Here is a 223,721-nt window from a genome sequence, read left to right as displayed (position 1 = left end):
TGAAGGGGAGGCGGTAGGCGAGCCAGAGTGCGGCGGTCGCGGGCGCTGCCAGGAGCATCGCCGCGTGGTGGATGGTCCAGTCCTCGCGCGCGGTCGGATCGTTCGCGGCACGCAGGTTCATGCCGGTCAGGAGCAGGCCGAGCGCGTTGGCGGCTGCCGCGGTGAGCGTGACCCGGTCGATCCCGTCGAAGGCCGCGCCATAGGCAACGGCGAGTCCTGCCAGGCCGATCGTCCCGAGCAGGAGCGGAGCCCAGGACACTGACCGGGGGAGCGGTCGGAGGTGATCGCGCCGGCGCGCGGCGGGGACGAGGCGGGCGGCGAGAAGAGCCGCCATCGGCGCCCAGACCGCCTCGATGGCACCGCCGGCGAGGTTGGTCACCTCCTGGGTCTGGTCCGGCCAGGCCAGCCCCAGCAGCAGGTAGCCCAGGCGCAGGAACGGCGCGGTGCAGAGCAGCGCGAACGCGTAGGTCATCAGCACCCGGTGGCTCGCCACCTGGCGCCCGCGGATCGCGGCCCAGCCGAGGAGCGTCGCGAGCAGCGTCCCGGAGGCCAGGGCGACCAGCTGGATGAAGAAGGCGGGTCCGTCGAACGTGCCGTCCGGGCCGACGAGGCCGAGGAACGTGAGTCCCGCCGTCATCGACACCGCGACGAGCATGACCTGCAGGCGACCGACCCAGCGGTGCACGGCGAGCCGGCGCCTGCTGCGCCGCGTCAGCTGGAAGACCGACAGCGTGATCGCGACGGAGGCCAGGAGGGTGTGCAGCAGGAGCACGACGCGGTGGTGCTGGTAGTTCTGCGCCTGGACCTCATGGATGGAGCCGGCGCCGAGGGCGTGGCGCTCGCCGACGGTCGCGGCGTACGCGTGGTCCCAGAGCTCAGGCCCACCGCCGAAGAGGCGTGCGGTGTACTCCGCGGCCATCGGGACGTAGAGCAGCACGATCGTTGCCGCGGTGATCCAGCCGAGGGTGGCCAGTCGGGGAGTGCGCATCAGGACCTCACTGGTATAACAGACGTTATGGACAAGTATCCCGCATTTGTAAACCAGGTGCGCCGGTGAGTGCGGGTGACATGCGTCGCAGGCTCGTCGAGGCGGCGGCGCGCCTCGTCGCCGATGAGGGGCCCGCCACGCTCACCGTCCGGAAGGTCGCGGCGGCGGCGGGCACGTCGACCATGGCGGTCTACACGCACTTCGGCTCGATGGAGCCGCTTGTGACGGCGGTGGTCGAGGAGGGGTTCGCCATGCTGGAGCGTGCCTTCGTCGAGGTCGAGCCCGGCGACGATCCCGTGCGGGACGTCGCGGCGCAGACGGCGGCGTACCTCGAGTTCGCCTCCGAGCAGTCGGCGCTCTACGCCGTCATGTTCGGCACTGCGCCACTCGGCCGGTTCCGGCTGCCGCCTCCCGCGACCGACCAGCGTGGCCGTCGCCAGACACTGGACCGGGTGGCCGAGGCCCTCGCGCGTGCACATGCCGCCGGCCGCGTGCAGGAGGAGCGGTCCGCTGATCTCTCGTTCCAGTGGTGGAGCCTGGTCCACGGCTATGCGTTGCTGGAGGCGACGGGTTTCGTGCTCGCTGGCCCCGGCCGCGGGCGCGTCCTGGAGCCCGGGCTGGTCGCTTTCTTCGTCGGTCACGGCGACGAGCCGGTGCGGGCCCGGGCGTCGGTCGGTGCCGGACTGGGCGCCCGATAGCCTTGCGCCCGTGCGCATCGTTCGATTCACCCCGCTCAGCGGCGACACCGACGAGATCTCCTACGGCGTCCTGACGGGCGAGGTCGACCAGTTCGGCCAGCCCGCCGAGGACGCCGTCATCGTCGCCCTCGCCGGCGACCCCCTCTACGTCGGCCTCAAGCTCGTCGAGAGGGAGTACGCCGTCGGCGATGTGCGGCTCCTCGCCCCGATCATCCCGCGCAGCAAGGTGATCGGCATCGGCAAGAACTACGCCAGGCACGCCGCCGAGATGGGCGGCGAGGTGCCGGCCGAGCCGCTGATGTTCCTCAAGCCCAACACCTCGGTGATCGGCCCCAACGACGTGATCCGCCTCCCGCAGCAGAGCGAGGAGGTGCACTACGAGGGCGAGCTCGCCGTCGTGATCGGCCGGATCTGCCGTGACGTGCCCGCCGAGAAGGCGGCCGACGTCATCCACGGCTACACCGTCGCCAATGACGTGACCGCGCGCGACCTGCAGCGGCGCGACGGCCAGTTCACCCGCGCCAAGGGCTTCGACACGTTCTGCCCGCTGGGCCCGTGGATCGAGACCGAGCTCGACCCGTCGGCGGTCCAGGTGCAGACCTACCTCAACGGAGACCTCGTCCAGGACGGCAACACCTCCGACCTGGTCTTCGACATCCCGACCCTCGTCGCCCACGTCAGCAGCGTCATGACGCTCCTGCCCGGCGACGTCATCCTCACCGGCACCCCTGATGGTGTCGGTCCGCTCAGCGCCGACGACGAGGTCGAGATCGTGGTCTCCGGCATCGGCGCACTCACCAACAAGGTTGCTCGCCGATGACCGTTCGCGTCCGCTACTGCCCCTCGCCGACCGGGTCGCCCCACGTCGGCCTGGCCCGCACGGCCCTCTTCAACTGGGCCTTCGCGCGCCACCACGGCGGCACGATCGTCTTCCGCATGGAGGACACCGACAAGGCGCGCTCCACCGAGGAGTCGTACGCCGGCATCCTCGACCTCTTCACCTGGCTCGGTCTCGACTGGGACGAGGGCATCGAGGTCGGAGGCCCCCACGCGCCGTACCGCCAGAGCGAGCGCACCGACATCTACGCCGATGCCCTCATCCGCCTCCGCACATCGACGTACGCCTACGACTGCTACTGCACCAACGACGAGGTCGAGGCGCGGCGCAAGGAGTCGGGCTCCAAGGTCATCGGCTACGACGGCTTCTGTCGTGAGCTCACCGGAGAGCAGCAGGCGGCGTTCGAGGCGGAGGGCCGCAAGCCGGTCGTCCGCTTCCGCATGCCCGACGGCTCGATCACCTGGAACGACCTGGTCCGCGGCGAGGTCACCTTCGAGACGAAGTTCGTGCCCGACTTCGCCCTCTGCCGCGCCAACGGCGACCCGCTCTACACGTTGGTCAACCCGGTCGACGACGCGCTCATGGAGATCACCCACGTGCTCCGCGGCGAGGACCTGCTCTCCTCGACTCCGCGCCAGATCGCCCTCTACGACGCGCTCAAGGAGCTCGGCATCGCGAAGGTGACGCCGGAGTTCGGACACCTTCCCTACGTCATGGGCGAGGGCAACAAGAAGCTCTCCAAGCGTGACCCCGAGGCGCACGCGCTGGCCTACCGCGACCAGGGCTACATTCCCGAGGGACTGCTCAACTACCTTGCGCTGCTCGGCTGGGCGATCGCCGCGGACCGTGACGTCTTCACGATGGAGGAGATGGTCGCCGCGTTCGACATCAAGGACGTCAACGCGAACCCGGCCAAGTTCGACATCAAGAAGTGCGACGCCATCAACACCGAGCACATGTCCAGGCTTGCTGAGGACGAGGTCGGCCGGCGCATCCACCCGTTCCTCGTGAAGGACGGGATCGTCTCCGACCCCATGACCGCGGAGCAGGAGGCCCTGGTGGGCGAGCTCCTTCCGCTCATCGCCCCCCGCATGCGCAAGCTGACCGAGGCCTCGGGCCTGGTGAAGTCGTTCTTCGTCTCCGACGAGGAGTTCGTGATCGACGAGGCGGCGAAGGCCAAGGTCCTCAACGAGAAGGGCCTCGAGGTCGTGCAGGCCGCGATCGAGGCGCTCGAGCCCGTGGACGAGTGGACGACCGCGACGATCCAGGCCGCGCTCGAGGGCAAGCTCGTCACCGAGATGGAGCTGAAGCCGCGGGTCGCCTTCGGCCCGGTCCGCGTCGCCACCTCGGGTGCCCAGATCTCGCCGCCGCTCTTCGAGTCGCTCGAGATCCTCGGTCGCGAGAAGTCCCTCGCGCGGCTCCGCGCCGCGCTCGCCTGAGCCCCGTCGTACGCCGATGAGCGAGGGCCCCGGCTATCACCAGCTGCACCGCCGGGGCCCCCACGGGCTCGGGCGGCAGCTGCTGGGCATCGTCCTGGTGCTGGTCGGCATGTTCATCCTCTCCGGCGTCGTCAGCCTCGTCGCGTACGCCGCGGAGGCGGTGCTCCAGGGTGGCCCCGGCCGCTCCGTCGACCCCTTCGACGACCCGGGTCCCGTGCTCATGGGCGGCATCCTGCTCGGCCTCGCGGCGACGATCCCGCTCGTGCTGCTGGTCTCGTGGGGCCTCCACGGGCTGCGGCCGGGTTTCGTCGTCTCCGTGGCCGGACGGATCCGCTGGCGCTACCTCGGCGGCTGCCTCGGCCTCTCCGTCGTGGCGATGTTCGCGACGCTGCTGGTCGGCTCCCTCGTCCCGAGCGGGACGCGGGAGCAGCTGAGCTCGACCGCCCACCCGGTCGACGGCCGGGTGGTCGCACTGCTGGTCACGGTCGCCCTCCTCACCCCGCTGCAGGCTGCGGGGGAGGAGTTCGTGTTTCGCGGATACCTCACCCAGGCCTTCGGCGCGGTCTTCCCGACGGCCGTAGCGGTGCTGCTGCCGGCCGTCCTCTTCGCGCTCGCGCACGGCTCCCAGAGCGCTCCCGTCTTCGTGGACCGCCTCGCCTTCGGCATCGTCGCCGGCCTGCTGGTCGTGCTCACCGGCGGCCTCGAGGCGGGCATCGCCATGCACATGGTCAACAACTGGCTGGCTTTCGGAGTCGCGATCCTGACCGGCGACCTCGGCGACTCGCTCCAGCCGACCGGCGGCACCTGGTGGACGCTGCCCGGCACGCTCACCCAGTCGCTGGTGTACCTCGGCCTCGCCGTCTGGCTCGCGCGGCGGCAGGGCCTCGCGACGCGCTCCGCGACGGCCCCGACCTGGGGAGACGCGCCCTAGGCGCTGAGCTCGACGAGCAGCAGTGGCCCGCCGTTGTAGCGCCCGCCGTCGATCGCGAGTGCCTTGCCGCCGGCGTACGCCAGGGCGCCGTGGCCCGGGGTGACGCCGCGCAGGGTCGCGACGATCGAGTGGCCGTGGACCACCCGCGTGCCGCCGTACGCCGCGAGCATGCTGTCGGCCTGCGCCGCGCCCTGCGTGCCGACGAAGCGGCGGCGCTGGGTGAGCCCGCGGAGCACCTCCGCGACGCCGACCGGGTCGGGGCGCGTGAGCATGCCGGCGACCTGGGCGTTGACGGCGCCGACGGAGCGACCCCAGCCGAGGTAGGCAGTCGAGTCGGAGTGGACGAGCAGGTCGTCGCCGACGAGGGCCATCGCGGGCAGGTTGCTCAGCCAGGTGACGTCGTCCGGGGTGAGGCTCGCCTGATCGGCGGCGAGGCCGCCGTTGCGCTGCCAGAGCGGGAGGTAGCCCTCGTCGGGGTGGAGCCACATGCCGAGGGCGAGCACCTCGTGGTTGCCGAGGAGGACGTGGACCGAGGCCGGCGCCTCCGCCTGGAGGCCGCGGAGCAGGCGGATCACGCCGATGCCGTCCGGGCCCCGGTCGAGGAGGTCGCCGAGCACGTAGAGCTGGGCGTCGCCGCCGCTCCACCGCTCGCCGGCGTCGACGAGGCCGGCCGCCCGTAGCGTCGCGACGAGGTCGTCGCGGTGGCCGTGGACGTCGCTGACGGCGAACACGGGGGCGGGGGAGGCGGGCACGGAGCCATCCTCCCAGCGACCACTGACAGGCTGTGCGGCGGGCGAGGGGAGGCCCGACCGTTTTGGCGGTCAGCCGGGTCGCCCTGTAAGGTTTTCCCTTGTCCCGGCAGTCTTCGGACCGCGGGTGACGCAGTGGGATATGGTGTAATTGGCAACACGACGGTTTCTGGTTCCGTTATTCAAGGTTCGAGTCCTTGTATCCCAGCTGATCCGGTCCTGGAGCCCCAGAGATGGGGCTCACACGGCCCGGATTTGTGACGGAATGACAGCAAACGCTAGAGTTCCGGACGTCGCCGGCGAGTAATCGCAGGCGGGACGCCCCCGTTGTGTAGTGGCCTAGCACGTCGCCCTCTCAAGGCGGTAGCGCCGGTTCGAATCCGGTCGGGGGTACAAGACGAAGAGGCCCCGGTCAGCAGAGATGCTGACCGGGGCCTCTTGTCGTCTGACGGGAGATCGATTCCGGAGGGTGAGCAGGGCCGCTCGGACGAGCGTCGCCGGGTGCCCCCTTGTGGGGGCGGGGTGCCCCCCCGCGGAGGATGTGACCCGGGACACATATTCCTAGGTTGGAAGCACATTCCCAGCCACCCGCTCCGCCGGAGGAGTCATGTTCACCACGCAGCACCCCACCCAGACGCCGCTCCCCATCCGCCTCGCGACCTCCCTGCGTCGCACTCCCCGGGCAGGTGCGCGATGAGCATCCAGGACGGGTTCACCCCCGAGATGATCATCGAGCTTGCTCGCGAGCTTCGCCGGCTCGCCAAGATCGAGGACGACCGGGCGGCCGCCGAAGCCGCGACCGTTCCCTACTGGAGCCCGTGCCCCCCGTCGGTGCTCGGAGCACGCGCCGCAGCGCGTGCCCTTCGCGCCGACGCCGAGCTGCTCGACACCTGCTGGCGTCCGCAGAGTCTGGCGAGCTGAGGGTGATGGCTACCACTGGTCGGCGGAGGGCGACGCGCGTCCGGGTCGGTCCGACCCGTTTCAGCAAGATCCAGAAGGCGACCGCCCTGGTGCCCCTGGCCCTGCTGTCGACCGCCTGGACCGCCAGCCTCGCCGGCGTCGGCACCATCACCACCGCGAGCGACACCCGCCTCCCCGACGGCACCCAGGTCCCCATCGAGTCCCTCGAGGACCCCGCCAGCTTCACCGCCCCCGGCCAGGTCGGCCTCGGCCTGTCCGCCGCCGACGGCGCCAAGATCGTCGCCGCCGCCTCCACCAACGGCATCCCCACCGCCGCCCTCGCCGCCTACCAGCGCGCCGAACAGGTCATCAACGACGCCGACAAGTCCTGCCACATCGACTGGGCCCTCATCGCCGCCATCGGCCGCGTCGAGTCCGACCACGGCCGCTACGGCGGCAACACCCTCGACACCCAGGGCGTCTCCCACCCCGGCATCTACGGCCCCGCCCTCGACGGCACCCACCAGACCCAGGCCATCACCGACACCGACGGCGGCCTCTACGACAACGACAAGGTCTGGGACCGCGCCGTCGGCGCCATGCAGTTCATCCCGTCGACCTGGGCCAAGGTCGGCGTCGACGCCGACGGCGACGGCAAGCGCAACCCCCAGGACATCGACGACGCCGCCCTCGCCACCGCCGTCTACCTCTGCTCCGGCACCGACGACCTCGGCACCGACACCGGCCGCCGCTCCTCGGTCTACCGCTACAACCACTCCAACGACTACGTCGACCTCGTCCTCAAGATCCGCGACGCCTACCTCCAGGGCAACTACACCGCCGTCCCGAACTACATCACCTCGGCGTACGCGGTCGGCCCGACGACCTCGTCCGCGTCGTACGCCGGCGGGCCGGGGCGCAAGGGCGGCCACGGGCCCGGGACGACGGGAACCGGAGGCGGCGCTGCGCCGGGCTCGCACGAGGGCAGGCCGCTCCCGGGACCGTCCGGGGGCGACGCCACGAAGCCGCCCGCAGGAGGCGACCCCACGCAGGCACCCAAGCCGGCCCTGACATCGGCCGCCGAACCGATCAGGGAGACGATCGAGACGACCACGAAGGTCGTCGACACCACCGTCGAGACGGTCGTCACGACGGTCAACGGCACGCTCGGGCTCCTGACCCAGACTCAGGCCCAGCTGCAGTGCGGCCTGACGTACGCGCTCGTGCCGGCGAAGAAGCAGGAGTGCCTCGCGTCCTACGGCCTGTGACCGATAACGGCCGACAGCGTGGGTTCCCTGGAGGGGTCGTCAGCCGCTGGCCGTGGCCAGCTCCGGCTCGCGCACGCGTGGAGTGACCCGGTCCATGCGGAGCGCAGCGAGCGAGGCGAGCGCCATGCCGAGCGCCACGGCGTACCAGGCGTGGGTGAAGCCGGCCGCCGGGTCGGTGCCGTCGACGAGGGTGACCAGCACGGCGACGCCGAGGACGAGGCCGACCTGGCGGGCCATGCTCACGACGCCGCCCCCGGTGGAGGCCTGGGCAGGTGGGAGCGTCGCCGTGCCGGCGGCCAGCAGGTTGGGGACCGCGAGCCCGACGCCGACGCCGCCGAGCAGCCAGCCGGGGAGGAAGCCGGTCCAGTAGTCCGGGGTGACGCTGAGGGTCGAGGCCTGCCAGAGGGCGGATGCGCCGAAGAGAACGCTGCCGAGCGCGATCATCTTGCCCGGTCGCGCCGCGGGGAAGAGTCGGTGTGCGAGGACGGAGGTGATCGGCACGGCGAGCGGTCCGAGCGCGACGGCCAGGCCGGTCTGCAGGGCGTCGTACCCCCAGACCTGCTGCATCCAGAGGATGCCGGCGAGGAGCGCGGCACCGAAGGCGCTGTTGAAGACGAGCATCGCGACGTTGGCCCAGCGGAAGGCGGGGACGGCGAGCAGTGACGGTGCGATGACGGGGGAGGGGTGCGTGAGGGTACGCCGCGCGAAGAGCCCGGCTCCGAGGAGGGCGACGGTGAAGGCGGCGAGCACGCGGACCGAGCCCCAGCCCCAGTCGTTGCCCTGGACCAGGCCGAGCACGAGCGCGCCGACGGTGACGACCAGGACCAGTGCTCCGAGGAGGTCCGGGATCGGCGTGCCGCGGTTGTGGCGTACGTCGGGGACCTGGCGCAGCGCGGCGGCGATGAGGAGCAGGCCGACGGGGAGGTTGATCCAGAAGGCCCAGTGCCACGAGACCTGGACCAGGCCGCCGCCCACAGCAGGCCCGAGCGCTGCGGCGACCGCCCCGGTGGTCGCCCAGAGCCGGGCCGCGGGGGCGCGGCGTTCGGGGGCGACTGCTGCGAGGAGCAGGCCGAGGCTGGCCGGCGTCATCGCGGCCGCGCCGACCGCCTGAGCGCTGCGGAACGCCACCAGCCACCACACGCCGGGCGCGAACCCGCACGCGAGGCTGGCGACGACGAAGAGCGCCAGGCCGCCCACGAAGGCGGCCTTCTGGCCGAACCGGTCGGCGAGCCGGCCCATCGGGACGAGGAGCGCCGCGAAGACCACCGCGTAGGCGCTCAGGATCCAGCTCAGCTGCGCGAGGCTGCCGGTGCCGTAGTCGCGGCCGATCTCGTCGAACGCGACGTTGACGATGAACATGTCGACGCCCGTGAGGAACGCCGATCCGACGAGGATCGCAGGCACCCGCTGACTATGTGAAGACATAGCCAGCAATCTAGAAGGCTGGCTATGGAAATAGCAAGCGAGATGCGAGGCGCCGGTCAGTGGTCGCTGGACGCGAGCGAGGCCCGGTCCCTCCGGACCGGGTCTCGCTGCATGCGGACGAGCTCAGCTCGCGGGGTAGTCGGCGTCGCTCACCGGCTCCAGCCAGGTCACGACGTGGCCGCTCTCGTCGGCCTCGTTGAGCGCGACGTGCGCCATGAAGCGTGACGGGGTCGCGCCGTGCCAGTGCTCCTCGCCCGGCTCGATGAAGACCACGTCGCCGGGGCGGATCTCCTGGACCGGACCGCCGCGGGTGCCGACGTACCCGATGCCGTCGGTGACGTAGAGCGTCTGGCCCTTCGGGTGCGTGTGCCAGACCGTGCGCGCGCCCGGGGTGAACCGGACGTGCGCGCAGCTCAGGCGCGACGCTTCGTCGGGGCTCTGGACGCCCTCGATGAAGACGGAGCCGGTGAACCAGTCGGCAGGTCCGGCGACGGTGCTGCCGCCGCTCTGCACGTACTTCACGGGCGCCTTCCTCAGATCGTGGCTGCGTCGATGACGAACCGGTAGCGGACGTCGGAGGCGAGCACGCGCTCGTAGGCCTGGTTGACCTTGTCGGCGCTGATCACCTCCACGTCGGCGCCCAGGCCGTGCTCGGCGCAGAAGTCGAGCATCTCCTGCGTCTCTGCGATGCCGCCGATCATCGAGCCGGCGAACGTGTGCCGGCCGTAGATGAGCGACATCGGGTCCACGCTGTACGGCGCGGGCGGGGCGCCGACGTTGACCAGCGCGCCGTCCACCGCGAGCAGGCCGAGATAGGCGTTGGCGTCGAGGGCGGCGCTGACGGTGTTGACGATCAGGTCGAACCGGCCGGCGAGCTGCTGGAACGTCGCCGGGTCGGACGTCGCGAAGTAGCGGTCGGCGCCGAGCCGCTCGGCGTCCCCCTGCTTCTTCAGCGACTGTGACAGGACGGTGACCTCGGCGCCCATCGCGTGGGCGATCTTGACGCCCATGTGGCCCAGTCCGCCGAGGCCGACGATGGCGACCTGCTTGCCGGGGCCGGCGCCCCACCGCTTGAGCGGGGAGTACGTCGTGATGCCGGCGCAGAGGAGGGGAGCGGCGGCTGCGGGGTCGATGCCGTCCGGTACCGAGAGGACGAAGTGGTCGCGGACCACGACGTGGGTGGAGTAGCCGCCCTGCGTCGTCGTGCCGTCGCGGTCGGTGGCGGCGTACGTCGCGACGCCGCCGTTGAGGCAGAACTGCTCGTTGCCGGCGAGGCAGTTGACGCACTCACGGCAGGAGTCGACGAAGCAGCCGACGCCGACGCGGTCGCCGACCTGGTGGGTGGTCACGGCCGAGCCGACCTCGGCGACGGTGCCGACGATCTCGTGACCCGGCACGACGGGGTAGGGCTGCGGGCCCCAGTCGCCGTTGACGGTGTGGATGTCAGAGTGGCAGATGCCGGCGTACTCGATGGCGATGAGGACGTCGTGCTCGCCCACCGCGCGGCGCTCGATGGTGGTGCGGGCGAGGGGCTGGCCGGCCGCGGGTGCGGCCCAGGCGTTCACGTGCATGGGGTTCCTTCGGTGTCGGAGTGCGGGGGAGTCAGTGGCTCTTGTGCTGGGTGAGCTCGTCCGCGAGCGCGACCGCCTGCTGGCAGATCCGCTCCGCCTCGGCGGTGTCGCCGCCAGCGACGGCCGTCCAGTAGGCGATCTTCAGCGCGACGTAGCGCCGGCGGACCCGGAGCCGCTCGGCCTCCTGCTCGAGGCGCACCGCCTGGGCCTCGAGGAGCGCGACCTGCTCGGCGGCGGCCTCGGGCCCGCGGCGTCCGTTGGCGACGTATTGCTTCATGTCGCTCACGGAGAGGCCGGTTGCGGAGAGGCAGGCGACCCCGGTCAGCTGGTCGAGGTCGTCCTCGTCGTAGACGCGGTGGCCGCTGCTCTCGCCACGGCTGACCGGCGCGATCACGCCGATCGACTCGTAGTAGCGCAGCGTGCTGGCGGGCAGGCCGCTGAGGGCGGCTGCTTCCTTGATCGTGTAGGTCCTGCGGTTCGCGGTCGTGCTCACTCCAACGACCGTAGGAACTTCAAGTACGTGAAGTCAAAGGCCTCCGCGGCGGCCGCCGGTCAGGCGTGCGCGGGGGAGTCGGAGGGCTTGCGCGCAGCCGGCACGAGCAGCGCGCTCGGCACGAGGAGAGCGGCCACGACCAGCAGCGAGTCGAGCGTCCCGACGTGGTCCGCGACGAAGCCGAGCAGGGGAGGCCCGGCGAGGAACGCGCCGTACGCGATGGTGGAGACGACGCTGACCCGGGTCGCCGCCCGCACCGGGTCGTCGGCCGCCGCGCTCATGCCGACGGGGAAGCCGAGCGACGCGCCGAGTCCCCAGAGCACGATGCCCACGACGACCAGGGCGGCGTGACCGCCGAAGACGATGAGGAGCAGGCCCACGCCGGCCGCGGCCATCGTCGACCAGAGGACCGGCACGCGGCCGTGCCGGTCGAGCAGCACGGGGCCGACCACGCGCCCGGTCGTCATCGCGGTCACGAAGAGCCCGAACCCGCTGACGCCGACCCAGTGCGGCACGTCGTAGCCGTCGATGAGCGCGATCGCCAGCCAGTCGTTGGCGCTGCCCTCGGTGACGGCGAGCGCGAAGACCATGAGGCCGATCAGCAGCGTGCGCGGCTCACGCCAGGCAGCGAGCGCGCCGGCGGCGGGAGCATGCTCGGCGGCCGCCTCCGCGGCGCGCGGAAGGAAGCCGCCGACGGTGGAGAGCAGTGCGACGAGGGTGACCGCACAGGCAGCCGTCAGGTGCCACTCCAGCGGTACGCCGGCCGCGGTGGCCGCCGCGCCCAGGCCGGCGCCGGAGACCGTGCCGAGGCTGAAGCCGGCGTGGAAGCGGGGCATGATCGTGCGGCCGAGACCTTGCTCGACGACCGCGCCCTCGACGTTCATCGCGACGTCCCAGATGCCGCTGCCCACGCCGTACAGGACGAGGCCGACGGCGACGACGGGTGCGAGGCCGAAGGTGTCGGTGCCGAACGCCGCGATGACGATGCCGAGCATCGCCGTGGCCACGCCGGCGCGGACCATCGTCGCGGCGCCCCAGCGGTGCAGCAGCGCGCCGGTGGTCGGCAGGGTGGCCAGCGAGCCGACCGCTCCCGCGAGGAGCAGCAGGCCGAGCTGGCCGTTCTCGAGGTGCAGGCTCGAGCGGACCTCGGGGATGCGCGAGACCCAGGAGGCGAACGTGAAGCCGTTGAAGAAGAACGCGAGCATGACGGCGTTGCGGGAGCGGAGCACGCGCTCACGGTAGGTCCGGGGTCACGCGTCACGCAAACGTTTTCGCTGGTCAGCGGAGCCCTGCTGGCGACGTAAGGTTCTCCCTGCTTTCACCCCCTTCTTCAAGGAGCACGTCATGGGCCAGGTCACCGCTGTCGCCGAGGCGATCGTCCCCGCTGCGCCCGCGCGCGTGCTCGAGGCGCTCGCCGACTACCGCGAGGCCCGGCCGGCGATCCTCACGTCGCACTACACGGAGTACGAGGTGCTCGAGGGCGGCGTCGGCGCCGGCACCGTCGCCCAGTGGCACCTCCACGCCACCGAGAAGCGCGTGCGCCACGTGGTCGCCGACGTCGTCGTCACCAGCGACTCCGTGGTCGAGACCGACCGCAACTCCTCGATGGTCACCACGTTCACCGTCGCCACCGACGACGCCGGCACGAAGGTGACCGTCACGACGACGTGGAACGGCGCCAGCGGTGTCGGCGGCTTCTTCGAGCGGACCTTCGCGCCCCTGGGCCTGCGCCGCATCCACGACGAGCTGCTGCAGAACCTCGCGGCGTACGTCGACTGATCCGGCGTCCCCGGGCCCGGCGGGTCGCGCGTCCGGCGTGGCGATCGGGAGTCGGGACAATTCCGACCTAGCGTGCTGCCTGAGATGACCACGCTCCCGTTCACCGAGACCGAGGAGCGCCTGCGCGTCTCGACGAACGGTGACTCCCGGGTGTTCGACGAGAGCGAGGTGCTCGGCCCGCTCGCGCTGCAGTGCACCGCCGGCGGCTGGTCGGTCCGTGACGTGGGGGAGCAGCCGATGCTCTTCCTCGACGGCTGCCACGTGGTGCAGCTCCCGCTCTTCCCCGGCCGCCCGGTCGCCCTGCGCGTCGGCGCTCCCGACGGGCAGCTGGTCGAGCTCGAGGTGGTGCCGTACGTCGAGTCCTTCCTCGAGTACGGCCCCGACGACACCGGCGCCCCTGCGATGCGCCCTGCGAGCATCGCACCGCCCGCACCGCCCGCACCGACGATTCCAGCGCCCACCGTTCCCGCGTCGACCGCCCCACTCCCCGCAGAGGCGGCAGAGGTGGCGCCCACTCGGCGGCGTACGCCGGAGCGTGTGGTCACGCCGGCCGGGGCACCGGCCGAAGGCCACCTCGTACTGGACGCCGTGAACGTCACGGTGGAGGGCACGCGCCTGCTCCGCGAGGTCTCGCTCGACCTCGCGCCCGGCACCCTGACCGCCGTGATCGGCCCGTCGGGCGCCGGCAAGTCCACGCTTCTTCGCGCCCTCACCGGTGAACGACCCTGCACCACCGGCCGGGTCGTCTGGGACGGCCACGACCTCGACTCCGAGCGCGAGCTGGCCCGCTTCCGCATCGGTGTCGTGCCGCAGGAGGAGCTCCTCCACCCGCAGCTGACCGTCGCCGCCGAGCTCGCGTACGCCGCTGCGCTGCGCATGCCGCCGGGCACCTCCCGCGCCGCGCGGACCACGCAGGTCGACGCCGTGCTCGCCCGGCTGGGCCTCGCGGGCCAGCGCGACCAGCGGATCAGCAGCCTCTCCGGGGGTCAGCGCAAGCGGCTCGCGATCGCCACCGAGCTGCTCACCGCGCCCGACCTGCTCTTCCTCGACGAGCCGACGACCGGCCTCGACCCGGGCTTCGACCGCAGCGTCATGGAGCAGCTCCGCGACCTCGCCCACGACGGTTGCACGGTCGTGGCGGTCACGCACTCGGTGATCGGGCTCGAGGCGTGCGACCAGGTCGTCGTCCTCGCGCGCGGGGGCCGCCTCGCCCACGTCGGCCCGCCGGAGACGCTGCTCGGCCACTTCGGCTGCCTCGACTACCCCGAGCTCTTCGACCTGCTCGAGAGCGGCGAGGTCCCCGCCGCCGACAGCAAGGTCGAGCGCCCGAAGCTCAAGCCGCCCGCCACGCTGCCCACCCCGGCGCGCCCGGGCAGCGCGGCACAGCTCGTCACGCTCCTCCGTCGCACCGCGGCGACGACGTTCGCCGACCGGCTGACCGTCGCGATGCTGGCCGTCATGCCGCTCCTGCTCGGCGCGCTGAGCCGGATCGCCCCCGGCGACGCGGGCCTGTCGCTGGTGACCGCCCGCGCCCACGGCGCCACCCGCGCGAACCTCGGCGACGAGGCCGGCCAGCGGCTGATCCTGCTCCTCGTCGCCGCCTGCCTCATGGGCGCGGCGATGACCGTGCGCGAGGTCGTCAAGGAGCGAGCCCTGCTCCGCCGCGAGTACGCCGTCGGCCTCTCGCCCGGCGCCTGGGTGCTGGCCAAGGCGCTCCTCCTCGGTCTCCTCTGCTTCGCGCAGGGCATCGTCGTCACGTGGCTCGCGCTCGCCGGCCTGCCCGGCGCCGACCGTGGTGGCGTGCACGGCTGGGGCATGCGCGAGGTCGCCGTCGTGGTCGGCCTGCTCGCCGTGGCCAGCGCCTGGCTCGGGCTCCTGGCCTCGGCCCTGGTCCGCAGCGTCGAGCAGACCATGCCTGCTCTCGTCGCCCTCGTCATGGGCCAGCTGGTGCTCTCCGGCGCGCTGGTCCAGGTCGCCGGGCGGCCCGGCCTCGAGCAGGTCGCCTGGCTCGCGCCTGCACGCTGGGCGCAGGCGGCCGACGCGGTCAGCGTCCACCTCGAGCGCGCCAAGCACGGGGTGCGGGGCGCGGTGCCCGACCCGCTCGCGGCGTACTCCACCGGGCAGTGGGCACACGACGTCCTCGGGCTCTGCGGGGTCGGCCTCGTGACGCTCGGCCTGACCCTGCGCTCCGTGCGTCGCACCCTGCGCTGACGAGCCCCACGGCCGCGTCCGATTTCCGCCAGATCCTGGCGGTGGCAGCGACCATGATGGACCCATGCACACCGACCGCGAGGCCTGCTACCGGGCCGTGAAGTCACGCGACCGCCGCTTCGACGGCGTCTTCGTGACGGCGGTCCACACGACCGGCATCTACTGCCGTCCTTCCTGCCCGGCCCGCACCCCCGGCTTCGCCAACGTGTCGTTCTTCCCGACGGCTGCGGCTGCGCAGGCTGCCGGCTTCCGGGCCTGCAAGCGGTGCCTGCCCGATGCCACGCCGGGCAGTCCCGACTGGGACGTCCGCGCCGACGTGGCCGGTCGCGCGATGCGCCTGACCGCCGACGGCGTCGTCGACCGCGAAGGGGTTCCCGGGCTCGCTGCTCGACTCGGCTACAGCGCGCGCCAGCTCGGCCGGATCCTCACCGCCGAGCTCGGCGCCGGTCCGCTGGCCCTGGCCCGCGCCCGTCGCGCCCAGATCGCCCGTGTGCTGATCGAGACCACCGACCTGCGGCTTGCCGAGGTCGCGTTCGCGGCCGGGTTCTCCAGCGTGCGCCAGTTCAACGAGACGCTGCGCGAGGTCTACGCCGCGAGCCCGACCGAGCTGCGTGGGCGCCGCTCGCACACGGCCGCAGCGGGGGAGCTCCGGCTCAACCTCGCGGTGCGCACGCCCTTCGCCGGCAGGGCTCTGGCGGCCTTCCTCGCCACCCGCGCGGTGCCCGGGATCGAGGCCGTCGGCCCGGGGTGGTACGCCCGCTCCCTCCGCCTGCCGCACGGCGCGGGCACGGTCCGTCTCGAGCTCGCCGACGCGCCCGCGCACGGGCAGGTCGTCCAGGTCCCCGCCACCTTCCGGCTGACCGACGTCCGCGACGTGTCCGCCGCCGTCGAGCGCGTACGCCGCCTCCTCGACGCCGACTGCGACCCCGTCGCCGTGGACGAGGCGCTCTCCGGCGACCGCGCGCTGGCGCCGCTGGTCCGAGCGCGACCCGGCCTCCGGGTGCCGGGCCACGTCGACGGGGCCGAGCTGGCCATCAGGGGAGTGCTCGGGCAGCAGGTAAGTGTCGCCGCCGCCCGCACCCTCGCCGCCCGCCTCGTGGAGTCGGCCGGGGAGCCCCTGCCCGAGGCGCTCCGCGTCGACGGCCTGACGCACCTCTGGCCGACGCCGGGGGCGATCGCCGCCTCTCCGATGTCCGGCATGCCGGCCTCGCGCAGGCGCGCGATCACCAGCCTTGCCAGCGCCCTGGCCGGCGGCGACGTCGTGCTCGACCGCGGCGCCGACCGTGCCGACGTACGCCGCGCACTGCTGGCCGTGCCCGGCGTCGGGCCGTGGACGGCCGGCTACGTCGCCCTGCGGGCGCTCGGAGACCCCGACGTCTTCCTGCCGACCGACGCCGGCGTGAAGGCGGCGCTGGCCGCCCTTCCCGACGCCGACCCCGATGCCTGGCGCCCCTGGCGCTCCTACGCCCTGCTGCACCTGTGGACGTCGCTCGCGGCCCCCGCCGCGGAGACTCATTCCCAAGAGGAGATGATCTGACCATGTGGACCGTGATGGAATCGCCGGTCGGCGAGCTGCGCCTGATCGAGCGCGCGGGCGCGCTGTCGGCGATCGAGTTCACGCCCTGGCGCCAGCCCGCCGACGGCCGGCCGCTGGGGGAGCGCGGTGACGACCATCCCGTCCTCGCCGCAGCCGTCGCCCAGCTGACGGAGTACTTCGCGGGTGAGCGCACGACGTTCGACCTGCCGGTCGCGCCGCGCGGCACGGAGTTCCAGGAGCGCGTCTGGGCGCAGCTCGTGAAGATCCCCTTCGGCGAGACGAGGTCCTACGGCGAGATCGCCGCGTGGCTCGGCCACACCAATGCCGCCTCGCGCGCCGTCGGGCTGGCCAACGGACGCAACCCGATCCCGATCATCGTCCCGTGCCACCGCGTCATCGGCGCGGACGGGTCCCTCACCGGCTACGCGGGCGGCATGGACCGCAAGAAGCTGCTCCTCGACCTCGAGAGCACCGACCGCCTCTTCTGACGGGATGGTCCCCAACGGAAAGCACCCCCGACGGCATGTCGGAGGTGCTTCCTGTTGGGGACTATCCAGACGATGGGTGAGCCCTACTCCGCGGCGGCGCGGCGCAGGCTCTCGGAGAGCCGCTCGGCAGCAGCGAGGACCGCGGGGGCGTGCATGCGGCCGGGCTGGCGCGAGAGGCGCTCGAGCGGGCCGGAGACGGAGACCGCGGCGATGATCTTGCCGCTGGGGGAGCGGACCGGCGCGGAGACAGACGCCACGCCCTGCTCGCGCTCGCCGACCGACTGGGCCCAGCCACGACGGCGGATGCCGGAGAGGGCTGTGGCCGAGTAGGCGGCGTTCTGCAGGCCGCGATGCATGCGCTCCGGGTCCTCCCAGGCGAGCAGGACCTGCGCAGCAGAGCCGGCGCGCATGGTCAGCTGCGAGCCGACCGGGATCGTGTCGCGCAGGCCGGAGGGGCGCTCGGCGGCGGCGACGCAGACGCGGTGCTCACCCTGGCGCCGCCAGAGCTGGGCGGACTCGCCGGTGATGTCACGCAGGCGGGCGAGCACCGGGCCGGCAGCGGCGAGGAGGCGGTCCTCGCCGGCGGCGGCGGAGAGCTCGGCCAGGCGCGGGCCGAGGACGAACCGGCCCTGCAGGTCCCGGGCGACCAGGCGGTGGTGCTCGAGCGCGACTGCGAGACGATGTGCCGTGGGGCGGGCCAGGCCGGTGCCGGCGACGAGCCCGGCCAGCGTGGCCGGGCCGGCCTCGAGGGCCGCGAGCACGAGGGCTGCCTTGTCGAGTACGCCGACTCCGCTGGTGTTGTCCATATGGCGATATTGCCATCTCATAAGTTGGGATGCAAGCGTAGGCTTCTGTGACGTGGCCCAGACCGGGCCCGGCACGAGCACTGCAAGAGTTGCTGACACGAGGAGACCCCCATGGGCAAGACCCTGTCGGAGAAGGTGTGGGACGAGCACGTCGTCCGCAGCGCTGAAGGCGAACCTGACCTTCTCTACATCGACCTCCACCTGCTGCACGAGGTCACCTCGCCGCAGGCCTTCGACGGTCTCCGCATTGCCGGGCGCCAGGTGCGCCGCCCCGACCTGACCCTCGCGACCGAGGACCACAACGTCCCGACGCTCGACTGGGACAAGCCGATCGCCGACCCGGTCTCCAAGACCCAGGTCGACACCCTGCGCAAGAACGCCGCGGAGTTCGGCGTCCGCCTGCACCCGCTCGGCGACATCGAGCAGGGCATCGTCCACGTCGTCGGACCGCAGCTGGGCCTGACCCAGCCGGGCATGACGATCGTCTGCGGTGACTCGCACACCTCGACCCACGGCGCCTTCGGCGCGATCGCGTTCGGCATCGGCACCTCCGAGGTCGAGCACGTCCTCGCGACGCAGACGCTGATGCAGGCCAAGCCGAAGACGATGGCCGTCACGGTCAACGGCGAGCTGGCCGACGGCGTCACCGCCAAGGACCTGATCCTCTACCTGATCGCGCAGACCGGCACCGGTGGCGGCCAGGGCTACATCGTCGAGTACCGCGGCGACGCGATCAGCAAGCTCTCCATGGAGGGCCGCATGACGATCTGCAACATGTCGATCGAGTGGGGCGCCAAGGCGGGCCTGATCGCTCCCGACCAGACCACCTTCGACTACATCGAGGGCAAGCCGGAGGCCCCCAAGGGTGCCGACTGGGACGCCGCCGTGGCGCACTGGAAGACGCTGGTCACCGACGCCGACGCGACCTTCGACAAGGAGATCGTGATCGACGCGGCCGACGTCACGCCGTTCGTCACCTGGGGCACCAACCCGGGCCAGGGCGTGCCGCTGGGCGCCAACGTCCCGTCGCCGGAGGACTTCTCGGACCCGTCCGACAAGCTCGCCTGCGAGAAGGCGCTGGAGTACATGGGCCTCGAGGCCGGCCAGCCGATGCGCTCGGTCAAGGTCGACACCGTCTTCGTCGGCTCCTGCACCAACGGCCGCATCGAGGACCTCCGCCTCGCCGCCGAGATCATCAAGGGCCACAAGGTCGCCGAGGGCACCCGCCTGCTCGTCGTCCCGGGCTCGGTCCGCGTCCGCAACCAGGCGATGGAGGAGGGCCTGGACAAGGTCTTCGTCGAGGCCGGTGCGGAGTGGCGTGGTGCTGGCTGCTCCATGTGCCTCGGCATGAACCCCGACACCCTCGCCCCGCAGGAGCGCAGCGCGTCGACCTCCAACCGCAACTTCGAGGGCCGTCAGGGCAAGGGCGGTCGCACGCACCTCGTCTCGATCCCCGTCGCTGCAGCCACCGCCGTCAAGGGCACGCTCGCGTCGCCCGCCGACCTGGTCTGATCCGGACAGAGGAGAACAGTCATGGAGAAGTTCACTTCCCACACCGGCACGGCGCTCCCGCTGCGTCGCAGCAACGTCGACACCGACCAGATCATCCCGGCGGTCTACCTCAAGCGCGTCACCCGCACGGGCTTCGAGGACGGCCTCTTCGCGGCCTGGCGCAACGACCCGGAGTTCGTGGCCAACAAGCCGGAGTACCAGGGCGTCTCCGTCCTCGTCGCCGGCCCCGACTTCGGCACCGGCTCCTCGCGTGAGCACGCCGTCTGGGCGCTCATGGACTACGGTTTCAAGGTCGTGCTCTCGAGCCGCTTCGCCGACATCTTCCGTGGCAACTCGGGCAAGGCCGGCCTGCTGGCCGCCCAGGTCGAGCAGGACGTCATCGACCAGCTCTGGCAGCTCGTCGAGGCCGACCCGACCACGCAGGTGACCGTCGACCTCGACGCCCGCGAGGTGCGCGCTGGTGACCTCGTCGCCCCGATCGACGTCGACGACTACACCCGCTACCGCCTGCTCAACGGCCTCGACGACATCGGCATCACGCTCGGCAACGAGGCTGACATCACCACGTACGAGGCCAAGCGCCCGTCGTGGAAGCCGGTCACGCTCCACGCCTGACGCGTTTCCCCTTGCCTGCAAGGGAAATCGCCCACCCGAAGGGCCCGGTCGCACCAGCGGCCGGGCCCTTCGGCGTACGCCGGGTGCTCGCGGCGCGCACCGGACGCGGACAAAAAGGTGCGCCCAAAGCGCGCAGGGTCGTTGTGGCGCTGTCGATTCCTCCCTACCTTGCGAAGAGAGCGTCGGGGCGGACCCGACTCGCTGCACCGGAAGGGAAGCCCGTGAACAAGACCCAGCTGATCGACGCGCTCGCTGCGCGCTATGAAGGCAACCGCAAGATGGCAGCCGCGGCGCTCGACGCGGTCCTCGACACCATCACCCGCGAGGTGGCGCGCGGCGAGAAGGTGGCGATCACGGGCTTCGGCTCGTTCGAGAAGCGGATCCGGCCTGCGCGCATGGTCCGCAACCCGCGGACCGGCGAGCGGATCAAGGCGAAGAAGACCGCCATCCCGAAGTTCACCGCGGGCGCCGACCTCAAGGCCGTGATCTCCGGCGCGAAGAAGCTGCCGAAGCTCGACCTCAACAAGAAGGCGGCTCCGGCGAAGGCCGCCGCGGCGAAGGCGACCGAGCCGGCCAAGAAGGCGGCGTCCGGCACCTCGGCCGCGACCCGCAAGGCCGTGGCCCCGGCCAAGAAGGCCGCGAGCACTGCTGCCACGAAGGCTGCCCCCGCGAAGAAGGCCGCGGCGAAGGCGAGCGAGCCGGCCAAGAAGGCTGCCTCGAAGGCCGCCGCTCCGGCGAAGAAGGCGGCCACCAAGGCCGCTGCCCCTGCCAAGAAGGCCGCCGGCACCGCAGCGAAGAAGGCCACGGGCGCCGCTGCTGCCGCCAAGAAGACCACGGCGAAGAAGGCCCCCGCCAAGAAGGCGCCTGCCAAGAAGGCGGCCCCCTCCGCGGGCTCCTGACCCGCCGTACGCCGACTGCGGCGCCGTCCCTCGGGGCGGCGCCGCAGCCTCATTTCTGCGTGGGACCCGGCATCGGGGCGGGCGAGTCGATAACCTGCTCCCCGGTGAGCGTGACGCGGTGTCGCCGCCGCGAGATGGATGAGGTGACAGGTGACGGAGCGCAAGTGGCCGCGCAAGCCCGGAGCGGGGTTTCGCGTGGGTGAGGCGATCCTGGTGCCGACGCTGACGGCGATGAGCGGGCGCACGTGGATCGACGGCGAGAAGATCCCGGAGACGGGCGGCGTCGTGCTCGTGGCCAACCACGTCACGAAGATCGATCCCCTGACCATCGCGCACTTCGTCCACCACCACGGCCGCGCACCGCGCTTCCTGGCGAAGGCGGGCATCTGGGACGTCCCGTTCCTCGGCTGGATCATGCGCGACACGAAGCAGATCCCGGTCGCGCGCATGTCCAGCGACGCGCAGAACGCCTTCGCCGCCGCGGAGAAGGCGCTGCGTGACGGTGAGTGCCTCGTCGTCTACCCGGAGGGCACGGTCACGCGCGACCCCGGCCTGTGGCCGATGCGCGGCAAGACCGGGGCGGCGCGCATGGCGCTGGCCACCGGCGCGCGCCCGTGGTTCCCGTGGCGCACTGGGGTGAGCAGGAGATCCTGCCGCCCTACGCGAAGCGACCCCACCTCCTCCCGCGCAAGAACGTCGTGGTGAAGGCGGGCGACCCCGTGGACCTCTCCGACCTGCGGGACGGCGAGATCACGGTGGAGAAGATCAGGACCGCGACCGACCGGATCATGGCGGCCCTCACGGAGCTCCTCGAGGAGCTCCGTGGCGAGAAGGCCCCGGTCGAGCGGTTCGACCCCAAGGCAGCCGGCGTCGCCGAGATCGGCAACCCGAACCAGAAGAAGCGGAAGAAGGACCAGGCATGAGCAAGATCGCCGTGTTCGGTGCGGGCTCGTGGGGCACCGCTTTCTCGATGGTCCTCGCCGACGGCGGCAACGACGTGACGATCTGGGGACGCCGCGAGGAGGTCTGCCAGACGATCAACGAGCGTCGGGAGAACTCCGACTACCTCCCGGGCATCGAGCTCCCCCCGAGCGTCTGCGCGACCCACGACCCGGAGAAGGCGCTCGCGGGCGCCGAGGTCGTCGTGCTCGCCACCCCGAGCCAGTCCCTGCGCGAGAACCTCGCCGAGTGGGCGCCGTACATCCCCGACGACGCGGTCATGGTGTCGCTGATGAAGGGCGTCGAGCTGGGCACCCTCAAGCGGATGAGCGAGGTGATCGCGGAGGTCACCGACGCCGGTCCCGAGCGCATCGCCGTCGTCTCCGGCCCCAACCTGGCCAAGGAGATCGCCCGCCGCGAGCCGGCTGCCTCGGTCGTCGCCTGCGCCGACGAGGAGGTCGCCAAGCGCCTCCAGGCCCAGTGCCACTCGCCGTCGTTCCGGCCCTACACGTCCGTCGACGTCCTCGGCTGCGAGCTCGGCGGCGCCTACAAGAACGTCGTCGGCCTCGCTGTCGGCATGGCCGTCGGCCTCGGCTTCGGTGACAACACCACCGCCTCCGTCATCACCCGCGGCCTCGCCGAGACCGCCCGCCTGGCGATGGCGCTCGGTGCCAACCCCCTCACGCTGATGGGCCTGGCCGGCCTCGGCGACCTCGTCGCCACCTGCTCCTCCCCGCTGTCGCGCAACCGCACCTTCGGCGAGAAGCTCGGCCGGGGCCTGACGACCGAGGAGATCTACGCCTCGACCCGCCAGGTCGCCGAGGGGGCGAAGTCGTGCTCCTCGCTCCTCGCCCTCGCCGCGCAGACCGGCGTCGACGCCCCCATCGCCGAGCACGTCGACGCCGTCGTCGCCGGCCGCCTCACCGCCACCGACATGATGCAGGCGTTCATCCAGCGCGACACCAAGGCCGAGACCGACTGAGCGAGCCGGCCCCGGCCAGCCTCAGACCAGGGTGTCGAGGGCGACGCGCAGGTCCTCCCAGAGGTCCTCGACGTCCTCGATGCCGACGCTCATCCGGACCAGGTCCTCGGGGATCGTCTGCGACTCGGTCTTCCACCGGCGCCGCCGCTCGAACGTCGACTCCACGCCGCCGAGCGAGGTGGCGTGGACCCAGAGCTTCGTCTTCTGCACGAGCAGCTCGGCCGCGAGGACGCCCTGGGCGAACTCCACGCCGATCACGGCGCCGAAGCCGGGGTAGCGGACCTTCGCGACAGCCGGGTGCTCACCCAGCCGCGCGACGAGCTCCTGCGCGTTGGCCTGGGCCCGCTCGACCCGCAGGTGGAGGGTGCGCAGGCCACGCAGTGCCAGCCACGCCTCCATCGGCCCGGGGACGGCGCCGGTCAGGTCGCGCCGCTTCTTGAGTACGTCGAAGAGCTGGTCGTCGCGCGTCACGAGGGCACCCATGAGCACGTCACTGTGGCCGGCGATGTACTTCGTGGCCGAGTGCAGGACCAGGTCGACGTCATCGAGCAGCGGCTGCTGCAGCAGGGGAGTGGCGAAGGTGTTGTCGACGACCACGTAGGCCCCCGCGTCGTGGGCCGCGCGAGTGATCGCGGCGATGTCGGCCACCTCGAGCGCCGGGTTGGTCGGCGACTCGAGCCAGACCAGCGCGGCGTCCTCGCAGGCGGCGATCACGGCGTCGGTGTCCTCGATGTCGACGAGCACGCCCTTGAGGCGCCCGCGGGCCTCGAGGTCACCGAGCTGCATGATGGTGCCCTGGTAGGAGTGTCGGGGCATGACCACCGTGGCGTCCTGGCCGACGAGGTCGAGCACGCAGGCGACCGCCGCAAGGCCGCTCGCGAACGACAGGCACCGCCCACCCTCGAGCGCCCCCAGCGCCTCCTCGAACGCCGTCCACGTCGGGTTGCCGTAGCGGCCGTACTCCATGTCGCCACCCGCGACGTAGACCGACGCCATCGCGATCGGCTCGTTGAACGGCGCGTCCGGCTTGCGCTCGGGGCGCCCGGCGTGGACCGCGACGGTCGCGGGCCGGCGTACGGGCGGGGGAGTCGAGGGGGTGGCGGAACCGGGCACGACGGGGGACTTCTCGGTCATGCCCGAAGCCTAGGGCGCGGGCCGAAGGCAGGGACCGGGGACGTCGTAGGGAATGATGTGCGCCGTGACTGACGACATGAAGACGCAGCTTGCCGCCGACATCGACGCCACGTGCCGCCTCCGCGGCGAGTTCACGCTCCGCTCGGGGCAGGTGTCGGACACGTACTTCGACAAGTACCTCTTCGAGGCGCAGCCGGCGCTGCTCGAGCGTGTCGCAGCGCAGATGGTCGACCTCCTCCCGGAGGGCACCGAGCTGCTCGGTGGCCTCGAGATGGGCGGCATCCCGATCGCCACGATGGTCAGCGCCAAGACCGGCATCCCGGTGATCTTCATCCGCAAGAAGGCCAAGGAGTACGGCACGGCCAAGCTCGCCGAGGGCCCTGCCTTCGACGGCAAGCGGGTCACGCTCATCGAGGACGTCATCACCTCCGGCGGCGCCGTGCGCGACGCCGTCAACGTGCTCCGCCCGGCCGGCGCGATCATCGACACCGTCGTGTGCGCGATCGACCGCAGCCCGGAGGGCAACCCGCTCGATGACGTGCAGCTCGCGATCCGTCCGGTGCTCACCCGCGCCGAGCTCGACGCTGCTGCCGAGGCACGCGGATGAACGCCGTCGCGTCGGCCAAGCCCCGCGTCGCGGTCATCTTCGGCGGCCGCTCGACCGAGCACGGCATCTCCTGCGTCACGGGCGGCTCCGTCCTCAACGTGATCGACCGCGACAAGTACGACGTCGTCCCGATCGGTATCGCGCAGGACGGCCGCTGGGTCCTCGAGGCCGGCGACCTCGACCGCCTCAAGATCGCTGACCGCGTGCTCCCGTCGGTCGACGCGACCCTTCCGGCGGTGTCGCTCGAGCAGCGCGCCGACGGCACCGAGCTGGTCTTCACCGAGGCCACGGAGGCGACCGACGTCCTCGGTCACGTCGACGTCGTCTTCCCGCTGCTGCACGGTCCGTGGGGCGAGGACGGCACGCTCCAGGGCCTGCTCGAGATGGCCGGCGTGCGCTACGTCGGCGCGGGCGTGCTCGCCTCCGCGGTCAGCATGGACAAGGGGTTCATGAAGGTCGTCCTCCAGGCCGCCGGTGTGCCCACCATGCCGTCGATCGTCGTCACCGCCCGTGAGTGGGCCCGTGACGCCGCTGCCTGCCGGGCGCGCTCGGAGGAGCTGGGCTACCCGCTCTTCGTGAAGCCCGCGCGCGGTGGCTCCAGCATCGGCATCTCCAAGGTCCACGACGCCTCCGAGCTCGACGCCGCGATCGAGGAGGCGATCGCCCACGACCCGCGCGTGCTGGTCGAGGGCTTCGCCGCCGGCGTACGCGAGATCGAGTGTGGCGTCCTGCAGATGCCCGACGGCGAGGTGCGCACGTCGCTCCCGGCCGAGATCCGCATCGGCGGCGACCACGAGTTCTACGACTTCGAGGCGAAGTACCTCCCCGGCGAGCACACCGAGATCGACTGTCCGGCGAAGGTCGACGACGACCTCCTCGCGCGGATGCAGGAGCTGGCGCTCGTCACCTTCGACGCCGTGGCCTGCGAGGGCCTGGCCCGGGTCGACTTCTTCGTCTTCCCCGACGGCTCCCTCGTGGTCAACGAGCTCAACACGATGCCCGGCTTCACGCCGTCGTCGATGTACCCCCAGATGTGGGGCGCCTCGGGTGTCGACTACACCGAGCTCGTGGACCTGCTGATCCAGCAGGCGTTGAGCCGGAGCACCGACCTGCGCTGATCCGTCGATGGACCAGGCGCGTCAGCGCCGTGTCGATCCCTCAGACGCAGGGCTCGTGCGTCGGGATCGCCTGCTTGATCGGGTCGGCCAGCGTCGCCAGCGCGTCGGCGGCGAACGCCGCGTCGCGGCGGTGCTCCGAGGGGACCAGCAGCTCGACGACCGGCGTACGGCCGATGGTGTAGATCGTGAGGTCCGCACCGAGATCACCGAACTGGTCGGTGGGGACGTACCACCCGACGCCGTTGCTCTCCTCGCACGAGGCGCCGGGCTGGAACCCGCGGGGCATCGACACGCCGCACGTCAGCACGACGGCCGGGTCGCCCCAGGCCCGGCCCAGGGCGTCGGCCGGGGTGACCTCCTGCGCGGGGAGGCCGTCGAGCTCGTCCGGGAGAGCTACCAGGACCCTCTCGCAGGCAGTGCGCTCGGCCGCCGTGACATCGGGCGATGCGATCTCGACGCCGTCGGACGAGCAGGCAGTGAGCAGGACGCCAGTCCCGATCACGGACAGCAGGTGGGCAAGTCGGGGCACGTCCGCATCCTCCCACCGTCGTCGACGCGCCCACACGCGGCCCACTCGCGCGGGCCCGGCGGCACCGTGCAGGTACGGACACGTATCCAGGTCCAGCGCCCAAGCGCCCGCACGCCGGCGCGCGCGGCGTACCCGAATGTGTCCCGAGCTGCTCGCGCGGCCCGCACGGCAGGGCGGCCCGAGGCTGTGCGGTGCGTCAGAGGTGTACGACGGGGCAGGCGAGGGTTCGCGTGATGCCGTCCAGCGCCTGGATCTTGGCCACGACGTCGTGGCCCAGGGCGTCGACGCTCTTGGCCTCGGCGCGGACGATCACGTCGTACGGGCCGCTGACGTCATCGGCGGAGACCACCCCCGGCACGGAGGTGAGCGCGTGCGTCACCTCGGCGGCGTGACCGACGTCGGTCTGGATCAGGATGTAGGCGTGGACGGACATCTCGGCCTCCCTGGCTGAACGGCCCCGCGCTGGACGGGTGTCGCGGCGGTGGACTCCTCAACGTACTCCGAACGCGGCGCGTGTCGACCCCCATGCGCCCAGCGGGGACTGGTGGGATGGACCCCATGCCCGCTGGACCCACGGGAGGCACCTTCCCTCCGCATGCCACCCTCGCCGACGTCGGGGAGTTCCCGCTGATCGAGGCCGTGACCGCCCTCTTCGCCACTGCCGAGCACGTCCTGGTCGGCCCGGGGGACGACGCGGCGGTGCTGCGGATCCGCAACGGCCACACCGTCGTCTCGACGGACCTGATGGTCGAGGGGCGGCACTTCCGCCGCGAGTGGGTCCCGGCCGAGGACGTCGGCGCGCGCGCCGCTGCGCAGAACCTCTCCGACATCAACGCGATGGGTGGCACGGCCACGTCGGTGACGATCGGCATCGCCGCGCCTGCTGACCTCCCGGTTGCCTGGGTGCTCGACTTCGCCCGCGGCTTTGCCGCCGAGTGCGCGAAGGTCGGTGCCGTCGTCGTCGGCGGCGACGTGACCCGCTCCGAGACCCTCGTCCTCGCGGTCACGGTCATGGGTGGCTGCACCGTCGCGCCCGTCCTCCGCTCGGGCGCCCGCCCGGGTGACGTGCTGGCGCTCTGCGGGCGCCAGGGCTGGGCGGCCGGCGGCCTCGCGGTCCTGGGCCGCGGCTTCCGCTCGCCGCGCGTGCTCGTGGAGGCCTACCGCCGTGCGGAGCCGCCGTACGCCGCCGGGCCGGTCGCCGCGGACGCCGGTGCGACCGCGATGATCGACGTCTCCGACGGCCTGGTCGCCGACGCACGCCACGTCGCCGATGCCTCGGGGGTCGTGCTCGACATCCGCACGGACGCCTTCGAGATCCCCGAGCCGCTGCACGCCGTGGGCTCCGCGCTCAACGCCGACCCGATGCAGTTCATCCTCGGCGGGGGAGACGACCACCCGCTCCTGGCGTCGTTCCCGTCCGCAGCGGAGGTACCGGAGGGGTGGACGGTCATCGGCTCCGTGCGCGAGGTCGACGACGACGGCCCGCGGGTCCTCGTCGACGGTGCGCCGTACGCCGGCCCCGCCGGGTGGACCCACTTCTGATCCGCCGAGGCGGAAATGCAGATCGGCCCGCTGCTCGCGAGGAGCAGCGGGCCGAACCGGTGAGTCAGCGGGTCAGCGAGTGACCTTGCCAGCCTTCAGGCAGCCGGTGCAGACGTTGAGACGCTTCGGCGCACCGTTGACGGTGGCGCGGACGCGCTGGATGTTGGGGTTGAAGCGACGCTTCGTGATCTTGCGCGACCACGGACGGTTGTTGCCGAAGCCGGGCTTCTTGGCGCAGATGTCGCAGACGGCAGCCACGGGTTACTCCTGGAGATCGATCGGGACGAGGTCTTCGAGTCCCACGGACAGCCACACGACCACACAGTCAGGGGCGTCGGCACGGGACAACCGCACAAGGGTAAGCGAAAGCGCGCCGCACACGCGAATCGGCCGCTACCCCCGCTCCGTGGGTGGCAGCCACTAGCCTGTGCGTCGCAACGGTACGCCGCCCGGTCGGCGTGGTTTCAGGTCACGAGCGAGCGAGAGGCGGGGGTGCATGTTCGACGTCGACACGGTCGTCCGCTTCGTCGAGATCGCGACCGATGCCCTCGCCGAGGCGCGCGAGGAGATCGACGCGCTCAACGTCTATCCCGTGCCCGACGGCGACACCGGCACCAACATGTTCCTCACCGTCCAGGCCGGCCGTGACGCCATGCTCGACGCGGTCGCCCGGGGCGAGGGCGGTGACGCCGCGCTCAAGGCGCTCGCGCGCGGGTCGCTCATGGGCGCGCGGGGCAACTCGGGCGTCATCCTCAGCCAGCTGCTCGGCGCCCTGGTCGCGCGCCTGCGCAAGGCGGGCCCCGACGAGCGCAAGTCCATCGTCCTGGCCGAGGCGTTCCGCGACGGCTGCGAGGCGTCGTACGCCGCGGTCGGCACGCCGGTCGAGGGCACGATCCTCAGCGTCATGAAGGCCGCCTCCGAGGCTGCGATGGAGGTCGCGCCCAACGACAGCTCCATTCCCACGATCGCCGCAGCGGCCGAGGCCGCCCGGGTCGCGCTCGAGCGCACGCCGCAGCAGCTCAAGCTCCTCGCCGACTCCGGGGTCGTCGACGCCGGAGGCCGCGGTCTCGTCGTCGTCTTCGAGGCTGCCGAGACGGCGCTGACCGGCCGGCGCCGTGTGGAGCCCACGAAGGCTCGCGGCGTCCCGAGCGTGCCGGTCCTGCTGCCGACCGACGACCTGACCGAGGACGGTCCGGCCTACGAGGTGATGTACCTCATCGACGTCGAGGACGACCGCCTGACCGAGCTGCGTGCCGAGCTCGCGACCCTCGGCGACTCGCTGGTCGTGGTGGGCGGCGACGGTCTGTGGAACGTCCACATCCACACCGACGACGTGGGCGCGGCCATCGAGGCCGGCATCCACGTGGGCCGTCCCCACCGCGTCAAGGTGACCCACTTCGCCGAGCAGGTCGCCGCCGCGAAGGCCCGCCGTCCCAGTCGCCTGGGCCGCAAGCTGGTCGCCGTCACCGCCGGGCCGGGCCTGCAGCAGCTCTTCGCGGAGACCGGCGCGATCACCGTCACGACGGAGCCGGGCCGCCGGCCGAGCGCGGGGGAGATCCTCCACGCCATCGACAGCAGCGGCGCGGCCGAGGTCGTGGTCCTGCCCAACGACCCCGACTCGCTCAAGGTCGCCGAGATCGCCGCCCGCACCGCGGAGGAGTCGGGCAAGCTCAAGGTCGCGGTCATCCCCAGCCAGGCGCAGGTGCAGGGCCTGGCCGCGGTCGCCGTCCACGAGCCGGGCCGCCCCTTCGAGCAGGACGTCGTCGCGATGACCTCGGCCGCCCGCCACACACGCCACGGCGCCGTCACCGTCGCCGCGCGCAAGGCGATCACCACCGCCGGTGCCTGCAGCCCCGGCGACATCCTGGGCGCCATCGACGGCGACTTCGTCGTGATCGGCGACGACCTCTTCGACGTCGCCTACGGCCTGCTCCGTCGCCTCATCGGCGGCGGTGCCGCCGAGCTGGTCACCCTGGTGTCGGGTGAGGACGCGGGGGATCTCGCCGAGCGTCTCGAGAAGATGCTGGCCCGCCGCCATCCCCTCCTCGAGATCGTTGTCTACGACGGCGGCCAGAGCCGCTACCCGCTGCTGGTCGCGGTGGAGTGAGCCCGGTGATGCACTGGTGATCACTCTCGGGACCCCTGTCGCGGCCGTGCTCGGCGACCAGACGCGCAAGCGCAAGGCGATCGTCGAGGGCCTCGGCCTCGAGACCGTCGGCGACCTGCTCCACCACTTCCCGCGCCGCTACCTCGAGACGGGCAGGCTCTCCGACGTCGGCGGCCTGCGCGAGGGTCAGCTGCTCACGATCGTCGGCGAGGTCACGAGCGTCGGCAGCAAGACCTATACCGACCGCCGCACCGGCAAGCCGGCGTACCGCGTGGAGGCGATCGTCCGCGCCGAGGGCCACCGGCTCAAGATGACCTTCTTCGCCAAGAGCGAGTGGATGGTCAAGAACTGGTCGCGCAAGCTCGAGGTGGGGCGCCGCGGCGTCTTCCAGGGCAAGGCATCGCAGTTCAACGACCAGTGGCAGCTCACCAACCCGCAGATGCTGCTCTTCGGCGAGGGCGGTGACGAGGAGACCGCGGGCCTCTCGCTCGACGACATCCCGCCGTACTTCCCGATCTACCCCCTCACCAAGGGCGTCGAGACCTGGGACCTCCAGCGGGCGTGCGCCTTCGCGCTCAGCGTGCTCGACGAGGTCCCCGAGCCGCTCAGCGACGACCTCCGCCAGCAGTACGCCGTCGTCGGCCGTCGCCAGGCGATCGAGTGGATCCACGGGCCGGAGCAGTTCGCCCAGGTGGAGGCCGCGCAGCGCCGCTTCCGCTTCGAGGAGGCGCTGGTGCTCCAGCTCGTCCTCGGCCGGCGGCGCCGCGCGCTCCAGGCGCAGGGAGCCCAGGCGCGCACCGGCGGGGTCAGCAAGATCCTCGACGCGTTCGACGCACGCCTGCCGTTCGAGCTCACCAGGGGCCAGCGCCAGGTGGGGGAGGAGATCGAGGCCGAGCTCGCGCAGCCCCACCCGATGCACCGCCTGCTCCAGGGCGAGGTCGGCTCCGGCAAGACGCTCGTGGCGCTGCGGGCGATGCTCCGCACGGTCGACTCCGGGGGCCAGGCGGTGCTGCTCGCGCCGACCGAGGTCCTCGCGCAGCAGCACTACCGCTCGATCACGGCGATGCTCGGTGACCTCTCCGGCGGCGGCATGCTCGGCGGAGCCGAGGAGTCCACAGGGGTCGCGCTGCTGACCGGCTCGATGACCAAGCAGCAGCGGCAAGAAGCCCTCCTCGCCATCCAGCTCGGCGACGCCGGCATCGTCATCGGCACGCACGCCCTGCTCGAGAAGGCGGTGACGTTCCAGGACCTCGGCCTCGTCGTCGTCGACGAGCAGCACCGCTTCGGCGTCGAGCAGCGCGCCGCGCTCACCGACAAGGCCGGCACTCCGCCGCACGTCCTGGTCATGACGGCGACCCCGATCCCGCGCACGGTCGCGATGACCGTCTTCGGCGACCTCGAGGTCTCCACGCTCTCCGAGCTGCCCGCGGGCCGCGCGCCGATCCAGACCAACGTCGTGCCGCTCGCCGACGCACCCCACTGGCTCGGCCGGGTCTGGGAGCGCGTCCGTGAGGAGGTCGGCAAGGGCCACCAGGCGTACGTCGTGTGCCCCCGCATCTCCGGCGACGTCATCGAGGCCGGCCAGCAGGACGTCGTGCAGTACGACGAGGACGGCAACCCGGTCGCGCCGCCGCGCCCGCTGGCTGCGGTCGAGGAGGTCGCCGAGGGCCTGCGCCACGGCGCGCTCCAGGGCCTGCGCGTGGGGATCCTCCACGGCAAGCTGGCCCCTGAGGAGAAGGAGCGCACGATGCGCGCCTTCGCCACGGGCGAGATCGACGTCCTCGTGTCCACCACCGTCATCGAGGTCGGCGTCGACGTCGCCAACGCCACCGCGATGGTCCTCCTCGACGCCGACCGCTTCGGTGTCTCCCAGCTCCACCAGCTGCGTGGCCGCGTCGGCCGAGGTGGACTGCCCGGCCTCTGCCTCCTGGTCAGCCACGCGGAGTTCGGCTCCCCGGCCCGTGAGCGCCTCGACGCGGTGGCCTCGACCACCGACGGCTTCGTGCTGAGCCAGGTCGACCTCGAGCAGCGGCGCGAGGGCGACGTGCTCGGCAAGCGCCAGTCCGGCGGCCGCTCCTCCCTCGTCACCCTGAAGGTGCTCCGCGACGAGGAGGTCATCCTCGAGGCCCGCCGCGCCGCCGAGGAGCTGCTCGACCAGGACCTCGCGCTCGGACAGGTGCCCCTGCTCCGCGCCACCGTGGAGGAGACTGAGCGCAGCAACGCATCCGAGTTCCTGGAGAAGTCATGACCACGCCTCGCCACCCTGAGCCCGCATGACGCGGATCATCGGGGGCAGTGCCGGCGGCCGACGGCTCGAGACGCCCAAGGGACAGGCGACGCGGCCGACGAGCGACCGGGTCCGCGAGGCGCTCTTCTCGGCCATCGAGTCGTGGTGCGGCTCCCTCGACGGGCTCCGCTTCCTCGACCTGTACGCCGGGAGTGGCGCCGTTGGCCTGGAGGCGATGTCCCGCGGGGCGGGTGTGGCGACCTTCGTCGAGCAGGACCGGCGCACGGCGGCCCTCATCGCCCGCAACGCCAAGCTGCTCGGCTTCCACGTCGACGTCATCGCCCACACGGTCGGCGCCGTGCTTGCCAGCCCGCCGCGCGCGTCGTACGACGTGGTCTTCCTCGACCCGCCCTACCCGCTGCCGGACGCGGAGGTCGACGCCGACCTGGCCGCGCTCGTGGCCCAGGGCTGGCTGACGGCCGACGCGCTGGTCGTCGTCGAGCGGGCCAGCAAGCGGTCCACGACGACCTGGCCCCACGGCATCGAGCTGCTCCGCGAACGGAAGTACGGCGAGACGATGCTCCGGTATGGTCACGCAGCATCGCCCGACGGCGATCATGATGCCGATCCAGGGGAGTGAACGTGCGCATCGCAGTGTGTCCGGGGTCCTTCGACCCGGTGACCAACGGCCACATCGACATCTTCGGCCGGGCGGCCGACCTCTTCGACGAGGTGATCGTGGCCACGGGCCTCAACCCCTCGAAGACCCGCCTCTTCACCCCTGACGAGCGCATCGACATGCTCACCGAGGTCTGCCGCGCGTTCCCCAACGTCCGGGTCGCCGGCTTCACCGGCCTGCTGACGGCGTTCTGCCAGGAGCAGGGTGCGGTGGCGATCGTGAAGGGCCTGCGTGCGGTCAGCGACTACGAGTACGAGCTCCAGATGGCGCAGATGAACTCCAGCCTCGCCGAGGTCGAGACGGTCTTCATCCCGACCAGCCCCGAGTACTCCTTCCTGGCCAGCAGCCTGGTCAAGGAGGTCGCGATGTTCGGCGGCGACGTCTCGGGCCTGGTCCCCGACTTCGTCCGCGAGCGCCTGATCACCCGCCTCGACGAGCGCAAGCGCTCGGGTGCCTGAGCGCAGCACGTCCGCGGCGGCCGAGGCGTTTTGCTGCCTCGTCCCTCGCACCCGTAGACTCCATCCGATCTGTTCTGCCCTGATTGAGAAGACGTGACTGCCCACCTGGACCCGAGAGCGCCGCTCGTGCTCGACACTTACGAGCTCGGCCGCCGCCCGGGGTCCCAGCGGGAAGTCACGCTGACCGTTCCGGCGCCGGCAGATCTCGGCATCGAGCTCCTCGGTGTCCCCGAAGGTGCAGAGGTCGAGCTCGACCTGCGCATCGAGGCGGTCATGGAGGGGGTGCTCGTCACCGGTGCGGCGTACGCCGACCTGGAGGGCGAGTGCGCGCGGTGCCTGGAGCCGATCCACGACGAGATCGAGGCGCGGTTCCAGGAGCTCTACGTCTACGACGACGAGGAGCGCGCCGCGGACGACGACGAGGAAGAGCTCCGCACGGAGGGCGACCTGGTCGACCTCGAGCCGGTGCTGCGTGACGCGGTGGTGCTCGCACTGCCGTTCCAGCCCCTGTGCCAGGACGACTGTCCCGGACTGTGCATCGACTGCGGTGCGCGGCTCGCGGACGACCCGGATCACACGCACGAGGCCCCGATCGACCCCCGGTGGGCCGGTCTGGCAGGCCTGCACGACCCCAGCAGCAAGACCGAAGACTGAACGCCCGGCCTGACCAGGCCGGACGAAGCTAGAGGAGAAGACAGTGGCTGTTCCGAAGCGGAAGATGTCGCGCAGCAACACCCGTCACCGCCGTTCGGCGTGGAAGGCCGTTGTGCCGACCCTGGCGACCTGCGCGAACCCGGCGTGTGGTGCCAAGGTCCTCCCGCACCGCGCGTGCGGCGAGTGTGGCCAGTACGGCGCCAAGGCGGCTCGCCGCCAGGTCCTCTGAGCCTGAGACCAGGTTCACGGCCCTGACCACGCACGGCGCGCGCGACTACGACGCGCTTCGGGCAGCCCTCGGCGATCCAGTCCTGGACGCCGGGCTGCTCGAGCGCGCGCTCACGCACCGCTCGTTCGCCTACGAGAACGGCGGGCTGCCGACCAACGAGCGCCTGGAGTTCCTGGGCGACTCGGTGCTCGGCATCGTGGTCACCGAGGCGCTCTACCGCACCCATCCGGACCTCTCCGAGGGCCGGCTGGCCAAGCTGCGCGCCGCTGTCGTCAACGCCCGCGCGCTTGCGGGCGTCGCCCGCACCATCGGCCTCGGCGAGCACATTATGCTCGGCAAGGGCGAGGAGTCGACCGGTGGTCGCGACAAGGCCTCGATCCTGTCCGACACGGTCGAGGCCGTCATCGGAGCGGTCTACCTCTCCGGCGGCTTCGAGGTCGCCGGGGCGCTGGTCCACCTCCTGTTCGACCCCCTGATGGAGGAGGCCGCCAAGCTCGGCGCCGGCCTCGACTGGAAGACGTCGCTGCAGGAGCTCTCCGCCGGGCGGTCGCTCGGCGTCCCCGAGTACGTCATCGAGGGCTCCGGCCCCGACCACATGCGCCACTTCGTCGCGCAGGTCCGCGTCGGTGACCAGCTCTACGGCCACGGCGAGGGCCGCTCCAAGAAGGAAGCCGAGCAGCAGGCCGCCGAGACGGCGTACCGCGAGATCTCGGCGATCCCGCTGCCTGGTCAGGAGCTGGCCGGCGACGACACCGTCGACGCACCCGCTGTCTGACCCGTGCCCGAGCTTCCCGAGGTCGAGGTCGTACGCCGCGGGCTCGAGGCCCACGCGCTCGACCGCGTGATCACCTCCGTCGAGGTGCTCCATGACCGTCCCGTACGCCGCTCGCCCGGCGGCGCCACGGTCTTTGCCGGCACCCTCGTCGGCCGCACCTTCACCGCCGCGCGGCGCCGCGGCAAGTACCTCTGGCTGCCGCTCGACAGCAGCGACGCCGTCATCGGCCACCTCGGCATGAGCGGGCAGATGCTCGTCCAGCCCGTCGGGGCGCCGGCCGAGAAGCACCTCCGCGTCCGCTTCACCCTCGACGACAGCACCGAGCTCCGCTTCGTCGACCAGCGCATGTTCGGCGGGCTGGCCCTGTCACCCGGCGGAGGCGACCTGCCGCAGGAGATCGCCCACATCGCGCTCGACCCGCTCGACGTCGCCTTCGACCTCGAGGCCGTCGCGGCCCGGATCCGCACGCGAACCTCCGGCATCAAGCGGCTGCTGCTCGACCAGACCCTGGTCAGCGGCGTGGGCAACATCTACGCCGACGAGGCGCTCTGGCGGGCGGGCCTCCACGGGGAGCGGCCCGGCAACCGCCTGGCCCGCGCGCAGGCGATCGAGGTCCTCGGCCACGCGCGTGACGTGATGACCGAGGCGCTCGCCCAGGGCGGCACGTCGTTCGACGCCCTCTACGTCAACGTCAACGGCCAGTCCGGCTACTTCGAGCGCTCCCTCAACGCCTACGGCCGTGAGCACGAGCCCTGCCGCAGGTGCGGCACGCCGATGCGACGGGCCGCCTTCATGAACCGTTCGTCGTACTTCTGCCCGGTCTGCCAGAAGCCGCCGCGGACCAGGCGCGCGTAACCGCACGCGGTCGACCAGCACACGCCTAGGATGCGCGTGTGCGTCGACGCTTCAGGATGAGTCCTTCCGGCCGTGGTCCGAGCGACCCGTGGTTCCGCCTCGGCACGCTGGACGTCGGCACCACCGTGCTGGTCACGATCCTCAGCGTGGCGGCGATGCTCGTCGGCGCCGTGCTCATGCACGGCCCGCAGGCGGACGTCCTCGTGCTCGACCCGGAGGCGATCCTCCACGGCGAGGTCTGGCGCGTGGTGACCTGGCCGTTCGCCTATCCGAGCGGTGTCGGGCTCTGGCCGGTCCTCAGCGTGGTGATGTTCTGGTACTTCGGCAAGGACCTCGAGGAGCACCTCCTCGGGCGCACCCGGATGCTCCAGTTCTTCGCCAGCGTGACCGTGCTCTTCGCGATCGTGGGCGTCGCGATCGACGGGATCTTCGCCGATGGGGCCGGGCTGGTCCGCGACAGCGGCCTCAACACCGTCGAGCTGGTGGTCCTGCTCGCGTGGATCGCGGAGTGGCCGCACCGTCGCTTTCTCTTCAACATCCCGGCGTGGGTCTTCGGCTCGGTGATCCTGGCGCTCTCGCTCATCCAGTACCTCCAGTACGGCGTGTGGTGGATGGCGCTCTACCTGATCCTCGGCCTGGTCCTCTCGACCATCGCAGCCCGCTCGCTCGGCATGCTCAGCGAGCACCACGCGCTGCCGAAGATCCACCTGCCGCACCGCCAGAAGCGCGACGGCACCGCGCGCCACCAGCACGGCCCGCGGGCACGGCGTACGCACCGCCACCCGTCGCAGGGCCCGACCGTGGTCGCCGGCCCGTGGCAGGGGAGCACGCTCCCCACCGAGTCGCCCGACGAGGCCCGCATGAACGCGCTGCTCGAGAAGATCCACGAGAGTGGCCAGGCCTCGCTCAGCTCGGCGGAGCAGAAGGAGCTGCTCGAGCTCCGCGACCGCCTCCGCCGTCGCTGACGCTGACCGACCCGTCGACGGGCCTCGGGGCCCCAGAGGCGGCGTGCCGTCGGATTGACTCGCCATGGACCCCGGTGCGACCCTTGAAGACGGCCCCGACACCGGTCGCGGCCGTCCATCCAGACCGGAGGAACTTCATGGCCAAGGCGCTCCTCGGCTACATGAGCAGCGACCTGCGTGACCCCGCGCGAGCGGACCGCCTGGCGGCGGAGGTTCGCCGCCTGCGCGACCGCATCGGCGACCTCGAGGCTCTCGTCGTCCGTCTCCAGGACGAGAACGACCGCCTGAGCGCCGACCGGGCCACCTGGGCAGCGCTCGAGGAGATGCAGCCCGCCTGACGGTGTCCGGCGACGAGCACTGACCTGCTCGCCGCTCCATCGGCGCGCCTGCGTACCCTCCTCACTTCGTGAGCATCCTCGCCGACCGCGTCGTCCCCGCCCTCCTGGGCCCGGACGCGCGTCGGCTCGTCGTCGCGACCTGGCTCGGCCAGCTCACCGACGGCCTCGCCCTCGTCTCCGCGCCCCTCGCGGTCGCCTCGTTGACGCGCTCGCCGTTCCTCGTGGCGCTGGCGGTCGCCCTCCACCGGCTCCCCGTCCTCCTCCTCAGCCCGTACGCCGCGTTGCTCGCCGACCTGGTCAACCGCCGGTTCCTGGTGGTCACCGCCGACGCCGCGCGCGCCGGCGTACTCCTCGTGCTGGCGGGGCTGCTGGCGCTGGGTGTGGCGCCCGTGGCGCTCCTGCTGCTCGCGATGGCGGGGCTCGGCCTCCTCGAGACGGTGGCCGACAGCGCACGCGGACCGCTCCTGCCGATGCTGGTGCGTGACCCCGCGGCGCAGGAGGTCGTGGGCGCGCGTCTCGACGGAGGCTTCGTGCTCGGCACCCAGCTCGGCGGCCCGGTGCTCGGCGCGCTGCTCTTCGTGCCGGGTGCCGCGGTGCCGTTCGCCGTGCAGGCGGTGGTGCTCGCGGGCGCGGTCGCCCTCCTCTCGCGGCTCCGGGTGCCGGGACCGTCGCGGGGACCGCTGCCGCCGGGCGTGCGACACCCCGTGCGGTCGGGGCTGAGGCGGATCGCGGTCGACCCGCACCTGTCCGGCCTGGTGCTCGTGGGGCTCGCGGCCCAGGCGGCCTGGGCGGCCGGCTGGTCACTGCTCGTCGTCTATGCGGCGCAGCAGCTCGGGCTGCACGAGGTCGGCTTCGGGCTGCTGGTGGCCGCCGGTGCGGCCGGTGGCTTGGCGGGTGTCGTGCTGCGGCCGCTGGTCGACCCGCTGGCCCGCGCGCTCCCGCGGCTCACCCCCGCCCGCCTGGTCCTCGCCGGCCTCGCCCTCGAGGCGGTCGGCCACCTCACCCTGAGCCGTCTCCACACGCCGTGGATCGCTGCGGCCACGCTCGCCGGGCTCGGCGCGCTCGGGTTCGTCGCGGCCGATCTCGCCCGCGATCTCCGTCGCCGGCGCACCGCCGCCGACGGCACGTCGGACGTCGTCGCGGCCGCCTCGACGGCCCTCGGCCTCGCCGCCACCGTCGCGGGCTGTCTGCTCGGTGGCGTCCTCGCGGAGATCGGCGGCATCTCCACGCCGTACGCCGGGGGAGCGGTGCTCCTCGCCGCAGCGCTCGTCCTGCTCGGCCGCAGGTCCGCCGCGTTGTAGCCTGACCCGACCTGCCCCGCTCACAGGAGCGTCCGTGTACCTCAAGACCCTGACCCTGAAGGGCTTCAAGTCCTTCGCGTCATCGACGACCCTGCAGCTCGAGCCGGGCATCACCTGCATCGTCGGGCCCAACGGCTCGGGCAAGTCCAACGTCGTCGACGCGCTCGCCTGGGTCATGGGCGAGGCCTCCGCCAAGAGCCTGCGCGGCGGCAAGATGGACGACGTCATCTTCGCCGGCACCTCCGGCCGCCCGCCGCTTGGCCGCGCCGAGGTGGCGCTGACCATCGACAACTCCGACGGCGCCCTGCCGATCGAGTACGCCGAGGTCACGATCACCCGCACGATGTTCCGCAACGGCGGCTCCGAGTACGCCATCAACGGCCAGACCTGCCGCCTCCTCGACGTCCAGGAGCTGCTGAGCGACTCCGGCATCGGCCGCGAGATGCACGTCATCGTCGGCCAGGGCCAGCTCGACCAGATCCTCCACGCGACCCCCGAGGACCGCCGCGGCTTCATCGAGGAGGCCGCCGGCGTCCTCAAGCACCGCAAGCGCAAGGAGAAGGCGCTCCGCAAGCTCGACGCGACCGAGGGCAACCTGACCCGCCTCAACGACCTCCTCGTCGAGATCCGGCGTCAGCTCAAGCCGCTCGGTCGCCAGGCCGAGGTGGCCCGCAAGGCGGCCACGGTGCAGGCCGACGTACGCGATGCGCGTGCGCGCCTGCTGGCCGACGACCTGGTCACGGCCCGCACGGCGCTCGAGCAGGAGATGGCCGACGAGTCGGTGCTGGTCCAGCGCCGGGCCGAGATCGAGGCGGCCATCGCCGAGGCCCGCGAGGCCGAGGCCGCGCTCGAGGCCGCTCTCCGCGAGGACCTGCCGGCCCTGAGCAAGGCCCAGGAGACGCTCTTCGCGCTCTCCGGCCTCCGCGAGCGGATGCGCGGCACGGCGTCGCTCGCCGCCGAGCGCGTGCGCAACGCCGCCGGCCAGGCCGACGTCGTCTCCAGCGGCGGACGCGACCCCGAGCATCTCGAGGCCGACGCCGAGCGCGCCAAGGCGCAGGAGCAGGCGATCGCTGCCGAGGTCGACACCCTGCGGGTCGGGCTCGACGACGCCATCGCCGCCCGCAAGAAGGCCGAGGACGCAGCCTCCGAGGAGGAGCGCCGCATCTCCGCCCTCCAGCGTGCCGCCGCCGACCGGCGTGAGGGGCTGGCCCGCCTGGTCGGCCAGGTCAACGCGCTCAAGTCCCGCGCCGCCGCAGCGGCCGACGAGGTGGGTCGCCTGACGCTGGCCCGCGAGGACGCGCTGGCCCGTGCCGACCGCGCGCAGCGTGACTTCACCGCCCTGGAGACGAAGGTCGCCGGCCTCGATGCGGGCGAGGAGGGGCTCGACGCCGAGCACGAGGAGGCCGTCGAGGCGCTCGATGCCCTGGAGCAGCAGCTCCTCGACCTCCGCGAGCAGGCGGCCGCTGCCGACCGCGACCGCTCGTCCCTCACCGCGCGCCGCGAGGCGCTCGAGCTCGGCCTCGCCCGCAAGGACGGCGCGGGCGCCCTGCTCGCCGCCACTGACCAGGTCTCCGGACTGCTCGGCTCCGTCGCGGCGCTACTCACCGTCAAGACCGGCTTCGAGACCGCGATCGCCGCGGCCCTCGGCTCGGTCGCCGACGCGCTCGCCGTCGCCGACGCCGACGCCGCCGTCCGCACGCTCGACAAGCTCCGCGACGAGGACCTCGGCCGCGCCGGCCTCCTCGTCGGTGGCGCTCCCGCGGCATCGGGGGAGCGGCCCGCGCTCGGTGCCGCCCAGGCCTGGGCCGTCGACGTCGTCGAGTGCCCGAAGGAGCTCAAGGCCTCCCTCGCGCGCCTCCTCGACAAGGTGGCCGTCGTCGCCGACCTCGAGACGGCCAAGCAGGTCGTCAAGGCCGACCCGTCCGTCACCGCGGTGACCCGAGACGGCGACGTGCTCGGCGCCCACTTCGCCAGCGGCGGTGGCACGGCCGGCCAGAGCCTGATCGAGATCCAGGCCGCGGTCGACGAGGCCACGACCCAGCTCTCCGAGGCCACCACCCGCTCCGAGCGCCTGGTCTTCGAGACCTCGCGCCTCGAGGCGGCCCGCCTCGAGGCGCAGAAGCGTGTCGACGTCGCCCTCGCCCAGCTCCACGAGTCCGACGCGACCCTCGCCGCGGTGGCAGAGGAGCTCGGCCAGTACGGCTCGCAGGTCCGCGCCGCGAAGGGCGAGGCCGACCGCCTCGCCGAGGCGATCGCCAAGGCCGAAGAGGCCCGCGACCGCGACGTCGCCGGCCTGGCCGACCTCGAGGCCCGTCTCGCCGGTGCAGAGGAGGCGCCCGACGAGGAGCCCGACACCTCCGAGCGCGAGCGCCTGCTCGAGGCGGCCCGCACGGCCCGCCAGGCCGAGACCGACGCCCGGCTCGCGCTGCGCACCTCCGAGGAGCGCTCGCGGGCGCTCCACGGTCGCTCCGACGCCCTGCTGCGCCAGGCTCGCCAGGAGCGCGAGCAGCGTGCCCGCGCCGCCGAACGCCGTGAGCGGCTGCTGCGCGAGGGCCGGGCCGCCGAGGCGGTGCAGGTCGGCGTACGCGAGGTGCTGACGCGGCTCGAGGAGTCGATCGAGCGGGCCTCCGAGGCACGTGCCGAGGTCGAGCGGAGCCGCACCACCCGCGAGCACGAGCTGCTCGCCGTCCGCGGCCGCCTGCGCGACCTGGGCCGTGACCACGACGAGCTGGTCAACTCCGTCCACCGCGACGAGATGGCCCGGGCCCAGCAGCGCATGCGCATCGAGCAGCTCGAGGAGCGCGCGATCGACGAGCTCGGCGTCGCCGTCGAGGCACTCGTGGAGGAGTACGGCCCCCACACGCTGATCCCCTTCACCGGCGAGCTCGAGGAGGGCCAGGAGCCCCCGGAGCCCACGGCGTACGTCCGCGAGGAGCAGCAGAAGCGGCTCAAGACCGCGGAGCGCCAGCTGGCGATGCTCGGCAAGGTGAACCCCCTCGCGCTCGAGGAGTTCACCGCGATGGAGGAGCGCCACAAGTTCCTCACCGAGCAGCTCGAGGACCTCAAGAAGACCCGCAAGGACCTCCTCGACATCGTCAAGGAGGTCGACAACCGCGTCGAGCAGGTCTTCGCCGAGGCCTGGGAGGACGTCCGGGTCGCCTTCGACCACGTCTTCTCGCGACTCTTCCCCGGTGGTGAGGGCCGGCTGATCCTGACCGACCCCGACAACATGCTCACCACGGGCATCGAGGTCGAGGCGCGCCCGCCGGGCAAGAAGGTCAAGCGGCTGTCGCTGCTGTCCGGTGGCGAGCGCTCGCTGGTCGCGGTCGCCTTCCTGGTCGCGCTCTTCAAGGCGCGGCCCTCGCCCTTCTACATCCTCGACGAGGTCGAGGCCGCGCTCGACGACACCAACCTCGGCCGCCTGCTGGAGATCTACGAGGAGCTCCGCGAGAACAGCCAGCTCCTCGTCATCACCCACCAGAAGCGGACCATGGAGGTCGGCGACGCGCTGTACGGCGTGACGATGCGCGGCGACGGCGTCTCGGCCGTCATCAGCCAGCGCCTCCGGGACACCGAGCCCGCCTGACCGCTGGCCGGGTCCTGCCGGTCAGGCGTGATCCGTGCCACCTGCGAGCGGAGGAGCCCCGTCGCGGATCGGAGAGTGTCCGTGTCCGCATGGCACGATGGGGCGGTCCCGGACCACTGAGAACTCGGAGATTCCCATGTCGGCCCTGCTGATCGTCCTCGCCCTGCTGCTCTGCGCGGTGCCTGCCGCCCTCGTGCTCGTCTACGTCGCCTACCCCCAGCGCGGTGAGGAGCTGCCCGGCCGCTTCCAGTGGCTGGGCAAGGCCCTGGTCTCGGGCCGTGAGCGGCTCCCCGTGCTGACCGAGGAGGACGGCGACCGCGTGGTCGCGTCCCGTCGCTGACCCCGGCTCTGGTTGGATGTCCGCCATGGATCTCACCGGCCTGCTCGCGATCGTCATCGGCATCGCAGTCATCGGACTGCTGCTCATCGTCGGCCTCGTGGGCACGGCGATCGGCCGCCGTCGTACGCCGCGTGGCGGCACCGACGTCGTCGCCCCGCCGGCTCCCGCGGGCACGGCGGAGGGGGCGGTCGCCGCTCCCGAGGCGCCTGCGGCTCCGGCCGCGCCCCAGCTCGACCGGCCCGAAGGCACCGCCAGCCGCCTGGTCCGCCTGCGGCAGCGCCTCGCCGGCTCGCAGTCCGGCCTCGGCCGCGGCCTGCTCGCGCTGCTCTCGCGTGACCGCCTCGACGAGGACACGTGGGAGGACATCGAGGACACCCTCCTCACCGCCGACCTCGGCGTCGCGCCCACGCAGCAGCTCGTCGAGCGCCTGCGCACCCGTCTTCGCATCGAGGGCAACGAGGCCGGTGACCCCCGCACGGTGCTGCGCGAGGAGCTGGTCGCCCTCGTCGACCCGACGATGGACCGCCGCCTCCAGATCAGCGGCGCCGACGGCAAGCCCGGCGTCGTCCTCGTCGTCGGCGTCAACGGCGCCGGCAAGACCACGACCGTCGGCAAGATCTCGCGCATCCTCGTCGCCCAGGAGAAGTCGGTCGTGCTCGGCGCCGCCGACACCTTCCGCGCCGCCGCCGTCGACCAGCTCGCCACGTGGGGCGAGCGCGTCGGCGTCCCCGTCATCCGCGGTGCGGAGAACGGCGACCCGGCCTCCGTCGCCTTCGAGGCGGCCAAGGCCGCCGTCGACGGTGGCTACGACGTCGTGCTCGTCGACACCGCCGGCCGCCTGCAGAACAAGGCCGGCCTCATGGACGAGCTCGGCAAGGTCAAGCGCGTCATCGAGAAGCAGGCGCCGGTCACCGAGGTGCTGCTCGTCCTCGACGCGACCACCGGCCAGAACGGCATGATCCAGGCCCGCGTCTTCTCCGAGGTCGTCGACGTCACCGGCATCGTGCTGACCAAGCTCGACGGCTCGGCCAAGGGCGGCATCGTCGTGGCCGTGCAGCGCGAGCTCGGCGTCCCGGTCAAGCTCGTCGGCCTGGGCGAGGGACCCGACGACCTCGCGCCGTTCGAGCCCGAGGCGTTCGTCGACGCACTGCTCGGCTGACGCCCGACACCACTCGTCGCCTCACCCCCGGCCGCACTCAGCGGCCGGGGGTGAGTCGTCTCCGGACCACGCGGGCGAGGGCGCCGGCCAGGGCCCGGCCAGCGGCCGCCTCCAGCGGACGCGGCAGGTCAGGCGTCTCCGCGGCCTCCTCCAGTGACGCGGCGGCTGCGGCGTACAGGCCGAGGAGCGCCTCGACGGCGACGTCGGAGGGGATCGCGGCCGGCAGCGTGCGGACATCCGTGCCACCCGTGACCGGCGTACGCCGCAGCTCGGCGGGGTCGCCGACGACGCGGACGCCGGTGGCGGCGACCGCTGCCGCGAGCCGGTCGCCGCGCTCGGTGGCCGGCTCCGCGGCCCACGCGGGCAGCCGGATGGGCCGCTCGTCGGGACCGGGGCGGCGGTTGGTCACCAGGCTGTGGACCGCGCCGCGGAAGACCAGCTGCCGGTGCAGCGAAGGAGTGGCGCCCCACTCGCGCAGGATCGTGCTGTTGACCCGGTGGAGGAAAGCCGCCTCCTCGACCGAGAGGCCGCGGTTCGCGCCGCCGGGCACGGTCGCGTCGCGGAGGAGTCGCTCCGGCAGGCCGAGCAGCTCCTCGGCGGTAGCGAGCAGGCGGTCGGGGTGGGCCGGCTCGAGGACCACCACCGTCAGGTTCTCCGGACCCAGGGCGGTCGCCCAGCGGGTGACCAGGTCGAGTCCGTCGCGGCGGTGGAACGGACGGCTGAGCGCGGCGGTGTCGGCGTTGCGGAAGGCCTCGCGCAGGGCACCGTCGAGGCTGGCGCCGTTGCCGCCCTTGAGGTTCTGCTGCCAGGCCGACACCAGGAAGTCACCCGGGTTGCGCAGCACGAGCAGGCCGTGCGCGGGCCCCTCCAGCGCGGCCGCGGCGTGGCGCGCCTGGTCGAGGTCGGTCCAGCAGATCGCCTCGTAGCTGAGCAGGACGCGGTGGTCGGGGTGCGCGCGCATCTCGGCGAGCACCGGCGCCCAGCCGTCGGGCCGGGCGCGGGTGCGGCCCAGGTGGGAGAGGGGTACGCCGGCCAGCCAGGACCCCGCGTGCGCGTGGTCGGTCATGTCGCCGGGGTAGAGCACGCCGTGCGCGAGCAGCTCGGGACGCGTCGCGGCGCACGCCTGCTGGAGGGTGGTCGAGCCCGACTTCGGCAGGCCGATGTGCAGGAGGCGGCCCCGCTCGGGGAGGCGCAGGGCACTCACTTGCCCTCCTTCCGGAGAGCCGCGCGGATCTCCTGGATCAGGTACGGCGCGAGGGTGCGCACGAACGTCGCGGTCAGGTGGTGGCCGTCGCGGTAGGCCAGGACATGGCCGATCACCAGGGGGCATCGGTCGCCGTCGCAGAAGACACGGGTCAGGTCGACGAGCCGGGCGCCGCGCCCGGCGAGCCTCACGGCGGCGGGCAGCGGGTCGTCGGTCGCCCATGCCTGCGCCGGCGTGAACCGGCAGGCGTCGAGCGCGGCGAGGTCGTCGCCCGCGTCGAGGCAGCCCTCGACCTCCGGAGGCAGGCCGGGGTTGTCGGCGATCGCCACCACGGTCGTTCCCCGCCTGATCGCGGGCCGCCAGGCGGCGGCCATCGCAGCCGCGTCGGGGTCGGGCTGGCCAGCGGCCCGGTTCTCGTCGCGCCGGCTGGTGACCAGGATGAGGTCGTACGGCGTGCCACGGGTGAGTGGCTTCATCCACGGCAGGCCGGTGCTGCAGCGGTCGGCGGGGAGGTCGCTGACGATCCAGCGGCAGTTGCGGCCGACGTACGTGTCGAGGGACCAGTTCAGCCGGTTGAGCGCGGGGCGCAGCCCGGGCAGGAGCGTCGTCGCGTGGGAGTTGCCGACGAGGGCCACGCGCAGCGCGTCGGGACGGTCCGAGCCGTAGTGGCACGAGGGGACCGGCACCGCGCGGGTGTCCGCGTCGCTGTAGCAGGCGTAGGCGCCGCCGGTGTCGGTGAGCCGAGCGGCCGGGGCCGGGACGAGCACGCCGTCGAGACCGGGGTCGGGGCAGTGTCGGTGGTCGCCGAGCACGGCCCGCGCGCCGAGGCAGGGGGAGTCGCGCAGCAGGCGCTGTGCCTGCTGGACGCTCGCGGCGGCTGCCTGGTCCTGGGCGCGGATGCCGACGAGCGAGCCGGCCACGACGACCGAGATCGCGGCCGCCGCCGCGAGGTAGGTCCACCGGCTGCTGCGGACGAGGGGCTGGTGGAACCGGACCGGGTTCTCGACGGCGTGGAAGGTCGCCCACGCCAGCAGGACCGACACCGCGACGGCCGGCACCCCGACGAACCACCCGGCCACCGCGCCGCCGACCACGACCAGCGGCCAGTGCCACAGGTAGATGCCGTAGGAGAGCGTGCCCAGCCCGCTCACCGGGCGCGAGCCGGTCACCGAGCGGTAGCGGCTGCCCGGGGCTGCATCGCCCGCGGCGATCACCAGCGCGGCGCCGACGACGGGCAGCAGCGCCGTCCACCCCGGGAACGGCGTCGCCGGCGTGTAGAGCAGCACGGTCGCCGCGATCGCCGCCCAGCCGAGCGTGCGCGCGGCCGTCTGCCCGGCCTCGCCCAGCCGGCGCTCCGGTGCGGAGGCCCAGGTCGCGAGCAGGCCACCGGCGGCGAACTCCCACGCCCGCGTCCACGTCGCGAAGTACGCCGGCCCCGGGTCGCGCGTCGTCAGCACGACCGACGCCGCGAGGCTGCCGACCAGCACCACCGCGAGCATCGCGGCCGCCCACCACCCCGCCTCCCGCCGTACGCCGCGGCGCGCGACGGAGCGGGCGGCCAGGCCGGCGAGCAGCAGGAGCAGCGGCCACACCAGGTAGAACTGCTCCTCGACCGCGAGCGACCAGTAGTGCTGGACCGCCGACGGGCTGTTCTCGGCGGCGAGGTAGTCGACGGAGTCGTGGGCGAGCAGCCAGTTCTCGACGTACAGCGCGCTGGCGACGACCTCGCGCAGCTGCACGGCGCGCACACCGGTGGGCAGCAGCAGCCAGACGGCGGCTGCGGTGGCGGCGAGCACCGTGAGCGCCGCGGGCATCAGCCGGCGCAGGCGCCGGCCCCAGAAGGCGACCAGCCGGACCCGGCCGTGCTGGCGGAGCTCACCCAGGAGGTGGCCGGTGATGAGGAAACCCGAGATCACGAAGAAGACGTCGACGCCGGCGTAGCCGCCGCGCACGGCACCGGGCCAGACGTGGAAGAGGACCACCGCCGTCACGGCGGCGGCGCGCAGTGCCTGGATGTCGGTGCGGTGCCCTGTCACCGGGGTTCTCCTGGAGTTCACGGTTGCGAACCGTAGGTGCCCCAGGTGTCCACTTGACGTCCGTACGGTGACGCCCCGTGAGCCTGAGGAGAACCAGCAAGGTCGTCGTCTTCCCCCGATGGGAGCAGAACCCCTACCTGACCATGCTCACCCTCGCCGCGCAGGCGGACGGGTGGCACATCACCGGACCCACGATGCTCGAGGGACTCGAGCGCACCACGGAGCGGGGCCTGGTGGAGGGCGACGTCGTCCACGTGCACTGGACCGCGCCGGTCACCCGTCCCGCCCTGTCGCGTGCCGAGGCCCACGACCGCGTCGATCGCTTCGACGAGGCGCTGCGCCGCGCGCACGAGGCGGGCGCCCACGTGCTCTGGACGGTCCACAACGAGATCGCCCACGACGCCGACTGGCCTGATGCCGAGCTCCGCCTCGCGGGGGTGCTCGCCCGCCGCGCCGACCGGATCCTCCAGCTCCACGAGCACACCCGCGAGCACCTCGCCGCGGCGTACGACCTGCCGGCGGAGCGGTTGGTGACGCTGGCGCACAGCAGCTACGCGGGGATCTACCCGGAGGTGCCGACGCGCGAGGCGGCCCGTGCCGCCGTGGGAGTACCGCAGGGGGTGCCGACCGTGGGCCTGATCGGCCAGCTCCGTCCCTACAAGGGCGTCGACCTGCTCCTCGAGGCGGCCGGCATCGCCGCCCGCGAGCTGCCCGACCTCACCGTCGTGCTCGCCGGGCGCACCTCGGAGGAGCACCGCGCCGAGATCGACGCGCTCGTCCCCGCAAACACCCGGGTGATCCGCCACCACGACTTCCTCCCCGACGAGGAGATCGGCACGTGGGTGCAGGCCTGCAACGTGCTCGCGCTGCCGTACCGCCGCATCCTCAACTCCGGCAGCGCGCTGATGGCGGCCACGCTCGGGCGGCCGGTCATCCTCCCCGACGACACCCCACTCGTCCGCCTGTACGCCGACGAGCCCTGGTGCGCGTCGTACGCCGCGGGGCCGGGTGCCGCAGCCCGACTCGCGGAGCAGATCGTCCGGCTGGCCCCCGGTGACGCGGACCGTGAGCGCTCGGCGCGTGCGTTCGCGCAGCGCTACACGCCGTACGACATGTCCCGGGACTACCTGCGCGTGCTCGACGGACTGGAGGTGGCGCGATGAGCGGCCCGACCGCGACCCCCGACGCCACTCCCGAGGTCTCGGTGGTGCTCCCCGTGCACGACGTCGGCCCCTGGCTGCGCGAGTGCCTCTCGTCGCTGCTCGACGACCAGGACGTCGCGCTCGAGGTGATCGCGGTCGACGACGCCTCCACCGACGACAGCCTGCACATCCTCCGGCAGCGCGCCGCGCACGATCCGCGGCTGCGCGTCGAGCGCAACCCCGGCCGCGGCGGTGCCGAGGCCCGCAACCACGGTGCCCGGCTGGCGCGGGCGCCGTACCTCGCGTTCGTCGACGGCGACGACCTCGTGCCGCGCGGCGCCTACCGGGCGATGCTCGACTCCGCACGCCGCAACGACGCGGACATGGTCGTGGGGTCGTACCTCAAGTTCTTCCCCAACCGCACCTGGCGCCCGACCCGCACGTGGGCGGCGTGGCAGTCGGACCGTGACGACGTGACCCTGGCCGAGGAGCCGTCGCTGCTGCGCAACCGGGCCTGCTGGAACCGCCTCTTCCGCACCGACTTCTGGGCCGCGTCCGGGATCACCTTCCCGACCGTGCCGCGCTCCAACGACGTGGTGCCGATGACCCGCGCCCTTCTCGAGGCGAAGCGGATCAACGTCGTCACCGACACGGTCTACCTCTACCGCGCCCGCCCGGGTGCCACCTCGATGACCGCGCGGGCGCACGGCACGGCGAGCTTCCTCAGCTACCTGCGGCAGGAGCTGGAGTCCTTCCGGCTGACCTGCGCGACCGGCGACCGGGAGCTCCGGGCGCTGCACGAGTCCCTCTTCCTCGTGGCCGACGGCTGGGTGCACCTCCGCACGTTCCTCGCCGCCGACGGCTTCCACGCCTGTACGCCGGACGAGCTCGCCGAGCTCCAGCAGGCCTTCGGTGCGCTCCACGACGCGATGGCGCCCGAGACCGTGCTCGGCCTCGGGCGGGAGCAGGCGTGGGGGCTCGCGCTCGCCTCGGCAGGGGAGTGGGAGCTCGCTCGTCAGCTGGTGCTCGCCCGCGCCGGGCGCTGCGACGCCGGGGCCGCCCTGGCCGCGGTGGGGCGCCGGGTCGCGGAGGGCGTCGACCTCGAGGAGGCCCGTTTCGTCACGCGGGCGCTCGTGCTCGGCCCGATCGGCCGCCGCAGCGAGCCCGCGCCCGAGGCGGCCGCGCCTTTGCTCGCGCACCGCACTCTCCTCGCCACGCTGTACGACGAGCCCGACCTCCGCCAACTGCTCCCGCCCGAGCAGCAGCTGGTCCGGGTGGTGCTCGACGCGGACGAGGAGCGGCTCGCGCGGATCCTCGTGGACACGCCCCTGCGCTTCGCCTTCCGCCGGGTCACTCTCGAGGAGTCCGGGCCGGTCGCCCGCGTCGTGCACCTCGGGCCGGCCGGCAGCGAGGTCGCCTTCGTGCTCGTCGGCGACGACGGGCGGCGGGTGCCGCTCGAGCCCGTCGACGTCCGGTGGGGCGACGGCCCGATGATGCTGGCGCTGCCGGTGCGCAGCCTGCGTCGCCGCGGCTGGAACCTCCGCGTCGAGACGGTCATCGACGGCACGCCGATCGACGCCCCCGTCCCGCTCTCGCCCCTCGCGCCCGAGGGGCGCGTCGTCGACGGCCGCCGGCTCCGCTACACCCGGGCCCCGGGACAGGTCGACGCGACGCGCATCGTCGTGGGCCCCGGCCCGGTGCAGCGCGCGGCCGTGCGCGCCGGCCGCAAGGCACGGCGTACGGCGCGGCGGGTGGTGGACCGTGCGGCGCGAGCGGGCCGCGACGTGGGCCGCGACGTGGGGTCGGGCTGAGGTCGTTACACACGCGTAACAGACCGGCCCTGTCCGCGAAACGGTCCGCGGTCACAGTGGCAGCGTCGGCGGAGCAGTCCGCGCCACCATCAGCAGGGAGCAGTCATGAAGCTCGTGACCGCGGTCATCAAGCCGCACAAGTGGGAAGACGTCCGCGAGGCGCTCGAGACCTTCGGCGTGACCGGCATGACCGTCAGTGAGGTCTCCGGCTACGGGCGGCAGAAGGGCCACACCGAGGTCTACCGCGGTGCGGAGTACGACATCGCCCTGGTCCCCAAGATCCGCATCGAGATCGTCGTGGACGACGACGACGCGGACGACATCGTCGGCCTGGTCGTGAAGACCGCGCAGACCGGGCGCATCGGCGACGGCAAGGTGTGGGTCAGCCCCATCGGCACCGTCGTGCGCGTCCGCACCGGGGACCGCGACGAGGCGGCCCTCTGACCCGGCGCAACTGAGCGGACGGGGCCCCGCGCGCAGCGAAGAGCCCCGCGACACCCGTGAGGACGCCCGTGAGGATGTAACACGGGCGTCACGCGCGCCGTGAGGTCCGTAACCTCGGCGTAACGCGCGCTTGTGATGGTTCGCGCATGATCCAGCTGTCCGCTGCCGCGACCCCTGACACCGGCGACACCGCCTGGCTCCTCACCTCGGCCGCCCTCGTGCTGCTGATGGTGCCCGGCCTCGCCCTCTTCTACGGCGGCATGGTCCGCGTGAAGAGCGTCCTCAACATGATGATGATGGTCTTCGGCGCGCTCGCCGTCGTCATGGTCGTCTGGCTGCTGCTGGGCTACTCCCTGGCGTTCGGCGACGACCTCGGCGGCGGCCTGCTCGGCAGCCCGGCGCAGTACGTCGGCCTGAGCAGCCTGGTCAAGGAGCAGGCGGGCGCCACCGACCAGATGGTCTTCGCGGCGTTCCAGGGCCTCTTCGGCGCGATCACCGTCGGCCTCATCGCCGGCGCGATCGCCGACCGGGTCCGGTTCGGCACCTGGCTCGTCTTCTCCGCCCTGTGGACGCTGCTCGTCTACGCACCCGTCGCGCACTGGATCTTCTACGCCGGCGACGCGAGCCATGCCGGCGGCTGGATGCTGGACCACCTCGGCGCGCTCGACTTCGCGGGCGGCACGGCCGTCGAGATCAACTCCGGCGCCGCGGGCCTCGCCGCCGCGATCGTGCTCGGCCAGCGGCTCGGCTTCGGCAAGGACCCGATGAAGCCGCACAACCTGACGCTCACGATGATCGGCGCCGGCCTGCTCTGGTTCGGCTGGTTCGGCTTCAACGCCGGCTCGGCACTCGCTGCCAACCACACCGCGGCCGTCGTCTTCGTCAACACGCTGATGGCCGGTTGCTCGGGACTCCTGGCCTGGTCGCTCGTCGAGAAGGCGCGCGACGGCCACGCCACGTCGTTCGGTGCGGCCTCGGGTGTGGTCGCCGGCCTCGTCGCGATCACGCCCTCGTGCGGCGCGGTCTCGCCGATCGGCGCGACGCTCATCGGCGTCGTCGCCGGAGCGGTCTGCGCGGTGGCCGTCGGCTGGAAGCACCGCTTCGGCTACGACGACTCCCTCGACGTCGTCGGCGTCCACCTCGTCGGCGGTCTCGTCGGCACGCTCCTGATCGGCCTGCTCGCCAACGCCGACGTCGTCGGCGTCGACGGCCTGCTGTACGGCGGCGGCCTCGACCAGCTCGGGCGGCAGGCGGTGGCGGCGTCCGCGACGTTCTGCTTCTCGCTCGCGATGACCGCGCTGCTGGTCTGGGCGCTCGACCGCACGCTCGGCTTCCGGGTCGCCGCGGACGACGAGGCCCTCGGTGTCGACCTGGTCATCCACGCCGAGGCGGCGTACGACCTCCACCCGACCGGCGGGGCTCGTCCCCATCTCGGCCACGGAAGTGGCACGCTTCACCTCTGAGACCCACGTCTCAGCACCCTCAGCAGCGCGCACGTGAGAGAAGGACTTCCATGAAGCTGGTCACCGCCGTCATCAAGCCCCACAAGTGGGAGGACGTCCGCGCGGCGCTGGAGACGATCGGCATCACCGGCATGACCGTCTCCGAGGTCAGCGGCTACGGCCGCCAGAAGGGCCACACCGAGGTCTACCGCGGTGCTGAGTACGACATCACACTCGTCCCCAAGATCCGCATCGAGATCCTCGTCGACGAGGACGACGTCGAGCCGGTCATCGACACGGTGGTCAAGGCCGCGCAGACCGGCAAGATCGGCGACGGCAAGGTCTGGGTCAGCCCGATCGAGTCCGTCGTCCGCGTGCGGACGGGCGACCGCGACGAGGCCGCCATCTGACATCCTTCGCGGCATGACTGCGGAGGAGCGCCAGCGTCGTACGGCTGCTGCCGACGAGCTCTGCGCCACGGCGTACGCCGACCTGGGCGGCCCCGAGACCGGGGTCGCCCTGGTCGCCGTCGGTGGCTACGGCCGTGGCGAGCTCGCGCCGCACTCCGACCTCGACGTCGTGCTGGTGCACGACGCGGGGCTCGAGCTCGGCGAGCTGGCGGAGAAGCTCTGGTACCCGCTCTGGGACTCCGGGGCGAAGCTCGACCACTCCGTCCGATCGCTCGACGAGTGCATCGCGGCGGGGGAGGCCGACCTGCGCGTCGCCCTCGGCATGCTCGACGCCCGCCACCTCGCGGGTGACCCCAACCTCACGCTGCGCCTGCGCACCCACATGCTCGGCTCGTGGCGCCGCGAGGCCCGGCAGAAGCTGCCCGGCTTCCACGAGCTCGTGCGCAGCCGCCACGCGATCACCGGCGAGCTGGCGCACGTCTCGGTCCCGGACCTCAAGGAGGCCGAGGGCGGTCTCCGCGACGCGACCGCGCTGAAGGCCCTGGTGGCGACGTGGCTCGTCGACGTCCCGCACGTCGACGTCGAGCGCTGCCGGCAGGCGCTGCTCGACACCCGCGACGTCGCCCACGACATCGCCGGCCGGGCCTCCGACCGGATCACGCCGGAGATGTGGGGCCAGATGGCCGGTCCGCTCGGTCTCGAGGACGCGCGCGCCGTGCAGGTGCACGTGCGTGACCTTGGCCGCCGGCTCACGCACATCTCGCGGCTGACCTGGCACCGCGTCGACCAGGTGATCGCCCGCCCCGCCTCGTTGCGTGGCGCCCGCAAGCCCGACCTCGTCGGCATCGCTCCCGGCCTCGCGGTGTCGTCGGGCGAGGTCGTCCTCGCGCAGGGCGCGAAGCCGGAGTCCGACCCGTTCCTGCTGCTCCGGGCCGCCGCGGAGGCCGCCGAGCGTGCCCTGCCGCTCTCGCCCGCGACCGCGGCGCGCCTGCTGCGGGCATGTCCCGAGCTGCCGACCCCGTGGCCCGCGCAGGCCCGCCACCTGCTGGTCCGGTTGCTCTCCGCCGGCCGCCCGATGCTGCCGGTGTGGGAGACGCTGGAGGAGACCCGGGCTCTCCAGCGGATCCTGCCCGAGTGGGACCTGATCCGCTCGCTGCCCCATGCGAGCGTCATCCACCGGTTCACCGTCGACCGTCACGTCGTCGAGACCTGCATCGAGGCGTCCGAGCTGATCCGCCGCGTCGCGCGCCCCGACGTACTCATGGTGGCGGCGCTGCTCCACGACATCGGCAAGTGCGAGCTCGGCGACCACTCCGTCGAGGGCGAGCCGATCGCCCGCGCGGTCGCCGAGCGCATCGGCTTCACGCCCGACGAGGTCGACCTGGTCGGGATGCTCGTGCGCTGGCACCTGCTGCTCAGCGAGACCGCCACGACTCGCGACCCCGACGACCCGGCCACGGTGCAGCTCCTCCTCGAGCACGTCCCGAACCCCGAGGCGCTCTCGCTGCTGGTCGCCCTCACCGAGGCCGACGCCCGCGCTGCCTCGCCCCAGGCGTGGACCAAGTGGCGCGCCAGCCTGGTCCGCCACCTCGCCCAGCGCACGTACGCCGCGATGCTCACCGGCGCCTCCGACACCGAGGCACTCACCGTCGACGAGCCGGTCGTCGAGGTGCCCGCCGAGCTGCTCGAGGACCCGAGCCGCGTGCACGTCGAGGTCGAGCACCACGCCGAGGGCGCCAGCGTCACCGTGATGTCCGGCGACCGCGTCGGCCTGCTGGCCGACGCGGCCGCGATGTTCGCGGTGCAGAAGACGTCGGTCAACGCCGCGAAGGTCTGGACCCAGGACCCGATCGGCATCTCGGTGTGGGAGACCGACGAGCAGCACCTCGATCCGGCCGTGCTCCGCACGCGGCTGGAGTCGATCGCCGACGGCCGGCTCGACGCCCGCTCGCGGCTGGTGCGGCCCCGCCCCGGCCGCCTCGAGCCCACGGTCCGCGTGCGCCCGGAGGCCTCGGAGTCCGCGACCGTGCTCGAGATCCGCATGGACGACCGGCCCGGAGTCGTCTACCTGGTCTGCGCGACGCTCGCCTCCCTCGGCTTCTCGGTCCGGTCGGCGCACGTGTCCACGCTCGGTCCGCAGGCGGTCGACGTCTTCTACGTGATCGAGGCCGACGGCTCGCTGCCGGCCGAGGAGCGGGCCGAGGCGGCGGCGTACGCCGTGCGAGAGGCGCTCGTGCGCACCGTTACCCTTGAGCCCTGATCAGACTGTCCGGTATTTCCGGGCAACCGCATCTCCGTAGACACCGAGGGACCTGACTCTTGTTCGCCACGCTCTCCGACCGGCTCGCCGACACCTTCAAGAACCTCCGGGGCAAGGGTCGGCTCTCCGAGGCCGACATCGACGCCACTGCGCGCGAGATCCGCATCGCGCTGCTCGAGGCCGACGTCGCCCTGCCGGTCGTCAAGGAGTTCACCGCTGCGATCAAGGAGCGGGCGCGCGGCGAGGAGGTCAGCCAGGCGCTGAACCCCGCGCAGCAGATCGTCAAGATCGTCAACGAGGAGCTCGTCGAGATCCTCGGCGGCGAGACCCGTCGCCTCCGCTACGCCAAGACCGGCCCGACGGTGATCATGCTCGCCGGCCTCCAGGGCGCCGGCAAGACGACCCTCGCGGCCAAGCTCGCGCTCTGGCTCAAGGAGCAGGGCAAGTCCCCGCTGCTCGTCGCCTGTGACCTCCAGCGCCCCAACGCGGTCAACCAGCTCCAGGTCAACGGCGAGCGGGTCGGCGTCCCGGTCTTCGCGCCCGAGCCGGGCAACGGCGTCGGCAACCCGGTCGCCGTCGCCCAGGCCTCCATCGAGGAGGCCAAGCGCACCCTCCACGACGTCGTCATCGTCGACACCGCGGGCCGCCTCGGCGTCGATGCCGAGATGATGCAGCAGGCCAAGGACATCCGGGCCGCCGTCAACCCCGACGAGGTCCTCTTCGTCGTCGACGCGATGATCGGCCAGGACGCCGTCAACACCGCGCTCGCCTTCCAGGAGGGCGTCGGCTTCGACGGCGTCGTCCTCACCAAGCTCGACGGTGACGCCCGCGGTGGCGCCGCCCTGTCGATCCGCTCGATCACCGGCAAGCCGGTCATGTTCGCCTCCGCGGGCGAGAAGATGACCGACTTCGACCTCTTCCACCCCGACCGCATGGCCGGCCGGATCCTCGACATGGGCGACATGCTCACCCTGATCGAGCAGGCCGAGAAGGTCTTCGACCAGGAGCAGGCCGCCAAGGCCGCCGAGAAGCTCGCCGGCAAGGGCGACTTCACCCTCGACGACTTCCTGCAGCAGATGCAGCAGATCCGCAAGCTCGGCTCGATGTCCAAGATCATGGGCATGCTCCCGGGCATGGGCCAGTTCAAGGACGCCCTGGCCAACTTCGACGAGCGCGAGATCGACCGGATCCAGGCGATCATCCAGTCGATGACGCCCGCCGAGCGCGACAACCCGAAGCTGATCGACGGCTCGCGCCGCCTGCGCATCTCCAAGGGCTCCGGCACCCAGGTCTCCGACGTCAACCAGCTCGTCGACCGCTTCAACGAGGCCAAGAAGATGATGCTGCAGCTGGCCAAGGGCGGTGGCCTCCCGGGCATGGGTCCGATGCCCGGCATGGGTCCCGGCCCCGGCGCCGCGAAGAAGAAGCCGCAGGCCAAGAAGGGCAAGGGCGGCAAGCGCATCTCCGGCAACCCCGCGAAGGCCGCGCAGCAGAAGGCCGCCGAGGCCGCGAAGCAGCCCGCCGGGGGCAACCCGTTCCAGGTCGGCGGCGAGGGCTTCAACTACGAGGACGCTGCCGCCAACCTGAACCTGCCCAAGGGCTTCGACAACCTCTTCAAGTGACGCGGGCCTGCCCGTGAGAGTGCTCGTCGTCGACGGCGCGAACGTCGTCGGTGCGCGCCCTGACGGCTGGTGGAAGGACCGCGCGGGTGCCGCCCGCCGCCTCCACGAGCAGCTCCTCGTCGCCGACATCGCGTACGACGCGGTGGTGCTCGTCCTCGAGGGCCAGGCCAAGGGCGGCGTGAAGGCGGGACGCGACCGCGACGTACGCGTGGTGCACGCGCCGCGAGACGGCGATGCCGCGATCCTCGACGAGGTGCGTGCGCTCGTCGGCAAGGGCCACGAGGTGGTCGTCGCGACGTCCGACCGTGAGCTGGCGCTCCGCTCCGAGGCCCTGCGCGCACGGGCCGTCGGCGCCGCGTGGTTGCTGGACCAGCTCTGAGTCTTGCGGTTGTGTAGCGGCATGAGTGCGCTGCGATTCCACGGCCCGGTGCTTCCGACGGGAGAGGTCCAGGACCTCTACGTGGTCGACGGGCGCGTGACGTACCACGCGCCTCCGAACGTCGAGACGGCCGGCCGCGGCTGGATCGTGCCGGGGTTGGTGGACGCCCACTGCCACCTCGGGCTGGGGGAGGCCGGAGCGATCTCCGAGGAGGAGACCGTCGCCACCGCGCTCGAGGACCGCGATGCCGGGGCGCTGCTGATCCGCGACTGCGGGTCGCCCATCGACACCCGCTTCGTCCAGGAGCGCGAGGACCTGCCGCGCCTGGTGCGCGCCGGCCGCCACGTCGCCCGGACCCGCCGCTACCTGCCGAACTACGGCGTCGAGGTCGAGCCGCGCGACCTCGCCCTCGAGATCGCTCGCCAGGCCGAGCGGGGCGACGGCTGGGTCAAGATCGTCGGCGACTGGATCTCGCGCGCCGAGGGCGACCTGCTGCCGACGTTCCCGGCCGCCGACCTCGCCGAGGCGATCGCGACCGCGCACCGCCACGGCGCGAAGGTGACCGCCCACTGCTTCGGCCCCGACGTGCTTCCCGGACTGATCAAGGCCGGCATCGACTGCATCGAGCACGGCACCGGCCTCACCCTCGACCTCGTCGAGGAGATGGCCCGCCGTGGCACGGCCCTCGTCCCCACGGTCATGCAGACCGACAAGTTCCTGGAGTTCTCCGACGCCGGCCGCGCGAAGTTCCCCGTCTACGCCGATCGCATGAAGGAGCTCCACGCGCGCCGGCGCGAGGTGCTGATGAGCGCCTTCGAGGCCGGCGTACCCCTCTTCGCCGGCACCGACGGCGGCGGCGAGAAGCGCCACGGCAACCTCGCCAACGAGGTCCTCGCCATGCACGAGCTCGGCATCCCCGCCGAGGATGCGCTCGCGTCGGCGTCGTGGAAGGGCCGCGCGTGGCTCGGCTTCGGCGCCCTGGAGGAGGGGAGCGAGGCCGACTTCGTCGTGTACGACGCGGACCCGCGCGCCGACCTGACCGTGCTCCACTCGCCCTCCGCCGTGGTGCTCCGCGGCAAGGTCGTGGCGTAGACCGTCCTGATTTCTTCGCTCGGTCACCCGTCTGGCAGAATGACCGGCTGAGTCCTGCTCGGATCGCGACCCTCTATCCCGGTCCGGTACAGGCCCCTCGAGTCGCTCGCCCCGGTCCCCACCTGAAGGCGTGCGCCTCACTCACATTCAAGCTTTGAAGGAGACACCACAACCGTGGCCGTCAAGATTCGCCTCAAGCGCCTGGGCAAGATCCGGGTGCCGCAGTACCGCATCGTCGTCGTCGACGCCAAGAAGAAGCGCGACGGCGCCGTCATCGAGGAGATCGGCGTGTACCGCCCCAAGGAGGAGCCGTCGTTCATCGCGGTCACCTCCGAGCGCGCGCAGTACTGGCTGGGCGTCGGCGCGCAGCCGACCGAGGCCGTCGAGGCCATCCTCAAGGTCACCGGCGACTGGCAGAAGTTCAAGGGCCTCCCGGGCGCCGAGGGCACGCTGAAGTTCGCCGCCCCGAAGGCCGACAAGCTCGAGCTCTTCAACAAGGCGCTGGCCGAGGCCCACGCCGAGCCCGTCTCCGAGGCCATCAAGAAGGCCGAGAAGAAGTCTGCCAAGGCTGCTCCGGCCGAGGAGGCCCCCGCTGCCGAGGCTCCCGCTGAGGAGGCCGCTGAGGCCGCCGAGGGCACCGAGGCGTGAGCATGCTCGCCGACGCGCTCGAGCACCTCGTGCGCGGCATCGTCGACCACCCGGACGACGTGACCGTGCGCGACAAGCAGCTCCGGCGCGGCTCCGTGCTCGAGGTCCGGGTCCACCCCGACGACCTCGGCAAGGTGATCGGCCGCAGCGGTCGCACGGCGTCCGCGTTCCGCACCGTCATCTCGGCCCTCGCCGGCCGCGGTGAGGCGCGCGTCGACTTCGTCGACGTCGACCGCCGCAACTGAGCAGCACACAGCACCACGTACGACGGGCGTCACCCCAGCAGGGGTGGCGCCCGTCGCGCATTTCCCGGTCCCGTGAGCCACTAGGCTTGCGCCTCGTGAGCAGCAGCATCGAGGTCCTGGTCGGTCGCATCGGCAAGCCCCACGGCATCCGTGGCGAGGTGACGGTCGACGTCCGCACCGACGAGCCCGAGCGGCGCTTCGAGCCGGGCACGGTGCTCGACGCCACCGCCCCCAAGGGGTCCGCCTACCCGGCCAAGCGCCTGACGGTCGAGAAGATCCGCTGGCACCAGGGCGTGCTGCTCGCGAAGTTCGCCGAGCTCGCCGACCGCAACGCGGCCGAGACCGCGCGCGGCGTCCTCCTCCACGCGCAGGTCGACCCGACCGAGACGCCCGAGGACCCCGACGAGTTCTACGACCACCAGCTGATCGGCCTCACGGCGTACGACCTGGAGGGGCGCGAGCTCGGCACCGTGACCAAGCTCCTCCACGGCGCGCAGGACATCCTCCAGATCCGCACCCCCGACCGGCGCGACGCCCTCGTCCCGTTCGTCACGCAGCTGGTGCCCGAGGTCGACATCGCGGCCGGCAGGGTCGTCATCGCCGACCGGCCCGGCCTGGTCACGCCGTTCCCCGACGACGAGCCGGACCCGGAGCAGACGCAGAAGCAGCAGCGATGAGGATCGACGTCCTCTCGATCTTCCCCGACTACCTCGCCCCGCTCGAGCTGAGCCTGCCCGGCAAGGCGCGCGCCAAGGGGCTCCTCGAGCTCCACGTCCACGACCTGCGGCAGTGGACGCACGACCGCCACAACACCACCGACGACACGCCGTACGGCGGCGGGGCGGGCATGGTGATGAAGCCGGAGCCGTTCGGTGAGGCCTTCGACGAGCTCGGTGTCGACGAGCGCACGACCGTCATCTTCACGACGCCCAGCGGCGAGCGATTCACGCAGGCGCTCGCGCACGAGCTCAGCACCCGCGAGCGGCTGGTCTTCGCCTGTGGCCGCTACGAGGGCATCGACCAGCGCGTCATCGACCACGCCCGTGAGCGGGCCGAGGTGCGGGAGGTCAGCCTTGGCGACTACGTGCTCAACGGGGGAGAGGTGGCCGCGCTCGCGATCACCGAGGCGGTCGTCCGGCTGATCCCGGGCTTCATGGGCAACCCGGACTCGCTCGTCGAGGAGTCGCATGAGGACGGCCTGCTGGAGTACCCCGTCTACACCAAGCCCCAGGAGTGGCGCGGCCACGACGTGCCCGAGGTCCTCCTCTCCGGCGACCACGGCAAGATCGCCGCGTGGCGCCACGACCAGCGCGTACGCCGTACGACGGAGCGTCGCCCCGACCTGCTGGCCGCGACGGTCGTGGGTGAGTGGGAGATCGAGCGCGCGACCGCGGACGACGCCGGCGAGCTGCTCACCCTCCAGCGCGCGTGCTGGGTGGACGAGGCGATCCACAACGACTTCCTGGCCCACCCCGCGCTGCACGAGGACGTCGAGGACGTGCGGGCCTGGCTGGCCGAGTGGGACACCTGGGTCGTCCGCCGCGCCGGGCGGCTCGTCGGTGCGGTCCGCGCGCGCCTCGACGGTGACGCGTGGGACATCGGCCGGCTCATGGTCGCGCCTGACCTGCAGGGCAACGGCCTCGGCCGGGTGCTGCTCCAGCACGCGGAGGCGGTGGCCCCGAAGGCGGCCACGTCGTACGTCCTGTTCACGGGGGCGGCGAGCTTCCGCAACCAGCGCCTCTACCAGCGCGCCGGCTTCCGCCTGCGACCGGACGTCACCGCGCCTGAGTACGCCGTCGTCATGACGAAGCCGGTCCGCCGCAAGCGCCGCTGACCCCGGCCGCTGCGTCGTGCTGATCATTGGCACGGGATCGCGACACCGCGCCCCTGTGCTTACAGATCGTGCTCGGGGCGCGCCGAGAATTCTCAGACGCGCCCCAAGCGGCAGAGTCTGCCCGGATCAGAGACCGCTCGTACCGACGGTGTAGTACTTGTGTGCCCAGACGTTGGTGTAGTCGACGCACGTGGCGTTGCCACGGATGAAACCACGCTCGTTGCACCTGTCGACGGGGACGGCCACCCGCAGGTTGAACACCGGGCGCTGACCCCGGAGCACCTTGACCACCCGGTGAATCGTCAGGTGGTTGATCTTCGGCATGATGTGGGCGGTCAAGTAGGCATACCCATTCGACGTCGTGCGAGTGAAGCTGGGGTCTTGCCCGCACATGCGGACGCTACCGAGACTCGAACCGGCCGAGATCACGCCCAGCGAAGCGCTCAGACCCACGCTCATGCTTACGCAGCTCGAGCTCGACGCGTAAACGTTCTTGTTGTCGCCCACGTCGACGACCGTTGCGTTGCTCGTGCTCAGGCGGAACTTCACTGTGCCCACGTGTGTGTCGCCACTGTGGTTCGTCACAAGTACGTCCGCGTCCAGGTAGTAGTAGTCGTACTTGGCCATGCCATCGGCGACCTTGTAGGCGTCGAGCTTGGTGCTCAGCGTCGCGCTGGACACAACGTTGGTGGTGTAGGTCCCCCTGATCTGAGCCCAATCCGTGTACGTGGTGGTGTAGCGGCCCGAAACCGGCTTCTGCCCCACGAGACGTACGTTCTGCGAAAAGGCGACGTTGGCGTCGGCCGGAGACGAGGCCACCAAGGGTGCGACGAGAACCAGAGCAGCCGTGATGGCGCTGGTGAGACGCAACTTCATGTAGATCCCCCGAGAAGAGTGTTGTTGTTGTTGGCGTGGCGGACTATATCCAGCGCTTCGGGCGGAAGGAGCGGCTTTTCGCAGCCCGATCGAGGAGTTTGTCGGCCACTCAGATGAGGTGGCGTGAGAGTTGGCAACTCGTTCACACGCGGCGTCGTTTGGCCGTGAGATCTGTTACATCTGCGAAACAAAACACGGCGACAGGTGAAATCCAGTTTGGGCAGGATCCGCTTCACGAGCACGAACCGGCAATGGCGCCACCGTGCGACTCACTACCCCCGAGTGAAGAGGTTTCTTCATGACCGCAGACAACGTATGGCTGCTCACCGCGGCCGCCCTGGTCATTTTCATGACGCCGGGCGTTGCGTTCTTCTACGGCGGCCTGGTCAAGTCCAAGTCCGTCGTTTCCATGATGATGATGAGCTTCGGCGCCCTGGGCCTCATCTCGGTCCTCTGGGTCCTGTTCGTCTACAACATGGGCCTGATCACGCCTGACACCGCGGGCAACGGCTGGCTTCCGGCCAACCCGTTCCACGACCTCGGCATGCTGAAGTCGGTCAAGGACAACGGCTTCATCTCGATGATCTTCGACGGCTCGTTCGCGATCATCACCGTCGCGCTGGTCTCCGGCGCCATCGCCGACCGCGCTCGCTTCTGGCCGTGGATGATCTTCGCCGGCGTCTGGGGCACTCTCGACTACGGCGTCGTCAAGGGCTGGGTCTGGGCCCTGGACGGCGACGGCAACGCCACCGGCTGGATTGGCAAGGGCATCAACGGCGTCGGCGCGCTCGACTGGGCCGGCGGCACTGCCGTCCACATCAACGCCGGTGCTGCGGCGCTCGCTCTCGCGCTCGTCCTCGGCAAGCGCAAGGTCGGCTTCTCCAAGGAGGAGTCCGTCGCTCACAACGTCCCGCTCGTCCTCATCGGTACGGCGATCCTCTGGTTCGGCTGGTTCGGCTTCAACGTCGGCTACAACGGCGGCACCGACGCCGGCGCGGGCCTGATTGCCCTCAACACGCTGGCGGCCCCGGCGGCTGCCATGCTCGGCTGGCTCATCGTCGAGCAGTTCCGCGAGGGCAAGCCGACTGCCGTCGGCGCCGCGTCGGGCATCGTGGCGGGCCTCGTGGCGATCACCCCCGCCTGTGCCTTCGTCAACCCGGTCTGGGCGATCGTCCTCGGCCTGCTCGCAGGTGCTGTCTGTGCCTTCGCGATCGACCTGAAGTTCAAGCTCGGCTTCGACGACACGCTCGACGTCGTCGGCATCCACATGGTCGGCGGCTTCATCGGCTGCTGGTTCCTCGGTTTCTTCGCGCAGTACACCGTCGGCTCCGAAGGCGTCGTCGCCAACAAGACCGGCCTCTTCTACGGCGGCGGCGCGGGTCAGCTCCTGACCCAGGTCGTCACGTCGCTCGGTGTCTTCGCCTACTCCTTCATCCTGGCGCTCGTCATCGGCTTCGCGATCGAGAAGACGATCGGCTTCCGCGCCAAGGAGGAGGACGAGATCGCTGGTATCGACCTCGCGCTCCACGGTGAGGGCTACAACTACGGCATGTGATCCTCACACTGCCTGAACACCGCGAAGGCCCGTCCCGCATCACGCATGCGGGGCGGGCCTCCGTCATTTCGGCTCAGCGGTCCTCCGCGTGGAGCGTGAGCGCCTTCTCGCTGGTGCGGATGCTCAGGTCGTGCACCTCGTGCAGGACGTCGCGCGCCAGCCACACCGGCGTACGCCGCGCCCCCTTGGCGCGGAGCAGCACACCCGCCGCGGTGGCCTGGGCCAGGACGTCCTTCGCGGCGGCGTCGTCGGTGGCCAGGCGCTCGGTGACCAGCCGCAGGTTGACCATCGGCTCCTCGATGACGAGGTCGAGCAGGCGGTAGGCGAGCGTGCCGGCGTACGGGCGGCTCATGGCTTCCTGCCAGCGCTCGCGGATCTCGATGACGTCGGTGGCGGTCTGGTGCGACTCGCGGGTGGCGATGGACGCGGCGCTCGCCAGCATGGTGACGATCGTCGAGGCGTGGCCCGCGCGGTAGTCGTTGAGCGCCTGGAAGTACTGGTCGCGGTGGGAGACCAGGCCCGACGCGATCGGCACGGTCAGGTGGCGGGTCACGCGCCGTTTGCGCAGCACCGCGTGGATGAGCGCGCGGCCGATCCGGCCGTTGCCGTCGGTGAACGGGTGGATCGACTCGAACTGCGCGTGCACGATCGCGGCCTGAGCCAGTGCGGGCATGTCGTCGCGGTTGGCGAAGGCGAAGAGGTCGTCGAGGTAGTCGTCGACGGTCTCCGGCGGGGGAGGGACGTGGAGGGCGCCGAGGGGGGAGTAGTCGCTGCCGCCGACCCAGTTCTGCCGGTGCCGGATGTGACCGGGGCGCACGTTGTCCGAGGGAACCCGCGAGAAGAGGTCGTGGTGGGCCTGGAGCATCGCCTCCTTCCGGACGGTGCGCGGCAGCATCGCGGCGTCGCGGATCATCCGGGAGAGCGCCGAGGTCGCCGACGCCATCGACATCGCCGACGAGTTGGCACCCTCGCCGAGCAGCGCGCGGCCGTAGTCGGCGAGCGAGGCGTCGACGTTCTCGATCTTGGAGGAGTCGACCGACTCGGTGCGGAGCAGAAGGCTGTTGAGCGCGGCCAGCGTGCGCCCGTGGACCATGTCGAGGTGGGTGAGGCCCCCGGCCACCGCCTCGAGCATGCGCAGCAGCGCCGGCTCGGGCTCGAAGGTCAGGCGCGCGATCTTCGGTGGCAGCATCACGGTGATCTCGCGGACCTGCCGGTCCGCGCGCGGACCCCGTGGCGCCATCTGGCGCCACGGCCGCACCTCGGGTTGGTGGGCCGGCCAGTCGGTCGCGGCCGACGCGTCGGAGGACGTCATGGCACTGATCCTGTCAGGCGAGGTGTCCGGATTTCCGCAGGTCCGGGCTCCTGCCGTAAAGTTCCCCCTTGGTCCACGCTGGCCGAAGGGATGCTCCGAGACTCACCCGGAGGTCCTGCCTCCCGCTCCTGCCACAGGGGGTCCGGGAAGCCGCCGGCCGCACGGCGTACGACCTCACTGACGAAACCTGATTCCGCGGCCGACCTGTGGCGCCCGTGAGGAGTGAACATGAGCAACGTGATCGACCAGCTCGCCGCTGACCTCAAGCGCGACGACGTCCCCGCCTTCCGCGCCGGTGACACCATCAAGGTGCACGTCAAGGTCATCGAGGGCACGCGCTCGCGTGTCCAGGTCTTCCAGGGCGCGGTCATCCGCATCCACGGCTCGGGCATCGGCCGCACCTTCACGGTCCGCAAGATCTCGTTCGGTGTCGGCGTCGAGCGCACCTTCCCGCTGCACTCCCCGATCTTCGAGAAGATCGAGGTCGTGACCCGCGGTGACGTCCGTCGCGCCAAGCTCTACTACCTCCGCGCCCTCACCGGCAAGAAGGCCAAGATCAAGGAGCGCCGCGAGGCCTGAGTTTTGCTGCGAGCCTTATAGGCTCTGCCGCGTGACTTCCGAGGACCGCGACCCCCACCCGACCAACGGGACCACCGACACCGGTGCGGGGGCGCGGTCCTCGACCATTTCCCTGGGGCCGAAGGGGAAGCGCCAGCTCCCGATCTGGCAGGAGTCGCTGATCCTGCTCGTGATCGCGCTCGGCCTCGCGGTGCTGCTCAAGGCCTTCTTCATCCAGGCCTTCTACATCCCGTCGGAGTCGATGGAGCCGGGCCTGCAGGTCAACGACCGGATCCTCGTCCAGAAGCTCTCCTACTGGGGCAACGGCACCCCGCAGCGTGGCGACATCGTGGTCTTCGGGGACCCCGACGGCTGGCTGAGCGCCGAGGAGGCTGCCGGCCCGACGAGCGGCTTCGCCAACCTCCTCGCGAAGGTGGGCCTCTATCCCACCGGCGGCCACCTCGTGAAGCGTGTCATCGGCGTCGGCGGCGACGTCGTCACCTGCTGCGACAAGCAGGGCCGGCTCAAGGTCAACGGCGTGGCCGTCGACGAGAGCCAGTACCTCGCCAAGGACGCCCAGTGCGCGGCGCCCCTCAGCGTCCAGGCCGCGAATCCGTGCGGACGCAAGGCGCTGCACGTCACCGTGCCGAAGGGTTACCTCTTCGTCATGGGCGACAACCGCGGCGACTCGGGCGACTCCAGCGTCCACCTCTGTACGCCGGGCGCCACCGACTGCCCGCCGACGCGCGGCTTCGTGCCCGTCGACAACGTCGTCGGCAAGGTCTTCGCGCTGGTCTGGCCGCTCAGCCACTTCGACAAGATCTCGCGTCCCGACGCGTTCAAGGACGTCCCGGACCCGAAGTGAGCCCCACCGCCGTTCCCACCCTCCGCGTCGAGCGGCGCCTCCTGCGGGAGGGCCTCGTCGCCCTCGCCGCGGCCGACGAGGTCGGCCGGGGCGCGCTGTGCGGTCCGGTGACCGTCGGCATGGTGCTGATCGACGCGTCCACCCGGTCGGCGCCCACGGGCGTGCGTGACAGCAAGCTGCTCACGCCCGCGGCCCGCGAACGGCTCGTCCCGCGGATCCAGCGCTGGGCGATCGCCTACGGCGTCGGCCACGCCAGCCCCGTCGAGATCGACGAGTTCGGCATCATCGCGGCGCTGCGCCTCGCCGGCCAGCGCGCCCTCGCCCAGCTGCACCTGGAGACGGGGCCCGAGGTCGGTGCGGTCCTGCTCGACGGCAACCACGACTACCTCTCCACGCCGGAGCAGGAGGCGCTCTTCGGGACACCGGCGCCGGCCGTCGCCGAGGTGCCCCGCGTCGTCACGATGATCAAGGCCGACATGAAGTGCGCTGCCGTCGCGGCGGCCAGCGTCCTGGCGAAGACCTCCCGCGACGCGATCCTGCACGAGCTGGCGGCCGACCACCCGGCGTACGGCTGGGCGGAGAACAAGGGGTACAGCGCGCCGGAGCACCTCGCGGCGCTCCTCGAGCACGGCCCGACGCTGCACCACCGGCTCAGCTGGCGGCTTCCGGGCTGCGAGGAGCTCGACCCGGCGGCCTTCCGGCGGGCCGCGGGGTCCGGCGTACCGCAGACCGTGCAGAATGGCGCCGACCTTGTGGGGACCGTGGAGGAGACGCGATGAGTGCCGAGGATCTCGAGAAGTACGAGACCGAGATGGAGCTCCACCTCTACCGCGAGTACCGCGACGTCGTGGGCATCTTCAAGTACGTCGTGGAGACCGACCGCCGCTTCTACCTCTGCAACCAGGTCGACGTGAAGGCCCGCACCGAGCAGGGCGATGTCTTCTTCGAGGTCTCCATGAGCGACGCCTGGGTCTGGGACATGTACCGCCCGGCGCGCTTCGCGAAGAACGTCAAGGTCCTCACCTTCAAGGACGTCAACGTCGAGGAGCTGGCCAAGCCGGACCTCGACCCCAAGGTCTGACGCGCCTCACGCTGGAAGGTTGACTGATCGGGTTAGCCCGAACGGCTCATTTCCTCCGCCGGGCACGACAGATGTGGCGAGCGCCACTATCCTGAGGCGAGGCGCCGGGAGGGAAACCGCGCCGATGGACACGCCTTGGGAGGGGTCATGTCTCGTCGTGCTCGCACGCGCCCCTGCGCGCGGAGGGATGAGAAGGGTGCGGCCGCGCTGGAGTTCGCCCTGGTGCTGCCGATGCTGCTGCTCATCGTCTTCGCGATCATCAGCTACGCCTACATGTTCAGCATCCGGCAGGCGCTGACGCAGGCCGCTGCCGAGGGTGCGCGCGCCGCCGCGGTCGCCTCGACCAGCCAGGCCTCGGCCCAGGCCACGGCGGCGGTCAACGCAGCGCTGTCGGGCTACTCGATGACGTGCGGCACCAAGGGCCTCACCTGTACGCCGACGTCGACGACGTGCGGGACCGCGGCCTGCATGCGGGTGACGGTGTCGTTCGCCTACCGCGCCAACAACCCGCTGCCCAACCTGCTGCCCGACGCGATGATCCCCGCCACGCTCACCTTCACCTCCAGCGCCGAGGTCAACTGATGGGGTGGAGGCTGACGGGGCGTGGGCCGATCCGGCGCAGGCCGCGGAAGCAGCGCGACGAACGCGGCGCCATCGCGATCTTCACGGCCCTGCTGCTGAGCACGGTGCTCACGGGGGCTGCGTCGTTCTCGCTCGACGTGGGGTACCAGCGCGTGGCGCGACGCGACATGCAGGCGGTCGCCGACCTCGTCGCGATGGACATGGCACGCAAGCTGGACGGCCGGACCACCAGCGCGCTCTCGGGCTCGACGTGGAACGCCGGCGTGACCACCTCCCTCGGGTCCCAGGGACACACCGTCGGTGCCGCGCTGACGGTGCGGACCTGCACCGAGGCCGAGGTGCACGCGGTCGATGCCGCGCTGTCGAGCACCGGGATCTGCGCCTTCCCGGGCATCCTCAACTCGGACGGCACCTTCTCCTCCAGCGGCAGCGCAGCGGCGACCCACGTCAAGGTGATGACGCGGACGAGCGTCGACTACTTCCTGCCGGTCTTCGCGGACGCGGGCTCCGCGTCACGGTCTGCGGTCGCCGCAGCGACCAAGACGGCCTGCTTCGCCATCGGCAGCTATCTCGCGCGGTTGTCGACGGGGGAGTCGCCGCTCCTCAACGCGATCCTCGGCGACACGCTCCACACCACGGTGCTCGGCTACGACGGCCTCGCGACCGTGAACCTCTCGCTCGCCGACCTCGCGCTGCAGCTGGGGGCCGGCACACCGCAGCAGCTGCTCACCACCAGCGTCACGGCCAGCAAGCTCTTCTCGGCGATGGCGACGGTCATCTCCAAGAACTCCCCGCAGACGAGCGCCGACATCAACGCGGTCGGCGTCCTGCAGGCCGCGGCCGTCGCCTCGACGCCGGCGTTCTCGCTCGGCAACATGCTCAGCATCGGCTCCGACGCCGGCACGGCGCTGGGAGCGACGATCAACGCCCTCGACCTGGTCAAGGGTGCGGCCGCGCTCTCGGACGGCGACCACTTCCTCAACGTCCCCGGCCTCACGCTGTCGCTTCCCGGCATCTCGACGACGACGGCGAAGCTGCAGGTCATCGAAGGCCCGCAGATCTACTGCGGCCCGGTCGGAGGGTCGACGAAGGTCACCTCGCAGGCGCGGGTGACGCTGGTCTACCAGTTGCTCGGGCTCGCCGGCACGATCGCGGGTACGCCGATCACGGTCTCGATCGACCTCGGCCTCGCCAACGCGCGGGGCACGCTCTCGTCGATCGACGGCTGCCCGACGATGAACAACCTCGCGATCACGCTGTCGAACCAGACGGCCGTCGACCTCTCGGTGAGCATCAAGACCCAGGCCAACGTGCTGCTCGGACTCCTGCCCAGCCTCGTCGACGTGGAGGCGAAGCCGACCTCGATCCTGCCGACGGGGCCGACGACCACCCACAACCTGGCCCTTCCGCAGTACTACACGGACAAGTACCACACGTCGTCGGGCACGGTGGGCCTGCAGGCGCTGACCGACACCCAGATCACCGCGAAGGTGCTGGGCACCGGCCTTCCCGTCGTCTCGACCCTGCTGTCGCTCACGCTGCGCGACACGCTCAAGTCGGTGGCCTCCGACGTCAACACGACCGTCCTTCCCCTCCTGCAGAACCAGCTGGGTCTCCGCGTTGCCGGGGTGGACCTCTGGTCGATGCAGCCGAAGAGCAACCGCTGCAGCACACCCCAGCTGAAGGGGTGACGATCGACCGGTCCAAATTTCCCCCCGCTGGATCGGTTCGGCCCATCGGCCCGGTTTCCGTCCCCATGTCGGAGACCGGGCCGGTGTTGCACATCTGCTCCGTCGCGCCCATGCCGGGCCCGGTCGCGGCCGGGACCGTGTCCGCAGGAGGTGTCGATGATGACGACAAGGCAGGTCCGGCGCGTCGCCGTGGATGCGCGCACGCAGGCACAGAAGCTCGGAGCGTGGGGCGAGCAGCTCGCCGCCCGCCACCTGATCGGCGAGGGCATGGTGATCCTCGACCGCAACTGGCGGGGTGACGGGGGAGAGCTCGACCTCGTGCTGCGTCAGGGCAGCACCCTGGTCGTCTGCGAGGTGAAGACCCGCAGCTCGACGGGGTGGGGCCAGCCGCTCGAGGCCGTCGGCCGGCAGAAGGCGGACCGGCTCCGCCGCCTGGCAGCGCAGTGGATGGCGGCGCACGGCGTCCGCGTGACCGACGTGCGGATCGACCTCGTCGGCGTCCTCCGCACGCCCGAAGGCCCGGTCGTCGAGCACGTCCGGGCGGTGGGCGCATGAGCTGCGCAACCGCGCGCACCATCACGCTCGCGGGCACCCTCGGCCACCTCGTCGACGTCGAGGTAGACGTCTCCCAGGGCCTCGTCGGCACCAACCTCGTCGGCCGGCCCGACACGGCGATCAACGACGCCCGCGAGCGGTGCCGCACGGCGATCAGCAACGTCCGCCTCACCTGGCCGGCGACGAGGCGGGTGACGATCCTGCTCTCGCCGGCTGACCTGCCCAAGCGAGGCCCGCAGTTCGACCTGGCGATCGCCGTCGGCATCCTCGCCGCCACCGGTCAGGTGCCCGCCGCCCTGCTCGACGAGACCGTCTTCCTCGGCGAGCTGGGGCTGAGCGGGCAGCTGCGGCCGTTGTCGGCGGCGCTGCCGATGGTCATGGCCGCCGCCCGGTCGGGAGTCCGTCGCGTGGTGGTCCCGCAGACCCAGTGGGCCGAGGCCTCCCTCGTGCCGGACGTCGAGGTCTTCGGGCTCCGCTCCCTGGACCAGGTGGTCGGCTGGCTGCGGGGCGAGGAGGTGCCCGACGCGGCACCCGTCGTGCCCCGCGCCGGTGCGCGGCTGATCCGGTGGCGCGGCGACGACCGCCTCGCCCATCTCGACCTCGCCGACCTGGAAGGCATGGCGGAGGAGCGGCTCGCTCTGGAGGTCGCGGCTGCCGGCGGCCACCACCTGCTGCTGACGGGCCCCAAGGGCGCCGGCAAGACGTCGCTGGCCGAGCGGCTGCCCGGTCTGCTGCCGGACCTCACGATCGCAGAGTCGCTGGAGGTGACGGCGGTGCGCGCCCTCGAGCGAGCGCTCGGGCCCGACGTGGGTCTCGTCACGCGACCACCGTTCACTGCGCCCCACCACCGCTCCTCGCTGCAGAGCGTGGTCGGCGGGGGCAGCGGCGCGGTCCGGCCGGGCGAGATCAGCAAGGCCCACTGCGGTGTGGTGCTGCTCGACGAGTTCCCGCTCTTCGCCCGCGACGTCCTCGACGCTCTGCGGCAGCCCCTGGAGTCGGGCGAGGTCACCATCGCCCGCGGCGACGAGGTCGCCACCTTCCCGGCCCAGGCGCTCTTCGTCCTCGCCTGCAACCCCTGTGCCTGCGGCAACTACGCCGCCGACGTGGGCGCCGACCGCTGCACCTGCAGCGAGCAGGTCCGCCGCGAGTACCGGCGCCGCCTCGACGGCCCCGCCATCGACCGGATCGACATCACGCGCGAGGTCCTGCCCTGCCGCGAGGACTGGGCCGGCGCGGCCGACGACCCGCCGGAGGACACCGCCACGGTGCGTGCCCGCGTCACCCGCGCGCGCCAGCGGCAGGCGGTGCGCTTCGAGGGGCGCCCGTGGCGGCTCAACGCGCAGGTCCCGGCTGCCCGGCTCCGTGACACGTGGCCGCTGGCCCCTGCCGGGCGGAAGCGCCTCGACGAGGCGGTCCGGGCGGGTGCCCTGACCCGCAGGGGCGCGATCCGCGTCCACCGGCTGGCGTGGACGGTCGCCGACCTCGCGGCCCGGCCCGAGCCCACGCCCGACGACGTCGACGTGGCCGTGCGCCTGCGCACCGGGAAGCCGCTCGACTCCTGGATGCTGCGGAGGGCGTCGTGACCGCCACCGATGCCGAGCGGCTGGCGCGCGTCGCGCTGAGTCGGCTGGGGGAGCCCGCCGACCCCCGCATCACGACACTCGTCGCCGAGATGGGTGCCCAGCCGCTCCACGAGGCCCTCGCCTCCGAGCGCGATCTCGAGGGTGTGCTGACCGACGTCGCCGCCCGCCTTGAGGCCAACGATCCCGAGGGTGATCTCGCCCGGGCCGCCCGCCTCGGCATCCGGTTCGTGGTCCCGGGTGACGACGAGTGGCCTGCCCAGGTCGACGACCTCGCCCACGCGGGCACGGTCCACGAGCGGGGTGGGGTCCCGCTCGGCCTGTGGGTCCGCGGACCCGCCCGGCTCGACCAGCTCGCCGACAGCATCGCCATCGTCGGCTCGCGGTCGTCGACGACGTACGGCGAAGGCGCGGCGCGGGTGATCGCCGGCGACGTCGCGCGCCACGGCATGACGGTGGTCTCCGGTGCGGCGTTCGGCATCGACCAGGCGGCGCACCGTGGAGCCGTCGCGGGCGGAGGCACGACGGTGGCCGTGCTGGCCGGGGGAGTCGACCGTCCCTACCCAGTCGCCCACACCCGCCTGCTCGAGCACATCGCCGAGACCGGAGCCGTGGTCAGCGAGGTGCCGCCCGGCGGCGCGCCCACGCGCATGCGCTTCCTCACGCGCAACCGCGTGATCGCTGCGCTCGCCCGCGGCACGCTCGTGGTCGAAGCGGCGCATCGGAGCGGTGCGCTGAGCACGGCGCGTTGGGCCGAGCGGCTCAGCCGGCCGCTGATGGCGGTGCCCGGCCCGGTGACCAACGTGCAGTCGACCGGGACCCACGGGCTGATCCGTGCGGGTGCGGCGCAGCTGGTCGGCTCCGGTCCCGAGGTGCTCGAGCTCCTCGGCGCCTCGGGCAGCCACCTGATCGTCGAGTCCCGCTCGGAGACCCGGGCCCGCGACACCCTCCGGCCGCGCGAGGCTCGTGTGCTGGAGGCGGTGCCCGTCAGCCGGGCGGCGCCGACCGAGTCGATCGCCCGCACCGCCGGGCTCGGCCTGGTCGGGGTGCAGAGTGCGCTGACCCTGCTGCTGCGGGACGGGTTCGTCGAGCGGGTGCCGGCCGGATGGCGGCTCAGTCCGCAGGGGCGCGCCTGAGCGGTGCCGCTCCACCGCGCTCCTACGATCGCGACATGGAGGACAGCGAGAGCGAGCTGCTGCCGGAGGCCTACGCCGCCGTGCTCGGCGACTTCGAGCGCCATCTCGCCGTCGAGCGCGACCTGACGCCCCACACGGTGCGGGCCTACCTCGGCGACCTCTCCTCGCTCCTCGACCACGTGGCCCGCCTCGGCGGCGACAGTCTCGACGACCTCGACCTGCGTGCGCTCCGCAGCTGGCTGGCCAAGCAGCAGGCCCTCGGCAAGGCACGCACGACGATCGCCCGCCGGGCGACCGCCGCCCGTGTCTTCACCGCCTGGCTGCTGCGCACCGGCCGCATCGCCGCGGACCCCGGCGCCCGGCTCGCGTCGCCCAAGGCGCACCGCACCCTGCCCGAGGTGCTCCGCCAGGACGAGGCACTCGCGCTGGTCGAGTCGGCGACCTCGACGGCGGCCGAGGAAGGCCCGATGGGGGTGCGCGACGCCGCCATCCTCGAGCTGCTCTACGCCACCGGCATCCGCGTGGGCGAGCTCTGCGGTCTCGACGTCGACGACCTCGACTTCGACCGCAACGTCGTGCGTGTCTTCGGCAAGGGGCGCAAGGAGCGCACGGTGCCGTTCGGACAGCCGGCGTCGGCGGCGCTCAAGCGCTGGCTCGCCGAGCGGCGCAGCATCGTGCGCGAGGGCTCGGGCGCTGCGCTCTTCCTCGGGGCGCGTGGGGGCCGGGTCGACCAGCGCATCGTGCGCCAGGTCGTCCACGACCGGGTGAGCAGCATCCCCGGTGCCCCTGACATCGCCCCTCACGGACTGCGCCACACCGCGGCGACGCACCTGCTCGAGGGTGGCGCCGACCTGCGCACCGTGCAGGAGCTGCTCGGCCATGCGTCGATGGCGACCACGCAGGTCTACACACACATCAGCAACGAACGTCTCCGCACGGCCTACCAGCAGGCGCACCCCCGCGCCTAGGCTGCCGCATGCGCTTCGTGAAGCTCGCTGCGAACCGGCCGGCCCACGATCCCGACGGAGCGTACGTCTACCCCTACTGGGTCGACATTGCGCTCGACGGCGACCCGGCGATGGTTGCGCTCGCTGAAGGTGACGGCCACTCCCATGCCGGCGGCGACTTCACGGCGCAGGAGGCCCTCAGCTCCAGGTGGACTCGTCACCTCGAGGAGGCCGGTGGCGCGTGGCTGCGCCCCTGGCTCGAACGCCTCGCAGCGGGGGAGGCGGTCAGCGAGGACGAGCTCATCGCGGACTACACCCGCCGGCACGGGCGGGCGCCGGAGTCCTATGAAGCGTCGCCTCGGGGCTGAGCGGGCTCAGGCCGCCGGCAGCCCCGTCCACGGCTTGAGGCGCACGGGCCCGGTGGCGCCGACCAGCTCCAGCGGGTCGAGGTAGGTCTCGCCCCGGAGCCAGCCCCAGTGCAGGCAAGGGCCGGGCATGCAGTGGCCGCCGGGTCGCAGCACGCCGATCGGGGCGCCGCGCCCGACCCGGTCACCGACCCGGACCAGCGGCGTGACCGGCTCGTAGGTCGTGCGGGTGTCGCCGTGGCCCACCACGACGACGCCCTTGCCCGCGATGGTGCCGGCGAAGAGCACCTGGCCCGCGAGCGCGGCCTTGACCGGCGTGCCCGCGAACGCGGCGAGGTCGACGCCGCGGTGCCCCGCGGCGTACGGCGTCGGGGGAGGGGTGAAGCCGTGCACGACCGTCGGTGGGGCAGCCGCGGAGCCGACCGGCCAGACGCCGCTGCCCGAGGGATCGACACGCACGACGGGAGCGCTCCGGCGTGGCTCGGGTGCCAGACGGGGTGCCCCCGGCGGAGCGGCCGAGACCGGAGCGGGGAGGGTGGACAGGGCGGTGAGGAGGGCGGGGATGAGCAGGTACATGCCCCGACCCTGCGCCGCCGTACGCCGGGCCGGCAGGCCGCGGGCGCGGCACGGTGGACGACGCGCATGGCGCCCCGGCTGTGCACGGAAACCGGGACGCGGCCCGGCGTGCCACGGAGCCGGTTGCCGGATTCGCCCGCAGCCCCGCGAGCGACTAGTCTGGGGAGGCAACCCATCCGTGGGTTGACTACGCGCGCCTGAAGACCGCGACGGCTCCTCCCTGGGAGCCGATCGTCCGCGGGCCCGCTCCTCGGTTCCACCAGATGGTGGGTCGGAGCGGTGTGCAGGCGCCAGGGCCACCGGCACCCGTCGGCGGCAGCAACTGAAAACACACCGGCCGGATCACCACCCGGGCCGCCTCCCGCAAGGGCCAAGGCAGCCGCAACGGGCCCCGGCCGACACAACCAGGAAGAAGAACCATGGCAGTCGTGACCATGCGCCAGCTCCTCGAGAGCGGCGTCCACTTCGGACACCAGACCCGTCGCTGGAACCCGAAGATGAAGCGCTTCATCATGACCGAGCGCAACGGCATCTACATCATCGACCTGCAGCAGTCGCTGGCCTACATCGACCGCAGCTACGCCTTCGTCAAGGAGACGGTCGCCAAGGGCGGCACGGTCATGTTCATCGGCACGAAGAAGCAGGCGCAGGAGTCCATCGCCGAGCAGGCGACCCGCGTCGGCATGCCCTACGTCAACCAGCGTTGGCTCGGCGGCATGCTCACCAACTTCCAGACGATGTCGCAGCGGATCAACCGCCTCAAGGAGCTCGACCTGGTCGACTTCGAGACGGTTGCCGGCTCGGGTCGCACCAAGAAGGAGCTCCTGCAGATGAAGCGGGAGCACATCAAGCTCGAGAAGACGCTCGGTGGCATCCGTGAGATGACCCGCGTCCCCTCCGCCATCTGGGTCGTCGACACGAAGAAGGAGCACCTCGCCATCGAGGAGGCGCGCAAGCTGCGCATCCCGATCGTGGGCATCCTCGACACCAACTGTGACCCCGACGAGGTCGACTTCCCGATCCCGGGCAACGACGACGCCATCCGCGCCGTCGGCCTGCTGACCCGCGTGATCGCGGACGCCGTCGCCGAGGGCCTCATCGCCCGCTCCGGCGTCAAGGCCGCCGAGGGTGCCGAGACCGTCGGCGCCGAGGAGCCCCTGGCCGAGTGGGAGGCGGAGCTGCTCGCCCCGACCGACGCTGCTGCCGAGGCCCCCGCCGCTGAGGCCACCGAGGCGCCCGCCGCCGAGGCTCCGGCCGCTGAGGCCGAGGCCACCGAGGCTCCGGCCGAGGCCTGATCCAGCACATGTGAAACGCGGGCTGTCGTCGTACGACGGCAGCCCGCGTTCCGCGCTCACACCGTCTGACACTTTTCTTTTCCTAGCGAGGACAACAAATGGCTTTCACCGCTGCCGACGTCAAGAAGCTCCGCGAGATCACCCAGGCCGGCATGATGGAGTGCAAGAAGGCGCTCGACGAGACCGACGGTGACCTCGACAAGGCTGTCGAGCTCCTCCGCGTCAAGGGTGCCGCCAAGGCCGCGGCCCGTGCCGCCGAGCGTGAGGCCTCCGCCGGCCTCGTCGCCGCCCACGGCAACGCCCTGATCAGCCTCAAGGCCGAGACCGACTTCGTCGCCAAGAACGAGGCGTTCGTCAACGCCGCCACCGCGATCGCGGAGGCCGCTGACGCTGCCAAGGTCAACGACATCGAGTCGCTGCGCGCCGTCGCCCTGGGCGACACCACCGTCGGCGAGACCGTCGACGAGCTCGCCCGCACCATCGGCGAGAAGATCGAGCTCGGCGAGGTCGCCTACTTCGAGGGCAACACCACGGTGTACCTCCACAAGAAGGCCTCTGACCTTCCCCCGGCCCTGGGCGTCCTCGTCCAGTACGAGGGTGACGAGACCGCCGCCAAGCAGGCCGCCCAGCAGGCTGCCGCGCTCAAGGCGCAGTACCTCACCGCCGACGAGGTCCCGGCCGACGTCGTCGCCGCCGAGAAGGACGTCCTCACCAAGAAGACGCTCGAGGAGGGCAAGCCCGAGGCTGCCGTCGCCAAGATCGTCGAGGGTCGCATCGGCGCCTTCTTCAAGGAGATCGTCCTGCTCGACCAGGAGTCCGTCTTCGAGTCGAAGAAGTCGGTCCGCCAGGTGCTCGACGCCGCCGGCACCAAGGTCACCAAGTTCGCCCGCTTCGAGGTCGGCGCCTGACGCGTCGCCTGACAGGCACCCACAGCAGGGCCGGTACGACGACCGTCGTACCGGCCCTGCTGGCTGTCCGGGGTGTGCGATAGGTTTTCCCGAGCGCACCCGCTCCACCCAGACCCCTGAAGGGATCTCCATGCCGGCCTACAACCGCGTCCTGCTCAAGCTCTCCGGCGAGGTGTTCGGCGGTGGCTCGGTGGGTGTCGACCCCGACGTCGTCGCCGCCGTCGCCCGCGAGATCAAGGCCGTCGTCGACGCCGGCGCCCAGGTCGCGATCGTGACCGGCGGTGGCAACTTCTTCCGCGGTGCGGAGCTGCAGGAGAAGGGCATGGACCGCGTCCGTGCCGACTACATGGGCATGCTCGGCATCGTGATGAACTGCCTCGCCCTCCAGGACTTCCTGGAGAAGGAGGGCGTCGACACCCGCGTGCAGACCGCCATCACCATGGGCCAGGTCGCCGAGCCGTACATCCCGCGTCGCGCCATCCGCCACATGGAGAAGGGCCGCGTCGTGATCTTCGGCGCGGGCATGGGCATGCCCTTCTTCTCCACCGACACCGTCGCCGTCCAGCGCGCGCTGGAGAGCAAGTGCGACGTCGTCCTCGTCGCGAAGAACGGTGTCGACGGCGTCTACACCGCCGACCCGCGCGTCGACCCGACCGCCACCAAGCTCGACCACGTCACCTACACCGACGCGATCTCGCAGGGTCTCAAGATCATGGACCAGACCGCGTTCGCCCTGTGTGGAGAGAACAAGCTGCCCATGGTCGTCTTCGGCATGGAGCCCGAGGGCAACATCCTGCGTGTCGTCATGGGTGAGAAGATCGGCACGCTCGTCAGCGCAGGCTGACGCCCCCAGACCTTCCCGGCGTACGCCGGATCCCGCACCGCCCGCACACAAGGAGAAGACCGTGCCGCTCAACACCATCCTCGCCGAGGCCGACCAGAAGATGGCCAAGTCGGTCGAGGCGACCCGCGAGCAGTTCGCCACGATCCGCGCCGGCCGCATCACCCCCACCGTCTTCAACAAGCTGACCGCGGAGTACTACGGCACCCCCACGCCGCTCTCCGCGCTGGCCACGTTCACCGCGCAGGACGCCCGCACGATCCTCATCCAGCCGTTCGACCAGGGCGCGATGGGTGCGATCGAGAAGGCGATCCGCGACTCCGACCTCGGCGTCAACCCGTCCAACGACGGCAAGGTGCTGCGCGCCGTCTTCCCCGAGCTGACCGAGGAGCGCCGCAAGGAGTTCGTCAAGCAGGCGAAGGAGAAGGCCGAGCAGGGCCGCGTCTCGGTCCGCCAGGTCCGCCAGAAGGCGAAGCAGGCCGCGGAGAAGCTCGAGAAGGACGGCGAGGTCAGCAAGGACGACGTCGCCGGTGCCGAGAAGAAGCTCGACGCGACCACCAAGAAGCACGTCGACGCGATCGACGACATGCTCAAGACCAAGGAAGCGGAACTCCTCGAAGTCTGAGAGGGTTCGCCTGTGACGACCTCCACTCCCGCTCCGCAGAAGGATCATGGCCGCGCCGGCCGCGACCTGAAGGCCGCGATCACCTCCGCCGTCGTTCTGCTGGCGCTGATCTTCCTGTCGCTCGCGTTCTGGAAGACCGCGTTCATGTTCATCGTGGCCGCGGCGGTCGTCGTCGCGGTCTGGGAGCTCCGCAAGGGCTTCCTGGCCAAGGGCATCGACCTCCCCGAGCAGCCGCTGATGATCGGCGGCGTCGTCATGGTCTTCGTCGCCTACTTCTGGGGTGCGCCTGCCCTGGTGACCGCCACGGCGGTCACCGCGCTGGCGATCATGCTCCACCTGCTGCGCCGGGGCGTCGACGGCTACGTGCAGAACGCCACGGCGGCGGTCTTCGCGCTGATCTACCTGCCGTTCCTCGGCTCCTTCGTCGCGCTCCTCCTGCGTGAGGACGGCACCGCGGAGTGGACCGACCGGGTCGACTACGGCGTGCTCGGTGTGGTCGCCTTCGTGCTGGTCACGATCGCCTCCGACATCGGGGGCTACATCGCCGGCGTCCTCTTCGGCAAGCACCCGATGGCTCCGGTCATCTCGCCGAAGAAGTCGTGGGAGGGCTTCGCCGGCTCGATGCTCTTCTGCGTCGCTGCCGGTGCGGCGATCGTCTACTACCTGCTCGACGGCGACTGGTGGGTCGGCGTGCTGCTCGGCGCCATCGCGGTCGTCATGGCGACGCTGGGCGACCTCTGCGAGTCCGTCATCAAGCGCGACCTCGGCATCAAGGACATGAGCCAGATCATCCCGGGCCACGGCGGCCTGATGGACCGGCTCGACTCGCTCCTCGCCACTGTCGCCCCCGTGTGGCTGCTGCTCCACTACCTCGTCTTCTGACGCCACGGCGGGGGCGGGAGCCTGCGTACTCGGCGACGGGACTCCGCTCCTCGCCTCCGCCCTGGCGGCGCTGCTGGCGCTCGGGAACCAACCGCGCCCGGCCGTCGTCCGATCGGCATGAAGACCCTCGTGCTGCTCGCCCTGGTCGCCGTCGTCGCGCTGACCGCAGCGTGCTCCTCCGAAGGGAGCCACGACCCCGGCCTGCACCCGACCCTCGCCGGTGACTACGTGGTCACGAAGGTGACCGACGACGGCCAGCCGCGCGCGGTCGTCGACGGCACGGAGATCGCGCTGGCGTTCGTGGACGGCCGGCTCACCCTGCACGCCGGGTGCAACACGATGAGCGCGACGTACACGATCGAGGGATCGACGCTGCGGATCGGCCCGATCGCCTCCACCGAGATGGGCTGCCCCGGGCTGCGGATGGAGCAGGACCGCTGGCTCGCAGGGCTCCTCGCCGAGCCCGCGACCATCGACTGGCAGGCACACACGATCGCTGTCGGTGACGTCGTCCTGACGCTCAGCCCCCGCACCCGCGTCCACCCGGACCAGGACCTGCGGCGCACACGCTGGGTGCTCGACGGGCTGACCGACGGCGAGACGGCGCGCTCCGTGCCCGCGGGCCCGGCAGTCGTGCTCACCCTCGAGAGCACCGACGTGGCACAGGTGAGCGGCCTCTGCAACGGCTTCGGAGCCGACCTCGAGGTCGGTGACGGGGCGATCCGCTGGATGCCGCACGCACGGACGCTGATGGCGTGCGTCGACCCGGCCCGTCAGGAGCTCGACGGGGCGGTGACCTCCGTCCTCACCGGCCGCACGACGTACGAGATCTCGGGGGAGACCCTGACGGTCACCCACGGCGACCGCGGCCTGGTCTTCCGCGCATCTGAGTAGGTGCACGGAGGTGGGGCCCCGCGGCTGGCCCCGAGGATCGGTGCAGCGCCGGATCGCCATCGCCTCGGCTCGGGCTCGCACAGGGGACGAGCCCGCGCCCTCCATCACCCCCGAGGTGATGGCGACCGGTCGCGTTTCGGCGTACGTCGTGGGGGAGTGGGAGACTGGTCCCCGTCATGAGTGAGCAGATCAAGACCCTTCCCCTCGTCTTCGAGGCGCCGCGCGGGCGCGCCAAGCCGCCGCGCCACCTGGCCGACCTCGACGAGGCGGGCCGCAAGGACCTGCTCACCGAGATGGGCCTGCCCGGCTTCCGGGCCAAGCAGCTCTCGACGCACTACTTCGGCCGGCTCGTGCACGACCCGGAGGAGATGACCGACCTGCCCGCCGGCCAGCGGGCCGACCTGGTCAACGCGCTCCTGCCCGACCTGATGAACCCGATCCGCGAGCAGCAGGCCGACCGCGGCAAGACCGTGAAGACGCTCTGGAAGCTCTTCGACGGCTCGCTCGTCGAGTCGGTCCTCATGCGCTACAAGGACCGCGCCACGATCTGCATCTCCAGCCAGGCCGGCTGCGGCATGGCCTGCCCGTTCTGCGCCACCGGTCAGGGCGGCCTCCAGCGCAACATGTCGACCGCCGAGATCGTCCACCAGGTCGTCGTCGGCGCCCGCGCGATGGCCAACGGCGACGTCGCCGGTGGCCCCGGCCGCCTCTCGAACGTGGTCTTCATGGGCATGGGCGAGCCGCTGGCCAACTACAAGGCCACCGTCGCCGCCGTACGCCGCCTCACGGATCCCGCGCCCGCCGGCCTCGGGCTCTCCGCGCGCCACGTGACGGTCTCCACCGTCGGCCTCGTGCCGCGGATCAAGCAGCTCGCCGACGAGGGCATCCCGGTGACGCTGGCGCTCAGCCTCCACGCCCCCGACGACGAGCTGCGCAACGAGCTGGTCCCGATCAACACCCGGTTCTCGGTGGAGGAGACCGTCGCCGCGGCGTACGAGTACTTCGAGAAGACCGGCCGCCGGGTCTCGATCGAGTACGCCATGATGAAGGACATCAACGACCAGGCCTGGCGTGCCGACCTGCTCGCCGAGGTGCTCTCCGCCAACGGCCGTGGCACGGGCTGGGTGCACGTCAACCCGATCCCGCTCAACGACATCCCGGGCTCGCAGTTCACCCGCTCGCGCGAGGAGGACATGGACGAGTTCGTCCGCCGCCTCAACGCCTCCGGCATCGCCACGACGCTCCGCGACACCCGTGGCAGCGACATCGACGCCGCGTGCGGCCAGCTCGCCGCTGCGGAGTGATGGTGGCTCGCGAAACCGTCGTCTCCGGCTCGCTCTGGATCGACGTGGACCCCGAGGTCGCCTACGACGCGATCAGCGACGTGACCCAGATGGGCCGCTGGAGCCCGGAGAACACCGGTGCCACCGTCGCCCGCCCGCGCGACGCGGCGTACGTCGGGATGCGGTTCGTCGGCCGCAACCGGCGTGGACCGGCGCGGTGGCAGACCGGTTGCACGGTGACGGCCGCCGAGCGTGGGCGAAGGTTCGCCTTCGACGTGGACCGCTACGGCGTCGCGCCGCTGCTCCTGCCCGTGTCCGTGGCGTCGTGGGCGTACACCTTCGAGGCGCGCGACGGCGGCACGCTCGTCACCGAGACCTGGCGCGACGGCCGAACCCGCTGGCCCGACGCGAGCGTCCGGGTCTTCGACCCGCTCGCGACCGGCCACCCCAGCTTCGCGGCGTTCCAGCGTCGCAACATCGCCCGCACCCTCCGCAACCTGAAGCGCGAGCTCGAGCACGCCTGACCCGCGAACGACGCGCCTGTGAGGTCACGCGACATTCACCGGGCGTCCACGCCGCCCACGGCGTACGGCAAGAACGGCTGCCCAGCATGGAGCCATGCGCACACGTGCCCCGAAGAGCCGAGCACAGATCCGCGACATCCGCCCCGTCCGCATCGACGGGCTCCGCGTGCTGGTGGTGGCGGAGTCCTTCCTCCCGCAGGTCAACGGCGTCACCAACTCCGTACGCCGCGTGCTCGACCACCTCGCGGCCCAGGGCCACACGGCGGAGCTGATCGCGCCGACGGGTCCGGAGTCCTACGCGGGCTTCCCGGTCACCACCTGCCGCGGTGCCAGCCTGCCGTTCTACAAGGAGTTCCGGATCGGCCTCGAGACGCGCCGCCGGCTGCGGCGCGCGATGGTCGCGTTCCAGCCGGACGTCGTGCACATCGCCTCGCCGGCGACGCTCGGCTACCAGGCGGCGAGGGCCGCCGCCGAGCTCGGCATCCCGACCGTCGCGATCTACCAGACCGACATGGTCGGCTTCGCCGCGCGCTACGACATCCCCGGGGGAGCGAAGGCCATGGAGGCGCTCACCCGCCGGATCCACCTCGGCGTCGACCGCACGCTCGCCCCGTCGACGGCCAGCCTGCGCCAGCTCGAGGGGCTCGGTGTGCCGGGCCTCGGCACCTGGGGCCGTGGCGTCGACCTCGTCCAGTTCCACCCCCGCCACCGTGACGAGGAGCTGCGCCGGCGGCTCGCATCCGGCGGCGAGCTGCTGGTCGGCTACGTCGGCCGGCTCGCTCCCGAGAAGGAGATCGAGCTGCTCCGGCACCTCGACGCGCTCGACGGGGTCCGCGTGGTCGTGGTCGGCGGCGGTCCGTCGGAGTCAGACCTCCGCAAGGCGCTGCCAGACGCGACCTTCCTGGGCATGCTCCACGGCGAGGAGCTCAGCGCCGCCTACGCAAGCCTGGACGTGTTCGTCCACACCGGCCGCCACGAGACCTTCGGCCAGTCCCTGCAGGAGGCGATGGCGTCGGGCCTTCCCGTCGTGGCCCCCGCGCAGGGCGGTCCCCTCGACGTGGTCGACCGCCGCGCCGGCTTCCTCTTCCCGCCCGGTGACGGCGCCGCGCTCACGGCGTACGTCGGGCTGCTGGTGCAGGACCCCGCCCTGCGTGCGCAGATGGGCAGGCACGCGCGACGCAGCGTCGAGGGGCGCAGCTGGCACGCGGTCAACGAGACCCTCGTGCAGCACTACCGCGAGGTCATCGCCGCCCACAGCCGTACGCCGATGCGCCGCGCCTCCTGACGACGTGCCAGCCCGGAAGCCCTGACCAGACAGGCGGACGTGCCCTAGGGTGGCGCTCGTGTCCAGCCATGCCGGTGCCCCCGCAGCCAACACCGCAGCCGTGATCACCCCGGAGGAGCTGGCCCAGGCCGGCGAGATCCTCGGTGCCGTGCAGCACGCGTTCTCCGGCCGCGTGGTCGGCCAGGAGCGGCTCCGCACCGCCCTGCTCGTCGCGCTGCTCGCCGAGGGCCACATCCTCGTCGAGTCGGTGCCGGGCCTGGCCAAGACGCTCGCCGCGAGCACCCTCGCCGCGAGCGTGCAGGCGGAGTTCTCGCGCATCCAGTGCACGCCCGACCTGCTGCCGAGCGACATCATCGGCACCCAGGTCTACGACCCGCGCAACCACACCTTCGAGACCCAGCTCGGGCCGGTGCACGCCAACTTCGTGCTGCTCGACGAGATCAACCGCGCCTCGGCGAAGACCCAGTCGGCCATGCTCGAGGCGATGCAGGAGGCGCAGACCTCCATCGCCGGTGTGATCCACCGGCTGCCGCAGCCGTTCATGGTGCTCGCCACGCAGAACCCCATCGAGGAGGAGGGCACCTACGTCCTCCCGCGCGCGCAGATGGACCGCTTCCTGCTCAAGGAGGTGCTCGACTACCCGACCATCGACGAGGAGGTCCAGGTCCTCGAGCGCATCGAGAACGGCACCCTCGGCCGTGACACCCACGCCACCGCCGTCGTCGGCCACGACCACATCGCCTGGCTCCACGCGCTGACCCGCCGGGTCTACGTCGACCCCGCCGTCAAGCGTTACGTCGCGTCGCTGGTCGCCGCGACCCGCGGCGACGCCCTGCCGGCCGACGTACGCGGGTACGTGGACATGGGCGCCTCGCCGCGGGCCAGCGTCGCGTTCTTCCAGGCCTCGCGGGCGCTGGCGCTGATGAGCGGCCGCAACCACGTGCTGCCCGAGGACGTCCGCACGCTGCGCCACGGCGTCCTGCGCCACCGCGTGCACCTCTCGTTCGAGGCGCTCGCCGAGCGGGTCCGCGTGGAGGACATCATCGACGCCGTGGTCAAGACCGTCCCGTCTCCCTGAGCGGGCGCTGACCGATGGCCGTCCACCTCACGCGGGTCCAGTCCCGCCTCTCCATCCACGCGCACCGCAAGGTGCGTGGCCTCCTCGAGGGCGAGTACGCCGCGCTGCACGCGGGGCGGAGCATGGACTTCAACGACCTGCGTGAGTACGTCCGCGGCGACGACGTGAAGGACATCGACTGGAAGGCCTCGGCGCGCTCGCGCGCGCTCCTGGTCAAGCGCTACGCGGCGCTGCGGCAGCACACCATCCAGCTCGTCGTCTCCACCGGGCGCAGCATGGCCGGCCTGCAGGCGCGCGACGTCCCCAAGCGCGATCTCGCGGTCCTCGTCGCCGGCGTCCTCGGCTGGCTCGCGGTGCGCCACGGCGACCTCGTCGGCGTCGCCTGGGGAGACGCCGAGGACCAGCACCTGCTGCGCCCGCAGCGTGGCGAGCTGCCCCTCGAGCGCGGCCTCCAGGCGATCCACGACGCGACCACCACGGCCTCCGGCGCCTCCGACCTCGCCGCCCTCGTCGAGTACGTCGTCCGGACCGTCCGCCGCCGGACCGTGCTCGCGCTGGTGTGCGACGCGTGGGAGCTCGACGCCCCGGCCCTCGCCGCGGTCAAGCGCCTCGCGGTGCAGCACGAGGTGCTCTTCGTGACCGTCGGCGGCATCGACCCCACCTCCGAGGAGCTCGCCCTCGACACCCTCACCGACGTCGAGACCGGCCGCCCCCTGCCGCAGTGGGTCGCCGACGACGAGGAGCTCCGCCGCCAGTACGCCGAGATGCTGGCCGCCGACGCCGTCTCGCTGAAGCGCCAGCTCGACGGCCTGGGCATCGTGCACACCCACGTCGCCGACGAGGCCGGCGCGATCAAGGCCGTCTTCGACCTCCTGGAGCACCACCGCCATGCGCGCCGCCGCTGACTTCGTCGGCCCCGCGGCGTACTCCGGGCCGTGGACGTGGCTGCCGTACCTGCTCCTGCTCGCGGTCGTGGGCTGGTACGCATGGGTGCTCCTCGGGGCTCGCGGCGAGGTGGAGCCGGAGGAGGAGTTCGTCTCCTCGCGCAACCCCGCCGACAGCGTGCGGGGGCGCCGGCTGCAGGAGCTCGACCGCATCGACCAGTACGTCCGTGCCGGCCAGCTGCCGCTGCGGGAGGGCTTCCAGCGGCTGAGTGCGACCGTGCGCGGGTTCGTCGGTGAGGTGAGCGACGTCCCGGCGCGGACCATGACGCTCGAGGAGCTCCGCGCCTCGCCGCACCCGCGGGTCGCCGACGCGATCGCCGCGATGTACCCGCCGGAGTTCGCGCCTGGCGAGGCGTCGCTGGACGACTTCGCGCGCAGCCTGCAGGCCGCCCGGGAGCTGGTGCGCACATGGACCTGAAGTGGCCCCTCCTGCTGCTGGCGCTGCTCGTGCTGCTGCCCATCGGCTACGCGCTGCTCGTGCGCTTCCTGCCCGACCCCGAGGTCCCGGTCGGCCTGCCGGTCGCGCACGCCGAGCGGCTGCGCGCGCTGCCGCGCTTCCGTGAGCTGGCCCGGCAGCAGCTGCTGCTCACCCAGGTGCAGCTGGTCTCCGTCGGCCTCGTCCTCGTGGGCGCGGTCTGGCTGGCGGCACGCCCGATGCACACCGAGGTCGTCGACGACCCGGCCCGCCCCGGCGACCTCGTGGTCTGCGCCGACCTGAGCCCCGCCGCGCGTGCGGGCACGATCGCGGTGCTCGGGCAGCTCCGAGCGCTGTTGCCGGTGCTCCGAGCCGAGCCGATCCGCGTCGGCCTGCAGGGCTTCACCGCGAGCACCGGCGAGCTGCTGGCGCTGACCGACGACTTCGCGCTGACCGATGCCGCCGTCGTACAGGTCCGCAAGACGCTGACCTCCCTCGGGGCGAAGGGCGCCCGAGACGCCGAGGGCGCCGCGACCGGCGACGCCCTGGTCACCTGTGCCAAGGCGTTCGACGCCCCGAAGGCAAAGCGCGGCCGCGCCGTGATCCTCGTCGGCTCGGGCTCGTCGACCGGGTCGGTGGTCAGCATGGCCGAGGCCGCCGGGGTCGCCCACGACCGCGGCGTCCGGGTGTACGCCGTGCCCGCCGGCGCCTCCAGCGCGGGCCTCGGCGACCTGCGGACCGCCGCACGGCTGACCGGCGGGGACCTCGTCACCAGCTCCAGGCCGATGGACGCCATCTGGTCGAAGGAGGCGCTCCGCCTCGACCCGCCGCCGGTGGCACTGCGGCGCGACGGGCCGTTCATCCCGACGCTCCTGGTCCTGCTCGGCCTGGGCGGCCTGCTCCTGGCCGGTCTGCGGGGGCTGTTCCGATGAAGCCCAACTGGAACATCCGCATCGCGATGGCCGTCCTCGCCGTCCTCATCGCGTTCCGTCCGGGCGTCGGGGGAGCCGGCCACGAGCAGAAGCCCGTCGGCGACAAGCTCGAGGTGCTGTTCGTCGTCGACGAGACGCTGAGCATGTCCGCGCTCGACTACGCGGGCGTCCGCTCGCGGCTCGAGGGCGTGCGCCAGGACCTCACCGACATCACCAGGGCGCTGCCCGACGCCCACATCGGCCTGATCGGCTTCGGCCACGACGCGAAGGTCGATCTGGCCTTCACCGACAGCCGGGCCGCCGTTCAGCGAGCGGTCCAGCGGGTCACCCGCGAGCCGATGATGGCGGGTACCGGCACCGTGATGGACCGTCCTCTCGACCTGACGCGCACGGTCCTCGCCGATGCGAAGAAGCAGCACCCCGACCGGCGCTTCGTCGTGGTCTTCCTCAGCGACGGCGAGAACACCAGGAAGGGCGCGCACCAGCGCTCCTTCGCTCCCCTCGCGAAGTACATCGACGACGGTGCGGTGCTCGGCTACGGCACGAGCGCGGGCGGCCGGATGCCGACCGGCGGCGAGCCCCCGTGGACCTTCGTGCGCGACCAGTCCACCGGCAGCATCGCGCTCAGCCACGTGGACGAGGGCAACCTGAGGAAGATCGCGAAGCAGCTCGGCGTCGACTACGCCTACCGCAACGGCACCGGATCGCTCACGCCGTGGGCGGCCGCGCTCGCGCAGCACGGCTCGAGCTCCTCACGCGACGGCAACGAGGACGTCGAGCTCTACTGGGTGCTCGCCTTGTTGCTCGCCGGGCTGGCCCTCGTCGAGCTCCGCCTCGACGTGCTCGCCTGGCGCGAGGCGAAGGAGGTGGCGCGATGACCCTCTCCACCGAGCAGCGCCGGCTCCTCGTCCTCGGCGCACTGCCCTCGCTGGTCGCCCTCCTCGTCGCCGGCCACCTCTGGCTCCTCGTCCACGGCAACGCCTCGGCCCGCCAGGACTACGAGGCCGGTCGCTACGCGGCGGCCCGCTCGACCTTCGCGGGCGCGCACGACCTCGGCGTCGTCTCGCCCTGGATCTCCCCGTTCGACGCCGGCACCGCGGCGTACGGCGCGAAGGACTACAAGGCCGCCGTCCGGCTTTTCACCACGGCGCTCCACGACGCCCCCGACGACCGGCTCTGCGACGTACGTGTCGACCTGGCCCTCACGCACAAGGCGATGGCGGACCAGGCAGCCGCCAAGGGCGACCGCGACCGGCAGCAGGTCGCGCTGCGCGACGCGCGTACGGCGATCCTCGGCACGGGCTGCAACGACAACCTCGAGAAGGACCTCCAGGACGAGATCGCCAAGGCCTCGTCGAGCTCCAGCGACACGTCCGAGGACCAGAAGCTGAACGAGGTCGAGAAGAAGAATCGCGAGGCGGAGAGGATCAAGGACGTCCAGCTCGAGCCCAAGAACGAGCCGAAGCAGCAGATCCAGTGGTGATCAGCCGAGCAGCGTGACCGCCTCGTCGACGGTGTCGACCAGGTGCACGTGGGGCTCCATGGCGCGGCCGCGGGCCAGCGCCTGCAACAGTGGCCAGGCGGGGAACGTCGAGGTCCAGTAGGCGCGGCCGACGAGGACCATCGGGGCGACGGAGGACTCATCGGCGTAGTAGTTCTCGCACGCGTCCTGGAAGATCTCCTGCACGGTGCCGCCGGCGCCGGGCAGGAAGACGATGCCCGCGTTGCAGACCTGGAGCAGGATCGCTTCGCGCACGGGGTTGCCGAAGTACTTCGCGATCGACGTCGCGAACGCGTTGGGTGGCTCGTGGCCGTAGTGCCAGGTCGGGATGCCGAGCGACTCGCCGCCGTCGGGCCACCGGTCGCGGACCTCGAACGCCGCGTCGACCCACGCGCCGATGTCGGGGCGGAACGACGGCACGCGACCGAGCTCGTCGAGCGCACCATCGAGGTCGTACGAGGCGCGGCGGGACATCCACGCCCCGAGGTTGGCGGCCTCCATCGCCCCCGGGCCGCCGCCGGTGGCGACCGTGCGCGAGGCAGCGATGCCGTGGCCGAGGCGCGCGGCGTCGGCGTAGTCGGCCGACCCGCGGTCGGCGGCGTGGCCACCCATGACACCGACGAGCGAGCGCCCCTTCGTCCAGGCGGCCAGGGCCGTGTCGATGCCGTGGTCGTGCAGGGCCCGCGCCAGCGCCGGCTCGCGCCCGGGCTCGCGGGACCAGGCGTAGGCGCGGGCATCCAGCGACGCGGCGTACGACGGGGTGTCGTAGAGGTCGGCGGGGGAGTAGAGACGGGACGGCCAGGTGTCGACGGGGACCGTCGGCATCGCGGGGAAGACCAGCGCACCGCGCTCGGTCAAGGAGAGCTCGTCACCGTTGGCGAACCGGCAGCCGAGGAACATCGCCCCCGCGACCCGGCGGTGGGCGAGGACGTCGCCCCGGTCGCGCAGGTCGAGTCCGGTGACGACCCAGCCGGCGAGGGAGCCGACTCCGGCCCGCACGCGTTCGTCGAAGTCGTCGAGGTCGTGGACCTCGACGACCTGCCCGCGCCTGCGCTTCATGGCGCCAACCTAGCGACCGCTAGCGCGCGGTGTAGCGCTCCTCGTGGAGCACCGTGTCGAGCGGCGAGCGGTGCCGCCAGCCGAAGCGCTCGAGGTCGGGCACGTCCGGCAGCTCGGAGACCGGGCCGACGCAGAGCCAGGCGATCGGACGCACGTGCGACGGCATGCCGACGAGGTCGCGCAGGAACTCCTCGCGGTAGAAGGAGACCCAGCCGACGCCGAGACCCTCCTGGGTGGCGGCGAGCCAGAAGTTCTGGATCGAGCAGACCGCGGAGTAGAGGCCGGCGTCGGCGATCGCGTGGCGGCCGAGCACGTTGCTGCCGCCGCGGGTCGGGTCGTAGCCGACCACGACGCCGAGGGTCGACTCGAGGATGCCCTCGACCTTGATCTTGCTGAACGTGTCGGCGCGCTCGCCCTCGAGCGAGGCCGCGAAGACGTCGCGCTCCGCGGCGACGTGGTCCCGGAAGGCCCGGCGCGTCTCGTCGGAGCGGACCAGCACGTAGTCCCACGGCTGCGACATGCCGACACTGGGCGCGGCGTGGGCGGCCGAGAGGACGCGCGTGAGCACCTCGTCCTCGATCGGCGCGCCGTTGAACTCGGCACGGGTGTCGCGGCGACGGTTGATCGCGTCGTACAGCTCCAAGATGTTCCTCCAGCACTTGCGCCACGCAACCAAGGACGGAACCGCAGCGGTAGAACCTACCCCGCCGCCTGTCCGTGGTTCCCCCTAGGCTCCTCCCGTGGCCAACCGCGATCTCACCTGGTTCCGCGCTCCGGGCGCCGACCGACCCGGCACGACCAACCTCTGCTACCACGCGCTCGACCGCCGGATCATCCACGGCGAGGCAGCGGCGACGGCACTGCTCACCCCCGCCAGGTCGTACGACGTGGCGTCGGTGCTGGAGCAGGTCGGCGCCCTCGCCGGCGTGATGCGGAGCTTCGACCTCGGGCCCGGGCAGAGCGTCGCGATCGGCCTCTGCGACCGCCTCACCAACGCCTTCGCCGTCCTCGCGACGCTACGCCTGGGCGCGGTGGTGGCCGACGTGACCGACGGCGCGTCGATGGTGCTCACCGACGGCTCGCTCGAGCCCCTGGCCGGGGTGCCGGCGCTGCTCCTCGGCGTCGAGCCGCAGGACCCGGTGTGGCAGCTGGAGTGGGAGTTCGCGCTCAGCGCTGGCCGCACGGACCCGGCCCCGGTCGTCGACGTGGCCGGAGACGCCCCTGCCCTCCAGGTCGACGGCGAGACGGTGCTCACGCGCGACGTGCTCGCGCACCCGTCCGATGCCGGCCGGCTCGTGTCTGCGCTCGGCGCCGGCGAGACGGTCTCCCTGTGACCGGCGCACAGCGGGCCCGCCGCGACATCGTCGTCCTCGGCTCGACCGGATCCATCGGCACGCAGGCGCTCGACCTCGTGTGCGCCAACCCCGACCGCTTCCGGGTCGTCGGCCTGACCGCCGGTGGCTCCAACCCGGAGCTCTTCGAGCGGCAGGTGGCGGAGTTCCGCCCGGCGTACAGCGGGCTGGGGGAGGAGGCCTCGACCGAGGCTGCCGGCCTGGCCTGCGACGTCGTGCTCAACGGCATCACCGGCGCCGTGGGCCTGCGCCCGACGCTCGCCGCACTCGAGGCCGGCAACACCCTGGCGCTCGCCAACAAGGAGTCGCTGATCATCGGCGGCCCGCTGGTCCTCGAGCGCGCGAAGCCCGGCCAGATCGTCCCGGTCGACTCCGAGCACTCCGCGGTCGCCCAGTGCCTCCGGGCCGGCACCGCCCAGGAGGTACGCCGACTGGTGCTGACCGCGTCCGGCGGCCCGTTCCGCGGCTGGTCGCGCGAGCAGCTGGCCGGCGTGACGCGTGAGCAGGCGCTGAAGCACCCGACCTGGGCGATGGGCCCGGTGATCACGGTCAACTCCGCGACGCTGGTCAACAAGGGCCTCGAGGTGATCGAGGCGCACCTGCTGTTCGGGCTGCCCTTCGACCGCATCGACGTGGTCGTCCACCCCACGAGCGTGGTGCACTCCATGGTCGAGTTCGTCGACGGCTCGACGATCCTGCAGGCGAGCCCGCCGACGATGATGATCCCGATCGCGCTGGGCCTGGAGTGGCCCGACCGGGTCCCCGAGGCGGCGCCCGCCTGCGACTGGACCAAGCCGGAGACCTGGCAGTTCTTCCCCCTCGACGACGACGCCTTCCCGGCGGTCAGCCTCGCCCGGGTGGCCGGTGAGCGGGGGAGCACGGCGCCGGCCGTCTACAACGCGGCCAACGAGGTCGCGGTCGACGCGTTCCTGGCTGGCCGACTCCCGTTCGTCGAGATCGTCCCCGTTGTCGCCCGCGTGCTGCACGCCCACGACGTACTCTCGAAGGGCGCCCTCACGGTCGACGACGTCCTCGCCGCCGACGCGTGGGCCCGCACCGCAGCGCGCGCGCTCGTCGAGGGCGGCGCCCGACCCGAAGGGACCCGAGGAGCCTGATGGCCCTGCTCTACTACACGCTCGGCGTCCTCGCCTTCGTGGTCGCCATGCTCGCCTCCATCGGGCTGCACGAGGTGGGCCACATGGTCCCTGCGCGCAGGTTCGGCGGCAAGGTGACGCAGTACTTCATCGGCTTCGGGCCGACCGTGTGGAGCAGGAAGGTCGGCGAGACGGAGTACGGCGTCAAGGCGATCCCGCTCGGCGGCTACGTCAAGATCATCGGCATGCTGCCGCCCGGTGCGGCCGAGCTGGCCGACGAGGTCGAGACCGATGCCGCCGGCAACCAGGTCCTGCGGGTGCGCAAGTCCAACACCGGCCTCTTCACCCAGCTGATCTCCGACGCGCGCGCGGCCGAGTGGGAGCTCGTGCAGCCCGAGGACGAGCCGCGCCTCTTCTACAAGCTGGCCTGGTGGAAGAAGGTCGTCGTCATGGCGGGCGGCCCGACCGTCAACCTCGCCATCGCGTTCTTCCTCTTCTGGGGCATGTTCGCGACGGTCGGCAACAACAACGACCTCGAGAGCCGCCCGGTCGTCGAGACGGTGTCGCCCTGTGTCGTGCCGGCCTCGCAGGACCAGCGCGCGTGCACGGCCGCCGAGCTCCGCGAGCACCCCTCGCCGGCGTTCGCGGCGGGCATCGAGCCGGGCGACCGGTTCGTGTCGTGGAACGGCGAGCGGGTCACGTCCTGGCTCCGCCTGCAGCACCTGATCCGCGCCAACGGCGCCGCGGCTGCGACCGTCGTCGTGGAGCGTGACGGTGCGGAGCGCACGCTCCACGTCACCACCGAGGTCACCCCGCGCCCGGTCGACCCGGTCGACCCGACCAAGCTGGAGAAGGTCGGCTTCCTCGGCGTCACGCCGGTCACCCGGGCGCACACGGGCGGGCCGCTCTACACACTCGGCCAGATGGGCGGCATGGTGCACGACACCGTCGCCGCGATCGGCTCGCTCCCGGTCAAGGTCTGGCACGTCAGCAAGGCGCTCGTCGGCCTGGAGAAGCGCGACCCCAACGGCCCGGTCAGCATCGTCGGCGGTGGCCGCTTCGCAGGCGAGATCGCGTCGCAGCACGACTTCCCGCTCAAGGACAAGGCCGTCACCCTGCTCGGCCTGATCGCGAGCTTCAACCTCTTCGTCGGCATGTTCAACTTCGTGCCGCTGCTGCCGCTCGACGGCGGGCACATCGCCGGCGCCCTCTGGGAGGGCCTGCGCCGCGGCTGGGCGCGGGTCTTCCGCCGCCCCGACCCCGGCCACGTCGACGTCGCCCGCCTGCTGCCGATCGCCTATGTGATGACGATGGCGTTCGTGCTCATGGGCGTGGTGCTGATCCTCGCCGACCTGATCATCCCCGTGAAGCTCTACGGGTGACCGGCCCTAGACTCGAAGCATGACGTCGATCAGCCTCGGCATGCCCGAAGCCCCCGCTCCCGTGCTGGCCCCGCGCCGGCAGACCCGCCAGATCAAGGTCGGCAAGGTCGGGGTCGGCTCCGACTCGCCGGTCAGCGTGCAGTCGATGACCACGACGCTGACCTCCGACATCAACTCGACGCTGCAGCAGATCGCCGAGCTCACTGCCGCCGGCTGCGACATCGTGCGCGTGGCCTGCCCGAGCCAGGACGACGCCGACGCCCTCCCGGCGATCGCGCAGAAGGCCAACATCCCGGTCATCGCCGACATCCACTTCCAGCCGAAGTACGTCTACGCCGCGATCGACGCCGGCTGTGCCGCCGTCCGCGTCAACCCGGGCAACATCCGCGCCTTCGACGACCAGGTCAAGCAGATCGCGCGTGCTGCGGCCGACCGCGGCACGAGCATCCGCATCGGTGTCAACGCCGGCTCGCTCGACAAGCGCCTGCTGGAGAAGTACGGCAAGGCCACGCCCGAGGCACTCGTCGAGAGCGCGATCTGGGAGGCGAGCCTCTTCGAGGAGCACGGCTTCCGCGACTTCAAGATCTCGGTCAAGCACAACGACCCGGTCGTGATGGTCCGCGCGTACGAGCTGCTCGCCCAGAAGGGCGACTGGCCGCTGCACCTCGGCGTGACCGAGGCCGGTCCGGCGTTCCAGGGCACGATCAAGTCCGCGACCGCCTTCGGCGCGCTGCTCTCCAAGGGCATCGGCGACACGATCCGCGTCAGCCTCTCCGCGCCGCCGGTGGAAGAGGTCAAGGTCGGCATCTCGATCCTGCAGTCGCTCAACCTGCGCCCCCGCAAGCTCGAGATCGTCTCCTGCCCGAGCTGTGGCCGGGCCCAGGTCGACGTCTACAAGCTCGCCGAGGAGGTGACCGCGGGCCTCGAGGGCCTCGAGGTCCCGCTCCGCGTCGCGGTCATGGGCTGCGTCGTCAACGGCCCCGGCGAGGCCCGCGAGGCCGACCTCGGCGTCGCGTCGGGCAACGGCAAGGGCCAGATCTTCGTCCGCGGCGAGGTCATCAAGACCGTGCCGGAGTCCAAGATCGTCGAGACGCTCATCGAGGAGGCCATGCGCCTCGCCGAGGAGATGGAGCCGGTCGAGGGTGCCGCTGCCGAGGTCTCCGTCTCGTGAGCCTCCCGTTCGCGGTCGGAGGCGACGGCGACGGCGGTGACTTCGACGGCGTTCCCGACGACTGCGCCGCCTGGACCGAGGACGGCGACGGCTCGGTCACCTGCACCCAGCACACCGGCATGATGGGCGAACCCGGTGCCGGCGTCGCCTTCTCTGGCGTGCCCGGCTTCTTCGTGTTCTTCTTCCTGCTCGTGCTGGCGCTCGGCATCGGCGGCACGATCTGGCGCGTCTCGACCGCACGCCGGATGGCGCGCGACTCCGGCCTGAACGTCGGCGACGCCACCGCCATGGCCCTCATGGACGAGGACGGCCTGTCGGCGACGTACCTCGCGTCGAACCTCCGGCAGCGGCCCGCTCCGGCGCCGGAGGGCGGCCTGCCCGCGGCCCCGGCCTCCACCGCTGCCCGGCTGCGCGAGCTGTCAGAGCTGCTGCAGCAGGGGCTGATCACGCAGGCCGAGCACGACGAGCGGCGCGCCCGCATCATCGACGCCGTCTAGCCCGCCGTCGCGCCGGGATTCCGGTGCCGCCGTACGCCGGTTACAGTCGCAGCGTGTTGTCCACGACCGCGCAGGTGCGCACCCTCGGGTCGGCCGACGTCCCGGCCTTCCTGGAGCTTGCCGCGAAGGACCCCGTGGTCAACGTCTTCGTCGACTACCGCGCCCGGATGACGCGCCTCGACCCGACCTGGCTCGGCGGTGAGGTGATCGGCCGGTTCGTCGGCGGCGAGCTCGTCGCGGCGCTCCACATCGGCGCCAACCTGGTGCCGGTGCAGGCCGGGCCCGTCGACCTGCAGGAGTTCGCGCGCCACCTGCGCGGCTCCCCGGCGACGTGGGCGACGCTCGTCGGGCCGCACACCGCGGTGGAGCGGCTCTGGGCGCTGCTCCAGGACGACTACGACGCGCCGCGTGCGGAGCGCTGGCGCCAGCCCCACCTCGAGCTGACGGGTGCGCCGGCGGTTCCCGGCGACCCCCTCGTCCGGCGTACGACGGAGGCGGACCTCGCCGCGCTCTACCCGGCCTGCGTCGCGATGTACACCGAGGAGGTCGGCGTCTCGCCCGAGACCGGCGGGGGAGGGCCGCTCTACCGGGCCCGGGTGCGCCAGCTGGTCAACCGCGGCTGGTCCTTCGCGCGGTTCGACGAGTCCGGCCGCGTCCTCTTCAAGGCCGAGGTCGCCAGCGTCACGCCGTACGCCGCGCAGGTGCAGGGCGTCTGGGTGGCGCCCCATGCGCGGGGTCATGGCCTCGCCGCCGCCGGGATGGCGCGCGTCGCCGAGATCGCGCTTGCCGAGATCGCGCCGACGGTCTCGCTCTACGTCAATGAGTGGAACCTGCCGGCCCGGGCGGCCTACGCGCGCGCGGGCTTCGTCGAGACCGCCCGCTTCTCGACCATCATGTTCTGAACCGTTCCCGCGGTGCCCGTCCGGCAGTAGCGTGTCGCCATGGCTCCTCTTCCGCTCGGCAGCAAGATCCTCACCGGTGCGTTCCTCGCCTCCGGCACGCTGCACCTGGTCAAGCCCAACGTCTACGAGCCGCTGATGCCGGACTTCCTGCCCGCGCACCGCGAGATCATCCTCGGCTCGGGTGTCGCCGAGATCGCCTGTGCCCTCGGCATGCTGCTGCCGCCGACCCGTCGGGTCGCCGGCCTGGCCAGCGTCGCCCTTCTCGTCGGGGTCTTCCCCGGCAACCTCAAGATGGCCGACGACGCGCGTCGCCTGGGCAGTCCCACGCTCAAGGCGGTCGCCTACGGTCGGCTGCCGCTCCAGCTGCCGATGATCAAGGCTGCGCTCAACGCCGCGAAGGCCTGATCCCGATCAGGTGAGGTAGCGCCCGCGGGTGCGCTGCCACCACTCGTGTCGCCGCCCGTAGGCCTCGAGCACCGAGGCCATCGACGGTGCCATCGACGTGCGTCGCGGCGCCTCCGGCGTCGTGTCGTACGACGGCCGGTCGCCGTCCCACCAGACCGGCGCGGTGAGTGCGTCGAGCAGCGGCTCGAGCGCAGTCATCGAGGCCTCGCCCCACGCGATCGCGCGGTCCATGCCGGCGCGGTTGGGGGCCAGGGTCACCGGGCTCAGCGTGGGCGTCATCCGCTCCAGGTGGTCGGCGTACGGCGCGTTGCCGATCATCTGCACCGCGACCGCCTGCGTCACCGGCGTCATCCAGAGGTGCTTGGGGTCCCAGCGCGGGTGCATCGAGTCGAGCGCGACCACCACGCCGTTGCGGGTGCCGATCCGGCCGTCGCGCAGGCGTCGGTAGGCGAGCTCGACCGGCACGTTGGCGGCAGCGACGCCGTCGACGAGCGCGGCGACCTTCTTCTGCGCCATCCACTCGTCGACGAGGGCGATCATGCGTTCGCTCTTCGCCTCGTGGTGCAGGATCCCGGGGATCGCGGCCGAGAACGACTGGGCGTCGACCACGTCGAACTGCCGGGTCAGGTCGTCGGCGCCGATCACCATCGGCTTGACGACGCGCGCGTCGATGAACGAGGCGATCTGCCACAGCCGGCTGCTCGCGACCGGCCCGATGCCGATCGGCCGGAACGGCAGGCCGCGGCCCTGGACGTTGGCGAGCTGCTGGCGCCGGAAGCGGGCGGGAAGGCGCCCGAACAGGTCCTGGTGGACGCCGGAGACCACGCAGTCGAACGGGATCGCCAGGTCCTCCATTCGCATCTGCTCGCCGTCGGGGCGCCTGAAGAGGTCGGCGGCGAAGGCGTCGTAGCGCAGCGCGAAGAGGCTGGTCAGGCCGTGGCGACGGGTGCGCGGCTCGGGCCCGAGGATGCCGCGGTAGGAGAGGCTGTGGGCGAACTCGACGTACTGCTCGATCGGGACCGGCAGCTCCCGGGCGAAGATGCCACCGAGGATGGCGCCCATCGAGCCGCCCATCATGTAGTCGGGGATCCGGCCCGACTCGACCAGCTGCTTGAGCGCGCCGATGTAGACGAAGCCGGCCCCGCCACCGCCTCCGAGCACCAGCACCAGGCTGCGCAGGCCGACCTCCGCATCGAGCTCGGCGGGGGAGAAGTCGTTGCGGTGCCTCTCCAGCAGGGCCTCGCGCTGCTCGGTCTGCTCCGCCTCGAGCGAGCGGAGCACCTCGCGGGCGAGCTGCAGCCGGACCTCGCGGTCACGCTCACGGCCGAGCGACTGGGCGAAGGCGTCGATCACCTTCGAACGCCACTGCGCCAGCTCGTCGCTGACGTCCACGTCGCCGCGCCCTCGCCGCCCTGCACCACCCGCGGCGCCCGGCTCGAACACGGTGAGTCGGGCGAAGCTGATCAGGTACCGCAGGCGCCGCAGCTCCTCCGCCGTGAGCACGTCGGGGTGCGCGAGCGCGCTGCGCACGAGGCGGCGCTCCATGCGCTGCAGGCGGTAGATCGGGTCGTGCGCGCGCTCCTCGCTCGCGGCTGCGGCCTCCGTCGGGATGTCGGCGAGCTCCGGCGGCAGGAACGCCTCGCGACGGCGTACGGGAATGCGCATGATCGGCACACTAGGGCCCCGTGTTCGGCGGTGGCAGCCACTTCGGTGGGGACCCGCCGCCACAAGTAGCCTTGCGCCCATGTCCAGCACCCACCGTCCGGCAGCTCGCGTCATGCGCATGTCCCAGCTCTTCGTCCGCACCCTGCGTGACGACCCCAACGACGCCGAGGTCCCCAGCCACCGCCTGCTGGTGCGCGCGGGCTACATCCGGCGGGCTGCTCCGGGCATCTACACGTGGCTCCCGCTGGGCCTGAAGGTCTACCGCAACGTCGAGCGCATCGTCCGCGAGGAGATGGACGCGATGGGTGCGCAGGAGCTGCAGTTCCCGGCGCTGCTGCCCAAGGAGCCCTACGAGGCGACCAACCGCTGGGAGGAGTACGGCGACGGCATCTTCCGCGTGCAGGACCGCAAGGGCGCCGACTACCTGCTCGGGCCCACGCACGAGGAGATGTTCACGCTCGTCGTGAAGGATCTCTACTCCTCCTACAAGGACCTCCCGGTCTGGCTCTACCAGATCCAGACGAAGTACCGCGACGAGGCGCGTCCGCGCGCGGGCCTGATGCGCGGGCGCGAGTTCGTCATGAAGGACTCCTACTCCTTCGACGTCTCCGACGAGGGCCTCGACGCCTCCTACAACGCCCACCGGGCGGCGTACATCAAGACGTTCGACCGCCTTGGCTTCGACTACGTCATCGTCAAGGCGACGGCCGGCGCCATGGGCGGCTCGAAGTCGGAGGAGTTCCTGGCGAAGCTCGACGTCGGCGAGGACACCTTCGTGCAGTGCGCGGCGTGCGACTACGCCGCCAACGTCGAGGCCGTCACGGTCCCGGCCCCGCCCGCCCAGCCGTACGACGACGTCCCCGCCGCCCACGCGGAGGAGACCCCCGACACCCCGACGATCGACTCGCTGGTCGCGCTGCTCAACGAGCGCTACCCCCGCGACGACCGTCCGTGGGCCGCCGGTGACACGCTCAAGAACGTCCTCGTGATGCTCAAGCACCCCGACGGCACCAAGGAGCCCCTCGCGATCGGCATCCCCGGTGACCGCGACGTCGACCAGAAGCGCCTCGAGGGCCAGCTCGAGCCGATCGAGGTCGAGCCGATGACCGAGGAGGAGCTTCGCTCCTTCCCCGACATCGTGAAGGGCTACATCGGCCCCGGCGTGCTGGGCGAGGAGAAGACCGGTATCCGCTTCGTCGTCGACCCGCGCATCGTCGAGGGCACCCGCTGGGTGACCGGCGCCGACGTCCACAACCAGCACGCGATCGACATGGTCGTGGGCCGCGACTTCACCCCCGACGGCACGATCGAGGCGGCCAACGTCCGCGATGGCGACGCCTGCCCCAACTGCGCGGAGGGCACGCTCGCGTCGGCCCGGGGCATCGAGATGGGTCACATCTTCCAGCTGGGCCGCAAGTACGCCGAGGCGCTCGACCTCAAGGTGCTCGACGAGAACGGCAAGCTGGTCACCGTCACGATGGGCTCCTACGGCATCGGCGTCTCGCGCGCCGTCCCCGTGATCGCCGAGGGCAACCACGACGAGCTCGGCCTCTGCTGGCCGCGCGAGATCGCGCCCGCCGACGTCCACATCGTCGCCGCGGGCAAGGACGCTGCGCTCTTCGAGGCGGCCGAGAAGCTCAGTGGCGAGCTCGCCGCCCAGGGCATCGAGGTCATCTACGACGACCGTGCGGGCAAGATCAGCCCCGGCGTGAAGTTCAAGGACGCCGAGCTGATCGGCGTCCCGACGATCGTCACGGTGGGCCGCGGCCTGGCCGACGGCGTCGTCGAGGTCAAGGACCGACGCACCGGCGCGAAGCAGGACGTCGCCGTCGCCGAGGCGGCCGCCGCCATCGCCGCGATCATCCGCGGCTGACGCGCGGGGGAGCGGTCGTGGGCGTCGACGCGGTGATCTTCGACTGGGGCGGCACGCTGACCGCCTGGCACGACGTCGACTTCCACGAGGAGTCGCTCGCGCTGGCCGAGGCGGTCGTCGGCGCCCACGGGGGACTGGACGTCGCGGCGTCGCGTCTCCACGAGGCCGGCGCGCGGGTCTGGGGCTGGAGCCGCGACCACCAGCGCAGCGCGACGGTCGCCGACCTCTTCGACGAAGCGGGCCTGGAGCACGACCCGGCGCTGCTCTCGGCGTACTACGACTTCTGGGCGCCCCACACCCTGACGGACCCGGAGGTGGGCCCGCTCTTCGAGGCGCTGCGCGCCCGCGGCGTCCGCGTCGGCGTCCTCTCCAACACGATCTGGCCGCGCGCGTGGCACCGCGGCTTCTTCGAGCGCGACGGGGTGGACCACCTGATCGACGGTGACGTGTACACGAGCGAGATCCCGTGGACGAAGCCGTCGGCGCAGGCGTTCCACGCGGCGATGGACGCCGTCGGCGCCACCGATCCGGCTCGCTGCGTCTACGTCGGCGACCGGCTGTACGACGACGTCTGGGGCGCGCAGGCAGCGGGCATGCGGGCGATCCACGTGCCGCACAGCACGATTCCGCCGGACCAGCGCGGTCACACCGAGGGCGTCCCGGACGCCGTCGTGCACCGCATCGGCGAGGTCGCCGACGTCGTCGCCCGCTGGACCTGACCACGGCGTCTGGCCATCCCACTCCGGCGCGTGCCCCTACGCTGTGGCGATGCTGAGGCTGCTTGCGGGATCCGCACTGCTCGTGTCGCTCGTGGCCTGCGGTCCTGCCGCTACGGCGCCCGCGACGGAGGGACTGCGTCCCGAGACGGGGCCGGCGAAGCTCGCTCGGTACGCCGCTGCGGTCCGGGCAGCGGAGCGCGCTGCGAACGCGATGCATGCCCATGACCCGGGACGGTTCGACGAGCAGCTTGCGGACGCAACCGCCCTGATGACTCCGTCGTACGCCGAGAGGTTCAGCAGCTCCCAGCGTGAGCGGAAGCGACTCTTCGACACGTTGCGGGCGCCTGTGGCGCTCGAGCACGTCGACGGAACCGGCCTGGTTGCCGGCGACGGCGACAAGGCGACGGTGTTCCTGGTGGGCCGCGTCGTCGAGCACGCGGTGCGGTCCCGGGACGAGAAGACGCTCCACACGGCCGAGCTGCTGCACCTCGTGCGGGACGGCAGCCGGTGGCTGGTGGCCAAGGTCGACATGGAGACGGAGATCGAGCCGACGGAGATCGAGGCGAAGCCGTCCGACACCTTCGAGGAAGCCCGTGCCGTGGGGAAGGAGCTGGTCGAGCTGCTGGCCGACGGGAACGGGTCGGACGGGGAGGTCGACGGGGCTCGGCTGGGCAAGCTGGCCATCGACTCGGAGACGGCCGAGCGGTGGCGCCTCCTCGACACGCAGCTGACCTTCAACGGGCGTGCCGTGGTGACGGCGATCGAAGAGCTCTCCGCGGACGAGGCCCGCGTGCTCGTGTACGTCGAGGGGGACCGGTCGGACGGAACGCAGGGGCCCGTCGGAGTCTGGCGCTGTTCGCTGGTCCGCAGTCACGGTGCGTGGAAAAGCACCGCGCTGGAGCTCGCCTGACCGCACGGGCTCACGGCTGCAGGTTTCTGCATTGCATAAACCTGCAACTTGATCCATGGGGCTTCGGCGCCCGCGGTGTTGCAGGATCTTCCCTGTACCCCCTGCTCGGACAGGGAGTCAGCGGTTCGCCAGCTCGCTGGTTCCGGGGAAGATCTCGGGGCTCCCCCGGAACCACAGCTGGCGGATCGAACACTCGACGAGGGCCGTGACGGCCCAGCTCCGGTCGGAGCCGGTCGTGTGGGCCACCAGGTCGGCGTAGATCGCCGCCGCCTTCTGCTCCACCTCGAGCGCTGCGGCGTAGCCGGCGGTCTGGGCGCTGACGTCGCCCAGCATGTAGCCGGGTTCGGCGGGGACGGGGGTCCCGCCGAGCGCGGTGATGCGCGCGATCAGGTGGTCGCGCTGCGCGCGGTGCAGGCGGTACGCCGTGGTCACCCGCTCCCGCAGCGTCGAGTCCTCGGGAGCCTGCGCCCCGACGACGCCGAGGACCCAGAGCGCGGCGTGCTCGCCGGCGACCGCTGTCTGCAGGGGAGTTAGGTCGGTGGTCATGCCTGGCCGCCCTTCGAGGCAGAGCGTGGAGTGGGGGCTGCAGCGAGGTGCATGGCGACGCCGGCCGCCATCGACGCGAGAGAGCGCGCCAGCGGACCGCTTGCGGCCTTGCGCGCGCCCGCGGTGAGGGAGCGCTGCAGGCCGGCCTCGCCCCGGCGTACGGCGGCGAGGGCTGCGTCGGGCCGCGCCGGGACCATGACGGAGGGTGCGGCCGGGGCCTGGTCCGTGAGCACGGCGAGGTGCGCGCGGTGGAGCGCGGTGAGCGGGCCGAGCGCGGTCGCGAGACCGACGTGAGTGGTGGCCACGTCGGCGACCAGCCGGGCCTGTGCGGCGATCTCCGCGACGAGGTGGTCGACCGTGGTCGCGTCGGCGTCGCGCTTCGCGGCGGGGGCGCTCACCGAGTCGGGGGGACCCCACTGGCAGCCGGCGGTGGCGGCGACCGCGACGGTCGCGCCGCCGAGGGCCGCCCGGCGGGAGACGGTGATCACGGTGTCAGGCACGGCGTGAACCCTATCGGCCGGTCCGGGCATCCCCGCGGACCCGCTAGTCTTGGCGCCGACAACAGCACAAGGAGGTCGCACTGTGAGCAGTTCCGGACTGGACGCCACCAGGGCCCGCATCGAAGCAGGGCTCACCGACCCCCTGGCCGCACTCGGCCTGGACCTGGAGGCCGTCGAGCTCTCCAAGGCCGGCCAGCGCCGCATCCTGCGCATCGCCCTCGACTCCGAGACCGGTGTGACGCTCGACGAGATCGCCGCCGCCACCAAGGAGGTCGACGACTTCCTCGAGTCCTCCAACGTGATGGGTGCCGAGCCTTACCTGCTCGAGGTCACTTCGCGCGGCGTCGACCGCCCGCTGACGCTGCCGCGCCACTGGCGCCGCAACGCCGGCCGCCTGGTCAAGGTCACCCTCGTCGAGGGTGGCGAGGTCGAGGCCCGCATCGGCGAGTCCGACGACGAGGCCGTGACCCTGCTCGAGGACAAGCGCGCCAGCAAGGGTGCCAAGCCCAAGATCGTGGAGACGCGCGTCGCCTACGCCGACATCGCCAAGGCGCGCGTGCAGATCGAGTTCAACCGCAAGGCGGCCTTCGAGGAGCTCGAGGACGCCGATGACATCGACGACGTGATCGATGAGACCGACGAGGGAGACGACGCCTGATGGACATCGACCTGAGCATCCTGCGGATGCTGGAGCGCGAGAAGGAGATCTCCTTCGACGTCCTCGTCGAGGCGATCGAGCAGGCGATGCTGCAGGCCTACCACAAGACGGCCGGCGCCCAGCAGCGTGCGCGGGTGGTCATCGACCGCAAGACCGGCCACGTCAACGTGCTGGTCCGCGAGCAGGAGGAGGACGGCACCTTCTCCGAGGAGTACGACGACACCCCCGACGGCTTCGGTCGCATCGCCGCCACGACCGCGCGCCAGATCATGCTGCAGCGCCTGCGCGACGCCCAGGACGACATCACGTTCGGTGAGTTCGCGGGCAAGGAGGGTGACATCGTCTCCGGCGTCATCCAGCAGGGCCGCAACCCCGACGACGTCATGGTCGACCTCGGCAAGCTCGAGGCGATCATCCCGCTCGGCGAGCGCGTCCCCGGCGAGAACTACCAGCACGGCACCCGGATCAAGGCGCTCGTCGTCTCGGTGCGCAAGGGCATGCGTGGCCCGCAGATCACGCTCTCGCGCACCCACCCCAACCTGGTCAAGAAGCTCTTCGCGCTCGAGGTCCCCGAGATCGCCGATGGCACCGTCGAGATCGCCGCGATCGCCCGCGAGGCCGGCCACCGGACCAAGATCGCGGTCAAGTCGACGGTTCCCGGCGTCAACGCCAAGGGCTCCTGCATCGGCCCGATGGGCAGCCGCGTCCGCAACATCATGAGCGAGCTCCACGGCGAGAAGATCGACATCGTCGACTGGTCCGAGGACCCCGCCGAGATGGTCGCCCACGCGCTCTCCCCGGCCCGGGTCAGCTCGGTCGAGATCGTCGACCTCGCCGCCCGTGCGGCCCGCGTCGTCGTCCCCGACTTCCAGCTGTCGCTGGCGATCGGCAAGGAGGGTCAGAACGCCCGCCTCGCCGCCCGCCTGACCGGCTGGCGGATCGACATCCGGTCCGACGAGGCCCCCGCCAGCTGAGCCCGGGTCGCCGCTGGTCAACGTGAAGGCTCTTCGTCACCAGGTGACGAAGAGCCTTCACGCCATTTCGGCGCCTCCGGCTGTACGACGGCGCTCGCGCCGGCTGCGCGCAGCCTGGTCGCGATCGACTCCGCGGCGGCCTCGCTCCGGGACTGAACAACGGCCTGCCCGAGCGGCTTGACGAGACCCATCGCAGCCGTGACGTCGAGACGTGTGACGCGCCGGATCGCCTTGACGACCTCCATCCAGTCCTCGCCGAGATCCGTCACCACGACCTCATGCTGACCTTCCTCAAGGAGATCAGCGTTTGCCCGCGCCCACTCGGCCTCGCGCTTGGCGAGCATTTCGGGATGCAGGCCATGTGGACGCCCAGGTAGCGGGAATCGGCGAAGACCGCCGCTGATCAGAGAAACGCCGGCCAGGAGGAGGCCCCAGCCGATGCATCCGATGACGAAGTCGAGCGGAGTCGACCACGACAGCCAGTGGTGATCGGGGCTGACGAAGCGCATGAAGAGCTTCCACCCTACGTAGACGCTACTTGCGCCAACAGTCAGGCGAACTAATGCCGGTCCGAACCGCATGTCGGGAAACGTAGCTGAATGTGGGGGAGGGGACTGCCGGTTCGTCGCCCTGCCCCGCTACCCGGTAGAGTTGTCGCTTGGTGGCTCGCGAACTGAATTCCCCTGCACACACGGCTTCAACACCCGTGCGCACGTGCATCGGATGCCGCGAGCGGGCTGCCCGCCACGAGCTCCTGCGGATCGTCGCGGGGACCGACAGCGAGGGCCGACCGGCCGTCGTACCGGATCCTGCGAAGTCTGCGGCCGGCCGTGGGGCGCACCTGCACCCCACGACCGTGTGCTACGACCTGGCGGTCCGGCGGCGAGCGTTCGCCCGAGCCCTGCGGCTCGAGCAAGGGCTGGCTGCCGAGCCGGTGAGGGCCTGGCTCGAGGCACACACGTCATGAACCACTACAGGAACTGGAGCATCCGCTCATGAGCACTCGATGAGTACTTCGCGATGAGCATGCACACCCACTGACGGTTCGACCCCACAACGCATTCCGGGGCGGGCCGAGAAGGAGTAACACAACCCCGTGGCCAAGCCCCGCGTACACGAGATCGCCAAGGAATTCGGCGTCGAGAGCAAGTTCGTTCTCGAGAAGCTGAAGGAGATGGGCGAGTTCGTCAAGTCCGCGTCCTCGACGGTGGAGCCCCCCGTCGCGATGCGTTTCAAGAAGCAGTTCGGTGACGAGCTGCGTGCCGCCGGTGGCGGTGCGCCCGCCGCCGAGGCTGCCCCTGCCGCGCCCAAGGCGCCGGCTGGCAAGCCCGGCCCCAAGCCGGCCCCCAAGGCTCCGGCGCCTGCCGCTCCCGCTGCTCCGGAGGCTCCGGCCCCCGCTGCGCCGGCTGCTGCTGCCCCGGCCCCCGCCGCTCCGGCCGCCCCCGCCGCGCCCGCCGCGCCGAAGCCGGCTGCTGCCGCTCCGGCCGCCCCTGCTGCCCCCGCCGCGCCGAAGGCCCCCGCGCCCAAGCCGGCTGGTGGCACTCCGGGTCCGCGTCCTGGTGGCGCCCGTCCGGGCGCGCCGCGTCCGGGCAACAACCCGTTCGCTCCGTCGCAGGGCATGGGCAAGCGCCCGGCCGCGACCGAGCGTCCCGCGCCGGCCGATCGTGGCCCGTCGCAGACGTCCGGTGGCGACAACCGCCCGCCGCGTCCGCCGGCTGCCGCAGGTGGTGGTGCCCCTGGTGGAGCACCGCGCCCCGGCATGCCGCGTCCCAACCCGGCGATGATGCCGAAGTCGCCCAACGCCTTCGGTGCCCGCCCCGGCGGTCCCGGTGGTCCTGCCGGCCGCGGTGGCGCTCCGGGTCGTCCGGGCGGTGGCCCGGGTGCCCGTGGTGGCGCTCCGGGTCGTCCCGGTGGTCCGGGTGGTGCCGGTGGCGGCGCGGGTGCTCCGCGTCCCGGTGGCTTCAGCGGTGCTCCGGGCCGTCCCAACGGCGGCGGTGGCCGTCCCGGTGGTCCCGGTGCCCGTGGTCAGACGCAGGGTGCCTTCGGTCGTCCCGGTGGTCCGTCGCGTCGTGGTCGCAAGTCGAAGCGGGCGCGTCGCCAGGAGTTCGAGCAGATGCAGGCGCCCACCATCGGTGGCGTGCGCGTCCGCAAGGGCAACGGCGAGACCGTGCGTCTCGCCCGTGGTGCGTCCCTGACCGACTTCGCCGAGAAGATCAACGTCGACCCGGCAGCCCTGGTGCAGATGCTCTTCTCGCTCGGCGAGATGGTCACCGCGACCCAGTCCGTCGGTGACGAGACGTTCGAGCTGCTCGGTGAGGAGCTCAACTACGTCGTCCAGGTCATCTCCCCGGAGGACGAGGACCGCGAGCTGCTCGAGACGTTCGACCTCGAGTTCGGCGCGGACGAGGGCGACGAGGACGACCTGATGGTCCGTCCGCCGGTCGTCACCGTCATGGGTCACGTCGACCACGGAAAGACCAAGCTCCTCGACGCGCTGCGCAACGCCAACGTCGTCGACAAGGAGGCCGGTGGCATCACGCAGCACATCGGTGCCTACCAGGTCTACGCCGAGGTCGACGGCAACGAGCGCGCCATCACCCTCATCGACACCCCCGGTCACGAGGCGTTCACCGCCATGCGTGCCCGTGGTGCCCAGGCGACCGACATCGCGATCCTCGTGGTCGCGGCCGACGACGGCGTCATGCCGCAGACCGTCGAGGCACTCAACCACGCCAAGGCCGCCGGCGTCCCGATCGTCGTCGCGGTCAACAAGGTCGACAAGCCCGAGGCCGACCCGGTCAAGGTCCGCGGCCAGCTCACCGAGTACGGCCTGGTCCCCGAGGAGTACGGCGGCGACGTCATGTTCGTCGACGTCTCCGCGAAGGCCGGCCTCAACCTCGACGGCCTGCTCGAGGCGGTCGTGCTGACCGCTGACGCCTCGCTCGACCTGCGTGCCAACCCGAACCAGGACGCCCAGGGCCTCGTGGTCGAGGCGCACCTCGACCGCGGTCGCGGTCCGGTCGCCACGATCCTGGTCCAGCGCGGCACCCTGCGGGTCGGCGACTCGATCGTCGCCGGTCCGGCCCACGGCCGTGTCCGCGCCATGCTCGACGAGCACGGCGAGAACATCGAGGAGGCGACCCCGTCGCGTCCGGCCATGGTTCTCGGTCTCTCCGGCGTGCCCGGTGCGGGTCAGAACTTCCTCGTCGTCGAGGACGACCGCATGGCCCGCCAGATCGCCGAGAAGCGCGAGCACCGTGAGCGTGCGGCCATGCAGGCCCAGCGCCGCGTGCGTCGTACCCTCGAGGACTTCATGGCCTCCATGGAGAAGGGCGAGAGCCAGGAGCTCAACCTCATCCTCAAGGGCGACGTGTCCGGTTCCGTCGAGGCGCTCGAGGACTCGCTGTCCAAGATCGACGTCGGCGACGAGGTCTCGCTGCGGGTCATCGACCGCGGTGTCGGTGCCATCACCGAGACCAACGTCATGCTCGCTGCGGCCTCCGACGCGATCATCATCGGCTTCAACGTCCGCCCGCAGGGCAAGGCGACCGAGCTGGCCGACAAGGAAGGCGTGGAGATCCGCTACTACAGCGTCATCTACCAGGCCATCGAGGAGATCGAGGCGGCCCTCAAGGGCATGCTCAAGCCGGTCTACGAGGAGCACACGCTGGGCCAGGCGGAGATCCGTGCGATCTTCCGCTCGTCCAAGATCGGCAACATCGCCGGTTGTATGGTCACCAGCGGCCTCCTCCGCCGCAACGCCAAGGTCCGCATCATCCGCGACGGCAACGTCGTGGCGGACAACCTCGACCTGGCTGGCCTCAAGCGCGAGAAGGACGACGCCGCGGAGGTCCGCGAGGGCTTCGAGTGCGGTCTGTCGCTCCGGAACTTCCAGGACATCAAGGAAGGCGACATCGTCGAGGCCTTCGAGATGCGCGAGATCCCGCGCGGCTGATCGTCGTACGTCGGGAGCGGGGCTGGCCTTCGGGCCGGCCCCGCTTTCGTCCCTGCCAAACTGTCAGCCTGACAGTTCCGGCGTCTGTGACACTTCCGAAGTGTCACGCCACCACCAAAGTGTCAGCCTGACAGTTTGGCCCCGCATGTTTCGCAGAAGGAGTTCGTGATGGCCAGCCCTCGCGTCCGCAAGGTCGCCGACCGGATCAAGGTCGTCGTCGCCGAGATGCTCGAGCGCCGGATCAAGGACCCGCGCCTCGGCTTCGTCACGATCACCGACGTCCGCCTCACCGGCGACGGCCAGCAGGCCTCGATCTTCTACACCGTGCTCAACGGTGACCGCGAGGAGACGCAGAAGGCGCTCGACTCGGCCAAGGGCCTGATCCGCAGCGAGGTCTCCAAGCAGCTCGGCACCCGCATCGTGCCGACCCTGACCTTCATCGCCGACGCGCTCCCCGAGACCGCGCGCGAGATCGAGGACGCCCTCGCCAAGGCGAAGGCTGCCGACGAGGAGCTCGCCGCGGCCCGCGCCGGCGCGCAGTACGCCTCCGACGAGGACCCGTACAAGAAGCCCCGCGTCATCGAGGACGAGGACGACGACTGGGACGACGAGGACGACGAGGAGTGACCCAGCCGGTCACTCCTGGCCTGGTCGTCGTCGACAAGGCCGGCGGCATCACCTCGCACGGCGTGGTTGCCCGCGTACGCCGCCTGGCCGGCACCCGCAAGGTCGGCCACGCCGGCACGCTCGACCCGATGGCGACCGGCGTGCTCGTGCTCGGCGTCGATCGTGCCACTCGCCTGCTCGGCCACCTGATCCTCACCGAGAAGGCGTACGACGCCACGATCCGCCTCGGCATCGCGACGAACACCGACGACGCCGAGGGCGAGGTCACCGCGCGTGCGAGCGCCGGCCACCTCGAGGAGGCGACCGTCCGCGCTGCGCTCGCGGAGTTCGTCGGCGACATCGAGCAGGTGCCGACCGCCGTCAGTGCGATCAAGGTCGACGGCAAGCGCGCCTACGCGATGGTGCGCGCGGGGGAGGACGTCGAGCTCAAGGCCCGGCCCGTCACGATCCACGAGCTCGTCGTGCACGACGTGCGACCCGGTGAGCTCGAGCCCGACGCGACGCTCGACGTCGACATCTCGGTCCGCTGCTCCAGCGGCACCTACATCCGGGCGATCGCCCGCGACCTCGGCGCCGCACTCGGCGTCGGCGGCCACCTGACCGCCCTGCGCCGCACGGCGGTCGGTCCGTACACCCTCGAGCACGCGAAGACGCTCGAGCAGCTCGACGGCGACTTCGCGGTGCTGCCGATCGCCGACGCTGCACGCGCGGCGTTCCCGGCGTACGAGCTGGATGCGGAGCAGGCCCAGGAGGTCCGCTACGGACGCCGCCTGCCGCTGGAGATCGACGCGCTGACGGCGGTCTTCGCGCCGGATGGCGAGTTCCTCGCGCTCTACGAGCCGAGGGACGGCGTCGCACGACCTGTGGCCGTCTTCACCGGCTGACCTGCGGCTGTGGGAAAGTAGCGGCGTGCGAGTGTGGCGTGACGTGAGCGAGGTGCCGGCCGACCTGGGCCGCACCGTCGTGACCATCGGCAACTTCGACGGTGTCCACCTCGGCCACCAGCACGTGGTGGCCCGGGCCCGCGAGGTCGCGGCCGCCCAGGGCGTCGACCACGTGGTCGCGGTGACCTTCGACCCGCACCCGATGGCGGTGCTCCGTCCCGACCACGCGCCGGTCATGCTGAGCACCCTCGACGAGCGGCTCCGCCTGCTGGGCGAGGCCGGGGCCGACGACGTCCTGGTCCTCCCGTTCAGTCGCGAGATCGCCTCGTGGACGCCGGAGGAGTTCGTCCAGCGCGTGATCGTCGACGCGCTCCACGCCCGCGGCGTCGTCGTCGGCGCCAACTTCCGCTACGGCAACCGGGCGGCAGGCGATGTCCATGACCTCGCCGAGTCGGGCAAGAGCCACGACTTCGTCGTCGACGCGGTCGCGCTCGACGGCGGCCCGCAGGTCTGGTCCTCGACGTACGTCCGGTCCTGCCTCGCCGCGGGTGACGTGTCGGGGGCTGCCGAGGCGCTCGGGCGGCCGTTCACCGTGCGCGGCGTGGTCGTCAAGGGCGACCAGCGGGGCCGTGAGCTGGGCTTCCCGACCGCCAACGTGCCGACGCCCGCCGACGCCGCGGCGCCCTGCGACGGCGTCTACGCCGGCACGCTGACCAGGCTCGACACGGGGAAGTGCTTCCCGGCGGCGATCAGCGTCGGCACCAACCCGACGTTCGACGGGGTGGTCGGCCGACGGGTCGAGTCCTACGTGCTCGACCAGACCGACCTCGACCTCTACGGCGTGGAGGTCGAGGTGGCCTTCCGCGAGCACCTGCGCGGCATGGTGAAGTTCGAGGGCATCGAGAAGCTCGTCGAGACCATGCACGACGACGTACGCCGGACCCGCGAGCTCCTCGGCCGCTGACGGGTTGCTACGCGTCGAGGTCCTGCGCCACGAGCGCGGCGATCGTCTCGACTGCGGCCGCATCCTCGCCGGATACCTCGACGGTGTCACCGCAGGCTGCGCCGAGCGTCATGATCATCAACGCCGACGACGCCTCGACGGGCTCGTCACCGGGGACGCCGATGAAGACGTCGACGCCGAGCTCGTCGGCCTTGTCGGCGATGATGCCGGCGGGGCGGGCGTGCAGGCCGACGGCCGAGCCGACGACGACTGAGGTGGTGGGCATGTTCTCTCCTTGGGGTGGGTGCGTGCGGGGGAGGTGGGTCAGACCGTTGCGGGCTCGGGGCTCCGCGAGAGGCTCTTGAGCAGGACCACGGCGAGGGCAGCGACCGCGGTGCCGGCGGCGAGGGCGACCGCGAAGCCGAGCACCCCGTCGACGGCGAACAGCACGAAGATGCCGCCGTGCGGCGCGCGCAGGCTGACGCCGAAGAGCTCGGAGAGGCCGCCGGTGACGGCGCTGCCGAGCATGACCGACGGGATGACGCGCAGCGGGTCGGCCGCTGCGAACGGGATCGCCCCCTCGGTGATGAACGAGGCGCCCAGGAGCCAGGCGGCCTTGCCGTTCTCGCGCTCCGCCAGGCTGAAGAGCCCAGGTCGGACGACCGTGGCGAGGGCCAGGGCCAGGGGCGGGACCATGCCGGCGAGCATGACCGCGGCCATGATCTTGAGCTCGGGCGCGTCGCTGGCGAGGGAGGCGGCCCCGATGCCGGTGGCGGCGAAGGCGTAGGCGACCTTGTTGAGCGGGCCGCCCATGTCGAAGGCCATCATCAGGCCGAGGATGATGCCCAGGAGCACGGCGTTGGCGCCGCTCATGTCCTTGAGGCCGTGCTGCAGCGAGGTCATCAGGTGGCTGATCGGCGTGCCGAGCAGGGTCAGCATGATCGTGCCGACGACGAGCGTGGTCAGCAGCGGGATGACGAGGACCGGCATCAGGCCGCGCGCCCACGACGGGACCTTGCGGCCAGCGATCCAGTGCGCCACCAGGCCGGCGAGCACACCGCCGACGATCGCGCCGATGAAGCCGGTCTGGGGGGTGCCGAACTGCATGACGTCGGTGGCGAGCCCGCCCATGATGAAGCCGGGGGCGATGCCCGGGCGGTCGGCGATCGCGAAGGCGATGTAGCCGGCGAGCGCGGGCACGAAGAAGGCGAACGCCGTCTTGCCGATGATGAAGAGGATCGACGCGACGTAGGCGAGGAGGCCCGAGTCGAACGGGACGTGCTTCAACCCGAGCTCGTGGACGTCGGGGAGGTTGGTCGGCGAGTTCTTCGCGACGACGTCCTTGAAGACGTTGGTGATGTCGTAGCCGCCGAGGAGGAACGAGAGCGCGATCAGCAGGCCGCCGGCGGCGACGAACGGGATCATGTACGAGACGCCGGTCATCAGGATCCGGCGGGTGCGGGCACCCCACGACTCGTTCGCCTCGTCGCTGCCGTGGCCGGCCGCGGCGTCTGCGGTGCCGGCGACGCGCGGCGCGGCCGGGTCGTCGGCGTACCGGAGGGCGTCGGCGATCATGCCGTCGGCGTCGTCGACGGCGCGCTTGACGCCGGAGGCGACGACCGGGAGGCCGGCGAAGCGGGCCTTGTCCCTGACCCCGACGTCGGCGGCGAGGATGACCGCCGACGCCGAGGCGATGGTGGAGGCGGCGAGCGGGGTGGAGCCCGCCGATCCCTGCGTCTCGACGTGGATGTCCACGCCGGCGCGCTCGGCGGCGGCCTGGAGGGCCTCGGCCGCCATGTAGGTGTGGGCGATGCCCGTGGGGCACGCCGTGACCGCGACCAGCGAACGCCGCGGCGCGGCCTCGGCCGGAGCGGCAGCGGCGGCGGAGGCCTCGGCCGCGGGGGCAGGTGCCGGGTTGAGCACGCCGTCGACGAGCGCGACGACCTCGTCGGCGGACGTGGCCGAGCGCAGCCCCTCGGTGAAGGCCGGCTTGACCAGCGCGCGGGCCAGCTTGGTGAGGATCTGCAGGTGGACCGCGTCGCCGCCGTCGGGCGCCGCGATGAGGAAGACGATGTCGGCCGGGCCGTCCTTGGCGCCGAAGTCGACCGGCGGCGCCACCCGCGCGAAGGCGAGCGTCGGCGCGCTGACCGCGGAGGTGCGGCAGTGGGGGATCGCGATGCCGCCCTTGAGCCCCGTCGGGGAGGTCTCCTCGCGGGCGAGGACGTCGCGGATGAGCTGGGCCACGTCGTCGGTGCGCCCGGCGTCGGTGAGCAGGCCGGCGAGGGAGCGGATCACGCTCTCCTTGTCGCTGCCGAGCTGGGCGTCGAGGCGCACCAGGTCGCTGGTGATGAGCTGGGTCATCGGACGGTTCCTTCGGTGAGGTCGAGGACGCGCAAGGAGACGAGCTCCGGGTGCACCTGCGACGGGGTGGGAATGGTCGTGCCGGGAAGTGCGGCGGCCGCGCTGCCGTAGGCGACGGCGAGGGCGAGGCGCTGGTCGGGCGGGAGCAGCCGCTCGGCGCCGAGGAGGTAGCCGAAGAGGCTGGAGTCGCCCGCACCGACGGTGCTGACGACGGTGGTCGGGGGAGGCGTGGCGTGCCAGGCGCCGTCGGCGGTCACGAGCACGGCGCCCGCACCACCGAGCGTCGCGAGCACGGCCTCCACGCCCGCCGAGACCAGTCTGCGCGCGGCCGCGGCGGCCGCGGCGGGGGAGGCCTCGAGCTCGTGGGGGTCGCCGCCGGTGAACGACGCCAGCTCCTCGGCGTTCGGCTTCATCAGGTCGGGGGCGGCGCGGCCGAGGGAGGCGACGAGGGCAGCGAGCGCGTCGTCGCTGGTGTCGACGGCCACCTTCGCCGGCGTACGCCGGAGCGCGGCGACGAGGTCGGCGTACCAGGTGGGCGGGGCGGCGGGCGGCAGGGAGCCGGCGATGACGACCCAGTCCGCGGTGCGCGCGGCCGAGAGGACCATCGAGCTCAGCTGGTCGAGGAGCTCGGCGGAGGCAGGCTCGGCGGTCGCGTTGAGCTTGGTGGTGGTGCCGTCGGGCTCGGTGAGGGTGAGGTTGACCCGGATCGGACCGGCCGGGCCGACGGGTGAGCACCGCACGCCCGCCTCGGTCAGCTCGTGCACGGACGGGTCGTCAGCGGCGGCGGGGAGGATCGCGAGCGTGTCGATGCCGGCGGCGACGGCAGCACGGGAGATGTTCACGCCCTTGCCGGCCGCCTGGGTCGACGTGCCCTCGACCCGCAGCACCGCTCCGCGCGTGAGCGGGCCGCCGAGCGCGACCGTGCGGTCTAGGCTCGGGTGGGCGGTGAGGGTGACGATCACGCGACCACGACCTCGAGGCCGTGCGCGGTCAGCTCGGCGCAGGCTGCCCGGTCGGCGCCCTCGTCGGTGACGACGACGTCGATCTCGTCGAGCCCCGCGAAGCGCTGCGCGGTCTCGGTGCCGAACTTCGAGGCGTCGGCGAGGACGACGGTGCGCCGCGCGGCCTGGACCAGCGCGCGCTTCGTCGCGGCCTCCTCGAGGTCGGGCGTCGAGAAGCCGTGGGCGACCGAGATGCCGTTGGTGCCGATGAAGGCGATGTCGGCACGGAGCCGCTGGAGGGCCGCGACGGTGTCGGCACCGACGGCGGCCTGCGTGGAGGGGCGGACCCGTCCCGGCAGGAGGTGGAGGGAGACGTGGGGCAGACCGGCGAGCCGGGCGGCGACCGGTACGGCGTGGGTGATGACGACCAGCTGGCGGTCCGTCGGCAGGAGCGCGGCCAGGCGGGACGTCGACGAGCCGGCGTCGATCAGGATCGTCGCCTCGCCCGCCGGCAGCTGGGCCAGCGCGGCACGCGCGATCTGGTCCTTCTGGCGCGTGTTGGCGGTGTCGCGCTCGGTCAGCGCGGACTCGATGCTGGCCAGGGCGCCGGCCGGGATCGCCCCGCCGTGGACCCGCCGCACCAGGCCGGCGCGCTCGAGCAGCGAGAGATCGCGCCGCACCGTCTCGGTCGTCACCACGAACTCGGTCGCGAGCTCGGCGACCGAGACGCTGCCGCGGTCGGCGACGAGCTGCGCGATCGCCTGCTGGCGCTCTTCGGCATACATCGTGGGACCCTCCGAAAATCTGTGTTTATGTTGTTTTACCCCCGAACCTGTTGACTGTCTAGGGGGTCGGCGGGTTAATTTGTGAGCGTGGTCACTCAAACTGCTCGTGAGAAGAAGCTGACGCTGCACGGCACCCCGGTCGTCTCCGGAGTCGTCTACGCCCCCGCCCTGCTGGCGCGCGGCGAGATCCCGACCGCCGCGATCGAGGCGTTCGCCAGCGTCACCTTCGCGGACGCCGAGGCCGCCCTCGCGGCGTACGAAGCAGCGGCGGCAGCCGTCGCCGACGGGTTCACCGCGAAGGCGCTGCAGGTCTCCGGCGCCGCAGCCGAGGTGCTCTCCGCCAGCGCCGGGCTCGCCCGTGACAAGGGCCTGCGCTCCGTCGTACGCCGTCAGCTCGCCGCCGGCGAGCCCCTGCTGCGTGCGCTGCACACGGGCGTGGAGCACTTCGCGGGGCTCTTCACGCAGATGGGTGGACTGATGGCCGAGCGGGTGACCGACCTGCACGACATCGAGCGCCGGATCACCGCCCACCTCGTCGGCGTCGCCGAGCCCGGCGTGCCGGTCCCCACCGAGCCGTCCGTGCTCCTCGCGAAGGACCTGGCCCCCTCCGACACGGCGCTCCTCGACCCGGAGCTCGTGCTCGCGCTGGTCACCGGCAAGGGTGGCCCCACGAGCCACACCGCGATCATCGCCCGTCAGCTCGGCATCCCGTGCGTGGTCGGCGTCGCGGGTGCGGGCGAGATCCAGGACGGGGAGCTCGTCCTGGTCGACGGGGCCACGGGCGTGGTCACCACCGGCGCCGACCCCGAGGACGCCCGCCGCCGGGCGGCTGACGACGCGCGCGAGCGGGCCGAGCTGGCCCGCTGGACCGGTCCCGCCACCACGGCCGACGGTGTCGGCGTGAAGCTGCTCGCCAACGTGGCCGACGTGCCGACGGCCCAGACCGCGGCCGGTGCCCCGGTCGAGGGCGTCGGCCTCTTCCGCACCGAGCTCTCCTTCCTCAACCGCGCCGACGAGCCGAGCGTCGAGGAGCAGACCGGGATCTACGCCGGCGTCCTCAGCGCCTTCGGAGCCGGTCGCCACGTGGTCGCACGCACGCTCGACGCCGGCTCCGACAAGCCGATCGCCTTCGCCACGCACAAGGGCGAGGACAACCCGGCGCTCGGCGTACGCGGGCTGCGGCTGTCGTTCGACAACCCGGGCCTGCTCGACCGCCAGCTCGACGCCCTCGCTGCTGCGGCGGCGTCGTCCGGGGTCGAGACCTGGGTGATGGCGCCGATGGTCGCGACCCTCGCGGAGGCCGAGTCCTTCGCCGCGAAGGTGCGCGCGCGGGGCCTCAAGCCGGGCGTGATGATCGAGGTGCCCAGCGCGGCCCTGCAGGCGGCCCGGATGCTCGAGGTCGTCGACTTCCTCTCGATCGGCACCAACGATCTCACGCAGTACACGATGGCCGCCGACCGCATGGCGACCGACCTGGCCCACCTCACCGACGCCTGGCAGCCGGCCGTCCTCCAGCTGGTCGCGATGACCGCGCAGGCGGGCGTCACCGCGCGCAAGCCGGTGGGCATCTGCGGCGAGGCGGCGGCCGACCCGCTGCTCGCCTGTGTCCTGGTCGGGCTCGGCATCACGTCCCTGTCGATGGCGCCCGCCGCGGTCCGCCCGGTGGGTGCGCAGCTCAGCCGCGTCACCATGGCCGACTGCCGTCGTGCGGCCGAGGCCGCGCTCGCGGCGATCGACCCCGATGCGGCGCGTGCCGCCGTACGCGAGGCGCTCGGCTGATTTCGCTACCTAAGTAGGGGGCTGCCTCAGGGGTAATCCTGATGCGTTTGTCGGTGGGGAGCGGCAGGCTGTGACCCATGCACAGACACGTTGCCGGCGCCCTGACCGGGCGCAAGACGAAGTACGTCGTCCTCGTGTTCTGGATCCTCGCGATGGTGGTCTTCGGCGGTTTCGCCGGCAAGCTCGCGGACGTCCAGAACAACGAGGCCAAGTCCTGGCTCCCGGCCTCGGCCGAGTCGACCCAGGGCTTCGACAAGATGACGCCGTTCCAGGACCCCAACACCATCCCCACGACCCTCGTCTACACCTCGACGACGGTCACGGGTGACGCCCTCGCGAAGGTGGCGGCAGGCGACATCCCCGAGCTCTCGAAGCTCGAGGGGGTCCAGGGCACCATCGCGCCGCCGCTGCTCTCCAAGGACGGCGAGGTCGCCCAGCTGACGGTCAAGTTCGACGTCGGCAAGAACGGCTGGAACAAGATGCCGGCGCTCGTCGACGACATCCGCGCCATCGGTGACCATGACGGGGTCAAGCTCCACGTGACCGGCAGTGGCGGCTCCGCCGCTGACGCGGCCGAGGCCTTCGGCGGGCTCGACACGACGCTGCTCCTTGCCGCGGGCCTGGTCGTCATCGTGATCCTGCTCTTCGTCTACCGCAGCCCCTATCTCTGGTTCCTCCCGATCTTCAGCGTGGCGGTCGGCCTCGGCGTGACGATGGGCTTCGTCTACCTGATGGCGAAGTACGCCCACCTCACCGTCAACGGCCAGAGCCAGGCGATCCTCAGCATCCTCTGCATCGGTGCCGGCACCGACTACGCGTTGCTGCTCGTCTCCCGCTACCGCGAGGAGCTGCGCAACTACGAGGACCGCCACGAGGCGATGGCCCATGCGCTCCACCGCGCGGCCCCCGCGATCCTCGCGAGCGCGGCCACGGTCGCGCTCGGCATGCTCTGCCTGACCTTCGCCGAGATGAGCTCCACCCGCGGCATGGGCCCGGTCGTGGCGATCGGCGTCGCGATGACCTACCTCGTGATGGTCACGCTGCTTCCCGCGCTGCTGGTCATCTGCGGCCGCTGGGTCTTCTGGCCGAAGCGCCCGGAGTTCGGCTCCGTCGAGCCGGGCGAGTCCGGCGTGTGGGCACGGATCGGTCAGCGGATCGCGGTGCGCCCGCGCACCATCTGGGTCGGCGGCACGATCCTGCTCGCGATCGCCTGCCTCGGCCTCTTCCGCCTCGACGCCAACGGCCTCTCGAGCGACGACACCTACACCAAGGAGTTCGACTCGATCACGGGCCAGAAGGTGCTGGTCGCCCACGGCATGGCCGACCAGTCCAACCAGCTCCTGGTCGTGGCCAACGCGGCGAAGCAGACCGAGGTCCAGCAGGCGCTCGAGGGTGTCGACGGCCTCGACCCGATCACCACGCCCAACGGCCAGGTCAAGAGCTTCCCGCTCGGCCCGCCGCAGGGCGGCGTCGTGGCGATCGCTGCCGTGGTCAACGCCGACGTCTCCTCGCCCGCGGCGTACGACGTCGTCGACGCGGCCCGCGACGCGGTGCACGGCGTCAAGGGTGCCGACGCGCTCGTGACCGGCCAGTCGGCGATGATGCTCGACACCAAGGGCGCCAGCCAGCGCGACGACAAGGTGATCATCCCGATCGTCCTGGTCGTGGTCTTCCTGGTCCTGATGCTCCTGCTGCGGGCTCTGGTCGCCCCGCTCGTGCTCCTCGCGACGGTGATCCTGTCGTTCGGCGCGGCGCTGGGCATCTCGGTGCTCCTCTTCGAGCACGTCTTCGGCTTCGCCGGGTCGGACCCGAGCTTCCCGCTCTTCGCGTTCGTCTTCCTGGTGGCCCTGGGCATCGACTACAACATCTTCCTGATGACCCGTGTGCGGGAGGAGTCGGCCGTCCACGGCACTCGTAAGGGCGCGCTGATCGGCCTGACCTCGACCGGTGGCGTGATCACGTCGGCCGGCGTGGTGCTCGCGGCCACGTTCCTGGTGCTCGCGTCGCTGCCCCTGGTCTTCCTCGTGGAGATGGGCACGACGGTCGCGCTCGGCGTCATGCTCGACACGATGGTCGTCCGCTCGATCCTCGTGACCGCGCTCAACCTCGACCTCGGCGACAAGATCTGGTGGCCGAGCAAGCTCGGTCAGGGGTCGTCCGAGCCCGACGACGCTGCGGAGCTCGTCAACGCCTGAGCCGGCAACGACCGACCCGCTGCCTCGTGACGCCACGAGGCAGCGGGTCGCCGCATTTCAGCGCTGCGTCAGGAGAGCGTCACCGGCAGCCCGGAGAACGCCGCGTTGCCGCTGACGTCGAGCCGCTCCGGGTCGGTCAGGTCGTTGATCGAGACGCCGGTGACCTGCGTCGCCCGCCCCATGCGTACGCCGTCGCGCTGGTGCCCGTAGCCGTGGGGGAGTGACACGACACCCGGCATCACGTCGTCGGTGGCGAGTGCCTCCACCTTCACCGCGCCCACGCGGGAGGTCACGGTCACGAGATCGCCCGACACGAGCCCACGGGCGTCGAGGTCGGCGGGGTTGACCAGCAGCTGGTGCCGGTCGCGCCCCTTGGTGAGGCGCTCGCTGTTGTGCATCCAGGAGTTGCAGTCCTGCTTGTGCCGGCGGCCGATCAGCAGGAGCTCGCCGTCGGCCGGGGGAGCCTGGGCGCGCAGCCGGTCGAGGTCGCCGAGCACGAGCGGCTGCGCCGCGTCGACCCGCTTGGCCCTGGTCATGAGCCGCTCCGGGAAGAGGCCTTCCTGCAGCGGTCCGAGGTCGACGCCGGCGGGCGACTTCCGCAGGTCCGTGATGCGGACGGGCGAGCGGAACCGGAGCAGGTTGGCGATGAGGAAGGTCGGGCTCGGGCGCAGCCGCACCTGCAGCTCGAGCCGCCGGCGCAGCGGTGGCCTGCGGTCGAGCCGCTTGATGGTCCGCAGCCCGATCTCGCGGAAGATCTCCCAGTCGTGGCGCTGGTCGCGCGCCTTCGGGAAGACCGCCGGGGTGAAGCGGGCCGTGTTGCGGACCGCGAAGTGGTGGAAGACCAGGTCGTAGTGGTCGCGCTCGAGGGCACTTGTGGGCGGCAGGATGACGTCGGCGTGCCGGGTCGTCTCGTTGACGTAGATGTCGACCGCGACGTAGAAGTCCAGCCCTGCGATCGCCCGCTCGAGCGCACTGCCGTCGGGCGTCGAGAGCACCGGGTTGCCGGCGACCGTCAGCAGCGCGCGGACCTGGCCCTTGCCCGGCGTCTCCATCTCCTCGCGCATCACCGAGACCGGCAGCTCGCCGCCGAACTCCGGCACCCCGCGGACCCGCGACGCGAACCGGCCCACGTGCCCGCGCCCGAGCAGGCCGAGCTTCACCAGGTCGATCGCCGGCGTTGGCAGCATCACGCCGCCCTCGCGGTCGACGTTGCCGGTGAGCAGGTTGAGGAGCTGCAGCGCCCACTGGCACACGGTGCCGAACTCGTTGGTCGACACCCCCATCCGCCCGTACGCCGCGGCGCGCGGCGCCGTCGCGAACTCGGTGGCGATCCGGCGGATCGTCGCCGCCGGCACCCCACTCATCGCCTCCGCGCGCTCGGGGGTGAACTCCGCGACCGCGTCGGCGACGGCATCGATCCCGTCGAGCCACTCCGGCGGGTTGGCCAGGCCGCTGTCGATCAGGGTGTGGACCAGGGCGAGCAGGACCCACGCGTCGGAGCCGGGCCGCACGAAGACGTGCTCGTCGGCGATCTTCGCGGTCTCGGTGCGCCGCGGGTCCACCACGACCATGCGACCGCCGCGCTCGCGCAGCTCGCGCCGGCGACCGGGGAAGTCGGGGACGGTCATCAGGGATCCGTTGGAGGCCATCGGGTTGGCGCCGAAGACGAGGAAGTAGTCGGTCCGGTCGATGTCGGGGATCGGGATCATCAGCTGGTGCCCGTAGAGGAGGTGCGCGACGAGCTGGTGGGGGAGCTGGTCGACCGAGGTCGCACTGAAGTGGTTGCGCGTGCGGAAGGCGCCGGCCAGCGTCACGCCGTGCGTCATCGACCCGAGGCTGTGCACGTTGGGGTTGCCGAGGTAGATGGCCAGGGCGTCCTGCCCGTGCTGGTTGATCGCGGTGGAGAGACCGTTCGCGACCAGCTCGAACGCCTCGTCCCAGGTGATCTCCTCCCACCGCGCGTCAGCTCCGGTGCCCACCCGGCGTACGGGCTGGCGGAGGCGGTCGGGGTCGGCGTGGATGTCGCCGATCGCCACGCCCTTCGGACAGATGTGCCCGCGCGAGAGCGGGTCGTCCGGGTTGCCGCGTACGCCGGTCACCCGGCCTGCCTCGATCGTCAGCTCGAGGCCGCAGATGGCCTCGCACAGGTTGCACACGCCGAGCGTCTTCCGGGCCTGCTGGGTCTCCATCCCTGCATCGTGGCAGGACGGGCGCCGATTGGGCAGGGAGTCGGCGCTGGGATAGCCTTGCCCGGTTGCCCATTTCGGGCAGCACCGCCGTAAGAACGGCCGCGGAACCAGAGTGCCCCGGTGAACAGGCCCGGGCGCGCCGCGCAACGAGACGAAGGAGGACCGCGCTATGTCGATCGGTACCGACGCGGAGACCAAGAAGAAGATCATCGCCGAGTACGGCAAGTCCGAGGGTGACACCGGTTCTCCGGAGGTCCAGATCGCGCTGCTCTCGCACCGCATCTCGCACCTCACCGAGCACCTCAAGCAGCACAAGCACGACCACCACTCGCGTCGTGGCCTGCTGCTCCTCGTCGGCCAGCGCCGTCGTCTGCTGAACTACCTGCAGAAGACCGAGATCGAGCGTTACCGCTCGATCATCGAGCGCCTCGGCCTCCGCCGATGACCTGAGAGAGCCGCTGCCCGACACGGGCGGCGGCTCTCTTTCATCACAGGGGCGCGCTCGGTAGGCTCGCCCCGCACACACAACTGAACACATCCACATCATCCGGAGCGACCCGCGCACACGTCGGCACGGTCCTCGGTAGTGGCCTTCAGACCTCCCCTTCGTTGGGGGCACCGCTGCGGGCCTCGATCGAAGACCGGCCCCCTCACATGAGGGACCAGGCGGGGACTCATCTGCAGCACCCGCCTTCGAAAGGCGGTTCGTGGATCGCTCCACGTACAGAAAGGGTTCGCCTTGACCGAGGCAACCATCTCTGCTGTCGAGACCGTTCTCGACAACGGCAAGTTCGGCACCCGCACGATCAAGTTCGAGTCGGGTCTCCTCGCTCGTCAGGCCGCCGGTGCCGTCACCGCGTACCTCGACGACGACACCATGCTTCTCTCGGCGACGACCGCCGGCAAGACGCCGAAGGACCACTTCGACTTCTTCCCGCTGACGATCGACGTCGAGGAGCGCATGTACGCCGCGGGCAAGATCCCCGGCTCCTTCTTCCGCTCCGAGGGTCGCCCGGGCGAGGACGCGATCCTCGCCTGCCGCCTCATCGACCGCCCGCTGCGCCCGACCTTCAAGAAGGGTCTGCGCAACGAGGTCCAGGTCGTCATCACCGTCATGGCGCTCAACCCCGACGTGCCGTACGACGTGCTCGCGATCAACGCCGCGTCGGCGTCCACGCAGATCTCCGGCCTGCCGTTCTCCGGCCCGGTCGGTGGCGTCCGCGTCGCCCTCATCGACGGCCAGTGGGTCGCCTTCCCGCGCCACTCCGAGCTCGAGCGCGCCGTCTTCGACATGGTCGTCGCCGGCCGTGTCACCGAGACCGGCGACGTCGCGATCATGATGGTCGAGGCCGAGGCCACCGAGCAGACCTGGGACCTCGTCCAGTCGGGCGTGCAGGCTCCCTCCGAGGAGGTCGTCGCGACCGGCCTCGAGGCCGCCAAGCCCTTCATCAAGCAGCTCTGCGAGGCGCAGGCCGAGCTGGCGAAGGTCGCCGCGAAGCCCGTCCAGGAGTTCCCGATCTTCCTCGACTACGAGGACGACGTGTTCGCGGCCGTCGAGGCTGCGTGCAAGGCGCAGGTCTCCGAGGCCATGACGATCGCCGACAAGCAGGACCGCGAGGAGAAGCTCGACGAGCTCAAGGCCGCGCTCCTGGAGCAGGTCGGCCCGCAGTTCGAGGGTCGCGAGAAGGAGATCGGCGCGGCGTTCCGCTCCGTCTCCAAGCAGTGCGTGCGTGAGCGCGTCCTGCGCGACAAGGTCCGCATCGACGGCCGTGGCCTCTCCGACATCCGCGCCCTGAGCGCCGAGGTCGAGGTCATCCCGCGCGTGCACGGCTCGGCCCTCTTCGAGCGTGGCGAGACCCAGATCCTGGGCGTCACCACCCTCGACATGCTCAAGCTCGAGCAGCAGCTCGACACGCTGTCGCCGGAGAAGCACCGCCGGTACATGCACAAGTACATCTTCCCGCCGTTCTCCACGGGCGAGACGGGCCGCGTCGGTTCGCCGAAGCGCCGCGAGGTCGGTCACGGTGCGCTCGCGCGCCGCGCCCTCCTGCCGGTCCTGCCGACCCGCGAGGAGTTCCCCTACGCGATCCGCCAGCTCTCCGAGGCCATGGGCTCCAACGGCTCCACCTCGATGGGCTCGGTCTGCGCCTCGACGCTGTCCCTGCTGCAGGCCGGCGTTCCGCTCCGCGCCTCCGTCGCGGGCATCGCCATGGGTCTCATCTCCGACACGATCGACGGCAAGACCGAGTACGTCGCGCTGACCGACATCCTCGGTGCCGAGGACGCGTTCGGCGACATGGACTTCAAGGTCGCCGGCACGCGCGAGTTCGTCACGGCCCTCCAGCTCGACACGAAGCTCGACGGCATCCCGGCCGAGGTCCTGGCTGCGGCCCTGACCCAGGCCCGCGACGCCCGCCACACGATCCTCGACGTCATGGCCGAGGCCATCGACGAGCCCGAGGAGATGTCGGTCCACGCGCCGCGCATCATCACCGTGAAGGTCCCCGTCGACAAGATCGGTGAGGTCATCGGCCCGAAGGGCAAGATGATCAACCAGATCCAGGACGACACCGGCGCCTCGATCTCCATCGAGGACGACGGCACCGTCTACATCGGCGCGACCAACGGCGAGGCTGCCGAGGCTGCCCGATCGGCGATCAACGCGATCGCCAACCCGACCATGCCGGAGATTGGCGAGCGCTACCTCGGCACGGTCGTGAAGACGACCAACTTCGGCGCGTTCGTCTCCCTGCTCCCGGGCAAGGACGGCCTGCTCCACATCACGAAGCTCCGTGCTCTCAACGACGGCAAGCGCGTGGAGTCGGTCGAGGACGTCGTCTCCGTCGGCCAGAAGATCCAGGTCCAGATCGCCGAGATCGACGACCGCGGCAAGCTCTCGCTCGTCCCCTTCATCGAGGGCGCTGACGAGGCTGACGCTGCCGAGGCTCCGGAGTCGGACGCCTGAGCGTGATCACACGTCGCAAGAAGGCAACCGCCCGGCAGGAAACTGCCGGGCGGTTGTCCGTTCCCCAGGAGATCGGCTCGACCCGCACCGTCCTGGTCGAGAAGGACGACGCCGGCCGCGTCGTCTCCCGCGTACGCCGCACGGTGCTGCCCGGCGGCCTCCGCGTGCTCACCGAGGAGATGACCGGCGTCCGCTCGGCCAGCATCGGTGTCTGGGTCGGTGTCGGCTCGCGCCACGAGACGCCGAAGCTCCACGGCGCCTCGCACTTCCTCGAGCACCTGCTCTTCAAGGGCACGGCGTCGCGCTCCGCGCTCGACGTCTCGATCCTGCTCGACGAGATCGGCGGTGACTTCAACGCCTTCACCGCCAAGGAGTACACCTGCTTCCACGGTCGCGTGCTGGCTGAGGACCTCCCGCTCGCGATCGACGTGCTCGGCGACATGATGTCGAGCTCGGTGATCACCGACGCCGACGTCGAGGCCGAGCGCGAGGTCATCCTCGACGAGATCGCCATGCACGACGACGACCCCGAGGACGTCGTGCACAACCTCTTCGCCGAGCAGGCGTGGGGAGACAGCCCGCTGGGCCGTGGCATCGCCGGCACCGAGGAGTCGATCACGGCGCTCACCCGGGCGCAGATCAGCCGCTTCTACGCGAAGCACTACCGTCCGGCCAACATGGTGGTCTCGGTCGCCGGCAACGTCGACCACGCCACCGTCGTACGCCAGGTGGGGGAGGCGTTCGGCCGGGGTGACTTCCTGGCGACGGACGAGGAGCCCGTCGTCGCGACGCTCGCCGCCACGGCGCGCAGGGTCACGCCGGGGGAGCGCCACGCCCGGCGGCCACTCGAGCAGGTCAACGTCGTGCTGGGCCACCGGGGCCTGACCCGCAGTGACGAGCGCAGGTTCGCGCTCGGCGTCCTCAACACGGTGCTGGGCGGCGGCTCGTCGTCCCGCCTCTTCCAGGAGGTGCGCGAGCTGCGCGGGCTGGCCTACTCGGTCTACTCGTTCGCGAGCCACCACGTCGATGCGGGCCTGGTCGGCGTCGCGGTCGGCTGTCTGCCCGCCAAGCTCGACGAGACCCTGGCGGTCGTCCGCGCGGAGCTGCGGAAGGTCGCCAGCGACGGCATCACCGCCGAGGAGCTGGCCCGCGGCAAGCGGCAGCTCGCCGGCAGCATGATCATGGGCCTGGAGGACTCCGGTGCCCGCATGTCGCGCAACGGCAAGGCCGAGCTGATCTACGACGAGCTGATCGGCCTCGACGACGCGCTCGAGCGGATCAACGCCGTCAGTCTCGAGGACGTCGCGTCGCTCGCGGCCGACCTCTTCAGCGGTCCCGAGCTGCTCGCAGCGGTCGGTCCCTGATCGCGAGCTCGTTGGGTAGTTGTGCCCATCGACCGGGGGCCTGCCTGCCGGGAGCATTCTCGGCAGGTGGGCGCATCGGGCGGCCACACGGTCCCAGGAGTCCTCGATGTCCCTCACCCGCAAGCTGGTCCTGAGCGCAGTCCTTCCCGCCATGGCTGCTCCGGTCGTCGTGCTCGGAGCCGCGACCTCGGCCGAGGCCTACCCGATCATCTGCGACCCCGGCACGAGCTGGACGAAGGTCGGGTCGCCGACGCGCGTCAACCAGGTCACCCACATGAAGGGCATGGAGAACTTCACGGGGAGCACCGCCACGCGGACGGCGACGGCGTCGCGGGTGACGACCATCGAGGCGAGCGTCTCGACCACCTACTCCGTCTCTGCCGAGGTCTCCGCGAGCATCTTCAAGGTGTTCTCCGCCAAGGCCAGCTCGTCGTTCGGCATCACCGTGGCCGCCAAGGGCTCGAAGACGAACACCTCGTCGGAGTCGGTCACCTGGACGATGAAGCCCGGTGACAGCTACGTCTTCTACGCGGGCAGTCGCAAGGTCACCGCGCACTGGACGCGGTACCGGTGCAACGGCAACGGCACGGACTTCTCGGTGACCTCCAGCGGCTCCGCGAAGTCGTTCTACGGCACGACCGAGGGCGGCGTCGCGTGCAAGGCCACTCCGCCGGTCGGCACCATGGCGTACGTCGCGAAGGTGAAGTACTGCTGACTGCCGCTACTTGCGGCCGATGATGCCGACCATGGCCGGCCGCTTGCTCTGCACCGCGGAGACGCGGAACCCGGCCTCGGCGAGGGCGTGTGAGGACTTCTCGACCATCATGCGCACTTCGTCGAGGCGGGTCGCCTCGTAGAAGAGGTGGACCGTGCCGCCCGGGGTCAGCTTCTCGTGGAGGAGTGCGACCTCCTCGCGGCAGTCACGGATCCAGAAGAGGTTCACGTTGACCGCGAAGACCTTGTCCAGGCGCTTCACGGGCACGCGCAGGGTGGCGAGGTCGATGTGCCGGACGGTGAGCCGGCCGGAGTCGACGTACTCGGCGTTGACGCGCTTGGTGCGGTCGACGGCAGCCTCGGAGCGGTCGATGACCATGAGCTTGCCCTTGCCGAGTCGGCTGGCGACGAGGCCTGCCGCTTCGCCCGCCCCGCAGCCGATCTCCAGGACATGATCGTCGGGCTGGACGTCGAGGATGTCGACGGCCCAACGGATGCGCGCGGGGATGGTCTGGATGGCCATGGGCCTAAGACTGCCAGTTGTGTCCCGCGGAGGCATCCGGACACCCTGTGATGTCTGCGTTGAAGTAGGTTTGTGACCGTGGCTGAGACGAAGGTGAAGGTGGGCGTCCTCGGGGCGCGGGGCAAGGTCGGCGCCGAGATGTGCGCGGCGGTCGAGGCCGCGGAGGACCTCGAGCTGGTCGCGTCGATCGACGCCGGAGACGACGTGCAGGCTCTCGTGACCAGCGGGGCGCAGGTCGTGATCGACTTCACGCACCCCGACGTGGTGATGGGTAACCTCGAGTTCTGCATCGCCCACGGCATCCACGCGGTCGTCGGCACGACCGGCTTCGACGAGGCGCGACTCGCGCAGCTCGAGCAGTGGCTCGCGGCATCGCCGCAGACCGGCGTCCTGATCGCCCCGAACTTCTCGATCGGCGCGATCCTGATGATGAAGTTCGCGACGATCGCCGCGCCCTTCTACGACTCGGTCGAGATCATCGAGCTCCACCACCCGACCAAGGCCGACGCCCCGTCCGGCACGGCGGCGCGCACCGCCAAGCTGGTCGCCGAGGCGCGGGCGGCCGCCGGCTCCCCGCCGTTCCCCGACGCGACGTCGCAGGAGATCGAGGGTGCCCGCGGTGCCGACGTCGACGGCGTCCGGGTCCACGCGCTGCGCATCCGCGGCATGATCGCCCACCAGGAGGTCGTCTGTGGCGGCCCGGGTGAGACGCTGACGATCCGCCACGACTCGATGGACCGCGCATCGTTCGGTCCCGGCGTCCTGACCGGCGTCCGCCAGATCGGCTCGCGCCCCGGCCTCACCGTCGGCCTGGAGCACTTCCTGGACCTCTGAGGCCCCGGACACACGCAGAAGGCCCGCTCCCTCAGGGGAGCGGGCCTTCTGTGTCGACAGGCGCTGGTGGCGTCCGTCAGCGGTAGTTGTCGGGCAGCGACTGCCCGATCTTCACCTGCGGCTTGGGCAGGCGCAGGATGCGCAGCTGCAGCGAACGGACCAGCGCGTAGTACGTCACGCCCTTGAGGGGCTTGCCGGGGAGGCGACGACGCACCTCGCGGCGGGCCTTGAAGCGGACCCAGAGCAGGTCGGCGACCACGAGCACGACGGCGGTGAGCCACATGCCCTGCCCGAGGACCGGGTTGATGGAGCTCAGCACCAGGATCAGGACGAGCAGCGGAGCGAAGAGCTCGGCGAAGCCGAGCCGCGAGTCGACGACGTCACGGAGCAGGCGCTTGACCGGGCCCTTGTCGCGCTCGGGGAGCCCCGAGTCGTCGCCGGTCTTGTAGGCGGCCTGCAGCTCCCGCATCGACTCCTTGCGGCGCGACTTCTGCGCCGCACGCTGGGCCTTGGGGTCCGAACCGAGCCGGGCCCGCGCGCGGGCGGCCGCCTCGGCCTCCTTGCGCGTCGGGGTCGGGCGCCCCTTCTTGCCGGTGGCGTTGGGGGCGGCGTCGTCAGACGGCTTGGGAGTCAACTTCAGGCCTTCGTGCGGGCGGGACGGGACGCGCCCAGCCTACCGGTGGCACGGCCGGAGGCCGCCGCGTGGATACCCTCCCTCCCGTGACCATCACGATCGACCAGCTCCAGGTGGGCGACGACGCGGGAGCCTGGGCCGCCGCCGGCTTCGCCGTCGCCGACGACACGTGCCACCTCGGGTCGGTCGCGGTGCGGCTCACGGGCGCTGCGGGGCCTCGCGGCGTACGCCGGTGGGTGCTGTCAGGAGTCACTCCGGAAGCGGTGGAGGAGTTCGTGGCCGCGGAAGGCGTGGCGACGGTCGTGGCCGACGCCCCGCCCGTGCCGGGCACCGGCGCGCCCCACGACCTGGGCGTGACCCAGATCGACCACCTGGTGCTGATGACGCCGAACATCGCGCGCACGACCGCTTCGCTCGAGGCGCTCGGACTCGACGTACGCCGGGTGCGTGACGCCGAGCTGGCCGGCTCACCCGTGCGCCAGGTCTTCTTCCGCCTCGGCGAGGTCATCCTGGAGGTGATCGGTGCGCCGACGGGCGAGGGGGAGGGCCCGGCGACGTTCTGGGGGCTCACCCACACGGTGGGCGACATCGACGCCGCGGCGGCGTACCTCGGCGAGCGCTGCGGCCGCGTCAAGGACGCAGTGCAGCCCGGCCGCCGGATCGCCACCGTCCGCACCCGCGAGCTCGGGATCTCCGTAGCGACCGCGCTGATCAGCGCCTGATCAGGCCTTCTTCACGACCGACGACTTGAGCTGCATGCGGCCGAAGCCGGGCACGGTCGCGTCGATGTCGTGGTCGCCGACGCCCTGCTGAAGGCGGATGCCCTTGACCTTGGTGCCGACCTTGATGGTGCCTCCGCCGGCGCCCTTGACCGGGAGGTCCTTGGCGATCACGACGTCGTCACCGTCACTGAGGACGTTGCCGTTGACGTCGCGGATCAGTGCGGCATCGGCCTGCTCGGCAGCCTCGGAGGGCGACCACTCGTGGGCGCACTCCGGGCAGACGATGAGCTCACCCATCTCGTAGGTGTACTCGGAGGCGCACAGGGGGCACGGGGGCAGGCTCATCGACATTCCGATCTGATCAGGTCTTCAAGTGGCGGGGAGAAACGAGGCGCCCCGGCGTGCGGCCGGAGCGCCTCGGTGGAGCTCAGTCCTTGTGGGACTTGCCGGGCAGGGCGAGCATGCGGTCGAGCGCGACCTTGGCCCAGTGCTCGGTGTCCGGGTCGACCTCGATGACGTTGGGGACCTCGCCGTTGACGAGGGACTCCAGCGTCCACACGAGGTGGGGGAGGTCGATGCGGTTCATCGTGGAGCAGTAGCAGACGTTGCGGTCGAGGAACATGATGTTCAGCTCGGGGTGCGCGTCGGCCAGGCGCTTGACGAGGTTGAGCTCGGTGCCGATCGCCCAGCTCGAGCCGGCGGGCGCCTTCTCGATCTGCTTGATGATGAACTCGGTCGAGCCGACGAGGTCGGCCTTGAGCACGACCTCGTGCTGGCACTCGGGGTGGACCAGGACGTTGAGGTCCGGGACCTTCGCGCGCAGCTCGTCGATGACGTCGGGGGAGAAGCGGCCGTGGACCGAGCAGTGGCCCTTCCACAGGATCATCTTCGCGTCACGCAGCTGCTCGACGGTCAGTCCGCCGTTGGGCTGGCGCGGGTCCCACACGACGCACTCGTCGAGCGCGATGCCCATCTGCAGCACGGCGGTGTTGCGGCCGAGGTGCTGGTCGGGGAGGAAGAGGACCTTGGCGTCGGGCTTCTGGGCGAAGGCCCACTCGAGCGCCACGTCGGCGTTGGACGAGGTGCAGACCGCACCGTCGTGCTTGCCGCAGAACGCCTTGATGTCGGCGCTGGAGTTCATGTAGGTCACCGGCACGACCTGGTCGGCGACACCGGCCTCGGTCAGCGCGGCCCAGGCGTCCTCGACCTGCGCGAGGCGGGCCATGTCGGCCATCGAGCAGCCGGCGGCCAGGTCGGGAAGGATGACCTTCTGCTCCGGCGCGGTCAGGATGTCGGCCGACTCGGCCATGAAGTGCACGCCGCAGAAGACGATGAACTCCGCGTCCGGACGGGCCGCCGCGTCGCGCGCGAGCTTGAACGAGTCACCGGTGACGTCGGCGAACTGGATGACCTCGTCACGCTGGTAGTGGTGGCCCAGCACGAAGACCCGGCTGCCGAGGGCGGCCTTCGCCGCGGTCGCGCGGGCGACCAGGTCCGGGTCGGAGGCAGCGGGCAGGTCGCCCGGGCACTCGACGCCGCGCTCGGCGTCGAGGTCCTTGCCGCGCCCGAGCGGGAGCAGGGGGAGGTCGACAGTCGTCATGCGCCCATCCTAGTGACCGAGGCGCCCCTCGACCGGGGCGCGTCCGAGCGGGCAACCGTGCCCGGTCCGGGGATGTTCCCGGCAGGATGTCCCCGTGCTGGTCCTCATGGCCCCTGACAAGTTCGCAGGGACACTCACCTCGGCGCAGGCCGCAGCCGCGATGGCAGCCGGGTGGCTCCGCCGTGCGCCGGGCGACACGGTCGACGCAGTGCCCATGTCCGACGGCGGCCCCGGCTTCGTCGACACGCTCCACGCCGCGCTCGACGGGCGCCTCGAGGCGGTCACCGTCCGCGGGCCGCTCGGGGAGCCCGCCCCGGCGACGCTCCTGCTCGTCGGCCACACGGCGTACGTCGAGACCGCGCAGGCCTGCGGCCTCGCCCTCACCGGCGGCCGGGACGCCCGCCACGCCACGACGTACGGCGTGGGGGAGCTGCTGCTGGCCGCCCTCGACGCCGGCGCCCACGAGGTGGTGCTGGGGCTCGGCGGCTCCGGAACGACCGACGGTGGTGCCGGACTGCTCGCCGCCCTGGGCGCGAGCGCCGACCGTGACCTGACCGCGGGCCCGGCGGGCCTCGCGGGGGTGACGACCGTCGACCTCACGCAAGCGCGCGCCCGCCTGGCCGGCGTCACCCTGGTCGCCGCCAGCGACGTCGACAACCCGCTGACCGGCCTCTTCGGCGCTGCGAAGGTCTTCGGTCCGCAGAAGGGGCTGGCCGACGACGAGCTCCCGGCCGTCGACGGTGCCCTCCAGGACCTGGCGGCGGCGACCGACCGCAAGGCAGCCGCGGAGAAGGGAGCGGGTGCTGCCGGCGGGCTGGGGTTCGCCCTGGCCCTGCTGGGCGCACGTCGCCGCTCGGGCCTCGAGGTGGTCGCCGACGCGACCGGCCTGGCCGAGCGCATCGCCACCGCCGACCTCGTGGTCACCGGCGAGGGCGCCTTCGACGTCACCAGCCGCGGTGGCAAGGTCCCTGCCGGCGTGGCGCGGCTCGCGGGCGAGCAGGCGCGGCCGTGCATCGTCCTCGCCGGCCGCGTCGAGGTGGGCAACCGCGAGATGCGCGCGCTGGGCGTGGAGTCGGCGTACGCGATGGTGGAGCGGGCGGGGGAGCGCGCGCTCACGGAACCGGTGGTCGTGCTGGAGGAGCTCGCGGCGCACGTCGCGGGCCAGTGGTCCCGCTGATCGGGCCGGTCGGCGACGACGCGGGGGAATAACCGTGCGTGTGCGACCATTGAGGACGTCGAACAACGACACCAGACCTTCTCTGGCAAAGACTTCAAGGAGTGACCATGGGCGACGCTTGCTGCGGCGGCGGTGGCGGACACAGCCACGGCGCGCCGGCCGCGACCCTCAACATCGAGGCTCCCCGCGACTTCGAGACGCGTGCTGACCAGATCAACCTGAGCCCGGTTGCTGCGGGCAAGGTGAAGAGCCTGCTCGAGCAGGAGGGTCGCGACGACCTCGCGCTCCGCATCTCCGTGCAGCCCGGTGGCTGCTCCGGCCTGCGCTACCAGCTCTTCTTCGACGAGCGCACGCTCGACGGCGACGTGACGACGGACTTCGACGGCGTGACCGTTGTCGTCGACCGCATGTCGGTGCCCTACCTCAACGGTGCGGTCATCGACTTCGTCGACACCATCGAGAAGCAGGGCTTCACGATCGACAACCCCAACGCGTCGGGCTCCTGCGCGTGTGGTGACAGCTTCCACTGATCCGACGCGCTCGGAGCAGACGAAGGCCCCCGCCGGATGGCGGGGGCCTTCGTGCGTCTGAAGGGCTGGGCCGGCTCAGCTCGGGCGGTCGAAGAACGCCGCGCCCATGCGGGCCAGCCGGTCCGAGACGGCCAGCGCCGGAGCCTTGGCGCGCGCCGGGGCTGCGCCGGCCACGGCCGACACGACCTCGACCGCGCGACGCGGGATCGGGACCTTGATGTTGCGCTTGGCCTCCGCGCAGTCACCGTGCATGTCGGCGGGCGAGCTGGCGTCCTCGTAGGGCACGTGATCAGGCTGGGTGGCAGTCGTCATGGCCTCGACGCTAAGGACTACCGACGGGTATCAGAACCCCTACCGAACGGTAGTCTTCCGCGCATGTCGCTCCTGATCACGGGCTCCATCGCCACCGACCACCTGATGACGTTCCCTGGCCGCTTCGCGGACTCGCTCGTCGCGGAGAAGCTGGACAAGATCTCGGTCTCGTTCCTCGCCTCCGACCTCGAGGTACGCCGGGGCGGTGTCGCGGCGAACATCGCCTTCGCGCTCGCCCGCCTCGGAGAGCGGCCTGTCCTCGTCGGCGCGGTCGGTGAGGACTTCGCGGAGTACCACTCCTGGCTCGACCGCCACGGCGTCGACTGCTCGTCGGTCCACTACTCCGAGACGCAGCACACCGCCCGCTTCACCTGCACGACCGACACCGAGATGAACCAGATCGCGTCCTTCTACCCCGGTGCCATGGGCGAGGCCGGCCAGATCGAGCTCAAGCCGATCGTCGACCGCGTCGGGGACCCGGCGTACGTGCTGATCGGCGCGGACGACCCGGGCGCGATGCTGCGCCACACCGAGGAGTGCAAGGAGCGCGGCTACACGTTCGTGGCCGACCCCTCGCAGCAGCTCGCGTTCGCCGACGGCGACCTGATCCGCCCGCTCGTCGACGGTGCCGACATCCTCATCTCCAACGAGTACGAGGCCGAGCTGATCACCGCGAAGACCGGCTGGACCGCCGACGAGGTGCTCGCCAAGGTGGGCACCTGGGTCACCACGCTCGGCAAGGACGGCGTCCGGATCCAGGACAAGGACGGCCTGCTCGTCGAGGTCGGCGTGCTCGACGGCGTCACCCCCGTCGAGCCGACCGGCGTCGGCGACGCGTTCCGCGGAGGCCTCCTCGCGGGGCTCACCCGCGGCCTCGGCTGGGAGCGCGCGGCCCAGCTCGGCTGCACCGTCGCGGCGTACGTCGTGGAGACGGTCGGCACGCAGGAGTACACCGCCACCCGCGACGAGATGCTGACCCGCCTGGGCGCCACCTACGGCGACGCTGCCGAGAAGGAGATCCGCGAGGCGCTCGCCTGACCTGCTTCAGCTGAGGCGGCGCACCCGGTAGACGGGTGTGCCGTCTTCTGCTGTCTCCTCGCCGAGGTACTCCTGGCCGCGCATGCGGCACCACGCCTGCGTGTCGGCACGCGCTGCCACGTCCGTGGCCGCGACCGCGATCTCGTCACCCACCGCCACGCCCGGGAGCGCCTTGGCCAGCGCGATGATCGGCGCCGGGCAGCGCAGGCCGCGACAGTCCAGGTCGAGCCTCACAGTCCGACCTCGGCACGCAGGTCGCGGACGACGCCGGGCAGGAGCGCGAGGAACCGGTCGACCTCGTCCTCGGTGGTGGTCGTGGTGAGCGAGAGCCGGACGTTGCCGTGCGTCAGGACGCCCATGGCCTCGAGCACGTGGCTCGGGGCCAGCGTCGAGGCGGTGCAGGCCGACCCGGACGCCACGCCGAAGCCCTTCTCCGCGAGCCGGGTCACCAGCGCCTCGCCGTCGACGTACAGGCAGGAGAAGGTGACCAGGTGGGGGAGCCGGTCGTCGGGGGAGCCGACGACCTCGACGTCGGGGATGACGGTGACGGCCTCGCGGACCCGCGCCACCAGCGCGTGCTGACGCTTGTTGGTCTCCGTGCGGTCGGCCACCACGGCCTGCAGGGCGGCTGCGGCTGCGAGCGTGGCGGGGATGTTCTCGAAGCCCGACCCACGCTCGTCGACGCGGTCGTCGACCGGGTAGGGATTGCGCCAGGGCGAGCCCTTGCGGACGAGCAGGACACCGACGCCCGCCGGCCCGCCCCACTTGTGTGCGGAGCCCGCGGCCACGGACCAGCCGTGGGGGAGCGGCAGCCGTCCCATCGAGGCGCACGCGTCCATGAAGAGGGGTACGCCGGGAGCGACCTCGGCAGCCGCCTCCACGGGCTGGAGCGTGCCGACCTCGTGGTTGGCCGACTGCAGGGCCAGGGCGTGGAGTCCGGAGCCGGCGCGGAGGGCTCCGCCGAGCTCGTCGAGCGCGACGCGCCCGGAGCGGTCCACCGGGATCGAAGCGACGCGCGTGTCGAGCACGCCGGTCGCCCAGTCGGCGGCGTGCAGGACCGAGGAGTGCTCGACGGCGGAGTGCAGAAGGGTCGACCCGCGGCGCCGCGCCCCGAGCAGGCCGAGAACGCCGCGGTGAACCGCATCGGTGCCGGAGGACGTGAACGACACTTCCTCACGGCGTACGCCGAGTGCGGCGGCCGTCGCCTCGCGGGCGTTGTCGAGGATCAGGCGCGCATTGCGTGCCTCGCCGTGCAGCCGGCGTGGGTCCGCCCAGCCGTGGTCGAGCGCCGCGAGAAGCGCCTCCCGGGCCGCCGGATGCAGCGGTTCGGCCGAGGCGGCGTCGAGATACCCGGCGTGCGGGTCAGAGGGCAATCTCACACCGCGAACCTACCGGGCGGGCAGGGGCACAAGACGCCCCGGTGTTCCGCTAGAGTCCGCCGTATCCGTGAAGTCTTAGAGGAAGGCTCGTTGTGGGTCTGCACATGACCAGGCGTGCTCGCCGGACGGCGCTTGGAGCGTTCGTCGGCGCCAGCTTCCTTCTCCTCGGGGCCTGTGACCCCGAGACCGAGAAGCAGTTCCACCACTGGGCCATGCCCAGCAACAGCCCGGGCACCGTTCAGGGCCAGGACATCTTCGAGCTGTGGAAGGGCGCGTGGATCGCTGCCCTGATCACGGGCGGGATCACCTGGGCCCTGATCTTCTACGCGTCGTGGCGGTTCCGCCGTCGCAGCGACGACGAGATCCCGGTGCAGACGCGTTACAACCTGCCGCTCGAGATCTTCTACACGATCGCCCCGATCATGATGGTCGTGGTGTTCTTCGCGCACACCGTGCGCGTGCAGGAGGCGGTCCTCAACGAGACGCCGAAGCCGGACAACTGCGTCCAGGTCGTCGGTCAGCAGTGGTCGTGGACCTTCAACTACAGCGAGTCGTGCGACGACGCCCAGGCGGGCACCGGCAAGGTGCTCTACACCGCCGGCACCGGGTCGCACATCCCCACGCTCGTGCTGGAGAAGGGCAAGACGACGCAGTTCTGGCTGTCGTCGCCCGACGTCATCCACTCGTTCTGGATCACCGGCTTCCTCATGAAGATGGACATCATCCCCGGCCAGTCCGGCGAGGACCGCAACCACTTCTCCGTCACCCCGAACAAGGTGGGTGACTACCGAGGCAAGTGCACCGAGCTCTGCGGCGTCTACCACTCGCGCATGCTCTTCAACGTGAAGGTCATGGACAGCGCGGACTACGACGCGTACATGGCGCAGCTGGCCAAGGACCCGGAGCACGTCGCGGACGCGCCCCTCCTGGGCGGCGAGCACTCCACCACCACCGCCGGCCTGACGGCCGGCGACACCGAGACCGGAGGCAACGAGTGAGCGCGGCAACTGCGCCCCTGACCGCCAGCGGCCGCAAGCCGCTCGGCACGAACATCTTCCGTCTCCTGACGACCACCGACCACAAGCTGATCGGCAAGATGTACCTCGCGACGTCGTTCGCGTGGTTCATGTTCGGTGGCCTCCTTGCGCTGCTGATGCGCTCGGAGCTCGCCTTCCCGGGCACCCAGGTCGTCAGTGACGAGACGTTCAACCAGCTCTTCACGATGCACGGCACGATCATGCTGCTGCTCTTCGCGACGCCGCTCTTCTTCGGCTTCGGCAACGTCGTGATGCCGCTGCAGATCGGCGCTCCCGACGTCGCGTTCCCGCGTCTGAACATGCTGAGCTACTGGCTCTACCTGTTCGGTGGCCTGATCGCCGGTGCCGGCTTCCTGACCCCTGAGGGCGCGGCCGACTTCGGCTGGTTCGCCTACACGCCGCTCTCCAGCGCCGTCCGCTCGCCGGGCGTCGGTGGCGACATGTGGATCATGGGCCTCTGGATGGGTGGTCTCGGCACCATCCTCGGTTCGGTCAACTTCATCACGACGATCATCTGCATGCGTGCCCCCGGCATGACCATGTTCCGGATGCCGATCTTCGTGTGGAACACCCTGATCACGTCGATGCTGGCGCTCCTGGTCTTCCCGATCCTCGCGGGCGCGCTGCTCATGCTGGAGGCGGATCGCAGCCTCGGGGCACACGTCTTCGACACCAACCACGGTGGCGCCATCCTGTGGCAGCACCTGTTCTGGTTCTTCGGCCACCCGGAGGTCTACATCATCGCGCTGCCGTTCTTCGGCATCGTGACGGAGATCCTCCCGGTCTTCAGCCGCAAGCCGATCTTCGGCTACGTCGGCCTCGTCGGCGCCACGCTCGGCATCGCGATCCTGTCGGTCGCCGTCTGGGCGCACCACATGTTCGTCACCGGTGCGGTCAACCTGGCCTTCTTCTCCGGCATGACGTTCCTCATCGCCGTCCCGACCGGTGTGAAGTTCTTCAACTGGATCGGCACGATGTGGGGTGGCTCGCTGAGCTTCGACACGCCGATGCTCTGGTCGGTCGGCTTCCTGACGACCTTCCTCTTCGGTGGTCTGACCGGCATCATCCTGGCGTCGCCGCCGCTCGACTTCCACCTCTCCGACTCGTACTTCGTGGTGGCGCACTTCCACTACGTCGTCTTCGGAACCGTGGTGTTCGCGATGTTCGCGGGCTTCTACTTCTGGTGGCCCAAGATGACCGGCCGCATGCTCAACGAGACGCTCGGCAAGGTCCACTTCTGGATCCTGTTCGTGGGCTTCCACCTGACCTTCCTCGTCCAGCACTGGCTGGGTGTCGAGGGCATGCCGCGCCGCTACGCCGACTACCTCCCGGACGACGGCTTCACCACGCTGAACCAGGTCTCGACCGTGGGCGCCTTCCTGCTCGCGTCGTCGACGATCCCGTTCATCCTGAACGTGTGGCTGTCGCGCAAGTCCCCGCTCGTCGAGGTCGACGACCCGTGGGGCTGGGGCCGCTCGCTCGAGTGGGCGACCAGCTGCCCGCCGCCGCGCCACAACTTCATCACGATCCCGCGGATCCGTTCGGAGTCCCCGGCGTTCGACCTGCACCACCCCGAGATCGCGGCCCTCGAGGTCGAGTCCAACGAGCATGAGGAGATCGGCAAGTGAAGGCAGAGGCTTGGGTCTTCGGATCCGTCACCGCGTTCTGCGCGCTGGTCACCCCGGCGTACTGGGTGATCACGGACAACTCCGCCAAGGGTGGTGACTGGACCGGCACGTCGGCCCTCACCATGACCACGCTGCTGTTCGCGATGGTCACCCTGTACCTCGGGTTCCACGCCTCGCGCATGGACCCGCGTCCGGAGGACCGCAAGGACGGCGAGATCGCCGACGGCGCCGGCGAGCTGGGCTTCTTCCCGCCCTACTCCTGGTGGCCGCTCTGGTGCGCCCTGACCCTCTCGGTCATCGTGCTGGGCGTCATCATGGCCTGGTGGCTCTTCGCCATCGGCGTGATCCTCGGCCTGCTGGCCGTGCAGGGCTGGATCTTCGAGTACTACCGTGGAGAGCACGCTCACTGAGCCACTCCCACACCTGACAAGGGCCCCACACGCGGTGATGATCAACACCGCGGGTTGGGGCCCTTGGCGTCTCTCGGGAAGTTAATCTGGATGCTGCACATCTTTCTGTGATCTGGAGCTTCCCCATGACCGTTGGCCTCACCCTCGCTGCCCGTGTTGCGGCGGGTCTCGGCGCGCTGGCGCTGCTCACCTCGTGCAACGCCGTTCCCGAGGCCCTGGGCGGCTCCGCCGAGGCCAGCACGCCCTCGCAGGCGACGGCTGTGCCGAAGCTGACCACCAACGTCCACGGCACCGCGGTCACCGTCGACTCCCACGTCGTCGCCCGGGCAGCCGACGGCACGTTCTCGGCCGTCATCCTGAAGGCCCGCGACGGCGAGACCGCCGGTGCGAAGATCCCGGGCAAGATCGCTGCTGACGGCACGACCTGGCGCGCCGCCGCGCTGCTCGAGCCGGCCACGACGTACGTCGTCCTGGCGCGCGTCAAGGACGCCTCCGGCAAGGAGGTGCCGCTGCGCACGCGCTTCGTCACGCAGTCGCTCGAGGGTCACCAGGTCTTCCCGTCGGTGGCGCCGCTCGCCGGCGAGACGGTGGGCGTGGGCATGCCGGTGATCGTGCAGTTCGACGCTCCGGTCGCCGACAAGGCGCGCTTCGAGAAGCTCATGAAGGTCACCAGCACGCCCCAGCAGCAGGGCGCCTGGCACTGGCTCAGCGACCGCGAGGTGCACTGGCGGCCGGTGTCCTACTGGAAGCCGGGCACCGACGTGCACGTGCAACTCGACCTGAACAGCATCCCGGCAGGCAATGGCTTCTACGGCCAGGAGACGCGCTCGATCGACTTCCACATCGGCGACGCCCACGTCTACAAGGTCAACGCGCAGACCGACCAGATGCAGGTCTACTCCAACGGCACGCTGCTGCGGACGCTCCCCGTCACGACCGGCATGAAGGGCTTCACGACGCGCTCGGGCACCAAGGTCATCATCGAGAAGAACCCCGACCGCAGCATGGACTCCGAGACCGTCGGCATCGCGAAGGACAACCCGCTCTACTACCACGTGGACCACGTCCTCTGGACGATGCGCCTGACGTACTCCGGCGAGTTCATCCACGCTGCGCCGTGGTCCGTGGCGTCGCAGGGCCACGCGAACGTCTCGCACGGCTGCACCGGCATGTCGACCGAGAACGCCCAGTGGCTCTTCAACATGAGCCGCCGCGGTGACGTCGTCGAGACCACCGGCACCGACCGGCCCATGGAGCTGACCAACGGCTACGGCGACTGGAACGAGTCCTTCGCCGACTGGAAGGCCGGCTCGGCCCTCTCCTGAGACCGCGCCGGGCGTACGCCGAGACGGCGCTTGGTTGCGCTTCTCTCCACAGGGTCGGCCGCAGCCAGTGGCGCGGCCCGCACGCGTCACGCACAACTGAGGCATGACGCCCTCATACCTGGACTACCTCTCATCGGCTGACCTTCCTGTCCCTCAGGACCGACCTTTCGGGGTCGCCGAGGCGCGCGACTGCCTCGGCGGCTGGAGGGGCGTCAGAGCGGCGGTCGCCGCGGGCCTCGTCACGCAACCGCTGCGCGGGGTGTACGCCGTCTCCACGCTGCGCGACGACCTGGCTCGCCGACTGGCAGTGGTACGGATGGTCGCACCGCCGGACGCGGTGGTCTGCGACCGCACTGCGGCCTGGCTACATGGCGCACCGATGGCGCTGGCCCCGGGGTCGCATCTCGCGACGCCCACCCCACAGCTGTACCTGCCGCCCGGCCGGCGACTGCGCAACGGGCTGGTGGAGAGCGGTGCCCGGGAGCTCCTTCGTCGTGACGTCGTGGAGATGGACGGGCTCCTCGTGACGTCGCCGCTGCGTACCGCGTGCGACCTGGGACGGCTCCTTCATCGCGACCAGGCGCTGGCCGCCCTCGACAGCATGCTCAGGTCTGCGACCGTGACGCGGGAACAGCTCGTGGCGGAGGTCGAGCGATTTCGCTGTCAAGGGCCAGTAGGAACTGCCCAGTGGCGGTCATGAAACCTGCCCGCTGACGGTCACGAGAGTTGCCCGGTGGTGGCCATGGGATCTGCCCATGGGGGCTGCGGCCACCACCGACCAGGGATCAGCTCAACGGGTTCACCCCCTGGCCGGCGAGTGCTTGGGTGAGTCGTACTGACTCACCTGAGGTCTGGCAGACGTGGGCGTGGTGCAGCAGCCTGTCGACGGTGGCGGTGGCCAGCGTCTTGGGCATCAGCTCGTCGAACCCCGACGGGTGCAGGTTCGAGCTGATCGCGACCGAGCGCTTCTCATAGGCGGCGTCGACGAGCCGGTAGAGCCCCTCGGCGGCGTCGGCTGCGACGGGCAACAGGCCGATGTCATCGACGATGACCAGGTCGGCGCGCAGGACGCGGGCGATGGCCTTGGTGACGGTGTCGTCCGCGCGGTGGCGGCGCAGCAGCACGCCGAGGTCTTCCAGGGTGAACCAGGCGACCTTCAACCCGGCCTCGACGGCCTGCTGACCGAGGGCTTCCAGGAGGAACGTCTTGCCGGTCCCGGACGGGCCGCACACGACGAGGTTCTCGCGACGGTGCACCCATTCCAGGGTGCGTAGCGCCTGCTGGGTCGGTGCTGGGATCGAGGAGATCTCGGGCTGCCAGGCCTCGAAGGTCTTCCCGGTCGGGAACCCGGCCGCGGCTCGTCTGGTGGCGAGTGCGGAGCGTTCCCGGCCGGCGACCTCCTCGGCGAACAGCGCCTTCAACACCTCGGCGGGCTCCCAGCGCTGGGCTTTCGCGGTCGCGACGACCTCGGGGGCGTGGCGGCGGATGTGTGGCAGCCGCAGCTTGCGCAGTAGGTCTTCCAGGTCGGCGGGCAACGGCGGCGCAGTGCTCGTGGTCGTCACGCGATCACCTGCTCGTCGGTCCCCGATGCCTGCACCGGCGCTCCGAGTCGTGCCCACGCGCTGGTGCCCTGGGTCAGCGAGGAGTCTTCACTGGCCCTGAGTGCACGGTGCTCACCGCCAGGCCGGCGGGATCCACGTCCGTGGTGGTGGTCCAGGATCGAGGACAGGTCGGCCTCGGCGAACCGGCCGTGGACCGCGGCGTGGCCCAGTGCCCAGTCGACCTCGACGGGGTCGAACAGCTTCGCCAAGGCGAGCGCTTCAGTCATCTTCACGCGCATCCGCGGGGTGCCCGCGGCGGCGGCCTCGACCAGCCACAGCCTCGCGCCCTCGCCCAGGTCGAGGAACTCCGCTTCCGCGGCGTTCTTCGGACGCGGCCGGCGCTCCAGCGGCCCTTCGGGCTGGGGCGGGAAGTGCGCGTCGTCGATCTTCGGCGTGCCAGGCGTGGCCCGCCGGTGGCGGGCGACCTCGACCGGACCGTCCTCGCCGACGTGGACGACGACGACCTGCTCGTCCGCGCCCACACCCTGGGTGCGGACCCATACGGTCTGACCGAGCAGCGTGTGCGGGACCGAGTACTGGCCGGACTCGAAGGTCACCATCGGCGTGTTCGCCGGCACCTGCCGGGTGACCCCGAACGCGACCGTGTGCGGCGTCGTCGGGACCGGGTGCAGCCGGGCCCGCTCCTCGGCGAGCATCGCCACCGGTGGCCGCTTCGTCACCCGGTGGGGTCGGGTGTTGACCTTCTCGCAGAACGCCACGCACGCCGCCTCAAGCTCAGCGAACGAGGCGTAGGCCCCGCGCAGGTTGGTGTCCTTCGGAACGAGGTCGGCCTTGCTGATCTTCACCGACGACTCGGTGCCGCCCTTGGACGCCGGGTCCGCCGGGACGCAGGTGTGGACGGTCACCGAGTAGTGACGCGCGAACGCCACCAGCTGCGGATTCCTGACCGGGATCCCGGCGATGTGCGCGACCGTGACGGTCTTCTCATTGTCGGTCAGCACGTAGGTCGGCACCCCGCCCAGCCGGCGGAACGCCTGGTCAAGCGCGGCGAAGACGCTCGGCATCGTCTTGTCGCGCAGCGGGATCACGACCCGGAACCGCGACCAGGCCAGCCACGCGACGAACAAGACCGTCTTGACGCCGTCGACGACGGGGCCGTCGCCGTAGTCGTACTGCAGCCACATCCCCGGCTCGGCCACCCAGGGACGGTGCACCCGGACCCGGCCGGCCCGGTAGGCAGCCTTGACCTGCGCGACCGCGCGGCGGGTGGTGCGCTCGGAGCCGGTGTAGCCCAGCGCGACGAGCTTCTCGTGCGCGATGTCGGCGCGGACCTTCCCGTGGCTGCGTTCGACCCACTCCTCGACCTTCGGCAGGTACTCATCGATCAGCTGCGGGCGGGCCGCGGCGCGGTCCAGCGCGCCGCCGGCAGCACGGCGCTCGACGTAGTGCTTGACCGTGTGATGGGAGCAGCCGGCCAACTCCCCGGCATCGCGCAACGACCCGGTCAGGTCGTAGGCATCCAAGATTTCCATGATCTCCTCGGCAGACTTCAACTCATCCCTTCCTCGGGAGCGATAGGGCGCATCAGCACCGCTCATCGCACCCGAGGAAGGGGCCTCAACCGCGCAGCGCGGCGAGGCAGACGACGTCGTGTCGGGCAGATCCCATGACCGTCAGCGGGCAACTTTCATGTCCGCCAGCGGGCAGCTTCGTGGCCGTCTCCGGGCAGTTTCTCGTGGCCGCCGACATTTCGCGGTTATCGCGGCGTACGTCGCCTCCGCGAGCTGGCGCCGATCGCCGACGGTCGAGCGGCGTCGCCGGGGGAGAGCATCCTTCGCCTTCGCTGGATCGACTGCAGTGACTTGCCCACGCCTGACCTGCAGGTGGAGGTGGCGACTCCGTGGGGCACGTCCTACTGGCTCGATCTGGGGGTGCCCGAGATCCGCTACTCCGCCGAGTACGACGGAGCTGAGTGGCACGGGGAGGATCGGCGGGAGCACGACGCTGCACGGCGGAGCTGGATCGAGGACGAGCAGCACTGGACCGTCGATCGCTTCGTCGGCAGGAACGTCTACGGCCCGTGCATGGATGCTGACGTCCGCCTGCGCGACGGCGTACGCCGGGCGCTCGCGGCCCGGCGTACGACCTGGTACTGCGTGTGACGAATGGACGTCTCGGCGTGCGGAACGGTGACGAAGCGCCACGTCGGCGGGGAGGGAAGCAGAAGGGCCGCCACTCCCGGTGGGGGAGTGGCGGCCCTTCTTCAGGTGCCGGGGCGGTCAGACCGCCTCAGTCGGTGGTGCGTCAGTGGCGGAGCTCTTCGCCGGCGACGTCGTGGTGACCGTCGAACTGGTGGCCGTCAGCGGCGTGGGCGAGACCGGCCTCGAGCTCGTGCTCGTGCTCGGCGTGGTGGTGCGCCTCCTCGAGCTCCTGGGCGGTCGGCTTCTGCACGTTGTCGGCGAACATCCAGGTCGACAGCTTGGCGCGGAGCTTCGCGGCGCGGGCGCCCTTGGCCTCGACCTCACCGTTGACCGGGGCGGCCACGACGTTGTCACGAGCACGGGCGGTGAGGCGGTAGGCCTCCTCGCCGCTGATCGGCAGGTGACGCTCGGAGTAGGCACCCTCGGGCGACCGCATGATGATGCCGGTCTCGTAGCCGTGGAGGATCTTCTCGCTGTCGTGGCGCTGCAGGGCGATGCACCAGCGCTTGGCGATGAAGAAGACCAGCACCGGCACGACGAAGACCGCGACGCGCATGAAGCGGGTGATCCACTCCATGTTCAGCGAGAACTGCGTGGCCAGGAGGTCGTTGCCGCCGGCGGCCCAGAGCAGGCCGTAGACAGACATCATCGCGGCGAGGAACGCCGTGCGGGTCGGGGCGTTGCGCGGCCGGTCGAGGATGTGGTGCTCGGCCTTGTCGCCGGTCACCCACGCCTCGAGGAAGGGCCACATCATCATGACGCCGAGCAGGATCATCGGCGCGACCTCACCGGGGAGGAACACGTTCCACGACCACGTCGTGCCGAAGATGTGCGTCTCCCAGTGGGGCATGATGCGGAGCAGGCCCTCGGCGATGCCCATGTACCAGTCAGGCTGCGAGCCGGCGGTGACCTTGGAGGGGTCGTACGGACCGTACTTCCAGATCGGGTTGATCGAGAGCAGGCCGCCCATCAGCGCGGTGACGCCGAAGACGATGAAGAAGAAGCCACCGGCCTTCGCGGCGTACACCGGCATCATCGGGTAGCCGACGACGTTCTCCTCCGTGCGGCCGGGGCCGGCCCACTGGGTGTGCTTGTGGTAGACGACGAGCAGCATGTGCGCGGCGACCAGGGCCAGGATCAGGCCGGGGACGAGCAGCACGTGGGCGACGTACAGGCGGGGGATGATCGCCTCGCCCGGGAACTCGCCGTCGAACATGAAGAACGACATCCAGGTGCCGACGACCGGCGTCGACTTGATCAGGCCGTCCGCGATGCGCAGACCCGTGCCGGAGAGGAGGTCGTCGGGGAGCGAGTAGCCCGCGAAGCCCTCGACGACGCCGAGCAGGATCAGCACGCCACCGATGAGCCAGTTGACCTCACGCGGCTTGCGGAAGGCGCCGGTCACGAAGACACGCATCATGTGCACGAGCATCGCGGCGATGAAGATCATCGCGGCCCAGTGGTGCATCTGGCGCAGCAGGAGGCCGCCACGGACGTCGAAGGAGATGTCGAGCGCGGACGCATAGGCCTGCGACATCTCGACGCCACGGAGCTGGTCGTAGGAGCCCTGGTACTGGACCTCGCCCATCGACGGGACGAACCAGAGGGTCAGGAAGACACCGGTGACGAGCAGGACGACGAAGCTCCAGAGAGCGATCTCGCCGAGCATGAAGGTCCAGTGGTCGGGGAAGACCTTGCGGATCATCTTCTTCTGCGAGGTGGCGAGACCGAGACGGTCATCGGCCCACTTCACGACGGCGGAGCCCTTCGCAGCCAGGCCCGAGGCCGGGACGGCGGCGGGCGTGGTGCCGTTGGACTTGGCGACGTTGTCGGTCACTTGTAATCACGCTCCCAGTAGCTCGGGCCGACCGGCTCGAGGAAGTCGCTCTTGGCGACGAGGTAGCCCTCGTCGTCCACCTCGATCGGCAGCTGCGGCAGCGAGCGGGCAGCGGGACCGAAGACGACGCGGCCCTTGTCGGCCAGGTCGAACGTGGACTGGTGGCAGGGGCAGAGCAGGTGGTGCGTCTGCTGCTCCCACAGGGCGATCGGGCAGCCCACGTGGGTGCAGATCTTGGAGTAGACGGCGATGCCCTCGTGCGCCCATGCAGCGGTGGCGGAGGAGATGTCCTTCGGCTCCATGCGGACGACGATGACGGCCGACTTGGTCTTGGCGACCTGCAGGGCCGCGCCCTCGAGCGAGCGGGACTCGATGTCCTCGCGCTGCTGGGCGGTGGCACGCGGGTCGAAGGCGTCGACGAGGCCCTCGGGCTCGGCGTTGACGAGCTGGCCGATCTCCATGTCGGAGGCCTTGATCCAGCGACCGGTGACGTCGTTGACGACGCGGATGCCGGACTTCCAGAACGTCTTCTCGAGCGTCTTCTTGATGTTCGAGGGCGTTGCGTCCGGGCCGAGGTCGTTGAGGGCCACGATGGCAGGGACGCCGAGGAAGCCGAGGGCACCCAGGAGGGTGTTGCGCACGAGGGGGCGGCGGGCGATGCCCGACTCCTCGAGGCCCAGGGCGAGGTCGGCGAGGACCTTCTCGCGGTCCGACTCCGCCGAGGCGGCCGGGTGGCGCAGCTCGGAGATCTCGTGGTCACCCATGAGCTTGCGGCTCCACTGGATGACGCCGACGCCGATGAGCAGCAGCGCGAAGCCGAGCGTCAGGCCGAGGAACAGGTTGGAGGCACCGAACCCGAGGAAGGTGTCCCAGCTGTCCTTGATGTCGAAGGTGTAGTAGGCGACGGCGAAGCCGATCGCGCAGAGCATCGACGCGATGAACATCGCGGCGACCTGGCGCTCGGCACGGCGCGCGGCCTTGGGGTCGACGTCGGTCGGTCGCGGGAGGTGGGCGGGGATGCCCGGGTCCGCGATCGGCTCGGCCGGCACGGCCGGCGAGTTGTCGGTGTGGTCGGTCACGCGTCTTCCTTCTTGTGCGTACGAGCGGTGTGGGCGGCGATCCAGTACGCGAAGAGCACCAGTCCGCCGATGCCGACCAGCCAGGCCATGAGGCCCTCGGCGACCGGGCCGAGGCCCTTCATGCCGAAGCCGCCGTACGCCGGGGTCTGCTTCTTGTCGTTGACGGAGTAGATGTAGGCGATGATGTCGCGCTTGTCCTCGGGGGTGAGGACGTTGTTCGAGAAGACCGGCATCTGCTGCGGGCCGGTGAGCATGGCCTCGTAGATGTGCTGCTTCGCGACGCCCTTGAGCGGCGGGGCGTAACGACCCCACGGCATGGCGCCGCCGGAGCCCTCGAAGTTGTGGCACGCGGTGCAGTTGGTCAGGAAGAGCTTGCCGCCGCGGACGATCGCGTCACGCTGCTCGTCGGCCGAGAGGCCCTTGACCGCGTCGAGGTCGTAGTCGGTCTTCGTCGGGGCGGCCGGGCCGGGCGCCAGCGACGCGACGTACGCCGCGAGGTACTCGGTCTCCTGCTCGGTGAAGGCCGCCGGCTTGCGCGGGGCCTGCTTGCCGGTGGCGGCCATCGGCATGCGGCCGGTCTCCACCTGGAAGTGGACCGCGGCGGCACCGACGCCGACGAGGGACGGGCCGAGGTTGGACTCGCCGTTCTCGGCGACGACGCCCTCGCCGTTCTGGCCGTGGCAGGTCGCGCAGGAGAGGAGGAAGAGCTTGCGGCCCGCCTCGATCTTCTGCGACTGGGTGAGACCGTCGGCGCTGTTCTCCGCCGTGGCGGAGGACGAGAAGGCGGCGAAGAGGCCGCCGGCCATCAGCAGTCCGAGCAGGATGACGAGCAGGCCGGCGACGGGACCGCGGCGGTGCCGCGACAGTCGACCTGCGGAGCGATTCAGGAGTCGCACGTGATTGGTCCTAGATCTGTCAGGGAGCTACTGGGGACTACTTGATGAGGTAGATGGTGGCGAAGAGGCCGATCCACACCACGTCGACGAAGTGCCAGTAGTACGACACGACGATCGCGCTGACGGCCTGCTCGTGGGTGAAGCGGCGCGCCAGGTAGGTCCGTCCGAGGACGAAGAGGAAGGCGATGAGGCCACCGGTCACGTGGAGGCCGTGGAAGCCGGTGGTGAGGTAGAAGACCGTGCCGTAGGCGTCGGAGGGGATGGTCAGGCCCTCGTGCACGAGGTGGGCGTACTCGAACGCCTGGCCGCCGACGAAGACGGCACCCATCACGTACGTGAGGATGAACCACTCGCGCAGGCCCCACGCCTTCACGTTGAAGACCGAGCCGTTGCGTCCGACCTGACCACGCTCAGCGGCGAAGACGCCCATCTGGCAGGTGAACGACGACAGCACGAGGATCACCGTGTTGGTCGAGGAGAAGGGGACGTTGAGCAGCGCCGTCTTGACGCTCCACAGGTCCACCTCCTGGGAGCGGATCGTGAAGTACGCCGCGAAGAGGGCAGCAAAGAACATCAGCTCGGAGGAGAGCCAGATGATCGTGCCCACCGAGACCATGCTCGGACGGTCGTGATGCCCGTGCAGACGGGATGCCGGAATCGCTGTTGCAGTCGCCACGGACGGGATTATGCCGGTCCGGGAGCGATAGGGCACCCCGACCCCCGCATGTTGGGCGTCATAAAGTTCACAGCGTGTTCTTCCCCCACGGCGTCATAGCGCTGACCACCGCACCCGACCTGCCCCGCTTCACGCTCGGGCGGGTCTTCACCGCGTGGTCGCTGGACCCCTTCCTGACGGTCGTCACCGTGTGGGTCGCGGGCCTCTACCTCTGCGGCGTGCTCGTCCTCCACCGGCGTGGCGACCGCTGGCCCCTGGGCCGGACGCTCTCGTTCGTGGTGCTCGGCATGGGCGCGTTCTTCTTCGCGACGTCGTCGGGGATCTCGACGTACGACACGACGCTGCTGAGCGTCCACATGGTGCAGCACATGATCCTGTCGATGCTCGTGCCGCTGGCGCTGGCGCTCGGCGCGCCCGTGACGCTGATGCTGCGGACGCTGCCCGGCACCAGCAGCAAGGGCCCGAAGCACTGGCTGCTGGCCGTGCTGCACTCGAAGGTCGTCGCGGTGCTGTCGTTCCCGCCGCTCACGCTCGCGCTCTACGTGCTGTCGCCGTGGGCGCTCTACTTCTCCGGCTGGTACGACGCGTCCCTGCGGTCGGCGTACGTCCACGAGATGATGCACGTCCACCTCGTGGTGGTCGGGGCGATGTTCTTCTGGCCGCTGATGGGTGTCGACCCGGTGCCGGGGCGCGTGGCGTGGCCCTTCCGGCTCGTGATGGTCTTCCTCACGCTCCCGTTCCACGCGTTCCTGGGCGTCACGATCATGGGGCAGGACGCCATCATCGGCGCGTCGCACTACGCCGCGCTGCGCCAGGGGCCGATGGGCTCGTGGCTGCCGACGATGGCGGCCGACCAGAAGCTCGCCGGCGGGATCCTCTGGGGTGCCGGTGACCTGGTCGCGCTCGGGTTCTTCGTCGTGCTCTTCGTGCAGTGGGTGCGGGACTCGATGAAGGAGGCCGCGCGCGAGGACCGCCGCCTCGACATGCTGGAGCGGCGTGCCTCTCTCGGGACCACCTCCCCGGAGTAGGCTGCGCGGCGTGAGCGAGAACACACTGCGGGTGCTGGTCTACTCGGACGACGCGACGGTGCGGCGGCAGGTGCTGCTCGCCCTGGGCTCGCGGCCCCATCCCGACCTCCCGGAGGTGGAGTACGTCGAGGTGGCGACCGAGCCCGTCGTCATCCAGCAGATGGATGCCGGGCGCATCGACCTCGCGATCCTCGACGGCGAGGCCGTGCCCGCCGGCGGCATGGGCATCGCGCGCCAGCTGACCGACGAGCTCGCCGACTGCCCGCCGCTGGTCGTGCTGACCGGCCGCCCGCAGGACGCCTGGCTCGCCACCTGGTCGCGCGCCGACGCTGCGGTTCCCCAGCCGCTCGACCCGATCCAGCTCGCGTCGGTCGTGACGGGCCTGCTCCGCGCGCGGGTGCCCGCGAGCTCGTGATGGACGCCGCGGAGCTCCGCGCTGCCCAGGCGCCGCTCAAGGAGCGGTTCCGCGCCGACCCCGGTTCCGCGACCACCCCGGTCACGGCAACGGGGGACTGGAGCGAGCCCGGCATCACCGCGACGATCGAGGGCTTCGCCGGTCCGGTGCGCGCCGGTCTCCACTCCGCCACCGGCGGCGACGGCTCCGACGCCTGCAGCGGCGACCTGCTGATGCAGGCGCTGCTCGCCTGCGCCGGGGTCACGCTGCGCAGCGTCGCGACGGCCCTGGGCATCGACGTACGCCGGGCGGAGCTGGTCGCGGAGAGCTCCTTCGACGCGCGCGGCACGCTCGGCATCGACCGCAGCGTCCCGGTGGGCATCGGGCCGGTCGTCGTCACGGCCGTCCTCGACACCGACGCCGACGACGCCCAGCTCGCGAAGCTCGCCGAGCTGACCGGCCGCTACTGCGTGGTGGGCCAGAGCCTCCGCGAGGAGCCGGTCGTCGAAATCAGGCGCGCGGGCCGTCGCCGCGCCGGATAACCTCTCGGCCATGACCCACACCTGGCCCGACGTCCTCTCCACCCTGGTCGACCGCGTCGACCTCACGACGGAGCAGGCCGAGTGGGCCATGGGCCAGATCCTCGCGGGCGTCGCGACGCCGGCGCAGGTGGCCGGGTTCGCGGTCGGCCTGCGGTCGAAGGGCGAGGCGCTCGTCGAGATCGACGGCCTGCTCTCGGCGATGTACGCCCACGCCACGCCCCTCACGATCGAGGGCCGCGCGCTCGACATCGTCGGCACGGGCGGCGACCGCTCCCACTCGGTGAACATCTCGACGATGTCGGCGATCGTCGCGGCCGGTGCGGGCGCGCCCGTCGTCAAGCACGGCAACCGCTCGGCGTCCTCGAAGGCGGGCTCGGCCGACGTCCTCGAGCTCCTCGGGGTGCGTCTCGACCTCACGCCGGAGCAGGTGACCGCGGTCTACGACGCGGCGGGCATCACGTTCGCGTTCGCCCCGACCTTCCACGGTGCGATGCGCCACACCGCCCAGGCCCGCCGCGAGCTCGGCATCGGCACGGTCTTCAACTTCCTCGGCCCGCTCGCCAACCCGGCGAAGCCGGCCGCGCAGGCGATCGGCTGCGCCGACGCCCGGATGTCGCCGCTGATGGCCGGCGTCTTCGTCGAGCGAGGCGTCGACGCCTGGGTCTTCCGCGGCGACGACGGGCTCGACGAGATCACCACCACGACGACCACCACGGTCTACCGCGCCCACGACGGCTTCCTGCAGACCACCACGCTCGACCCGGTCGAGCTCGGCCTGCCGCTGGCCACGGCCGAGGACCTGCGCGGCGGGGACGCGGCGTACAACGCAGAGGTCGTACGCCGGGTGCTCGCCGGCGAGCGCGGCCCGGTGCGTGACGCGGTGGTGCTCAATGCGGGTGCTGCGCTCGCGATCCACGACACCGAGGGCGGCGAGATCCTCGCCAAGATCGCGGCCGGCATGCAGCGCGCCGCAGATGCGATCGACTCGGGGGCTGCCACCGCGAAGCTGGCGGCGTGGGCCGACGCCTGCGCGGCGGTCTAGGCGTCGAGCACCCAGCTCTCGCCCTCGCGGCGGAAGCCGACGTTGCCGTAGTAGGCGTTGACCATGCGCGGTGAGGTGATCACGTGGCGCACGCCCTTGGTCGCGAGCATGCCGCTGCGGCGCCAGACGAACTCGCCGGGGGAGAAGTCGCGGTACTTCGGGGTGACGTAGTCGAGGCGGACCTCGGCGGTGTCGCCCTGGATCTCGAGCACGACGACGCCGACGGTCTCGTCGGCCTTCTGCACGAGGTAGATCGTGCAGCCGGAGGTCTGGCCGAGCGTCGAGGGGTCGAAGTCGGGCTGGAACCGCCCGATGTCGGCCGCGTGCACCTCGAGCACGTGGGCCAGGTAGCTGTCGTCACTCTGGACCGGGAAGACCTCGAACGCGGCGGAGTCGTTCATCTCGCGCACCAGTCGCAGCACGAACCAGCCGTTGACCAGGACGAAGAGCGCGTTGAGCGCGGTCATGGGCCACACGTGGAGCGTCGCGTTGAAGCAGAGGAGCACGGCACAGCCCACGAGGTTGAGCGCGCGGAAGCGGAGCACCCGCTGCTGCAGCAGCGAGGCGACCACGATGGCCGCGCCCGCCCAGCCCGCGATGTCCCAGAAGTCCACGTGCGCAGGGTAGTCGTACTTGCCGATCAGCGGTCAGCTGATCCGGACGGTCCGGGAGACGGCTGTGAGCGGGTTGCCCCGGAGGTCGGTCACCGTCGAGCTGAGGGCGATCACATAGCTCGCCCCGGTGCGCAGGTTGCTCGACGGGTTCAGCAGGGCCCGCTTGCGGTCGGAGGAGAGCGTGACGGTGGCGCTGAGCCAGGTGCTCGTGCCCGCCCGACGGATCCGGTACGTCGAGCGGCCCACGTGCGTCACCGGCTCGCTGAACGTTGCCGTGAACGAGGAGCTTGCGCGCGGCGAGGTGGGCGTGAGCGAGACCAGCGTCGGGGCGGTGCTGTCGACCTGGAGCGTGCGGGCGGCGGAGGTGCCCAGCGGCGCCCCCGCGGTGTCCAGCGCGGTCACGGTCCAGGTCCACGTGCCGCTGGCAGCGGTGTAGGTCGGGGCCCACGCCGTCGCCGGGGTGGTCGCCGGGGTGCCGGCCATCGACCGGCCGCCGCCGTCGCGCGCCGTCACGCGGTAGGACGCTGCGCCCGCGACCGGGCTCCAGTCCAGGTAGATGTCGTTGCCGCGGATCCAGGTGCCGCTGGCCGGTGAGACCAGGGTCGGTGTGCTCCCGGTGGCGGTGAAGCGGCCCCACGCCGACCACGGGCCGGGGTACTTCGCCGTCGTCGCGTCGTGGCGGCGTACGCGCCAGACGTAGGCGCCGGTGGACGCCGGGAGCGGCGCGGTGGGCACGTAGGCGGGCTGCCGCGTGGTGACGGTGAGCACGCGGTTGACCGAGCTCGCCGCGGTGTCCGCGTTGCGATAGACCTCGAGCTCGTAGCTGCCGGTGTACGCCGCCGCCTCCCAGGAGAGGAGCGGCGTGCCTGCGACCGACGCGCCGTTGACGGGGCTGAGCTGCTGCAGCGGCCGGCTCTTCTTGGTGAGCTCGCGCGTGGGCGACCAGGTCAGGTCGTTGCCCTCGGCGTCGACCGCCTGCACCCGCCAGTAGAGCTCGCCGTCGGGGAACGTCTTCGACCAGGCGGTGTACGTCGGCTGGTCGACGAGCTGCGAGTCGAGCGGGCTCGCGAAGCCCGGGTCGTCGTCGACCTGGATCCGGTACTGCATCGCCGACTGGTTGGCCTGCTCGCCGGTCCGGTCCCACGTCGTCGCGGCGTTCGTGGCGCGGTAGTCCTGCCAGCTGAAGGTGACCTCGGGGGAGGCGACGTCGGTGGTGGTGGGATCGGTGTCGTTCGCCGGCTGCTCGAGCACGACGGCGGGAGAGCGCTTGCGGAAGCTGTTGGTGACGCCCAGCCCGGTCGAGACGGGCGAAGCAGCACAGATCGAGGCCGTCTTGCACGGCCGGACGTACCAGTAGTACGACGCGCCGGCCTGGCTGTCGGGCAGTGCCTCGCGGAGGGCGGCGTACGTCGGGGTGTAGCGGGTGTTGGACGTCGCGCCGAGGCGCGAGAGGCTCTCGGTGAGGTTGGTGAAGTCCTCGTCCTCGGAGACGTAGACGATGTACATGCCGGCGCCGTCGACCGGCTCCCAGTCGAAGACGGGCGTCGCGGGGACGTCGGCGCAGGGGTCGGCGACGTCGCTGGTCCGCTCCGAGCAGCCCTCGCCCGCGTCGAGCGTGGTGCCGTCGAGGGCGATCTGCTGGCCGGTGGCCGCCGCGAGCTGGGCGACCCGGAACGTGTTGACCGGACCCGTGCCGACCAGGTTCCCCGAGGCGTCGTACGCGCGCACGCGCCAGTCGTAGGAGCCGGGGCTGAGCAGGCGCGTCCCGGTGTCGGTCAGTGCGGGGTAGACCGAGCGGGTCCCGAAGAGGGAGCCGCTCGTCGCTGCGAACCACACGTGCTGCGACGGGTCGACGTTCGCGTCGTGGGAACCCACCTGCACCTCGTACGTCGCGGCGGCGGGGCTCGGCTCCCAGCGGAGGGCCGGTGCGCGGTTGGTCGGCAGGCTCGGGTCGGCGCCGGCGAGTGCGGTCAGCGGTGCGGCGCCGGTGGTCGGCAGCGTGCTGCTGACGGTGAAGCTCCCGGTGTGCACGAGCACGCTCGGCGCGCTGCCGGCGGGCACGGCCTGGACCGACCAGGTGAAGGGTCCGTCGGTCGCCTTCAGTGCTGTCGTCAGGGACGCCGGGGTGTACGACGTGGCGTAGGTCGTCACCGACTTCAGCGTGCTGCCGACGCGGTTCTTCAGCGTCACCTTGTAGCTCACCGCGTCGCGCTGCGGCGTCCACGTCAGCGTCGGCACGGCGACCGTCTCGCCCTCGGCCGGCGTCAGGTGGGTGCTGTCGGGGATCACCTGGTCGTCCCAGACGAACGCCTGGGTCTGGCTGTAGACGCCCTCGATGCCGGGGGCGGGGAACGGGCGGTCGAGCGGCCGGACCCGCCAGTAGTAGACGGTGCCCGGGCCGACGAGGCAGTCGTCGCCGTCCTGCAGCGTCGCGCCGGCGGTGTCGTGGTTGATCTGGAACTGGTTGGGCGTGTACGTCGTGCCGGCGACCCGGCAGGCGGCGTACGTGTTGGGGGAGAAGTCGGGGTCGGTGCCGAGCTGCAGCTCGTACTCCGTCGCGTGCTGCACCGGCGTCCACTGGAAGTACGGGTCGCCGTCGATGTGCGTCGGGCTGCCGGCGACGTCGCCCAGCGGGTGGACGGGCGTCGCGCGGTCCTTCCAGACCCGCTTGAACTGCGCCTGCACGTCGGACCACGGGGCCTGCTGGCCGTTGGTGTCGACGGCACGCACGCGCCAGTAGTACTGGTTGTTGTCGTAGGTCACCGGCGGGGAGTAGTGGGTGCCGTAGACCCGGGTGGTTGCGCTGACGTTGGTCGTGTGCGGGTCGACGAGGGTGTTGAAGTCCTGGTCGCTCGAGACCTGGAGCTCGTAGTAGGCCGAGCCGGCCACGGGGTCCCACGTGAGGACGACGTCCTCCACCTCCGCGTTCGGGTCGTCGGCGGGCGAGGTGCCGGTGACCGCCGGCAGCTCGCCGACGCTGAACCCGGACACGCCCGAGAAGGCGGACTCGACGCCGGTCGCCCGGGTGGCCCGCACCCGCCAGAAGTAGCCGCCCTTCGGCAGCGGCCCGGCGACGTACGACGTGGTCTTGGTGGTGGCGGTGACCACCGGGCTGATGAAGTCGTCGGTCTCGTCCACCTGCACGGTGTACGACGCAGCGCCGGCGACGGAGGACCAGCTCAGCAGAGGAACGTCCTGCGGCGGGTCGAGGACCGCGTCCGGGGCCGGTGACTGCGGCACGGGGACGCCGACCGCGCCGATGTGGATCGCGGCAGTGGCCCAGGCCGAGGCCGAGCCGGCGGCGGTGACGGCACGCACCCGCCACGCCAGGTCACCGGACGGAAGCACGGTCGTGCTGGCCAGCCGGCTGTTGGTCGTGCTCACCGCGAGCGCGGGGGAGCCGAAGCCGGGGTCGTCGTCGACCTGCACCTCGTAGCGCGCGGCGCCCGTGACGCGGGCCCACGCGAAGGTCGGTGTGTTGTCGAGCGTCGAGGCCGCGGTCGGTGCCAGCGAGCCGGGCGCGGCGAGCGCCGAGGCGGGCGAGGCCATCGCCAGGGCAGCAGTCGGCAGCAGCGCGACCAGCGCAGCCCTTCCGGCGCGCCGCCAGGGCGCGCGCGATCCCTCACGCATGTGGGTCCCCTCCCAAGAACTCGTGCTGACGACGCTAGGCCGCGCTGCGGGACTGGGAAGCGAAAGGTGCCGAGACCACCCGTCTGGAGAGCGAACTCTGACCGATCGGACGACAGTGGCCGCGCGTCAGCGCGCGGGCTGGTGCACCACGGTGAGCTCGCGACGCTCGTCGAAGGGCACGAGCGTCTCGCGGGAGCGCTGCACCGCGTCGTGGAGCGCGAGGTGCCGGCCGGCGCCGGCGAGCGGGCAGGTCCACTCGCCCTCGACGTCGATCAGCCGGATGCCCTCGGACTCCAGCCAGCGCAGCACCTGCTCGGACTCCTCCGCGGTCGCGGCCGGGGTCGGGCCGTGGCCGGGCCGGACGGTCTCGGCGCTCGCGCGCAGGCCCTCGACCCAGGCGTGGGCGTCGGCGCCGGGCGGGATCAGCCCCGCGGCGGCGAGACGCCCGAAGCGCACGACGTGCACCTCCCACAGCCCGCCGTCGTTGCGGCGGGCCGCGACGACCTCGGGGCAGCGCGTCAGCGCCGCCAGCCGCTGGGTGCGCGCCGCCGCCCGGAGGAAGCCGGCGAGCCGGTCGCGGTGGACCGCCGCCTCCTCGAAGCGCTCGTCCTCGACCAGCCGCTCCATGCGCTCGTTGATGGAGGCGACCACCTCGTCGGGGTTGCGCAGCAGCGACTCACGCAGCTGGACGACCAGCGCGGCGTAGGCCTCCGGGCCGGTGGAGCCGTCGCAGGGTGAGAGGCAGCGCGCCATCTCGGCGAGCACGCAGGCCGTCTTCGACGGGACCTTGGGCAGCCGGTCGTTGCACTGGCGGATCGGGAACGTCTCGTGGAGCGCGGCGAGGGAGCGCTCCGCGACCTTCTTCGACGAGAACGGCCCGAGGTAGTCGGCGTCGTCGTCGAGCACCTGCTTGACGAGGGAGAGCCGGGGCCAGGGCTCGCGGGTCAGCTTGAGGAAGTGGACCTTCTCCGGGAAGCGCGAACGGCGGTTGTAACGCGGCTTGTGCTCCGCGATCAGGCGCAGCTCGCGGACCGAGGCCTCGAGCGGGGTGGCGCACTCGATGCCCTGCACCTCGCTGGCGATGCCGACCATCTCGCCCATCCGCGTGCGGGTCTCGGAGGCGGTGAAGTAGGAGCGGACCCGGGTGCGCAGGTCCTTCGACGTGCCGACGTAGAGCACGCGCGCGCGGTCGTCACGGAAGAGGTAGACCCCCGGCGCGTGGGGGAGCGCCTCGGCGAGGTGGCGCTTCTTGCGCTGCGCGGTGGTGACGCGCGAGGAGAACGTCTGCAGCTCCTCGAGGGTGTGGACGCCGAGACCACCGAGCCGCTCCATCAGGCCGTGGAGGACGTCGACGGTGGCCCGAGCGTCGGCAAGGGCCCGGTGGTTGGGCGTGGTGGTGGCGCCGAAGAGCTGGGCCAGTGAGGAGAGCTTGCAGTTGGGCGCGTCGTCGCGGGTGATCACCCGACGGGCGAGCCTCGCCGTGTCGAGCACCTCGAACGCCGGCCAGGCGCGCCCCTGCTGCGCGTTGAAGTGCTGCAGGAAGCCGATGTCGAACGGCGCGTTGTGGGCGACCAGCACGCACCCCGCCGCGAACTCGAGGAACGCCGGCAGCGCCGACTCGATCGGCGGGGCGGTGGCGACCATCGAGTCGGTGATGCCGGTCAGCACCGCGATGAACGCCGGGATGTGCGCCTGCGGGTTGACCAGGGTCTGGAACTCGCCGAGCACCTCGCCCCCGCGCACCTTGACCGCGCCGATCTCGGTGATCATCGAACCGGCGGCCGCCGAGCCGCCGGTGGTCTCGAGGTCGACGACGCAGAAGGTGATGTCGCGCAGCGGGCGCCCGAGCTCGTCGAAGCTGCGCTGGGACTCCCAGCGCGAACGGACGGAGGTGCTGCTCATGGGGCTGACGCTAGGGGGGACCACCGACACGACCCGGGAGCCGCGCGGGGCGACGTGCGGACTAGGGTGTCCCCGCAATCCCCCTTCACGACACCAGGAGCGAGACCGTGACCGCACCCCTCCCCGACGCGACCAACCGCTGGCGCTGCGGTGGCTGTGGCAACCTCACGCGCTTCGACGTGACGCGCACGCGGCGGACCACGGAGTTCTGGCACTTCGACCTCCAGGGCGAGGCCACGGTGGAGAACACCGAGCTCAAGTCCGAGGTCGTCGAGACCGTCAGCTGCCGCTGGTGCGGCCGCGACGACGCCATCGAGCTCGTCGACCGCAACGCGGTGGAGAGCACCGAGGGCTGATTGAGCCGAGCGCAGACCGAGCTTGCTCGGCTCTGCCGGGCTGAGGCCCATCCCGGCGTACGTCGGGGATGTGTCGGTGGTGCCTGCTCTGATGCAGGCATGACCACTCGCATCGACTGTGACACCTGCGTGGTGCGCGGACTCGCGTGCCACGACTGTGTGGTGACCGTGCTGCTCGGCCCTCCGCCCGAGCTCTCCTTCGACGACGACGAGCGACGGGCCCTCGACGTGCTCGCCGGCTCCGGCCTGGTGCCACCGTTGCGCCTGGTGACTCCCGTGACGCAGGCCACCGTCGAATCCGCCTGACGGCGGGTGTCGGGTTTGCCGGGCCTCCGCAGGCCCCGTAGCCTGAGGGCCGATCAGAGTCCGGTCCGCGATGGGGAAGTCACGGCCGGACTTCGTCCATGCAAAGGAAGTCCCTGCTCTCGTGCGCCCTGGCCAGAAGCGATTCGTCACTGCCCTGACCGGCACCTGTGCTGCCCTGACCGTCGCGGTCGTTCCGATGAACTCGGCGTCCGCGAAGCCGTCCCTCAAGGACGTGCAGCACAAGGTCGACCGCCTCTACCACCAGGCCGAGGTCGCTTCCGAGCGCTACAACGACGCGCGCATCCTGCGTGACAACCTCCGGCAGGACCTCGCCTCGGTCAAGGCCGACGAGGCTGCGCAGAAGGCCGTCGTCGACCGCGTCGAGTCGGCCGTCGACGGCGCCATCGCCGCGCAGTACGAAGGCCAGGCGCTCTCCGCCACCGGCCAGATGGCCGTCACCGACGACCCGGGTCGCTTCCTCACCCAGCTCAACACGCTCAGCGCGTACAACGACGTCCAGTCGGAGACCCTCGCGTCCTACGACCGCGCGAAGGAGGCCCTCGACATCCGGCACCACGCCGTGGCCGAGCGCACCGCCGAGCTCGCCGGTGTGACCAAGCGGCTCGCCAAGGACAAGTCCGAGGTCGAGGAGAAGCTCGCCGCGGCCAAGAAGGTCCTCGACGGCCTCAAGGCCGACGAGATGAAGAAGTACCTCGCTGCCGTCGACGCGGGCGAGAACGCCCCGATCCCCAACGTTCCGGCCTCCGGCCGCGCCGGCCTCGCGGTGAAGTACGCCCTCGCCCAGATCGGTGCCCCCTACGTCTGGGGCGCCGCCGGTCCCAACGCGTTCGACTGCTCGGGCCTCACGATGATGGCCTGGGCTGCGGCCGGCGTCTCGCTGCCGCACTCCTCGCGCGCGCAGTCCGGCATGGGCACCCCGGTGAGTGTCAGCGACCTGCAGCCGGGCGACCTGGTCTTCTACTACAGCCCCGTCAGCCACGTCGCGATGTACATCGGCGGCGGCAAGATCGTGCACGCCCCGCACACGGGCGCCAACGTCCAGATCGCCTCGGTCAACGAGATGCCGATCACCGGCGCCCGCCGCATGGGCTGACCCTTGCTCCTCAGACCGGCCACCCTCGTCGCTGTTGCGGCGGCGGTGGCCGGTTGCAGTTCTCCGGCTCCCGTCGCCCCGTCGGCGCCTCCGACGCTGCGCGAGGGGGCCGCGGTCATGGCGGTCGCCGAGCTCGGCTCGGCGCTGGTGCAGCACCGCACCACGGGGGAGCCCGCCGTCGACGACGCCGTGGCCGGCGCGCGGGCACTGGGCGTCACCGTCGAGGCGGTCCGGTTCGTCGACGAGGACCCGGCGGTCACCGCGACCCTGCCGCGCGGGCGCTTCGCCGCGGTCGCCGACGTCGCGTGGCGCGTCGACGGGTTCGACCGCGCCTCCGCCCACGCGGAGGTGACCGTCCTCCTCGAGCAGCGCGACGGTGCGACGCACGTCGTCGGCTTCGGCGGCGGCAGCCGGCCCGACCCCCTCTGGCTCTCCGGCCACCTCGCCGTGCGGCGTACGCCGGGGGTGGTGGTGGCCGGCGCCGACGCGTCGATCGTCGACCGCACCGTTCCGCTCGCGCGCCGCGCGGTAGCGGAGGTGGGTGCCGTGCTCGGCCACCCTGTCCGGATGGTCGTCGAGATCCCCGTGACGTCGGCCGGCCTGGACCGCGAGCTCGGGGCCGACGAGGGCCGCTACGCCGCGATCGCGGCCGTCACGACCTACGTCGGCAAGGACGCCGGGCCGCGCACACCCGTCCACGTCTTCGTCAACCCGCAGGTCTTCGGCGGCCTGTCACCCAGCGGCGCACAGCTCGTGATGACCCACGAGACCACCCACCTCGCGACCGACGCCGTCCACGCGAAGTCGCCGCTCTGGCTCCTCGAGGGGTACGCCGACCACGTGGCGCTGCGTGACACCACGCTGCCGCTGACCCGCACCGCCGGGCAGATCGGGGCCCAGGTCCGCAAGGAGGGCGTGCCGAAGGAGCTGCCGGCGGCGACCGCGTTCGACGCCCACGCGTCGCACCTGGGCGCGGTCTACGAGGCGGCCTGGCGGATCTGCGAGGTGCTCGCTGCGGAGCGCGGCGAGGCCACCTTGCTCGAGCTGTACCGTCGGACCGCGGCGGGCGAGCCCGTCGGGGGCGTGCTGCACGCGCTCTACGGCTTCGGCGAGGAGGAGTTGACCCGCAGATGGCAGGACGACCTCCGCAGGATCGCAGCCCTGCCGCACCGCGGGCGCTGACCGACCGCACCGTCGGCCTCGCGCTCGTCGTCGCCGGCCTGCTGCTGGTCGGCTGGCTCGCCGCCGTGCTCGTGCCCTGGCACCCCGTGCCCGGTGGCCGGCCCGCGCCCGTGCCGGTCGACCGGGTCCTCAGCCCGCGCGAGATCGACCGCGCGGAGGCCTGGGCCCGTCTCGGCCGGCTGATCTCGTGGAGCTCGCTGGCGATCTCGCTGGTGGTGGCGTCGTGGCTCGGCTTCACCACGCGCGGCGCGCGACTCCTGGGCAGGCTCGCCCTCCCGTGGTGGGCCACGGTCGTCGTGCTCACCTTCCTCGTGACCGGCATCGGGCAGCTGGCCACGCTGCCCGTGGCCGTCCTGGCGTGGCAGCAGCGCACGCGGGTCGGCCTCACCGACCAGTCGCTCGGCGGGCTGCTCCGCGACCAGGGCGTCGGCTTCGCCTACGGCGTCGCGATCTCGGCGCTGGCGCTGCTCGTCGTCATCGGGATCGCCCGCGTCCTGCCACGCGCGTGGCCGGCCGTCGTGGCGCTGGTGGGCAGCGTGCTCGTCGTGGGCTCGTCGTACCTCTGGCCGGTGCTGGTCGAGCCGGCCTACAACCACTTCCAGCCGCTCCGCGACGCTGCGCTCGAGCGGGGGATCCAGCAGTTCGCCGCCCGCGAGCACGTGCACGTCGACGAGGTGCTGGTCGCGGACGCGTCGCGGCGGACGACCACGCTCAACGCCTACGTCTCCGGCTTCGGTGACAGCCGGCGGGTGGTCCTCTATGACACGTTGCTGAAGGAGCTCGACCGGCGCGAGGTGCTCTCGGTCGTCGGCCACGAGCTCGCGCACGCCCACCACGGCGACGTCGAGACGGGCACAGTGCTCGGCGTGGGTGGCACGGTCGTCGGTGTCGGCCTGCTCGCGCTGCTCCTCGGCGCCCCCGCCGTACGCCGCCGGGCCGGTGTCGCGGGCATCGGCGATCCGCGGGCGGTCGCGCTGCTGCTGGCGCTGAGCGCGTGGGGCGCGGTGCTGGTGCTTCCGGTGCAGAACGGCATCAGCCGCCAGCTCGAGACGCGCGCGGACGTGGACGCGCTGGAGGCCACCGGTGATCCGGTGGCCTTCGTGAGGATGCAGCGTGCGCTGGCGGTGACGTCCCTGGCGGACCCGACGCCTCCGGCGTGGTCGCAGTGGTGGTTCGGGTCCCACCCGACGGTGCTCGAGCGGATCGCGCTGGCCGGCCGGCTCGGCGACTGAGTCCCGTTCGGCTCAGCAGGCGAAGGGGCTGCCGGCACCGCAGATCTGGGTGAAGAGACCGTGCGTGCCGCCGCCGATCGCGGCGACCGTGCCGAGGATCACCGTGGCGATCAGGGCGACCATCAGGGCGTACTCCACGGCGGTCGCGCCGCGCTCGTCGCGGGTGGCGAATCCCTTCATGTTTCCTCCTGGGAAAAGCAGAGCGGCCGCGGAGGTGAACCTCCGCGGCCGCTTCGCTGGAACGCGCTCAGGTCAGAGCTTGCCCTGGACGTCGGAGAACTTGGCGTCGAGGGTCGTGCCGAGCAGCGTGACGGTGGCGATGATGACGCCGGCGATCAGGGCGACCATCAGGCCGTACTCGACCGCGGTCGCGCCCTTCTCCTCGTCGCGGGGCATGGTCATGAAGTTCACGAGGCGAACGAAGTACTCAGTCATGGTGTTTCCCTCCCAGGAAAATCGAGCGGGACCGGGGTTGGTCCAGCTGCTGTTTCTGCCGGCCTGCCCTCCCTGGCTGGCCTGACAAGAAGAACTCTGTCACGACGTGGCGAGCGTCACTATCGGGCAAATCGTCGGACCGCCGTAGTCCGTTCGGGCCATCCGCCGGGTGACCGGATGGCACCCCGCGCAGCCGACCGGAGGGTTGCCGGCCCGGGCATGACAAAGGGGCCGTGGGCAGGTGCCCACGACCCCTTCGGGTGGCGCGTGATCAGGCCGAGAGCAGCTCCAGGCGCATGGCGGTGACGAGGGCCTGGGCCCGGTTGGTAGCCCCGAGCTTCTGGTAGATCCGGGCGATGTGCGTCTTGGCGGTCGACTCGGACACGTAGAGCTGTCCGGCGATCTGCGCGGTGCCGAGGCCGTCGGCAAGCAGGTCGAGCACCTGCTGCTCGCGTGCGGAGAGACGCGGACGCGAGGCCGACGTGGTCGCCCGTCGCATCATGGCGGCGGCCAGCGAGGAGCACAGGAACGTCCGCGGCGCGACGACGGCGTGGCGCGCGGCCCCGACGACCTCCGACGACGGGGAGTCCTTGCCCACGAAGCCCGACGCGCCGGCCTCCATCGCCTGGAACACGTGCTCGTCACCGGAGTGCATGGTCAGCACCACGAGGCCGATCTTCTCGTCGTGCTGGCGGATCGAGCGGACGATGTCGAGACCCGTCCCGTCCGGCAGCTGCAGGTCGGTGACGATGACGTCGGGCCGCAGCTCGTCGTACGCCGCGAGGGCCTGGCTGACCGTGGCCGCGTGGCCGACGATCTGCATGTTGGGGTCACGCTCGAACGCGCGGGCCAGGCCCTGGCGGATGAGCTCGTGGTCGTCCACGAGGACGACGCGGGTGACGCTGGGGTTGATGCTGTTGACGGTGTTCATGATGCGATTCCCTCCCTCTCGCCCGGCCCCTCCAGCCGGGACTGTTCCCCGAGGCGCACCAGGAGCTCTGCTCCCGGCCCGTCCTCGCGGTTGTGCAGCTCCAGGCGGGCGCCGATGCGCCGTGCCCGTTCCTTCATGATCCGTACGCCGTGCGAGTCGTCCCGGCCGGTCTGCAGGCCGCGGCCGTCGTCGGCGACCCGGACGCGAGCGTCGGGTGCGTGGACGATGACCTCGACCGTGATCCGGCGGGCGTCCGCGTGGCGTGCGGCGTTGTTCATCCCTTCCTGGGCGATGCGGAGAAGCTCCGCCTCGACCTCGGGTCGCAGCCGCTTCGATCCTTCGGTGACCTCGACCTCCACCGAGGTCCCCGAACGGCTGCTGATGTGGGCTCCCAGCGCCTCGAGCCGCTGGCCGAGGGACTTGCCCTCGCCCTCGTTGCGGAGCAGGAAGACAGAGCGTCGCAGCTCGGCCACCACCCTGCTCAGCTCGCCGCGCAGCGCGCGGCCCTGCGAGACGACGTCGGGCTCCGTGGAGCTCTCGGCCATCTCGTCGATCAGGTAGCCCAGTCCCGCGAGGTCCTGGGCGACACCGTCGTGGAGGTCGCGCGCCAGGCGGCGACGCTCCTCGGCGGTGGCCTCGTCCCGCAACGCCGCGAAGATCAGCGCGGTGTCGAGCTGCAGCGCCTCCCTGCGCAGCAGCCGGACGAGGTGGTCAAGGGTGTGCTGCAGGGCGCCGGGGGCGAGGCGGTGGGGGAGCAGGGCACCCGTGATCGCCCCCGCCATGCCGGCGTCGGTGAGCAGCGGCACGGCGACCCACGGGCCGTCGAGCACGGGGCGCGAGGTGCGGAACACCTCGTCGAGCACGGCGGTGTTGTCCGCGCCGGCGTCGGTCACGTCGCCCTCGAGCAGCGGCGTGTAGCCGTGGGGCGTCTCGACGTACACGACGGCGCCGGTGAAGGGCAGCTCCTCGCGTGCGGTGTCGAGGATGCCCTGGCTGATCCGGACCGGGTCGAGGCCGCCGACGAGGCTCCCGGACAGGTCGCGGAGCTGGGTGAGCAGCGCGCGGGCGTCGCGGTAGGACGAGCTCGTGTCGGAGCCGCCGTCGCGCGTCTCGTGGAAGAGCGCGGCCAGCGCACCCAGCCCGACCCCGGCCGCGAGCGCCGCGAAGAGCTGCGAGCCCGTCGTCTGGTCGATCGGGATCGCCCGGCTGGCCGCGACGACGGCGATCGTGGTGACGAGCTCGGCGCCGATCACCTCCAGCGCCCCGCGTACGCCGCGGACGATGCCGCCGATGAACGGGGGGATCACGAGGGCCGGCAGGAGCACGGGCGACTGCTCGAGCGTGAGCACCGCGATGAACGCGACCAGGCTGGCCTCGACCGTCAGCGCCGGCATGGCCGGCACCCGGGGGAGGCCGTCGACGAAGACGCAGCAGAGCCAGAGCGTCGCCAGCAGGACGACGTTCAGGATCGCGGAGTACTCCTGCGTGAACGCCACCGGGGGCGCCAGGCAGAGGAGCGCGAAGGCCCGCGCCAGCGCGGTCATCGTCGCGTAGCGCGTCCGGCGGTCGGCGGTGGTCATCCGAACATCGCCATCATGTTGGGGACCGTCGGGCCGATCACGATGATGAAGAGGCACGGCAGGATGAAGAGCACGACGGGGACCATGATCTTCACGGGCACCTGGGCTGCCTTCTCCTCGGCCCGCTGACGGCGCTTGGTCCGCATCTCGCGGGACTGCACACGGAGGACCTGGCCGATCGGGATGCCGAAGGAGTCGGCCTGGACCATCGCGCTGACGAACCCGCGGATCTCCGGGATGTTGGTCCGGTCGCCGAGCGCCCGCAGCGCCTCGCTGCGGCCGCGGCCGATCTGCATCTCCTGCAGGACGCGGGCGAACTCCATCGCCAGCGGGCCCGTGGTGTTGCGGGCGACCTGCTGCAGCGCGGCGTCGAAGCCCAGGCCCGCCTCGACGGAGATCGTCAGCAGGTCGACGGAGTCGGCGATCTCCTTGCGCATGACCTCGTCGCGCTTGGCGGCGGTGTTGTAGAGGAAGATCGTCGGTGCGTTCCAGCCGCCGTACGCCAGGCCGGCGACGAGGAGGGCGCTGATCATGAGCGGCTTGTCGAGCATCATCGCGAAGAGGACGCCGAAGACGAGGCCGCAGATCACGCCGAGGACCTTGCCGGTGGCCACGCGCTCGACGGACCAGCCGGCGGGGTTGCCGGCCTTGTCGAGGCGCGCGCGGATCCGCTCGACCTGGTCGGCGCCGGTGATGCGCTGACCCATGGCCTGGAACCGCTGGTAGAGCGGCTCGAGGACCCGCTCGCCGAAGGGCTTGTCGAGGTCCTTGGTGAGCTCGTCGGGGGCGTCGGTCATCGCCTGCAGGACCGCGAGCGAGCGGGAGACGCCGGTGCGCTCCGCGCTGAGGCCGCCGATGGCGGAGAAGACCAGGAAGAGTGCGCCGAAGATCAGCACGGCGCCGAGGAGCAGGACCATCTCAGACCTCCACCTTCACGATGCGGCTCATCATCAGCCAGCCGAGCCCGAGCAGGAGGCCACAGGCGCCGAGCATGATGATGCCGATGCCGGTGGTGTAGAGCGGCTCGAGGTAGGCCCGCCGCGAGGTGAGCATGAAGAGGAACATGCCGATCGGCAGCATGATCAGGATGTACGCCGAGAGGCGGCCCTCGGCCGACAGCGTCTTGACCTGCCGGCGGAGGTACTCCCGCTCGCGGAGCGTCGCAGCCACCGTGGTGAGCAGCTCGGCGAGGTTGCCGCCGACCTCGCGCTGGATCCGGATCGCCATCGAGACCCACGCGAAGTCGACGGAGTCGATGCGCTGGGCGATGCCCTCGAGCGCGGCCTCGAGCGGGACGCCGAGGCGGCTCTCGATGAGCACCCGCTTGAACTCGCCGGCGATCGGCTCGTTGCCCTCGTTGACGACCGCGTCGATCGCCTGGGCCAGCGACATGCCGGCGGAGAGGCTGCCGGCGATCAGCTGGAGCGTGTCGGCGAGCGCCCCGTTGAAGGCGGCGACGCGGCGCTTCCGCTTGAAGCCGAGGTACTTCCACGGCACCACGACGCCGGCCGCGAGGCCGAGCAGCATCAGCAGGATGCTGCCGCCGCCGAGCAGGAGGCCGACCAGGCCCGCGAGCATCGCGATCATGCCGTGCAGCAGCAGCCACTCGGCGGGCTTCAGCGCGGAGCCGCCGGCCTCGAGCCGCCGCTCGATCCGGGCCTCGAGCCCCTTGTTGCGGTGGAGCATCGACGCCGCGGCGTCCTTCGCCTGGGTGAGGTTGAACGTCGACTCGCGGGCGTCGTTGACCTTGTGGATGACGGCCGACGGCCCGTACGCCGCGATGCGCTGCTCGATCGAGCGCGCCCCGCTGTCGGCGCCCGCCATCGACAGGACGCTGGTCAGCAGGACCAGCATGCCCAGGCCGATCGCGGCCAGCCCGCCGTACATCGCGGTGCGGGGGAGCTGCACGGAGCTGCTCGCCTTCGACAGCGCGACCGCGGTCGAGTGGGCCGGGGCGGCCTCGCGGACCACGGCGTAGGTGGAGGCGACGAGCGGCTCGCGTCCGGCGACCGGGAGGGTGACCTTGACGACCGCCTCGGTCGCGGTGACCGACGCCGGCACGGTCGCGGAGACGAGGACCTGGCGGGTCAGGACCGCAGCCTCGTCGCGGAACGCCTTGTCCAGCGCGGCCGGGTCGGCCGGCACCAGCCGGCCGTCGCCGGCGGTGACCAGCGAGCGCAGCGCGCCCAGCTGGGCGGCACCCCGGTCGAGCGTGACCGCGTCGAGCTGGACGTGTGCCGCCGTCACCGCCGCCGTGGCGTCGTGGAGCGGCGTCGCGTTGGCGTTGCGGCCGTCGGAGAGCAGCAGGACGGTGCGCTGGCCGTCGGTGCCGAGCGCCTTCACCGCCGCCCGCACGCCGTCGTACAGCGCCGTGCCGCGGGCGAGCTGGAGCCCGTCGACGACCTCAGCCGCGCGGGCCCGGTCCGTCGTCGGCGCGAGCACCGTGTGCACGCTCCGGTCGAAGGTCACGATGCCGACCTCGACGTCGGCGGGGACGGCGGCGAGGTAGCTCTTGGCTGCGGCGGTCGCCGCGGCGAAGCGCCGGCCCTTCATCGACTCGCTGGTGTCCATCGCCAGCACCGTCGTACGCCGGACCGAGGGGCCGGCGTCCGACCCGGCGCGGGTGGCGGACGAGTCGGCATCCGTGCCGGCGACCGAGAGGGTCACGCCCGGCAGGTCGACCGAGGCTCCCGCGGGCACCGTGACGAGCACGTCGATGGTGCCGTCGTGCGGCTCGACGTGGCGGATGACGGCGGAGCCGTCGGGCGCCGCGGAAGCGGAGCCGAGCGCCGCGAAGGCGGAGCCGAGGACCACCAGCGCCAGCATGGCGAGCGACGCGAGCCGCCTCATGCCACACCGTCCGGGGCAAAGACGAGCGGGTTGATGCGCACGTTGGCGTACTCGAGCTTCTCGAGGAACTTCGGCCGGAGACCGGTCGAGCGCAGGCCGCCGAGCGAGCGGCCGTCGGCGTCGAAGCCGCGCGAGTGGTCGTAGACGAAGATGTCCTGGAGCGTGATCACGTCGCCCTCCATGCGCTCGACCTCGGTCACGTGGGTGATCCGTCGGGAGCCGTCGCGCAGGCGGGACTGGTGGACGATCAGGTCGACGGCCGAGGCGACCTGCTCGCGGATGGCGCGGACCGGCAGGTCCATGCCCGCCATCAGCACCAGCGTCTCCATGCGGGCCAGGGTGTCGCGCGGGCCGTTGGAGTGGAGCGTCGTGATGGAGCCGTCGTGACCGGTGTTCATCGCCTGCAGCATGTCGAGCGCCGAGGCGTCGCGGACCTCGCCGACGACGATCCGGTCGGGCCGCATGCGGAGGCTGTTCTTGACCAGGTCACGGATGGTGACCGCGCCCTTGCCCTCGATGTTCGGCGGCCGCGACTCCAGGCGGACGACGTGCTCCTGCTTGAGCTGGAGCTCGGCGGCGTCCTCGATCGTGACGATGCGCTCGTCGCCGGGGATGAAGCTCGACAGGACGTTGAGCGTCGTCGTCTTCCCGGCGCCGGTCGAGCCCGACACGATGATGTTGAGCTTGCCGCGGACGCAGGCCTCGAGGAAGTCGGCGGTGCGCTGCGAGAGCGAGCCGAAGTTGATCAGGTCCTGCACGGTGAACGGGTCGGTGGCGAACTTGCGGATCGTCAGCGCCGAGCCGTCGATGGCCAGGGGCGGGATGACCGCGTTGACGCGCGAGCCGTCGGGCAGGCGGGCGTCGACCATGGGCGAGGACTCGTCCACACGGCGGCCGATGCGGGAGACGATCTTGTCGATGATCCGGCGCAGGTGCGCGTCGTCGTCGAACTGCACCTCGCTGAGCGTGAGCCGGCCCTTGCGCTCGACGAAGACCATCGACGGGCCGTTGACCATGACCTCGGTGACGTCCGGGTCGGCCAGCAGCGCCTCGATCGGGCCGTAGCCGAGGATGTCGTCGGTGATCTCCTGGGTGACCTGCGCCCGGTCGGAGGCCGAGAGCGGCCGGTCCTGGCCGGAGAGCACGTCCTTGAGGGTCGCGCGCACCTTCGCCCCGAGCTCCTCGGCCGGCACGTCCGCCTCGTAGAGCTGCGGCCCGAGCTGCTTGAGCAGCTCCCCGTGCACGGCGGCCTTCAGCTCGGCGAACCGGTCGTTGCTGCCTGCAGCAGCGCGCCGGGTCGCCAGCGATGACACCTCCGGTACGCCGTTGGGCGCCGCGGCAGCGGGAGCCGGCACCTCGGGAGCGTCGGCGACCGGCTGCCCCCGGTGCGCACCGGGAACCGGAGCGGGCGGAGCAGCAGGCGGGGCAACGGCAGTCTCGACGGCAGCAGCCTCGACGGTGGGGCCCTCGACGGCGGGAGCGGCAGCCGCCAGCACCTCCTGTGCGGCCTTCATGCGGTCGGCGAGGCTCATGCTCCGACCCTCCGCAGCCAGCGGCGGCCGCGACCGGCGTCGTCGACGCCGTCGTGCAGCAGCGGGTGGGTCTCGTCGCCCGCGACGCTCGCCAGATGGCCGGCGAGCTGGCGGAAGCCCTTGCTCGCGGGGTGGTCGGGCGAGGCCAGCACGATCGGGCGCCCGGCGTTCGTCGCCGCGGCGATGTCGGTCGAGGACGGGATCGGCGTGGTGACCGGGAGGCCGAGGATCTGCTCGACCTTGTCGTTGTCGAGGCCGACCGCCTCGTCCGCGCGGTTGAGCACCAGGTGGCGGTGGCCCTGCGCGATGTTGAGCAGGTCGAGGGTCTCGAGCGCGACCTTGACGTTCTTCAGCGTCGGCACGTCGAGCGTCGCGATGATGACGCACTCGTCGGTCTCGTCGAGGGCCTGCAGCGTCTGCTCGTCGAAGTTCGGCGCGGTGTCGACCACGACGTAGTCGAACTGCTGGCGCAGCGTACGCAGCATCCGCGAGACCAGCCGGGCGGTGACCCGGTCGCGCGCGTCGGGCAGGTTGGGCGCGGCCAGCACCATGAGGGACTCCTCGTGGCGCGTGAGCAGCGACTCCGCGAGGGAGGCGTCGACGCTGTCCTCGGAGCCGATCGCCTCCTCGATGGTGTGGGTCGGGAAGAGCTGCATCGTGATCGCGACGTCGCCGAAGGCGAGGTCGAGATCGACGAGGCAGACCTTGCGGGACCCACCGTCGGCGAGGGCCAGCGCGAGGTTGACCGAGGTCGTGGTCTTGCCGACCCCGCCCTTGGGGGCGAAGACGGTGATCAGCGAGCCGTGCGTGCCGCCGGTGCCCTGGCCGCTGAACGCCTGCCACAGCTGGTGGGCACGGGCGGCCGCCGACCGGATGCCCTCACCATCAGCCGCGCGTACGACGTCGCGGCAGCCGGCCTGCATGGCGCGGTAGAGGACGTCGGTGTCGATCTCGTGGCGGACCAGCACGACGCTGGTCGTCGGACGGGTCAGCCGCAGGCTCTCGCAGGTCGCGATCGCCTCGGCGAGGGGCAGGCTCGGCCCGAGCACCACGACGTACTCGTCGGTGCGGTGGGAGAGCCAGGCGTTCAGGGCGACGGTGCCGTCGACGGAGTGGGTGCCGGGCGGAAGTGCCCGGGCCAGCTCGGAGACGGCGCCCGGGTCGGTGTCGACGATGACGGGCATGACGACCTCACTCCACCAGGTTCTTGTCGGTGACCCGAGGGGTCCCGTCGAGCTTCGTCGCGTCGTTGACCAGGCCGAGGCTGAGCGTGCCGAAGCTGGTGCCCCAGGCGAGCCGCTCGGCCTCCTTCTGGGTGACGGCGAGCGTGACCAGCGTCTGGGGGATCGGCTGCGTGGTGGAGTCGCCCTCCTTCGTGGTCTTGGTCGTGGTGACCGTCGACGTGTCGCCGACGCCCAGCACGGTGACCTTCCGCAGCAGCGTGTTGGCGTAGTAGACGTCGGTCTTGTCCGGTGCGACCGCGACGAAGACCGCGACCTCGGAGCCGGGCTTGGCGAAGCCGGCGACCCGCTGCGGGTCGGTGAGGTTCACGGTGACGGCCATCTTCCCCTTGGGGATCGCGATCACCTTCGACGTGACGTCGACGTCGGTCGAGCCGCCCCACTTCGCGGAGACGATCTGCTCGCCGGTGTAGATCGTGGTCAGTGCCACCTCGCCGTCGAGGCTGAGGTCGCGTTGCGCGCCGCTGAGGACGCTGCTGGCCGGAACGGCCTTCTTCTCGAACTTGCCGGCCTTCGTGGCGGCGTCGAACGACTCGCCCGGCGCGATGTCCTGCGTGGCGACGATGACGTCCACGGTCTCGAACTGTGCCTGCGCACGGTTGTCGGCCCCGCGTACGTACAGCCAGACCAGCATGGTTCCCAGCGCGGCGATCACCGCTGCCAGGACAAGCAGGATCTTCCTACGGTCCATGACACCCTCAATTACTAGGTGAGCATGACCGGACGACCCGGTTTCCCTCCCAGAACCGTCCTGTCAGCAACTCCCTCAAGTTGCGTTCATCACAATGCCGCATTTCGGGCGGAGTAGGGAGAAGGTCCCGGGCATATGGCCCAAATGGACTACGCCACTTCCCAACCGGGTGACCGTCCGTGGCCCCAGTCGGACGACGTCAGCGGCCGTAGAGCGCGGCGACGTCGCGGCGGAACTGGCGCATCACGACCGCCCGCTTGAGCTTGAGGGACGGCGTGAGCTGGCCGCCCTCCTCGCTCCAGTCGGCCGGGAGGATCGTGAACTTGCGGATCGCCTCGGCCTGGCTGACGGCGCTGTTGGTGTCGTCGACCGCGCGCTGCACCTCCGCCACGAGGTCGGGGTCGTCGACGAGGTCGGCGAGGCGGCCCTTGCGCCCGCGGGCCTCGGCCCACTGGCCGAACGTGTCAGCGTCGATGGTGACCAGGGCGCCGATGAACGGCTCGCCGTCGCCGACGACCATGCACTGGCTCACGATCGGGTGCGACCGGAGGCGGTCCTCGAGGACGGTGGGGGAGACGTTCTTGCCGCCCGCCGTGACGAGGAGCTCCTTCTTGCGGCCGGTGATGCGCACGAAGCCCTCGTCGTCGACCTCGCCGACGTCGCCGGTGTGGAACCAGCCGCCGTCCTCGGTGTCGTCGATGACCTCGGCGGTCGCGGCCTCGTCACGCCAGTAGCCGCGGAAGACCTGCGGCCCGCGGAAGAGCAGCTCGCCGTCGTCGGAGACGCGGACGGTGGTGCCGGGGAGCGGGCGGCCGACGGTGCCGACCTTCTGCGCCGCGGCGGAGTTGAGGGTGACGGCGCCCGACGTCTCGGTGAGCCCGTAGGCCTCGAGCACGGTGATGCCGGTGCCGCGGTAGAAGTGGCCGAGCCGCTCGCCCAGCGGGGCGCCGGCCGAGAAGGCCCAGCGGCACTGCCCGCCGAGCGCCTCGTGCAGGCGCCCGTAGACCAGCCGGTTGTAGAGCGCGTGCTCCGCGCGGAGGCGCACCGGCACCCGGCCGGCGTCGCGCGCCCGCGACCAGGCGATCGCGGTCTCGACGGCCCGGTCGAAGACGCGGCTCTTGCCATCGGCGGCCGCCTGCTGCGAGGCGGTGGTGAAGAGCTTCTCGAAGACCCGAGGCACGCCGAAGACGAACGTCGGCTGGAGCTCGCCGAGGTAGCGCGTGAGCATCCGGATGTCGGAGGAGTGCGCGAGCCGGACCCGCGCCCGCATGCAGCCGAGCTGCACGATCCGCGCGAAGACGTGGGCGAGCGGCAGGAAGAGCAGCGTCGAGGCGCCCTCGTCGAAGAGCTCGGGAAGCTCGGAGGTGGCCAGGGTGATCTCGTCCATCAGCGCGCCGTGCGTGAGCATGCAGCCCTTGGGCTCGCCCGTCGTGCCCGACGTGTAGACGAGCGTGGCGAGGTCGTCCCGACCCCTCGACGTACGCCGAGCCTCGAGGTCGGCGTCGGAGACCGGGGCACCCGCGGCGGCGAGGGCGTCGAGCGCACCCTCCTCGATGGTCCAGACGTGCGTGAGGTCGGGCACGGAGTCGCGCACCTGGTCGACGCGCGCCAGCAGGGCGGCGTTCTCGACGAGCACGGCACGCACGCCGGCGTCGGCGAGGATCAGGCCGACCTGGTCGGCCGAGGAGGTCTGGTAGATCGGCACGCTCACGGCGCCCGCGCACCAGATCGCGTAGTCCAGGATGGTCCACTCCCAGCGGGTGCCGGACAGGAGCGCGACCCGGTCACCCGGCGCGACACCCGCCGCGACGAGCCCCTTGGCGGCCGCGGTGACCTCGGCGAGGAAGCCGGCGGCGCTCACGTCCACCCATGCGCCGGAGGCGTCACGGCGGGTCAGCACGGTGGTCGAGGAGTGCGCGCGTGCGTTGCTGACGACGTCGTCCGTCAGGTTGCCGGCGCGGGCCCCGGTCGTGGGGAGCTGCACCGTCGGGGGAGTGGAGAACTCGCGCACGGAGCGCACGTTACCGGCCTCCGGCGTACCGCGGGTATCCGGTACGGTTGCCGGTACCCAGCCGCTCCAGGACAGGATTACCCATGCCCGAACAGACCACGTCGTCGATCGTCGTCGACGCGTCGCCGGGCGAGGTCATGGCCGTGATCGCCGACTTCGCGGCGTACCCGCTGTGGGCCAAGGGCGTGGAGACCGCGCAGGTGGTCGCGGGCCAGCCCGGGCAGCGCGCCGAGAAGGTCCGCTTCGAGCTCGACGTCCCGCCGATCCACGACGAGTACACCCTCGCCTACACGTGGCACGACCTCGACGTCAGCTGGACCCTCGCCGAGGGCAAGATGCTGAAGATGCTCGACGGCTCCTACGTGCTGCGTCCCGTCGACGAGGGCACCGAGGTGACCTACAGCCTCTCGGCCGAGCTCGCCATCCCGATGATCGGCATGATCAAGCGCAAGGGCGAGAAGATCCTCATCGACACCGCCCTCAAGGGGCTCAAGAAGCGCGTCGAGTCGCTCTGACCGTGCGGATCCTCCTCTTCACCGGCAAGGGCGGGGTGGGGAAGTCGACCACTGCGTCGGCGACCGCGGTCGCCTCCGCCGCCTCGGGCCGGCGCACGCTGATCCTCTCCACCGACGCAGCCCACTCGCTGGCCGATGCGTTCGCGACCGAGATCGGCACGACCCCGACCCTCGTCGCCGACAACCTGTACGTCGAGCAGGTCGATGCCCAGCGGCTCTTCGAGGAGTCCTGGGCCGACATCCAGCGCTACCTGCTCTCGGTGCTCGACGCGGCCGGTGTCGACCCCGTCGCCGCCGAGGAGCTCACCGTCATCCCGGGTGCGGAGGAGGTGCTGGCGCTGCTCCAGCTCCGCCGCCACGTGCTGTCCGGCGACTGGGAGACGGTCATCGTCGACTGCGCGCCGACCGCGGAGACGCTGCGGCTGCTCGCCCTGCCCGAGGCCCTCGCGTGGTACATGGAGCGGGTCTTCCCGGTCGGCCGCAAGGCGATCAAGGCGTTCCGCCCGCTGATCACCAAGGCGGTCGGTGTGCCCATGCCCGAGGACAACACCTTCGACGCGATGGAGCGGCTGCACGCCGAGCTCGACGAGGTCCGGCAGCTCCTCTCCGGCCCCGAGGCGAGCGTGCGGATCGTGATGACGCCCGAGACGGTCGTCCTCGCCGAGGCCCGCCGCTCCTTCACCACGCTCTCGCTCTTCGGCTACCGCGTCGACGGCGTCGTCGCCAACCGGATCTTCCCGGCGATCGGCCCCGACGAGGCTCCGGACAGCTGGCGCGCGGGCTGGGTCGAGGCGCAGACGAAGGTGCTTGCCGACACCGAGCAGTCGTTTGCCGGGCTCCAGCTCTGGCGCTCCGACTACCACTCCGGCGAGCCCGTCGGCGTCGCGGCGCTCGCCGACTTCGCCCGCAGGCTGTACGCCGACAGCGACCCGCTCGCCGTACCGTCGGGGCCGGGGCCGCTCCAGGTCGCACGCACGGAGACCGGTGCGGTGCTCCGCCTCGCCCTGCCGTTCGTGGGCCGTGGCGACGTCGACCTGGTGCGCCACGGCGACGAGCTCGTGCTCACCGTCGGCTCCTACCGGCGCCTCCTGACACTGCCCGCCGGCCTTGCCCGGTTGGACGTCAGGGGTGCGAGGGTCGACCATGGAGCGCTGCAGGTGCGTTTCGAGGAGAGGCAGTCATGAGCGACGAACAGCGCCCGGAGGTCGGCTCCGTGGCGGAGGAGACCGCCAAGCTGCTCGGCGCGCTCTCGGGCTGGGCCAAGGACCACGGCTCGGACCTTGGCGCTGGCCTGGGTGGCGCCTTCCACGACGCCAGCGAGCACCTCGCCACCGGCGAGGACTGCAAGTACTGCCCGTTCTGCCGCGTCGTCCACATCGTGCGCGAGAGCAGCCCCGAGGTCCGCACCCACCTCGCGATCGCCGCGGCGAGCATCGCCCAGGCCGCCTCGGCGGTGCTGCAGGCAGCCGTCCCCGAGGACGCCAAGGCCAGCGGTGGCACGCACGCGCGTCGCGACCCGGTCGAGAAGATCGACCTCGAGGACGACGACTTCGGACCGTTCGAGGGCCCCTTCGGCTGAGCGCCGTCTGCTCGCTACTCGAGCAGCCGCACCCGGCGGTAGCCGCCGTCACAGCTCGTGTCGCCGAGCGCGCACCCACCTGCCTGCGTCGAGCCCGACGCGAGCTTCGACCGCGAGACCAGCAGCAGGTAGCTCCGGTCGGTGTCGTCGGCCATGAGCGCCGCGGCGTCGGCGTTCGCGGGCCCGCAGGTGCCGCTGCCGCTGCTGTAGCGCTTCTTGAGCTGCTTGCCGAAGTGGTAGCCGCAGACGCTCACGGCGACGATCCGCTGGAGCGGGAAGACCGCGTTGGTGCCGGTCCCGGTCACGGTCGGCCCACAGCTCGACGCCGCGCAGAAGACCGGCAGCCCGATCGTGGCCCCGGTGTCGATGAGGGCGGCCCACGCGTCCTCCACCTGCCCGGCGTCCGGCTGTCCCGGGTCGCCGGAGAGGCAGGAGTACGGCGCCACCGTCGACGCCGCCGGGCAGGCCGCGCGCAGGCGGTCGCCGAGGGCGGTGCCGGTCAGTCCGGCCTGACCGCTCACCACGCTCATCGGCAGTGAGCAGCCGTTGCGGACCTGGTCGTAGAGCTGGGCCTGGCCGCCCCCGTCGTCGGTGCTCTCGCCGGGACAGTCGAGCGTCCACCAGTTGCCGGCGGTCGTCGGCTGGGGACAGCTCGTCGTCGGAGCGAGCCCCTGGCCGGGCACGAAGGTGCGCCACACGGTGCCCGGGCCGGCTCCGGCGGGGAGGTCGCTGCCGCAGATTGCGAGCGGACGCAGCCCGTCGCCGCCGGGCGCGACCTCGACGCCCACCGCGGCGTGCGCCGTCGTGTCGATCTGGTCGACGCCGGCGAGCCGCCCGAGGTAGGCGGGCGTGTCTCCGCTGACGTCGAAGCTGACCTGCAGGCGGCCCTGCGTGCACGCGGCGGTCAGCGTGCCCGTCGCGTGGGCCGTCATCGCGGAGCGGTTGGCGGTGAGGTAGCCCTGGGCCACGGAGTCGGCGGTCGCGTGCGGGACGGCGGCCAGGATCGCGTCGCAGGAGCCGGCATCGGTCCCGGCGTACGTCGCGGCGGCGGCGAGGGCGCCGGCGTCGGCAGCGGTCTGCAGTGCGGTGCGCGAGGTGTAGGCCATGCCGAGGTCGACGCTGAACGCGCCGATCACCAGTAGTGACACCGAGCAGATCGCGGTCAGTACGGCGACCACGCCCTCCTCGTCGCGGCGCCGGGTCACGAGTACTCGCACCGGAACTCCCCGTGGCCCGAGATCGAGTACGTCGAGGGCACGCCCGGCACCAGCAGCGGGATCGGCCACGTGTGCGTGTAGCGGAGGGTGACGGCGACCGCCTGGCCCGGCGTCGAGCCCAGGCACACGTCGCCCGCAGGACACGGCGTGACGGTGGCGGTGACGGCGGCACCGGTCATCGCGATGGAGGTCGCCGACGCCTTGCCGATGGCGGTGACCTCGGCGCAGGTCTGGCCCGGGACGGCGCCCTGGCGCGCTGCCTCGCGGGCGGCGCTGTTGAGCGCGAGGGTCTGGCCGAACACGATCGCGAAGTCCGTGATGGCGAACAGGAGCGTGACCAGGATCGGCAGCACGAGCGCGAGCTCGACTGCTGCCGCTCCTTCTTCGTTCCTCCCGAGTGCCACGAATCGACGGTAGGTCTGGACCACCTGCGCACCGCCGGATTCGACAGGCAATTGACCCGCATGGGTGGGGCGTACTGACCGTTCGGGGGACACGGTCAGGGCAGACTGGGACCGTGAGCGAACCGGTCTGGGTGGGCGTCGACGTCGGTGGCACGAAGGTCCTGGCCGGGGTGGTCGACGACGACGGACGGGTCGGCGCCACGGCGCGGCGTACGACGCCGGGGCGCCGGGTCGATGCCCGCATGGTGGAGGACGCCCTGACCGAGGCGGTGCTGGAGGCGGCGGACGGGCGGCCGCTCGCCGGCGTCGGGGTCGCCGCTGCGGGGTTCGTCGACGCGGAGGGCGAGCGGGTCCGCTTCGCCCCGCACCTGCCCTGGCTCGACGAGCCGGTCCGCTCGCGGCTCGCGGCTCGCTGGCACGCGCCGGTCCGGCTGGAGAACGACGCCACCGCTGCCGCGTACGGCGAGCTGGTGCTGGGCGCCGCCCGCGGCTGCTCCGACGTGATCACGGTCAACCTCGGCACCGGCCTGGGTGGGGGCGTCGTGATCGGCGGCCGCATCCACCGCGGCCACAACGGCATGGCAGGGGAGTTCGGGCACATGCAGGTCGTGCCCGACGGCCTGGCCTGTGAGTGCGGGTCGCACGGCTGCTGGGAGCAGTACTGCTCCGGCCGTGCCCTCGAACGCTACGCCCGCGAGCGTGACTCGGGCCTGCTCAACGGGCGGATGGTGACCGCGGCGGCTGACGAGGGCGACCTCGAGGCGCGTGCGGCGTTCGCGGAGCTGGGGCACTGGCTCGGGGTGGGCCTGGCCAACCTCGTGGCGGCGTTCGACCCCGAGCTCGTGGTGGTGGGTGGCGGCGTCTCCGAGGCGGGCGACCGGCTGCTCGAGCCGGCCCGCGTCGCCCTCGGGCGCTCACTCGTGGGGGCCGGCCACCGCGACATCCCCGCGGTCGTCGCCGCACAGCTCGGCAACACCGCCGGCCTGGTCGGCGCGGCGTGCCTGGTCCGCGACGAGGTCCGCGGCGACGGCGACTAGACGCGCGCGCCGTCGTCGTACGGGTCGGGCGGATCGTTGCGCATCGTCGCGACGAGGAAGACGAAGCCCCCGATGAACGCCGCGACGAGCAGCGTGCTCGCCCACGACGGCAGCGTCAGGCCGAGCACGAGGAAGACGAGGAAGACCAGCGGAGAGCCGATCACGCCGATCCACGCGAGCAGCCGCGGAGGCGACGGCAGCGGCACCGGCGGGGGAGTCGGCGGCACGAAGGCGCCCTCGTCGGCGAGGTCGAAGGGAACGGGGTTCCAGGCGGGTGTCTCGGGCTCGGGCGGCGCAGGCGGCTGGCTGGCAGCCGGCTCCGCGATCGACTCCGCCTCGGGCACGTCACCGACGGGCGACTCGCCCCAGCCGGCCACGATGTCCGCCCACGCCTTCTCGTCCTCCGAGCCCTCGTTGGCGGATGGTTCCTGCGTCACACGGAAAGCCTACGGATGAACGCCAGCGACTCCTCGAAGAGGTGCGGGGCGTCGTTGTCGAGCGTCGCCACGTGGTAGCTGTCGGTCAGCAGCTCCTCGCGGACGTCGGCCGAGCCGACGCCGCCGAGGATGATCCGCGCGGACGACGGGTCGACGACGTGGTCCACCGTCGAGCGGATCAGCAGCAGGGGCGCCTTGACCTCGCCCAGGCGCGGGCGCAGCGACTTCCAGCCCTCGAGCATCGAGGCGAGGGCGCGGAGCGGGACCTTGTTGTAGCCGTGCTCGTCGACGCCCTTCTTCTTGATGTCGTTGCCGATGCCGGGGAACCCCTTGACCACGCGCTTCAGCGCCGGGACCACCCGCAGGCGGGGGTCGACGGAGTTGACGGCCGGGTTGACGAGCACGAGGCCGGCGACGTCACCGGGACGCTCCGCCGCCAGGCGCAGCGCGAGGCCGCCACCCATCGACAGTCCGCAGACGAAGACCTGGTCGCACGTGGCGCGCAGGCGGGCGAACGCCGCGGTCACCTCGGCGTACCAGTCGTCCCAGGCGGTGCCGTTCATCTCCTGCCACGTCGTGCCGTGGCCGGGGAGGCAGGGCACCTCGACGGCGTACCCGTGCTCGTGGAGGAACTCCGCCCACGGACGCATCGACACCGGGGAGCCGGTGAAGCCGTGGCTGAGCAGGACGCCGATGCGCTGTCCGCGGGTGAGGTCCGGGTTCGCCGGAGCCGACCACGCGAGCGGGTGGGACTGGATGGCCATGCCGAGCATCCTGCCCCATGGACGGCCCACTTTCATGCCCTAGGCTTCGCTTTGTGCGCGATCAACCGCTGTTCTACTCCTTCCTCAAGTACGTCTCCGTCGGGCCGTGGCTGAAGCTCTTCTTCATGCCGAAGGTCTCCGGCAAGGAGAACGTGCCGACCGAGGGTGGCGTGCTGCTCGCGGGCAACCACCTGTCGTACTTCGACTGGCTCTTCGTGCCCAACTCGCTGCCGCGGATGGTGCGCTACGTCGCGAAGGCGGAGTACTTCGAGGGCGTCGGCCTGCGCGGGAAGCTGAAGAAGTTCTTCTTCACCAACACCGGCAATGTGCCGATCGACCGCTCGGGCGCCACCGCCGCCGAGGGTGCGCTGATCACCGCGAAGCGGATCCTCAACGAGGGCCACATCTTCGGCATCTACCCCGAGGGCACCCGCTCGCACGACGGTCGCCTCTACAAGGGCAAGGTCGGCGTCGCGGTGATCGCGATCGAGACCGGCGTCCCGGTCGTTCCCGTCGCTGTCCTCGGCACCGACAAGCTGGCGCCGCAGGGCAAGAAGTTCGGCCGCTGGACCCGCCCGGTCATCCGCTTCGGCGAGCCGATGAGCTTCGCGCAGTACGCCGGACAGCAGGGCGACCGCGAGATCCTGCGCAAGGTGACCGACGAGATCATGGACGCGATCCAGGCGCTCTCCGGCCAGGAGTACGTCCGTGACACCTACGCCGCCGATGCCAAGCGCGCGGCCCGGGAGGCGCGGAAGGCGGATGGCGGCTCGGCTGCCTGACCCCGCGCCGGAGCACGCCGTCGCGGACGGCATGTTCCGCGTGCTCCTCTGGCTGCGACTCGTCGTCACGGCCAACATGCTGGGCGTCATCGCCTGGCGCTGGGAGACCGTCGCGCGCCCCGTGGCCGCGATCGTGGTCGTCGCGGCCCTGCTGCTGTGGACCGGCGTCGCCTCCTGGGCGTACGCCGACCAGCGCCGTCGCAGGGCGTCCCTGCTCGTGACAGACCTCGTCGTCGGGGTCGGATCGCTCCTGGCCACCCCGTGGGTGAAGGGCCCGGACTTCACCGCCACCGTGCCCGGCTTCTGGGTGATGGCGGTCGTGCTGTCGTGGGCGGCCCTGTGGGGCGCGCGAGGCGGCTTCGTCGCAGCCGCCTGCGTCGCGGTCGCCGACCTCGGCATCCGCTGGCCCCACATCTCCGAGTCCAACTACGGCAACGTCTTCCTGCTGCTGATCGGTGGTCCGCTCCTGGGCCGCCTCGCCTCGGCGCTGAAGGACCTCGCCCGCGAGCGCGACCGGGCGCAGCGCGCCGCCGCGCTCGCGGAGGAGCGCGCCCGACTGGCCCGCGTCGTGCACGACGGCGTGCTGCAGGTGCTCGCGCTGATGCAGCGCAAGGGACCCGACCTCGGCGGAGAGGGCGTCGAGCTCGGCCGGCTCGCGGGGGAGCAGGAGGCCCGGCTCCGGGCCTTGCTGATCGTCGACGAACGAAGCGACCGCGAGCAGGTCGGCGGGCGCAGCGAGGTCGACCTGACCACCTCGATCGCCGCGCTGGCAGCACGCCGCACCCCGGCCGTCGAGGTCTCCACACCCGGCACGCCCCTCCTGCTCCCGGCCCTCGTGGTCGAGGATCTCGTCGCCGCGACCGGTGCCTGTCTCGACAACGTCGCCTCCCACGTCGGCGACGCCGCGCACGCCTGGGTGCTCGTCGAGGACCTCGGCGGCTCCGTCGTGGTGACCGTGCGTGACGAGGGCGGGGGCATCGCGGAGGGCCGGCTCCGGAGCGCAGCGGAGGAAGGCCGCCTCGGCGTCGTGCAGTCCATCGTCGGCCGCCTGCAGGACCTCGGCGGCGAGGCCCACCTGACCACCGGCCCCGAGGGCACCGAGTGGGAGCTGTCGGTCCCTAGGGTGGACACGTGACCATCCACTCGACGAACCCCTTCGCGATGCCCGACGACGAGGCGCGCCGGTTCCGGGGGAGGCTCGGTGGCACCGTGTCGCTCTGGACCTCGGGCGCCGGCCCGGCGCGGGCGGGGCTCACGGTCTCCAGCCTGATGGTGGCGACCGGCCAGCCGGCGTACGTCGTGGGGCTGGTGGATCCCGACTCCGAGCTCTTCGACGCGCTGGAGACGACCGGCCGCGCCGTCGTGCAGCTGCTGCGCTGGCGGCACCGCGAGCTGGCCGACATGTTCGCCGGGGTGAGCCCGGCGCCCGGCGGGGCCTTCCGGCAGGCGAAGTTCACCGAGTCGGCGTGGGGCCCGCTGCTGGCCGACGTGACCAGCTGGGCCGGCGTGGCCCTCGAATCGGCCATCGAGCTGGGCTGGTCGATGCAGGTGACCTGCCGGATCGAGCACGTCGTCCTCGGTGAGGAGCCCGACCCGCTCGTCCACCGGCGCGGTCGCTACCTGCAACGCTAGGTTGACCGCATGGCAGCTGAGGACGCGAAGCCCGTGCGTGTGATGGTCGTCGACGACCACCCGATGTGGCGCGACGCCGTCGAGCGTGACCTGGTGGCGGCCGGCTTCGACGTCGTCGCGGTCGCGGCCAACGGCAAGGAGGCGCTCGCACGCTGCCCCGCCGCGCGGCCCGACGTCGTGGTCCTCGACCTGCAGATCCCCGAGCCCAACGGCGTCGAGGTGACGCGCGCGGTCGCCGGACCCAACGGTCCCCGCGTGCTGATCCTGTCGGCCTCCGGCGAGCAGGCCGACGTGCTCGAGGCGGTGAAGGCGGGGGCCACGGGCTACCTCGTGAAGTCCGCCTCGCGCGCCGAGCTCCTCGACGCCGTCCGCAAGGTCGCCGAGGGTGAGGCGGTCTACACGGCCGGGCTGGCCGGACTGGTGCTGGGGGAGTACCGCCGGCTGTCGGCGGCGCCCCAGGCACCCGCCGAGGAGGAGCGCCCCATCCTCACGGAGCGTGAGACCGAGATCCTCCGCATGGTCGCCAAGGGGCTCTCCTCCACGCAGATCGCCGAGCGGCTGTTCATCTCGCACCGCACCGTCCAGAACCACACGCAGAACACCCTGCGCAAGCTCCAGCTCCACAACCGTGTCGAGCTCACCCGCTACGCCATCGAGCAGGGCCTCGAGTGAGCCTGCTCGAGGAGGCAGAGGCCCTCTACGGCCTGGCGCTCGGCGAGTTCACCGCGGCGCGCGACGAGCGAGCGAAGGCGGTCAAGACCGACGACGCCGAGCTCGCCAAGGCGGTCAAGGCGCTGAAGAAGCCGAGCCTCGCCGCCTGGGTCCTCAACTTGCTCGTACGCCGCGAGCCCGACCAGGTCGCGCAGCTGGTCAACGTGGGCGCCGCCCTGCGTGACGCCGCCGCCTCGCTGGACGCGGCACAGCTGCGCGCGCTCACGGCCCAGCGCCGGCAGCTGACGGCGGCGGTGACCACGGTCGCCCGCCGTCACGCCCTCGCCGACGGACAGAAGGTCACCGAGGCGGTCGCCGAGGAGGTCGAGGGCACCCTCACGGCGGCGATGGTGAGCGCGGCCGCCGCCGAAGCACTCCAGTCCGGTCTGCTCGTGCGCTCGTTCACCACCACGGGCGTCGATGACCTCGACCCGTCGGCGTACGTCGCCGTGCCCGAGGCGATCGGCCACGTCGCCTCGTCCGTGCCGGCGACGCTCCACGCCGTACCCGATCCGTCGGAGGCGGAGCGACGGCGCGAGGCCAAGCGGGCGCTGTCCGTCGCGGAGAAGGAGCTCCGGATGGCCAAGGAGGCGCTCACGAAGGCCGAGGTGCGGCACCGCGGAGCGCAGGCCCAGGCACTCCAGGTGGAGTCCGAGCTCGACGAGCTGCGGCGGAAGCTGGCCGACCTGGAGTCACGCGAGGAGGAAGCGCACGAGGGCGTCGAGCGGGCGAAGCGAGCGATGGCGGAGGCTCGCGACGAGGTCGAGGCCGCCGAGGCTGCGCGCAACGACGCGGCCGCCGCGCTGGACTAGAGCAGCGCCCAGCCCTTGCTGCGCTCGACGGCCTGCTGCCACCGGGCGTAGTCGCGGTCCAGCGCGGCCCGGTCGCCGCCGGGCTCGAAGCGCCGGTCCAGCTGCCACGTCTCCTTGAGGTCGTCCGTGGAGTCCCAGACGCCGGTGCCGAGCCCGGCGAGGAACGCCGCCCCCAGGGCGGTCGTCTCCACGATCCGCGGCCGCTCCACGGGGACGCCGACCTGGTCGGCCTGCACCTGGCAGAGCAGGTCGTTGGCGGCTGCTCCGCCGTCGACCTTCAGCGTGGCGAGCGTGGGCATGGTCTCCAGCACGTCGCGGACCTCGTAGGCGATCGCCTCGAGGGTCGCCCGGACGAGGTGACCGCGCGTCGTACCGCGGGTGATGCCGAGGATCGTGCCGCGGGCGTGGGGGTCCCAGTGGGGCGCGCCGAGGCCGGTGAGGGCGGGCACGAAGACGACGCCCTCGCTGCTCGGCACCGCACTCGCGATGGCGGCCGTCTCGGCCGCGGTGCCGACGATCTGCAGGCCGTCGCGGAGCCACTGCACCGCCGCGCCGGTCACGAAGATGGCACCCTCCAGCGCGTACGTCGTCTCGCCGGCGGGGGAGCGCCACGCCGCGGTCGTGAGCAGGCCGCAGTCGGAGCGCTCGAGCTTGGTGCCGGTGTTGGTGAGCAGGAACGAGCCGGTGCCGTAGGTGCACTTGGAGTCGCCCGGGTCGAAGCAGGTCTGGCCGAAGAGCGCCGATTGCTGGTCACCCGCGATGCCGGCGATCGGGAGGCTCAGCCCGCAGAACGTGCGCGGGTCGGTGGTGCCGACCTCGCCCCAGTTGGGCACGAGGTCGGGCAGCGCGTCGCGCGGGACACCGAAGAGGCCGCAGAGCTCGTCGGACCAGTCGCCCGTCGTCAGGTCGAAGAGCAGCGTCCGCGACGCGTTGGAGACGTCGGTGACGTGCCAGGTGCCCCGGGTCATGCGCGCGATGAGGTACGAGTCGACCGTGCCGACGGCGTACCGGCCGGACTCGACGAGCGCCCACGTGTGCGGCTCGTGCTCGCGGAGCCAGGTCAGCTTCGTCCCGGAGAAGTACGGGTCGAGGCGGAGGCCGGTCAGCTCGCGCACGCGGTCCTCGTGGCCCTCGGCCTTGAGCCGGTCGCACACCTCCGCGGTACGCCGGTCCTGCCAGACGATCGCGCGGCGCGGCGACCCGAGGGTCTCGCGGTCCCACAGGACGATCGTCTCGCGCTGGTTGGTGATGCCGATCCCGGTGAGGGTGCTCGGGTCGACCTTGGCCAGGACCTCGCGGGTCGCCTCGAGCGTCGCCTGCCAGATCTCCTCCGGCGCGTGCTCCACCCAGCCCGGGTGCGGGAAGTGCTGGCTGAACTCCTGGTAGCCCTTCGCGGCGATGCTGCCGTCGGGATCCACGACGACGGCCGTCACGCCCGTCGTGCCTGCGTCGATCGCGAGAACGCTCATGCCCGCGACCCTAATGGGCCGCGGGCATGAGGTGGTGGATCAGCGCTGCGCGGCAGCGATCATGCTGGGGGTGACGGTGTTCGGCAGAGTCGAGTTGCCGTTGCCGCCGGTGGTGCGGGCGTAACCCGGGTCGCCGTAGTCGTTGGCGGGCGGGGTGCCGGTCGGGGACTCGCAGACGATCGTGACGCCGGCGTTCATCGGGTCCTCGGCCACATCCGGGTTGACCGGCACGACGATGAACCACGTCTGCGGGTTCTGGCTGTCGGCGCTGTTGATCGCCACCTTGCCGCTGGTCGTGAGGTCCCAGAAGCCGCCGCCGGTGCGGTGGGTGCCGGCCGGGCACTGGGCACCGGCGACGAGGGTGTCGATCTTGCCATCGGGAGCGCCGTCAGGCAGGAAGTCGTAGGCGTCGGAGACGACGTCGTAGGCGCGGGTCGTGCCGGCTCGACGCGCGAACGCCGACTGGTCGAGGTTGTCGAGCAGGTCGGCGTTCAGGTTGGCGACCTTGGTGGTGCGGTTGACCTTGAGCGGCGCCGTACCGGACTTGGAGTTGAGCGACAGTGCGGTGCCGTTGGCGTTGCTCAGCGTGGTGGTGGCACCTGCGGAGTTGGACTTGCCGAGGATGAAGTTGCCACCCGTGGCGGCGTAGGCGGAGCCGCTGCCGATGACGAGTGCGGCAACCGCGCCGGCGGCGAAACTGGTCGTGGAGAGCTTCAACGGGCACCTTCTGGAGTTTGGACGATTTGTCCGCACTGTAGGGCGTCGTCGGGCTATTTCAGCGCAGGGACGCGCTTCACCGAAAGGTGTTCAGGCTTCAGCGCCGACGGCGTCGTACGACGGCCAACGCGCCGCCGGCCGCCACCAGTACGAGGGCCCCGGCGATCAGCTCGCGCCAGTGCCAGGAGAGCCAGGTCGACTCGGTACCGAAGAGCCGGCCACCGATGCTCGGGTCGGGTCCGCCCTCGAGGGCGGACGACGCCCAGACCGAGCACGTCACGTGGAGTCGCGGGTCCGCGACGATCGGGGTCCCGCCGTTGACGCGCGCGAGTATCGCCCCGTCCTCGCGCGCGTCCGCGTCCACGGCAACATAGGTCTCGCGCCGGGTCAGGGTGGGCTGGCAGGTGTCGTCCCGACCGTCCGGCACGGGCATCGTGGCGTCCTTCGTGCCTGCGCGGTCGCCGGCCTCGGCGGAGTAGAAGCGGACGCGAGCATCGGTCCTGCCGCCGAAGTCGTCGTCGAGTGTCATCACGGCGGCTCCGTCCGGCGTCAGCCAGCCGTACCACTGCGACACCGCGTCGGAGCGAGCCCCCTTGAGCGGGAACGAGCGCACCGTCCTGCTGGTGACGGCATCCACGAACACCACGCGGGCACCCGGCTTGCTGCCGACGACGAAGGCAACGGTGTTGTCATCGACCCAGCCGATGGGCTGGGAACCACCGGGAACGTCCCTGCTGTTCTGCACGATCGTCATCTCGCCATCTACCGAGAGGATGCCCGCCGCCGTGACGTCGTAGCCGTCGCTCGCGCCCAGCTGGAGCAGGACCTTCGTGGAGTCGCGATTCCAGAATGCCGGTTGCTGGTCGCTGTGGAAGTACACCGGTGCCCTGTTCCTGCCCTTCGCCGGCTCGCTGGCGCCCATGCCGATCTTCGAGAACGTCGTGCGCTCCCCGGTGTTCTGGTCGGTGATCGTCAGGAGTGCGTTCGGAGCATCCGGTCCTCGCAGGTAGACGAGGTGGATGCCGTCAGGGGAGATGGAAACGCTCTGCCCGTAGGCGTCGTCGATCCGCCACATCCGCCCTCCGGGGGAGACGGCGTAGTTGCCGGACACGTGCTCACTGCCGCGCTGGACGACGCCGGCGAGCGGACCGGTCACGGCAGGCATCGCAGTGCCCACGTAGTCGTAGTCGAGGCGCTGCGGATAGTGGTCCGTGTGTGCCTCCGGCTGGCTGGTGTACGACGTCACCCTGCTCGTCCCGTGCAGCAGCGGTGCTGAGGCGACGACGGCCGCCACGGCGGCCAGGCCGAGCGCGCCGACCGTGACCCGTCGGCGTACCCGGCGTCGGGCGCCGTCGGCCCAGGCCGTCCGTGCGTCCACGCGCACCGCGCGCGCCGGTGCATCGGCGACGTCGTCGAGGAGGTCCCGTAGGTCGTTGGTCATGGTTGTGCCACCTCCCGGCGGTCGTCGAACTCAGCGAGTACGTCGGGTGCAAGCTCCCGGAGCCTCTGCAGGGCGTGGCGGGTCTGCGACTTGACGGTGCTGACCGAACAGCCCATGAGCCCCGCCGTCTGCACCTCGGTGTAGTCCTCGTAGAAGCGGAGGACGAGCACCGCCCGCTGCTTCACGGTGAGTCGCATGAGGGCGTCGCGCAGAGCCAGCGCCTCGGTGGTCCCGCTCGCCGGGGCGGAATCCGCGGACTCGTGGGCTGTCTCCGCGACCTCACGTGGTCGGCGTACGCGCCGTCGCCAGCCGTCCACGGCGAGGTTGTTCATCACCCGGTGTGCATACGCGTCGGGCGTGCCCTGCCGCGCGACTCGCTCCCACCGCTGCGCGACCCGGCCCAGCGTCTCCTGCACGAGGTCCTCCGCGAGGTGGACGTCGCCGACGAGGAGGTACGCCGCGCGTGCCAGCGCGCGCGACCGTGCATGCACCCAGGCCTCGAAGTCGTCCCTCACACCCGTATTCACGCATGGGGGTGTGCGCGCGGGTGGAACCTCGCGCGAATCAGTCACGCTCTGCGCGTGGCGCTGTCAGAGTCGGCGCATGAGCACTGAGCGCCCGCGCCGCCCCTCGCGCCGGTGGGTGGGTGCTGTCGGTGCAGCGGCAGCAGTCGCTGCGGCGGTGGCAGTGCCGATATTGCTCGTCGGGCAGGACGGGCCGCGCGCCGGCTCGCAGGTCTCCGGCCGGCCGGACGACAGCGCCCTCGCGCTGGGCGACTACCCGGCCGGGGCGGCCCCGGCAGAGGGCTACCTGGCGGGCAACGAGTTCCGCGCCGGCAGCGGCCACACCAGGTTCGCTGTTCCGCCGACGTCGGTCACCGAGTTCGCCGTGGTGACGGGCGGCTACCTGCTGGGCACGCGAGACGACCTCGGCGACGGGCAGGTGGCGTTCGTGGGCGACGACGGCACGACGAGGGGCTCCTGGCGGGTCGTGCCCGGAAACTTCCTTCTCACCTTCGTCATCGCGCCCGACCACGCCCTGGTCGGGGTCGTGCAGGCCCGCGGGACCTCGGTCGTCATCGAGGACGCCGGTCGGACGGTGACCAAGCTCCCCGCACCTGCCCCTGGCGGCGGGTTCGAGCCGATCGCGGTGACCGGGCACACCTGCACGGGACCCGACGCAGACTGCGCACTGCTGGTGCACGGCCCCGCCCCGGTGAATGCCGACGGCACGGTGCGGCGTACGTGGATGGTCCGTCCTGGTCGGCCGGCGGAGGCAGTCGACGGAGGGATCGGCGAGGTCCGCGCCGTGGCAGCCAACGGGTTCACGGCCGGAACCACCAGGGTCATCGACGACGGCGACGGGGCATGCGCCGGCGTCGCGGACCACGATGGCTCCGTGCTCTGGACGACGTGCAAGGACCGCCTGATCGCCTTCTCGCCGGATGCCGGCCTGCTGCTCGCCAGCACCTCGGCTCTCTTCGGCTCGGGCGACCACGAGCTCACCGTCCTCGACGCCAGCTCCGGCGACCAGCGGCTCCGGCTGCGCACGGCGAAGAACGTCGGCATCCACGAGATGGTGTGGGAAGACGACGAGCACGTGCTCGCCGTTGTCAGTGACTGGAAGGTCGATCGCGCCACCGAGTCCCACACCGATGTCCGCTGGGCCGTCCTGCGCCTCGGCCTCGACGGCAGCAGGGAGTACGCCGTCGCGCCGGTCGCCGGGGAGCCGGAGGACTACGACGGGCCGATCGACCTTCCCCGCGGCTGAGGGGCGAGTCGCCTCTCAGAGCCGGCGGGTGCCGGTGTTGTCGACGAGGTAGTGGGCGCCGGCTGGATCGCGCCACACGTAGATGCCGGGGTAGGGCTGCTTCACGTCCCAGCCGCAGTGGGTCTTGAGGTTGTGGTGGAACTGCGTGAGCGGCCCGTAGTTCCCGATGGCTGACTGGCCCGGGCCGCCGTCGGGCTGCCACGGGTTCGTGTGGTCGACCTGCATGCCGGACCAGCCGTCGGACCGGTTGGTGGTGGCCGAGCCCCAGGGGAAGCAGTCAGCCGGCGTCATCAGACGCACCGCTTGGCGGTGGCGCTCGGGGACCTCCCAGGCGTCGACGGGTGCGAGCCGCTCGAGGTCTATCACCGGTCGGACGGTGACCTTGTGGGCAGGGTGCAGCGAGAAGTGGGTGCGGAGCCAGGCTTCGGTGGCGGTGCCGATCCCTTCGATGCGGATGATCTCGGGTGCCTCGCCGCGGTCGGCTCCCACGAACGCTTTCGGTGTCTGGCCGGGTGGTGACTCTGTGGTGTGGATCCGGCCGCCGTAGAGGTGGACGAAGACGGTGAGGCTGGGGAGCAGCCTGGTCCAGTCGATGACCGGCTTCGCTCCATCGAAACTCTGCCCTGCGGTGGTCCGCCAGAGCTCGTCGGCGTCGGCGACGATCCCGTCGAGGTCCTTGCCGGCGCCGTCGTCGGCGACCGCGGGGTCGGCGGGCAGGAAGGGGTCGCGCAGGGCGTTGCCCGCGCCGTCCGATGCCTCGTCGGGATCGGCGGGGCGCTCGCGCCAGGTGGCGTAGGCAGCCAGGACCTTGACCGCCTCGGCGGGGTTGGCGAGCAGCACCATCGCCAGCGCCCGGCGGTGGTCGACCGGCTCGGCGCAGCCCAGCGCCTTGAGCACCTCGGCGAGGTGGCTCACCGTCGCGTCGAGGCGGGCGACCCCGAAGGCATCGGTGCGGAGCACGAAGGACCGCATGCCGTCCTCGGTCTCGCGCGCGGCGAATGCGTAGCGGCGTTCGCGGGCGGCCTTTTCCCTGGCTTCGGCGACGGCGGGGTCGGCCGCCTTGATCGCGGCGTCGAGCGTGGCCTCGAACCGCGACCAGGGGATTCGGCCGTCGGAGTAGGTGGCGACAGCGTGGTCGACGTACAGCGCGGCCTCGGGGGAGAGCTCGCGGGTGCGGCGGGCGACGAACCGGGCGTACGACGGCGCGACCTCGTGGGCCTTGACCCGGCTCCAGTGCTCGGGCAGGCGGAACCTGAGGTCCTGCGCATCGGCGATCAGAGAGTCGCCGGCGGCGGTGGACCTGCCGAGGCGGGCGCCGAGGTCAGCGCCGGCGGTGGTCGCGGCCTGGGGCGTGCCCTGGCCGCCGTAGAGCCGCACCGAGGCGCGCCCGACCTTCGCGCGTGTGTCGGGGTCGAGGCTGTCGGGGCCGTTGGCGAGCGCCCACTCCAGCGCGAGGCGGAGCTGGTCGACCTGGGCGCGACGCTCGGCTGCGGACAGCGCGGTGGCGGTGTCGAGGAGTGCACTCCTCGACAGATCCGCGAACGCCATGCCCGAGCTGGCCATGCCCCATTCTCGCCCGAACGCGTGTTCGACGTCAAGGCCTGGTTCACATGTTTCCGCAGGTCAGAGGCCCCTTTAGGGCCGCTGCCTGTGGACGAGAATCGGGCCGGCTCCGACGCCCGTCACGTTGCACGGGTCCGCGTGACCCGACCGTGCGGCATGGCCAGCGGCGTACCGTGCAGGCATGGCCTGCCGCATCGGAGAGCTCGTCCTCGACTGTCGCGACCCGGAGCTCCTCGCCCGCTTCTGGTGCGAGGTCCTCGACTTCGTGGTCCTCGAACGGGAGGAGGAGGGCGTCGAGATCGGCGCCCGCGACGGCTTCGGCGGCGCGCAGCCGACGATCTACCTCAGCAAGTGTGAGAACCCGGAGCCGGCCAAGCCGCGCCTCCACATCGACGTGAACCCGACCGACCGTGACCAGGCCGCTGAGCTCGAGCGCCTGCTCGCGCTCGGCGCCCGTCCTGCTGACATCGGGCAGACGGGCAAGGAGAGCTGGCACGTCCTCCAGGACCCGGAGGGCAACGAGTTCTGCCTGCTGCGCTCGCGCATCGCGCCACTGGCAGACGGCCCGCGCGCCTGACCGGCAGCGATCTACCAGCGTCCGCCGTTGCCACGCGACCACGGGAAGAGGGTGGCGTCGAGGCGCGGCGGGTTCTCCTGCTCGAGCCCCCGCTGGCCCCGCATGCGGAACACGGTCACCAGCCAGGCGACCACGATCAGCACCGCGACTCCCAGCCCGACCAGCATCACGATCTCGTCCGCTCCCATGCCGTGAGCGTACGCCGGACGCGTCAGTCGGCCGGAGCGATCAGCTCGCGCATGTGGCGCGCGCGGTCGGCGTAGTCCTTGTACTCGTCGAACGACGGAGCGCCGGGGGAGAGCAGCACGACCTGCGCCGGGTTGGCGACGGACAGCCCCCACGCAACGGCGTCCGCCATCCGCCCGAACTCGAGGACGGCGTGGCCCAGCCCGTCGGCGTGCTCACGGCCGAAGCGGGACCCGGCCGGCCCGATCAGCAGCAGATGGACGGGGGAGTGCCGCGTCCGCAAGTAGTCGGCCAGCGGCGACAGGTCGAGGCCCCGGTCCGCTCCGCCGAGGATCAGGGCGACGGGCTCGTCGGGGAAGACGGACAAGGCGGCGATGACCGCCTCAGGCGCCGTGGCCAGCGAGTCGTCGATCCACCGCCGGCCGTCCTTCGACGGCACCGTCTCCATGCGGTGCGTCAGCGCCGCGAACGTGCGTACGCCGTCGAGCAGCGTGGCCGGGTCGAGCGAGGGCTCCGCGACGTGGGCTGCGAGGACGGCGAGCGCCAGGTTGCGGGCGTTGTGGACGCCGATGAGCGGGAGCTCGCCCGGCGGGATCGAGCCCACGCCGTCCCAGGTCAGCCCGGACTCGTCGGCGCGGAGCATGTCGCCGGTCAGGTGCAGGGTGGCGTCGGCCGACATGGCCTGGGTGACGCGCGCGACCAGCGCCTCGTCGTGGCCCGGCACGACGACGTGCTCGGCGGTCGCGACGAGCTTCAGCTTGTCGGCGAAGTACGCCTCCTCCGAGCCGTGCCAGGGCAGGTGCTCGGGGAAGAGCGACGTGACGACGGCGACCCGCGGCGACACGGTGATCGACTGCGCCTGGTAGCTCGACACCTCGAGGACGACGGTGCCGTCCGCGGGTGCGTCGAGCAGCGAGGCGCCGATGTTGCCGGCGAGCGCGGCCGGCACCCCGGCGTACGTCAGGAGGTGGGCGATCGCCGAGGAGGTCGTCGACTTGCCCTTGGTGCCGGTGACGCCGATCGCGCGCGCGGCGTTGTCGGAGAGGAAGAGGTCGGTGACCGAGGTGAAGTGCACACCCGACGCGGCGAGCTCGCCGTACAAGGCAGACGTGACCGGGATGCCCGGGGACTTCACGACGACCTCGGCCGCGCGCAGCACGTCGGCGTCGGCGTCCGACTCCGCGACGGTCACGTCGATGCCGCGTGCCTGCAGCTCGGCGAGCGCCGAGCGGCCCTCGAGGCCGAGGCCCCAGACGGCGACCTTGCGGCCCTCGAGGTCAGAGAACCTCACGGGCAGCCTTCTCGAGAGCACCGGTCAGGAAGTGCTGGTCGGAGAAACTGAAGAGCGCCTCGACCTCGGCCGGCGACACCACGGCCTCGCGCAGGGACGGGTCGGTGACGAAGGGGTGCGACGACCAGTCCGGGTGCGTCTGGAGCAGGGTGTACGCCGCGCGGCACTCGCTCGGCTCGCCCACGCACTCGAAGGGCTTGTGGCCGTCGCCGATCGCGAGCAGGTCGAGGAACAAGGGCCGGAGCGACTCGTCCGCGAAGAGGTCCTTGCCGAAGATCGCGTCCATCTGGGCGCGCGGCACGAACGGGGAGAGCATCAGGAAGACGAAGGTGCACTTCGGGCACTCGCCGCACCAGTTCCGCCGGCGCGACGCGTCGAGGTGGAAGGCGCGGTTGCAGGAGGTGAAGACGTCGAGGTACGGCAGCTGGGCGAAGCGGCGCACGATCGCCAGCTCGGTCAGCGGCCGCAGGAACGACACGTAGTCGACGCCCCACGGGCTGACGTGCGAGCGCAGCATGCCCTCGAAGCCGAGGCCCTTGCTCCACTGGTGGTTGACCTCGACGCCGTGCCACTCGAGGTTGCCGTACGACGAGGAGGCCTCGTTGGCGAAGACCACCGTGTCGAAGCCGCCGCGGAGGGCGATCAGGCAGGCGATGATCGAGTTGACCGCGGTCACGGGCACGTGGCCGTTGTGCGCGCCGGCCTCGTTAAGCGCGAAGAGTCGCTTGTCGAGGACGCGCTTCGCCTGCACCAGCTCCAGGCCGGAGGCCTCGGCCGTGCGCGTGATCGGCTCGTAGGAGTTCACCGAGAAGAGCGTCACGTCGGCCACCCGGCGTACGGACTCGAGGGTGACGATGGAGTCCTTGCCGCCGCCGACGGCGACGAGCGCCGTGGCGTGCGTCGGCGCGACCGGCGAGCCGTCGGCCGCCGGCAGGGCCGGCGCCTGGATGACAGGGAAGAGAGCCTGCGGCAGGTCGTTGCGGTAGGCGAACTCCGCGAGCCCGCCCTTCACGACCTCGGTGAGGAAGTGTCGCTCTGCGTCGGTCAGCCCGCCGGCGACCGAGATCGTGCCGGGCACGAGCGCCTTGTAGTACGACGTGCCGGCGGCCAGCGCCAGCAGCCGGGCCAGCGCACGGAAGCCCTCGCCGACCTCGACCGGCGACGCGACGGCGGGCAGTGTGACCGTCTCGGTGAAGCGCTCGACCGGCCCGACGGTGGACACGTGGGCGATCCGGTAGTCGAGCTCGATCACGGCTCCGTCGGGGGAGATCCGCGGCTCGTCGACGTGGAAGACGAGCTCGGCCGGGGCGACGTGCAGGAGGTCGGACACGCCGCAATCCTAGGGCCGGGCCGTCGGCAGCGTCCTGAGCGCGCTCGCCGGGGTGTCCGGTGTCACCAACCGAATCGCGAGTAACCTCGCCCGCCCCGTAGTCTTGACTGCGTGACCAGCACCGTTCCCGACCTGTCCGCGCTGCACGCGATGGGGGCTGCCCAGCAGCCCACCTATCCGGACGCCGCGGCCGTCGACCTCGCCGTCGACCGCCTGCGCACGTCGCCGCCGCTGGTCTTTGCGGGCGAGTGCGACGACCTCAAGGAGAAGATCGCCGCGGTCGTGCGTGGCGAGGCCTTCATCCTGCAGGGCGGTGACTGCGCCGAGACCTTCGCCGGCGTGACGGCCGACAACGTCCGCAACAAGCTCCGTGTCCTCCTGCAGATGGCCGTCGTCCTGACGTACGCCGGGTCGGTCCCGGTCGTGAAGCTCGGCCGCATCGCGGGGCAGTACGCCAAGCCGCGCTCGAGCGACTTCGAGACGCGCACGATCGACGGCGAGAAGGTCACGCTGCCGGCGTACCGCGGTGATGCCGTCAACGGCTACGACTTCACCGAGGCCTCGCGCATCCCCGACCCGCAGCGCCTGGTCGACGTCTACAACAACTCCGCCGCCACGCTGAACCTCGTGCGCGCGTTCGTCACGGGCGGCTACGCCGACCTGCGCCAGGTCCACACGTGGAACACCGACTTCGTGCGCTCGGCACCGGCCGGTCGTCGCTACGAGAAGATCGCCGGCGAGATCGAGAAGGCGCTCGAGTTCATGAAGGCGATCGGCGCCGACCCGCGCGAGTTCCACGGTGTCGACTTCTACAACAGCCACGAGGCCCTCGTGCTGGAGTACGAGCACGCCATGACGCGCATCGACAGCCGCACCAACGCGCCGTACGACGTCTCCGCGCACATGGTCTGGATCGGCGAGCGCACGCGCCAGCTCGACGGCGCCCACGTCGAGCTGCTGAGCCACATCAAGAACCCCATCGGCGTGAAGCTCGGACCGACGACGTCGCCCGACGACGCGCTCGCGTTGGCCGCCAAGCTCAACCCGGCCAACGAGGCCGGCCGGCTCACCTTCATCACCCGCTTCGGCTCCGGCAAGATCCGCGAGGGTCTCCCGCCGCTGCTGGAGAAGGCGAAGGCCGAGGGGCTCAACGTCGCGTGGATCTGCGACCCGATGCACGGCAACACCTTCGAGGCGAGCTCGGGCTACAAGACCCGCAACTTCGACGACGTCATCGATGAGGTCCAGGGCTTCTTCGACGCGCACAACGCGGTCGGCACCTGGCCGGGCGGTCTCCACGTCGAGCTCACTGGTGACGACGTCACCGAGTGCGTCGGTGGCGGCGAGATGCTCTCGGCCGACGACCTCAACCAGCGTTACGAGTCGGTCTGCGACCCCCGCCTGAACCGCGTCCAGTCGCTGGAGATGGCGTTCCTCGTCGCGGACATGCTGGCCGCGGGCCGCAAGCGCGCCTGACGCGCCTGACCGGCAGCGGCGCCGTCAGGAGCCGAGCAGCAGCACGTCGCTGATCGCCGTGGTGTCCTTGCCACCGTGGCCGCCGCCGGGCTTGCTGACCTGGACCAGCCGCAGCTCGACCCAGCTCGTCTTCTCCGGAGCGACCTGCATCGCCTGCAGGTCGGGGGTGTCGACGAGGTCCTGCTGCACCGTCGTGCCGTCGGCGAAGCGCCACTCGACGCGCTGGATGCGCCGGTTCAGGGGATACCAGTCGGTGGCGCCGTCGACCTTGGCGTAGCCGTTGACCAGCCCGACCGCGGTCACCGTGCGCTCGCTGCCGAGGTCGAAGCGGATCACCGTGCCGGTCGCGTCACCCGCCAGCCGGTACGCCGAGTCGCGGCGCCCGTCGAGCATGTTGGTCGCCGGGTAGGGGACCCGGTGGCCGGCGAGGTCGGTGCCCGGCCGGATCGGGCGCGGGGCGGTGACCGTCGCGTCGCGGGCCAGGTCGACCCCGGCGCGACCGGTGTCGGCGGGCGTCGGGCTGCCCTTGGAGGGCGACGCCCACGCGGTCGAGGCAGAGGCGGTCGGCTCCGCGGAGGCCTTCTTCGGGTGGTCGCTGCCGCGGGCCAGGCAGCTGCCGAGCAGTGCCGCGAGCAGCACGGCGACCGCGAGGAGGAGCCAGCCGGTCCAGTGCGGACGGTGGTCGGTGCTCGCCCGGGCAGGTGCGGCCGCCGGGACGGCCGCGGCGGGTGCGGTCGGCGCGGTCCGGGCGGTGGCGGGCGCGGGTGGAGCGTCGAGGATCTCGACGTCGACCGGGGGCGTCGCGCTCCCGACAGGAGTACCGCAGTTCGTGCAGAAGCGTCCCGCCCCGAGCTCGGCGCCGCAGTGCATGCAGTACACGGGCATGCCGGGGATCCTAACCGCGGCTGCGGTCAGGTCCGATTCCGGTCAGCTCGCCCGGTGTGCCCCGCCGGTCTGTGCCCCGCGGCGTTCGGCCTCGGTGCGAATGTCCTCGAGATCGTGCTCGAGCATCTTCCGCGTCGCGTTGTAGCTGTGGGCACCGAAGGCGTTCCAGAGCATGCGCTCCGTCGACGTACGGTCGGTGATGTCGAGCGTGGCGGTGACCAGCAGCTTGGTGCTGCCGTCGCCGTGCGGCTGCAGCACGTACGCCGACCGGATGCTGTCGTGGTCGACCCGCGTCTCGTGGGTGGTCCGGCGCGGCTCGACGCACTCGGTGACCCGCAGCTCCTCCTCGCCGTGGTGGCCGAAGAAGGTGCGCTCCTCGACCCAGCTGGTGCCGACGTCGTAGGGCTCGTCGCCCACCCGGGTCGCCTTCACGCTGCGCAGGATCTCCGGATAGTGGGCGACGTCGGTGAGGACGTCCCACACGGCCTCCGGTGAGGCGTTGATCTCGGTGTTGAGGTGGATGACGTGACCTGTCATGTCGGGTCTCCTTCGGCTGAGCCCTGCTGACCCCGCACCCTCCATCGTGCGCCCGTCAGCCCCGCGCATCAACCCCGGGAGAGCGCCTCTGCGCGCAGCTCCTGCAGCGCCTTGAGGTCGTCGGCCTCCTCACGGGAGCCGGGCGTCTCGAGGATGAACGGCACGCCGTCGGTCGCCGGGTGCGCGAAGAGCTCCCGGAAGGCGTCGCGGCCGATGTGGCCGTCGCCGATGTTCTGGTGGCGGTCCTTGAAGGCGCCGCGCACGTCCATCGAGTCGTTGGCGTGGATCAGCCGCAGCCGGCCCTCGCCGCCGATCTCGACGATCCGGTCGAGCGTCGCGGTCGCGCCACCCTCCTCGTCGAGCGGGGCGCCTGCCGCGAAGACGTGGCAGGTGTCGAGGCAGATCCCGGCCTTCGGGTGGTGGTCGAGCGCGCCGAGGTACGCCGTCAGGTCCTCGACGCCGGCGCACAGGGAGCGGCCCTGGCCTGCCGTGGGCTCGAGCAGGAGCCACGGCGCGGCGTCGTCCTCGAGCGTCTCCAGGATCGGCAGCAGGCCCTCGCGGACCTGGCGCATCGCGGCGGCGTACGCCTCCGGGGACCCGCTCGGGTCGACGAACGAGCCGGTGTGGACGACGACGCCCTCCGCCCCGATCTCGGCCGCCCGCTTGAGGTTGTGGGCGAGGACCGCGACCGACTTCTCGTACGTCGCAGGGGTGGGGGAGCCGAGGTTCACCAGGTACGGCGCGTGGATGAACGCGCGCGTTCCCGACTCCTCGAGCTCGCGCCGGAACGCCGCGTCCTCCGCCGGCTTGCCGGCCGAGAGCGCCCAGCCGCGCGGGTTGCCGACGAACACCTGGAGGGTCTCGTGGCCGATCTCGCGCATGGTGGCGAGGGCGCCGCTGACCAGCCCCTTGCCGACGGGGACGTGGGAGCCGATGGGGCGGGAACGGACGAGGTCTTCGTGGAGCACCCGCAGACCCTAGACCAGGTAGATCGTCACCGTGCTGCCCCGCGGGGCCTTCTCGCCCTCGCCCGGGTCCACGGAGGTGACGTAGCCCAGGCCCAGGTAGACGCTGCTGTGCTTCTCGCGGACCTTGAAGCCGGCGTCCTCGAGGGCCTTCTTGGCGGACTGCACGCCCATCGCGACCACGCGCGGGACGGTCACCATCTGGGGCCCCTTCGAGACCACGAAGGTGATGGTGTCGCCCTTGAAGAGGTCACCGTCGGCGGGGTCCTGCGAGACGACGTCACCGGCGTCGACGTCGTTGCTGTACGCCTCGGTCTTCTCGACCTTCAGCTTCTTCGACTTCGCCCAGCGCTCCGCGGACCTGAACGACTTGCCGGTCCAGTCGACGACGTCGATCGGGCGCGGGCCCTTGCTGATGACGAGGTCGACGGCGGTGTCGCGACGGAGCATCTCGCCGGCGGCCGGCGTGCTGCCGACGACCTGTCCCTCGGGGATCCGGTCGTTGTACTTCTGCGTCGAGTGGCCGAACGTCAGGTGCGTGTCGGCGAGCAGCTGCTGGGCGTCGTCCTCGGTCTTGCCCCGCAGCACGGGCACCGCGTAGCGCTCCTTGCCGCGCGAGATGACCGCGTGGACGGTGGCGCCGGGCAGGATCCGCTCCTGGGAGCCGGGGTCGGTCTTGATGACGCGGCCGGCGGCCACGGTCTCGCTGTACGCCCGGTCGCTGCCGTCGAAGTCGAGCCCGGCGGCCTCCACCTTCGCCTCCGCCTGGCCGGCCGTGAGGTTGATGACGTCGGGGGTGGTCGTGTAGCGCGCGAAGCCGAACCACCAGGCGCCGATGCCGAGGAGCAGGGCGAGCACGAGCGCGACCGCGAGCAGCACCGGGCCGCGCCGGGAGCGCTGCGGCGGCTGCCACGCGTCGGCCACGACCGGCGTCGCGCGCGTCGGGGTGCCGACGACCGCCGTGCCTTCCCAGCCGTCGTCGCCCTCCCAGCCCTCGTCGCTGGCCTGGTCGTAGAGCTCGAAGTCGGCGCTCTCCTCGGTGGTGTGCTCGACGTCGTCGGCCTCGGCGGCGAAGGCGTCGTCCGCAACCACGGGGGCCGGCAGCGCCAGGTCCGCGTAGAGCTCAGGGTCGTCCTGGACGCCGGCGTCGACCGCGTTGCGCACGCGGTGGAGCTGGCGCAGCAGCACGGTGCCGTCGGCGGGGCGCAGGCCGCGGTCGCGGGCCGTCGCGCGCGCCACCAGCGCGTCGACGTACGCCGGGAGCCCGGGGACCAGCTCGGACGGCGCAGGGATGTCCTCGTGGACGTGCTTGTAGGCGACCTGGATGGGGCTCTCGCCCTGGTGGGGCTTCTGGCCGGTGAGCAGCTCGTAGAGGACGACGCCGGCGGCGTAGACGTCGGCGCGCGCGTCGGCGCGGCCGTCGACGACCAGCTCGGGGGCGAGGTAGGAGACGGTGCCGATGAGGACGCCGCCGGTCGCGGTGTGCTGGGTGTCGGCGCTGATCGCCTTGGCCAGACCGAAGTCGGCGACCTTGACGTTGCCGCGCTCGCTGATGAGGACGTTCTCCGGCTTGATGTCACGGTGGATCAGGCCGGCCTGATGGGCTGCGGCGAGCGCGGAGACCACGGGCTCGAGCAGCGCGAGGGCCCGGCGGGGGGAGAGCGGCGCCTCGGAGCGCACGACGTCGCGCAGCGTGTGGCCGGGCACGAACTCCATCACCAGGAAGACGTCGTGGCCGTCGGTGCCCTGGTCGAAGACGCTGACCACGTGGGGGTGCGACAGTCGTGCGGCGGCCCGTGCCTCGCGGACGAAGCGCTGCGCGAAGTCGTCGTCGGTGGAGCCGTCGCCCATGCCGGGGTGCATGACCTTGACGGCCACGACCCGGTCGAGCCGGACGTCGGTCGCCTCGTAGACGGACGCCATGCCGCCACGTGCCACGCGGGCGCCGATGCGGTAGCGGCCGTCCAGCAGGCGCCCGATCAACGGGTCGCTGGCGTCCCGTTCGACTCGAGGATCCACGGGCGTCATCGTACGGATGGCTGGGCGGTCTGGCGGTGCGGCTCCCCGGCGCGCCGCCGTCAGGCCGGACGCCAGCCGTTCTCGAGGCGGCGCTTGATGTGCTTGACGTTCGCCACGTAGCGCTCGGTGTCGCGGTAGAGGCCGTGCTCACGCACCGCGCCCAGGCCCTGGTAGTACGCCGCGATCTGGTGCCGCTGCGAGTGCGTGTTCTGGTCGAGGACCTTCAGCAGCAGGACCCCCGCGAGGGCGTTGTCCTCGAGGCGGGTCAGCTTGAGCGGCCGGCCGGCGTACAGGCTCATCCAGGTGCCGGTGCTCGGCAGGACCTGCATGGCGCCGATCGCGGACGCCCAGGAGACGTGGTGCATCTGCCAGCCGGACTCCTGCCACGACACGGCGAGCGCCAGCTCGGGGTCGACGCCGTGGGCGCGCGCCGCGCGGACGATCGCGGCGCGGACCGTGGCCCGCGACGGGTCGGCGTGCTTCCAGGTGCGCGCGGTGGCCTTGGGCGCACGGGAGGCGTGGTGGTGCGCGGCGCGCTTCGGCTTCTTGTGGAGGCGGGCGGTGACCTGCGGGATGACGATGTGCTGCCCGACGTACAGCTGGCCGTGGCGGCCGAGGTGGTTGTAGCGGATCAGCTCGTCGGTCCAGGCGTGGTAGCGCACGGCCAGCCCGGTCGCGGTCTCGCCGGCGCGGACGGTGTGCGGCGTCATCGTGCGGCCCTTGGGCAGGTCCGCGTGGTGGGCATCGGCGGGGGAGGCGAGCGCGAGACCGGCGCCGACGACGGCGGTCGAGAGCAGGCCGGCCAGCAGCCGGGTGATCGTGCGGGTGGAGGTCATGGACCTGCCCTTTCGTCAGACCGTACGGCGGCGGGAGCCGGTGCTGCTCCCCGGAGAAATGGTCCGAACGGTCGATTGACAGTAACTGCTGAGTCTGCTGGGGCTCAAGGGATTGGAGTGAAAAATAGCGAGTGGGCCTCGCCATGGAAGACTGACCCCGTGACTGCTGATCTCTCTGTCCTCGTCGATGACTGGCTCGACTGGCACGGTGCCGCCAAGGCGCTCGGCGTCAGCGTCAACCGTGTGCGCACGATGATCAGGGAGCACTCGCTCGCCGGCGCCGTGCCCAGCGAGGGCGTGGGCCAGCGCGTGCCCGCCCTCTTCATCCAGGACGGCGAGGTCGTCAAGGGCCTGCCCGGCCTGCTCACCGTCCTCCACGACGGCGGCTGGACCGACCGCGACTGCATCGCGTGGATCTTCACCGACCAGGAGCTGCCCGGCCGCCCGATCGACGCCCTGCGCGAGAACCGGGGCAGCGAGGTCCAGCGCCGCGCCCGGGTCGAGGCCTTCAGCTGATGAGCCTGCCGCGCACGCGGAGCCCGCTGTTCGCGGCCCTGCTCGTCGCGCTCGTCCTGGGCGCCCTGTGGCTCCTCGACGGCCGGACCGTCGCGCCGACGGGTGACGACCGTGCGGACCGGCCCTCGGCCGCGCGCACCCAGCCCTCGGCGGCGCACCGCACGGAGCCGTCAGCTCCGGTCCGCACGACCTCCCCGGACGCGTCGCGCGGCTCGGCCGCCTCGGCCGCCTCGGGCACCGACCCCGTCTCGGGCCTGCGCTGGGTCCGCGTCGACCAGCTTCCGCCGGAGGCGGAGGAGACCCTCGAGCTGATCGACCACGACGGTCCCTACCCCTACGACCGCGACGGCGTGACCTTCGGCAACTACGAGGGGCTGCTCCCGCAGCACGCGCGTGGCTACTACCACGAGTACACCGTGCCCACCCCGGGCGAGGGTGACCGCGGCGCCCGGCGCATCATCACGGGCGACGACGACGAGTTCTTCTACACCGGCGACCACTACTCCTCCTTCGAGCGGATCGCGCGATGAGGACGGTCCGCGTCGACACGGGTGACACCGGCGACCGGCGCGAGGTCCTCGTGCGCATCGGGCAGGCCCTGGGCTTCCCCGGTCACTACGGCGCCAACCTCGACGCCCTCGCCGACTGCCTGGGCGACCTCACCGAGCCGACCGGTCTGGAGTGGTCGGGCTGGCAGACGCTGCAGGCCGACGACCCCTCGGCGTTCGGGCAGGTCGTGCTGGTCCTGGACGACCGCACCGAGCAGGAGCCGGCGTTCGCCGTCTGGCTGCTCGACCCCGCCGACTGAGCCGCCTGTGTCCGTGCAGGTACGGACACGTTTCCGTGGTCACTGCCGGTCACATGTGGACGAACCGGACCTTGCGCCGGCTTGTGTGTCCTTACCGTCTCGCGCCGCTCCGTCAGGTCGTACGCCGGGTGGCCGCGGCCGCCAGGTCGCGCAGGGTGCCCTTGGCGCCGCCGTCGAGCGGGGCCGCGTCGAGCGCGGCCAGCGACTGCTCGGTCAGCGACTCGATGATCCGCTCGACCGCGACGTCGGCACCGGCGTCGGTGATGATCCGGCGCAGCTCGTCGACCATGCGGGCGTCGAGGGGAGTCCCGAGGGACTCGTCGAGCACCGTCGCCTCCGGCGACGGTGCCGACTGCAGGGCCATCGCGACCAGGACGGTGCGCTTGCCCTCGACCAGGTCGTCGCCGGCGGGCTTGCCGGTGAGCTCGGGGTCGCCGAAGACGCCGAGCTGGTCGTCGCGGAGCTGGAACGCCTCACCGAGCGGCACGCCGAAGGCGGTCAGCGCCTCGATCTGCTCGGGCGTGGCGCCCGCCAGCGCGGCGCCGATGTGCAGCGGCCGCTCGACGGAGTACTTGGCGGACTTGTAGCGCAGCACGGTCATGGCGGTCTCGACGTCGGCGGCGCCGCGCGCCTGCACGGAGACGTCGAGGAACTGGCCGGCCACGACCTCGGAGCGGCACAGGTCGAACATGTCGAGCGCGGGCGCGACCTCGGCCAGCGGCAGGCCGCAGCGGCGGAGCAGCTCGTCGGCCCAGGTCAGCAGCAGGTCGCCCAGCAGGATCGCGGCGGCCGCGCCGTACTGCTGGGGGTTGCCGTCCCAGCCGGCGTCGGTGTGGGCGGCCTCGAAGATCCGGTGGCTGGCGGCGCGGCCACGGCGGGTGTCGCTGGCGTCCATGTAGTCGTCGTGGACGAGCGCGCTCGCGTGGAGCAGCTCGAGCGATGCACACGCGCGGAGGAGGGCCTGCTCGGTCTGGTCGTCGCGGGGGCCCGGCCGCACCGCGGTGTAGCCCGCGTGGCAGAAGGCGGCGCGCAGCCGCTTGCCTCCGGAGACCGCGATCCGGGCCTCGGCGATGAGGGCGGCGGCGTCCGGGCCGAGGGCGGCGAGACGCTCCGCCTGCTCGTCCAGGAAGGCGTCGAGCACGCCCTGGACGGCCTCACGGAAACGCGCAGGGTCAAAGACGGCAGAGTTGGACGGCGGCACGTTGCGAGCCTAGCGATCCTTACGATGGGCGCATGACCGAGGCCAGGCACAGGATCGGGGACCGGATCCGCTCAGGGGAGCGATCGTTCTCGTTCGAGTTCTTCCCGCCCAAGGACGAGGCGGGCGAGGCGCAGCTGTGGCAGGCCATCCGCGAGCTCGAGGCCTTCGAGCCCACCTTCGTCTCCGTGACCTACGGCGCCGGCGGGTCCACGCGTGACCGCACCGTCGACATCACGCGCCGAATCGTCCAGGAGACCTCGCTGCTCCCGATGGCGCACCTGACCTGCGTGGGCCACACCAAGGACGAGCTCGACGAGATCCTCGCGGCGTACGCCGGGGCGGGCGTCACCAACGTCCTCGCCCTGCGGGGCGACCCCAAGGAGGGTCCGCGTGCCGAGTGGACGCCGACCGAGGGCGGCTTCGAGCACGCCGTCGACCTGGTCCACCTGGCCACCGCGCGCGGCGGCTTCAGCGTCGGCGTCGCGGCGTTCCCCGAGGGGCACCCGTCGGCGGCTTCCCTCGACCACGACGCCGAGGTGCTGGTCGAGAAGGCGCGTGCCGGCGCGGAGTTCGCGGTGACGCAGATGTTCTTCGATGCGAAGGACTACTTCGCGCTCGTCGAGCGGGTGCGCGCGCACGGCGTCGACATGCCGATCCTGCCGGGCATCATGCCGATCCTGAACCTCAGTGCGATCGCCAAGCAGGGCGAGCTGATCGGCACCTCCGTGCCCGATCACGTCGTCGCGACCTTCGACGGGCTGACCGAGCCGGCCGAGATCCGCGCCAACGGCATCCGCCTGGCCACGGAGCTCTGCCGCGAGCTGCTCGAGGGCGGCGCTCCCGGCCTGCACTTCTACACGCTGAACCGGTCGAAGGCGACGCGCGAGATCTTCGAGGCGCTCGACCTCTGACCCTCGTGGGCCTCAGGCCGGTCCGATCTCCTGGGCGACCAGGCTCGCGGAGAGCCCCACGTAGGGGAGACCGGAGCCGGGGGTCGCGTTGGCGCCGGCGGCGTAGACGCCCTCGACCGGCGTGCGCGGGCCGAGGCGGTGCTGCAGCGTCGCTCGCCCCTGCCACAGCACGCCGAGCGGCGAGCTGCCGAGGCCGGCGACCTGGGCCCGCGGAGTGCGGTCCACGCGGGCGACGACGTTGGCCCGCACGTTGGCGCCCATGCGCGACAGCGCGAGGACCATGTCCTCGGAGAGGTGTCCGCGACCGTAGAGGGTCCACGCGTGGCAGCCCTCCGGGGCAGTGCCGCCGGTGCGGACGACGATGGTCGGGTCGCCGTGGAACACGGTCTCGGGCCCGAGGTCCGGCACGTCGCCGTCGAGGCCCAGGTGCACGACGTACGGCGGGATCGCGGGCATCGTCTTCACGACGTACGGCGCGAGGGTGGGGACGCGGCGCGGGTCGACGGCGCAGACGACAGCGTCCGCGTCGACCTCGCCGGCTGCGGTGGCGACCGCAACCGCGCGCCCGTCGCGGACGACGATGTCGGTGACCGGGGTGTCGAGCTCGACGGTCACCCGCCGCGTCTCGAGCCGCGAGGCCAACGCGTCGGCAAGGCGCGCCATGCCGCCGGGGACGGTCCAGGCGCCGAAGTTCTGCTCGACGTAGGCGTTGACGCCCATCCATGCCGGAACGTTGCGCAGGTCGTGGCCGTCCATGAAGAACGGGTGGCCGGCCACCAGCCGGAGCCGCTCGTCACCGAGCTCCTTCTTGAGCCGCTTCGCGAGCATCGTGCGGGACTGCAGCCGGGCGACGACCTCCTTGCTCGCGATCTCGGGGCGCCACGGTCGCTCGAGGTACTCCCGGCGGACGACCTCCCAGTCGTCGGCGTACGCCGCCACGTGGTCGCACCACTGCTGGCCGAGGCCCTTGCCGAGCTCCTCGAACGCGTCGTACTGGACGCCGCGGGAGCCGCCGCGGAGCGTGACGGTGCTGCCGTCCGCGAACCAGTGCTCACGGATGACGTCGCGCGAGACGAGCTCCAGCTCCTTCTCCAGCGGCCGACCCGACTTGCGGAAGAGGTCGCGGATCACCGCGGGCAGCAGTGTCATCGCCGGGCCGGCGTCCCAGCTGAAGCCGTCGGCCTCGATCGTGTCGAGTGCGCCACCGAGCCGCGGGCCCTGCTCCAGGAGCGTGACGTCGTGGCCGAGCTTGGCGAGGCGGGCCGCGGCGGCCATGCCGCCGAACCCGCCGCCGATCACTGCGATGCGTGCCATGGGCGCGAACCTAGCGGTTGGGCCGGTCAGGCGAACGAGGGGATCTCGCGGTCCTTGCGCTTCCAGCGGCGCCAGCCGCGCCGGACGTACTTGACGGCGAGGAAGAGGACGACCAGGCCGAGCACCAGGAGCACCGCGGCGATCGAGGCCGCGACGTACGGGTGGTGGAGGGCGAGCACCGCGACGCCGAGCACGGTGACGTCCTCGCCGAGGCTGGCCACGATGTTCGTGAAGGGCTCGGGCGAGGTGTTGATCGCCAGCCGGCTGCCGCTCTTCACCGAGTGGGACGCCAGGGCGGTGGTGCCGCCGAGCACGCCGCCGACGGCAGCCTGGAGCGAGCCCGCATCACCCGCCAGCAGTACGCCGATGACCGCGCCGACCGTCGGCCGGATGGCGGTGGAGATCGCGTCCCACGTCGAGTCGAGGTAGGGGACCTTGTCGGCGATGAACTCCATCGCGTAGAGGAAGCCCGCGACCGCGAGGACCTCCCAGCGGCCGAGGACCTGGGGGAGGCCGTCGACGCCGAGGCGCTCGGCGATGCCGAGCACGAGGACGACGAGGTAGCTGTTGACGCCGCTGGCCCAGCCGCTGGTGAAGGTCATCGCGAGGGAGTCCACGCGAGCAACCTACGCCGGGCGAGGGCTGCCGGGGGTCAGCCTGCGGCGATCACCTTCGCCAGGCTCTCGGCGTCGCGGCCGACGACGGTCGTGCCGTCGGCGGCCGTGATGATCGGGCGCTGGATCAGCTTCGGGTTGTCGGCGAGGAGCTGGATCCAGTTCTGACGCTCTGCCTCGCTGCGCTCGGGGAGCTCCAGGCCCAGCCCCTTGGCATCGGCCGTGCGGGCGATGTGCCAGGGCTCCACGCCGAGGCGGGCCAGCACGTCCTCGAGGTCGGCGACGGTCGGCGGCTCCTCGAGGTAGCGGCGCACGGTGTAGTCGGCCCCGGCTGCGTCGAGCTCGGAGACGGCGGTGCGGCACTTCGAGCACGCGGGGTTCAACCAGATCTCGATCATGCGCCCGACCCTAGGGCCTGTCGGCCGGGCCCATCTGTCGGAGGGCGGGTGTAGCGTTCGCCCCATCGAACACCTGTTCGAACAGCTGAGGGTCGACACACATGAAGGAGCTCCGCCGATGATGCTGCTGCCGGCCACCACCCACGCCTACCTCGAGCGCTCCGCGGAGTCCCTCCGCGAGGCGATCATGACGGCCGACGTGCCGTCGCGCTACGCGCACGCCCATGTCGCGGCGCTGCGGGCGGCCGCCGCGCTCCTGGCCGCGCGGGCGCACCCCGACCCGCGGAAGCGTCGGCAGAAGAACGCCTGGGTCCTGCTGGCCCAGGTCGCGCCCGAGCTGGGGGAGTGGGCGACGTTCTTCGCGGCCGGCGCCTCCAAGCGTGCTGCGGCCGAGGCGGGCGCGACGCGCTCGGTCACCGAGCGCGAGGCCGACGACCTGGTCCGCGAGGCTGACCGCTTCCTCGCGGTCGTCGAGCAGGCGCTCGGCCTGGCGCCCCACACCTCGGTGGAGGAGGAGATCGTCTTCCGGCCGGCCCTGCGCGCCGGGGCGTGACCATGGCCGTTCCCACTACTGTGGGCGTCATGGCTGGCACCGATCGCCGCGCGACTGTCCTCTGGGCGGCGCTCGAAGACATCCTCGACCAGTTCCCGGGCGCCACGGTGCTCGACATCGGCGGGGGCACCGGCGGCTTCGCCGTCCGCATCGCCGAGCGGGGGCACCAGGTGCGGGTGATCGACCCGAGCCCCGACGCGCTCGCCGCCCTGGGCCGCCGGGCCGAGGAGCGCAGCGTCGCCGACCGCATCACCGCCGAGCAGGGTGACCTCTCCGACCTGGCCACCCTCGTGCCCGACGGCAGCGTCGACGTGGTGCTCTGCCACGGCGTCCTCGAGATGGTGCCCGACCCGTCGGCGGCGCTCACCGCGATCGCCGAGGTCCTCCGTCCCGGTGGCGTGCTCAGCCTCCTCGTCGCCCAGCGCCACGCGGCGGTGGTCGCGCGGGCCATGGCCGGCCACTTCCAGCAGGCCCGCGAGCTGCTCGAGGGTGGCCCTGGTGCGGTGCCCGCGAGTGCCCGCAGCGCCGGGCGCCGCTTCACCTCCGCCGAGCTCGAGGAGCTGCTGCAGGCGACGGGCTTCACGACGACGTCGCGCCAGGCGATCCGGGTCTTCAGCGACCTCGTGCCCGGCGCCCTCCACGACAACGAGCCGGGCGCCGCTGACGCGCTCGCAGAGCTCGAGAGGGCGGTCGCGACGGTTCCCGAGTTCCTGCCGCTCGCCAGTCAGGTGCACCTCGTCGCGCACCGGTGAAAAAATGATCCGAGCGGGTACTCAGAGATGAGGACACCCGCCTAGACTGGACACTGACAGAACCATCATGCAGGGAGGAGGGGCCGTGCCGCTTTCGGAAGAAGAGCTGCGCCTGCTCGAGCAGATGGAGCGGGCGCTCAGCGAGGAGGACCCGAAGTTCGCCTCGACCCTCCGCGGGAGCACGTTCCGCCGGGCCGCCCGCCAGCGCGCGATCCTCGCCGGCCTGGTCTTCCTCGGTGGCATCGCCCTGCTGATGACCGGTGCGGTCGCCGAGATGATCCCCCTCGCGGTCTGCGGCTTCGTCGTGATGCTCGCGAGCGCGACCTACGCGCTCTCCGCCCTGCGCAGCCGTCCCTGACCGACGACTGACCGCGGCCACCACCGTGCCCGGCGTACGCCGCGGGGTGAGGTCGTCGCCTGCAGTGCTGCCGCGCAGGTGACGACGTCGTCGGGTGTCGCCGTGCCGCTTCCCTCGGGCGCGTAGCGCGCCAGCTCGACGCTGCCGACGAGCCTGTCCAGGGCGGCCAGTGCAGCCGGGGCGTCCGACGCGTCGCTCCTCTCGAGCCGGGTGGCCAGCGCCCGGGCCGTCGCCCGCGGTGAGGCGCCGGTCGGCCAGGTGATGCCGACGTCGACGACGTCCGCGCGGAGCTCGCTCCACCAGTCCTCGACGTCGGCCGATCCGAGGCGCCGCGCACGCTGCCCTCGGCGGACCAGCCGTGGCAGGCACACCGCGAGCGCGACGAGGACGAGACCGCCGAGAACCGCTGGCACGCGCCAGTCGATGCTGGCCTGCCCGGTCGCTGCGCCGTCCTGCTCAGGCGGGAGCTGCCGGGGCTTGGGCGTGGTCGAAGGGATCGTGGTCGGTGAGGCGCTCACGCTCGGCGTGGTCTGGGGCGGGGGGTTCGACCACGACGGCACGGAACCGGTGTGGGAGGTGGGCGTCGGCTCGAAGCCGACCCAGCCGACCCCGCGGAACCAGATCTCCGGCCAGGCATGCAGGTCGTGCGCACTGAACTCGTAGGAGCCGGGGCCCCGTCGCTCCGGCCGGAGGAAGCCCACCGACACCCGGGCCGGCATGCCGAGCTCGCGCGCGAGGAGCGCCATGGCAGCCGCGAACTGCTCGCAGTAGCCGGAGCGCGACCGGTTGAGGAAGTCCCCGAGCGCCCTGAAGCCGCTGCCCGGCGCGGTCGCCGTGGAGTAGGTGAAGCTGCGCTGGAAGAACTGCTGCAGGGCGACCGCGCGGGCGTAGTCGGTGGTGGCGCCCCGGGTGACGCGGGTGGCGACATCGTGGACCCATGCGGGCCGCGAGTCGGGCAGCGCGGTGTAGGCGGCGCCCAGATCGGGATCACTCGTGTCGGTGGCGAGCAGCGTCTCCGCCGTGAGGTGGGGGAGGTACTCGACGGCGTCGTAGGTCTCGCCGGCGGCACTGCCCTGCGAGTCGGTCCGGTGCACGTCGAGGGACTCGCTGTCGTAGCGCCAGCCGGGGCCGGCCACGAGCGACGAGGTCCAGTGCGGGGTCGGGAGCCAGTCGGAGGCGAAGGCCTGGGTGACGGCGACCTCCCACGGGACGCGCTGGCCGGGCAGGGCCAGGGCGGGAGCTGCGGGGAAGGCGCCCGAGACGGTGCCGTTGCTCGCCGGCCACAAGCGGCTGCCCACTCGCCACGACGCCCCGTCGAACTGGTTGAGCACGCTGAGCCGGACGTACGCCGGAGGAGGCGCGCTCTTCGGCACGTTGATGCGGAGGAGGTCGACGTCCTGGCCGCGGGTGAGGTCCCGCTGGAGGTCGGCGACCGGGTCCCTGAGCGACACGGTCCCGTCGCGCGCCGGCCCGGCTCCGGGCAGTGTGAGCGCGGTGCCCTGGGGGAGCATGGCGGGCAGCACCACGGCGGCGAGGACGGCGACCAGCGCGATCGCGACGCCCGCGCTGCCCGGCCGAACCGCGTCGAACCAGGGCGCATCGACGGGCCGTCCCCACCGCGACCGCTCGGCGCGCTGCTCGGCGGCGAGCAGCCCGAGCCAGGCGAGGGCCGCGAGGGCGAAATGGGGCCACGCCGAGGCCGTGCCGAGCACGCTGACCGGCACGACCCAAGCGGCGAGCAGCGCGAGGCTCGCGGCCAGGGGACGCCGGAGCGAGACCGCGACGAGGTCGACGACGAGGTGGAGCGCCACCCCGGCCACGACGAGCAGCGGCACGATGCTGGTGACGTCGGAGGCGACCGGTGCGGGATGCGCGTGGGCGGAGCCGAGGGCGTCGATGACGGACTGCACGGCGGTGCGCAGCGACGACGGCGTGGGCACCCAGCGGCTGCCCAGCTCGGCCTGGAGCACGACGGTCGCGGTGAGCAGCTGTCCGCAGAACGCGAACGGCCACTCGAGCCCCAGCCGGCGCAGGCCGACCCCCACTGCCGCGACCAGGACGAACGCCAGCAGCAGCTTGCCGGGCAGGCCCTCGGGCACCTCGACGAGGCGGTTCCAGGAGGAGAGGACCAGCCAGGTGGTGAGCCCGGTCCACGCCGCGAGTGTGGCGGCCGGTCCGCTGTGCGCGCGCGTCATGCCATCGTCCCGAGCTCGCGCCAGGCCGTGGGCAGTGCAGTGTCGGGTGCGACGCGGACCGCGCGCCAGCCACTCGCGCGCAGCGTCGTGGCCACGTCGCTGTGACCGCCCCCGTTCGCCCAGCGGTCCACGTCCAGCACGAGGGCGTACGCCGGATCGGCGTGGTGGCGCAGCCGGCGCAGGGTGGCGCGGTCGTCGGCCACGTCGCCGAGCACCGCGACGAGCATCCCGTGGCGCGAGGTGGCGTCGAGCCAGCCGGTGGCGAGGCTGGTGCGGCGTACGGGCTCCACGACGGCGAGCTCCTCGAGCAGGCGGTCGGCGTCCGCGGGGGTCGCGCGGTCGTGCCACGCGTCGCCGGCAGGCGGCCCGTCAGCCGTCACCAGCCGTACGACGAAGCCGCGTGCGGCCAGGTGTGCTGCCACCGAGGCGGCCGCGGTGACCGCGACCTCGAGGGAGGAGCCGGCGCCGTGCCCCCGGTGCGCGGAGGCGCGGTTGTCGAGCAGGATGGTCGCGCGTGACTGCCAGGGCTGCTCCTCGCGCCGGACCATCAGCTCGCCCGTGCGTGCGCTGCTGCGCCAGTGGACCCGCCGGAGCGGGTCGCCGTGGCGGTACTCACGGACGGTGACGTCCTCCGCGCTGCCGTTGGCGAAGGCCCGCGGCCGGTTGTCGCCGGCGCCCGTCCACGCGCCAGCCCGGCCCGCGGCCTGCAGGGGCACGACGGTCGGGGTGACCACGAGGTCGCCCAGGTCGGGCACGGTCGTGGTGCGCTCGGCCATGCCGAAGGGGTCGGCGGCGCGCAGGGTGACCGGACCCAGCGTGAACCTGCCGCGCACGTCGGAGCGCACCGTGTAGTCGACCCGCGTCGTCCACGTGCGCCGTGCCGTCGGCAGCACGAACCGCGGCCGTACGCCGAGTGCCCACGGCACCCGGTCCTCGAGCAGGAGGGCGCCCGCCCCTGCCTCGCCGTCGAGCGTGAGCTGCACCCGCGCCGGCTGCCCCGCGGGGACCCGGCGCGGGTCGAGGGTGCGCTGGACGGCGACGGGCCGCTCGCGGCGGAGGGCGGCGAGGCCGAGCAGGGGGAGCAGGGCGAGCAGGACACCCACCGAGGTGAGTGCCGGCTGTCCGAGGACCACGCCGGCGATGACGGCGGTGACGCCGCCTGCGACGGCGGTGCGGCCGCGGCTGGTCAGCGACGCCATGACGGGGCCGGGCTCACGCGGGGTCGGGCACGGGGACCCGGGCGAGCACGTCGGCCAGCACCGCCTGCGGGGTGCGGCCGGCGAGCGCCGCCTCGACGCCGGGCATGAGGCGATGGGCGAGCACCGGCACGGCGAGGGCGTGGATGTCGTCGGGCAGCACGTAGGTGCGGCCGGCGAGCGCTGCGCGTGCCTTGGCGGCGCGCACCAGGTGGAGCGTGGCGCGCGGGGAGGCGCCGAGGACCAGGTCGGGGGAGGTGCGGGTGGCGGTGGCCAGGGCCACGGCGTACCGGCCGACGGGGTCGGCGACGTGGACCTGCGCCACGATGCCGATCAGCTTGCGGATCTCGCCGGCGTCGGTCACGGGCTCGAGGTCGTCCAGCGGGTTGGCGGCGGCGTGGGAGCCGAGCATCGCGAGCTCGGCGGCCGGCACGGGGTAGCCCATCGCGACGCGGCACATGAAGCGGTCGCGCTGCGCCTCCGGCAGGGCGTAGGTGCCCTCCATCTCGATGGGATTCTGCGTCGCGATCACCAGGAACGGCGACTCGAGCGCCATCGTCGTGCCGTCGACGGTGACCTGCCGCTCCTCCATGCACTCCAGCAGCGCGGACTGCGTCTTGGGGGAGGCCCGGTTGATCTCGTCGCCCACCACGACGTTGGCGAAGACGCCGCCCGGGTGGAAGTCGAAGCGCCGGGTGTCGGGGTCGAAGACGCTGACGCCGGTGACATCGGAGGGGAGCAGGTCCGGCGTGAACTGGATCCGCTTCACCGTGCCGTCGACCGAGCGCGCGAGCGCCTTGGCCAGCATCGTCTTGCCGACGCCCGGGACGTCCTCGATCAGCAGGTGGCCCTCGGCGAGCAGCACCGTCAGGGCGGTCTCGACGACCTCGCCCTTGCCCTCGATCACGTGCCCGACGTTGGCACGCACCCGCGCCATGACCCGCGTGACCGTCTCCAGGTCACCAGCTCCCACTGCCACCTCCACAACGTAGCGCGAGCGCGCTCCGTGCGAGGTGGCGACCGGCGTTCCGGGCCACTGGCAAGTGCCGCTCGCAAAAGGGGAGGGAAACGCGTACAAGATGGTTGACCGTGGGGGGAAGTGGAGTAATGTGGAGCGCAGTGGAGGAAGAGTGGGGGAAAGGGGTGGAGAACGGATGTTCTTCGGCACCTACACCCCCAAGGTCGATGACAAGGGCCGCCTCTTCCTTCCGGCGAAGTTCCGGGATCAGCTGGCGGAAGGGCTCGTGGTCACTCGTGGCCAGGAGCGATGCCTGACCGTCTGGTCGATGCAGGACTTCGCGGGCATGACCGACCGGCTCCGCGAGGCGCCGGTCACCAACAAGGGAGCTCGTGACTACGTCCGCATGTTGTTCGCGGCGGCGTCGCAGGAGGTCCCCGACAAGCAGGGCCGCATCACCATCCCGTCGGTGCTGAGGGAGTACGCCTCACTCGGCAAGGACGTCATGGTCATCGGCGCGATGAACCGGATCGAGATCTGGGACCCCACCGCCTGGGCGGCGTACTCCGAGGAGCAGGAGCAGAAGTTCTCGGAGCTCTCCGACGAGGTCTTCCCGGGGATCTGATCCCCACCACGCACCACGCGGCTCCACCACACGGCTCCACCACCACGCACCACCAGCAGCAACAGAACAGCGGATTCGCAGGACGAGGTCTCGTGCCCACTCCTTGCCCGTGCCCTGGGGCAACTTCCCCGGTTCCAGGCCACGAACTTCCCCCCATTGCGGGGAGTGGGCAGGGACCTGGCCTTGCGAATCCGCTGTCGTCACTTCCCCGGACGACAACAGATGAAGGTCGAGACCATGCACACCACCGCCAGCACCCGCGAGATGCGGGTCCGCGACCAGGCCCGCGAGGCCCTGGCCGTGATGGTGCTGTCAGCGGGGCTCTCGATCGGGTGCGCGATGGCCCTCGTCCTGTTGATCGCAGCAGGCGGGCAGGGCTGAACGAATGCGTCCCCTCCACGTCCCGGTCCTCCGTGAGCGGTGCGTCGAGCTCCTGGCCCCTGCCCTCCAGCACGAGGGCGCGGTCATGGTCGACTGCACGCTCGGGCTCGGCGGCCACACCGAGGCCGTCCTCGAGGCGATCCCCACGACGCGCGTCATCGGCATCGACCGCGACCCCAACGCCCTGCGGCTGGCGGGGGAGCGGCTGGCTCCGTTCGGTGATCGCTTCACCGGGGTCCACGCGGTCTACGACGAGATCCTCGACGTCATCGCCGACCAGGGCCTCGACCACGTCGACGCGGTCCTCTTCGACCTCGGCGTCAGCTCGATGCAGCTCGACGTCCGCGAGCGCGGCTTCGCGTACGCCGAGGACGCGCCGCTCGACATGCGCATGAACGACGGCACCGGCATGACCGCCGCCGACGTCCTCAACACCTACGACGAGCGCGAGATCGCCCGCATCCTCCACCAGTACGGCGAGGAGAAGTTCGCGCGGAAGATCGCCAAGGCGATCGTCCGTGAGCGCGAGGTGGAGCCGTGGACCCGCTCGGGCCGCCTCGTCGAGCTCCTGTACGCCGAGATCCCGGCGCCCGCGCGGCGTACGGGAGGCCACCCGGCGAAGCGGACCTTCCAGGCCCTGCGCATCGAGGTCAACGACGAGATCGACGTGCTGCGCCGGGCGATGCCCGCGTCCCTGCAGGCGGTCGGCGTCGGTGGCCGCGTGGTCGTCGAGTCGTACCACTCGCTCGAGGACCGGATCACGAAGCAGGTCTTCACCGAGGCCACCCGCCTCGACGTACCGCCGGACATGCCGTTCATCCCCGAGGGGATGGAGCCGCCCTTCAAGGCCGTCACACGCGGCGCCGAGAAGGCCACCGGCACCGAGCTGACCGACAACCCCCGCGCCGCCAGCGTCCGACTCCGCGCCGTCGAGCGCACCCACACCGACAGCCCCCGAAGGAGCAACCAGCGATGAGCACCCCGCAGCTGTCCCGTGTCCGCGTCACGCGCATCGCCGAGGAGGCCGTCGAGCGGGCCCGCCTCCGGGTCGTCCCCGCGACCCGGGTCCGTGCGCCGAAGGTGCCGTTCGTGATGCTGGTGAGCGCGATCCTGCTCGCCGGCGTCGTCGGCCTGCTCCTCTTCAACACGACGATGCAGCAGAACTCCTTCGCCGCCGCCGACCTGCAGACCCACGCCGACGAGCTCCGCTCGCAGGAGCAGGCGCTCCAGGCCGAGATCGACGAGCTCAACGACCCGCAGCGCATCGGCGAGGCGGCGAACCGCCTCGGCATGGTGATGCCGGTCTGCCCGCGGTTCCTCTACACGGCCACCAACAAGGTGACCGAGGCCTGTGACGAGCCGCCCGCGAAGCTCCCGATCGACCCGCCGGCCGCCGCGCGCCCCGACTCGCTCGTCCCGCACCGCACCGTCGTGAAGGTGGACGCGCCGACGAAGGGCGCCGACACGCCGGTCAAGGGCGCCGCGAAGGCCGGTCGCGTGGGTTCTCATGGAGCCAGCAGCACCAACTGACCCCCGAAGGACCCCTGTGAACTCCCGCTCCGTCAGCCCGTTCCGGCTGAAGTTCGGCTTCCTGGTCATCGCGATCGTCCTGTCGTTCTACGGCGCGCGCCTGGTACAGCTGCAGGCCATCGACCCGGGCTCGTACGCCGAGATGGCGCACCAGGAGGGCCTCGAGGAGATCGAGCTGCCCGCCTCGCGCGGCGCGATCGTGGACCGCGAGGGCGTCGAGCTGGCCTCCTCCATGGACGGCCTGATGGTCATCGCCGACCCGGCACTCACCGTCGCGCGCGCCCCGGAGCTCGGCCGCTTCCTGGCCGACAAGCTCGGCATCGACTACTTCGCGACCCTCGACAAGCTCCGCAAGACGACCGGCGAGGGCAGCCACTACCAGATCCTCGCGCGCCGGATCCCGGCGACGAAGGTCCGCAAGGTACTCGCCGAGGCGGCGGACGAGGGCTTCCAGGGCCTGACCACGGAGCGCGACCCGATCCGCTCCTACCCGCTCGACGACGTCGCGGCCAACATCATCGGCTTCATCGGCCAGGACGACGACAAGGGGCCGCTCGCCGGCCTCGAGCGCACCTTCAACAAGCAGCTCGCCGGCACCGACGGCATCGCCCGGTACCAGGCCGTCAAGGGCCGCCAGATCCCGCTGTCCGACGCGACGGTCACGCCCCCGCGCGACGGCAAGACGCTGCAGCTCACCATCGACCGCGACGCGCAGTGGTTCACCCAGCGCACCCTCGCCCAGGTGGTGCGCAACTGGAAGGCGACCTCCGGTGTCGCCATCGTCATGGACAGCCACACCGGCGACCTCCTCGCGTACGCCGACTACCCGACGTTCGACGCCAACGACCCGCAGGCGACCTCCAAGGACTACTACGGCTCGAAGGGCGCCCAGGAGCCCTACGAGCCCGGCTCGGTCGAGAAGGCGCTGACGCTGTCGGCGGTCATCGACTCCGGCCACGCCGAGCCCGAGACGCGGCTGACCGTGCCCGAGACGATCACGCGTGACGGCTGGCCGATCGGCGACCACGGCCGCAAGGGCACCGCCAAGCTGACCCTGGCCGGCGTCCTCGCGCACTCCTCCAACATCGGCACCACGATGGCGGCCGAGACGATGAAGGCCGACCAGCTGCGCGACTACCTGACGGCGTTCGGCCTCGGGCAGCGCACCAACGTCGGCCTCCGCGGCGAGAGCCCGGGCATCGTTCCGGCGACGCCGTGGCAGGCGATCCAGCAGGCGACCATCTCGTTCGGCCAGGGCATCAGCTCCACCCCGCTGCAGATGGCCGCCGCGGTCAACGCGATCGCCAACGGCGGCGTCCGTGTGTCGCCCAGCCTGATCGAGGGCAGCGCGACCACCGAGGACGGCGTCGAGGTCGGCACCGCCCACGCGACCGCCACCCGCGTGATCAGCGAGGAGACCGCGCAGAAGATGTCGCGGATGATGGAGACCGTCCTCGACCCGGTCGAGGGCACCGCGCCGCAGGCGCACATCCCCGGCTACCGCGTCGCGGGCAAGACCGGCACCGCGCAGGTCCCGAACCCCAACGGCGGCGGCTACCTCGACGGGGTCAACAACAACTCGTTCGTCGGCTTCGCGCCCGCGGAGAACCCCCGCTTCACGGTCTACGTGGCGGTCATGGGCGTCCACGGCGGCGCGGGCGGCCTGACCGCCGCCCCGGCGTTCAAGCGGATCATGAGCTACATGCTGCGCCACTACGGCGTGCCGCCGACCGACGCGAAGGCCACGCCGTACGCCACCACGTGGGGTGGCCCCGGCACCGGTAACCTCGCGCCGTGAGCGATGCCCAGCCCCTGACCCTGCCGGGTCGCCCGACCGCACCACGCCGTACTCCGCTGGCGACGGTCGCGGGCTGGCTCGGCGCGAGCGTCCCCGAGGGCGCCGAGGCGGAGGTCACCGGCATCTCCCTCAGCACGCAGCGGATCCAGCCCGGCGACGTCTACGCCGCCCTGCCCGGCGCGCGCGCCCACGGAGCGTCGTACGCCGCGGCTGCCGCGTCCGCCGGCGCCGTCGCGGTCCTCACCGACGCCGAGGGCGCTTCGCTCGCAGCCGGCTGCGGCCTGCCGCTCCTCGTCGTCGACGACGCGCGCGCGGTGCTCGGTGACGTCTCGGCGCGCATCTACGGCGAGCCCGCCCGCGACCTGCGCCTGCTGGCCGTGACCGGCACCCAGGGCAAGACCACGACCACGCGCCTCGCCGAGCTCGCCCTCGAGCAGGCCGGTGTCGCCGCGGCCGTGATCGGCACCGTCGGCACCCGGGTCAAGGGCGAGGACATCAAGACGGCGCTCACCACGCCGGAGGCCCCCGACCTCCACGGTCTCTTCGCGATGATGCGCGAGCGCGGTGTCGACGGCTGCGCCATGGAGGTCTCCAGCCACGCGCTGGTGCTGGGCCGCGTGGACGGCGTGCAGTTCGACGTCGCCGTCTTCCTCAACCTCGGCCGTGACCACCTCGACTTCCACCACGACCTGGGCGACTACTTCGCCGCGAAGGCCCGGCTGTTCACCTCCGACCGGGCGCGGCTGGCGCTGGTCAACATCGACGACGAGCACGGCCGGATCCTGCGCGAGCAGCTCGCGGCCGATGCCCACGGCGTACCCGTGCGCACGTTCTCGACGCTGGGCCGGGCCGACTGGAGCGTGGCCGACGTCGTCGCCGGGCCCACCGGCTCGGAGTTCACCGTCGTCGCACCCGACGGCCGCACGGCCCGCACCGCGGTGCCGATCGCGGGCGACTTCAACGTCTCCAACGCGCTCGCTGCTGTCGCGGGCTGTGTCGAGCTGGGCTACGACCTGGCTGCTGTCGCGGCGGGCCTGGCCGCCTCCGGGGGAGTGCCTGGCCGGCTCGAGCGGGTCGAGACCGGCCGCGACCTCAACGTCGTCGTCGACTACGCCCACAAGCCCGACGCGGTCGAGGCTGCGCTGCGCACGCTGCGCCCCCTCGTCGCGCCCGGTGGCCGGCTGATCTGCGTCATCGGCGCCGGCGGCGACCGCGACACCGGCAAGCGCCCGGTCATGGGCGAGATCGCCGCGCGCCTGGCCGACCTCGTGGTCGTGACCGACGACAACCCGCGCTCGGAGGAGCCGGCTGCCATCCGCGCCGCAGTGCTCGCGGGCTGTGCCGGTCCGGGGGCGGTGACGGAGATCGGTGACCGCCGCGAGGCGATTCGCTTCGCTCTCGCCGGGGCGAAGCCCGGCGACATCGTGCTGGTCGCGGGCAAGGGCCACGAGACCGGCCAGGAGGTCGCCGGCGTGGTCCATCCGTTCGATGACCGCGTGGTGGTCCGTGAGGAGGCCGACGCGCTGTGATCCCGCTGCACCTCTCGGAGATCGCCGCCGTCGTCGGTGGCTCGCTGTCAGGTGAGGACGTCCTCGTGACGGCCCCTGCCTTCGTCGACAGTCGCGCCGTCGAGCAGGGCGGCCTCTTCGTCGCCCTCGCCGGCGAGCGTGTCGACGGCCATGCGTACGCCGAGGGTGCCGTCGCCGCCGGTGCCGCCGGTGTCCTCGGGTCGCGCCCCACCGGTGTCCCGACCGTCGTCGTCGACGACCCGGCGGTCGCCCTCGGTCGCCTGGCACGCCACGTGCGGGACCAGCTCCCGGACCTCACCGTGCTGGCACTCACCGGCAGCCAGGGCAAGACCGGCACCAAGGACTTCCTCGCCCAGCTCCTCGCCGCCGACGGCGAGACCGTCGCGACGGCCGGCAACCTCAACAACGAGCTCGGCGTGCCCCTGACGGTCCTCCGCGCGACCGGGTCGACCCGCTACCTCGTCGTCGAGATGGGCGCCCGCGGCATCGGCCACATCTCCTACCTCTGCGGCATCGCGCGCCCCGACGTGGCTGCGGTCATCAACGTCGGCACGGCGCACCTGGGGGAGTTCGGCTCCCGCGAGGCGATCGCGCAGGCCAAGGGCGAGATCTTCGACGGCCTGCCGCCGGGTGGGGTCGCCGTCCTCAACGCCGCCGACGACTTCAACCACGCGATGCTCGAGCGGATCACGTCGCGTCCCGACGCGCCGACGGTCGCCGAGTGGGGCGACCTCGACGACCCGGAGCACGGCACGACGCCGGACGGCCGCCCGACCGGTGACCCGACCGGCCTCCTCGTCGGCTTCCGTGACGTCGAGCTCGACGAGCTCGGCCGGCCGTCAGCCCTCTTCGTCGTCAAGCAGGGCGCTCCGGTGCGCGTGCAGCTGCTCGAGATCGGCCGCCACCAGGTGCTCAACGCGGCGGCTGCGGTGGCGATGGCGGTCGCCGCCGGCGTCTCCGCGCCCTCCGCCCTCGCTGCGCTCGCCGGAGCGCGGTCGCTCTCCCGCTGGCGCATGGAGGTCCACGACCGCGGCGACGGCGTGACGGTGATCAACGACGCCTACAACGCCAGTCCCGACGCGATGCGCGCGGCGCTCGACACGCTGGCCGGCATCAAGGAGCGCAGCGGACGCCGGACGGTCGCGGTGCTCGCCGAGATGCGCGAGCTCGGCGACGACGCGGAGCGCATCCACGCCGAGATCGGCGCCCACGCGGCGACGGCCGGCGTCGACGTACTCCTGGTCATCGGAGAAGCCGCGGCACCGATGCTCTCCGGTGCGAGCAAGATCTCAGAGTGGCCGGGCACGGCGGTGTCGGTCCCCGACCGGGCCGCGGCTCTGGCATGGTTGCGCGAAGACGTCGCCGCTGGTGACGTCGTGCTGGTGAAGGCTTCGCGCGGTGCCGCGCTGGAAGTGGTGGCCGAGGGGCTGCTGGACGAGGAGACGAGTCGATGAGGGCGATCCTGCTGGGTGGCGGCCTTTCGCTGATCCTCTCGCTGATCGGCACCCGCTACGCGATCCGCGTCCTGAAGGCGAAGGGCTACGGCCAGGAGATCCGCGAGGACGGGCCCGACAGCCACAAGACCAAGCGCGGCACGCCGACCATGGGCGGCATCGTCATCATCCTGTCGACGCTGCTGGCCTACGGCATCGCGAAGCTGATCACGGGGGAGATGCCGACCGCGTCGGCGCTCCTGCTGCTCTTCCTCTTCGCCGGCTGCGGCATCGTCGGCTTCCTCGACGACTTCATCAAGATCTACCGCCAGCGCAACCTGGGCCTGCGCAGCCGCGCCAAGATGATCGGCCAGACCTTCATCGCGCTCGTCTTCGCCGGCGTCGCGATCTCGCCGTGGCTGGAGAACTCCCACGGCATGCGCCCGGCGAGCATGCACATCTCGGTGCTGCGCGACTGGCAGGCGTGGAGCCTCCCGGCGATCGTCGTCGTCGCGCTCTTCTGGGTGATCATCACCGGCACCAGCAACGCCGTGAACCTCACCGACGGGCTCGACGGCCTCGCGGCCGGCGCCTCGGTCATGGTCTTCGGTGCCTACACGATCATCAACATCTGGCAGTCCAACCAGAGCTGCTTCCAGGTGCCCCGGCCCGAGAGCGGCTGCTACGAGGTGCGCGACCCGCTCGACCTCGCCGTGGTCGCCGCAGCGATCACGGGCGCCTGCTTCGGCTTCCTCTGGTGGAACGCCTCGCCGGCACAGATCTTCATGGGCGACACCGGCTCGCTGGCGCTCGGAGGCGGCCTGGCCGGCCTCGCGATCCTGACCCGCACGGAGCTGCTGCTCCTCGTCCTCGGCGGCCTCTTCGTGATGGAGACGGTCTCGGTGATGATGCAGGTCTCCTACTTCAAGGCCACCAAGGGCAAGCGGATCTTCCGGATGGCGCCGATCCACCACCACTTCGAGATGCTCGGGTGGGAGCAGATCACGGTCGTGATCCGGTTCTGGATCGTCACGGGCTTCCTCGTGGCGCTCGGCGTCGGCATCTTCTACACGGAGTGGGTCTCGAGTGCCGGTGTCTGACGGCCGCGACTGGTCGGGCGTGCGGGTCGCCGTCGCCGGCTTCGGCCGCGCCGGCTTCGCTGCCACGGACAACCTGCTCCACCTCGGCGCCACCGTCACGGCGTACGCCGTCCCGCTCGACGACGACGATCCCCTCGAGGCCGACCGGGCCGAGAAGGCAGAGCTGCTCAGCGTCCTGGGTGCCACGATCGTGCTCGACGAGCTGGCCCTCGACGTGCTCCCGGAGGGCCTCGACCTGGTCGTCTCCTCGCCGGAGTGCCTCGACACCCCGCTCGTCGCGCAGGCCCGCGAACGCGGCGTCCCCGTGTGGGGTGAGGTCGAGCTCGCCTGGCGCCTGCGCGACACCAGCACCGGCCACCGCCCGGCGCCCTGGCTCGTCGTCGCCGGCAGCGCCGGCCACACCGACGTCGCCCTGCTCGTGGAGCAGATCCTCCTGGCCGCCGGGCAGCGCCCCGCCGTCGCCGGCGCCGTGGGGCTGCCGCTGGTCGAGGCCGTCATGGACCCCGAGCCGTACGACGCCCTGGTCGTCGCGCTCGACGACCCCCAGCTGGTCGACGTCGCGTCGATGAGCCCGCTCGCGGCTGCCGTCCTCGACACCGCGCCGGCGTCCGAGGGCCACCCGGCCGCCCGCGCCGCGGCGTACGAGCACGTGCAGGAGGCGTGCGTGTACGTCGCCGCCGACGAGGCCACCCGCTCGCTCGTCGAGGAGGCCGACGTCGTGGAGGGTGCCCGCGCCATCGGCGTGACGCTCGGCATGCCCGGGGTCGGGATGCTGGGCGTCGTCGAGGACCTCCTGGTCGAGCGGGCCTTCCTGCCGCAACGCTCGACCTCGGCCGCCGAGCTGACCTCCCTGGAGGACCTCGGCACCGAGGACCCCGTCACCGTCACCCGCGCGCTCGTCGCCGCTGCCCTCGCGCTCGCCTCGGGTGCGACACCGGCCGACGTGCGCGACGGCCTCCGCAACGCGCGACACGCATGACCGCCCTCCGCGGACACGCCGACGCCGCGGGGGAGGATGGGGCGCGATGACGACCAGCACGCAGTTCGGCACCCCCGACGAGACCCAGGACCGTCCGGTCGGGCTCGCTGCGCTCAAGGAAGCGCTCGAGCGGCCCCTGACGCCGTACTACCTGCTGGTCGGGTCGACTGCCCTGCTGCTGACGATCGGCCTGATCATGGTGCTCAGTGCCTCGAGCGTCACGTCGTACGAGAACTCCCAGAACTCCTACGCCGTCGTCGAGAAGCAGCTGATCTGGGTGCTGATCGGCCTCCCGATGGCGTGGGTCGCCTCGCGGCTGCCGCAGCGGACGCTGCGCAACCTGTCGACGCTCGGCCTGCTGGGGTCGATGGGCCTGCTCGCGCTCACGCTGACCCCGCTCGGCGTCACCCGCAACCACCAGACCAACTGGCTCGGCGTCGGACCGTTCGTGATCCAGCCGTCGGAGTTCGCCAAGCTCGCGGTGATCCTCTGGGCCGGCCACATCTACGCCAACAAGCAGCGCCGCCTCGGCGAGCTGCAGCACATCCTCGTGCCGGTCGTGCCGGGAGTTCTGGCGGTCACCGGACTGATCCTTCTGCAGCGCGACCTGGGCACGGCGCTGGTGCTCTTCGCGATCACGCTCAGCCTGCTCTGGGTGGTCGGCGCGCCCGCGAAGTTCTTCGCGCTGTCGGCGTCCGTGATCGCGGTGGGCGCCTTCTGGCTGGCCACCACCAGCTCGGAGCGACGTCAGCGACTGCTCAGCTTCACCGACCCGTTCAAGGACTACCACGACTCGGGCTGGCAGGCGGCCCACGGCCTCCTCGCGCTGTCGTCCGGCGGCGTCTTCGGCAAGGGGATCGGTGCCTCGCAGCAGAAGTGGGGCACGCTTCCGGAGTCCCACACCGACTACATCTTCGCGGTGCTCGGCGAGGAGCTCGGCCTGGTGGGCACGCTCTTCGTCGTCGGCCTCTTCCTGGCGATCGCGTGGGCCGCGGTGCGGGTCGCGACGCAGACCCGCGAGCCCTTCGTCCGCTACGTGTCCTTCGGCATCATGGTCTGGCTGCTCGGCCAGATGATCGTCAACGTGGGCATGGTCCTCTCGGTGCTCCCCGTCATCGGCATCCCGCTGCCGCTGGTGTCCTACGGTGGCTCCGCGCTGCTCCCGTCGCTGATCGCGCTCGGCATCCTCATCGGCTTCGCGCGTCGCGAGCCCGAGGCCGCCGCCGCGCTCGCCGCCCGCAAGCGTGTCCGCCCCGCCCGTCCTGTGAAGCAGTCCCGAGGTCTCTGATGCGCGTCCTTCTCGCCGGTGGTGGCACCGCCGGCCACACGTCACCCCTGCTCGCCACGGCCGCCGCGCTGCTCCGCGAGGACCCCACCATCGAGATCACCTGCCTCGGCACCCGCGAGGGGCTCGAGGCGCGCCTGGTCCCGGAGGCCGGCTTCCCGCTCGAGTTCGTGCCGCGGATGCCGCTGCCGCGCAAGCCCGGCAAGGCGATGCTGCAGTTCCCCGGCAAGATGCGCGCCCAGCGCCGCGCGGCCCTCGAGATCATCGACCGCGTGAAGCCCGACGTCGTCGTCGGCTTCGGCGGCTACGTGTCGGTGCCTGCCTACCTCGCTGCCCGCGCGCGCCGCGTCCCGATCGTCGTCCACGAGGGCAACGCCCTCCCGGGCATCGCCAACCGCCTGGGCGCCCGCCTCACGCCGTACGTCGCGGTCTCGTTCCCCGACACGCCCCTGAAGGCGAAGGGCGGTGACCCGGCGCTCTACACCGGGCTGCCGATCCGCCGGATGATCTCGACGCTCGACCGGGCCGCGCTGCGCGCCGAGGGCCGCGCGGCGTTCGGGCTCGACGCGGAGCGTCCGACGCTGCTCGTCACGGGCGGCTCGCAGGGCGCCCAGCGGATCAACGCAGCCGTGAGTGGAGCGGCGGGGGCGCTCGGTGGAGCGGGCGTGCAGGTACTGCACGTGATCGGCCCGAAGAACGAGCTCACCCTGGAGGAGCAGGGCGCTCCGTACAAGGTCCTCACCTACGTCGACCGCATGGACCTCGCGCTCGCGGCCGCCGACGCGGTGCTCTGCCGGTGCGGCTCCAACACCGTCACCGAGACGTCCGGCGTCGGCCTTCCGGCGGTCTACGTCCCGCTGCCGATCGGCAACGGCGAGCAGGCGCTCAACGCTGCTCCCGTCGTCGAGGCCGGCGGCGGCCTGCTCGTGCCCGACGCCGACCTCAGCGCCGAGTGGATCGCCGAGAACCTGGTCCCGCTGATGACCGACCCCGCCCGCCTCGCCGCGATGGGGGCGGCGGCAGCCGACGTCATCCCGCTCGACGCCGACGACAAGCTCGCGGCCCTGGTCCTGGAGGCCGCGCGATGAGGATCCCTGTCCCCGAGGTGCTGCTCCCGGCCGAGGAGCTCGGCCGCGTCCATTTCATCGGCATCGGCGGCGCCGGCCTCTCCGCGATCGCCCGCATCATGCTCGCCCGCGGCATCGCGGTCAGCGGCTCCGACGGCAACGACAGCCCCGCCCTCGACGCGCTGCGCGAGCTGGGCGCGCGGGTCCACGTCGGCCACGCCGCCGAGCACGTCCACGACGTCGACACGCTGGTCGTCTCCACGGCCATCCGCGAGGACAACCCCGAGTACGTCGCCGCCGTCGAGCAGGGCCTCCGGATCCTGCCGCGCTCCGCGGGGCTCTACGCCGTGATGGCTGGCAAGCGCACGATCGCGATCGCGGGCACGCACGGCAAGACCACCACGACCTCGCTCGTCACCGTCGCCCTGCAGGCAGCCGGTGCCGACCCGACGTACGCGATCGGCGGCGACCTGAGCTCGACCGGCGTCAACGCGGCCGACGGCTCGGGCGACCTCTTCGTCGCCGAGTCCGACGAGAGCGACGGCGCCTTCCTCGTCTACACGCCGTCGATCGCGGTCGTGACCAACGTCGACGCCGACCACCTCGACCAGTGGGGCACCGAGGAGGCCTACCAGGCCGCGTTCACCGACTTCCTCGACCGCATCGAGCCGGGCGGCCTGCTGATCACGTGGGCCGGCAGCGACGCCACCCTTCACCTCGCCGACCAGGCCCGTGCCAAGGGCCTGCGCGTGGTGACCTACGGCCTCGCGGACGCTGATGTCGTCGCCGAGCACCTCCGCGCCGCGGGCACCCGCACCACCTTCGTCGTACGCCGTGGGGCCGAGGCGCTGGGCGAGGTCACCCTGCAGATCCCCGGTGAGCACTACGTGCTCAACAGCCTCGCGGCGATCGCGATCGGCCTGGACCTGGGCCTCGACTTCGACGCGCTCAAGGCCGGGCTCGAGGGCTTCACCGGCACACGCCGTCGCATGGAGCTCAAGGGCGAGGTCGCCGGCGTCCGCGTCTACGACTCCTATGCCCACCACCCGAGCGAGATCCGGGGCGACCTGCAGGCTGCGCGGTCGGTCGCGGGGGAGGGGCGCCTCGTCGTCGCCTTCCAGCCGCACCTCGTCTCGCGCACGCGGATCTTCGGCGAGCAGATGGGCGTGGAGCTCGGTGCCGCCGACGAGGTCGTCGTGGCCGACGTCTACCTGGCCCGCGAGGACGCCGATCCCGCCGTCACGGGCGCGCTCGTGGCCGACGCCGTCCCGCTGCCGGCGGACGCAGTCGCCTTCGTCCCGGAGCTGTCCGACGTCGCCGCCGAGCTGGCGCGCCGCGCCCGTCCCGGCGACATGGTGCTGACCCTCGGTGCCGGCACGATCACGACGGTCGGCCCGATGGTCCTCGACCTGCTGGGGCGCGTCGGTGCCTGACCTCGACGCGTCGCGGCGGAGGTTCGCGCGACGCCAGTGGGCCCGTCGCTGGACCACCTGGCGCGGCCTCGTCGTGCTCGGCGTGGTCGCTGCCGCCTTCGTGGCCGCGGGCTGGGTCGTGCTCGCCTCGCCCGTCCTCGACGTCCGGGGTGTCGAGGTCACCGGCACCACCTTCCTGCGGCCCGGTGCGGTACGCCGCGCTGCCGCCGTACCCGAGGGTGGTCCGCTGGCGCGCGCCGACCTCGACGCCGTACGCCGCAGGGTCGCCCGCCTCCCTGCCGTCGCCGGGGTCCAGGTCTCGCGGGCCTGGCCGCACCACGTGCGCATCGAGGTCACCGAGCGCACCGCCGTCGCCGTCGTGGAGGACGACAAGGGCCTCCACGGCCTCGACGACAGTGGTGTCGTCTTCCGCTCCTACAAGGCGCGCCCACGTGCGCTCCCGCTGATCCGGATGGCAGAGGACGTCCCCGCCGACGCCCGTGCCGAGGCCGCGCGCGTGGTCGGCGTCCTGCCGCAGGGCGTGGCGAAGAGGGTGGCGTTCGTCGACGTCCACACCCGCGACGCGATCTCGCTCGAACTCCGTGACGGCCGCGTCGTGGTGTGGGGGAGTGCGGACCAGGCCGACGACAAGGCGCGCGTGCTCGCCTCGCTCCTGAAGGCCGTCCGCGACGCGCGCGCCTACGACGTCAGCGTCCCGGGCCAGCCGACGACCACGCGCTGACCCGTCACCACTGACGAATCTCGCGCCAATCGGCGCGCGGTGGCGTGTCGGGCCTTTACTTCGGCCTCGCGGTCCGTATGTTCTTCCTCAACGCGAGGTTGACATAACTATAACGCTCTAGTTGAGGGTTAGGGTTTCGTCAGCGGCGCACTTCCCCAGCATTGCCAACACAGACGTCCATCGGGAGAGGCACAGCCGCCATGGCAGCAGCACAGAACTACCTGGCCATCATCAAGGTCGTCGGCATTGGTGGAGGTGGCGTCAACGCCGTCAACCGGATGATCGACTTCGGCCTCAAGGGTGTCGAGTTCATCGCCATCAACACCGACGCCCAGGCGCTGCTCATGTCGGACGCCGACGTGAAGC

General features: G+C 71.8%; 227 protein-coding genes, 2 tRNA genes and 2 pseudogenes (2 of these 231 running past the window's edge). 152 read left to right on the top strand and 79 right to left on the bottom strand.

All coding sequences use genetic code 11. The features are described from left to right. Positions 1-988, bottom strand: the 5' portion of a protein-coding gene (locus IEX47_RS06570) for a DUF2306 domain-containing protein (protein WP_188783192.1). 131 nt of this gene lie to the left of the window's left edge; 988 of the gene's 1,119 nt are visible here — the first part of the coding sequence; it begins with the start codon at positions 986-988; its stop codon lies beyond the left edge, outside the window. 80 nt (positions 989-1,068) lie between these two features. Between IEX47_RS06570 and IEX47_RS06565 the strand changes: the two genes are divergently transcribed. From IEX47_RS06565 to IEX47_RS06550, 4 genes are read left to right on the top strand one after another with little or no spacing between them, the layout of a single operon-like run. Next, positions 1,069-1,686, top strand: coding sequence for a TetR/AcrR family transcriptional regulator (locus tag IEX47_RS06565; protein WP_229662679.1), 618 nt, complete (start codon positions 1,069-1,071; stop codon positions 1,684-1,686). 10 nt (positions 1,687-1,696) lie between these two features. Continuing rightward, the gene (locus IEX47_RS06560; RefSeq protein ID WP_188783352.1) at positions 1,697-2,506 is read left to right on the top strand and encodes a fumarylacetoacetate hydrolase family protein; all 810 of its coding nucleotides are present in this window, start codon (positions 1,697-1,699) and stop codon (positions 2,504-2,506) included. After that, entirely contained in the window at positions 2,503-3,963 is a 1,461-nt protein-coding gene (gene gltX / locus IEX47_RS06555) for a glutamate--tRNA ligase (RefSeq protein WP_188783190.1), read from the top strand. Before IEX47_RS06560 ends, gltX begins: the two co-directional genes overlap by 4 nt. A 16-nt stretch (positions 3,964-3,979) precedes the next feature. After that, entirely contained in the window at positions 3,980-4,894 is a 915-nt protein-coding gene (locus IEX47_RS06550) for a CPBP family intramembrane glutamic endopeptidase (protein WP_188783189.1), read from the top strand. Here the strand turns inward: IEX47_RS06550 and IEX47_RS06545 are convergent. Beyond that, entirely contained in the window at positions 4,891-5,646 is a 756-nt protein-coding gene (locus IEX47_RS06545) for a metallophosphoesterase (protein ID WP_188783188.1), read from the bottom strand. The genes IEX47_RS06550 and IEX47_RS06545 overlap by 4 nt on opposite strands. A 133-nt stretch (positions 5,647-5,779) precedes the next feature. On the opposite strand from IEX47_RS06545, the gene IEX47_RS06540 reads away from it, so the two are divergent. From IEX47_RS06540 to IEX47_RS06525, 4 genes are all read left to right on the top strand, one after another. Then, positions 5,780-5,851 (top strand) — tRNA-Gln (locus IEX47_RS06540). 112 nt (positions 5,852-5,963) lie between these two features. Further along, positions 5,964-6,036 (top strand) — tRNA-Glu (locus tag IEX47_RS06535). A 300-nt stretch (positions 6,037-6,336) separates the two neighbouring features. Further along, positions 6,337-6,564 (top strand): hypothetical protein, encoded by a 228-nt coding sequence (locus tag IEX47_RS06530; protein ID WP_188783187.1) that lies wholly within the window; start codon positions 6,337-6,339, stop codon positions 6,562-6,564. A 5-nt stretch (positions 6,565-6,569) separates the two neighbouring features. Then, the gene (locus IEX47_RS06525) at positions 6,570-7,811 is read left to right on the top strand and encodes a lytic transglycosylase domain-containing protein (protein ID WP_188783186.1); all 1,242 of its coding nucleotides are present in this window, start codon (positions 6,570-6,572) and stop codon (positions 7,809-7,811) included. A 39-nt stretch (positions 7,812-7,850) separates the two neighbouring features. Here IEX47_RS06525 and IEX47_RS06520 read toward each other — a convergent pair whose 3' ends face one another. From IEX47_RS06520 to IEX47_RS06500, 5 genes are all read right to left on the bottom strand, one after another. After that, on the bottom strand, positions 7,851-9,215 hold the full coding sequence (locus IEX47_RS06520) for an MFS transporter (protein WP_229662678.1): 1,365 nt from the start codon (positions 9,213-9,215) through the stop codon (positions 7,851-7,853). Positions 9,216-9,359: 144 nt separating this feature from the next. Next, the gene (locus IEX47_RS06515) at positions 9,360-9,758 is read right to left on the bottom strand and encodes a (R)-mandelonitrile lyase (RefSeq protein WP_188783184.1); all 399 of its coding nucleotides are present in this window, start codon (positions 9,756-9,758) and stop codon (positions 9,360-9,362) included. A gap of 11 nt (positions 9,759-9,769) precedes the next feature. Beyond that, complete coding sequence (locus IEX47_RS06510; RefSeq protein WP_188783183.1) at positions 9,770-10,807, bottom strand: NAD(P)-dependent alcohol dehydrogenase; 1,038 nt, start codon at positions 10,805-10,807, stop codon at positions 9,770-9,772. A 31-nt stretch (positions 10,808-10,838) separates the two neighbouring features. After that, positions 10,839-11,300 carry a MerR family transcriptional regulator gene (locus tag IEX47_RS06505; RefSeq protein WP_188783182.1) on the bottom strand — a complete coding sequence of 154 codons (462 nt, stop codon included), beginning with the start codon at positions 11,298-11,300 and terminating at the stop codon, positions 10,839-10,841. 59 nt (positions 11,301-11,359) lie between these two features. After that, positions 11,360-12,529: an MFS transporter gene (locus IEX47_RS06500; protein ID WP_229662677.1), complete on the bottom strand. Its 1,170-nt coding sequence runs from the start codon at positions 12,527-12,529 to the stop codon at positions 11,360-11,362. A gap of 115 nt (positions 12,530-12,644) precedes the next feature. Here IEX47_RS06500 and IEX47_RS06495 point away from each other — a divergent pair, with 115 nt between their 5' ends. The 4 genes from IEX47_RS06495 (at position 12,645) to IEX47_RS06480 (ending at position 17,315) form a co-directional block, all read left to right on the top strand. Next, positions 12,645-13,079 (top strand): SRPBCC family protein, encoded by a 435-nt coding sequence (locus tag IEX47_RS06495; protein WP_188783181.1) that lies wholly within the window; start codon positions 12,645-12,647, stop codon positions 13,077-13,079. An 84-nt stretch (positions 13,080-13,163) separates the two neighbouring features. After that, positions 13,164-15,290: an ABC transporter ATP-binding protein/permease gene (locus IEX47_RS06490; RefSeq protein WP_188783180.1), complete on the top strand. Its 2,127-nt coding sequence runs from the start codon at positions 13,164-13,166 to the stop codon at positions 15,288-15,290. Between the two features lie 64 nt (positions 15,291-15,354). Continuing rightward, on the top strand, positions 15,355-16,827 hold the full coding sequence (locus tag IEX47_RS06485; protein WP_188783179.1) for an AlkA N-terminal domain-containing protein: 1,473 nt from the start codon (positions 15,355-15,357) through the stop codon (positions 16,825-16,827). 2 nt (positions 16,828-16,829) lie between these two features. Continuing rightward, entirely contained in the window at positions 16,830-17,315 is a 486-nt protein-coding gene (locus tag IEX47_RS06480; protein WP_188783178.1) for a methylated-DNA--[protein]-cysteine S-methyltransferase, read from the top strand. 83 nt (positions 17,316-17,398) lie between these two features. Here the strand turns inward: IEX47_RS06480 and IEX47_RS06475 are convergent, their stop codons facing one another. Further along, positions 17,399-18,121 (bottom strand): IclR family transcriptional regulator, encoded by a 723-nt coding sequence (locus tag IEX47_RS06475; protein ID WP_107700199.1) that lies wholly within the window; start codon positions 18,119-18,121, stop codon positions 17,399-17,401. A gap of 111 nt (positions 18,122-18,232) precedes the next feature. Between IEX47_RS06475 and leuC the strand changes: the two genes are divergently transcribed. From leuC to IEX47_RS06450, 6 genes are all read left to right on the top strand, one after another. Then, a complete protein-coding gene (gene leuC, locus IEX47_RS06470) occupies positions 18,233-19,633 on the top strand; it encodes a 3-isopropylmalate dehydratase large subunit (RefSeq protein WP_188783177.1) in 1,401 nt (466 codons plus the stop codon). 21 nt (positions 19,634-19,654) lie between these two features. Then, entirely contained in the window at positions 19,655-20,248 is a 594-nt protein-coding gene (leuD, locus tag IEX47_RS06465; protein WP_188783176.1) for a 3-isopropylmalate dehydratase small subunit, read from the top strand. 221 nt (positions 20,249-20,469) lie between these two features. Next, positions 20,470-21,147 (top strand): HU family DNA-binding protein, encoded by a 678-nt coding sequence (locus tag IEX47_RS06460; RefSeq protein ID WP_188783175.1) that lies wholly within the window; start codon positions 20,470-20,472, stop codon positions 21,145-21,147. 150 nt (positions 21,148-21,297) lie between these two features. Further along, positions 21,298-21,852, top strand: a complete 555-nt coding sequence (locus IEX47_RS17915; protein ID WP_229662676.1) for a lysophospholipid acyltransferase family protein — start codon at positions 21,298-21,300, stop codon at positions 21,850-21,852. A 14-nt stretch (positions 21,853-21,866) separates the two neighbouring features. Continuing rightward, the gene (locus IEX47_RS17910) at positions 21,867-22,070 is read left to right on the top strand and encodes a hypothetical protein (RefSeq protein ID WP_229662675.1); all 204 of its coding nucleotides are present in this window, start codon (positions 21,867-21,869) and stop codon (positions 22,068-22,070) included. Beyond that, entirely contained in the window at positions 22,067-23,068 is a 1,002-nt protein-coding gene (locus IEX47_RS06450; protein WP_188783174.1) for an NAD(P)H-dependent glycerol-3-phosphate dehydrogenase, read from the top strand. Before IEX47_RS17910 ends, IEX47_RS06450 begins: the two co-directional genes overlap by 4 nt. A 21-nt stretch (positions 23,069-23,089) precedes the next feature. Here IEX47_RS06450 and IEX47_RS06445 read toward each other — a convergent pair whose 3' ends face one another. Then, positions 23,090-24,202 carry a trans-sulfuration enzyme family protein gene (locus tag IEX47_RS06445; protein ID WP_188783173.1) on the bottom strand — a complete coding sequence of 371 codons (1,113 nt, stop codon included), beginning with the start codon at positions 24,200-24,202 and terminating at the stop codon, positions 23,090-23,092. A gap of 64 nt (positions 24,203-24,266) precedes the next feature. Here IEX47_RS06445 and pyrE point away from each other — a divergent pair, with 64 nt between their 5' ends. Together pyrE and IEX47_RS06435 are read left to right on the top strand one after the other, a co-directional pair. Continuing rightward, the gene (pyrE, locus tag IEX47_RS06440) at positions 24,267-24,809 is read left to right on the top strand and encodes an orotate phosphoribosyltransferase (protein ID WP_229662674.1); all 543 of its coding nucleotides are present in this window, start codon (positions 24,267-24,269) and stop codon (positions 24,807-24,809) included. Beyond that, positions 24,806-25,927: a D-alanine--D-alanine ligase family protein gene (locus IEX47_RS06435; RefSeq protein ID WP_188783172.1), complete on the top strand. Its 1,122-nt coding sequence runs from the start codon at positions 24,806-24,808 to the stop codon at positions 25,925-25,927. Before pyrE ends, IEX47_RS06435 begins: the two co-directional genes overlap by 4 nt. Before the next feature lie 40 nt (positions 25,928-25,967). Here IEX47_RS06435 and IEX47_RS06430 read toward each other — a convergent pair whose 3' ends face one another. Together IEX47_RS06430 and IEX47_RS06425 are read right to left on the bottom strand one after the other, a co-directional pair. After that, a complete protein-coding gene (locus tag IEX47_RS06430) occupies positions 25,968-26,456 on the bottom strand; it encodes a DUF3515 domain-containing protein (RefSeq protein ID WP_188783171.1) in 489 nt (162 codons plus the stop codon). A gap of 196 nt (positions 26,457-26,652) precedes the next feature. Next, on the bottom strand, positions 26,653-26,889 hold the full coding sequence (locus IEX47_RS06425; protein WP_188783170.1) for an Lrp/AsnC ligand binding domain-containing protein: 237 nt from the start codon (positions 26,887-26,889) through the stop codon (positions 26,653-26,655). Positions 26,890-27,014: 125 nt separating this feature from the next. Here IEX47_RS06425 and IEX47_RS06420 point away from each other — a divergent pair, with 125 nt between their 5' ends. Next, entirely contained in the window at positions 27,015-27,998 is a 984-nt protein-coding gene (locus IEX47_RS06420) for a thiamine-phosphate kinase (protein WP_188783169.1), read from the top strand. Between the two features lie 72 nt (positions 27,999-28,070). On the opposite strand, the gene rpmB is transcribed toward IEX47_RS06420, so the two are convergent. Continuing rightward, the gene (gene rpmB, locus IEX47_RS06415; RefSeq protein ID WP_107700189.1) at positions 28,071-28,256 is read right to left on the bottom strand and encodes a 50S ribosomal protein L28; all 186 of its coding nucleotides are present in this window, start codon (positions 28,254-28,256) and stop codon (positions 28,071-28,073) included. A 238-nt stretch (positions 28,257-28,494) separates the two neighbouring features. Here rpmB and fakA point away from each other — a divergent pair, with 238 nt between their 5' ends. The 14 genes from fakA (at position 28,495) to ftsY (ending at position 43,671) form a co-directional block, all read left to right on the top strand. Beyond that, entirely contained in the window at positions 28,495-30,105 is a 1,611-nt protein-coding gene (gene fakA, locus IEX47_RS06410) for a DAK2 domain-containing protein (RefSeq protein WP_188783168.1), read from the top strand. Between the two features lie 16 nt (positions 30,106-30,121). Beyond that, positions 30,122-32,353, top strand: a complete 2,232-nt coding sequence (locus tag IEX47_RS06405) for an ATP-dependent DNA helicase RecG (RefSeq protein WP_188783167.1) — start codon at positions 30,122-30,124, stop codon at positions 32,351-32,353. Positions 32,354-32,378: 25 nt separating this feature from the next. Next, on the top strand, positions 32,379-32,972 hold the full coding sequence (rsmD, locus tag IEX47_RS06400) for a 16S rRNA (guanine(966)-N(2))-methyltransferase RsmD (protein ID WP_188783166.1): 594 nt from the start codon (positions 32,379-32,381) through the stop codon (positions 32,970-32,972). 2 nt (positions 32,973-32,974) lie between these two features. Next, entirely contained in the window at positions 32,975-33,469 is a 495-nt protein-coding gene (gene coaD / locus IEX47_RS06395) for a pantetheine-phosphate adenylyltransferase (protein WP_188783165.1), read from the top strand. A gap of 93 nt (positions 33,470-33,562) precedes the next feature. Further along, entirely contained in the window at positions 33,563-34,123 is a 561-nt protein-coding gene (locus IEX47_RS06390) for a YceD family protein (RefSeq protein WP_107700184.1), read from the top strand. A 43-nt stretch (positions 34,124-34,166) separates the two neighbouring features. Further along, positions 34,167-34,352, top strand: a complete 186-nt coding sequence (gene rpmF, locus IEX47_RS06385; protein ID WP_107700183.1) for a 50S ribosomal protein L32 — start codon at positions 34,167-34,169, stop codon at positions 34,350-34,352. Then, positions 34,309-35,127, top strand: coding sequence for a ribonuclease III (gene rnc / locus IEX47_RS06380; protein WP_373289206.1), 819 nt, complete (start codon positions 34,309-34,311; stop codon positions 35,125-35,127). The genes rpmF and rnc overlap by 44 nt, the downstream gene beginning before the upstream one ends. A 3-nt stretch (positions 35,128-35,130) precedes the next feature. Beyond that, positions 35,131-35,982 (top strand): bifunctional DNA-formamidopyrimidine glycosylase/DNA-(apurinic or apyrimidinic site) lyase, encoded by an 852-nt coding sequence (gene mutM, locus IEX47_RS06375; RefSeq protein WP_188783163.1) that lies wholly within the window; start codon positions 35,131-35,133, stop codon positions 35,980-35,982. A 56-nt stretch (positions 35,983-36,038) separates the two neighbouring features. Further along, on the top strand, positions 36,039-36,947 hold the full coding sequence (locus IEX47_RS06370) for an acetate uptake transporter family protein (RefSeq protein WP_188783162.1): 909 nt from the start codon (positions 36,039-36,041) through the stop codon (positions 36,945-36,947). Between the two features lie 137 nt (positions 36,948-37,084). Next, entirely contained in the window at positions 37,085-37,285 is a 201-nt protein-coding gene (locus IEX47_RS06365; protein ID WP_188783161.1) for a hypothetical protein, read from the top strand. A 68-nt stretch (positions 37,286-37,353) separates the two neighbouring features. Further along, entirely contained in the window at positions 37,354-38,586 is a 1,233-nt protein-coding gene (locus IEX47_RS06360; RefSeq protein ID WP_188783160.1) for an MFS transporter, read from the top strand. A 34-nt stretch (positions 38,587-38,620) separates the two neighbouring features. Beyond that, positions 38,621-42,172: a chromosome segregation protein SMC gene (smc, locus tag IEX47_RS06355; protein ID WP_188783159.1), complete on the top strand. Its 3,552-nt coding sequence runs from the start codon at positions 38,621-38,623 to the stop codon at positions 42,170-42,172. 136 nt (positions 42,173-42,308) lie between these two features. After that, a complete protein-coding gene (locus IEX47_RS06350; protein ID WP_188783158.1) occupies positions 42,309-42,512 on the top strand; it encodes a hypothetical protein in 204 nt (67 codons plus the stop codon). A 25-nt stretch (positions 42,513-42,537) separates the two neighbouring features. Continuing rightward, positions 42,538-43,671: a signal recognition particle-docking protein FtsY gene (gene ftsY, locus IEX47_RS06345; RefSeq protein ID WP_188783157.1), complete on the top strand. Its 1,134-nt coding sequence runs from the start codon at positions 42,538-42,540 to the stop codon at positions 43,669-43,671. Positions 43,672-43,708: 37 nt separating this feature from the next. Here the strand turns inward: ftsY and IEX47_RS06340 are convergent, their stop codons facing one another. Together IEX47_RS06340 and IEX47_RS06335 are read right to left on the bottom strand one after the other, a co-directional pair. Beyond that, a complete protein-coding gene (locus IEX47_RS06340; protein WP_188783156.1) occupies positions 43,709-44,875 on the bottom strand; it encodes a hypothetical protein in 1,167 nt (388 codons plus the stop codon). After that, the gene (locus IEX47_RS06335; RefSeq protein ID WP_188783155.1) at positions 44,872-46,911 is read right to left on the bottom strand and encodes an acyltransferase family protein; all 2,040 of its coding nucleotides are present in this window, start codon (positions 46,909-46,911) and stop codon (positions 44,872-44,874) included. Before IEX47_RS06335 ends, IEX47_RS06340 begins: the two co-directional genes overlap by 4 nt. A gap of 77 nt (positions 46,912-46,988) precedes the next feature. Here IEX47_RS06335 and IEX47_RS06330 point away from each other — a divergent pair, with 77 nt between their 5' ends. From IEX47_RS06330 to IEX47_RS18085, 14 genes and pseudogenes are all read left to right on the top strand, one after another. Further along, complete coding sequence (locus IEX47_RS06330; RefSeq protein ID WP_188783154.1) at positions 46,989-48,074, top strand: glycosyltransferase; 1,086 nt, start codon at positions 46,989-46,991, stop codon at positions 48,072-48,074. Next, entirely contained in the window at positions 48,071-49,864 is a 1,794-nt protein-coding gene (locus IEX47_RS06325) for a glycosyltransferase family 2 protein (RefSeq protein ID WP_188783153.1), read from the top strand. The genes IEX47_RS06330 and IEX47_RS06325 overlap by 4 nt, the downstream gene beginning before the upstream one ends. Positions 49,865-49,969: 105 nt before the next feature. Continuing rightward, positions 49,970-50,308, top strand: a complete 339-nt coding sequence (locus tag IEX47_RS06320) for a P-II family nitrogen regulator (RefSeq protein WP_107700170.1) — start codon at positions 49,970-49,972, stop codon at positions 50,306-50,308. A gap of 146 nt (positions 50,309-50,454) precedes the next feature. Next, complete coding sequence (locus IEX47_RS06315; RefSeq protein WP_188783152.1) at positions 50,455-51,771, top strand: ammonium transporter; 1,317 nt, start codon at positions 50,455-50,457, stop codon at positions 51,769-51,771. Between the two features lie 50 nt (positions 51,772-51,821). Further along, entirely contained in the window at positions 51,822-52,160 is a 339-nt protein-coding gene (locus IEX47_RS06310; protein ID WP_107700168.1) for a P-II family nitrogen regulator, read from the top strand. Positions 52,161-52,173: 13 nt separating this feature from the next. Continuing rightward, positions 52,174-54,420 carry a [protein-PII] uridylyltransferase gene (locus IEX47_RS06305; RefSeq protein WP_188783151.1) on the top strand — a complete coding sequence of 749 codons (2,247 nt, stop codon included), beginning with the start codon at positions 52,174-52,176 and terminating at the stop codon, positions 54,418-54,420. 59 nt (positions 54,421-54,479) lie between these two features. After that, positions 54,480-56,042, top strand: a complete 1,563-nt coding sequence (ffh, locus tag IEX47_RS06300) for a signal recognition particle protein (protein WP_188783150.1) — start codon at positions 54,480-54,482, stop codon at positions 56,040-56,042. Positions 56,043-56,055: 13 nt separating this feature from the next. Beyond that, the gene (locus IEX47_RS06295) at positions 56,056-56,421 is read left to right on the top strand and encodes a PIN domain-containing protein (RefSeq protein ID WP_188783149.1); all 366 of its coding nucleotides are present in this window, start codon (positions 56,056-56,058) and stop codon (positions 56,419-56,421) included. A 21-nt stretch (positions 56,422-56,442) separates the two neighbouring features. Further along, on the top strand, positions 56,443-57,513 hold the full coding sequence (locus IEX47_RS06290; RefSeq protein ID WP_188783148.1) for an amidohydrolase family protein: 1,071 nt from the start codon (positions 56,443-56,445) through the stop codon (positions 57,511-57,513). A gap of 174 nt (positions 57,514-57,687) precedes the next feature. Continuing rightward, positions 57,688-58,161 (top strand): 30S ribosomal protein S16, encoded by a 474-nt coding sequence (rpsP, locus tag IEX47_RS06285; RefSeq protein ID WP_188783147.1) that lies wholly within the window; start codon positions 57,688-57,690, stop codon positions 58,159-58,161. A 2-nt stretch (positions 58,162-58,163) separates the two neighbouring features. Next, positions 58,164-58,406 carry an RNA-binding protein gene (locus IEX47_RS06280; RefSeq protein WP_107701651.1) on the top strand — a complete coding sequence of 81 codons (243 nt, stop codon included), beginning with the start codon at positions 58,164-58,166 and terminating at the stop codon, positions 58,404-58,406. 95 nt (positions 58,407-58,501) lie between these two features. After that, positions 58,502-59,083, top strand: coding sequence for a ribosome maturation factor RimM (rimM, locus tag IEX47_RS06275; RefSeq protein WP_229662673.1), 582 nt, complete (start codon positions 58,502-58,504; stop codon positions 59,081-59,083). Next, positions 59,080-59,751 (top strand): annotated as a pseudogene (gene trmD / locus IEX47_RS18090) (tRNA (guanosine(37)-N1)-methyltransferase TrmD); the annotation flags it as partial. The gene rimM and the pseudogene trmD, both read left to right, overlap by 4 nt. 15 nt (positions 59,752-59,766) lie before the next feature. Further along, a complete protein-coding gene (locus IEX47_RS18085) occupies positions 59,767-60,240 on the top strand; it encodes a GNAT family N-acetyltransferase (RefSeq protein WP_268238958.1) in 474 nt (157 codons plus the stop codon). A 126-nt stretch (positions 60,241-60,366) separates the two neighbouring features. Here IEX47_RS18085 and IEX47_RS06265 read toward each other — a convergent pair whose 3' ends face one another. Further along, entirely contained in the window at positions 60,367-61,116 is a 750-nt protein-coding gene (locus tag IEX47_RS06265; protein WP_188783145.1) for a hypothetical protein, read from the bottom strand. A gap of 298 nt (positions 61,117-61,414) precedes the next feature. Here IEX47_RS06265 and IEX47_RS06260 point away from each other — a divergent pair, with 298 nt between their 5' ends. Beyond that, on the top strand, positions 61,415-62,671 hold the full coding sequence (locus tag IEX47_RS06260) for an ammonium transporter (protein ID WP_188783144.1): 1,257 nt from the start codon (positions 61,415-61,417) through the stop codon (positions 62,669-62,671). Positions 62,672-62,744: 73 nt separating this feature from the next. Here IEX47_RS06260 and IEX47_RS06255 read toward each other — a convergent pair whose 3' ends face one another. Beyond that, complete coding sequence (locus IEX47_RS06255) at positions 62,745-63,983, bottom strand: Fic family protein (protein WP_188783143.1); 1,239 nt, start codon at positions 63,981-63,983, stop codon at positions 62,745-62,747. Between the two features lie 228 nt (positions 63,984-64,211). Between IEX47_RS06255 and rplS the strand changes: the two genes are divergently transcribed. From rplS to IEX47_RS06200, 11 genes are all read left to right on the top strand, one after another. Beyond that, a complete protein-coding gene (rplS, locus tag IEX47_RS06250; RefSeq protein ID WP_188783142.1) occupies positions 64,212-64,562 on the top strand; it encodes a 50S ribosomal protein L19 in 351 nt (116 codons plus the stop codon). A gap of 31 nt (positions 64,563-64,593) precedes the next feature. Continuing rightward, entirely contained in the window at positions 64,594-65,406 is an 813-nt protein-coding gene (lepB, locus tag IEX47_RS06245) for a signal peptidase I (RefSeq protein WP_188783141.1), read from the top strand. Then, complete coding sequence (rnhB, locus tag IEX47_RS06240; protein ID WP_188783140.1) at positions 65,403-66,185, top strand: ribonuclease HII; 783 nt, start codon at positions 65,403-65,405, stop codon at positions 66,183-66,185. The genes lepB and rnhB overlap by 4 nt, the downstream gene beginning before the upstream one ends. Further along, positions 66,182-66,487 (top strand): DUF2469 domain-containing protein, encoded by a 306-nt coding sequence (locus tag IEX47_RS06235; protein ID WP_107700156.1) that lies wholly within the window; start codon positions 66,182-66,184, stop codon positions 66,485-66,487. Before rnhB ends, IEX47_RS06235 begins: the two co-directional genes overlap by 4 nt. Before the next feature lie 147 nt (positions 66,488-66,634). Continuing rightward, positions 66,635-67,069 carry a TadE/TadG family type IV pilus assembly protein gene (locus IEX47_RS06230; RefSeq protein WP_188783139.1) on the top strand — a complete coding sequence of 145 codons (435 nt, stop codon included), beginning with the start codon at positions 66,635-66,637 and terminating at the stop codon, positions 67,067-67,069. Further along, positions 67,069-68,760 carry a Tad domain-containing protein gene (locus IEX47_RS06225; RefSeq protein ID WP_188783138.1) on the top strand — a complete coding sequence of 564 codons (1,692 nt, stop codon included), beginning with the start codon at positions 67,069-67,071 and terminating at the stop codon, positions 68,758-68,760. Before IEX47_RS06230 ends, IEX47_RS06225 begins: the two co-directional genes overlap by 1 nt. Positions 68,761-68,919: 159 nt before the next feature. Beyond that, entirely contained in the window at positions 68,920-69,315 is a 396-nt protein-coding gene (locus IEX47_RS06220; protein ID WP_188783334.1) for a YraN family protein, read from the top strand. Next, positions 69,312-70,898, top strand: a complete 1,587-nt coding sequence (locus IEX47_RS06215) for a YifB family Mg chelatase-like AAA ATPase (RefSeq protein WP_188783137.1) — start codon at positions 69,312-69,314, stop codon at positions 70,896-70,898. The genes IEX47_RS06220 and IEX47_RS06215 overlap by 4 nt, the downstream gene beginning before the upstream one ends. After that, the gene (gene dprA / locus IEX47_RS06210; RefSeq protein ID WP_188783136.1) at positions 70,895-72,031 is read left to right on the top strand and encodes a DNA-processing protein DprA; all 1,137 of its coding nucleotides are present in this window, start codon (positions 70,895-70,897) and stop codon (positions 72,029-72,031) included. The genes IEX47_RS06215 and dprA overlap by 4 nt, the downstream gene beginning before the upstream one ends. Before the next feature lie 35 nt (positions 72,032-72,066). Further along, entirely contained in the window at positions 72,067-72,999 is a 933-nt protein-coding gene (locus IEX47_RS06205) for a tyrosine recombinase XerC (RefSeq protein ID WP_188783135.1), read from the top strand. Between the two features lie 8 nt (positions 73,000-73,007). Then, a complete protein-coding gene (locus tag IEX47_RS06200) occupies positions 73,008-73,346 on the top strand; it encodes a hypothetical protein (protein WP_188783134.1) in 339 nt (112 codons plus the stop codon). Between the two features lie 6 nt (positions 73,347-73,352). On the opposite strand, the gene IEX47_RS06195 is transcribed toward IEX47_RS06200, so the two are convergent. After that, positions 73,353-73,919, bottom strand: coding sequence for a M23 family metallopeptidase (locus tag IEX47_RS06195; protein ID WP_188783133.1), 567 nt, complete (start codon positions 73,917-73,919; stop codon positions 73,353-73,355). Positions 73,920-74,338: 419 nt separating this feature from the next. Here IEX47_RS06195 and rpsB point away from each other — a divergent pair, with 419 nt between their 5' ends. From rpsB to IEX47_RS06120, 15 genes are all read left to right on the top strand, one after another. Continuing rightward, positions 74,339-75,214, top strand: coding sequence for a 30S ribosomal protein S2 (gene rpsB, locus IEX47_RS06190; protein ID WP_188783132.1), 876 nt, complete (start codon positions 74,339-74,341; stop codon positions 75,212-75,214). 98 nt (positions 75,215-75,312) lie between these two features. Further along, complete coding sequence (tsf, locus tag IEX47_RS06185) at positions 75,313-76,122, top strand: translation elongation factor Ts (protein WP_188783131.1); 810 nt, start codon at positions 75,313-75,315, stop codon at positions 76,120-76,122. A 130-nt stretch (positions 76,123-76,252) separates the two neighbouring features. Continuing rightward, a complete protein-coding gene (gene pyrH, locus IEX47_RS06180) occupies positions 76,253-76,966 on the top strand; it encodes a UMP kinase (protein ID WP_229662672.1) in 714 nt (237 codons plus the stop codon). A 100-nt stretch (positions 76,967-77,066) separates the two neighbouring features. After that, positions 77,067-77,588, top strand: a complete 522-nt coding sequence (gene frr / locus IEX47_RS06175; RefSeq protein ID WP_229662703.1) for a ribosome recycling factor — start codon at positions 77,067-77,069, stop codon at positions 77,586-77,588. Positions 77,589-77,600: 12 nt separating this feature from the next. Then, a complete protein-coding gene (locus IEX47_RS06170; protein ID WP_188783129.1) occupies positions 77,601-78,470 on the top strand; it encodes a phosphatidate cytidylyltransferase in 870 nt (289 codons plus the stop codon). 117 nt (positions 78,471-78,587) lie between these two features. After that, positions 78,588-79,364: an META domain-containing protein gene (locus tag IEX47_RS06165; RefSeq protein WP_188783128.1), complete on the top strand. Its 777-nt coding sequence runs from the start codon at positions 78,588-78,590 to the stop codon at positions 79,362-79,364. A 176-nt stretch (positions 79,365-79,540) separates the two neighbouring features. Then, on the top strand, positions 79,541-80,668 hold the full coding sequence (rlmN, locus tag IEX47_RS06160; RefSeq protein WP_188783127.1) for a dual-specificity RNA methyltransferase RlmN: 1,128 nt from the start codon (positions 79,541-79,543) through the stop codon (positions 80,666-80,668). A gap of 2 nt (positions 80,669-80,670) precedes the next feature. Beyond that, positions 80,671-81,171 carry an SRPBCC family protein gene (locus IEX47_RS06155; RefSeq protein ID WP_229662671.1) on the top strand — a complete coding sequence of 167 codons (501 nt, stop codon included), beginning with the start codon at positions 80,671-80,673 and terminating at the stop codon, positions 81,169-81,171. 94 nt (positions 81,172-81,265) lie between these two features. Beyond that, the gene (locus tag IEX47_RS06150) at positions 81,266-82,456 is read left to right on the top strand and encodes a glycosyltransferase family 4 protein (RefSeq protein WP_229662670.1); all 1,191 of its coding nucleotides are present in this window, start codon (positions 81,266-81,268) and stop codon (positions 82,454-82,456) included. A gap of 58 nt (positions 82,457-82,514) precedes the next feature. Next, positions 82,515-83,534, top strand: coding sequence for an AAA family ATPase (locus IEX47_RS06145; RefSeq protein ID WP_188783125.1), 1,020 nt, complete (start codon positions 82,515-82,517; stop codon positions 83,532-83,534). 14 nt (positions 83,535-83,548) lie between these two features. Beyond that, a complete protein-coding gene (locus IEX47_RS06140; RefSeq protein ID WP_188783124.1) occupies positions 83,549-84,439 on the top strand; it encodes a DUF58 domain-containing protein in 891 nt (296 codons plus the stop codon). Further along, positions 84,423-84,896, top strand: coding sequence for a hypothetical protein (locus tag IEX47_RS06135; protein WP_188783123.1), 474 nt, complete (start codon positions 84,423-84,425; stop codon positions 84,894-84,896). The genes IEX47_RS06140 and IEX47_RS06135 overlap by 17 nt, the downstream gene beginning before the upstream one ends. After that, complete coding sequence (locus IEX47_RS06130) at positions 84,887-85,825, top strand: vWA domain-containing protein (protein WP_188783122.1); 939 nt, start codon at positions 84,887-84,889, stop codon at positions 85,823-85,825. The genes IEX47_RS06135 and IEX47_RS06130 overlap by 10 nt, the downstream gene beginning before the upstream one ends. Next, complete coding sequence (locus IEX47_RS06125) at positions 85,822-86,703, top strand: vWA domain-containing protein (protein ID WP_188783121.1); 882 nt, start codon at positions 85,822-85,824, stop codon at positions 86,701-86,703. The genes IEX47_RS06130 and IEX47_RS06125 overlap by 4 nt, the downstream gene beginning before the upstream one ends. After that, positions 86,700-87,308 carry a hypothetical protein gene (locus IEX47_RS06120; RefSeq protein WP_188783120.1) on the top strand — a complete coding sequence of 203 codons (609 nt, stop codon included), beginning with the start codon at positions 86,700-86,702 and terminating at the stop codon, positions 87,306-87,308. The genes IEX47_RS06125 and IEX47_RS06120 overlap by 4 nt, the downstream gene beginning before the upstream one ends. Here IEX47_RS06120 and IEX47_RS06115 read toward each other — a convergent pair whose 3' ends face one another. Further along, positions 87,309-88,385 carry an LOG family protein gene (locus IEX47_RS06115; RefSeq protein ID WP_188783119.1) on the bottom strand — a complete coding sequence of 359 codons (1,077 nt, stop codon included), beginning with the start codon at positions 88,383-88,385 and terminating at the stop codon, positions 87,309-87,311. Positions 88,386-88,404: 19 nt separating this feature from the next. Beyond that, the gene (gene bluB / locus IEX47_RS06110) at positions 88,405-89,028 is read right to left on the bottom strand and encodes a 5,6-dimethylbenzimidazole synthase (protein ID WP_188783118.1); all 624 of its coding nucleotides are present in this window, start codon (positions 89,026-89,028) and stop codon (positions 88,405-88,407) included. 97 nt (positions 89,029-89,125) lie between these two features. Here bluB and IEX47_RS06105 point away from each other — a divergent pair, with 97 nt between their 5' ends. The 7 genes from IEX47_RS06105 to IEX47_RS06075 are packed head-to-tail and all read left to right on the top strand — an operon-like array spanning position 89,126 to position 95,188. Continuing rightward, positions 89,126-89,719, top strand: coding sequence for a hypothetical protein (locus IEX47_RS06105; protein ID WP_188783117.1), 594 nt, complete (start codon positions 89,126-89,128; stop codon positions 89,717-89,719). Continuing rightward, a complete protein-coding gene (gene dxr, locus IEX47_RS06100) occupies positions 89,716-90,852 on the top strand; it encodes a 1-deoxy-D-xylulose-5-phosphate reductoisomerase (RefSeq protein ID WP_229662669.1) in 1,137 nt (378 codons plus the stop codon). The genes IEX47_RS06105 and dxr overlap by 4 nt, the downstream gene beginning before the upstream one ends. Further along, complete coding sequence (locus tag IEX47_RS06095; RefSeq protein ID WP_188783116.1) at positions 90,852-92,213, top strand: M50 family metallopeptidase; 1,362 nt, start codon at positions 90,852-90,854, stop codon at positions 92,211-92,213. Before dxr ends, IEX47_RS06095 begins: the two co-directional genes overlap by 1 nt. Positions 92,214-92,232: 19 nt before the next feature. Next, complete coding sequence (ispG, locus tag IEX47_RS06090) at positions 92,233-93,384, top strand: flavodoxin-dependent (E)-4-hydroxy-3-methylbut-2-enyl-diphosphate synthase (protein ID WP_188783115.1); 1,152 nt, start codon at positions 92,233-92,235, stop codon at positions 93,382-93,384. Beyond that, positions 93,381-93,881 carry an SHOCT domain-containing protein gene (locus IEX47_RS06085; protein WP_188783114.1) on the top strand — a complete coding sequence of 167 codons (501 nt, stop codon included), beginning with the start codon at positions 93,381-93,383 and terminating at the stop codon, positions 93,879-93,881. Before ispG ends, IEX47_RS06085 begins: the two co-directional genes overlap by 4 nt. Before the next feature lie 53 nt (positions 93,882-93,934). Then, complete coding sequence (locus tag IEX47_RS06080; RefSeq protein ID WP_188783113.1) at positions 93,935-94,783, top strand: GNAT family N-acetyltransferase; 849 nt, start codon at positions 93,935-93,937, stop codon at positions 94,781-94,783. A 39-nt stretch (positions 94,784-94,822) separates the two neighbouring features. Further along, on the top strand, positions 94,823-95,188 hold the full coding sequence (locus IEX47_RS06075; RefSeq protein WP_188783112.1) for a DoxX family protein: 366 nt from the start codon (positions 94,823-94,825) through the stop codon (positions 95,186-95,188). A 6-nt stretch (positions 95,189-95,194) separates the two neighbouring features. Here IEX47_RS06075 and IEX47_RS06070 read toward each other — a convergent pair whose 3' ends face one another. Next, positions 95,195-96,853, bottom strand: a complete 1,659-nt coding sequence (locus IEX47_RS06070) for a patatin-like phospholipase family protein (RefSeq protein WP_188783111.1) — start codon at positions 96,851-96,853, stop codon at positions 95,195-95,197. A gap of 79 nt (positions 96,854-96,932) precedes the next feature. Here IEX47_RS06070 and IEX47_RS06065 point away from each other — a divergent pair, with 79 nt between their 5' ends. The 3 genes from IEX47_RS06065 to IEX47_RS06055 are packed head-to-tail and all read left to right on the top strand — an operon-like array spanning position 96,933 to position 100,355. After that, positions 96,933-98,726 carry a proline--tRNA ligase gene (locus IEX47_RS06065; RefSeq protein ID WP_229662668.1) on the top strand — a complete coding sequence of 598 codons (1,794 nt, stop codon included), beginning with the start codon at positions 96,933-96,935 and terminating at the stop codon, positions 98,724-98,726. 17 nt (positions 98,727-98,743) lie between these two features. Next, positions 98,744-99,445: an HAD family hydrolase gene (locus IEX47_RS06060; protein WP_188783110.1), complete on the top strand. Its 702-nt coding sequence runs from the start codon at positions 98,744-98,746 to the stop codon at positions 99,443-99,445. Between the two features lie 49 nt (positions 99,446-99,494). After that, complete coding sequence (locus tag IEX47_RS06055) at positions 99,495-100,355, top strand: hypothetical protein (RefSeq protein WP_188783109.1); 861 nt, start codon at positions 99,495-99,497, stop codon at positions 100,353-100,355. 117 nt (positions 100,356-100,472) lie between these two features. On the opposite strand, the gene IEX47_RS06050 is transcribed toward IEX47_RS06055, so the two are convergent. Both IEX47_RS06050 and IEX47_RS06045 read right to left on the bottom strand, forming a co-directional pair. Beyond that, positions 100,473-100,901, bottom strand: a complete 429-nt coding sequence (locus IEX47_RS06050) for a ferritin-like domain-containing protein (protein ID WP_188783108.1) — start codon at positions 100,899-100,901, stop codon at positions 100,473-100,475. Further along, positions 100,898-101,401 carry a hypothetical protein gene (locus tag IEX47_RS06045; protein WP_188783107.1) on the bottom strand — a complete coding sequence of 168 codons (504 nt, stop codon included), beginning with the start codon at positions 101,399-101,401 and terminating at the stop codon, positions 100,898-100,900. Before IEX47_RS06045 ends, IEX47_RS06050 begins: the two co-directional genes overlap by 4 nt. Before the next feature lie 82 nt (positions 101,402-101,483). Between IEX47_RS06045 and rimP the strand changes: the two genes are divergently transcribed. After that, complete coding sequence (gene rimP, locus IEX47_RS06040; RefSeq protein WP_188783106.1) at positions 101,484-102,059, top strand: ribosome maturation factor RimP; 576 nt, start codon at positions 101,484-101,486, stop codon at positions 102,057-102,059. Continuing rightward, positions 102,059-103,033 (top strand): transcription termination factor NusA, encoded by a 975-nt coding sequence (nusA, locus tag IEX47_RS06035; RefSeq protein ID WP_188783105.1) that lies wholly within the window; start codon positions 102,059-102,061, stop codon positions 103,031-103,033. The genes rimP and nusA overlap by 1 nt, the downstream gene beginning before the upstream one ends. A gap of 17 nt (positions 103,034-103,050) precedes the next feature. On the opposite strand, the gene IEX47_RS06030 is transcribed toward nusA, so the two are convergent. Further along, positions 103,051-103,542, bottom strand: coding sequence for a ribosomal protein L7/L12 (locus tag IEX47_RS06030; protein ID WP_188783104.1), 492 nt, complete (start codon positions 103,540-103,542; stop codon positions 103,051-103,053). 152 nt (positions 103,543-103,694) lie between these two features. Here IEX47_RS06030 and IEX47_RS06025 point away from each other — a divergent pair, with 152 nt between their 5' ends. The 5 genes from IEX47_RS06025 to IEX47_RS06005 all read left to right on the top strand — a co-directional run bounded on the left by IEX47_RS06025 (position 103,695) and on the right by IEX47_RS06005 (position 109,463). After that, positions 103,695-104,000, top strand: coding sequence for a YlxR family protein (locus tag IEX47_RS06025; protein ID WP_308423253.1), 306 nt, complete (start codon positions 103,695-103,697; stop codon positions 103,998-104,000). A 129-nt stretch (positions 104,001-104,129) separates the two neighbouring features. Beyond that, on the top strand, positions 104,130-106,988 hold the full coding sequence (gene infB, locus IEX47_RS06020) for a translation initiation factor IF-2 (protein WP_188783103.1): 2,859 nt from the start codon (positions 104,130-104,132) through the stop codon (positions 106,986-106,988). 168 nt (positions 106,989-107,156) lie between these two features. Further along, positions 107,157-107,615 carry a 30S ribosome-binding factor RbfA gene (rbfA, locus tag IEX47_RS06015; protein WP_188783102.1) on the top strand — a complete coding sequence of 153 codons (459 nt, stop codon included), beginning with the start codon at positions 107,157-107,159 and terminating at the stop codon, positions 107,613-107,615. Beyond that, entirely contained in the window at positions 107,612-108,499 is an 888-nt protein-coding gene (gene truB / locus IEX47_RS06010; protein WP_188783101.1) for a tRNA pseudouridine(55) synthase TruB, read from the top strand. Before rbfA ends, truB begins: the two co-directional genes overlap by 4 nt. A 25-nt stretch (positions 108,500-108,524) precedes the next feature. Next, positions 108,525-109,463: a bifunctional riboflavin kinase/FAD synthetase gene (locus tag IEX47_RS06005; protein ID WP_188783100.1), complete on the top strand. Its 939-nt coding sequence runs from the start codon at positions 108,525-108,527 to the stop codon at positions 109,461-109,463. Between the two features lie 7 nt (positions 109,464-109,470). On the opposite strand, the gene IEX47_RS06000 is transcribed toward IEX47_RS06005, so the two are convergent. Genes IEX47_RS06000 through IEX47_RS05985 form a run of 4 tightly spaced genes read right to left on the bottom strand, consistent with a single transcriptional unit; the run spans position 109,471 to position 113,529 of the window. After that, entirely contained in the window at positions 109,471-109,728 is a 258-nt protein-coding gene (locus IEX47_RS06000; protein WP_188783099.1) for an HPr family phosphocarrier protein, read from the bottom strand. Between the two features lie 38 nt (positions 109,729-109,766). Next, positions 109,767-111,803, bottom strand: coding sequence for a PTS fructose transporter subunit IIABC (locus tag IEX47_RS05995; protein WP_188783098.1), 2,037 nt, complete (start codon positions 111,801-111,803; stop codon positions 109,767-109,769). Continuing rightward, a complete protein-coding gene (locus IEX47_RS05990; RefSeq protein WP_188783097.1) occupies positions 111,800-112,765 on the bottom strand; it encodes a 1-phosphofructokinase family hexose kinase in 966 nt (321 codons plus the stop codon). Before IEX47_RS05990 ends, IEX47_RS05995 begins: the two co-directional genes overlap by 4 nt. After that, entirely contained in the window at positions 112,762-113,529 is a 768-nt protein-coding gene (locus tag IEX47_RS05985; protein WP_188783096.1) for a DeoR/GlpR family DNA-binding transcription regulator, read from the bottom strand. Before IEX47_RS05985 ends, IEX47_RS05990 begins: the two co-directional genes overlap by 4 nt. An 81-nt stretch (positions 113,530-113,610) precedes the next feature. Here IEX47_RS05985 and IEX47_RS05980 point away from each other — a divergent pair, with 81 nt between their 5' ends. Both IEX47_RS05980 and IEX47_RS05975 read left to right on the top strand, forming a co-directional pair. Next, a complete protein-coding gene (locus tag IEX47_RS05980) occupies positions 113,611-115,308 on the top strand; it encodes a phosphoenolpyruvate--protein phosphotransferase (RefSeq protein ID WP_229662665.1) in 1,698 nt (565 codons plus the stop codon). Between the two features lie 77 nt (positions 115,309-115,385). Further along, positions 115,386-117,503: an MMPL family transporter gene (locus tag IEX47_RS05975; RefSeq protein WP_188783095.1), complete on the top strand. Its 2,118-nt coding sequence runs from the start codon at positions 115,386-115,388 to the stop codon at positions 117,501-117,503. Between the two features lie 68 nt (positions 117,504-117,571). Here IEX47_RS05975 and IEX47_RS05970 read toward each other — a convergent pair whose 3' ends face one another. Then, positions 117,572-119,692 carry a molybdopterin-dependent oxidoreductase gene (locus tag IEX47_RS05970; RefSeq protein ID WP_188783094.1) on the bottom strand — a complete coding sequence of 707 codons (2,121 nt, stop codon included), beginning with the start codon at positions 119,690-119,692 and terminating at the stop codon, positions 117,572-117,574. 169 nt (positions 119,693-119,861) lie between these two features. Between IEX47_RS05970 and rpsO the strand changes: the two genes are divergently transcribed. From rpsO to IEX47_RS05950, 4 genes are all read left to right on the top strand, one after another. After that, entirely contained in the window at positions 119,862-120,137 is a 276-nt protein-coding gene (gene rpsO / locus IEX47_RS05965) for a 30S ribosomal protein S15 (RefSeq protein ID WP_107700106.1), read from the top strand. Between the two features lie 294 nt (positions 120,138-120,431). Beyond that, complete coding sequence (locus tag IEX47_RS05960; protein WP_188783093.1) at positions 120,432-122,657, top strand: polyribonucleotide nucleotidyltransferase; 2,226 nt, start codon at positions 120,432-120,434, stop codon at positions 122,655-122,657. A 53-nt stretch (positions 122,658-122,710) separates the two neighbouring features. Beyond that, the gene (locus tag IEX47_RS05955) at positions 122,711-124,021 is read left to right on the top strand and encodes a M16 family metallopeptidase (protein WP_229662664.1); all 1,311 of its coding nucleotides are present in this window, start codon (positions 122,711-122,713) and stop codon (positions 124,019-124,021) included. Positions 124,022-124,127: 106 nt separating this feature from the next. Then, on the top strand, positions 124,128-124,736 hold the full coding sequence (locus IEX47_RS05950; RefSeq protein WP_188783091.1) for a hypothetical protein: 609 nt from the start codon (positions 124,128-124,130) through the stop codon (positions 124,734-124,736). Between the two features lie 6 nt (positions 124,737-124,742). Here IEX47_RS05950 and IEX47_RS05945 read toward each other — a convergent pair whose 3' ends face one another. After that, on the bottom strand, positions 124,743-125,258 hold the full coding sequence (locus IEX47_RS05945) for a class I SAM-dependent methyltransferase (RefSeq protein WP_188783090.1): 516 nt from the start codon (positions 125,256-125,258) through the stop codon (positions 124,743-124,745). Positions 125,259-125,336: 78 nt separating this feature from the next. Here IEX47_RS05945 and dapB point away from each other — a divergent pair, with 78 nt between their 5' ends. Continuing rightward, positions 125,337-126,092: a 4-hydroxy-tetrahydrodipicolinate reductase gene (gene dapB / locus IEX47_RS05940; protein WP_268238950.1), complete on the top strand. Its 756-nt coding sequence runs from the start codon at positions 125,337-125,339 to the stop codon at positions 126,090-126,092. Between the two features lie 76 nt (positions 126,093-126,168). On the opposite strand, the gene IEX47_RS05935 is transcribed toward dapB, so the two are convergent. After that, a complete protein-coding gene (locus IEX47_RS05935; protein ID WP_229662663.1) occupies positions 126,169-126,726 on the bottom strand; it encodes a DUF3043 domain-containing protein in 558 nt (185 codons plus the stop codon). Between the two features lie 86 nt (positions 126,727-126,812). Here IEX47_RS05935 and IEX47_RS05930 point away from each other — a divergent pair, with 86 nt between their 5' ends. Continuing rightward, positions 126,813-127,448, top strand: a complete 636-nt coding sequence (locus IEX47_RS05930; RefSeq protein ID WP_188783089.1) for a VOC family protein — start codon at positions 126,813-126,815, stop codon at positions 127,446-127,448. On the opposite strand, the gene IEX47_RS05925 is transcribed toward IEX47_RS05930, so the two are convergent. Next, a complete protein-coding gene (locus IEX47_RS05925; protein ID WP_229662662.1) occupies positions 127,449-127,793 on the bottom strand; it encodes a zinc ribbon domain-containing protein YjdM in 345 nt (114 codons plus the stop codon). It abuts the gene before it with no gap. A gap of 82 nt (positions 127,794-127,875) precedes the next feature. Then, positions 127,876-129,048, bottom strand: coding sequence for a quinolinate synthase NadA (nadA, locus tag IEX47_RS05920; RefSeq protein ID WP_188783087.1), 1,173 nt, complete (start codon positions 129,046-129,048; stop codon positions 127,876-127,878). 94 nt (positions 129,049-129,142) lie between these two features. Between nadA and IEX47_RS05915 the strand changes: the two genes are divergently transcribed. Together IEX47_RS05915 and IEX47_RS05910 are read left to right on the top strand one after the other, a co-directional pair. Beyond that, positions 129,143-130,225, top strand: a complete 1,083-nt coding sequence (locus tag IEX47_RS05915; RefSeq protein WP_188783086.1) for a glycerate kinase family protein — start codon at positions 129,143-129,145, stop codon at positions 130,223-130,225. A 107-nt stretch (positions 130,226-130,332) separates the two neighbouring features. Beyond that, a complete protein-coding gene (locus IEX47_RS05910) occupies positions 130,333-130,755 on the top strand; it encodes a HesB/IscA family protein (protein WP_229662661.1) in 423 nt (140 codons plus the stop codon). A gap of 75 nt (positions 130,756-130,830) precedes the next feature. Here IEX47_RS05910 and IEX47_RS05905 read toward each other — a convergent pair whose 3' ends face one another. Beyond that, positions 130,831-131,067: a hypothetical protein gene (locus IEX47_RS05905; RefSeq protein ID WP_188783085.1), complete on the bottom strand. Its 237-nt coding sequence runs from the start codon at positions 131,065-131,067 to the stop codon at positions 130,831-130,833. 63 nt (positions 131,068-131,130) lie between these two features. Between IEX47_RS05905 and IEX47_RS05900 the strand changes: the two genes are divergently transcribed. After that, positions 131,131-132,105, top strand: a complete 975-nt coding sequence (locus IEX47_RS05900; protein ID WP_188783084.1) for a carbohydrate kinase family protein — start codon at positions 131,131-131,133, stop codon at positions 132,103-132,105. Between the two features lie 6 nt (positions 132,106-132,111). On the opposite strand, the gene IEX47_RS05895 is transcribed toward IEX47_RS05900, so the two are convergent. Next, the gene (locus tag IEX47_RS05895) at positions 132,112-132,339 is read right to left on the bottom strand and encodes a sulfurtransferase TusA family protein (RefSeq protein ID WP_188783083.1); all 228 of its coding nucleotides are present in this window, start codon (positions 132,337-132,339) and stop codon (positions 132,112-132,114) included. Continuing rightward, positions 132,336-133,484 carry a cysteine desulfurase family protein gene (locus IEX47_RS05890; protein WP_229662660.1) on the bottom strand — a complete coding sequence of 383 codons (1,149 nt, stop codon included), beginning with the start codon at positions 133,482-133,484 and terminating at the stop codon, positions 132,336-132,338. The genes IEX47_RS05895 and IEX47_RS05890 overlap by 4 nt, the downstream gene beginning before the upstream one ends. A gap of 104 nt (positions 133,485-133,588) precedes the next feature. On the opposite strand from IEX47_RS05890, the gene ctaC reads away from it, so the two are divergent. The 5 genes from ctaC (at position 133,589) to IEX47_RS05865 (ending at position 138,584) form a co-directional block, all read left to right on the top strand. Then, positions 133,589-134,482, top strand: a complete 894-nt coding sequence (ctaC, locus tag IEX47_RS05885; RefSeq protein WP_188783082.1) for an aa3-type cytochrome oxidase subunit II — start codon at positions 133,589-133,591, stop codon at positions 134,480-134,482. After that, positions 134,479-136,149: an aa3-type cytochrome oxidase subunit I gene (gene ctaD, locus IEX47_RS05880; RefSeq protein ID WP_188783081.1), complete on the top strand. Its 1,671-nt coding sequence runs from the start codon at positions 134,479-134,481 to the stop codon at positions 136,147-136,149. The genes ctaC and ctaD overlap by 4 nt, the downstream gene beginning before the upstream one ends. After that, the gene (locus tag IEX47_RS05875; protein ID WP_188783080.1) at positions 136,146-136,559 is read left to right on the top strand and encodes a cytochrome c oxidase subunit 4; all 414 of its coding nucleotides are present in this window, start codon (positions 136,146-136,148) and stop codon (positions 136,557-136,559) included. Before ctaD ends, IEX47_RS05875 begins: the two co-directional genes overlap by 4 nt. 125 nt (positions 136,560-136,684) lie before the next feature. Further along, on the top strand, positions 136,685-137,884 hold the full coding sequence (locus IEX47_RS05870; RefSeq protein WP_188783079.1) for a L,D-transpeptidase: 1,200 nt from the start codon (positions 136,685-136,687) through the stop codon (positions 137,882-137,884). A 103-nt stretch (positions 137,885-137,987) separates the two neighbouring features. Continuing rightward, positions 137,988-138,584 (top strand): type IV toxin-antitoxin system AbiEi family antitoxin domain-containing protein, encoded by a 597-nt coding sequence (locus tag IEX47_RS05865; RefSeq protein ID WP_188783078.1) that lies wholly within the window; start codon positions 137,988-137,990, stop codon positions 138,582-138,584. 85 nt (positions 138,585-138,669) lie between these two features. Here the strand turns inward: IEX47_RS05865 and istB are convergent, their stop codons facing one another. Both istB and istA read right to left on the bottom strand, forming a co-directional pair. After that, positions 138,670-139,446, bottom strand: coding sequence for an IS21-like element helper ATPase IstB (gene istB / locus IEX47_RS05860; RefSeq protein WP_188783077.1), 777 nt, complete (start codon positions 139,444-139,446; stop codon positions 138,670-138,672). After that, the gene (gene istA / locus IEX47_RS05855; RefSeq protein WP_188783076.1) at positions 139,443-140,999 is read right to left on the bottom strand and encodes an IS21 family transposase; all 1,557 of its coding nucleotides are present in this window, start codon (positions 140,997-140,999) and stop codon (positions 139,443-139,445) included. Before istA ends, istB begins: the two co-directional genes overlap by 4 nt. Before the next feature lie 309 nt (positions 141,000-141,308). On the opposite strand from istA, the gene IEX47_RS05850 reads away from it, so the two are divergent. Next, entirely contained in the window at positions 141,309-141,608 is a 300-nt protein-coding gene (locus tag IEX47_RS05850) for a putative endonuclease domain-containing protein (RefSeq protein WP_188783075.1), read from the top strand. Between the two features lie 142 nt (positions 141,609-141,750). On the opposite strand, the gene qcrB is transcribed toward IEX47_RS05850, so the two are convergent. Genes qcrB through ctaE form a run of 4 tightly spaced genes read right to left on the bottom strand, consistent with a single transcriptional unit; the run spans position 141,751 to position 146,135 of the window. Continuing rightward, the gene (qcrB, locus tag IEX47_RS05845) at positions 141,751-143,484 is read right to left on the bottom strand and encodes a cytochrome bc1 complex cytochrome b subunit (RefSeq protein ID WP_444544075.1); all 1,734 of its coding nucleotides are present in this window, start codon (positions 143,482-143,484) and stop codon (positions 141,751-141,753) included. Further along, positions 143,481-144,563: a cytochrome bc1 complex Rieske iron-sulfur subunit gene (gene qcrA, locus IEX47_RS05840; protein ID WP_188783074.1), complete on the bottom strand. Its 1,083-nt coding sequence runs from the start codon at positions 144,561-144,563 to the stop codon at positions 143,481-143,483. Before qcrA ends, qcrB begins: the two co-directional genes overlap by 4 nt. After that, the gene (qcrC, locus tag IEX47_RS05835) at positions 144,560-145,459 is read right to left on the bottom strand and encodes a cytochrome bc1 complex diheme cytochrome c subunit (RefSeq protein ID WP_229662659.1); all 900 of its coding nucleotides are present in this window, start codon (positions 145,457-145,459) and stop codon (positions 144,560-144,562) included. Before qcrC ends, qcrA begins: the two co-directional genes overlap by 4 nt. 37 nt (positions 145,460-145,496) lie before the next feature. After that, positions 145,497-146,135: an aa3-type cytochrome oxidase subunit III gene (gene ctaE / locus IEX47_RS05830; RefSeq protein WP_444544074.1), complete on the bottom strand. Its 639-nt coding sequence runs from the start codon at positions 146,133-146,135 to the stop codon at positions 145,497-145,499. A gap of 74 nt (positions 146,136-146,209) precedes the next feature. Between ctaE and IEX47_RS05825 the strand changes: the two genes are divergently transcribed. From IEX47_RS05825 to trpD, 4 genes are read left to right on the top strand one after another with little or no spacing between them, the layout of a single operon-like run. After that, on the top strand, positions 146,210-147,163 hold the full coding sequence (locus tag IEX47_RS05825; protein WP_229662657.1) for a cytochrome c oxidase assembly protein: 954 nt from the start codon (positions 146,210-146,212) through the stop codon (positions 147,161-147,163). Positions 147,164-147,173: 10 nt separating this feature from the next. Next, positions 147,174-147,578 carry an Rv3143 family two-component system response regulator gene (locus tag IEX47_RS05820; protein ID WP_188783072.1) on the top strand — a complete coding sequence of 135 codons (405 nt, stop codon included), beginning with the start codon at positions 147,174-147,176 and terminating at the stop codon, positions 147,576-147,578. Further along, a complete protein-coding gene (locus IEX47_RS05815) occupies positions 147,578-148,099 on the top strand; it encodes an OsmC family protein (RefSeq protein WP_188783071.1) in 522 nt (173 codons plus the stop codon). Before IEX47_RS05820 ends, IEX47_RS05815 begins: the two co-directional genes overlap by 1 nt. Positions 148,100-148,109: 10 nt before the next feature. After that, positions 148,110-149,141: an anthranilate phosphoribosyltransferase gene (gene trpD / locus IEX47_RS05810; protein ID WP_188783070.1), complete on the top strand. Its 1,032-nt coding sequence runs from the start codon at positions 148,110-148,112 to the stop codon at positions 149,139-149,141. On the opposite strand, the gene IEX47_RS05805 is transcribed toward trpD, so the two are convergent. From IEX47_RS05805 to IEX47_RS05795, 3 genes are all read right to left on the bottom strand, one after another. Next, entirely contained in the window at positions 149,138-149,755 is a 618-nt protein-coding gene (locus IEX47_RS05805) for a hypothetical protein (RefSeq protein ID WP_188783069.1), read from the bottom strand. The two genes, trpD and IEX47_RS05805, sit on opposite strands and share 4 nt — an antisense overlap. Before the next feature lie 33 nt (positions 149,756-149,788). Then, positions 149,789-153,385, bottom strand: coding sequence for an Ig-like domain-containing domain (locus IEX47_RS05800; protein ID WP_188783068.1), 3,597 nt, complete (start codon positions 153,383-153,385; stop codon positions 149,789-149,791). A 126-nt stretch (positions 153,386-153,511) separates the two neighbouring features. Continuing rightward, a complete protein-coding gene (locus tag IEX47_RS05795) occupies positions 153,512-155,287 on the bottom strand; it encodes a DEDD exonuclease domain-containing protein (protein WP_188783067.1) in 1,776 nt (591 codons plus the stop codon). Between the two features lie 107 nt (positions 155,288-155,394). Between IEX47_RS05795 and IEX47_RS05790 the strand changes: the two genes are divergently transcribed. The 5 genes from IEX47_RS05790 to IEX47_RS05770 all read left to right on the top strand — a co-directional run bounded on the left by IEX47_RS05790 (position 155,395) and on the right by IEX47_RS05770 (position 159,477). Next, the gene (locus tag IEX47_RS05790) at positions 155,395-155,643 is read left to right on the top strand and encodes a hypothetical protein (protein WP_188783066.1); all 249 of its coding nucleotides are present in this window, start codon (positions 155,395-155,397) and stop codon (positions 155,641-155,643) included. 99 nt (positions 155,644-155,742) lie between these two features. Then, entirely contained in the window at positions 155,743-155,949 is a 207-nt protein-coding gene (locus IEX47_RS05785) for a hypothetical protein (RefSeq protein WP_107700079.1), read from the top strand. Positions 155,950-156,070: 121 nt separating this feature from the next. Further along, positions 156,071-157,063: a C40 family peptidase gene (locus IEX47_RS05780; protein ID WP_188783065.1), complete on the top strand. Its 993-nt coding sequence runs from the start codon at positions 156,071-156,073 to the stop codon at positions 157,061-157,063. Between the two features lie 117 nt (positions 157,064-157,180). After that, on the top strand, positions 157,181-158,245 hold the full coding sequence (locus IEX47_RS05775; RefSeq protein ID WP_188783064.1) for a hypothetical protein: 1,065 nt from the start codon (positions 157,181-157,183) through the stop codon (positions 158,243-158,245). Continuing rightward, positions 158,194-159,477 (top strand): M48 family metalloprotease, encoded by a 1,284-nt coding sequence (locus tag IEX47_RS05770; RefSeq protein WP_188783063.1) that lies wholly within the window; start codon positions 158,194-158,196, stop codon positions 159,475-159,477. Before IEX47_RS05775 ends, IEX47_RS05770 begins: the two co-directional genes overlap by 52 nt. Positions 159,478-159,489: 12 nt before the next feature. Here IEX47_RS05770 and IEX47_RS05765 read toward each other — a convergent pair whose 3' ends face one another. From IEX47_RS05765 to IEX47_RS05720, 10 genes are all read right to left on the bottom strand, one after another. Next, positions 159,490-159,657, bottom strand: a complete 168-nt coding sequence (locus IEX47_RS05765; protein ID WP_188783062.1) for a Flp family type IVb pilin — start codon at positions 159,655-159,657, stop codon at positions 159,490-159,492. A 72-nt stretch (positions 159,658-159,729) separates the two neighbouring features. Further along, positions 159,730-159,912 carry a Flp family type IVb pilin gene (locus IEX47_RS05760; RefSeq protein WP_188783061.1) on the bottom strand — a complete coding sequence of 61 codons (183 nt, stop codon included), beginning with the start codon at positions 159,910-159,912 and terminating at the stop codon, positions 159,730-159,732. 271 nt (positions 159,913-160,183) lie between these two features. Next, on the bottom strand, positions 160,184-160,843 hold the full coding sequence (locus tag IEX47_RS05755; RefSeq protein WP_188783060.1) for a response regulator transcription factor: 660 nt from the start codon (positions 160,841-160,843) through the stop codon (positions 160,184-160,186). After that, positions 160,840-162,423 carry a sensor histidine kinase gene (locus IEX47_RS05750; RefSeq protein ID WP_188783059.1) on the bottom strand — a complete coding sequence of 528 codons (1,584 nt, stop codon included), beginning with the start codon at positions 162,421-162,423 and terminating at the stop codon, positions 160,840-160,842. The genes IEX47_RS05755 and IEX47_RS05750 overlap by 4 nt, the downstream gene beginning before the upstream one ends. Beyond that, a complete protein-coding gene (locus IEX47_RS05745) occupies positions 162,420-163,340 on the bottom strand; it encodes a type II secretion system F family protein (protein ID WP_188783058.1) in 921 nt (306 codons plus the stop codon). Before IEX47_RS05745 ends, IEX47_RS05750 begins: the two co-directional genes overlap by 4 nt. 1 nt (position 163,341) lies before the next feature. Continuing rightward, entirely contained in the window at positions 163,342-165,273 is a 1,932-nt protein-coding gene (locus IEX47_RS05740) for a type II secretion system F family protein (RefSeq protein ID WP_188783057.1), read from the bottom strand. Continuing rightward, complete coding sequence (locus IEX47_RS05735) at positions 165,270-166,805, bottom strand: TadA family conjugal transfer-associated ATPase (protein WP_188783056.1); 1,536 nt, start codon at positions 166,803-166,805, stop codon at positions 165,270-165,272. The genes IEX47_RS05740 and IEX47_RS05735 overlap by 4 nt, the downstream gene beginning before the upstream one ends. Beyond that, positions 166,802-167,989, bottom strand: a complete 1,188-nt coding sequence (locus IEX47_RS05730) for a CpaE/TadZ family protein (RefSeq protein WP_188783055.1) — start codon at positions 167,987-167,989, stop codon at positions 166,802-166,804. The genes IEX47_RS05735 and IEX47_RS05730 overlap by 4 nt, the downstream gene beginning before the upstream one ends. Positions 167,990-167,996: 7 nt before the next feature. After that, complete coding sequence (gene cpaB / locus IEX47_RS05725) at positions 167,997-168,737, bottom strand: Flp pilus assembly protein CpaB (protein WP_188783054.1); 741 nt, start codon at positions 168,735-168,737, stop codon at positions 167,997-167,999. Between the two features lie 199 nt (positions 168,738-168,936). After that, a complete protein-coding gene (locus tag IEX47_RS05720) occupies positions 168,937-170,748 on the bottom strand; it encodes an AMP-dependent synthetase/ligase (RefSeq protein ID WP_188783053.1) in 1,812 nt (603 codons plus the stop codon). 83 nt (positions 170,749-170,831) lie between these two features. On the opposite strand from IEX47_RS05720, the gene IEX47_RS05715 reads away from it, so the two are divergent. The 3 genes from IEX47_RS05715 to IEX47_RS05705 are packed head-to-tail and all read left to right on the top strand — an operon-like array spanning position 170,832 to position 172,842. Then, on the top strand, positions 170,832-171,263 hold the full coding sequence (locus tag IEX47_RS05715) for an SRPBCC family protein (protein WP_188783052.1): 432 nt from the start codon (positions 170,832-170,834) through the stop codon (positions 171,261-171,263). Positions 171,264-171,265: 2 nt separating this feature from the next. After that, entirely contained in the window at positions 171,266-172,447 is a 1,182-nt protein-coding gene (locus IEX47_RS05710; protein ID WP_188783051.1) for an ArsA family ATPase, read from the top strand. After that, positions 172,444-172,842, top strand: a complete 399-nt coding sequence (locus tag IEX47_RS05705; protein ID WP_188783050.1) for a hypothetical protein — start codon at positions 172,444-172,446, stop codon at positions 172,840-172,842. The genes IEX47_RS05710 and IEX47_RS05705 overlap by 4 nt, the downstream gene beginning before the upstream one ends. A gap of 14 nt (positions 172,843-172,856) precedes the next feature. Here IEX47_RS05705 and IEX47_RS05700 read toward each other — a convergent pair whose 3' ends face one another. After that, complete coding sequence (locus tag IEX47_RS05700) at positions 172,857-174,059, bottom strand: TadE/TadG family type IV pilus assembly protein (RefSeq protein WP_188783049.1); 1,203 nt, start codon at positions 174,057-174,059, stop codon at positions 172,857-172,859. After that, positions 174,044-174,463, bottom strand: a complete 420-nt coding sequence (locus IEX47_RS05695; RefSeq protein WP_188783048.1) for a TadE/TadG family type IV pilus assembly protein — start codon at positions 174,461-174,463, stop codon at positions 174,044-174,046. The genes IEX47_RS05700 and IEX47_RS05695 overlap by 16 nt, the downstream gene beginning before the upstream one ends. Positions 174,464-174,576: 113 nt before the next feature. On the opposite strand from IEX47_RS05695, the gene IEX47_RS05690 reads away from it, so the two are divergent. Beyond that, positions 174,577-175,500 (top strand): ROK family protein, encoded by a 924-nt coding sequence (locus IEX47_RS05690; protein ID WP_188783047.1) that lies wholly within the window; start codon positions 174,577-174,579, stop codon positions 175,498-175,500. Here the strand turns inward: IEX47_RS05690 and IEX47_RS05685 are convergent. Together IEX47_RS05685 and IEX47_RS05680 are read right to left on the bottom strand one after the other, a co-directional pair. Next, positions 175,497-175,937, bottom strand: a complete 441-nt coding sequence (locus IEX47_RS05685; protein ID WP_188783046.1) for a hypothetical protein — start codon at positions 175,935-175,937, stop codon at positions 175,497-175,499. The two genes, IEX47_RS05690 and IEX47_RS05685, sit on opposite strands and share 4 nt — an antisense overlap. Further along, positions 175,934-176,701, bottom strand: coding sequence for an alpha/beta hydrolase (locus tag IEX47_RS05680; protein WP_188783045.1), 768 nt, complete (start codon positions 176,699-176,701; stop codon positions 175,934-175,936). Before IEX47_RS05680 ends, IEX47_RS05685 begins: the two co-directional genes overlap by 4 nt. Positions 176,702-176,754: 53 nt before the next feature. Here IEX47_RS05680 and IEX47_RS05675 point away from each other — a divergent pair, with 53 nt between their 5' ends. The 5 genes from IEX47_RS05675 to IEX47_RS05655 are packed head-to-tail and all read left to right on the top strand — an operon-like array spanning position 176,755 to position 180,638. Then, positions 176,755-177,483 (top strand): lysophospholipid acyltransferase family protein, encoded by a 729-nt coding sequence (locus IEX47_RS05675; protein WP_229662656.1) that lies wholly within the window; start codon positions 176,755-176,757, stop codon positions 177,481-177,483. Then, the gene (macS, locus tag IEX47_RS05670; RefSeq protein WP_188783043.1) at positions 177,464-178,618 is read left to right on the top strand and encodes a MacS family sensor histidine kinase; all 1,155 of its coding nucleotides are present in this window, start codon (positions 177,464-177,466) and stop codon (positions 178,616-178,618) included. Before IEX47_RS05675 ends, macS begins: the two co-directional genes overlap by 20 nt. Continuing rightward, positions 178,615-179,115: a flavin reductase family protein gene (locus IEX47_RS05665; protein WP_188783042.1), complete on the top strand. Its 501-nt coding sequence runs from the start codon at positions 178,615-178,617 to the stop codon at positions 179,113-179,115. The genes macS and IEX47_RS05665 overlap by 4 nt, the downstream gene beginning before the upstream one ends. Before the next feature lie 9 nt (positions 179,116-179,124). After that, positions 179,125-179,787, top strand: a complete 663-nt coding sequence (locus IEX47_RS05660; RefSeq protein WP_188783041.1) for a response regulator — start codon at positions 179,125-179,127, stop codon at positions 179,785-179,787. After that, positions 179,784-180,638, top strand: coding sequence for a coiled-coil domain-containing protein (locus IEX47_RS05655; RefSeq protein WP_188783040.1), 855 nt, complete (start codon positions 179,784-179,786; stop codon positions 180,636-180,638). The genes IEX47_RS05660 and IEX47_RS05655 overlap by 4 nt, the downstream gene beginning before the upstream one ends. On the opposite strand, the gene glpK is transcribed toward IEX47_RS05655, so the two are convergent. The 4 genes from glpK to IEX47_RS05635 form a co-directional block, all read right to left on the bottom strand. After that, complete coding sequence (gene glpK / locus IEX47_RS05650) at positions 180,635-182,107, bottom strand: glycerol kinase GlpK (RefSeq protein ID WP_188783039.1); 1,473 nt, start codon at positions 182,105-182,107, stop codon at positions 180,635-180,637. The two genes, IEX47_RS05655 and glpK, sit on opposite strands and share 4 nt — an antisense overlap. Positions 182,108-182,146: 39 nt before the next feature. After that, positions 182,147-182,824: a hypothetical protein gene (locus IEX47_RS05645; RefSeq protein ID WP_188783038.1), complete on the bottom strand. Its 678-nt coding sequence runs from the start codon at positions 182,822-182,824 to the stop codon at positions 182,147-182,149. Between the two features lie 97 nt (positions 182,825-182,921). Next, on the bottom strand, positions 182,922-184,265 hold the full coding sequence (locus IEX47_RS05640; RefSeq protein ID WP_188783037.1) for a hypothetical protein: 1,344 nt from the start codon (positions 184,263-184,265) through the stop codon (positions 182,922-182,924). Beyond that, entirely contained in the window at positions 184,262-184,780 is a 519-nt protein-coding gene (locus IEX47_RS05635) for a SigE family RNA polymerase sigma factor (RefSeq protein ID WP_188783036.1), read from the bottom strand. Before IEX47_RS05635 ends, IEX47_RS05640 begins: the two co-directional genes overlap by 4 nt. Before the next feature lie 88 nt (positions 184,781-184,868). On the opposite strand from IEX47_RS05635, the gene IEX47_RS05630 reads away from it, so the two are divergent. Further along, positions 184,869-186,035, top strand: coding sequence for a WD40 repeat domain-containing protein (locus IEX47_RS05630; RefSeq protein WP_188783035.1), 1,167 nt, complete (start codon positions 184,869-184,871; stop codon positions 186,033-186,035). Between the two features lie 15 nt (positions 186,036-186,050). On the opposite strand, the gene IEX47_RS05625 is transcribed toward IEX47_RS05630, so the two are convergent. Further along, positions 186,051-187,598, bottom strand: coding sequence for a hypothetical protein (locus IEX47_RS05625; RefSeq protein ID WP_188783034.1), 1,548 nt, complete (start codon positions 187,596-187,598; stop codon positions 186,051-186,053). Positions 187,599-187,779: 181 nt separating this feature from the next. Between IEX47_RS05625 and IEX47_RS05620 the strand changes: the two genes are divergently transcribed. Then, a complete protein-coding gene (locus IEX47_RS05620; protein ID WP_188783033.1) occupies positions 187,780-188,175 on the top strand; it encodes a VOC family protein in 396 nt (131 codons plus the stop codon). 11 nt (positions 188,176-188,186) lie between these two features. On the opposite strand, the gene IEX47_RS05615 is transcribed toward IEX47_RS05620, so the two are convergent. From IEX47_RS05615 to IEX47_RS05605, 3 genes are read right to left on the bottom strand one after another with little or no spacing between them, the layout of a single operon-like run. Beyond that, entirely contained in the window at positions 188,187-188,363 is a 177-nt protein-coding gene (locus tag IEX47_RS05615; RefSeq protein WP_188783032.1) for a hypothetical protein, read from the bottom strand. A 23-nt stretch (positions 188,364-188,386) separates the two neighbouring features. Next, positions 188,387-189,652 (bottom strand): UDP-N-acetylmuramoyl-L-alanine--D-glutamate ligase, encoded by a 1,266-nt coding sequence (gene murD / locus IEX47_RS05610; protein WP_188783031.1) that lies wholly within the window; start codon positions 189,650-189,652, stop codon positions 188,387-188,389. After that, the gene (locus IEX47_RS05605) at positions 189,639-190,982 is read right to left on the bottom strand and encodes a MurL-like N-terminal domain-containing (protein WP_188783030.1); all 1,344 of its coding nucleotides are present in this window, start codon (positions 190,980-190,982) and stop codon (positions 189,639-189,641) included. The genes murD and IEX47_RS05605 overlap by 14 nt, the downstream gene beginning before the upstream one ends. A gap of 150 nt (positions 190,983-191,132) precedes the next feature. Here IEX47_RS05605 and IEX47_RS05600 point away from each other — a divergent pair, with 150 nt between their 5' ends. Next, a complete protein-coding gene (locus tag IEX47_RS05600) occupies positions 191,133-192,458 on the top strand; it encodes a class II 3-deoxy-7-phosphoheptulonate synthase (protein WP_188783320.1) in 1,326 nt (441 codons plus the stop codon). Positions 192,459-192,482: 24 nt separating this feature from the next. Here IEX47_RS05600 and IEX47_RS05595 read toward each other — a convergent pair whose 3' ends face one another. From IEX47_RS05595 to IEX47_RS05575, 6 genes and pseudogenes are all read right to left on the bottom strand, one after another. Further along, on the bottom strand, positions 192,483-193,343 hold the full coding sequence (locus IEX47_RS05595; protein WP_188783029.1) for a zinc ribbon domain-containing protein: 861 nt from the start codon (positions 193,341-193,343) through the stop codon (positions 192,483-192,485). A 42-nt stretch (positions 193,344-193,385) separates the two neighbouring features. Continuing rightward, positions 193,386-193,880: an SRPBCC family protein gene (locus IEX47_RS05590; RefSeq protein ID WP_188783028.1), complete on the bottom strand. Its 495-nt coding sequence runs from the start codon at positions 193,878-193,880 to the stop codon at positions 193,386-193,388. Positions 193,881-193,948: 68 nt separating this feature from the next. After that, positions 193,949-194,848, bottom strand: a complete 900-nt coding sequence (locus tag IEX47_RS05585; RefSeq protein ID WP_188783027.1) for a deoxyribonuclease IV — start codon at positions 194,846-194,848, stop codon at positions 193,949-193,951. A 9-nt stretch (positions 194,849-194,857) separates the two neighbouring features. Further along, entirely contained in the window at positions 194,858-195,046 is a 189-nt protein-coding gene (locus IEX47_RS18215) for a PASTA domain-containing protein (protein WP_444544076.1), read from the bottom strand. Between the two features lie 21 nt (positions 195,047-195,067). Then, positions 195,068-196,873 (bottom strand): annotated as a pseudogene (gene pknB, locus IEX47_RS05580) (Stk1 family PASTA domain-containing Ser/Thr kinase); the annotation flags it as partial. Positions 196,874-196,923: 50 nt separating this feature from the next. Beyond that, positions 196,924-197,700 carry a transglycosylase SLT domain-containing protein gene (locus tag IEX47_RS05575; protein ID WP_188783025.1) on the bottom strand — a complete coding sequence of 259 codons (777 nt, stop codon included), beginning with the start codon at positions 197,698-197,700 and terminating at the stop codon, positions 196,924-196,926. A gap of 159 nt (positions 197,701-197,859) precedes the next feature. Between IEX47_RS05575 and IEX47_RS05570 the strand changes: the two genes are divergently transcribed. From IEX47_RS05570 to IEX47_RS05560, 3 genes are read left to right on the top strand one after another with little or no spacing between them, the layout of a single operon-like run. After that, positions 197,860-198,216, top strand: coding sequence for an Rv2175c family DNA-binding protein (locus IEX47_RS05570; RefSeq protein WP_229662654.1), 357 nt, complete (start codon positions 197,860-197,862; stop codon positions 198,214-198,216). Continuing rightward, complete coding sequence (locus IEX47_RS05565; RefSeq protein ID WP_188783024.1) at positions 198,216-198,746, top strand: guanyl-specific ribonuclease; 531 nt, start codon at positions 198,216-198,218, stop codon at positions 198,744-198,746. The genes IEX47_RS05570 and IEX47_RS05565 overlap by 1 nt, the downstream gene beginning before the upstream one ends. Further along, the gene (locus tag IEX47_RS05560) at positions 198,743-199,024 is read left to right on the top strand and encodes a barstar family protein (protein WP_188783023.1); all 282 of its coding nucleotides are present in this window, start codon (positions 198,743-198,745) and stop codon (positions 199,022-199,024) included. Before IEX47_RS05565 ends, IEX47_RS05560 begins: the two co-directional genes overlap by 4 nt. A gap of 112 nt (positions 199,025-199,136) precedes the next feature. Here IEX47_RS05560 and IEX47_RS05555 read toward each other — a convergent pair whose 3' ends face one another. Further along, on the bottom strand, positions 199,137-200,225 hold the full coding sequence (locus tag IEX47_RS05555; protein WP_188783022.1) for a polyprenyl synthetase family protein: 1,089 nt from the start codon (positions 200,223-200,225) through the stop codon (positions 199,137-199,139). Between the two features lie 32 nt (positions 200,226-200,257). On the opposite strand from IEX47_RS05555, the gene metF reads away from it, so the two are divergent. Then, positions 200,258-201,136 carry a methylenetetrahydrofolate reductase [NAD(P)H] gene (gene metF, locus IEX47_RS05550; RefSeq protein ID WP_188783021.1) on the top strand — a complete coding sequence of 293 codons (879 nt, stop codon included), beginning with the start codon at positions 200,258-200,260 and terminating at the stop codon, positions 201,134-201,136. A gap of 12 nt (positions 201,137-201,148) precedes the next feature. Here metF and IEX47_RS05545 read toward each other — a convergent pair whose 3' ends face one another. Genes IEX47_RS05545 through IEX47_RS05535 form a run of 3 tightly spaced genes read right to left on the bottom strand, consistent with a single transcriptional unit; the run spans position 201,149 to position 203,462 of the window. Continuing rightward, positions 201,149-202,450, bottom strand: a complete 1,302-nt coding sequence (locus IEX47_RS05545) for a phytoene desaturase family protein (protein ID WP_188783020.1) — start codon at positions 202,448-202,450, stop codon at positions 201,149-201,151. Positions 202,451-202,476: 26 nt separating this feature from the next. Continuing rightward, on the bottom strand, positions 202,477-203,067 hold the full coding sequence (locus IEX47_RS05540; RefSeq protein ID WP_188783019.1) for a DUF4126 domain-containing protein: 591 nt from the start codon (positions 203,065-203,067) through the stop codon (positions 202,477-202,479). A gap of 35 nt (positions 203,068-203,102) precedes the next feature. Continuing rightward, positions 203,103-203,462, bottom strand: coding sequence for an ArsC/Spx/MgsR family protein (locus tag IEX47_RS05535; RefSeq protein WP_229662653.1), 360 nt, complete (start codon positions 203,460-203,462; stop codon positions 203,103-203,105). Positions 203,463-203,580: 118 nt separating this feature from the next. On the opposite strand from IEX47_RS05535, the gene IEX47_RS05530 reads away from it, so the two are divergent. The 3 genes from IEX47_RS05530 (at position 203,581) to IEX47_RS05520 (ending at position 205,125) form a co-directional block, all read left to right on the top strand. Then, positions 203,581-204,015 (top strand): SAV_6107 family HEPN domain-containing protein, encoded by a 435-nt coding sequence (locus tag IEX47_RS05530; protein ID WP_188783018.1) that lies wholly within the window; start codon positions 203,581-203,583, stop codon positions 204,013-204,015. Between the two features lie 29 nt (positions 204,016-204,044). Then, complete coding sequence (locus tag IEX47_RS05525) at positions 204,045-204,767, top strand: methyltransferase domain-containing protein (protein WP_229662652.1); 723 nt, start codon at positions 204,045-204,047, stop codon at positions 204,765-204,767. Between the two features lie 85 nt (positions 204,768-204,852). Continuing rightward, entirely contained in the window at positions 204,853-205,125 is a 273-nt protein-coding gene (locus IEX47_RS05520) for an SCO2097 family morphological protein (RefSeq protein ID WP_188783016.1), read from the top strand. On the opposite strand, the gene IEX47_RS05515 is transcribed toward IEX47_RS05520, so the two are convergent. The 3 genes from IEX47_RS05515 to IEX47_RS05505 are packed head-to-tail and all read right to left on the bottom strand — an operon-like array spanning position 205,092 to position 209,453. Further along, complete coding sequence (locus IEX47_RS05515) at positions 205,092-207,320, bottom strand: transglutaminase TgpA family protein (protein ID WP_188783015.1); 2,229 nt, start codon at positions 207,318-207,320, stop codon at positions 205,092-205,094. The two genes, IEX47_RS05520 and IEX47_RS05515, sit on opposite strands and share 34 nt — an antisense overlap. Beyond that, complete coding sequence (locus tag IEX47_RS05510) at positions 207,317-208,519, bottom strand: DUF58 domain-containing protein (protein ID WP_188783014.1); 1,203 nt, start codon at positions 208,517-208,519, stop codon at positions 207,317-207,319. The genes IEX47_RS05515 and IEX47_RS05510 overlap by 4 nt, the downstream gene beginning before the upstream one ends. Positions 208,520-208,532: 13 nt before the next feature. Beyond that, a complete protein-coding gene (locus IEX47_RS05505) occupies positions 208,533-209,453 on the bottom strand; it encodes an AAA family ATPase (RefSeq protein ID WP_188783317.1) in 921 nt (306 codons plus the stop codon). Positions 209,454-209,670: 217 nt separating this feature from the next. Here IEX47_RS05505 and mraZ point away from each other — a divergent pair, with 217 nt between their 5' ends. The 14 genes from mraZ to ftsZ form a co-directional block, all read left to right on the top strand. Beyond that, positions 209,671-210,099: a division/cell wall cluster transcriptional repressor MraZ gene (mraZ, locus tag IEX47_RS05500; RefSeq protein WP_188783013.1), complete on the top strand. Its 429-nt coding sequence runs from the start codon at positions 209,671-209,673 to the stop codon at positions 210,097-210,099. 222 nt (positions 210,100-210,321) lie between these two features. Continuing rightward, on the top strand, positions 210,322-210,480 hold the full coding sequence (locus tag IEX47_RS05495) for a hypothetical protein (RefSeq protein ID WP_188783012.1): 159 nt from the start codon (positions 210,322-210,324) through the stop codon (positions 210,478-210,480). Between the two features lie 4 nt (positions 210,481-210,484). Then, the gene (gene rsmH, locus IEX47_RS05490; protein WP_188783011.1) at positions 210,485-211,456 is read left to right on the top strand and encodes a 16S rRNA (cytosine(1402)-N(4))-methyltransferase RsmH; all 972 of its coding nucleotides are present in this window, start codon (positions 210,485-210,487) and stop codon (positions 211,454-211,456) included. Further along, positions 211,453-212,010, top strand: coding sequence for a cell division protein FtsL (gene ftsL / locus IEX47_RS05485; protein ID WP_188783010.1), 558 nt, complete (start codon positions 211,453-211,455; stop codon positions 212,008-212,010). Before rsmH ends, ftsL begins: the two co-directional genes overlap by 4 nt. A 16-nt stretch (positions 212,011-212,026) precedes the next feature. Beyond that, positions 212,027-213,808, top strand: coding sequence for a peptidoglycan D,D-transpeptidase FtsI family protein (locus IEX47_RS05480; protein ID WP_229662651.1), 1,782 nt, complete (start codon positions 212,027-212,029; stop codon positions 213,806-213,808). Further along, on the top strand, positions 213,805-215,337 hold the full coding sequence (locus IEX47_RS05475; RefSeq protein WP_505805741.1) for a UDP-N-acetylmuramoyl-L-alanyl-D-glutamate--2,6-diaminopimelate ligase: 1,533 nt from the start codon (positions 213,805-213,807) through the stop codon (positions 215,335-215,337). The genes IEX47_RS05480 and IEX47_RS05475 overlap by 4 nt, the downstream gene beginning before the upstream one ends. Further along, positions 215,334-216,791, top strand: a complete 1,458-nt coding sequence (locus IEX47_RS05470; RefSeq protein ID WP_188783008.1) for a UDP-N-acetylmuramoyl-tripeptide--D-alanyl-D-alanine ligase — start codon at positions 215,334-215,336, stop codon at positions 216,789-216,791. The genes IEX47_RS05475 and IEX47_RS05470 overlap by 4 nt, the downstream gene beginning before the upstream one ends. Further along, positions 216,788-217,870 (top strand): phospho-N-acetylmuramoyl-pentapeptide-transferase, encoded by a 1,083-nt coding sequence (mraY, locus tag IEX47_RS05465; RefSeq protein ID WP_188783007.1) that lies wholly within the window; start codon positions 216,788-216,790, stop codon positions 217,868-217,870. Before IEX47_RS05470 ends, mraY begins: the two co-directional genes overlap by 4 nt. Further along, positions 217,863-218,849, top strand: coding sequence for a Mur ligase family protein (locus tag IEX47_RS05460; protein WP_188783006.1), 987 nt, complete (start codon positions 217,863-217,865; stop codon positions 218,847-218,849). Before mraY ends, IEX47_RS05460 begins: the two co-directional genes overlap by 8 nt. A gap of 46 nt (positions 218,850-218,895) precedes the next feature. Then, complete coding sequence (gene ftsW, locus IEX47_RS05455) at positions 218,896-220,137, top strand: putative lipid II flippase FtsW (RefSeq protein WP_188783005.1); 1,242 nt, start codon at positions 218,896-218,898, stop codon at positions 220,135-220,137. Continuing rightward, entirely contained in the window at positions 220,137-221,222 is a 1,086-nt protein-coding gene (gene murG / locus IEX47_RS05450) for an undecaprenyldiphospho-muramoylpentapeptide beta-N-acetylglucosaminyltransferase (RefSeq protein ID WP_188783004.1), read from the top strand. Before ftsW ends, murG begins: the two co-directional genes overlap by 1 nt. Then, on the top strand, positions 221,219-222,634 hold the full coding sequence (murC, locus tag IEX47_RS05445) for a UDP-N-acetylmuramate--L-alanine ligase (protein ID WP_188783003.1): 1,416 nt from the start codon (positions 221,219-221,221) through the stop codon (positions 222,632-222,634). The genes murG and murC overlap by 4 nt, the downstream gene beginning before the upstream one ends. After that, complete coding sequence (locus IEX47_RS05440) at positions 222,627-223,355, top strand: cell division protein FtsQ/DivIB (protein ID WP_188783002.1); 729 nt, start codon at positions 222,627-222,629, stop codon at positions 223,353-223,355. Before murC ends, IEX47_RS05440 begins: the two co-directional genes overlap by 8 nt. Before the next feature lie 200 nt (positions 223,356-223,555). Then, positions 223,556-223,721, top strand: partial view of a cell division protein FtsZ gene (ftsZ, locus tag IEX47_RS05435; protein WP_188783001.1) — the 5' end (the start) only. Its footprint extends 1,040 nt past the window's final position; only the first 166 of its 1,206 coding nucleotides appear in the window; the start codon lies at positions 223,556-223,558; the stop codon falls past the right edge of the window.

It is taken from the genome of Nocardioides phosphati, from assembly GCF_014646375.1.
GTDB classification, from domain to species: Bacteria; Actinomycetota; Actinomycetes; order Propionibacteriales; family Nocardioidaceae; genus Nocardioides; species Nocardioides phosphati.
This window is presented reverse-complemented; position numbering and strand designations above follow the sequence as displayed.

Bases quoted from the DNA above. Each gene is read 5' to 3' on its own strand.
- IEX47_RS06565 (WP_229662679.1), top strand. From the start codon at position 1,069: ATGCGTCGCAGGCTCGTCGAGGCGGCGGCGCGCCTCGTCGCCGATGAG.
- gltX (WP_188783190.1), top strand. From the start codon at position 2,503: ATGACCGTTCGCGTCCGCTACTGCCCCTCGCCGACCGGGTCGCCCCAC.
- IEX47_RS06550 (WP_188783189.1), top strand. From the start codon at position 3,980: ATGAGCGAGGGCCCCGGCTATCACCAGCTGCACCGCCGGGGCCCCCAC.
- IEX47_RS06530 (WP_188783187.1), top strand. From the start codon at position 6,337: ATGAGCATCCAGGACGGGTTCACCCCCGAGATGATCATCGAGCTTGCT.
- IEX47_RS06525 (WP_188783186.1), top strand. From the start codon at position 6,570: ATGGCTACCACTGGTCGGCGGAGGGCGACGCGCGTCCGGGTCGGTCCG.
- IEX47_RS06510 (WP_188783183.1), bottom strand. From the start codon at position 10,807: ATGCACGTGAACGCCTGGGCCGCACCCGCGGCCGGCCAGCCCCTCGCC.
- IEX47_RS06495 (WP_188783181.1), top strand. From the start codon at position 12,645: ATGGGCCAGGTCACCGCTGTCGCCGAGGCGATCGTCCCCGCTGCGCCC.
- IEX47_RS06490 (WP_188783180.1), top strand. From the start codon at position 13,164: ATGACCACGCTCCCGTTCACCGAGACCGAGGAGCGCCTGCGCGTCTCG.
- IEX47_RS06485 (WP_188783179.1), top strand. From the start codon at position 15,355: ATGCACACCGACCGCGAGGCCTGCTACCGGGCCGTGAAGTCACGCGAC.
- IEX47_RS06480 (WP_188783178.1), top strand. From the start codon at position 16,830: ATGTGGACCGTGATGGAATCGCCGGTCGGCGAGCTGCGCCTGATCGAG.
- IEX47_RS06475 (WP_107700199.1), bottom strand. From the start codon at position 18,121: ATGGACAACACCAGCGGAGTCGGCGTACTCGACAAGGCAGCCCTCGTG.
- leuC (WP_188783177.1), top strand. From the start codon at position 18,233: ATGGGCAAGACCCTGTCGGAGAAGGTGTGGGACGAGCACGTCGTCCGC.
- leuD (WP_188783176.1), top strand. From the start codon at position 19,655: ATGGAGAAGTTCACTTCCCACACCGGCACGGCGCTCCCGCTGCGTCGC.
- IEX47_RS06450 (WP_188783174.1), top strand. From the start codon at position 22,067: ATGAGCAAGATCGCCGTGTTCGGTGCGGGCTCGTGGGGCACCGCTTTC.
- IEX47_RS06445 (WP_188783173.1), bottom strand. From the start codon at position 24,202: ATGACCGAGAAGTCCCCCGTCGTGCCCGGTTCCGCCACCCCCTCGACT.
- IEX47_RS06435 (WP_188783172.1), top strand. From the start codon at position 24,806: ATGAACGCCGTCGCGTCGGCCAAGCCCCGCGTCGCGGTCATCTTCGGC.
- IEX47_RS06425 (WP_188783170.1), bottom strand. From the start codon at position 26,889: ATGTCCGTCCACGCCTACATCCTGATCCAGACCGACGTCGGTCACGCC.
- IEX47_RS06420 (WP_188783169.1), top strand. From the start codon at position 27,015: ATGCCCGCTGGACCCACGGGAGGCACCTTCCCTCCGCATGCCACCCTC.
- fakA (WP_188783168.1), top strand. From the start codon at position 28,495: ATGTTCGACGTCGACACGGTCGTCCGCTTCGTCGAGATCGCGACCGAT.
- rsmD (WP_188783166.1), top strand. From the start codon at position 32,379: ATGACGCGGATCATCGGGGGCAGTGCCGGCGGCCGACGGCTCGAGACG.
- IEX47_RS06370 (WP_188783162.1), top strand. From the start codon at position 36,039: ATGAGTCCTTCCGGCCGTGGTCCGAGCGACCCGTGGTTCCGCCTCGGC.
- IEX47_RS06365 (WP_188783161.1), top strand. From the start codon at position 37,085: ATGGCCAAGGCGCTCCTCGGCTACATGAGCAGCGACCTGCGTGACCCC.
- IEX47_RS06350 (WP_188783158.1), top strand. From the start codon at position 42,309: ATGTCGGCCCTGCTGATCGTCCTCGCCCTGCTGCTCTGCGCGGTGCCT.
- ftsY (WP_188783157.1), top strand. From the start codon at position 42,538: ATGGATCTCACCGGCCTGCTCGCGATCGTCATCGGCATCGCAGTCATC.
- IEX47_RS06325 (WP_188783153.1), top strand. From the start codon at position 48,071: ATGAGCGGCCCGACCGCGACCCCCGACGCCACTCCCGAGGTCTCGGTG.
- IEX47_RS06320 (WP_107700170.1), top strand. From the start codon at position 49,970: ATGAAGCTCGTGACCGCGGTCATCAAGCCGCACAAGTGGGAAGACGTC.
- IEX47_RS06315 (WP_188783152.1), top strand. From the start codon at position 50,455: ATGATCCAGCTGTCCGCTGCCGCGACCCCTGACACCGGCGACACCGCC.
- IEX47_RS06310 (WP_107700168.1), top strand. From the start codon at position 51,822: ATGAAGCTGGTCACCGCCGTCATCAAGCCCCACAAGTGGGAGGACGTC.
- IEX47_RS06305 (WP_188783151.1), top strand. From the start codon at position 52,174: ATGACTGCGGAGGAGCGCCAGCGTCGTACGGCTGCTGCCGACGAGCTC.
- IEX47_RS06290 (WP_188783148.1), top strand. From the start codon at position 56,443: ATGAGTGCGCTGCGATTCCACGGCCCGGTGCTTCCGACGGGAGAGGTC.
- IEX47_RS06280 (WP_107701651.1), top strand. From the start codon at position 58,164: ATGCTCGCCGACGCGCTCGAGCACCTCGTGCGCGGCATCGTCGACCAC.
- IEX47_RS06265 (WP_188783145.1), bottom strand. From the start codon at position 61,116: ATGAAGTTGCGTCTCACCAGCGCCATCACGGCTGCTCTGGTTCTCGTC.
- IEX47_RS06260 (WP_188783144.1), top strand. From the start codon at position 61,415: ATGACCGCAGACAACGTATGGCTGCTCACCGCGGCCGCCCTGGTCATT.
- IEX47_RS06255 (WP_188783143.1), bottom strand. From the start codon at position 63,983: ATGACGTCCTCCGACGCGTCGGCCGCGACCGACTGGCCGGCCCACCAA.
- rplS (WP_188783142.1), top strand. From the start codon at position 64,212: ATGAGCAACGTGATCGACCAGCTCGCCGCTGACCTCAAGCGCGACGAC.
- IEX47_RS06235 (WP_107700156.1), top strand. From the start codon at position 66,182: ATGAGTGCCGAGGATCTCGAGAAGTACGAGACCGAGATGGAGCTCCAC.
- IEX47_RS06230 (WP_188783139.1), top strand. From the start codon at position 66,635: ATGTCTCGTCGTGCTCGCACGCGCCCCTGCGCGCGGAGGGATGAGAAG.
- IEX47_RS06225 (WP_188783138.1), top strand. From the start codon at position 67,069: ATGGGGTGGAGGCTGACGGGGCGTGGGCCGATCCGGCGCAGGCCGCGG.
- IEX47_RS06220 (WP_188783334.1), top strand. From the start codon at position 68,920: ATGACGACAAGGCAGGTCCGGCGCGTCGCCGTGGATGCGCGCACGCAG.
- IEX47_RS06215 (WP_188783137.1), top strand. From the start codon at position 69,312: ATGAGCTGCGCAACCGCGCGCACCATCACGCTCGCGGGCACCCTCGGC.
- IEX47_RS06205 (WP_188783135.1), top strand. From the start codon at position 72,067: ATGGAGGACAGCGAGAGCGAGCTGCTGCCGGAGGCCTACGCCGCCGTG.
- IEX47_RS06200 (WP_188783134.1), top strand. From the start codon at position 73,008: ATGCGCTTCGTGAAGCTCGCTGCGAACCGGCCGGCCCACGATCCCGAC.
- IEX47_RS06195 (WP_188783133.1), bottom strand. From the start codon at position 73,919: ATGTACCTGCTCATCCCCGCCCTCCTCACCGCCCTGTCCACCCTCCCC.
- rpsB (WP_188783132.1), top strand. From the start codon at position 74,339: ATGGCAGTCGTGACCATGCGCCAGCTCCTCGAGAGCGGCGTCCACTTC.
- tsf (WP_188783131.1), top strand. From the start codon at position 75,313: ATGGCTTTCACCGCTGCCGACGTCAAGAAGCTCCGCGAGATCACCCAG.
- pyrH (WP_229662672.1), top strand. From the start codon at position 76,253: ATGCCGGCCTACAACCGCGTCCTGCTCAAGCTCTCCGGCGAGGTGTTC.
- frr (WP_229662703.1), top strand. From the start codon at position 77,067: ATGGCCAAGTCGGTCGAGGCGACCCGCGAGCAGTTCGCCACGATCCGC.
- IEX47_RS06165 (WP_188783128.1), top strand. From the start codon at position 78,588: ATGAAGACCCTCGTGCTGCTCGCCCTGGTCGCCGTCGTCGCGCTGACC.
- rlmN (WP_188783127.1), top strand. From the start codon at position 79,541: ATGAGTGAGCAGATCAAGACCCTTCCCCTCGTCTTCGAGGCGCCGCGC.
- IEX47_RS06150 (WP_229662670.1), top strand. From the start codon at position 81,266: ATGCGCACACGTGCCCCGAAGAGCCGAGCACAGATCCGCGACATCCGC.
- IEX47_RS06140 (WP_188783124.1), top strand. From the start codon at position 83,549: ATGGCCGTCCACCTCACGCGGGTCCAGTCCCGCCTCTCCATCCACGCG.
- IEX47_RS06135 (WP_188783123.1), top strand. From the start codon at position 84,423: ATGCGCGCCGCCGCTGACTTCGTCGGCCCCGCGGCGTACTCCGGGCCG.
- IEX47_RS06130 (WP_188783122.1), top strand. From the start codon at position 84,887: ATGGACCTGAAGTGGCCCCTCCTGCTGCTGGCGCTGCTCGTGCTGCTG.
- IEX47_RS06125 (WP_188783121.1), top strand. From the start codon at position 85,822: ATGAAGCCCAACTGGAACATCCGCATCGCGATGGCCGTCCTCGCCGTC.
- IEX47_RS06120 (WP_188783120.1), top strand. From the start codon at position 86,700: ATGACCCTCTCCACCGAGCAGCGCCGGCTCCTCGTCCTCGGCGCACTG.
- IEX47_RS06115 (WP_188783119.1), bottom strand. From the start codon at position 88,385: ATGAAGCGCAGGCGCGGGCAGGTCGTCGAGGTCCACGACCTCGACGAC.
- IEX47_RS06095 (WP_188783116.1), top strand. From the start codon at position 90,852: ATGGCCCTGCTCTACTACACGCTCGGCGTCCTCGCCTTCGTGGTCGCC.
- ispG (WP_188783115.1), top strand. From the start codon at position 92,233: ATGACGTCGATCAGCCTCGGCATGCCCGAAGCCCCCGCTCCCGTGCTG.
- IEX47_RS06075 (WP_188783112.1), top strand. From the start codon at position 94,823: ATGGCTCCTCTTCCGCTCGGCAGCAAGATCCTCACCGGTGCGTTCCTC.
- IEX47_RS06070 (WP_188783111.1), bottom strand. From the start codon at position 96,853: ATGCGCATTCCCGTACGCCGTCGCGAGGCGTTCCTGCCGCCGGAGCTC.
- IEX47_RS06065 (WP_229662668.1), top strand. From the start codon at position 96,933: ATGTCCAGCACCCACCGTCCGGCAGCTCGCGTCATGCGCATGTCCCAG.
- IEX47_RS06055 (WP_188783109.1), top strand. From the start codon at position 99,495: ATGCTGAGGCTGCTTGCGGGATCCGCACTGCTCGTGTCGCTCGTGGCC.
- IEX47_RS06050 (WP_188783108.1), bottom strand. From the start codon at position 100,901: ATGACCACCGACCTAACTCCCCTGCAGACAGCGGTCGCCGGCGAGCAC.
- nusA (WP_188783105.1), top strand. From the start codon at position 102,059: ATGGACATCGACCTGAGCATCCTGCGGATGCTGGAGCGCGAGAAGGAG.
- IEX47_RS06030 (WP_188783104.1), bottom strand. From the start codon at position 103,542: ATGCGCTTCGTCAGCCCCGATCACCACTGGCTGTCGTGGTCGACTCCG.
- rbfA (WP_188783102.1), top strand. From the start codon at position 107,157: ATGGCCAGCCCTCGCGTCCGCAAGGTCGCCGACCGGATCAAGGTCGTC.
- IEX47_RS06000 (WP_188783099.1), bottom strand. From the start codon at position 109,728: ATGCCCACCACCTCAGTCGTCGTCGGCTCGGCCGTCGGCCTGCACGCC.
- IEX47_RS05995 (WP_188783098.1), bottom strand. From the start codon at position 111,803: ATGACCCAGCTCATCACCAGCGACCTGGTGCGCCTCGACGCCCAGCTC.
- IEX47_RS05985 (WP_188783096.1), bottom strand. From the start codon at position 113,529: ATGTATGCCGAAGAGCGCCAGCAGGCGATCGCGCAGCTCGTCGCCGAC.
- IEX47_RS05975 (WP_188783095.1), top strand. From the start codon at position 115,386: ATGCACAGACACGTTGCCGGCGCCCTGACCGGGCGCAAGACGAAGTAC.
- IEX47_RS05970 (WP_188783094.1), bottom strand. From the start codon at position 119,692: ATGGAGACCCAGCAGGCCCGGAAGACGCTCGGCGTGTGCAACCTGTGC.
- rpsO (WP_107700106.1), top strand. From the start codon at position 119,862: ATGTCGATCGGTACCGACGCGGAGACCAAGAAGAAGATCATCGCCGAG.
- IEX47_RS05950 (WP_188783091.1), top strand. From the start codon at position 124,128: ATGTCCCTCACCCGCAAGCTGGTCCTGAGCGCAGTCCTTCCCGCCATG.
- IEX47_RS05945 (WP_188783090.1), bottom strand. From the start codon at position 125,258: ATGGCCATCCAGACCATCCCCGCGCGCATCCGTTGGGCCGTCGACATC.
- IEX47_RS05925 (WP_229662662.1), bottom strand. From the start codon at position 127,793: ATGAGCCTGCCCCCGTGCCCCCTGTGCGCCTCCGAGTACACCTACGAG.
- nadA (WP_188783087.1), bottom strand. From the start codon at position 129,048: ATGACGACTGTCGACCTCCCCCTGCTCCCGCTCGGGCGCGGCAAGGAC.
- IEX47_RS05910 (WP_229662661.1), top strand. From the start codon at position 130,333: ATGGGCGACGCTTGCTGCGGCGGCGGTGGCGGACACAGCCACGGCGCG.
- IEX47_RS05905 (WP_188783085.1), bottom strand. From the start codon at position 131,067: ATGACGACTGCCACCCAGCCTGATCACGTGCCCTACGAGGACGCCAGC.
- IEX47_RS05900 (WP_188783084.1), top strand. From the start codon at position 131,131: ATGTCGCTCCTGATCACGGGCTCCATCGCCACCGACCACCTGATGACG.
- ctaC (WP_188783082.1), top strand. From the start codon at position 133,589: ATGACCAGGCGTGCTCGCCGGACGGCGCTTGGAGCGTTCGTCGGCGCC.
- IEX47_RS05870 (WP_188783079.1), top strand. From the start codon at position 136,685: ATGACCGTTGGCCTCACCCTCGCTGCCCGTGTTGCGGCGGGTCTCGGC.
- IEX47_RS05865 (WP_188783078.1), top strand. From the start codon at position 137,988: ATGACGCCCTCATACCTGGACTACCTCTCATCGGCTGACCTTCCTGTC.
- IEX47_RS05815 (WP_188783071.1), top strand. From the start codon at position 147,578: ATGGACGCCGCGGAGCTCCGCGCTGCCCAGGCGCCGCTCAAGGAGCGG.
- trpD (WP_188783070.1), top strand. From the start codon at position 148,110: ATGACCCACACCTGGCCCGACGTCCTCTCCACCCTGGTCGACCGCGTC.
- IEX47_RS05800 (WP_188783068.1), bottom strand. From the start codon at position 153,385: ATGCGTGAGGGATCGCGCGCGCCCTGGCGGCGCGCCGGAAGGGCTGCG.
- IEX47_RS05795 (WP_188783067.1), bottom strand. From the start codon at position 155,287: ATGAGCAGCACCTCCGTCCGTTCGCGCTGGGAGTCCCAGCGCAGCTTC.
- IEX47_RS05785 (WP_107700079.1), top strand. From the start codon at position 155,743: ATGACCACTCGCATCGACTGTGACACCTGCGTGGTGCGCGGACTCGCG.
- IEX47_RS05775 (WP_188783064.1), top strand. From the start codon at position 157,181: ATGGCGGTCGCCGAGCTCGGCTCGGCGCTGGTGCAGCACCGCACCACG.
- IEX47_RS05770 (WP_188783063.1), top strand. From the start codon at position 158,194: ATGGCAGGACGACCTCCGCAGGATCGCAGCCCTGCCGCACCGCGGGCG.
- IEX47_RS05765 (WP_188783062.1), bottom strand. From the start codon at position 159,657: ATGAAGGGATTCGCCACCCGCGACGAGCGCGGCGCGACCGCCGTGGAG.
- IEX47_RS05760 (WP_188783061.1), bottom strand. From the start codon at position 159,912: ATGACTGAGTACTTCGTTCGCCTCGTGAACTTCATGACCATGCCCCGC.
- IEX47_RS05755 (WP_188783060.1), bottom strand. From the start codon at position 160,843: ATGAACACCGTCAACAGCATCAACCCCAGCGTCACCCGCGTCGTCCTC.
- IEX47_RS05750 (WP_188783059.1), bottom strand. From the start codon at position 162,423: ATGACCACCGCCGACCGCCGGACGCGCTACGCGACGATGACCGCGCTG.
- IEX47_RS05745 (WP_188783058.1), bottom strand. From the start codon at position 163,340: ATGGTCCTGCTCCTCGGCGCCGTGCTGATCTTCGGCGCACTCTTCCTG.
- IEX47_RS05740 (WP_188783057.1), bottom strand. From the start codon at position 165,273: ATGAGGCGGCTCGCGTCGCTCGCCATGCTGGCGCTGGTGGTCCTCGGC.
- IEX47_RS05735 (WP_188783056.1), bottom strand. From the start codon at position 166,805: ATGAGCCTCGCCGACCGCATGAAGGCCGCACAGGAGGTGCTGGCGGCT.
- IEX47_RS05730 (WP_188783055.1), bottom strand. From the start codon at position 167,989: ATGCCCGTCATCGTCGACACCGACCCGGGCGCCGTCTCCGAGCTGGCC.
- cpaB (WP_188783054.1), bottom strand. From the start codon at position 168,737: ATGGACCGTAGGAAGATCCTGCTTGTCCTGGCAGCGGTGATCGCCGCG.
- IEX47_RS05715 (WP_188783052.1), top strand. From the start codon at position 170,832: ATGCCCGAACAGACCACGTCGTCGATCGTCGTCGACGCGTCGCCGGGC.
- IEX47_RS05705 (WP_188783050.1), top strand. From the start codon at position 172,444: ATGAGCGACGAACAGCGCCCGGAGGTCGGCTCCGTGGCGGAGGAGACC.
- IEX47_RS05680 (WP_188783045.1), bottom strand. From the start codon at position 176,701: ATGGCCATCCAGTCCCACCCGCTCGCGTGGTCGGCTCCGGCGAACCCG.
- macS (WP_188783043.1), top strand. From the start codon at position 177,464: ATGGCGGCTCGGCTGCCTGACCCCGCGCCGGAGCACGCCGTCGCGGAC.
- IEX47_RS05660 (WP_188783041.1), top strand. From the start codon at position 179,125: ATGGCAGCTGAGGACGCGAAGCCCGTGCGTGTGATGGTCGTCGACGAC.
- glpK (WP_188783039.1), bottom strand. From the start codon at position 182,107: ATGAGCGTTCTCGCGATCGACGCAGGCACGACGGGCGTGACGGCCGTC.
- IEX47_RS05640 (WP_188783037.1), bottom strand. From the start codon at position 184,265: ATGACCAACGACCTACGGGACCTCCTCGACGACGTCGCCGATGCACCG.
- IEX47_RS05630 (WP_188783035.1), top strand. From the start codon at position 184,869: ATGAGCACTGAGCGCCCGCGCCGCCCCTCGCGCCGGTGGGTGGGTGCT.
- IEX47_RS05625 (WP_188783034.1), bottom strand. From the start codon at position 187,598: ATGGCCAGCTCGGGCATGGCGTTCGCGGATCTGTCGAGGAGTGCACTC.
- IEX47_RS05620 (WP_188783033.1), top strand. From the start codon at position 187,780: ATGGCCTGCCGCATCGGAGAGCTCGTCCTCGACTGTCGCGACCCGGAG.
- IEX47_RS05615 (WP_188783032.1), bottom strand. From the start codon at position 188,363: ATGGGAGCGGACGAGATCGTGATGCTGGTCGGGCTGGGAGTCGCGGTG.
- IEX47_RS05600 (WP_188783320.1), top strand. From the start codon at position 191,133: ATGGGGGCTGCCCAGCAGCCCACCTATCCGGACGCCGCGGCCGTCGAC.
- IEX47_RS05595 (WP_188783029.1), bottom strand. From the start codon at position 193,343: ATGCCCGTGTACTGCATGCACTGCGGCGCCGAGCTCGGGGCGGGACGC.
- IEX47_RS05590 (WP_188783028.1), bottom strand. From the start codon at position 193,880: ATGACAGGTCACGTCATCCACCTCAACACCGAGATCAACGCCTCACCG.
- IEX47_RS18215 (WP_444544076.1), bottom strand. From the start codon at position 195,046: ATGGTGACCGTCCCGCGCGTGGTCGCGATGGGCGTGCAGTCCGCCAAG.
- IEX47_RS05575 (WP_188783025.1), bottom strand. From the start codon at position 197,700: ATGACCTCCACCCGCACGATCACCCGGCTGCTGGCCGGCCTGCTCTCG.
- IEX47_RS05565 (WP_188783024.1), top strand. From the start codon at position 198,216: ATGAGCCTGCCGCGCACGCGGAGCCCGCTGTTCGCGGCCCTGCTCGTC.
- IEX47_RS05560 (WP_188783023.1), top strand. From the start codon at position 198,743: ATGAGGACGGTCCGCGTCGACACGGGTGACACCGGCGACCGGCGCGAG.
- metF (WP_188783021.1), top strand. From the start codon at position 200,258: ATGACCGAGGCCAGGCACAGGATCGGGGACCGGATCCGCTCAGGGGAG.
- IEX47_RS05545 (WP_188783020.1), bottom strand. From the start codon at position 202,450: ATGGCACGCATCGCAGTGATCGGCGGCGGGTTCGGCGGCATGGCCGCC.
- IEX47_RS05535 (WP_229662653.1), bottom strand. From the start codon at position 203,462: ATGATCGAGATCTGGTTGAACCCCGCGTGCTCGAAGTGCCGCACCGCC.
- IEX47_RS05530 (WP_188783018.1), top strand. From the start codon at position 203,581: ATGATGCTGCTGCCGGCCACCACCCACGCCTACCTCGAGCGCTCCGCG.
- IEX47_RS05525 (WP_229662652.1), top strand. From the start codon at position 204,045: ATGGCTGGCACCGATCGCCGCGCGACTGTCCTCTGGGCGGCGCTCGAA.
- IEX47_RS05515 (WP_188783015.1), bottom strand. From the start codon at position 207,320: ATGACGCGCGCGCACAGCGGACCGGCCGCCACACTCGCGGCGTGGACC.
- IEX47_RS05510 (WP_188783014.1), bottom strand. From the start codon at position 208,519: ATGGCGTCGCTGACCAGCCGCGGCCGCACCGCCGTCGCAGGCGGCGTC.
- IEX47_RS05505 (WP_188783317.1), bottom strand. From the start codon at position 209,453: ATGGCGCGGGTGCGTGCCAACGTCGGGCACGTGATCGAGGGCAAGGGC.
- mraZ (WP_188783013.1), top strand. From the start codon at position 209,671: ATGTTCTTCGGCACCTACACCCCCAAGGTCGATGACAAGGGCCGCCTC.
- IEX47_RS05495 (WP_188783012.1), top strand. From the start codon at position 210,322: ATGAAGGTCGAGACCATGCACACCACCGCCAGCACCCGCGAGATGCGG.
- rsmH (WP_188783011.1), top strand. From the start codon at position 210,485: ATGCGTCCCCTCCACGTCCCGGTCCTCCGTGAGCGGTGCGTCGAGCTC.
- ftsL (WP_188783010.1), top strand. From the start codon at position 211,453: ATGAGCACCCCGCAGCTGTCCCGTGTCCGCGTCACGCGCATCGCCGAG.
- mraY (WP_188783007.1), top strand. From the start codon at position 216,788: ATGAGGGCGATCCTGCTGGGTGGCGGCCTTTCGCTGATCCTCTCGCTG.
- ftsW (WP_188783005.1), top strand. From the start codon at position 218,896: ATGACGACCAGCACGCAGTTCGGCACCCCCGACGAGACCCAGGACCGT.
- murG (WP_188783004.1), top strand. From the start codon at position 220,137: ATGCGCGTCCTTCTCGCCGGTGGTGGCACCGCCGGCCACACGTCACCC.
- murC (WP_188783003.1), top strand. From the start codon at position 221,219: ATGAGGATCCCTGTCCCCGAGGTGCTGCTCCCGGCCGAGGAGCTCGGC.